This is a genomic window from Sphingopyxis italica (genome assembly GCF_011926545.1).
Taxonomy (GTDB): Bacteria; Pseudomonadota; Alphaproteobacteria; order Sphingomonadales; family Sphingomonadaceae; genus Sphingopyxis; species Sphingopyxis italica.
Window position 1 is genome coordinate 575,961 of the sequence record NZ_JAATIT010000001.1, and the last position, 228,794, is coordinate 804,754.

At 63.7% G+C, this 228,794-nt stretch carries 215 protein-coding genes, 1 tRNA gene and 1 other annotated feature (2 of these 217 cut by a window edge); of the genes, 98 read left to right on the forward strand and 118 right to left on the reverse strand.

The features are described 5' to 3' along the window. On the reverse strand, positions 1-435 hold the 5' portion of the coding sequence (locus GGR90_RS02430) for a helix-turn-helix domain-containing protein (protein ID WP_167919144.1). 246 nt of this gene lie to the left of the window's left edge; only the first 435 of its 681 coding nucleotides appear in the window; it begins with the start codon at positions 433-435; the stop codon falls past the left edge of the window. 358 nt (positions 436-793) lie between these two features. Between GGR90_RS02430 and GGR90_RS02435 the strand changes: the two genes are divergently transcribed. The 7 genes from GGR90_RS02435 to GGR90_RS02465 all read left to right on the forward strand — a co-directional run bounded on the left by GGR90_RS02435 (position 794) and on the right by GGR90_RS02465 (position 9,592). After that, a complete protein-coding gene (locus GGR90_RS02435) occupies positions 794-1,060 on the forward strand; it encodes a LuxR C-terminal-related transcriptional regulator (protein WP_167919146.1) in 267 nt (88 codons plus the stop codon). Between the two features lie 60 nt (positions 1,061-1,120). After that, positions 1,121-1,176 (forward strand) — a sequence feature (sul1 is cis-regulatory element that is thought to sense ions involved in sulfur or methionine metabolism; They are found in Alphaproteobacteria). 60 nt (positions 1,177-1,236) lie between these two features. Next, positions 1,237-2,733, forward strand: a complete 1,497-nt coding sequence (locus tag GGR90_RS02440) for a SulP family inorganic anion transporter (protein WP_167919148.1) — start codon at positions 1,237-1,239, stop codon at positions 2,731-2,733. Positions 2,734-2,965: 232 nt separating this feature from the next. Further along, positions 2,966-3,532, forward strand: a complete 567-nt coding sequence (locus tag GGR90_RS02445; RefSeq protein WP_167919151.1) for an RNA polymerase sigma factor — start codon at positions 2,966-2,968, stop codon at positions 3,530-3,532. Further along, complete coding sequence (locus GGR90_RS02450; protein WP_167919153.1) at positions 3,522-4,499, forward strand: FecR family protein; 978 nt, start codon at positions 3,522-3,524, stop codon at positions 4,497-4,499. The genes GGR90_RS02445 and GGR90_RS02450 overlap by 11 nt, the downstream gene beginning before the upstream one ends. Next, positions 4,486-6,846 (forward strand): TonB-dependent receptor domain-containing protein, encoded by a 2,361-nt coding sequence (locus tag GGR90_RS02455; protein ID WP_167919155.1) that lies wholly within the window; start codon positions 4,486-4,488, stop codon positions 6,844-6,846. The genes GGR90_RS02450 and GGR90_RS02455 overlap by 14 nt, the downstream gene beginning before the upstream one ends. Positions 6,847-6,961: 115 nt before the next feature. Continuing rightward, positions 6,962-8,197 (forward strand): MipA/OmpV family protein, encoded by a 1,236-nt coding sequence (locus GGR90_RS02460; RefSeq protein WP_245198372.1) that lies wholly within the window; start codon positions 6,962-6,964, stop codon positions 8,195-8,197. A gap of 99 nt (positions 8,198-8,296) precedes the next feature. Continuing rightward, complete coding sequence (locus GGR90_RS02465; RefSeq protein ID WP_167919158.1) at positions 8,297-9,592, forward strand: glycoside hydrolase family 1 protein; 1,296 nt, start codon at positions 8,297-8,299, stop codon at positions 9,590-9,592. Between the two features lie 48 nt (positions 9,593-9,640). On the opposite strand, the gene GGR90_RS02470 is transcribed toward GGR90_RS02465, so the two are convergent. The 4 genes from GGR90_RS02470 to GGR90_RS02485 form a co-directional block, all read right to left on the reverse strand. Further along, on the reverse strand, positions 9,641-11,764 hold the full coding sequence (locus GGR90_RS02470; protein ID WP_167919160.1) for a beta-N-acetylhexosaminidase: 2,124 nt from the start codon (positions 11,762-11,764) through the stop codon (positions 9,641-9,643). Positions 11,765-11,777: 13 nt separating this feature from the next. After that, positions 11,778-13,319: a carboxylesterase/lipase family protein gene (locus tag GGR90_RS02475; RefSeq protein WP_167919162.1), complete on the reverse strand. Its 1,542-nt coding sequence runs from the start codon at positions 13,317-13,319 to the stop codon at positions 11,778-11,780. 17 nt (positions 13,320-13,336) lie between these two features. Then, positions 13,337-15,502, reverse strand: coding sequence for a beta-glucosidase (locus GGR90_RS02480; protein ID WP_209023538.1), 2,166 nt, complete (start codon positions 15,500-15,502; stop codon positions 13,337-13,339). A 93-nt stretch (positions 15,503-15,595) separates the two neighbouring features. After that, positions 15,596-16,228 (reverse strand): TetR/AcrR family transcriptional regulator, encoded by a 633-nt coding sequence (locus GGR90_RS02485; protein ID WP_167919166.1) that lies wholly within the window; start codon positions 16,226-16,228, stop codon positions 15,596-15,598. Positions 16,229-16,375: 147 nt separating this feature from the next. On the opposite strand from GGR90_RS02485, the gene GGR90_RS02490 reads away from it, so the two are divergent. Continuing rightward, positions 16,376-17,224: a sugar phosphate isomerase/epimerase family protein gene (locus GGR90_RS02490; protein ID WP_167919168.1), complete on the forward strand. Its 849-nt coding sequence runs from the start codon at positions 16,376-16,378 to the stop codon at positions 17,222-17,224. 61 nt (positions 17,225-17,285) lie between these two features. After that, positions 17,286-17,588, forward strand: coding sequence for a sulfatase-like hydrolase/transferase (locus GGR90_RS19370; RefSeq protein ID WP_245198459.1), 303 nt, complete (start codon positions 17,286-17,288; stop codon positions 17,586-17,588). Positions 17,589-17,842: 254 nt separating this feature from the next. Here the strand turns inward: GGR90_RS19370 and GGR90_RS02500 are convergent, their stop codons facing one another. Further along, positions 17,843-18,685 (reverse strand): SGNH/GDSL hydrolase family protein, encoded by an 843-nt coding sequence (locus GGR90_RS02500; RefSeq protein WP_167919170.1) that lies wholly within the window; start codon positions 18,683-18,685, stop codon positions 17,843-17,845. A 131-nt stretch (positions 18,686-18,816) separates the two neighbouring features. On the opposite strand from GGR90_RS02500, the gene GGR90_RS02505 reads away from it, so the two are divergent. Beyond that, positions 18,817-21,087 carry a TonB-dependent receptor gene (locus tag GGR90_RS02505; protein ID WP_167919172.1) on the forward strand — a complete coding sequence of 757 codons (2,271 nt, stop codon included), beginning with the start codon at positions 18,817-18,819 and terminating at the stop codon, positions 21,085-21,087. A gap of 290 nt (positions 21,088-21,377) precedes the next feature. On the opposite strand, the gene GGR90_RS19735 is transcribed toward GGR90_RS02505, so the two are convergent. Continuing rightward, on the reverse strand, positions 21,378-21,935 hold the full coding sequence (locus GGR90_RS19735) for a hypothetical protein (RefSeq protein WP_425337875.1): 558 nt from the start codon (positions 21,933-21,935) through the stop codon (positions 21,378-21,380). Between the two features lie 122 nt (positions 21,936-22,057). After that, positions 22,058-22,134 (reverse strand) — tRNA-Arg (locus GGR90_RS02520). Positions 22,135-22,203: 69 nt separating this feature from the next. On the opposite strand from GGR90_RS02520, the gene GGR90_RS02525 reads away from it, so the two are divergent. Both GGR90_RS02525 and GGR90_RS02530 read left to right on the forward strand, forming a co-directional pair. Then, positions 22,204-22,980: a queuosine precursor transporter gene (locus GGR90_RS02525; protein WP_167919178.1), complete on the forward strand. Its 777-nt coding sequence runs from the start codon at positions 22,204-22,206 to the stop codon at positions 22,978-22,980. Between the two features lie 3 nt (positions 22,981-22,983). Continuing rightward, entirely contained in the window at positions 22,984-23,385 is a 402-nt protein-coding gene (locus tag GGR90_RS02530) for a hypothetical protein (protein ID WP_167919180.1), read from the forward strand. On the opposite strand, the gene purQ is transcribed toward GGR90_RS02530, so the two are convergent. Continuing rightward, positions 23,347-24,012 (reverse strand): phosphoribosylformylglycinamidine synthase subunit PurQ, encoded by a 666-nt coding sequence (gene purQ, locus GGR90_RS02535; RefSeq protein ID WP_167919182.1) that lies wholly within the window; start codon positions 24,010-24,012, stop codon positions 23,347-23,349. The two genes, GGR90_RS02530 and purQ, sit on opposite strands and share 39 nt — an antisense overlap. 13 nt (positions 24,013-24,025) lie before the next feature. After that, positions 24,026-24,256: a phosphoribosylformylglycinamidine synthase subunit PurS gene (gene purS / locus GGR90_RS02540; protein ID WP_037555366.1), complete on the reverse strand. Its 231-nt coding sequence runs from the start codon at positions 24,254-24,256 to the stop codon at positions 24,026-24,028. Between the two features lie 193 nt (positions 24,257-24,449). Here purS and GGR90_RS02545 point away from each other — a divergent pair, with 193 nt between their 5' ends. From GGR90_RS02545 to GGR90_RS02555, 3 genes are all read left to right on the forward strand, one after another. Further along, positions 24,450-24,623 carry a (2Fe-2S)-binding protein gene (locus GGR90_RS02545; RefSeq protein ID WP_081933078.1) on the forward strand — a complete coding sequence of 58 codons (174 nt, stop codon included), beginning with the start codon at positions 24,450-24,452 and terminating at the stop codon, positions 24,621-24,623. Positions 24,624-24,724: 101 nt separating this feature from the next. Beyond that, on the forward strand, positions 24,725-25,207 hold the full coding sequence (gene bfr / locus GGR90_RS02550; RefSeq protein ID WP_167919184.1) for a bacterioferritin: 483 nt from the start codon (positions 24,725-24,727) through the stop codon (positions 25,205-25,207). 302 nt (positions 25,208-25,509) lie between these two features. Next, entirely contained in the window at positions 25,510-25,929 is a 420-nt protein-coding gene (locus GGR90_RS02555; RefSeq protein WP_167919186.1) for an addiction module antidote protein, read from the forward strand. Between the two features lie 41 nt (positions 25,930-25,970). Here the strand turns inward: GGR90_RS02555 and GGR90_RS02560 are convergent, their stop codons facing one another. Beyond that, positions 25,971-26,342 (reverse strand): hypothetical protein, encoded by a 372-nt coding sequence (locus tag GGR90_RS02560; RefSeq protein WP_167919188.1) that lies wholly within the window; start codon positions 26,340-26,342, stop codon positions 25,971-25,973. A gap of 243 nt (positions 26,343-26,585) precedes the next feature. Here GGR90_RS02560 and GGR90_RS02565 point away from each other — a divergent pair, with 243 nt between their 5' ends. Beyond that, positions 26,586-28,181: an ABC-F family ATP-binding cassette domain-containing protein gene (locus GGR90_RS02565; protein WP_167919190.1), complete on the forward strand. Its 1,596-nt coding sequence runs from the start codon at positions 26,586-26,588 to the stop codon at positions 28,179-28,181. Positions 28,182-28,206: 25 nt separating this feature from the next. Here the strand turns inward: GGR90_RS02565 and GGR90_RS02570 are convergent, their stop codons facing one another. From GGR90_RS02570 to argH, 4 genes are all read right to left on the reverse strand, one after another. Continuing rightward, on the reverse strand, positions 28,207-28,995 hold the full coding sequence (locus tag GGR90_RS02570; RefSeq protein ID WP_167919192.1) for a precorrin-2 dehydrogenase/sirohydrochlorin ferrochelatase family protein: 789 nt from the start codon (positions 28,993-28,995) through the stop codon (positions 28,207-28,209). A gap of 2 nt (positions 28,996-28,997) precedes the next feature. Next, positions 28,998-30,263 (reverse strand): diaminopimelate decarboxylase, encoded by a 1,266-nt coding sequence (gene lysA, locus GGR90_RS02575; RefSeq protein ID WP_167919194.1) that lies wholly within the window; start codon positions 30,261-30,263, stop codon positions 28,998-29,000. 124 nt (positions 30,264-30,387) lie between these two features. After that, complete coding sequence (locus GGR90_RS02580; protein WP_167919196.1) at positions 30,388-30,639, reverse strand: hypothetical protein; 252 nt, start codon at positions 30,637-30,639, stop codon at positions 30,388-30,390. Next, positions 30,639-32,042 carry an argininosuccinate lyase gene (gene argH / locus GGR90_RS02585; protein ID WP_245198373.1) on the reverse strand — a complete coding sequence of 468 codons (1,404 nt, stop codon included), beginning with the start codon at positions 32,040-32,042 and terminating at the stop codon, positions 30,639-30,641. The genes GGR90_RS02580 and argH overlap by 1 nt, the downstream gene beginning before the upstream one ends. A gap of 157 nt (positions 32,043-32,199) precedes the next feature. Between argH and GGR90_RS02590 the strand changes: the two genes are divergently transcribed. Further along, entirely contained in the window at positions 32,200-32,637 is a 438-nt protein-coding gene (locus tag GGR90_RS02590) for a TlpA family protein disulfide reductase (RefSeq protein WP_342449880.1), read from the forward strand. A gap of 184 nt (positions 32,638-32,821) precedes the next feature. On the opposite strand, the gene GGR90_RS02595 is transcribed toward GGR90_RS02590, so the two are convergent. From GGR90_RS02595 to zwf, 11 genes are all read right to left on the reverse strand, one after another. After that, complete coding sequence (locus GGR90_RS02595; RefSeq protein WP_167919200.1) at positions 32,822-33,160, reverse strand: hypothetical protein; 339 nt, start codon at positions 33,158-33,160, stop codon at positions 32,822-32,824. Between the two features lie 119 nt (positions 33,161-33,279). Continuing rightward, a complete protein-coding gene (locus GGR90_RS02600; RefSeq protein WP_167919202.1) occupies positions 33,280-34,281 on the reverse strand; it encodes an NAD(P)H-dependent glycerol-3-phosphate dehydrogenase in 1,002 nt (333 codons plus the stop codon). A 37-nt stretch (positions 34,282-34,318) separates the two neighbouring features. Beyond that, positions 34,319-35,251, reverse strand: coding sequence for an alpha/beta fold hydrolase (locus tag GGR90_RS02605; RefSeq protein ID WP_167919204.1), 933 nt, complete (start codon positions 35,249-35,251; stop codon positions 34,319-34,321). Then, positions 35,248-36,117: an alpha/beta hydrolase gene (locus GGR90_RS02610; protein ID WP_167919206.1), complete on the reverse strand. Its 870-nt coding sequence runs from the start codon at positions 36,115-36,117 to the stop codon at positions 35,248-35,250. The genes GGR90_RS02605 and GGR90_RS02610 overlap by 4 nt, the downstream gene beginning before the upstream one ends. A gap of 2 nt (positions 36,118-36,119) precedes the next feature. Further along, positions 36,120-37,568 (reverse strand): DUF3336 domain-containing protein, encoded by a 1,449-nt coding sequence (locus tag GGR90_RS02615; protein WP_167919208.1) that lies wholly within the window; start codon positions 37,566-37,568, stop codon positions 36,120-36,122. A 23-nt stretch (positions 37,569-37,591) separates the two neighbouring features. Next, entirely contained in the window at positions 37,592-39,148 is a 1,557-nt protein-coding gene (locus GGR90_RS02620) for a wax ester/triacylglycerol synthase family O-acyltransferase (RefSeq protein ID WP_167919210.1), read from the reverse strand. Further along, positions 39,149-41,488, reverse strand: coding sequence for a glycerol-3-phosphate 1-O-acyltransferase (locus GGR90_RS02625; RefSeq protein WP_167919213.1), 2,340 nt, complete (start codon positions 41,486-41,488; stop codon positions 39,149-39,151). Between the two features lie 104 nt (positions 41,489-41,592). Continuing rightward, on the reverse strand, positions 41,593-43,149 hold the full coding sequence (locus GGR90_RS02630; RefSeq protein WP_245198374.1) for an HAD-IB family hydrolase: 1,557 nt from the start codon (positions 43,147-43,149) through the stop codon (positions 41,593-41,595). 101 nt (positions 43,150-43,250) lie between these two features. Then, positions 43,251-43,874: a bifunctional 4-hydroxy-2-oxoglutarate aldolase/2-dehydro-3-deoxy-phosphogluconate aldolase gene (gene eda, locus GGR90_RS02635; RefSeq protein ID WP_167919217.1), complete on the reverse strand. Its 624-nt coding sequence runs from the start codon at positions 43,872-43,874 to the stop codon at positions 43,251-43,253. A gap of 106 nt (positions 43,875-43,980) precedes the next feature. After that, a complete protein-coding gene (gene edd, locus GGR90_RS02640) occupies positions 43,981-45,822 on the reverse strand; it encodes a phosphogluconate dehydratase (protein ID WP_167919219.1) in 1,842 nt (613 codons plus the stop codon). A gap of 118 nt (positions 45,823-45,940) precedes the next feature. Continuing rightward, complete coding sequence (gene zwf / locus GGR90_RS02645) at positions 45,941-47,344, reverse strand: glucose-6-phosphate dehydrogenase (RefSeq protein WP_245198460.1); 1,404 nt, start codon at positions 47,342-47,344, stop codon at positions 45,941-45,943. Positions 47,345-47,794: 450 nt separating this feature from the next. Between zwf and glpD the strand changes: the two genes are divergently transcribed. Continuing rightward, on the forward strand, positions 47,795-49,345 hold the full coding sequence (gene glpD, locus GGR90_RS02650) for a glycerol-3-phosphate dehydrogenase (RefSeq protein ID WP_167919223.1): 1,551 nt from the start codon (positions 47,795-47,797) through the stop codon (positions 49,343-49,345). A gap of 9 nt (positions 49,346-49,354) precedes the next feature. Here the strand turns inward: glpD and GGR90_RS02655 are convergent, their stop codons facing one another. Next, positions 49,355-50,017: an MOSC domain-containing protein gene (locus tag GGR90_RS02655; protein WP_167919225.1), complete on the reverse strand. Its 663-nt coding sequence runs from the start codon at positions 50,015-50,017 to the stop codon at positions 49,355-49,357. A 140-nt stretch (positions 50,018-50,157) separates the two neighbouring features. Further along, entirely contained in the window at positions 50,158-50,823 is a 666-nt protein-coding gene (locus tag GGR90_RS02660; RefSeq protein ID WP_167919227.1) for a TetR/AcrR family transcriptional regulator, read from the reverse strand. A 250-nt stretch (positions 50,824-51,073) separates the two neighbouring features. Here GGR90_RS02660 and GGR90_RS02665 point away from each other — a divergent pair, with 250 nt between their 5' ends. The 4 genes from GGR90_RS02665 to mobA all read left to right on the forward strand — a co-directional run bounded on the left by GGR90_RS02665 (position 51,074) and on the right by mobA (position 54,072). Further along, positions 51,074-51,688, forward strand: a complete 615-nt coding sequence (locus GGR90_RS02665; RefSeq protein WP_209023539.1) for a sterol desaturase family protein — start codon at positions 51,074-51,076, stop codon at positions 51,686-51,688. Between the two features lie 30 nt (positions 51,689-51,718). Further along, entirely contained in the window at positions 51,719-52,663 is a 945-nt protein-coding gene (locus tag GGR90_RS02670; RefSeq protein WP_167919231.1) for a homocysteine S-methyltransferase family protein, read from the forward strand. 105 nt (positions 52,664-52,768) lie between these two features. Further along, complete coding sequence (gene fdhD, locus GGR90_RS02675) at positions 52,769-53,560, forward strand: formate dehydrogenase accessory sulfurtransferase FdhD (protein ID WP_245198375.1); 792 nt, start codon at positions 52,769-52,771, stop codon at positions 53,558-53,560. After that, complete coding sequence (gene mobA / locus GGR90_RS02680; protein ID WP_167919233.1) at positions 53,557-54,072, forward strand: NTP transferase domain-containing protein; 516 nt, start codon at positions 53,557-53,559, stop codon at positions 54,070-54,072. The genes fdhD and mobA overlap by 4 nt, the downstream gene beginning before the upstream one ends. Here mobA and GGR90_RS02685 read toward each other — a convergent pair. Together GGR90_RS02685 and GGR90_RS02690 are read right to left on the reverse strand one after the other, a co-directional pair. Further along, complete coding sequence (locus GGR90_RS02685) at positions 54,069-56,339, reverse strand: FdhF/YdeP family oxidoreductase (protein ID WP_167919235.1); 2,271 nt, start codon at positions 56,337-56,339, stop codon at positions 54,069-54,071. The two genes, mobA and GGR90_RS02685, sit on opposite strands and share 4 nt — an antisense overlap. Positions 56,340-56,369: 30 nt before the next feature. Continuing rightward, the gene (locus GGR90_RS02690) at positions 56,370-58,019 is read right to left on the reverse strand and encodes a carboxylesterase/lipase family protein (protein ID WP_167919237.1); all 1,650 of its coding nucleotides are present in this window, start codon (positions 58,017-58,019) and stop codon (positions 56,370-56,372) included. A gap of 104 nt (positions 58,020-58,123) precedes the next feature. On the opposite strand from GGR90_RS02690, the gene GGR90_RS02695 reads away from it, so the two are divergent. Next, positions 58,124-59,416, forward strand: a complete 1,293-nt coding sequence (locus GGR90_RS02695) for a hypothetical protein (RefSeq protein ID WP_167919239.1) — start codon at positions 58,124-58,126, stop codon at positions 59,414-59,416. 63 nt (positions 59,417-59,479) lie between these two features. Here GGR90_RS02695 and GGR90_RS02700 read toward each other — a convergent pair whose 3' ends face one another. The 7 genes from GGR90_RS02700 to pip form a co-directional block, all read right to left on the reverse strand. Beyond that, entirely contained in the window at positions 59,480-61,147 is a 1,668-nt protein-coding gene (locus tag GGR90_RS02700) for an MFS transporter (RefSeq protein ID WP_167919241.1), read from the reverse strand. 67 nt (positions 61,148-61,214) lie between these two features. Then, on the reverse strand, positions 61,215-62,117 hold the full coding sequence (locus GGR90_RS02705) for an SDR family NAD(P)-dependent oxidoreductase (RefSeq protein ID WP_167919243.1): 903 nt from the start codon (positions 62,115-62,117) through the stop codon (positions 61,215-61,217). A 90-nt stretch (positions 62,118-62,207) separates the two neighbouring features. Continuing rightward, positions 62,208-62,900, reverse strand: a complete 693-nt coding sequence (locus GGR90_RS02710) for a TetR/AcrR family transcriptional regulator (protein ID WP_245198376.1) — start codon at positions 62,898-62,900, stop codon at positions 62,208-62,210. 56 nt (positions 62,901-62,956) lie between these two features. Then, the gene (locus tag GGR90_RS02715; protein WP_167919245.1) at positions 62,957-64,546 is read right to left on the reverse strand and encodes an AMP-binding protein; all 1,590 of its coding nucleotides are present in this window, start codon (positions 64,544-64,546) and stop codon (positions 62,957-62,959) included. Further along, the gene (locus GGR90_RS02720) at positions 64,543-66,189 is read right to left on the reverse strand and encodes a carboxylesterase/lipase family protein (protein WP_245198377.1); all 1,647 of its coding nucleotides are present in this window, start codon (positions 66,187-66,189) and stop codon (positions 64,543-64,545) included. Before GGR90_RS02720 ends, GGR90_RS02715 begins: the two co-directional genes overlap by 4 nt. 14 nt (positions 66,190-66,203) lie before the next feature. Further along, a complete protein-coding gene (locus tag GGR90_RS02725; protein ID WP_167919247.1) occupies positions 66,204-68,480 on the reverse strand; it encodes a TonB-dependent receptor in 2,277 nt (758 codons plus the stop codon). 170 nt (positions 68,481-68,650) lie between these two features. Next, entirely contained in the window at positions 68,651-69,745 is a 1,095-nt protein-coding gene (gene pip, locus GGR90_RS02730) for a prolyl aminopeptidase (RefSeq protein WP_167919249.1), read from the reverse strand. A gap of 230 nt (positions 69,746-69,975) precedes the next feature. On the opposite strand from pip, the gene GGR90_RS02735 reads away from it, so the two are divergent. The 3 genes from GGR90_RS02735 to GGR90_RS02745 all read left to right on the forward strand — a co-directional run bounded on the left by GGR90_RS02735 (position 69,976) and on the right by GGR90_RS02745 (position 73,779). Then, positions 69,976-70,230: a hypothetical protein gene (locus GGR90_RS02735; protein ID WP_167919251.1), complete on the forward strand. Its 255-nt coding sequence runs from the start codon at positions 69,976-69,978 to the stop codon at positions 70,228-70,230. Continuing rightward, positions 70,230-71,546, forward strand: coding sequence for a L,D-transpeptidase scaffold domain-containing protein (locus tag GGR90_RS02740; RefSeq protein WP_167919253.1), 1,317 nt, complete (start codon positions 70,230-70,232; stop codon positions 71,544-71,546). The genes GGR90_RS02735 and GGR90_RS02740 overlap by 1 nt, the downstream gene beginning before the upstream one ends. Before the next feature lie 76 nt (positions 71,547-71,622). Beyond that, positions 71,623-73,779, forward strand: a complete 2,157-nt coding sequence (locus GGR90_RS02745; RefSeq protein WP_167919255.1) for a S9 family peptidase — start codon at positions 71,623-71,625, stop codon at positions 73,777-73,779. Between the two features lie 189 nt (positions 73,780-73,968). On the opposite strand, the gene GGR90_RS02750 is transcribed toward GGR90_RS02745, so the two are convergent. Continuing rightward, on the reverse strand, positions 73,969-74,667 hold the full coding sequence (locus GGR90_RS02750) for a 2OG-Fe(II) oxygenase (protein WP_245198462.1): 699 nt from the start codon (positions 74,665-74,667) through the stop codon (positions 73,969-73,971). Between the two features lie 173 nt (positions 74,668-74,840). Here GGR90_RS02750 and GGR90_RS02755 point away from each other — a divergent pair, with 173 nt between their 5' ends. The 3 genes from GGR90_RS02755 to GGR90_RS02765 all read left to right on the forward strand — a co-directional run bounded on the left by GGR90_RS02755 (position 74,841) and on the right by GGR90_RS02765 (position 78,230). Next, complete coding sequence (locus GGR90_RS02755; RefSeq protein WP_167919259.1) at positions 74,841-76,493, forward strand: M20/M25/M40 family metallo-hydrolase; 1,653 nt, start codon at positions 74,841-74,843, stop codon at positions 76,491-76,493. 143 nt (positions 76,494-76,636) lie between these two features. After that, on the forward strand, positions 76,637-77,212 hold the full coding sequence (locus GGR90_RS02760; protein ID WP_167919261.1) for a phosphoribosyltransferase: 576 nt from the start codon (positions 76,637-76,639) through the stop codon (positions 77,210-77,212). Then, on the forward strand, positions 77,205-78,230 hold the full coding sequence (locus GGR90_RS02765) for an adenosine deaminase (protein WP_167919263.1): 1,026 nt from the start codon (positions 77,205-77,207) through the stop codon (positions 78,228-78,230). Before GGR90_RS02760 ends, GGR90_RS02765 begins: the two co-directional genes overlap by 8 nt. 119 nt (positions 78,231-78,349) lie before the next feature. Here the strand turns inward: GGR90_RS02765 and mreB are convergent, their stop codons facing one another. The 8 genes from mreB to GGR90_RS02805 all read right to left on the reverse strand — a co-directional run bounded on the left by mreB (position 78,350) and on the right by GGR90_RS02805 (position 86,764). Then, on the reverse strand, positions 78,350-79,390 hold the full coding sequence (gene mreB / locus GGR90_RS02770; protein ID WP_167919265.1) for a rod shape-determining protein: 1,041 nt from the start codon (positions 79,388-79,390) through the stop codon (positions 78,350-78,352). Between the two features lie 170 nt (positions 79,391-79,560). After that, complete coding sequence (locus GGR90_RS02775) at positions 79,561-80,049, reverse strand: hypothetical protein (RefSeq protein WP_167919267.1); 489 nt, start codon at positions 80,047-80,049, stop codon at positions 79,561-79,563. A gap of 82 nt (positions 80,050-80,131) precedes the next feature. Continuing rightward, positions 80,132-80,509: a reverse transcriptase-like protein gene (locus GGR90_RS02780; RefSeq protein WP_342449881.1), complete on the reverse strand. Its 378-nt coding sequence runs from the start codon at positions 80,507-80,509 to the stop codon at positions 80,132-80,134. Between the two features lie 17 nt (positions 80,510-80,526). Beyond that, on the reverse strand, positions 80,527-82,623 hold the full coding sequence (locus GGR90_RS02785) for a TonB-dependent receptor plug domain-containing protein (RefSeq protein WP_167919269.1): 2,097 nt from the start codon (positions 82,621-82,623) through the stop codon (positions 80,527-80,529). Then, positions 82,620-83,366, reverse strand: coding sequence for a hypothetical protein (locus tag GGR90_RS02790; RefSeq protein ID WP_167919271.1), 747 nt, complete (start codon positions 83,364-83,366; stop codon positions 82,620-82,622). The genes GGR90_RS02785 and GGR90_RS02790 overlap by 4 nt, the downstream gene beginning before the upstream one ends. A 384-nt stretch (positions 83,367-83,750) precedes the next feature. Then, positions 83,751-85,484, reverse strand: coding sequence for a M56 family metallopeptidase (locus GGR90_RS02795; RefSeq protein ID WP_167919273.1), 1,734 nt, complete (start codon positions 85,482-85,484; stop codon positions 83,751-83,753). Continuing rightward, on the reverse strand, positions 85,484-85,858 hold the full coding sequence (locus GGR90_RS02800; RefSeq protein ID WP_167919275.1) for a BlaI/MecI/CopY family transcriptional regulator: 375 nt from the start codon (positions 85,856-85,858) through the stop codon (positions 85,484-85,486). Before GGR90_RS02800 ends, GGR90_RS02795 begins: the two co-directional genes overlap by 1 nt. A 177-nt stretch (positions 85,859-86,035) precedes the next feature. Beyond that, positions 86,036-86,764, reverse strand: a complete 729-nt coding sequence (locus GGR90_RS02805; protein WP_167919277.1) for a Bax inhibitor-1/YccA family protein — start codon at positions 86,762-86,764, stop codon at positions 86,036-86,038. Between the two features lie 164 nt (positions 86,765-86,928). Between GGR90_RS02805 and thpR the strand changes: the two genes are divergently transcribed. Continuing rightward, on the forward strand, positions 86,929-87,543 hold the full coding sequence (gene thpR / locus GGR90_RS02810) for an RNA 2',3'-cyclic phosphodiesterase (RefSeq protein ID WP_167919279.1): 615 nt from the start codon (positions 86,929-86,931) through the stop codon (positions 87,541-87,543). On the opposite strand, the gene GGR90_RS02815 is transcribed toward thpR, so the two are convergent. Next, positions 87,453-87,941, reverse strand: a complete 489-nt coding sequence (locus GGR90_RS02815; RefSeq protein WP_167919281.1) for a low molecular weight protein-tyrosine-phosphatase — start codon at positions 87,939-87,941, stop codon at positions 87,453-87,455. The two genes, thpR and GGR90_RS02815, sit on opposite strands and share 91 nt — an antisense overlap. A gap of 106 nt (positions 87,942-88,047) precedes the next feature. Between GGR90_RS02815 and GGR90_RS02820 the strand changes: the two genes are divergently transcribed. Next, complete coding sequence (locus tag GGR90_RS02820; protein WP_167919283.1) at positions 88,048-89,646, forward strand: MFS transporter; 1,599 nt, start codon at positions 88,048-88,050, stop codon at positions 89,644-89,646. A 22-nt stretch (positions 89,647-89,668) separates the two neighbouring features. Here GGR90_RS02820 and GGR90_RS02825 read toward each other — a convergent pair whose 3' ends face one another. The 4 genes from GGR90_RS02825 to purC all read right to left on the reverse strand — a co-directional run bounded on the left by GGR90_RS02825 (position 89,669) and on the right by purC (position 95,515). Then, positions 89,669-90,241 carry a superoxide dismutase family protein gene (locus GGR90_RS02825; protein WP_167919285.1) on the reverse strand — a complete coding sequence of 191 codons (573 nt, stop codon included), beginning with the start codon at positions 90,239-90,241 and terminating at the stop codon, positions 89,669-89,671. 287 nt (positions 90,242-90,528) lie between these two features. Beyond that, the gene (locus GGR90_RS02830; RefSeq protein ID WP_167919287.1) at positions 90,529-93,423 is read right to left on the reverse strand and encodes a M16 family metallopeptidase; all 2,895 of its coding nucleotides are present in this window, start codon (positions 93,421-93,423) and stop codon (positions 90,529-90,531) included. Between the two features lie 43 nt (positions 93,424-93,466). Beyond that, on the reverse strand, positions 93,467-94,612 hold the full coding sequence (locus tag GGR90_RS02835; protein WP_245198378.1) for a GGDEF domain-containing protein: 1,146 nt from the start codon (positions 94,610-94,612) through the stop codon (positions 93,467-93,469). A 123-nt stretch (positions 94,613-94,735) separates the two neighbouring features. Then, the gene (purC, locus tag GGR90_RS02840) at positions 94,736-95,515 is read right to left on the reverse strand and encodes a phosphoribosylaminoimidazolesuccinocarboxamide synthase (protein WP_167919289.1); all 780 of its coding nucleotides are present in this window, start codon (positions 95,513-95,515) and stop codon (positions 94,736-94,738) included. A 283-nt stretch (positions 95,516-95,798) separates the two neighbouring features. On the opposite strand from purC, the gene GGR90_RS02845 reads away from it, so the two are divergent. Then, positions 95,799-96,722 carry a crotonase/enoyl-CoA hydratase family protein gene (locus GGR90_RS02845; RefSeq protein WP_167919291.1) on the forward strand — a complete coding sequence of 308 codons (924 nt, stop codon included), beginning with the start codon at positions 95,799-95,801 and terminating at the stop codon, positions 96,720-96,722. Here the strand turns inward: GGR90_RS02845 and GGR90_RS02850 are convergent, their stop codons facing one another. From GGR90_RS02850 to GGR90_RS02870, 5 genes are read right to left on the reverse strand one after another with little or no spacing between them, the layout of a single operon-like run. Next, positions 96,723-96,938, reverse strand: a complete 216-nt coding sequence (locus tag GGR90_RS02850; RefSeq protein ID WP_167919293.1) for a hypothetical protein — start codon at positions 96,936-96,938, stop codon at positions 96,723-96,725. 21 nt (positions 96,939-96,959) lie between these two features. Further along, on the reverse strand, positions 96,960-97,388 hold the full coding sequence (locus tag GGR90_RS02855) for an SRPBCC family protein (RefSeq protein ID WP_167919295.1): 429 nt from the start codon (positions 97,386-97,388) through the stop codon (positions 96,960-96,962). Then, positions 97,385-97,708: an ArsR/SmtB family transcription factor gene (locus GGR90_RS02860; RefSeq protein ID WP_167919297.1), complete on the reverse strand. Its 324-nt coding sequence runs from the start codon at positions 97,706-97,708 to the stop codon at positions 97,385-97,387. The genes GGR90_RS02855 and GGR90_RS02860 overlap by 4 nt, the downstream gene beginning before the upstream one ends. Before the next feature lie 55 nt (positions 97,709-97,763). Then, positions 97,764-99,398, reverse strand: coding sequence for an alkaline phosphatase D family protein (locus tag GGR90_RS02865; protein WP_209023540.1), 1,635 nt, complete (start codon positions 99,396-99,398; stop codon positions 97,764-97,766). Between the two features lie 52 nt (positions 99,399-99,450). Further along, a complete protein-coding gene (locus tag GGR90_RS02870) occupies positions 99,451-100,578 on the reverse strand; it encodes a DUF3667 domain-containing protein (protein ID WP_167919299.1) in 1,128 nt (375 codons plus the stop codon). A gap of 79 nt (positions 100,579-100,657) precedes the next feature. On the opposite strand from GGR90_RS02870, the gene GGR90_RS02875 reads away from it, so the two are divergent. The 21 genes from GGR90_RS02875 (at position 100,658) to GGR90_RS02975 (ending at position 118,802) form a co-directional block, all read left to right on the forward strand. Continuing rightward, entirely contained in the window at positions 100,658-101,944 is a 1,287-nt protein-coding gene (locus tag GGR90_RS02875; protein WP_167919301.1) for a glutamate-5-semialdehyde dehydrogenase, read from the forward strand. A 31-nt stretch (positions 101,945-101,975) separates the two neighbouring features. Next, positions 101,976-102,248 carry a CopG family ribbon-helix-helix protein gene (locus GGR90_RS02880; RefSeq protein WP_167919304.1) on the forward strand — a complete coding sequence of 91 codons (273 nt, stop codon included), beginning with the start codon at positions 101,976-101,978 and terminating at the stop codon, positions 102,246-102,248. Then, positions 102,245-102,532, forward strand: coding sequence for a type II toxin-antitoxin system RelE/ParE family toxin (locus GGR90_RS02885; protein ID WP_167919306.1), 288 nt, complete (start codon positions 102,245-102,247; stop codon positions 102,530-102,532). Before GGR90_RS02880 ends, GGR90_RS02885 begins: the two co-directional genes overlap by 4 nt. Next, positions 102,529-103,182, forward strand: coding sequence for a nicotinate-nucleotide adenylyltransferase (locus GGR90_RS02890; RefSeq protein ID WP_167919308.1), 654 nt, complete (start codon positions 102,529-102,531; stop codon positions 103,180-103,182). Before GGR90_RS02885 ends, GGR90_RS02890 begins: the two co-directional genes overlap by 4 nt. Further along, positions 103,179-103,589: a ribosome silencing factor gene (gene rsfS, locus GGR90_RS02895; RefSeq protein WP_209023541.1), complete on the forward strand. Its 411-nt coding sequence runs from the start codon at positions 103,179-103,181 to the stop codon at positions 103,587-103,589. Before GGR90_RS02890 ends, rsfS begins: the two co-directional genes overlap by 4 nt. A gap of 33 nt (positions 103,590-103,622) precedes the next feature. After that, positions 103,623-104,342: a DMP19 family protein gene (locus tag GGR90_RS02900; protein WP_167919310.1), complete on the forward strand. Its 720-nt coding sequence runs from the start codon at positions 103,623-103,625 to the stop codon at positions 104,340-104,342. Between the two features lies 1 nt (position 104,343). Beyond that, positions 104,344-104,772, forward strand: coding sequence for a 23S rRNA (pseudouridine(1915)-N(3))-methyltransferase RlmH (locus tag GGR90_RS02905; protein WP_167919312.1), 429 nt, complete (start codon positions 104,344-104,346; stop codon positions 104,770-104,772). Beyond that, positions 104,769-105,983, forward strand: coding sequence for a murein hydrolase activator EnvC family protein (locus tag GGR90_RS02910; RefSeq protein ID WP_167919314.1), 1,215 nt, complete (start codon positions 104,769-104,771; stop codon positions 105,981-105,983). The genes GGR90_RS02905 and GGR90_RS02910 overlap by 4 nt, the downstream gene beginning before the upstream one ends. 390 nt (positions 105,984-106,373) lie before the next feature. Further along, positions 106,374-107,762 carry a S41 family peptidase gene (locus GGR90_RS02915; protein ID WP_167919317.1) on the forward strand — a complete coding sequence of 463 codons (1,389 nt, stop codon included), beginning with the start codon at positions 106,374-106,376 and terminating at the stop codon, positions 107,760-107,762. A gap of 72 nt (positions 107,763-107,834) precedes the next feature. Beyond that, positions 107,835-108,317 carry a disulfide bond formation protein B gene (locus GGR90_RS02920; RefSeq protein WP_167919319.1) on the forward strand — a complete coding sequence of 161 codons (483 nt, stop codon included), beginning with the start codon at positions 107,835-107,837 and terminating at the stop codon, positions 108,315-108,317. After that, positions 108,314-108,847: a demethoxyubiquinone hydroxylase family protein gene (locus GGR90_RS02925; RefSeq protein ID WP_167919321.1), complete on the forward strand. Its 534-nt coding sequence runs from the start codon at positions 108,314-108,316 to the stop codon at positions 108,845-108,847. Before GGR90_RS02920 ends, GGR90_RS02925 begins: the two co-directional genes overlap by 4 nt. A gap of 80 nt (positions 108,848-108,927) precedes the next feature. Further along, positions 108,928-109,536 carry a hypothetical protein gene (locus GGR90_RS02930; protein WP_167919323.1) on the forward strand — a complete coding sequence of 203 codons (609 nt, stop codon included), beginning with the start codon at positions 108,928-108,930 and terminating at the stop codon, positions 109,534-109,536. A gap of 292 nt (positions 109,537-109,828) precedes the next feature. Continuing rightward, a complete protein-coding gene (locus tag GGR90_RS02935; RefSeq protein ID WP_245198379.1) occupies positions 109,829-110,149 on the forward strand; it encodes a hypothetical protein in 321 nt (106 codons plus the stop codon). A gap of 65 nt (positions 110,150-110,214) precedes the next feature. Further along, a complete protein-coding gene (locus tag GGR90_RS02940; RefSeq protein ID WP_167919327.1) occupies positions 110,215-111,558 on the forward strand; it encodes a TldD/PmbA family protein in 1,344 nt (447 codons plus the stop codon). A 12-nt stretch (positions 111,559-111,570) separates the two neighbouring features. Next, entirely contained in the window at positions 111,571-112,362 is a 792-nt protein-coding gene (locus GGR90_RS02945; RefSeq protein ID WP_167919329.1) for an inositol monophosphatase family protein, read from the forward strand. 302 nt (positions 112,363-112,664) lie between these two features. Further along, positions 112,665-113,033 (forward strand): 30S ribosomal protein S13, encoded by a 369-nt coding sequence (gene rpsM / locus GGR90_RS02950; protein WP_167919331.1) that lies wholly within the window; start codon positions 112,665-112,667, stop codon positions 113,031-113,033. A 103-nt stretch (positions 113,034-113,136) separates the two neighbouring features. Beyond that, complete coding sequence (gene rpsK, locus GGR90_RS02955; protein ID WP_003040416.1) at positions 113,137-113,526, forward strand: 30S ribosomal protein S11; 390 nt, start codon at positions 113,137-113,139, stop codon at positions 113,524-113,526. 103 nt (positions 113,527-113,629) lie between these two features. Next, positions 113,630-114,688, forward strand: coding sequence for a DNA-directed RNA polymerase subunit alpha (locus GGR90_RS02960; protein WP_058803170.1), 1,059 nt, complete (start codon positions 113,630-113,632; stop codon positions 114,686-114,688). Positions 114,689-114,794: 106 nt separating this feature from the next. Then, positions 114,795-115,217: a 50S ribosomal protein L17 gene (gene rplQ, locus GGR90_RS02965; protein WP_167919333.1), complete on the forward strand. Its 423-nt coding sequence runs from the start codon at positions 114,795-114,797 to the stop codon at positions 115,215-115,217. Positions 115,218-115,467: 250 nt separating this feature from the next. Beyond that, on the forward strand, positions 115,468-117,381 hold the full coding sequence (locus GGR90_RS02970; protein WP_167919335.1) for a proprotein convertase P-domain-containing protein: 1,914 nt from the start codon (positions 115,468-115,470) through the stop codon (positions 117,379-117,381). A gap of 47 nt (positions 117,382-117,428) precedes the next feature. Continuing rightward, on the forward strand, positions 117,429-118,802 hold the full coding sequence (locus GGR90_RS02975) for a glutamate--cysteine ligase (RefSeq protein WP_167919337.1): 1,374 nt from the start codon (positions 117,429-117,431) through the stop codon (positions 118,800-118,802). Positions 118,803-119,083: 281 nt separating this feature from the next. Here GGR90_RS02975 and ctrA read toward each other — a convergent pair whose 3' ends face one another. Both ctrA and GGR90_RS02985 read right to left on the reverse strand, forming a co-directional pair. After that, positions 119,084-119,791 (reverse strand): response regulator transcription factor CtrA, encoded by a 708-nt coding sequence (gene ctrA / locus GGR90_RS02980; RefSeq protein ID WP_167919339.1) that lies wholly within the window; start codon positions 119,789-119,791, stop codon positions 119,084-119,086. Positions 119,792-119,974: 183 nt separating this feature from the next. Continuing rightward, positions 119,975-120,922 (reverse strand): LysR substrate-binding domain-containing protein, encoded by a 948-nt coding sequence (locus GGR90_RS02985; RefSeq protein WP_167919341.1) that lies wholly within the window; start codon positions 120,920-120,922, stop codon positions 119,975-119,977. Positions 120,923-121,061: 139 nt separating this feature from the next. On the opposite strand from GGR90_RS02985, the gene GGR90_RS02990 reads away from it, so the two are divergent. The 8 genes from GGR90_RS02990 (at position 121,062) to GGR90_RS03025 (ending at position 126,041) form a co-directional block, all read left to right on the forward strand. Further along, a complete protein-coding gene (locus tag GGR90_RS02990) occupies positions 121,062-121,757 on the forward strand; it encodes a pirin family protein (protein WP_167919343.1) in 696 nt (231 codons plus the stop codon). A 75-nt stretch (positions 121,758-121,832) separates the two neighbouring features. After that, the gene (locus GGR90_RS02995; RefSeq protein WP_167919345.1) at positions 121,833-122,429 is read left to right on the forward strand and encodes an FMN-dependent NADH-azoreductase; all 597 of its coding nucleotides are present in this window, start codon (positions 121,833-121,835) and stop codon (positions 122,427-122,429) included. Positions 122,430-122,512: 83 nt separating this feature from the next. Further along, positions 122,513-123,115 carry an NAD(P)H:quinone oxidoreductase gene (gene wrbA, locus GGR90_RS03000; RefSeq protein WP_167919347.1) on the forward strand — a complete coding sequence of 201 codons (603 nt, stop codon included), beginning with the start codon at positions 122,513-122,515 and terminating at the stop codon, positions 123,113-123,115. A 4-nt stretch (positions 123,116-123,119) separates the two neighbouring features. Beyond that, positions 123,120-123,920: a DODA-type extradiol aromatic ring-opening family dioxygenase gene (locus tag GGR90_RS03005; RefSeq protein ID WP_167919349.1), complete on the forward strand. Its 801-nt coding sequence runs from the start codon at positions 123,120-123,122 to the stop codon at positions 123,918-123,920. Positions 123,921-123,944: 24 nt separating this feature from the next. Next, on the forward strand, positions 123,945-124,628 hold the full coding sequence (locus tag GGR90_RS03010) for an RluA family pseudouridine synthase (RefSeq protein ID WP_167919351.1): 684 nt from the start codon (positions 123,945-123,947) through the stop codon (positions 124,626-124,628). Next, entirely contained in the window at positions 124,621-125,022 is a 402-nt protein-coding gene (arfB, locus tag GGR90_RS03015) for an alternative ribosome rescue aminoacyl-tRNA hydrolase ArfB (protein ID WP_167919353.1), read from the forward strand. Before GGR90_RS03010 ends, arfB begins: the two co-directional genes overlap by 8 nt. 10 nt (positions 125,023-125,032) lie before the next feature. Then, on the forward strand, positions 125,033-125,623 hold the full coding sequence (locus tag GGR90_RS03020; protein ID WP_167919355.1) for an SOS response-associated peptidase family protein: 591 nt from the start codon (positions 125,033-125,035) through the stop codon (positions 125,621-125,623). Positions 125,624-125,711: 88 nt separating this feature from the next. Then, the gene (locus GGR90_RS03025) at positions 125,712-126,041 is read left to right on the forward strand and encodes a PilZ domain-containing protein (RefSeq protein ID WP_167919357.1); all 330 of its coding nucleotides are present in this window, start codon (positions 125,712-125,714) and stop codon (positions 126,039-126,041) included. A 5-nt stretch (positions 126,042-126,046) separates the two neighbouring features. Here GGR90_RS03025 and GGR90_RS03030 read toward each other — a convergent pair whose 3' ends face one another. After that, positions 126,047-126,472 (reverse strand): EVE domain-containing protein, encoded by a 426-nt coding sequence (locus GGR90_RS03030; RefSeq protein WP_167919360.1) that lies wholly within the window; start codon positions 126,470-126,472, stop codon positions 126,047-126,049. 127 nt (positions 126,473-126,599) lie between these two features. Between GGR90_RS03030 and GGR90_RS03035 the strand changes: the two genes are divergently transcribed. The 7 genes from GGR90_RS03035 (at position 126,600) to GGR90_RS03065 (ending at position 134,502) form a co-directional block, all read left to right on the forward strand. Continuing rightward, positions 126,600-127,529 carry an isopenicillin N synthase family dioxygenase gene (locus GGR90_RS03035; protein ID WP_167919362.1) on the forward strand — a complete coding sequence of 310 codons (930 nt, stop codon included), beginning with the start codon at positions 126,600-126,602 and terminating at the stop codon, positions 127,527-127,529. Then, the gene (locus tag GGR90_RS03040) at positions 127,529-128,596 is read left to right on the forward strand and encodes an alpha/beta hydrolase family protein (protein WP_167919364.1); all 1,068 of its coding nucleotides are present in this window, start codon (positions 127,529-127,531) and stop codon (positions 128,594-128,596) included. Before GGR90_RS03035 ends, GGR90_RS03040 begins: the two co-directional genes overlap by 1 nt. A gap of 74 nt (positions 128,597-128,670) precedes the next feature. After that, entirely contained in the window at positions 128,671-130,260 is a 1,590-nt protein-coding gene (gene lnt, locus GGR90_RS03045; protein WP_167919366.1) for an apolipoprotein N-acyltransferase, read from the forward strand. Positions 130,261-130,312: 52 nt separating this feature from the next. Continuing rightward, positions 130,313-131,533, forward strand: a complete 1,221-nt coding sequence (gene metK / locus GGR90_RS03050; protein ID WP_167919368.1) for a methionine adenosyltransferase — start codon at positions 130,313-130,315, stop codon at positions 131,531-131,533. Positions 131,534-131,585: 52 nt separating this feature from the next. After that, the gene (gene trmB, locus GGR90_RS03055) at positions 131,586-132,299 is read left to right on the forward strand and encodes a tRNA (guanine(46)-N(7))-methyltransferase TrmB (RefSeq protein ID WP_167919370.1); all 714 of its coding nucleotides are present in this window, start codon (positions 131,586-131,588) and stop codon (positions 132,297-132,299) included. Positions 132,300-132,344: 45 nt separating this feature from the next. Next, positions 132,345-133,658, forward strand: coding sequence for a tyrosine-type recombinase/integrase (locus GGR90_RS03060; protein WP_245198380.1), 1,314 nt, complete (start codon positions 132,345-132,347; stop codon positions 133,656-133,658). A 190-nt stretch (positions 133,659-133,848) separates the two neighbouring features. Then, positions 133,849-134,502 carry an FCD domain-containing protein gene (locus GGR90_RS03065; protein ID WP_167919372.1) on the forward strand — a complete coding sequence of 218 codons (654 nt, stop codon included), beginning with the start codon at positions 133,849-133,851 and terminating at the stop codon, positions 134,500-134,502. Positions 134,503-134,575: 73 nt separating this feature from the next. On the opposite strand, the gene GGR90_RS03070 is transcribed toward GGR90_RS03065, so the two are convergent. After that, positions 134,576-135,781, reverse strand: coding sequence for a CaiB/BaiF CoA transferase family protein (locus GGR90_RS03070; RefSeq protein WP_167919374.1), 1,206 nt, complete (start codon positions 135,779-135,781; stop codon positions 134,576-134,578). A gap of 58 nt (positions 135,782-135,839) precedes the next feature. Here GGR90_RS03070 and GGR90_RS03075 point away from each other — a divergent pair, with 58 nt between their 5' ends. From GGR90_RS03075 to GGR90_RS03085, 3 genes are all read left to right on the forward strand, one after another. After that, a complete protein-coding gene (locus GGR90_RS03075) occupies positions 135,840-136,925 on the forward strand; it encodes a DMT family transporter (RefSeq protein WP_235211618.1) in 1,086 nt (361 codons plus the stop codon). A gap of 219 nt (positions 136,926-137,144) precedes the next feature. Then, positions 137,145-138,014: an IclR family transcriptional regulator gene (locus GGR90_RS03080; protein ID WP_152567708.1), complete on the forward strand. Its 870-nt coding sequence runs from the start codon at positions 137,145-137,147 to the stop codon at positions 138,012-138,014. Between the two features lie 72 nt (positions 138,015-138,086). Then, positions 138,087-138,620, forward strand: coding sequence for a TIGR02444 family protein (locus GGR90_RS03085; protein ID WP_058456271.1), 534 nt, complete (start codon positions 138,087-138,089; stop codon positions 138,618-138,620). On the opposite strand, the gene GGR90_RS03090 is transcribed toward GGR90_RS03085, so the two are convergent. The 10 genes from GGR90_RS03090 to hpaH all read right to left on the reverse strand — a co-directional run bounded on the left by GGR90_RS03090 (position 138,586) and on the right by hpaH (position 148,083). Next, positions 138,586-138,927: a c-type cytochrome gene (locus GGR90_RS03090; RefSeq protein ID WP_037557657.1), complete on the reverse strand. Its 342-nt coding sequence runs from the start codon at positions 138,925-138,927 to the stop codon at positions 138,586-138,588. The two genes, GGR90_RS03085 and GGR90_RS03090, sit on opposite strands and share 35 nt — an antisense overlap. Positions 138,928-138,950: 23 nt before the next feature. Further along, positions 138,951-140,411 (reverse strand): FAD-binding oxidoreductase, encoded by a 1,461-nt coding sequence (locus GGR90_RS03095; RefSeq protein WP_167920794.1) that lies wholly within the window; start codon positions 140,409-140,411, stop codon positions 138,951-138,953. 12 nt (positions 140,412-140,423) lie between these two features. After that, a complete protein-coding gene (locus GGR90_RS19740; RefSeq protein WP_037557656.1) occupies positions 140,424-140,663 on the reverse strand; it encodes a non-oxidative hydroxyarylic acid decarboxylases subunit D in 240 nt (79 codons plus the stop codon). Next, entirely contained in the window at positions 140,660-142,138 is a 1,479-nt protein-coding gene (locus tag GGR90_RS03100; protein WP_167919376.1) for a non-oxidative hydroxyarylic acid decarboxylases subunit C, read from the reverse strand. Before GGR90_RS03100 ends, GGR90_RS19740 begins: the two co-directional genes overlap by 4 nt. Continuing rightward, positions 142,138-143,598 carry an aldehyde dehydrogenase family protein gene (locus GGR90_RS03105; RefSeq protein WP_037557719.1) on the reverse strand — a complete coding sequence of 487 codons (1,461 nt, stop codon included), beginning with the start codon at positions 143,596-143,598 and terminating at the stop codon, positions 142,138-142,140. Before GGR90_RS03105 ends, GGR90_RS03100 begins: the two co-directional genes overlap by 1 nt. 33 nt (positions 143,599-143,631) lie before the next feature. Then, positions 143,632-145,185 (reverse strand): FAD-binding protein, encoded by a 1,554-nt coding sequence (locus GGR90_RS03110; protein ID WP_167919378.1) that lies wholly within the window; start codon positions 145,183-145,185, stop codon positions 143,632-143,634. After that, on the reverse strand, positions 145,182-145,754 hold the full coding sequence (locus GGR90_RS03115; RefSeq protein ID WP_052182497.1) for a hypothetical protein: 573 nt from the start codon (positions 145,752-145,754) through the stop codon (positions 145,182-145,184). The genes GGR90_RS03110 and GGR90_RS03115 overlap by 4 nt, the downstream gene beginning before the upstream one ends. Then, positions 145,754-146,377, reverse strand: coding sequence for a UbiX family flavin prenyltransferase (locus tag GGR90_RS03120; protein ID WP_231732769.1), 624 nt, complete (start codon positions 146,375-146,377; stop codon positions 145,754-145,756). Before GGR90_RS03120 ends, GGR90_RS03115 begins: the two co-directional genes overlap by 1 nt. Before the next feature lie 133 nt (positions 146,378-146,510). Continuing rightward, positions 146,511-147,281, reverse strand: a complete 771-nt coding sequence (locus GGR90_RS03125) for an HpcH/HpaI aldolase family protein (RefSeq protein WP_037557654.1) — start codon at positions 147,279-147,281, stop codon at positions 146,511-146,513. Position 147,282: 1 nt separating this feature from the next. Further along, positions 147,283-148,083 (reverse strand): 2-oxo-hept-4-ene-1,7-dioate hydratase, encoded by an 801-nt coding sequence (gene hpaH / locus GGR90_RS03130; RefSeq protein WP_037557653.1) that lies wholly within the window; start codon positions 148,081-148,083, stop codon positions 147,283-147,285. A 168-nt stretch (positions 148,084-148,251) separates the two neighbouring features. Between hpaH and GGR90_RS03135 the strand changes: the two genes are divergently transcribed. Next, the gene (locus GGR90_RS03135; protein WP_037557652.1) at positions 148,252-149,118 is read left to right on the forward strand and encodes an alpha/beta fold hydrolase; all 867 of its coding nucleotides are present in this window, start codon (positions 148,252-148,254) and stop codon (positions 149,116-149,118) included. Between the two features lie 68 nt (positions 149,119-149,186). Here the strand turns inward: GGR90_RS03135 and GGR90_RS03140 are convergent, their stop codons facing one another. From GGR90_RS03140 to GGR90_RS03150, 3 genes are read right to left on the reverse strand one after another with little or no spacing between them, the layout of a single operon-like run. Continuing rightward, positions 149,187-149,684 (reverse strand): aromatic-ring-hydroxylating dioxygenase subunit beta, encoded by a 498-nt coding sequence (locus GGR90_RS03140; protein ID WP_037557651.1) that lies wholly within the window; start codon positions 149,682-149,684, stop codon positions 149,187-149,189. Then, complete coding sequence (locus GGR90_RS03145; protein WP_037557650.1) at positions 149,681-150,856, reverse strand: aromatic ring-hydroxylating oxygenase subunit alpha; 1,176 nt, start codon at positions 150,854-150,856, stop codon at positions 149,681-149,683. Before GGR90_RS03145 ends, GGR90_RS03140 begins: the two co-directional genes overlap by 4 nt. Then, positions 150,853-151,869 carry a dihydrodipicolinate synthase family protein gene (locus GGR90_RS03150; protein ID WP_037557715.1) on the reverse strand — a complete coding sequence of 339 codons (1,017 nt, stop codon included), beginning with the start codon at positions 151,867-151,869 and terminating at the stop codon, positions 150,853-150,855. Before GGR90_RS03150 ends, GGR90_RS03145 begins: the two co-directional genes overlap by 4 nt. 173 nt (positions 151,870-152,042) lie before the next feature. Between GGR90_RS03150 and GGR90_RS03155 the strand changes: the two genes are divergently transcribed. After that, entirely contained in the window at positions 152,043-152,828 is a 786-nt protein-coding gene (locus GGR90_RS03155; RefSeq protein WP_037557649.1) for a 1,6-dihydroxycyclohexa-2,4-diene-1-carboxylate dehydrogenase, read from the forward strand. Positions 152,829-152,839: 11 nt separating this feature from the next. Here the strand turns inward: GGR90_RS03155 and GGR90_RS03160 are convergent, their stop codons facing one another. The 16 genes from GGR90_RS03160 to GGR90_RS03235 all read right to left on the reverse strand — a co-directional run bounded on the left by GGR90_RS03160 (position 152,840) and on the right by GGR90_RS03235 (position 167,167). Beyond that, a complete protein-coding gene (locus GGR90_RS03160) occupies positions 152,840-154,072 on the reverse strand; it encodes an NAD(P)/FAD-dependent oxidoreductase (protein WP_231732771.1) in 1,233 nt (410 codons plus the stop codon). A gap of 11 nt (positions 154,073-154,083) precedes the next feature. After that, complete coding sequence (locus GGR90_RS03165) at positions 154,084-155,589, reverse strand: aldehyde dehydrogenase family protein (RefSeq protein ID WP_037557648.1); 1,506 nt, start codon at positions 155,587-155,589, stop codon at positions 154,084-154,086. 14 nt (positions 155,590-155,603) lie between these two features. Continuing rightward, positions 155,604-155,882, reverse strand: coding sequence for a 2Fe-2S iron-sulfur cluster binding domain-containing protein (locus GGR90_RS03170; RefSeq protein WP_037557647.1), 279 nt, complete (start codon positions 155,880-155,882; stop codon positions 155,604-155,606). A gap of 5 nt (positions 155,883-155,887) precedes the next feature. Next, a complete protein-coding gene (locus GGR90_RS03175; RefSeq protein ID WP_037557646.1) occupies positions 155,888-156,094 on the reverse strand; it encodes a 2-hydroxymuconate tautomerase in 207 nt (68 codons plus the stop codon). Continuing rightward, positions 156,094-156,864, reverse strand: a complete 771-nt coding sequence (locus GGR90_RS03180) for a 2-keto-4-pentenoate hydratase (protein WP_037557645.1) — start codon at positions 156,862-156,864, stop codon at positions 156,094-156,096. The genes GGR90_RS03175 and GGR90_RS03180 overlap by 1 nt, the downstream gene beginning before the upstream one ends. Next, positions 156,861-157,904, reverse strand: a complete 1,044-nt coding sequence (gene dmpG, locus GGR90_RS03185; protein ID WP_037557643.1) for a 4-hydroxy-2-oxovalerate aldolase — start codon at positions 157,902-157,904, stop codon at positions 156,861-156,863. Before dmpG ends, GGR90_RS03180 begins: the two co-directional genes overlap by 4 nt. After that, a complete protein-coding gene (locus GGR90_RS03190) occupies positions 157,901-158,836 on the reverse strand; it encodes an acetaldehyde dehydrogenase (acetylating) (RefSeq protein WP_037557641.1) in 936 nt (311 codons plus the stop codon). Before GGR90_RS03190 ends, dmpG begins: the two co-directional genes overlap by 4 nt. 27 nt (positions 158,837-158,863) lie before the next feature. Continuing rightward, a complete protein-coding gene (locus GGR90_RS03195; RefSeq protein WP_037557713.1) occupies positions 158,864-159,667 on the reverse strand; it encodes a 2-keto-4-pentenoate hydratase in 804 nt (267 codons plus the stop codon). Positions 159,668-159,669: 2 nt separating this feature from the next. Further along, positions 159,670-161,181: a 2-hydroxymuconic semialdehyde dehydrogenase gene (locus tag GGR90_RS03200; protein ID WP_167919380.1), complete on the reverse strand. Its 1,512-nt coding sequence runs from the start codon at positions 161,179-161,181 to the stop codon at positions 159,670-159,672. Continuing rightward, positions 161,182-161,607 (reverse strand): GlcG/HbpS family heme-binding protein, encoded by a 426-nt coding sequence (locus GGR90_RS03205; RefSeq protein ID WP_037557639.1) that lies wholly within the window; start codon positions 161,605-161,607, stop codon positions 161,182-161,184. 9 nt (positions 161,608-161,616) lie between these two features. Continuing rightward, positions 161,617-162,540, reverse strand: coding sequence for a catechol 2,3-dioxygenase (locus GGR90_RS03210; protein WP_037557638.1), 924 nt, complete (start codon positions 162,538-162,540; stop codon positions 161,617-161,619). A 19-nt stretch (positions 162,541-162,559) separates the two neighbouring features. Further along, complete coding sequence (locus tag GGR90_RS03215; RefSeq protein WP_231732772.1) at positions 162,560-163,390, reverse strand: alpha/beta fold hydrolase; 831 nt, start codon at positions 163,388-163,390, stop codon at positions 162,560-162,562. A 188-nt stretch (positions 163,391-163,578) separates the two neighbouring features. After that, entirely contained in the window at positions 163,579-164,184 is a 606-nt protein-coding gene (gene gstA, locus GGR90_RS03220) for a glutathione transferase GstA (protein ID WP_105998636.1), read from the reverse strand. Between the two features lie 73 nt (positions 164,185-164,257). After that, positions 164,258-165,280: a PdxA family dehydrogenase gene (locus tag GGR90_RS03225; protein ID WP_052182495.1), complete on the reverse strand. Its 1,023-nt coding sequence runs from the start codon at positions 165,278-165,280 to the stop codon at positions 164,258-164,260. Further along, complete coding sequence (locus GGR90_RS03230) at positions 165,264-165,758, reverse strand: aromatic-ring-hydroxylating dioxygenase subunit beta (RefSeq protein WP_037557632.1); 495 nt, start codon at positions 165,756-165,758, stop codon at positions 165,264-165,266. Before GGR90_RS03230 ends, GGR90_RS03225 begins: the two co-directional genes overlap by 17 nt. Further along, positions 165,755-167,167 (reverse strand): SRPBCC family protein, encoded by a 1,413-nt coding sequence (locus tag GGR90_RS03235; RefSeq protein WP_052182494.1) that lies wholly within the window; start codon positions 167,165-167,167, stop codon positions 165,755-165,757. Before GGR90_RS03235 ends, GGR90_RS03230 begins: the two co-directional genes overlap by 4 nt. A gap of 246 nt (positions 167,168-167,413) precedes the next feature. Here GGR90_RS03235 and bphC point away from each other — a divergent pair, with 246 nt between their 5' ends. The 7 genes from bphC to GGR90_RS03270 all read left to right on the forward strand — a co-directional run bounded on the left by bphC (position 167,414) and on the right by GGR90_RS03270 (position 175,047). Next, positions 167,414-168,313, forward strand: a complete 900-nt coding sequence (gene bphC / locus GGR90_RS03240; protein ID WP_167919382.1) for a biphenyl-2,3-diol 1,2-dioxygenase — start codon at positions 167,414-167,416, stop codon at positions 168,311-168,313. A gap of 37 nt (positions 168,314-168,350) precedes the next feature. Then, positions 168,351-168,677 carry a non-heme iron oxygenase ferredoxin subunit gene (locus tag GGR90_RS03245; protein WP_037557710.1) on the forward strand — a complete coding sequence of 109 codons (327 nt, stop codon included), beginning with the start codon at positions 168,351-168,353 and terminating at the stop codon, positions 168,675-168,677. Positions 168,678-168,681: 4 nt separating this feature from the next. Continuing rightward, complete coding sequence (locus tag GGR90_RS03250; protein ID WP_105998640.1) at positions 168,682-169,170, forward strand: aromatic-ring-hydroxylating dioxygenase subunit beta; 489 nt, start codon at positions 168,682-168,684, stop codon at positions 169,168-169,170. A gap of 100 nt (positions 169,171-169,270) precedes the next feature. Continuing rightward, complete coding sequence (locus GGR90_RS03255) at positions 169,271-170,461, forward strand: aromatic ring-hydroxylating dioxygenase subunit alpha (protein WP_306997167.1); 1,191 nt, start codon at positions 169,271-169,273, stop codon at positions 170,459-170,461. After that, the gene (locus GGR90_RS03260; protein ID WP_167919384.1) at positions 170,458-171,048 is read left to right on the forward strand and encodes a 2-hydroxychromene-2-carboxylate isomerase; all 591 of its coding nucleotides are present in this window, start codon (positions 170,458-170,460) and stop codon (positions 171,046-171,048) included. Before GGR90_RS03255 ends, GGR90_RS03260 begins: the two co-directional genes overlap by 4 nt. A gap of 23 nt (positions 171,049-171,071) precedes the next feature. After that, positions 171,072-173,261 (forward strand): TonB-dependent receptor, encoded by a 2,190-nt coding sequence (locus tag GGR90_RS03265; protein ID WP_245198381.1) that lies wholly within the window; start codon positions 171,072-171,074, stop codon positions 173,259-173,261. Between the two features lie 160 nt (positions 173,262-173,421). Continuing rightward, entirely contained in the window at positions 173,422-175,047 is a 1,626-nt protein-coding gene (locus GGR90_RS03270; protein WP_167919386.1) for a long-chain fatty acid--CoA ligase, read from the forward strand. A 63-nt stretch (positions 175,048-175,110) separates the two neighbouring features. On the opposite strand, the gene GGR90_RS03275 is transcribed toward GGR90_RS03270, so the two are convergent. The 15 genes from GGR90_RS03275 to GGR90_RS19390 all read right to left on the reverse strand — a co-directional run bounded on the left by GGR90_RS03275 (position 175,111) and on the right by GGR90_RS19390 (position 190,448). Continuing rightward, positions 175,111-175,779, reverse strand: coding sequence for a TetR/AcrR family transcriptional regulator (locus GGR90_RS03275; protein WP_158258021.1), 669 nt, complete (start codon positions 175,777-175,779; stop codon positions 175,111-175,113). Between the two features lie 154 nt (positions 175,780-175,933). Next, positions 175,934-176,716: an SDR family NAD(P)-dependent oxidoreductase gene (locus tag GGR90_RS03280; RefSeq protein WP_209023545.1), complete on the reverse strand. Its 783-nt coding sequence runs from the start codon at positions 176,714-176,716 to the stop codon at positions 175,934-175,936. A gap of 67 nt (positions 176,717-176,783) precedes the next feature. Next, positions 176,784-177,485, reverse strand: coding sequence for a class II aldolase/adducin family protein (locus GGR90_RS03285; RefSeq protein WP_037557627.1), 702 nt, complete (start codon positions 177,483-177,485; stop codon positions 176,784-176,786). Further along, positions 177,469-178,479 (reverse strand): PdxA family dehydrogenase, encoded by a 1,011-nt coding sequence (locus tag GGR90_RS03290; protein ID WP_167919388.1) that lies wholly within the window; start codon positions 178,477-178,479, stop codon positions 177,469-177,471. The genes GGR90_RS03285 and GGR90_RS03290 overlap by 17 nt, the downstream gene beginning before the upstream one ends. Further along, positions 178,476-179,024: an aromatic-ring-hydroxylating dioxygenase subunit beta gene (locus GGR90_RS03295; protein WP_052182490.1), complete on the reverse strand. Its 549-nt coding sequence runs from the start codon at positions 179,022-179,024 to the stop codon at positions 178,476-178,478. The genes GGR90_RS03290 and GGR90_RS03295 overlap by 4 nt, the downstream gene beginning before the upstream one ends. A gap of 1 nt (position 179,025) precedes the next feature. After that, entirely contained in the window at positions 179,026-180,450 is a 1,425-nt protein-coding gene (locus GGR90_RS03300) for an aromatic ring-hydroxylating oxygenase subunit alpha (protein WP_209023546.1), read from the reverse strand. 30 nt (positions 180,451-180,480) lie between these two features. Continuing rightward, positions 180,481-181,857 (reverse strand): spinster family MFS transporter, encoded by a 1,377-nt coding sequence (locus tag GGR90_RS03305; protein ID WP_197411507.1) that lies wholly within the window; start codon positions 181,855-181,857, stop codon positions 180,481-180,483. A gap of 20 nt (positions 181,858-181,877) precedes the next feature. Next, complete coding sequence (locus GGR90_RS03310) at positions 181,878-183,335, reverse strand: aldehyde dehydrogenase family protein (RefSeq protein WP_037557626.1); 1,458 nt, start codon at positions 183,333-183,335, stop codon at positions 181,878-181,880. Between the two features lie 50 nt (positions 183,336-183,385). Next, entirely contained in the window at positions 183,386-185,590 is a 2,205-nt protein-coding gene (locus GGR90_RS03315) for a TonB-dependent receptor (protein WP_081933247.1), read from the reverse strand. A 57-nt stretch (positions 185,591-185,647) separates the two neighbouring features. Continuing rightward, positions 185,648-186,142 carry an aromatic-ring-hydroxylating dioxygenase subunit beta gene (locus GGR90_RS03320; RefSeq protein WP_037557625.1) on the reverse strand — a complete coding sequence of 165 codons (495 nt, stop codon included), beginning with the start codon at positions 186,140-186,142 and terminating at the stop codon, positions 185,648-185,650. Beyond that, entirely contained in the window at positions 186,139-187,329 is a 1,191-nt protein-coding gene (locus GGR90_RS03325; RefSeq protein WP_037557624.1) for an aromatic ring-hydroxylating oxygenase subunit alpha, read from the reverse strand. Before GGR90_RS03325 ends, GGR90_RS03320 begins: the two co-directional genes overlap by 4 nt. Positions 187,330-187,421: 92 nt before the next feature. Continuing rightward, entirely contained in the window at positions 187,422-188,279 is an 858-nt protein-coding gene (locus tag GGR90_RS03330; RefSeq protein ID WP_167919390.1) for a VOC family protein, read from the reverse strand. Next, a complete protein-coding gene (locus GGR90_RS03335) occupies positions 188,276-189,136 on the reverse strand; it encodes a VOC family protein (protein WP_052182489.1) in 861 nt (286 codons plus the stop codon). Before GGR90_RS03335 ends, GGR90_RS03330 begins: the two co-directional genes overlap by 4 nt. An 818-nt stretch (positions 189,137-189,954) precedes the next feature. Then, on the reverse strand, positions 189,955-190,182 hold the full coding sequence (locus GGR90_RS19385; protein WP_037557622.1) for a helix-turn-helix domain-containing protein: 228 nt from the start codon (positions 190,180-190,182) through the stop codon (positions 189,955-189,957). Beyond that, on the reverse strand, positions 190,179-190,448 hold the full coding sequence (locus GGR90_RS19390; protein WP_058539116.1) for a MarR family winged helix-turn-helix transcriptional regulator: 270 nt from the start codon (positions 190,446-190,448) through the stop codon (positions 190,179-190,181). The genes GGR90_RS19385 and GGR90_RS19390 overlap by 4 nt, the downstream gene beginning before the upstream one ends. Positions 190,449-190,522: 74 nt before the next feature. On the opposite strand from GGR90_RS19390, the gene GGR90_RS03345 reads away from it, so the two are divergent. Together GGR90_RS03345 and GGR90_RS03350 are read left to right on the forward strand one after the other, a co-directional pair. Then, the gene (locus tag GGR90_RS03345; protein WP_037557620.1) at positions 190,523-191,398 is read left to right on the forward strand and encodes an alpha/beta fold hydrolase; all 876 of its coding nucleotides are present in this window, start codon (positions 190,523-190,525) and stop codon (positions 191,396-191,398) included. Next, a complete protein-coding gene (locus GGR90_RS03350) occupies positions 191,395-191,808 on the forward strand; it encodes a hotdog fold thioesterase (RefSeq protein ID WP_037557619.1) in 414 nt (137 codons plus the stop codon). The genes GGR90_RS03345 and GGR90_RS03350 overlap by 4 nt, the downstream gene beginning before the upstream one ends. A 389-nt stretch (positions 191,809-192,197) precedes the next feature. Here GGR90_RS03350 and GGR90_RS03355 read toward each other — a convergent pair whose 3' ends face one another. The 5 genes from GGR90_RS03355 to GGR90_RS03375 form a co-directional block, all read right to left on the reverse strand. Next, positions 192,198-193,436, reverse strand: a complete 1,239-nt coding sequence (locus GGR90_RS03355; protein WP_058539115.1) for a serine hydrolase domain-containing protein — start codon at positions 193,434-193,436, stop codon at positions 192,198-192,200. 59 nt (positions 193,437-193,495) lie between these two features. Beyond that, positions 193,496-195,043, reverse strand: a complete 1,548-nt coding sequence (locus GGR90_RS03360; RefSeq protein WP_037557617.1) for a carboxylesterase/lipase family protein — start codon at positions 195,041-195,043, stop codon at positions 193,496-193,498. A 55-nt stretch (positions 195,044-195,098) separates the two neighbouring features. After that, positions 195,099-197,201, reverse strand: coding sequence for a TonB-dependent receptor (locus tag GGR90_RS03365; RefSeq protein ID WP_161786579.1), 2,103 nt, complete (start codon positions 197,199-197,201; stop codon positions 195,099-195,101). 242 nt (positions 197,202-197,443) lie between these two features. Continuing rightward, positions 197,444-198,748, reverse strand: a complete 1,305-nt coding sequence (locus GGR90_RS03370; RefSeq protein WP_037557615.1) for a hypothetical protein — start codon at positions 198,746-198,748, stop codon at positions 197,444-197,446. Further along, on the reverse strand, positions 198,745-199,422 hold the full coding sequence (locus tag GGR90_RS03375) for a GntR family transcriptional regulator (RefSeq protein WP_197411506.1): 678 nt from the start codon (positions 199,420-199,422) through the stop codon (positions 198,745-198,747). The genes GGR90_RS03370 and GGR90_RS03375 overlap by 4 nt, the downstream gene beginning before the upstream one ends. Before the next feature lie 196 nt (positions 199,423-199,618). On the opposite strand from GGR90_RS03375, the gene GGR90_RS03380 reads away from it, so the two are divergent. From GGR90_RS03380 to GGR90_RS03390, 3 genes are all read left to right on the forward strand, one after another. After that, the gene (locus GGR90_RS03380; protein ID WP_037557614.1) at positions 199,619-200,632 is read left to right on the forward strand and encodes a serine hydrolase domain-containing protein; all 1,014 of its coding nucleotides are present in this window, start codon (positions 199,619-199,621) and stop codon (positions 200,630-200,632) included. A 477-nt stretch (positions 200,633-201,109) separates the two neighbouring features. Then, the gene (locus GGR90_RS03385) at positions 201,110-202,462 is read left to right on the forward strand and encodes an AMP-binding protein (protein ID WP_231732773.1); all 1,353 of its coding nucleotides are present in this window, start codon (positions 201,110-201,112) and stop codon (positions 202,460-202,462) included. A 167-nt stretch (positions 202,463-202,629) separates the two neighbouring features. After that, entirely contained in the window at positions 202,630-203,307 is a 678-nt protein-coding gene (locus tag GGR90_RS03390) for a TetR/AcrR family transcriptional regulator (RefSeq protein ID WP_037557613.1), read from the forward strand. Between the two features lie 59 nt (positions 203,308-203,366). Here the strand turns inward: GGR90_RS03390 and GGR90_RS03395 are convergent, their stop codons facing one another. The 7 genes from GGR90_RS03395 to GGR90_RS03425 all read right to left on the reverse strand — a co-directional run bounded on the left by GGR90_RS03395 (position 203,367) and on the right by GGR90_RS03425 (position 211,269). Beyond that, positions 203,367-203,978, reverse strand: a complete 612-nt coding sequence (locus GGR90_RS03395; protein ID WP_058801017.1) for an ABC-type transport auxiliary lipoprotein family protein — start codon at positions 203,976-203,978, stop codon at positions 203,367-203,369. Continuing rightward, the gene (locus GGR90_RS03400) at positions 203,975-204,883 is read right to left on the reverse strand and encodes an MlaD family protein (RefSeq protein ID WP_037557611.1); all 909 of its coding nucleotides are present in this window, start codon (positions 204,881-204,883) and stop codon (positions 203,975-203,977) included. The genes GGR90_RS03395 and GGR90_RS03400 overlap by 4 nt, the downstream gene beginning before the upstream one ends. After that, positions 204,883-205,650, reverse strand: coding sequence for an ABC transporter ATP-binding protein (locus GGR90_RS03405; RefSeq protein WP_037557610.1), 768 nt, complete (start codon positions 205,648-205,650; stop codon positions 204,883-204,885). The genes GGR90_RS03400 and GGR90_RS03405 overlap by 1 nt, the downstream gene beginning before the upstream one ends. Then, the gene (locus GGR90_RS03410; RefSeq protein WP_161786578.1) at positions 205,647-206,795 is read right to left on the reverse strand and encodes an MlaE family ABC transporter permease; all 1,149 of its coding nucleotides are present in this window, start codon (positions 206,793-206,795) and stop codon (positions 205,647-205,649) included. Before GGR90_RS03410 ends, GGR90_RS03405 begins: the two co-directional genes overlap by 4 nt. Positions 206,796-207,102: 307 nt before the next feature. Beyond that, positions 207,103-208,566, reverse strand: coding sequence for an efflux transporter outer membrane subunit (locus GGR90_RS03415; RefSeq protein WP_037557608.1), 1,464 nt, complete (start codon positions 208,564-208,566; stop codon positions 207,103-207,105). A gap of 7 nt (positions 208,567-208,573) precedes the next feature. Continuing rightward, positions 208,574-210,145, reverse strand: a complete 1,572-nt coding sequence (locus GGR90_RS03420) for an MDR family MFS transporter (protein ID WP_137752007.1) — start codon at positions 210,143-210,145, stop codon at positions 208,574-208,576. Continuing rightward, positions 210,142-211,269 (reverse strand): HlyD family secretion protein, encoded by a 1,128-nt coding sequence (locus tag GGR90_RS03425; protein WP_037557697.1) that lies wholly within the window; start codon positions 211,267-211,269, stop codon positions 210,142-210,144. The genes GGR90_RS03420 and GGR90_RS03425 overlap by 4 nt, the downstream gene beginning before the upstream one ends. A 131-nt stretch (positions 211,270-211,400) precedes the next feature. Here GGR90_RS03425 and GGR90_RS03430 point away from each other — a divergent pair, with 131 nt between their 5' ends. From GGR90_RS03430 to GGR90_RS03440, 3 genes are all read left to right on the forward strand, one after another. Continuing rightward, positions 211,401-211,889 carry a MarR family winged helix-turn-helix transcriptional regulator gene (locus tag GGR90_RS03430; RefSeq protein WP_052182484.1) on the forward strand — a complete coding sequence of 163 codons (489 nt, stop codon included), beginning with the start codon at positions 211,401-211,403 and terminating at the stop codon, positions 211,887-211,889. A 5-nt stretch (positions 211,890-211,894) separates the two neighbouring features. Continuing rightward, positions 211,895-213,484 carry an ABC1 kinase family protein gene (locus GGR90_RS03435; protein ID WP_037557607.1) on the forward strand — a complete coding sequence of 530 codons (1,590 nt, stop codon included), beginning with the start codon at positions 211,895-211,897 and terminating at the stop codon, positions 213,482-213,484. A 63-nt stretch (positions 213,485-213,547) separates the two neighbouring features. Next, positions 213,548-214,318, forward strand: a complete 771-nt coding sequence (locus GGR90_RS03440) for an NUDIX hydrolase (RefSeq protein ID WP_037557695.1) — start codon at positions 213,548-213,550, stop codon at positions 214,316-214,318. A gap of 171 nt (positions 214,319-214,489) precedes the next feature. On the opposite strand, the gene GGR90_RS03445 is transcribed toward GGR90_RS03440, so the two are convergent. Both GGR90_RS03445 and GGR90_RS03450 read right to left on the reverse strand, forming a co-directional pair. After that, positions 214,490-214,846: a 2Fe-2S iron-sulfur cluster-binding protein gene (locus GGR90_RS03445; protein WP_231729244.1), complete on the reverse strand. Its 357-nt coding sequence runs from the start codon at positions 214,844-214,846 to the stop codon at positions 214,490-214,492. Continuing rightward, complete coding sequence (locus GGR90_RS03450) at positions 214,847-216,109, reverse strand: cytochrome P450 (RefSeq protein WP_037557605.1); 1,263 nt, start codon at positions 216,107-216,109, stop codon at positions 214,847-214,849. It abuts the gene before it with no gap. A 186-nt stretch (positions 216,110-216,295) separates the two neighbouring features. Here GGR90_RS03450 and GGR90_RS03455 point away from each other — a divergent pair, with 186 nt between their 5' ends. The 10 genes from GGR90_RS03455 to GGR90_RS03500 all read left to right on the forward strand — a co-directional run. Continuing rightward, entirely contained in the window at positions 216,296-217,036 is a 741-nt protein-coding gene (locus GGR90_RS03455; protein WP_037557604.1) for a FadR/GntR family transcriptional regulator, read from the forward strand. Positions 217,037-217,078: 42 nt separating this feature from the next. Further along, positions 217,079-218,221: an NAD(P)H-dependent flavin oxidoreductase gene (locus GGR90_RS03460; RefSeq protein WP_037557602.1), complete on the forward strand. Its 1,143-nt coding sequence runs from the start codon at positions 217,079-217,081 to the stop codon at positions 218,219-218,221. A 25-nt stretch (positions 218,222-218,246) separates the two neighbouring features. After that, positions 218,247-219,437: a thiolase C-terminal domain-containing protein gene (locus GGR90_RS03465; protein ID WP_037557601.1), complete on the forward strand. Its 1,191-nt coding sequence runs from the start codon at positions 218,247-218,249 to the stop codon at positions 219,435-219,437. Beyond that, entirely contained in the window at positions 219,434-219,895 is a 462-nt protein-coding gene (locus tag GGR90_RS03470) for a Zn-ribbon domain-containing OB-fold protein (protein ID WP_037557599.1), read from the forward strand. Before GGR90_RS03465 ends, GGR90_RS03470 begins: the two co-directional genes overlap by 4 nt. A 7-nt stretch (positions 219,896-219,902) precedes the next feature. Further along, complete coding sequence (locus tag GGR90_RS03475) at positions 219,903-221,153, forward strand: acyl-CoA dehydrogenase family protein (protein WP_037557597.1); 1,251 nt, start codon at positions 219,903-219,905, stop codon at positions 221,151-221,153. After that, entirely contained in the window at positions 221,153-222,244 is a 1,092-nt protein-coding gene (locus tag GGR90_RS03480) for an acyl-CoA dehydrogenase family protein (protein ID WP_037557595.1), read from the forward strand. Before GGR90_RS03475 ends, GGR90_RS03480 begins: the two co-directional genes overlap by 1 nt. 57 nt (positions 222,245-222,301) lie before the next feature. Beyond that, on the forward strand, positions 222,302-223,915 hold the full coding sequence (locus GGR90_RS03485; RefSeq protein WP_037557593.1) for an acyl-CoA synthetase: 1,614 nt from the start codon (positions 222,302-222,304) through the stop codon (positions 223,913-223,915). A gap of 29 nt (positions 223,916-223,944) precedes the next feature. After that, complete coding sequence (locus tag GGR90_RS03490) at positions 223,945-225,549, forward strand: flavin-containing monooxygenase (protein ID WP_231729160.1); 1,605 nt, start codon at positions 223,945-223,947, stop codon at positions 225,547-225,549. Further along, positions 225,546-226,523 carry an alpha/beta fold hydrolase gene (locus GGR90_RS03495; protein WP_037557592.1) on the forward strand — a complete coding sequence of 326 codons (978 nt, stop codon included), beginning with the start codon at positions 225,546-225,548 and terminating at the stop codon, positions 226,521-226,523. The genes GGR90_RS03490 and GGR90_RS03495 overlap by 4 nt, the downstream gene beginning before the upstream one ends. A gap of 670 nt (positions 226,524-227,193) precedes the next feature. After that, positions 227,194-228,794 carry the 5' portion of a TonB-dependent receptor gene (locus GGR90_RS03500; RefSeq protein WP_137752008.1) on the forward strand. The gene runs 1,336 nt beyond the window's last position, so only the first 1,601 of its 2,937 coding nucleotides appear in the window; it begins with the start codon at positions 227,194-227,196; the stop codon falls past the right edge of the window.

Consider the following 228,794-nt stretch of genomic DNA (forward strand, 5'->3'; position numbering starts at 1 on the left):
GCTGCCGATCGCCGACAAACGCTTCGCCGCGATCAGCAGGAAAGCCGCGACGCGTTCGTTCGCGTTGCGGCGACCGAGCAGGAATATACATTGGTTGGCGCTGTCGAGCGCACGCTCGAGGGCGCGGTTCTGCCCGGGCGCATCGGGTCCGCCACTCGACGCGGGGCGGCGCGCCAGGACGGCGTTCGTCACGGCTTCGGCCGCCGAATCGCGCAAGCCATATTCGACCCCGAACACGTCGCCCTGATAGAAAAAGCCGGTCAGCTGGCGATGCCCGTCGATGTGAAAATGACAGGTTCGAACGGTGCCGGATATGACTTCGAACCAGCAATCGCCTGGATCGCCCTGCGAAAATATGATTTCGCCCTTACGAAATTTCAGGATGGTATCCTGCGGGATCGCCCCGCCACGAACTTCTGCCGACAGACCTTGCACGCCACGTCTCCAATCTAGAATTGGTATTTGCGGCGACCCCGTTTGCGAGTCTCATCTGCCTTTGCGGGCCGTGAATCCATCCGGGTAAAGACCTAGGAATTCGTGTGTAGCAATGGCTTAGATGAATCACTTACGTATAATTCCTTAGCATTTTCGGGGAATATACAATTGGATTTCAGCGCCATAGCTGTGTCGGCCTCTTTAGCGCGGTCAGATGCTTAATTAGTTTACGTTAATTGCTAAACAGCGCGCAAAGAGATATGCTGCCCGCCAGAGCAGGTGGGTTGCGGCGTTGCCGCGCAAAAGATGCTCGTCGGTCGCAAAGAGTCCACGCCTTGGGTGTCAGGGGAATTGCACCGTGCATCATAACGCTTTGAACGTCGAACCGCATTTGACCTTTCGTGAACATCAAATATTGGAATTGGTCGCCGTCGGCTGCTCGGCCAAGCAGATCGCGCTTGAGATCAATATCGCGCCGCGCACCGTCGAGCGGCATATCGAAAATGTGCGCCTCAAACTCAACGCGCGCAACCGCGCACACCTGATCACCCAGGCGATGCACCTCGGCCTGCTCGTCATCGAAACCCCGCCCCCCGACGAGCCGACGCTCTTCGAACTCAAATGATCGAGGCGGCCGCCGGGGCTTGCAATTGAAGTTCACATCGGGATAGGGCGCCGCCATTCGCAAGGACCCGGTGCAACTCCGGGTGGCTATTCCGGCCGCCGATCCGCCGGACAACATCGCGCATGCAAATAGGAACGCGTCCGTCGGGACGCCATGTGTCTTGATGTGAGCTTTTCATGTTCGACGGACTGACCGCCTACCGCCAGCAATGGTTCGCCGGCGCCGCGACCGCGCGCACCGACATTCTCGCCGGCATCGTCGTCGCGCTCGCGCTCATCCCCGAGGCGATCGGCTTTTCCATCATCGCCGGAGTCGACCCGCGCGTCGGCCTCTATGCCTCAATCGCGATCGCGATCGTCATATCCTTCACCGGCGGCCGGCCCGGGATGATCTCGGCGGCGACCGCCGCGGTCGCCGTGCTGGTCATCCCGCTCGTCCGCGAACATGGCGTCGAATATCTCTTCGCCGCGACGATCCTGATGGGCATCATCCAGATTATCGCCGGCCTGCTGCGCCTCGACCTCGTCATGCAGTTCGTGTCGCGCTCGGTGATCACGGGGTTCGTCAACGCGCTCGCCATCCTCATCTTCATGGCGCAGCTGCCGCAGCTCATCGATGTGACGTGGCATGCCTATGCGATGGTCGCGGGCGGGCTCGCGATCATCTACCTGTTGCCGCGCCTGACCAAAGCGGTGCCCTCGCCGCTTATCGCCATCCTGGTCCTGTCGGCGATCGGCATCGGCTTCGGCCTGCCGGTGAACACCGTCGGCGACATGGGCAAGCTGCCCGAGGGTCTTCCGAGCCTCGTCCTGCCGAACGTCCCGCTGACGCTGGATACGCTGCGGATCATCCTGCCCTATTCGCTGACGATGGCCGCGGTGGGCCTGCTCGAATCGCTGCTGACCGCGCAGATCGTCGACGATATGACGCACAGCGACAGCGACAAGCGCCGCGAATGCGCCGGCCAGGGCACCGCCAACATCGCCGCCGCGTTCGTCGGCGGCATGGGCGGCTGCGCGATGATCGGCCAGTCGGTGATCAATGTGACCTCGGGCGGCCGCACGCGGCTGTCGACCTTCACCGCCGGCGCGACGCTGCTGATCCTGCTCGCACTGCTCGGGCCCTATGTCGGCCGGATGCCGATGCCCGCGCTCGTGGCGGTTATGATCATGGTGTCGATCGGCACCTTCAGTTGGAATTCGATCGCGAATCTGCGCCGCCATCCGCCGACCTCGTCGATCGTGATGGTGACGACTGTCGTGGTTGTCGTCGCGACGCACGATCTCTCGCTCGGCGTGCTGGCGGGCGTGCTGCTATCGGGGATATTCTTCGCCGCCAAGGTCCAGCGCATGTTCGAGGTGCGACGCGACGTCAGCCCCGACGGAATGCGGGCGACCTATTTCGTGACCGGCCAGATCTTCTTCGCCTCGGTCGACCGCTTCACGCGGAGCTTTCAGGTCGATGAAGCCGCGCCCGCCATCCTCATCGACGTGTCGGCCGCCCATTTCTGGGACATTTCGGGCGTCGGCGCGCTCGACAAAATCATCGCGCGCCTGCGCCGCGAGGGCCGCACGGTCGAAGTCGTCGGCTACAATCGCGCCAGTGCCGACATCGTCGACAGGTTCGCGCTGCACGACAAGACGGGTTTCGAGCTGGGAGCGGTACCGCACTGACGCTGATCGAGCGATTGGAGAGCGGGAAGAGCGACGACGCTGCGGAACGGGTTGCGTGCGCAAGACGAGTTGGTTACGTCTCGAAAATGCCACAGCGGTCCCGGCGATCGCTCCCGCTTCAATCTTCACAACAAATCGGAGTCGCGGTTGACGACAGGTCATAAACGCTTGGGCGGGAGTTTATCGAACGCCCCGCGGCCGCTCGCCCGGTCGCTATGGAACGGGGACGAAGATGCGTGACGGCGGGCTTGTCCAGTTGCTCGATGAATTGCGGCCCGCACTCTTGCGCTTCCTCATCGCGCGCGGGGCGCGGCCCGACGAAGCCGAAGACATTCTGCAGGATGTTCAGGTCAAATTGCTCGCCGAACGGATCGGACCCGTCGCACAGCAGCGCGCCTATCTCTATAGCATGACCAACAACCAGTTCCTCATGCACCGCCGGACCACCGGACGCCGTGCGCGCCGCGAGGAAGACTGGGCCGACGTCAACGGCGGCGGAAGCCGGGAAGCCGACGAACGGCCGTCGATCGAAACGGAGCTCATCGCCAAAGAGCAACTCGCAGCGCTTCAGCGCGTCATCGATGCGTTGCCCGCGCGGAGCCGGTTCATCTTCAAACGTTTCCGGATCGACGGTGAGCCGCAGCGCCGGATCGCGGAGGAATTGCAGATCAGCGTGAGCGCCGTCGAGAAGCACCTCGCGCGCGTCTATGATGCGATCACCTCGGCGCGGCAACGCTGGGATGAGGATCGTCTCGATCGGCGGCATCTCGAGGGGGAGAGAAACCGCCATGTCACTTGATACTCCAGATCGCGTCCGGGCGCGCGCCATCGAATGGCATATCAGGCTGCGCGACGGCGATGACGCCACCTGGGAGGCCTTTGCCGAGTGGATCGCCGCCGACCCGCGCCACGCCTCGGCCTATGACCAGGTCGAAGCGGCCGACCACGCGCTCGATCCGCTGCTGCCCGAAGTGGTCGTTCGGGAAGCCGCCAACGATATGGACGAAACCGAACAGGGCGACGAGGGGGGCTACGCGCCACCGCCGCGCCGTTGGCGCCGGGGTTTGGCGGGCGGTGCGATCGCGGCATCGATCGCCGCCGTCCTGCTGCTGGTGCAGGGGTCGGACTCGAGCCGCTATCAGGTCACGACCGCGCCCGGCGAACGGCAGGTCATCACGCTCGATGCGTCGACCAGGGTCACCCTCAACGGCGGCACGCGCATGACCTTCGACCGCAAAGATCCGCGCTATGCCTCGCTGGCCTCGGGCGAAGCCTATTTCCAGGTCCGTCACGACGCGGCGAATCCCTTCCGCGTCGAGGTCGGCGGCAATATCGTCGAGGATGCCGGGACGATTTTCAACGTCGTGCGCGAGGATGACGAGGTTCGCGTCGCGGTCGCCGAAGGCAAGGTCGTCTACAATCCGGGATCGCGCGCAGTGGCACTCGATGCCGGACAGGCGCTCGTGGACCGGCGCGGCGCCACGCGGGTGAGCCGGGTGCCGGCCGCGGTGGTCGGATCCTGGAAGACGGGCACGCTCGTGTACGACGCGGCGCCGCTCGCGCGCGTCGCCGCGGATCTCAGCCGCGTGCTCGACGAACCCGTCGCTTCCGCGCCTTCGGTCGCCGGCAGGCCCTTTACGGGCACGATCACCCTCGACGGCAGCGGCTCCGCGCAATTCGCGCGGCTCGGCGCGGCGCTTGGCGTCGCCATCGAAAAGCGCGAGGGACGATGGATCATGGGGCCGGCGGGCAGTGCCCGGCCGTAGCTGGGCTGCCGCCGCCGCCGCGCTTGTCGCCCTTGCCGCCGCGCCGCCGGCCGAGGCGCGATCGTTCGACATCGCGCCGGGTCCGCTCGGCGAAGTGATCGCGGCGATCGGCGTGCAGGCGCGGATCACCATCGCGATACTCGATCCCGAACTCGCATCGCACCGTTCGCCCGGAGTCAAAGGCGATGTTTCGGTTCGCGCCGCGCTCGACCGGGCGTTGCGCGGGACGGGAGCGGAGGCCGTCTTCTACGACCGCGCGACCGTTCGCATCATTCGTTCCAGGCCGCGGCCGAAGCCGTCGCCACGCCCGAAGCCGCGGCCGCCCAAGCTCCCCGCCACCGAGGCGCCGCCCGTCGAGATCATCGTCTCCGCGACCAAACAGACGATGCACCTCGACAATTTTCCGGGTACGGCGAAGATTATCGACCTCGAAGCCGGACGGCTTGCGCGAAAGGCGGGCGATGGCACCGCCGCCATCGCGGCTCTTCAGCCGACGCTGACCACGACCAATCTCGGCCGCGGCCGCAACAAACTTTTTGTGCGCGGCATTGCCGACAGCAGTTTCAACGGGCCCACGCAAGCGACCGTGGGCCAGTATCTCGGGGACGTCCGGCTTACCTACAATGCGCCCGACCCCGACCTCAACCTGTACGACCTCGAACGGGTCGAGATTCTCGCCGGCCCCCAGGGTACGCTTTACGGGGCCGGCTCGATCGGGGGAATCGTACGGCTCGTTCCGAACACCCCCGACAGCACCGCCGCTTATGCCTCGGCATCGGCCGGGCTGAGCGCGACGCGCTTCGGCGGCATCGGCGGCGACGCGGCCGCCATGGCGAACCTGCCCATCCTGAAAGGGCAAGCGGCCGTGCGTCTCGTCGTGCATGGCGGCCGCGATGCGGGCTATATCGACGACCCGTCGCGCGGCCTTCGCGACATCAACAGCGGCCGGAATTTCGGACAGCGCCTCCTCGTTCGCATCGACGACATCGCTGGTTGGACGATCGATCTCGGCGGTGTCCATCATCGCGTCGAGACCGACGACGGCCAATATCTGATCCGCGGGCAGCCGCCGCTGACGCGAAGCAACCCGATCGCGCAACCTTTCGGCAGCCGTTTCCAGCTGGCTTATCTGACCGCACGGCGGCCGATCGGCGCGACCGAGCTGGTTTCGACAAGCTCGGTCGTCTGGCAGGATATGGAATCGGCTTTCGACGCGACCGGTTCGGACGGTACGAGCGCGCCCCTTCTTTTCCGGGAACGCAACGACATCACCTTCTGGTCGCACGAAACGCGGCTCGCGGGCGGGGGCACGCGGATGCCATGGGTGGCGGGGCTGGCGGGCGTCTATAATATCAACCGCCTCACGCGCTCGCTCGGACCGCCCGACGCGCCGCGGCAAATCACCGGGGTCCGCAACCGGCAGCTCGACCTCTCGCTCTATGGACAGGCGACCCTGCCCCTTACGCGGTCGCTCGACCTGATGATGGGCGGGCGGTTCGCCCTGGGCAACGGCGGCGGTCGCCTGCTGGGCGAAAATGCGGACGAGTCCTCGCTCTCCTCCAAGACGCATTTCAAATTTTCGGCGACGGTCGCGCTGGACTGGCGTCTCAGCCCGTCGCTCTCGCTCTATTCCAATTATCAGGAGGGATTTCGGGCGGGCGGGCTCGCCATCGCGCCTGCGGGATCCGCCACCGACAGCCAGGAATTCGTAAGCGACGAATTGTCGCAGATCGAGATCGGCGCGCGCTGGCGGGACAAGGACCGTGACGGTTTCTCGGCCCGCGCCGCCATCTTCAGGGTCGACTGGAACAATATCCAGGCCGACCTCGTCGATACGGCCGGCCTGCCCTATACCGCCAATATCGGCAATGGCCTCGTCTATGGCCTCGATGGCGAACTCAATTGGCGCGTTTCGAAGGCGCTGGCGCTGACCGTCTCCGCATTCCTCAACGAAAGCTATCTCTACGACGCGCCGGCCGAGTTCGCGAATCCCGACCGCAACACGCTTCCCAACATCCCCACCGATGGCGTGCGGCTCGGCGCCGAATGGCGCCTGCCGCTCGGACGCGGGATCGACCTCTCGGGCGACGCTTCGCTCCGTTATGTCGGCCGATCGAACCTTGGCGCGGGCCCCTCGCTCGACGTCACGCAGGGCGATTATTATGTCGGCGATGTCGGCGCTCGCCTGGACTTTTCGCGGTTCGGCCTGTCGCTCGATATCAGCAATATCGCCGACACGCGTGCCAACACCTTCGCTTTCGGCAATCCCTTTGGCCTGGCGCGCGAAGACCAGATCACGCCCCTGCGGCCGCGAACCGTGCGCCTCGGGATCGATACCCGCTTCTGATTGCGCGCCGCGCGGCGGAATATGCGCATCTTTCGGCGCCGCCTATCCGGCATTTCATTTTTCTGGTGAGGACCGGCCAAGGTCTCGGCGTCTCATGGGTGAAAGGAGCCCATGGATGACCGACGAGTTGACGCGACTGGAAAAGCAGGTGGTTGCTTTGGCCCTTCGCGACCCGCTGTCGAGCCTGACGCCGCAACGCCGCCTGTCCGCATGGCTGTTCGGCGGCCAGATGCTGTCGCTGCCGCTCGCCAATCCGCGCCTCGAGGCGCTGCGCCGATACGTCGTCCTCAGCCGGTCCTTCGGCGCCATCCCACCGGCCGGCGAATGCGATCGCCTCGCCGATATGGGGTTTGAGCGGGCGAAGAGGGACGCGATCGACGCGCTGCTCGCCCCGTACCGCACGCCGAAAGGCCTTCGGGCCCATGTCGGCCATTTCTTCCGGCGCATTGCCAGAAGCCGGGCGTCGGCCCTCTCCCCTCCCTCCCAAGGACCGACGCCCGGAACCGCCCATCACTCCCTCACCAACAGCCAAGCGAAGGAAAATATGGCTTATCTCACCTCTCCCCGATCGCGCCTCGGCATATGGGCCGCGCTACTGCCGATCGCCGCGACGCCAACCGCCGTTTGCGCGCAAGCCGAACCGGCCACCCAAGGTCCGCCGGACGGGTATGACGACGGCGATCACATCGTCATCGGGGTGGGCGGGGTCTATGCGCCCGCCTATCAGGGCGCCGACGATTACCGGTTCCAGCCCCTTCCCATGATCGACGTGAAATGGGGCCGCTTCTTCGCCAACTTCCAGGACGGCATCGGCGCCAATCTGATCGAGACCGAAGCCGTCACCGTCGGCGTCGGCCTGACCATGGCCGACGGCTATCGCCGCAAGGACGCGCCGCCGGGCATCGGCAAGCTGTCGGCCGGCCTTGGCGGGCGCGGGTTCGTCAAGCTTCGCCAGGCGGGTTTCGAGGCGACGCTGGGCGCGACCAAGATCATCACCGGCAACACCGAAGGCGTCGTCGCGGACGCCAGCCTCGCCTATCCGATCATAGTGAGCGAGAAGCTGATGCTGATGCCGTCGATCGGCACCCGCTGGGCGAACGCCAAGCATAACAATCGTTATTTCGGCGTGACCGCGCAGCAATCGGCGGCGTCGGGTCTGGCGCAATATCGGGCCGGCAGCGGGCTGGTCGACGCGAAGGCCGAGCTCGGCATCGTCTATCGCCTGACCGATCGCATCGGCGTGATGGCGATCGGCGGCCTATCGTCGCTGCTCGGCGACGCAAAGGACAGCCCGATCGTCTATCACAAGACGCGTCCGCACGGGATCTTCGCAATCACCTATAGCTTCTGAGGCGCATGTGGAGGCGAGAAGCCGTCGCCTCTCTTTTTCCTTGCCCCCCAACGGCAGCAATTCTATTTACGGTCAGAACTGATTGTAAATGGAGGGTGTATGGAACGGCGTGATTTTCTGGGCATCGCAGGCGGCGCAGCCAGCGCCTTGCTGGTCGCAGGCCCCGCAACGGCCGCAGCCGGCAAAAAACGCGCGGGGTTCCTCTGGGGCACAGCCGGCGCCGCATATCAAGTCGAAGGCGCGAATGTCGCAAGCGACCTGTGGGTGATGGAACACATCCCCATCCCCATCTTCACCGACAAGTCGGGCGACGCCTGCGACGTCTATCATCGCTTCGACGAGGATATCGCGCTTGCCGCATCGCTGGGTTTCAACACGCATCGCTTCGGCATCGAATGGTCCCGGATCGAACCCGAGCGCGGGCAGATTTCCGAAGCCGGCCTCGCCTATTACCGGCGCGTCCTCGAATCCTGCGAGCGCCGCAAGATGAAGGCGGTCGTCACGCTCAGCCATTTCACCGTCCCACGCTGGGTTGCCGCGAGCGGCGGCTTCACCGATCCAGCGAATGTCGAGGCCTTTGCCGCCCACTGCGCGCGCATCGTCAAAAGCATGGGGGAGAAGATCCACCTCGCGATCACCTTCAACGAACCCAATCTCGCCACCGTGGTCCGCTGGAGCGGACTGTCCGAGAAATATCGCCCCTATATCGAGGCGGCGCAGAAGGCGGCGGGCATTGCGCAAAATGCGCCGAACTGGTCGAGCCCGATGCTCGCGGGCGAGCGCCAATATGACGGCATCGTCGCGGCGCACACCAAGGCGGCCGAGGCGATGCGTGCCGCCGGAGCAAGCTTCCCGATCGGCCTGTCGCTGGCCATTCCCGCCGATACCGCGGCGGGGGGCGACGACCGCGGCCTAAAGCGCAAACAGGGCGAGATGCTCGACCGCTGGCTTGCCGCGCCGGGGGACTTCATCGGCATCCAGACCTATACCGGGGGCGAGGTGGGACCCGACGCCGATGTTCCGCCGCCGCCGGGCGCCGAAGTCACGCAAATGGGCTATGCTTTCACTCCCGGGGCGATCGAAGGCGCGATCCGGCTGGTCGCCAGCCGCACGGGCCGGCCGCTTTATGTGACCGAGAATGGCGTCGCGACCGAGGATGACACACGCCGCATCGCCTATATCGAAGGCGCCGTGGCCGGTGTCGAGCGCTGCCTCGCCGACGGCATCGACCTGCGCGGCTACATCCACTGGTCTCTGCTCGACAATTGGGAATGGGTCGCGGGTTATCGCCCCAGGTTCGGACTCGTTGCCGTCGAGCCCAAGACGTTCCGGCGTATCCCCAAGCCGTCGGCCCGCTTTCTCGGCAAAATCGCCAAGCGCGGCGGCTTGGCCTGAGCGAGAGGGCGCGGCGTCGGCACAAAGCCGGTGCCGCGATCGCTCCGCTTATTTGGCCGCGGCTTCCACCAGCGTCCGGACGCCCGGCCCGATCTTCACGATCAGATCGGCGGCGGGTTGCGGGCGCAGGAAGGAATCGAACGGCCGCCACGATGCCGCTTCTTCCTTTTCCAGTCGTGCCAGCAGTTCCTCGGCGTTCTGCACCTGCGCGGCCGACAGCGGCTTCCCCGCCTCCAAAGCGTCGAGCGCATCGAGGCCCGCTGCCGCGACGGCGGCGATCAGCACCGCGGTCGGGCGCGCCGGCTCCAGCATCGGATTTTCGGTCGCGATCGCGCCGAAGCGTGCTTCATTGCCGCGCCAGTCGTTCATCTGCGCCTTGAGTGGCGCGCCGAGCGCGCGTTCGCCGGCGACGTAGCGTTTCGCCTCGTCCGCAAAACGCCGCGCGACGAGGCTGTCGACCGGCGCGGTATCAGCGAGCGCGTTCAAGGGCTGGACGATGCGCTGGCCCGCGAGCATCGCCTTGATCCGGTGATCATGCGCCATGTTACGCACGGGGCCGGTGATCGCGAGCAGGTCGGTCACGGCTCCATTGTCGCCCGGCGCGATGCGTGCGGCGATCCGCTGCCGGTTGGCTTGGTCGTCGAGCCCGCTGACCGCTAGCTGGGCGGACACGATCGCGAGTCGGCGATACATATCCCGCGCATCGGTGACGCTCGCGGGCGACCAGAAGCGTTCGGCGAGCGCTGCCGCGCGGGGCCAGAGATAATGGTCGATCAGCTCGTCGGCCGCGATCTCGCCCCAGAGCGGCGCCTCCGCCCCGATCAGCAATTTTTCCTGTTCGGCCGACAGCGGCTCATGCGGAAAGTCGATCAGCGCGTCGGTGACTAAATTCGCGAGCAGCGGACTGAGACCGCGCAGCGCCTTCGCATGTTCGGGCGTCAGGCCCGCGGCGGCGGTCGCCGCGGGATCGATGCCATAATGATAGTCGGCGGGCATCAGCAGGTTGAGATAATAGCCCGCCGACATGATCGTCCGGTGCCCCTTCGCGGTCGCGTCCGCCATCGCGTTCGACGTCTGCCAGGCCTGAACGATACTGTCCTTCGAAAGCCCCGCCCCCGCGACTTCCTCCCACCCGATGACCGTCTTGCCCAGCCGGCGCACGATGCCCGCCGCGCGGCGCAGGAAAAACGCCTCGACCGCCTTGCTGTCGGCGAGGTTTTCGCGAGTCATCAGCGCTTTCACATCCTCCGCGTCGGCCCAGACGGTCTTGCTGACCTCGTCCCCGCCGATGTGGAAATGCGGGTCGGGAAACAGCGGCGCCATCTCGCCGAACAGGCGTTCAAGAAAGCGATAGGTCTTCTCCGACGCCGGATTGAGCGCGACCTCGGGCTGACCCAGGAACATCGTCTTGGAGAAGGTGCCGACTTCGGGATACGCGGTGACGATCGCGCGGCTGTGCCCGGGCACGTCGAACTCGGGAACGACGCGGACGCCGCGATCGGCCGCATAAGCGACGATGTCGCGGATCTCGGACTGGCGATAATATTCGCCGTCGGCGTTGAGCTTCGGGTAGCGCAGGCTTTCGACGCGAAAGCCCTGATCGTCTGACAGGTGGAGATGGAGCGTATTGAGCTTGAGCCGCTCCATCGCGTCGATCTGCCGCTTGAGCGTCGCGACCGAGATGAAATGGCGCGCCGGATCGAGCATGACGCCACGCCAGGCGAAGCGCGGCGCGTCGTTGATCGTCTGGTGCGGGATGGCGATGCCCGACGGCGAAAGCCCGGCGAGTTGCCGCAAGGTCGCATAGGCGCGGAGCACACCGGTGGGTCCGTCGGCGTCGATGGCAATAGCTTCATTCCCCACCGTCAGGCGATAGGCCTCTCCGCTATCGACACCGCCTTTCGGCGACCGACAGATCGCGCGCACGGAGACGGGCTTTGCGGGATCGAAGATCAGGCCCGTCTGCCGCAGGACATCCCCGCCGAGCCGCGCGGCCGCGCGATCGAGCGCCGCCGCGTTGCCGCAACCCGTCCATTCGGCCTTCATCGGCCCTTCGACACGCAGCGTATCGGTGCCGTTCGGGACCACCGATACGGGCAGCGGCATCAACGCGGGCGCCGCATAGGCCGGGAATGCAGCCAGCGCGGCCGCTGCCATCCCGAAAATCTTCATGGCTGCATTCCTCCTATTGCACGGCTTTGGCATGGGCCTCGGTGACGTCGAGGCGCGCTTTCCACGGGTCGGCCTTGGTGACCACACGGCCATCGAGCTGAAACTCCAGCAGCGGATCGTCGGTAGTCGTAACCGGGGTCCATGCGGGCAGGTCGGCGCCGTTGGGATTGCCCGTCCGGGCGAAGTTCACCCAATAGCGGTGCATCGTCGATGCGACCGCCGCGTCGGTCGCGGTGACCTTGTCGCCAAGGAGCGCGCCCAGCCTGTCGAACGCATAGACGACTTCGCTCGAATGTTCGGCGCCCCTGATCGGCTTCCCACGTTGCGTTTCGGCGACATAGGAAAAGCGAAACAGCCAGGCCGGCGCGCCGTTCGCCGCGGCCGTGCGCGCGGCGAACCGCGCGGGCTCGATCATCGTCCGGTCGCGGCCGATCATGCCGTTGACCTCGTCGAGCGTTGCCGTGCCGGCGGGGTCATAGGCAGCGCGCGCCTCGGCCGCCAGCGGACCGAAGGCGGCAAAGGCGGCATCCTTGTCCGGCGCGCGGTTGAGGCCGAGATCGGCCTCGTCGGCGCCGACGATGATCGGCAGAGCCGCGGCAGCCTTCAACGCTGCGGCAGGCTGCGCCGTGACGATGCGGCCATCGACGATCGGCCCCGAGAAACGGCTGCGCTCGCCCAGAAACAACATACCGAGCGCGGTCAGATTGCCCGCGACCTTTTCCGCCGGCAGCGCGCGGAGCTTTTCGAGCGCCGCCGCGTCGCTCCCGCCGACACCGACGCTGGTTGCAAAGGCAAGGCCGATCTTCTCGGCCGAAGGATGTGCCTCGGTATCCGCGGACAGCATCTGCGCGCCGAGCAATTGCGTGCGTCCGCCGCCGGACTGGGCGATCACCCGCTGGAACAGCCCCCGCGCAAGCGGCGAGGCGGCGAGCGCGAGCACCGATTCCCCGCCCGCCGACGCGCCCATGATCGTGACATTGTCGGGATCGCCGCCGAAGGCCGCGATATTGCGCTTCACCCATTGCAGCGCCGCGATCTGGTCGAGATAGCCATAATTGCCCTTGGGCTCGTCCGGATGTTCAGCCGACAGCGCCGGGTGCGCAAAGAAGCCGAAGCGGCCGAGCCGGTAATTGGGCGCGACGAAGATCACCCCGTCGCGCGCAAAGGCGGCTCCCGATGCCTCGGCGGGAACATTCGATCCCGACACGAAGGCGCCGCCGTGGATCCACACGATCACCGGCCGCTTGTCATCCGTCGCCCCGGCAGGGCGCCAGACGTTGAGATACAGGCAGTCTTCCGAAGGGTCGTGCGCCGTATCGGCGACGGGACGCATGCAATCATGCCCGAAGCGGGACGCATCGTGCACGCCCTGCCAAGGCGTGGCGGGCTGCGGCGGCCGCCAGCGCAACTCTCCCACGGGCGGCGCGGCAAAGGGAACACCCTTAAAGACCTCGGCCCCCTCTTCGGCGATTCCCCGCACACGGCCCTCGGCAGTCGCGACTTGCTGGGCGGCGACGGGGGCCGCGACCGCCGCCAGCAGCAGAACGGCCGTCATCGACCAACGACGCACCGTCAGCGTTTCCTGTTTTCGGTCGCGGCGGTCAGCATCGCGCTTCCGGTCAACACCGGCTCGCCCGCCGACTTGCCGACGAAGAAGCGATATTCACCGCGCGGCCGTTCCCATCGCTTGGCGGTCGCATCATATGAGAAGAGAAGCCAGGGATCGGCCTCGATCGTCACCTCGCGGCTCTCGCCGGGTTTGAGGCTGACCTTCGCCCAGCCGGCCAGCCGATGCGTGCGGCCCGGGGGCGCGACATAGAGCTGCGCAACCTCGGTGCCTTCCCGCGCGCCCCTGTTGGTGATGCGCGCCTTGACGCTCAGGCCTTTGCCGCCGCGAAACTCGAGGTCTCCGTAACCGAAATTCGTATAGGTCAGCCCGTAACCGAACGGAAAAAGCGGCTTCGCGCCGGTCCGCTCGAACCAGCGATAGCCGATGTCGCTCCCTTCGACATAGTCGATCGGGAAGGGATCATAGTGGACGCCGATCCCGAGCGGACGCTGCTTCGCCGGATCGTAACCGGCGACCGTCTTTTGCGGAAGCTGATCGGCGCTCGCCGGAAAGCTGATCGGCAACCGGCCCTGCGGCGCGCTCTTTCCTGTCAGGATCGCAGCCATCGCCTCACCCCCGCGCTGGCCCGGGAACCAAGCCTCGAGCACCGCGCCGACTCTGTCCAGCCAGGGCATGGCGACCGGATTGCCGGTCTGAAGAACGACGACCGTTTTGGGATTGGCTGCGGCGACCGTGCCGATCAGCGCATCCTGGTCATAAGGCAGCGAGAAATCGGCATGATCGATGCCCTCCATCTCGGGCTTGACCGCGTAGACGACGACGAGGTCGGCCTTCTTCGCCGCTTCGGCGGCGCGCGCGGCGTCGCTGCCATCGTCGAAGCGGATCGCGGTGCCCGGCAACGCGGCCTGCAGCGCCTTCAGCGGCGAAGAGAGGCCATAGCTCGGCGCTAGCAGCGCCGAGAGCGGATTCGCGCCGGGCGCGTCGCGATAAACGCCGCCCCAGGGGATGACCTGCGACGAACCGCCGCCGATCGGCACCCCCTTGTCGGCGTGGCGACCAATGACCGCGATCGACTTCGCCGTCGCCGCAAGTGGAAGGATGCCGTCATTCTTGAGCAACACCATGCCCGCCTCGGCCATCGCCTGCGCACGCGCGCTGTGCGCCTCGCGGTCGATCGCGCCGCCCGGCGCCGCGCGATGGTCGAGCGCGCCGACGCGGACCATCGATCGCACGATGCGCAGCGCCATGTCGCGCACCCGCGCCGGCGCGATCTCGCCGGCCTTTACAGCGGCGGGGAGCCCGGCGAAAAAATCCTTGTCCTGCGGCGACTGCTGGTCGAGCCCGGCGTCGATCGACGGCTTGAGGCTGTGCACCGCGCCCCAATCGGACATGACCCAGCCCGCATATTGCCAGTCGCCTTTCAGCACCTCGCGCATCAGAAATTCATTTTCGCACGCGTAGGTGCCGCCCACCTTATTGTATGCGCACATGATCGAGGCGGGCTTGCCGCGCTTGATGCCGATCTCGAAGGCGAGCAGGTCGGATTCGCGCAGCGCCGCCTCGTCGATCCGCGCGTTATAGACGAAGCGGCCGCTCTCCTGCGGGTTCAGCGTATAATGCTTGATGGTCGAGGCGACGTGGCGATCCTGGATACCCGCGATCTGCTCGCCGACGAGGATGCCCGCGAGCAACGGATCCTCGCCGAGATATTCGAAATTGCGGCCGTTTCGCAGCTCGCGCGCAAGATTGACGCCGCCGGCGAGCATCACGTTGATGCCCTTCGCAAAGGCCTCTGCACCAATCAGCCGTCCCGCCTCGCGCGCCATCGCGGGGTCGAAAGTCGCGGCCAGTGACAGCGTCGCGGGGAGCGCCGTCGATTCCTGACCGGGGCGCAGATAGCCGATGTCGGCGACTCCAAGGCTGGCATCGCCAAGATGGAGCGCCGGGAAGCCGACACGATCCACCGCGGGCACGAAACCGGCGGTGCCGATCGCGCCCTCGGGCTTCGGCTGGCGCATCGCTTCGGGGATGAAGGACGGGAGCGGAATGCCGAGGTCGAGCAGGCTGCCGCCCGACATCGATTTCGTCAGCGATATCTGTTCGTCGAGCGTCATCGCATCGACGATCGCCACGGCGCGCTCTTCCGCCGCTTTTGTTTGTTCGGTCATTTCGTTCGCCTGTTTGGCCGTCGCCGGCGTGGCAATAATCGTGGCAACCGCCAGAATGGCGGTGGACATGGTGCGTCCCATTTCCCTCTCCCGTTATTTGGTTTTTTCAGGCCCTACCGACAGGATTCCCGTTTCGAGCCCCGCCTCCATCAACCGCCTGAGCAGCTTTACCGAATCGCGGATGCTGCCGGGTGCGGGCGCAAGAACCTGTGCGACGGAAAGGCCGCGGATCGCCCATACGACGAGCCGCATCAATGCCATCGCGCCGCGCGACTCGCCCGGTGCGGCAAGGCGTGTGAAATCCAGCGCTTCCGTTTCGATCCGCGTCTGGACCGGTGCCAGTTTCTCGCAAAGCTGGGGGTCGCTGCGCGAACCCTGCAATATCTCGAGCACCGCGACGCCCGATGGTCGGCTGAGGACGTCCCACGCCATATCGGGATAAGCGAGCAACCGCTGCTTCGGATCATCAATGCCTTCGAGATATTCGCGGTAGTGCCGCACTTCCTGTTCGAAGACCGCTTCGACCACAAAGGTCATCAAATCGGCCTTGGTCGGAAACTGGTGCAGCATCGCGCCCCGGCTGACGCCCGCATTTTCGGCCACCAGCATTGTCGATGCCGCAGCATAGCCATGCTCGTGCAATGCTTCGATCGCCGCCGTCAGCAACGCTTCCCGCGTGCCCGCACTTCTCTCCGCCTGCGTTCGCCGGCGTACCTTCTCGGCCATCCATCCACTCCACATTTACAAGCAGTGTTGACCGTAACATATGGCGGCGATAGGAACATGGCAAGCGGAAAGGAAGAGGATCGAGCCATGGTGACGATTGCGCGACGCACATTCCTGGCGGCAGGAGCAGCGAGTCTGGCGCTACCCATGAAGAGCCGCGCGCGCGCGCCGCAGCCGGCGATCGGCGTCCAGCTCTATATGGCGCGCGAGTTGCTCGCGAAGGATTTCGACGGAACGATCGCGGCGATCGCGAAGACCGGTTTGCGCCATGTCGAGTTCGCCGGTTTTTATGATCGCGATGGCGCCGCGATCCGCCGGACGCTCGCCGACAATGGCCTGATAGCCGTCGGCGCGCATGCCGTGCGCGCGGATATGGACGACAGCGAAATCGACCGCACGATCGAGCAGTGCGCCGTCATCGGCATGCCTCATGTCGTCGCCCCGGTGCCGCTCGTGCCGGCATATTGCGCGCTCGTGGGGAAGTCCGACAATGTGTTCCGCGACGCCATCGCCGCGCTGACGCGCGACGACTTCCTGCGAACCGCGGACCGGTTCAACCGGATCGGCGAGAAGGTGAAGGCGGCGGGGATGCGCTTTGCCTATCACACCCACGGTCTCGATTTCCTCCGCTTCGAAGGGCGTTATGCGTTCGACGACATGACCGAACGCTGCGATCCGGCGCTGGTCGCGTTCGAACTCGATGCCGGCAATATGATCGCCGCTGGCGTCGATCCCATTCCCTATTTTCGCATGCTCGGCAGCCGCGTGACGCTCGCCCACATCAAGGACTGGCGATCGCCCCTCGAGCCGGCGGTCGATCGCATTCCGCCGACCGCGCCGATCGGCAAAGGCGTTGTCGATTTTCCGGCGATCATGGCCGCGATGGCAGCGGCGGGCGTTCGCCATGCCTTCATCGAGGAAGAGGACACTCCGGCCGAGCAGGTGATCGCGGCGATCGGCTCGGCGTACCGCTATCTGTCGCAATTGCCCGCATGAGCCGCAAGGAAATGGACATGGATTTTAGCCGGCGATCGACGCGCTGGCCGCCAAGGGGCTGCTGTTCCGCAACCTCTATTCGAACGCCCCGGTCTGCGCGCCATCGCGCTTCTCCATCCTTACCGGCGTCTATCCCGAAAGCTGCGCACCGGCCCATCATATGCGAGCGCAAGCCCGGATCGCCTCGCTCTTCCGCACCTATCCCGAGCTGCAGCGCGCCGCGGGCTATTTTTGTCTCAACGCCGGCAAGACCGATTATAATTGTGACGTCGACCCCGAAGGCATTTGGAACCTTCAGGGCCCCGAAAGCCCATTGGCGCCATGCCCCGTCCGGACGGCCCTTCATGGCGGCATTCAACTATGAAACGACTCATGAATCGAGGCTCTTCAAGCCGGTTTCCGGCCGGGTAAAGCCGGGCCGGATGGACGAGCGGACCGACTTGATCCGCACGGTGACCGATGGCCGCTGGCGCTATATCCGTGATTATATGCCGCACCGGCCCTGGGGCCAGCACCAGGCCTTCGCATGGCGCGCGAAAGGCTATCAGGCGTGGGAAAGCGCATGGCTCGCCAGCGATCTTCAGCTTGCGGAAACTCTGGTAGGGACTTGCCGCCCCACTATCGAACCGCGGCCAGCGCGCGTTCGGCGACCGGCCGCATCACGGCATAGCCCGCCGCGGTCGGGTGGACGCCATCTTCGGCATGGATCTTTGCCAACCCATGACTGCCGTCATCGAGCACCGCATAATAATCGGCGAAGACGAGCTTCTTTTCCGCGGCCAGTTGGCGAAGCCGCGCGTTCAGCGCGGCGATCGGTTCGATCGGTGCGATTTCGGGCCGCCAGTTGAACTGCCGCGCCGGAAGCACCGATCCGATCACCACCGCGATGCCATGCGCTTCGGCGAGATCGACCATCGTGCGGATATTGGCGTCGATCCGGTCGAGCGAAGTGGCCCCGATATTACCGGCGATGTCGTTGGTGCCCGCCATGATGTGGACGACCCGCGGCTTGAGATCGATCGCGTCGGCGCGAAACCGCGCGAGCATCTGCGTCGTCGTCTGGCCGCTGATCCCGCGATCGATGCGGTCGCCGGTGAAGAAATCCGGCTGCTCGGCCAGCCACAATTCGGTGATCGAATCGCCGATGAAGACGACCCGGTCCGGCGTCGCGGGCGGTAGGTCGCGATTCGCGGCGGCGTAGCGGCACAGGCCGGCAAAGTCGGCGAGGAGCAAATCCTGCTGCCATTTCGTATAGATAGCCGTGCCTTCCGCGGAACGCGGCGGCAGCGGCTCGCCCGCCGCCAGCGCGGCCTTGGCGCGCGTCAGATAGTCGACGACGATCGCGGGCATCGGCGGAAGGCTCCCACAGGGATCGGCGACGATACCGGCGCGGGGTGGCGGTTCAGCCGCCGCCAGCGGCAATGCGCCAAGCGCCAAGGGCAAGAAAATAAACGATTTCATCGGCCACCTCCCAAAATACTGCCCGCCATCCTAACGCTCCGATAGCAACTTACAAGCGGTCTTGACTGCTTTTATGTTACGAGACTATCTAGCGGCACCGGCGCCGTGAGCGCCTTGTTGGGGAGGTTATCATGGTTCGATTCGGCGCTCGGCGCATATTGCTCGCTTCGGTTGCTGCGATGGCGCTGCCGGCGATGCCCGTGTTCGCGCAGGACGCCGAGCCCGGCGCGGTGGCCACCGGCGACGAGATCATCGTCACCGCGACGCGGCGCGAAGCGCGCCTGCAAGACGTGCCGTTGTCGGTGACCGCGGTCTCGGGCGAAAGCCTTGCGCAGTCGGGATTGAAGGAAGTCAGCGACATCCAGTATCTCGCCCCGAACATCACCTTCTCCGCGACCAATCCCGTGTCGAACGGCGGCGGCTACCAGATCCGCGGCGTCGGCACCCAGACATATGACAGCGGCGTCGAGCAGACCGTCGGCCTCGTCATCGACGGCGTCGTCATCGGCCTGTCGCGCGATCCGGGTTCGACCGGCTTTGCCGACATCGAGCGTATAGAGGTGCTGCGCGGTCCGCAGGGGACGCTGTTCGGCAAGAATTCGAGCGCGGGCGTGATCCAGGTCGTGACGAAGAAGCCGCGGATGGACGACGCCTCCTTCTCGCTCGATCTCAAATATGGCGAGCGCAACGACCGCGTTGTGCAAGCGAGCGCCAATGTTCCGCTGGGCCAGGCTCTTGCCCTGCGCGTATCGGGCTATAGCAACGGGCAGGACGGGGCGATCCCCTATGTGCTGACCCCGTCGCGCGCGGTGGGCGACCGCCGGAACAACGGCGTCCGCGCCAAGCTGTTGTGGGAACCGTCGGACAATCTCTCCTTTCTGTTGGCGGGCGAGTATCAGACCGCCTTCGCGCGCGATGGCCAGATCATCCAGTCGCTCGGAACCAGCGCCCTGTTCAATTCGCAGTTCGCCGGCTTTGCCGAGCAGCCCGGCCCGAACGTCTACAAAAGCTATATGGATGGCGACTGGACCGCGGACACCTCGCTCTATGCGGGCTCGCTCGAAATCAACGCGGGCATCGGCGATCACACGCTGACCTCGATCACCGCATATCGCAAGCTCGAGACGCTGCAGTTGTCCGACATCGACGCGTCGCCCGCGAATGTCTTCAACAACAGCGACGGCGGTGTCGACAGCAATCAGTTCACGCAGGAACTTCGCCTCACCTCGCCCGGCGGAAACCGTCTCGAATATGTGCTGGGCCTCTATTACTACCGGACCGAGAACAGCGGATATGCCGTCCAGTACGGCAATTATTACGGGCTGTTCGGTGCGCCCGTCGTCGTCGGCGGCGGGCGGCGCGACGCGACGAACAAGGTGCGCAGCCTCGCCGCTTTCGGCAATCTCACCTTCGCGCTGACCGACGCGTTCAAGCTCATCGGCGGGCTCCGCTATACCAATGATCGCAACCACGGGACGCTCGTCGTCTCGCCATTGCCCTTCCCGGCCGTTCCGCTGGGGATGTTGCCGGATTACGACGGCACGGTGAAGGCCGACAATGTGTCGGGCAAGGTCGGAGTGCAGTTCGAGCCCAGCCGCGATTTCATGCTCTATGCGACCTATTCGACGGGCTTCAAGGGCCCGGCGATCGACGGCACGGCCGGCATCATTCGTGAGGTTCGCCCCGAAACGGTGAAAAGCTGGGAGATCGGCCTCAAGAGCAGCTTCCTCGACGGCAAGGGGACGTTCAACATTGCCGCCTATTGGTCGAACTACCGCGACTTTCAGGCGCAGACCTTCGACATCACGACAACGCCGCCCGCTTTTTACCTGTCGAACGCCGGGCTCCTGCGCGCACGCGGGGTCGAAGTCGAAACCGGCTTCCGCGTGACACCGGCGCTGCGTCTGTCGGCCAGCGGAGCCTATAACGACGCGACCTTCCGCGAGTATGACGGACAATGCTACCCGGGCCAGCCGATATCGCCGGTGGTCGGCCAGGGCTGTTACGTCGTTCCCGGCACGACGACCACCGTTGCCAATTATCGGGGTTTTCGCCTCCCCAATGCGCCCAAATGGTCGTATATCCTGCGCGCGGACTACAAGCAGGCGGTCGGCGGCGACATGGCGATCGACGCCGCGGCCAATTGGGCGTGGCGTACGAAGACCCAAGCCGTGATCGGCGATCCGAACGCCGAAATCCCCTCCTATGGCCTGCTTAACGGCACGATCGGGTTCGGCGCCGAGGACGGCAGCTGGCGCGTCGGCATCTATGCGCGCAACCTGCTCGATAAACGCTTTTACGCGCCCTATGCCGCAGGCGTGATCAATCCCGGCGGCTACTCGAAGATCGTGATGCCCGAAGCGTTCCGGACGATCGGCGGCACACTGAGTTTCCGGATCTGAACCTCCCGGCCCTCCGCTCTTTCCGAAGCGCGGAGGGCACAGGCTCAGATTTCGCGCCTGAAACCGCGATCCGATATCATTTTCGTCCCGGGGTTCCGTGACGCTGTCGCCCGAGCATCACGCGCTTTAGCCGTTGATAACGCGGAGCAAGCCGCTTCCCGGTCAAAACCTGGAAAAGCGGGGGTCGGTTCGACCACCAGAAGCAGGAAGCCATATCAACAACCCCGCCGCGACCGTCGCATAGCGTTCCCAGCCGAGCGTACCGATAAATCCGGTCGCGATCGTGACCGTCACGAAAAACTCGGAAGCATTGACCGTGCCGACGACCTGGCGGGGTCCCCCCCCGACGAAGCCGAGGCTGCCGACGAATTTGAGGTCGCGGTAGGTCTGCGGCCGCCGAACACCAGATCGATCAGCGGCTCGCCCGTCATCGCCCTGAGCGGGCGCGCTTGCGCGGGCTGGCTCGCCTCGATCCAGTCGAAGATCGCGCCGGGAACGTCGATCGCGCAGGCGCGCTCGAGCCCCTGAAACCCGGCGCCGAATTCGCCTCGCAGATGCGATCCCCCTCCTCGTCGAACAATATGTCGATCCCGGCGACCTCCAGTTCGAGGGCGTCGGCCGCGCGCACCGCCAGTTCGGCCATCTCGCCCGTCGGGGCGTTCGAGCGAATGCCCCTGATAATGTACCGACCAGTCTTCGAGCGGTGCCGCGACGATGTCGAAGTCGTGCGGTTTCAGGACGAGAAGCTCGATCCCGCGTGCGGCGGCGGCTTTCTGAAAGCGCAGGATTTCGGGCACTTCGGGGAGCGCCGGGTCGAGCTCCCGATGAAATAATATCCAGCCGCGCACGTCGAAACTCCCGGAACTGAATTTCTTATCGCATCAACGAACGTCGGGCGCGACCCCTTCGTTCGGCCGTCATCGCCCATGCAGCCCGCCAAAACCTCGGCTTCGTCCCCAAAACGAAACTATGGCGCGCCCGGCAGGATTCGAACCTGCGGCCACCCGCTTAGAAGGCGGGTGCTCTATCCAGCTGAGCTACGGGCGCGCGGCACGGCTGTGCCGGGCGCGAATAGCGCGGTTTGCGCCCGGCGCAAAGCGCGTTAAGCAGCGGGCGATGACCGAGTCCGCCCAGCCCGCCCCCGTCAATGCCGCCACCGTGCGGCATTTCCGCTATTACGACCTTGTGATGGCGGCCTTCGTGGCGGTGCTGCTGCTCAGCAACATCATCGGCGCATCAAAGCTGTCGATGGTCGGGGGGCTGACGTTCGGCGCGGGTATCCTCTTTTTTCCGATCAGCTATGTGATCGGCGACGTGCTGACCGAGGTCTATGGCTATGCCCGCGCGCGGCGCGTGATCTGGGCCGGGTTCGGCGCGCTCTTGTTCATGGCGGTGATGAGTTGGATCGTGCTCGCGATGCCGCCCGCGCAGGATTGGTGGTGCAGCGGAGCCGAGACGCTGGCGCTGAAATCGGGCGACGCGGCGGGCCCCGGCGCGGTCTGCCAGCAAAGCTATGAAAGCGTGTTCGGCGCCGCCTGGCGCATCGTGCTCGCATCGATGGCGGCTTTCTGGGCGGGCGAGTTCGTCAACTCCTATGTCCTCGCGCGCATGAAGCTCGCGACCGGGGGGCGCCACCTGTGGATGCGCACGATCGGCTCGACGATTTTCGGGCAGGGCGTCGACAGCCTGATCTTCTACCCCATCGCCTTCCTCGGCATCTGGGAAACCGAGCAGGTGTTCCTGGTCCTTGCCACCAACTGGGCGATGAAAGTCGCGTGGGAGGCCGTCTTGACCCCGGCAACCTATGTCGTCGTCGGCGCGTTGAAGCGCCGCGAAGGTGTCGACGTGTTCGACGAAGGCACCGATTTCAACCCCTTTGGTGCCAAAGTATAGTCCATGACGTTGATCGAAATCGCCGCGCTATTCACCGAGCAGAAGACGTGGCTCGTCGCCTCGGCCGGGCTGAGCAAGGACGCGCTGCATATCTATGTCGGGCTCGCGCTGTTCGTGGCGGTACGGCTGGTGTGGCGCTGGCGTGGCGGATGGCTGGCCGCGTGGCTCGCGGTGCTGGCGATGGCGTCGGGCGGCGAATGGCTCGACATGGCGCTCGAGGCCCGGCAATCGACGATCCAGCCCGACGCCGCGCATTGGCACGACATCTGGAACACGATGTTCTGGCCGACGGTTCTGCTCTTGATCGGGCGCTGGCTGCATCCCGGGGGAAAGCCCGCGCCAACCGCATCCGATCGCGGACCGATCCTAGGCGAGAACGCCGAGCGCCGCTTCGAACAGGCGTAGGCCGTCGGTGCCGCCATGCGCGCGGTCGATCGCGCGTTCGGGATGCGGCATCATGCCGAGCACATTGCCAGCGTCATTCAGCACGCCCGCGATGCCCCGCGCCGATCCGTTGACGCCATCGGCATAACGGAAAGCGACGCGCCCCTCGCCCTCGATCCGGTCGAGCGTCGCCGCATCGGCGAAATAATTGCCGTCGTGATGCGCGACGGGAATGTCGATCGTCTCGCCCGCCTGGTAGCCGGCGGTGAACAGCGACTGGCTGTTCTCGACCGTCAGCGGCACGGTGCGGCAGACGAAGTTGAGCCCCGCGTTGCGCATCAGCGCGCCGGGCAGCAGCTGCGCTTCGGTCAGCACCTGAAAGCCGTTGCACACGCCGAGCACCGGAACCCCGCGCCCCGCGGCGTCCGACACCGCGCGCAGGATCGGCGAGCGCGCCGCCATCGCCCCCGAACGGAGATAATCGCCATAGGAAAAGCCGCCGGGGAGCGCGATGAAGTCGACGCCATCGGGCAGCTCACTTTCGCGGTGCCACACCATCGCGGGCGCGCGGCCGGTGACCTGTTCGAGCGCGACCGCCATGTCGCGGTCGCAGTTCGAACCCGGAAAGACGATGACGGCGGTCTTCATGGGCTTGGCTCCTTTACGGACGTTCGATGCGGTAGTTTTCGATCACCGTGTTCGCGAGCAGCTTGGCGCACATCGCGTCGAGATCGGCGTCGCTTGTGCCGTCGGCGACATCGAGTTCGATGAAACGGCCCGCGCGCACGTCCGACACGCCGCCGAAACCCAGTCCCTCGAGCGCATGATGGATCGCCTTGCCCTGCGGGTCGAGCACCCCCGGCTTGAGCGTCACATAGACATTCACTTTCATGGGGCGGACCTTTTGCTTTGGCGGGCGGGAAGATGGGCGCGCCTATGCCCGCGAATCACTTCGGGGGCAAGGGGGGCCAAGGGCCACGGGGATGGCGAAAATGCCGCTGTTCACATTGCGAACCAGTCGCATCTTTCCTGTTGCGAATCCTTCGCACTATCCCTAAATGGATATTGTTGAGAAGGATTCGCACATGGTCGTCTGTGTCTGCAACGCAATAAGGGAAAGCCAGCTGCGCGATGTCGCGCGGAGTGGCCAATTGCGGTGCGCCAAGGCCGCCTATGCGCAATTGGGTCGCAAACCCAAATGCGGACAGTGCCTGTCATTCGCTCGCAATATCATCAGCGACGCCGCCGCGACCGCCTGATTTTTCTTGGTTTTCCGCCATTTTTGACCTTGGCCTGATGGGGCCGCGGCGCCTATAATGCGCCCACTCCATTCCCAAGACGAAATGACAGGATAGACACCATGAAGGGCGACGAAAAAGTCATCGATTTCCTGAACGAGGCGCTCAAGAACGAGCTGACCGCGATCAACCAATATTGGCTGCACTATCGCATGCTCGACAATTGGGGCGTCGCGCGCCTCGCCGCGTTCGAACGCGAAGAGTCGATCGACGAGATGAAGCACGCCGACAAGCTCGCCGACCGCGTCCTCTTCCTCGGCGGCCTGCCCAATTTCCAGCTGCTCGGCCGCCTGCGCGTCGGCGAAACGGTCGAGGAAATCCTCAAGGCCGACCTCGCGGTCGAGGAAGAGGCGATCCCGCTCCTCAAGGACGCGATCGCGCATTGTGAGAGCGTGCGCGACTATGTCAGCCGCGACCTGTTCGCCGACATCCTCGAAAGCGAGGAACATCATGTCGACGAGCTCGAAAAACAGTTCGAGATGATCGAGCGCATGGGCATCGAAAATTACATCCAGCTCCAGTCGAAGCCTGCCGGCGACGATTGATTCGAATCCGTCATCCCGGCGAAGGCGGGGCCGCTGTCGGCACGTTCCAGCACTGCTGGGTAAATCGATAGCGGCCCCCGCCTTCGCGGGGGCGACGTGAATCCGTGGATTCACGTCGTTTTCAGGGGCGCTTTCGGGCGTCTCTTTTTTCGCTTGTATTTGCGAATAATTCTCAATAGCAAGGTGGGGCAGTCCCCTCCTGCCGGCCGCTGCAACTTCAAGCTGCGCTTTAAAGCGGCCGGCATCTTTTTCGAAACTACGGAGGGACGAACGGACTGCATGGGCCGGGAGAGACGAACCTCATGCAAAGCAGCGAGCTGATCCGCCAATTATCCGAACAGCCGCTGGTGCGCGATTTGTCGGTCGAAGCGGCGCAGGCCGTCCTCGCGCTACGCTACTGTATCCTCTGCCGCCGCGGCGAGCGCGACCCGATGCCCGAACTCGAACGCCGCTGGGGCAATATCCTCGCGGCGCGCCGCTATCGGCTGGTGGTCGAGGCGATCGGCCATGTCTGGCCCGAACCCTTCGCCGTCGCCCCGCCCTGCTGCCCGCGCGTCAGCTTCGACGAGGCGCTGCTCGCCGCGATCGTCGGCGCCGCCGCGCGCCGCGACCGTGTCGAGTTCGACTGGCTGACCGCCGAAATGCTCGGCAGCGACGCGCGCGAGATGCTGTTCGTCGCCCTCGAAAATTTCATCCGCGCGCGCGCCCCGCGCCCAGTGTGATCGCCAGTTTTCGGGGCGGAAAGCGAACGGTGTAAACCGCCTTATTGGAAGTGAGTAGGACTGGCCTCATACGCTTCGCGTTCCGGCTTCCACATCTCGTCGGAAAGATTAAACCGCATCCAGTGGTCGAAAGCATCGAATGACACCTCTTCGCGGTGGACAGACCGTTCCTCCGACACCTGCTCCGCAACTTGCCACAGTGCTTGATGGAAAGACCAGTTAGCAAGCTTCCGCCACTCATCGCCCGCAGTCCAAGCACCGACCGGATTGCAAGAAGCTTCTATCGACCGGTAAACGGCTGCCAAAGCCGGATCGGCTTCGAAACAGGGAGTTCCGTCGGTTGGAGTTACGCGAAAGCGACAAGGCCAGCGTTTCCTGGCGTCCTCAAATAGTTTCATTTTGTCGACAACCATGCGCCATATGAACCCGAACGCGTTTCGCCCGCAATCCGGTCTTTCCAGTCTTCGCATAAACGCCGACGCTGACGGAGAGGTCGCTGGCGCGGCGTCGCCCCTCCACCACCACCCCAAAAGGAAAATTTGCACCGGCCCGCCCGCCTCCCTATATTGCTCGCTCAATCTCACCGGAGACTTTCGCCATGAACGACAATCTGAACGCAACGCCGCCCCGCCTTGCCGCCAGGAAAGTCCTTGTTCATGTCTCCCGTTTCTCCCTCGATCACCATCGCCAACCTCGGCTGGTCCACGCCTGACGGCCGCGCCGTCCTTTCGGGCCTCGATCTCCATTTCCAGCGCGAGCGCACCGGCCTGATCGGGCGCAATGGCGTCGGCAAATCGACGCTGCTGCGCCTGCTGACCGGCGAGCTTTCGCCCGCGAGCGGCAGCATCGCGGCGTCCGGCAGCATCGCGATGCTGCGTCAGACGGTGCAGGTCGCGGCGCACGAAAGCATCGCCGACCTGTTCGGCGCGCGCGCCGCGCTCGCGCTGCTGCGCAAGGCCGAAGCCGGCGAGGCGAGCGTCGAGGAAATCGGCGACGCCGACTGGACGCTCGAAGCGCGGATCGACGAGGCGCTCGCGGGGGTCGGCCTGCCGCTTCCCGCCGACACGCCACTCGCGGCGCTTTCGGGCGGCCAGCGCACCCGCGCCGCGCTCGCCGGCGCGATATTCGCCGCGCCCGATTTCCTGTTGCTCGACGAGCCCACCAACAACCTCGACCGCGAGGGCCGCGAAGCCGTGCGCGATCTGCTCGCCGGCTGGCGCGGCGGCGCGATCGTCGTCAGCCACGACCGCGAACTGCTCGAGGAGATGGACGCGATCGTCGAGCTGAGCGGCCTCGGCGCGGCGCGCTACGGCGGCGGCTGGAGCGCCTATCGCGCGCGCAAGGAGGTCGAACAGGCGGCGATCGAAGCCGAACTCGCCGGCGCCGAAAAGGAACTCGGCCGCGTACGGCGCCAGGCGCAAGTCACCGCCGAGCGGCAGGCGCGCCGCGACGCCGGCGGGAGGCGCAAGGCGGCGCGCGGCGACGAGCCCGCGATCCTGCTCGGAACGCTCAAACGCCGCGCCGAGGAAAGCGTCGGCGCGAACCAGCGTCTCGCCGAACGCCAGCGCGCCGACGCCGAGCAGGCGCGCGAAGCGGCGCGCGACAAGATCGAGATCGTCGATCCGCTGTCGGTCGGCCTGCCGTCGACCGGGCTTCCCGCATCACGCACCGTGCTCGCGCTCGACCGCGTCAGCGCGGGCTACGACGCGGATCGGCCGGTCATCGAAGGCCTGTCGCTCACCCTCACCGGTCCCGAGCGCGTCGCGATCACCGGTCCCAATGGTTCGGGCAAATCGACGCTGCTCGCGCTGGTTGCCGGGACGCTCGCGCCCTGGTCGGGCGAGGTGCGCGTCGGCGCTCCGTTCGCGCTGTTCGATCAGCGCGTCGGCCTGCTCGACCCCGCGCACTCGATCGCCGACAATTTTCTAAGCCTCAATCCCGGGACGACGAACAACCAGTGCCGCGCCGCGCTCGCGCGCTTCCGTTTCCGCGCCGACGCCGCCGACCGCATCGCCGGGACATTGAGCGGCGGTCAGATGCTCCGCGCCGGCCTCGCCTGCGTCCTCGGCGCGCCGCACCCGCCGCAATTGCTGATCCTCGACGAGCCCGGCAACCATCTCGACATCGAATCGCTCACCGCCATCGAAACCGGTCTCGCCGCCTATGACGGCGCGCTACTCGTCGTCAGCCACGACCGGGCGTTCCTCGATGCGATCGGGGTGCGGCGGGTGGTGGAGCTGGGCCCGGAATAAGCCAGCACCACGGCGGCTTTCGGGTTTACCGACCGTCCGGGGCGATCGGCATGTCGAGCCAGAGCGTCAGCCCCGGGGGCGGATCGACCGGCGGCGCATCGACGACGTGGCGCACGGCGTCGGCCCGGGCGCGGTCGAGGATGGCCGGAGGGACAGCGGCGGCGTGAAACACGTGATCGGCCTCGCCCAACAGGCGTGCGGCGCGGAGCGTGAGGTCGTCGGGATCAGAGCTGGCGAGCACGATCGACTCGACACGCGAGGACGGGCCGGACATCGCGCCCGCCAGCCACCCCTCGACCGCGTCCGCCGCGCCGTCACCGAGCGGATCGAGCGCGCCGCCCGGCGCGAGCGCGGCGTCGATCGCGCGGCGGCGGCCTGCGGCATCGGGCCAGCGCGCCTTCATCGCGCCGCGCGCGGCGTGGAGCGCCGATGCGAGCGCGCCGAGCCGCGCGGGCAGCAAGGCTTCGATGCGTTGCCGGATCGCTTTGGCGAGCCCCGCCGACGCGCCGCCGGTGCCGATCGCGATCGTCACCGGCGCGCGGTCGACGATCGCGGGGGTGGTGAAGTCGCAGAGGTCGGGGCGGTCGACGACGTTGACGAGCAGCCCGCGCGCGCGCAGCCCTTCGGCGGCGGCGCGCGCTTCGGCCGCGTCGTCGAGCGCGACGAAGGCGATCGTCGCCCCTGCCTCCCATGCCGGGACGATCCGGCCGCCCGCGCGGGTGATCAGCCGCGCCTTGGCATCGGCCGCCTCCCCCTCCCCGACCAGCACGACCGTGCGGCCGGTCAGGTTCAGGAAGACGGGAAGCTGGTGCATCGTCAGTCGATCCAGTCGGGCACGCGTTCGGCGGCCATGATCGTGCCGGCGGCGATGCGGTCGGCGACGACGACATAACGGTCGCCGTCGACGAGCACCTCGGGGACGAGGCTGCGGCTGTTGTAGGTCGAGGCCATCGTCGCGCCATAGGCCCCCGCACTGCGAAAGATCGCGAGGTCGCCCGACTCGACCTTGTCGATCAGCCGGTCGCGCGCGAAGGTATCGCCGGTTTCGCAGACGGGGCCGACGATCGAGGCGGTCATCGTCTCGCCCGAAGGCTTCACCGCGGCGAAATCATGCCAGGCATCATAGAGTGCGGGTCTTGCAAGATCGTTCATCGCCGCATCGACGATCACAAAGGGATGGGTCGCACCGGGCTTGACCCACAATATCTCGGTCAGCAGAACCCCCGAATTACCCGCGATGACGCGGCCGGGCTCGAACATCAGCGTGACGTCCCAATCGCGGGTGACCCGCGCGACCATCGCGCCATAATCGGCGGGCGACGGCGGAAGAATATTGTCGCCCGCGCGATAGGGCACCCCAAGCCCGCCGCCGAGATCGACATGGGTGATGCTGTGCCCCGCGGCGCGGAGGTCCGCGACGAGTTGGCCGACGCGCTTGAACGCCGCTTCGAACGGGGCGAGGCTGGTGAGCTGGCTGCCGATATGGACCGCGATGCCGCGCAGGTTCAGCCCCGGCAGCCCCGACAGCCGGGCGAAGATCTCGGGCGCGGTGTCGATGCCGACGCCGAACTTGTTTTCGGCCTTGCCGGTCGAAATCTTCGCGTGCGTGCCCGCATCGACGTCGGGATTGACGCGCAGCACGGCGGGCGCGGTCATGTCCTTGCGCGCCGCGATTTCGGCAAGCGCGATGCCCTCGGGCTCATGCTCGATATTGAACTGGCCGATGCCGCGGTCGAGCCCCTGCGCCAGTTCGGCGCGCGTCTTGCCGACGCCCGAAAAGACGATGTCTTCGGCCGCCATGCCTGCCGCGAGCGCGCGTTCGAGTTCGCCGCCCGAGACGACGTCGGCGCCATAACCCTGCCGCGCGAGGACGCGCAGCACGCCGAGATTGGGGTTGCACTTGATCGCGAAGGCGATGTGCTTGCGCGGAACATCCTTCAGCGCGTCGCGAAACACCTGCGCATGGCGTTCGAGCGTTGCGCGCGAATAGACATAGACGGGGGTGCCGATTTCCTCGGCGATCCGCGGCAGCGGAATATCTTCGGCGTGCATCACGCCGTCACGAAGTTCAAAATGGTCCATTGAAGGAAGTCCTGATCATCATTTTCCGTTCGCATCGAGCGAAGTCGAAATGCCCCGAAGGACGGAGCCGAGACGATGGGTGTCTCGACTTCGCTCGACACGAGCGGATTAAACTGGGCTTTGCTCAGCCCGGAGGCGGCAAGTCGAAATCGTCGGTTTCGCGTTGTTCGGACCGTTTGAGAAGTTCGTCGCTGCGCGCGGGCCGGGCTTGCGCGTCAGGCGTCGTAAGCTCCTGTGTAGTCGGGGCGCGGGTCGCGCCGACGGGAACGACCGGGGCGGGCTGGCCCGCCACCGGCTTCAGATCCTGCTTGCTGCCGCACGAGCCGAGCAGCGCGGTGGCGGCGATGCCAATGATGATGAGGCGCTTCGTCGCCATCAATCCGTCCCTTCGAGCGCCGCACGGGCCGCGGCGACGGCCTGCCTTACCCGTTCGGGCGCCGTGCCGCCATAGCTCATGCGACTGGCAACCGACGCTTCGACCGTGAGCGCGGCGAGCACGTCGGGGGTGACCGCGGCATGGATCGCGGCGGCGTCGGCGGCGGGCAACGCCGACAGCTCGACGCCGAGTTCCTCGGCGCGCTTCACGCAGGCACCGACGACATGATGCGCCTCGCGGAACGGCAAGCCGTTTTCGCGCACCAGCCAGTCGGCAAGGTCGGTCGCGGTCGAATAGCCCGACGCGGCGAGCGCGCGCATCCGGTCGGTGCGGAAGCTCAGCGTTTCGATCATGCCGGTCATCGCGGCGAGCGACAGCGCGAGCGCGTCGAAGGCGCCGAAGACCGTTTCCTTGTCGTCCTGCAAATCCTTCGAATAAGTGAGCGGCAGCCCCTTCACGATGACGGCGAGCCGCTGGAAGGCGCCGAGCAACATCCCCGCGCGTCCGCGCACCAGTTCGGCGGCGTCGGGGTTGCGCTTTTGCGGCATGATCGAGCTGCCCGTCGACCAGGCGTCGGGCAGGCTGATGAAACCAAAGGGCTGGCTGGCCCAGATGACGATTTCTTCGGCGAGGCGCGACAGGTGGATCGCGGCGATCGAGGCCGAGGCGCAGAATTCGAGCGCGAAGTCGCGGTCGGACACCGCGTCGATGCTGTTCGCCATCGGGCGGTCGAAGCCGAGCGCGGCGGCGGTCGCATCGCGGTCCAGCGGGAAGCTGGTGCCCGCGAGCGCGGCGGCGCCGAGCGGCGATTCGTTGAGGCGGCGCCGCGCATCGGCGAAGCGGCTGCGGTCGCGGGCGAACATTTCGACATAGGCGAGCAGATGATGACCGAGCGTCACCGGCTGCGCGACTTGCAGGTGCGTGAAGCCGGGCATGATGCTGCCCGCATGTTCGTCGGCGCGCGCGAGCAACGCGGCCTGGATCGCCTGCAAGCCCGCATCGATACGCTCGCACGCGGTGCGGGTCCACAGGCGGAAATCGGTCGCGACCTGATCGTTGCGCGAGCGCGCGGTGTGGAGGCGCCCGGCGGCTTCGCCGACCAGCTCCTTCAAGCGCGATTCCACGGTCATGTGGATGTCTTCGAGCGCGAGATCGACCGGCACGCCGGTCGCCGCGAACTCGTCCGCAATCTGCGCAAGGCCGCGATCGATCACCACGGCGTCCTCGGCGGCGATGATTCCGCAAGCCCCGAGCATCGCGGCGTGCGCGCGGCTGGCGGTAATATCTTCTTCCCACAGGCGCTTGTCGACGGGGATCGATGCGTTAATCTCTTGCATGATCGCCGCGGGTCCGCCACCGAAGCGGCCGCCCCACATGCTGTTGCTGTCAGGAGTATTCGCCATCCGCCGCGTTCCGAATCCGTCCCTTGCGATCCTCGCCGTGCTTCTGGCCGGATCAATCGCGGGCTGCGATAGGGAAAAGCCCGGCGGGGAGCAAGCGGGGCAAGGCCAAGCAAATGTTTCGGCGGGCCAAGCGAAGGGGGTCGGCGCGTTCGAATATGTGATCGACCGCAGTCGCAAGGGGACGGTGGCGCCCACCGCGACGTTTCGCGGCCCCGACGACGCGCCGGTGACGCTCGCGTCGTTCCGCGGGCGTCCGCTGCTCGTCAACCTGTGGGCGACCTGGTGTGCGCCGTGCGTCGCCGAAATGCCGACGCTCGACGCGCTCGCGGCGAAGAGCGGCGAAACGATGACCGTGATCGCGGTCGCGCAGGACCTGAAGGGCGCCGAGGTCGTCGATCCCTGGTTCCAGAAGGCGGGACTGAAGGCGCTCCAGCCCTATATCGATCCCGAAAACGGCCTGCTCGACGCCGCGAACAGCGCGCTGCCGACGAGCGTCTATTACGACGCCGAAGGCCGCGAAATCTGGCGCGTGATCGGCGCGATCGACTGGCAGGGGAAGGAAGCGGCGGCGCTGCTGGCGGAGGGCGTTTCCTAGCTACCCGATAAATTTCGTCATTCCCGCGAAAGCGGGAACCCAGCGAGCAACCGTCGCAACCTGGTTCCCGCTTTCGCGGGAATGACGCTTCAATGACCAGAACAAGAAAGGGCGGGTGCCCCATGACACCCGCCCTTCCCTGCGACCCGAGCAGGGCTCGGGGAACTCGCGGAAATCGGAAGCTTTATCCGCCGACCGTCACGCGGCCGCTGCGGTAGCCCTTCTTGCGCATTTCCTTCACATAATCCTTGTCGGCGTCGACCACCTCGACGATCCATTCGTCCCACGCGTCCCAGCGGTCTTCGCGGTCGGTGGCGTGGCGAAGGTCGCTGCTGAGCTCCTTCTCCGCCTCGAGGATGTCGGCTTGGTAATTATACCAATATTGGTTCACGATGCCGGCGATCGGTTCGGCGCGGATGGGCGGCGCATCGAATCCCGGCGGCATCTTGTGATAGGGAACGGCGGCGACCGCGGCGGTGGCGGGGAGAGCGGCAAGCATCGCCAGAATCGTCCATTTTTTCATTTTTCGTCTCCTTCTGGATCCTGTTGGACAGGAGAAGAAACGAAAGAGCGGCGCGATTTATTCCCGGTTCGACGATGATTCGGCACGGCTCGCGGCGGAATCGCGCGGATGTCCGGATTTCAGCCCGGATGCGCTTCGTCGCCGACGCTCGATTTGAGGAGGCCGCGGAACACATCCATCGCGCTGCGCCGGCCCTGCGTCACGTCGAACACGTCGCGCGCGATCGGCATGTCGAGGCCATATCTGTCGGCGAGCGCCATCACCGTCGGCGCGCTCTTCACCCCCTCGGCGACCATGTTCATGCCCGCGATGATCTCGTCGATCGGGCGCCCCTTGCCGAGTTCGACCCCGACATGGCGGTTGCGCGACAAGGGGCTGGTGCAGGTCGCGATCAGGTCGCCCATGCCGGTGAGCCCCGCGAAAGTCTCCGGCCGCCCGCCCATCGCGACGCCCAATCGCGTGATCTCGGCCAGTCCGCGCGTCATCAGCCCGGCGCGCGTATTGTCGCCCGCGCCGAGCCCGTCACCCATGCCGACGGCGATCGCGATGATATTCTTGAGCACCCCGCCAAGCTCGCAGCCCAAAAGGTCGGTGTTGGTGTAGACGCGGAACAGCCCCGAATGGAACACCGGCTGGAGCGCGCGCACGACGATCTCGTCCTCCATCGACAGCACGCTCGCCGCCGCCTGCCCCGTCATAATCTCGCGCGCCAGATTAGGACCGGTGAGCACGCCGATGGGATGGCCGGGCAACACCTCCTCGATCAGCTCGGTCATCCGCTTGCCCGAGGCGAGTTCGAGGCCTTTCGTGAGGCTGATAACGGGAACCCACGGGCGAAGATGACCCGCCGCCTCCTCGAGCACCGCGCGGAAGCTGTGCGACGGCACGCCCATGACGAGCACATCGGCGCCCGCGACGACCTCGGCCATGTCGTTCGTCGCGCGGAGCGCCGAAGGCAGCTTGATACCGGGGAGATATTTGCGGTTCTCGCCGGCGCCGTTGATGCTGTCGACCGTTTCGGCATCGCGCGCCCACAGCGTGATCGGCGCATTGCGCGACACGACCGACGCGACCGTCGTCCCCCAACTGCCCCCGCCGAGCAGCCCCACCTTGAGGCGCATAACTCTCTCCCCGTTTTCAGCGAGAGTGGCGCGCATTTCAGTGCTTGGCAAGAAAGCCCTTCATCACCGCCGCGGTCGCTTTGGGATCCTCGATCATCGGGACATGGCCGACATGTTCGAAGATATGCGACACGCTTCCCGCGATGCCGGCTTCGAGCACCGGCACGCAGCTGACGTCGAGCAGCTTGTCGTGCCGGCCCCAGATGATCAGCGTCGGCACCTTCACTTCGCCGAGGCGATCGTTGAGCGGATGATCGCGCCCCTCCGTCGCGATGACCCAGAAGATCGTGTCGAGTTGATCGCGATATTTGAGGCCATCGGCGTAAAGCACCGGTTTCAGCCGTGCGGGAATATGCGGCGGTTTGTGAACGACCATCGCCACCAGCCGGTCGGCATCCTCCAGATTGGCGAGGACGAGCGGATTATAATCCTCGTTCGCCGCCTGTTTCTGAAGCTCGCTTTCATTGGCGCCGTTGACGCCGGCATTGTTGAGCAGCGTCAGGCTGGCGAGCGCGTCCGGATATTCGATCGCGTAACGCAGCGCGATCCAACCGCCCATGCTGTTGCCGCCGACATGCGGGCGCGACAAGCCCAGCGCGTCGGCGAACGCCTTCAGCCGCGCGGTCTGCGCCTGCAGATCATAGGCGAGATCGGGGTTGCGTTCATTCTCGCCAAACCCTGGCAGGTCGGGCGCGATGACATGATAATCGCGCGTCAGATACGGCGCGATCATCGACCAATTATCCTTGTCGCCCGCAAAGCCATGGACGAGCAGCAGCAGCGGCTTCGACGTGTCGCCGCCTTCCAGATAGGGCCAGTTCCGCCCATCGACGACGATGCTTTTCTGCACCATCCCGCCGCGCCGACGCAGCAACGCCCGCCCGATGGCGACGAGACGGCCGGGGAAGACGAAATACATCAGCGCCAACGCGATCAGCGGCGCGAAGATCAGGATCAGCAGGATTCTCATGCCGCGGCCTCGCCTTTCACATGCGCATCGAACCAGCCGACGAGATCGTCGAGCACGACGTCCTGCTCGGGCTCGTTATAGATTTCGTGGAACAGGCCGGGATAGATTTCGAGCCTTTTGTCCTTCGACGCGACATTGTCGAACAGGTAGCGCGACCCCGCGGGCGCGGTGAGGCGGTCGGCCTCGCCGTGCTGGATCAGGATCGGCAGGCGAATCTTGGGCGCATCGGCCCGCGCCACCGCCATCGCGTCCATGAATTCCTTGCCCAGCCGCGCCCCGATCTTGCCTTCATAGACGAGCGGGTCGGCGCGATAGGCCTCGACCACCGCCGGATCGCGGCTCACCCCATTGGCATCCAATGACAGCACGCCGAGCCGCGGGAAAAAGCGCGACAGGAAGCGGCTAAGCCAGACGGTGACGCGCGACGGCGGCTCGGCGGGCAGGATCGCGGGCCCCGACAGCGCCGCGGCGACGAACGCCCGCTGGCGCTCGACAAGGAACAAGGTCGCGATCAGCCCGCCCATGCTGTGCCCGAGCAGCAGGCGCGGCGTGTCGCCATGATTGATCTCGACCAACGTCAACAGCTCGGCCATGCCGTCGAGAAAGGCGGAGAAGCGCGGCACATAGCCGCCCTCACCGTCCGAATTTCCGTGTCCCCAATGATCGACGGCGTAGATCGCATAGCCCGCCTCGGTCAGCCGCTTCGCGACATGGCCATAGCGCCCGGCATGTTCGGCATAGCCGTGCGCGAGCAATATGATCGCACGCGGACGGCCGTCGGGAAGCCAGTGGGTGACGTGCAGCTTCGCCCCTGCGCCCGCGGATTCGGCGGGCAGGATCACCGCGCCGGTCGTCCCTGCCGCCATATTCAGCGCACCGCCTTTTTGAGCGCCGCGCTGCGATGGCCGGGGCCGTCGTCGTCCGCCTTGTCGATCTTCGCGAGGATCGCTTCGAGCGCGCGGCTGATCGCGGTCTGGGTGCGGACCATTTCGACCTTGGGCCAGGCGGTGCGCTCGCCGGTGTCGATCAGTTCGTCGATATCCTCCTGCCCCAGATCGGAGAGGATTTTGGTCGGCGACCAGAATTTGGGCGGGCGGATGATGTTGATATCGCCGGTATATTCCTGGTTGATCACCGACCGCGCCATGTTCGCCAGGCTGTTGAGCGGCGGGATCAGCTCGAGCGGCTTCTGGAAGATCACCATATTGGCGTTGAGCCACGCCTTGAAGGTCGTCATCGACGCATGCTGGATCGCCTCGATCGGCGCCATCTGCTTGCGCGTGTCGGTCGCGAAGGGCAGCGCGATCGGGTTCGCCTGGCTGACGATATGGTGATTGACCCCATAGAGGCGTTCAAGCCGCTTGGTCGGGATGTCGTGCGTCACCGATCCGTCGACCCAGCGGCGGTCGGGCTGATAGGGGGTGCGCTCGCCGTTGTCGTCGCGCGCCATCAGCATCACCGGCGGGAAGACGCCGGGCACCGCGCACGACGCCAGCACTGCCTCGCGGATCAGCACGTTCGGCGCGGTGATCGCGTTCAGGAGCCGGCCGTTCTGATGCTTTTCGGCGGGGGCGACCGAAACGTTGAGATGGCGCCCGCTGACCTCATAGGCTTCCTGAAAGGTCAGATCGGGGATCAGATCGGCAAGGCGGTCGCGAACTTCCTCGGTCGCCAGCCTTTTTTGTTCGGGATCGCGGTCGGGGTTCGCAAGCCGCTCGCTTTCGAGGAAGGCGCCGATGTCGGCATTCTTGCGCGTGCAGACGATCGCGGCGACGATCGACCCGCCGCTCGCGCCCGACATGATCGCGGGCAGCACGCCTTCTTCCCACAAAGCCTTCACGACGCCGATATGGAAGAAAAGGAAGCTGCCCGAGCCCGAGAGCAGCAACGCCGAGCGGCCGTAGCAATGCTGCGCGCGGCGGAAGAAATCGCGCTTTTCGTCGCGGGCAATGCTGCGCGCGGCGGCGATCTTGTCCAATGAGGCGACGACCTCGGCGACATAATCCTCGACCAGCGCCTTCGTGCCGAAGCGCGCCTTCTGATAGAGCCGCTCGTGTCCCATGCCGTCGATATTGCCGTGGATGCCCTCGTTGAGAACGAAGAGCAGCCCCTTGACGTCACCCGCCGCCGACAGCTTGCGCAGCTTTTCGAGGCGCGCGCGGATCGCCTTATAGTCGAAATACCTGCTCTCGTCGGCGTCGCGCCACGCCTGCAGCCCCGACTTACGGTCATGTTCGCGCGCCGCTTTGGACCAGGCGGCGTAATCGGGTGCGGTCACAAGATCGCGGTCGGCGCTGAGCGTCGGGGTGAAAAGCATTCGGTAATCCTGCGAGAGCATCGTTATTTTTTCGGATTCTTGCCGGTTGCGTTCTTTTTAGCAACCGGTTTCAGCTTGGGCTTCGCGGCAGGTTTCGGGACGGCTTTACGTTGCGCTTTGGGCTGGGCCGCAGGGTTCGGCGCTGCCGTAGCGGCTTTGGGTTTCTCCGGTTTCGGCATCGCGGCCATCAGGTCGGCGAAACTTTCGTCGATACATTCGCGGAAAAAGGCGATGTCGGGCATGATCGACCGCTCGCAGACGATCGAGAAGGCGATGCGTCCGTTATAGCTCGGCGTTGCGACGAACAGTCCCATATTGTTCGCGAGCGGCGCCATGCCGTGCTGCTGCACGAGCTGCGCGCCCGCCAGATAGAGCGGCTCCTGTGCGCCCGGCACGTTCGAGATGAAGAGGTTTGTGCCGCGCACCGCGAAACGCTCGCTGGTGACCAGCCGCGCGACCGCCGCCATCGTCGCGCCGGGAATATGCTGCGACAGGTCGGTCATGATTCGCGCGCTGACTCCCGCCTTCGCCTCCTTCGCCTCAACGGTATAATCGCGCACCGCCGCGAGCCGTTCGAGCGGGCCCGCGAGGTCGGTACGGACCGGCACGCTCATCGCCGACACCTGATTGCCCGGGGAGCTGGCCTTGCCGCCCTTGCCGCGCAGATTGATCGGTGCGACCGCGACGAGGCTGTCCTTCGGCAATTCCTTGTGCTTCGCCAGATATTTGCGCAGCGCGCCGCCGACCGTGGTCAGCACCACATCGTTGACCGTCGCGCCCGGCACCTTCTTGCGGATTTCGGCGACGTCGGCGAGCGCGACGGTCGTCGCGTCGAACATCTTGTGCGGGCCGACCGGCACGTTGAAGCGTGTTTCGGGGACGCCGGCGGTCATGCCGCCCTCGGCGATCGACTTGCGCGCCGACGCGACGATCGCGGGCGACATCTTCATCAGCGCGTTCATGAATTTGACCGGCGACTGCATCGACGCCGACCAGGCGCGCGAGAGGGTTTCGGCGCTCGACGGCGCCTTGCCCAGCTCCTCGACCGGCGGAGGTTCGGCTATCGCGGGAGTGCCCTTCGCATCGATGTCGCTCATCGCGATGAAAGCATGCGCGCCCGAGGCGCCATCGACCGCGGCGTGATGGACGCGGTGGAGCATCGCGAAGCTGCCCTTGGGAATCCCCGGAATCCGGTCGAGCCCCTCGATGATATAAATGTCCCAGAGCGGCCGGTTCATATCCATCGGCTTCGAAAACCAGCGCGCGACCGCGATGCAGAATTGCCGCCAGTCGCCGGGCTCGGGAAGGCGCGCGTGGCTCATATGCGCTTCGATGTCGAAATGCTCGTCCTCGACCCAATAGGGATGGTCCATGTCGAACGGCAGCCGGTGGAGACGGCGCTTAAACAGCGGCGAGGTGTCGACACGGGCTTGGACGTGGCGGATGATATCCTTGAAGCGCACGAAGCCGCCCGGCGCGGTTGCGGGGTCGTAGATATAGACCCCCATGATGTGCGTGAGGTTGTTCGCGGTCTGCGTGTAGAGGAACTGGGCGTCCTGCGCGCTGAGCTGTTTGAGCATTTATCCTCCTGAACCCGGCAAGCGGTCGGCAAGCGCGACGGTCGAAAGCCGCATCGTTTCCATGACGTTGGCGAGGCCGCGCAGTTCCATCAGCAGCGCGCGGCGCGCGGCGAGATTGACCGGCGTCGCTTCCTCCGCGAGCCCCATATGGCGCATCAGCGACAGGCCGTTGGCGAAGAGCAATTTTCCGATTGCCGCCTCGCTGCTGATCCGGCGCAGCAGATAGGCCTGCCGCCCCTCGACCAGCGCCGCGTCGAGCAGCGCCTGTTCGTCGACGACATCGCCCGGCTTTGCGCGCGCAAGCTGCTCGGCGACGACCGAATAGGCCTCGGCGAACGGCAGCAATATCGCGTGGCCGACAACGGGCTGGCAGCGGCGGAGAAGCTGCGCGACGCCGCGGTCGCCGCTGGCGAGGCGGCGGTCCCAGACAGGATCGATGCGCGCCAGTTCGGTTTCGATCGCGGCGCGATGCTCTTCACGCGGCGGGTAGAAAAATTCGAATTTGAACAGGTCGCGAAGCCGGTCGATCTTCGCCCAGAAGGCGGCGGTGGCATCGCCTTTGTCGGCGTCGCGCAGCTCGAACAGCGCGAGTTCGATCATCGCGCGATCGAGGAAATGATGCGCGATGATGTTGCGGTAATAGCTCGCCATCGGATGCTTGGCGGGCTCGACCGAATAGACATTCTCGCTGCCCGCTTCGTAGCGCGTCAGCAAGCCGCTCGTGACGAGTGTGTCGACGGTAGCCGACAGCGCGGCATCGTCGCCGCTTTCGAGTTCGCTGCTGAGACGAATGCCCCGCGCGCGGGCCCAATCGGTCACCGCGCCGATCGCGCCCAGCAATTCGGCCGAGGTCGCGCCGCGCGGCGACATGCCGAGCAGGATCAGGCACATCACCGAAGTGACGGTGAGCGGCGTCACCCGGTTCGCCTCGACCGCCACCGCGAAGGCGATCCTTTCGAGCGCGCGCCTGTCGTCGGGTTCCGGCGCGGTTTCGATCACGACCGGTTCGCCGATGTCAAGGCGGATGCGCCCCGATGGCTCCTTCAGGCTCTTCATATAACCCAGGAACCACGACAGGCTCTCGGGCTTCTTGCTGCGCCCCGTCTGTTCGGCGGCATATTCCTCGACATCGCGGATCAGGTCGAAGCTGGTGACGAAGGGGACGAAATGGACGCCGCGCGTGCCGGTCGCATGCGCCGCGTCGAGGACATATTTCATCAGGCCATATTTGGGCGGCATCAGCTTGCCAAGCCGCGAGCGCGTGCCTTCGAACGCCCAGCTCAGCGGGAAACGCTTGGCGAGCAGCCAGGCGATATAGTGGCGCAGCACCAGCTTGTAGACCGGCTGATCCTGAAAGCTGCGGCGGAGGAAGATCATCCCCGAGCGGCGGAAAAATTCGCCCATCACCGCGAAGTCGAGGTTCGCACCGCCGAAGCTGTGGAGCATCGGCAGGTCGTTCTCATAGGCAAGCCGGCTCGGCGTCGCGCCGTCGATATAGGTTTTGTGGGTGAAGAGGATCGCGGTCGGATGCTCGCGCAGGATATTGCGCAGCTTCGCAAGTTCAGCAGCGTCGATTTCCATCCCGGGCGCATAACCGCCGAACATCATGCGATCGAGCCGGGCGCGGAGGTCGAGGAAGAGAGCACTCGGACGTGCGATCACTTCCTTCATCAGCGGCCGCGCCTCGCGGAAGAGTTCGGCGACAGGGCGACCGGTCGCCTCGGACAGTTCGGCGAGCGCGGCGCGGAATTTGGGGCTGGTGCGCAGACCATCGGCGACGAAGCGCGGCACCTTGTATCTTGTTCCCCGGATCCCGCGCTCGGCGACGTCGAGCGCAAGCGCCGCCTGCCGCGCGACGAAGCCCGCGAATTCGGGGCTGCCCCCACCCTCACCATCGCCGCCGCCGGTTTGCGCGCAGAAGCGGTCACGCAGCATGTCGAGCGTCGCCGCCTCGCCGACCAATATCTGCGCGCGGCGACGGTCGCGGAGCAGGATCAGTCGCGCGCGGAGCGCGCCGGGGTGGCGCGGATCGCCGAATAGCAGGTGACGGAATTTGAGCGCGCGGTCCTTGTCGAAACCCGGGATACGCCACGCGACGCGCAGCGGCACCACCTGCCGCGATGCCGCTCCGTCAAGCCGCGCCTGCAGCACGTCGACGGGCAGCGCATGATCGCCATCCTCGATATCGAGGCTCGCCCAGACAGGCTCGTCATCGCCGCTCGTCGAATGGATCCAGTCGAGCAGGATGCGCCGCTCGACCCCGTTACGCGTGTCGATGATATAGAGCCGGTCGGCCGCCTGCTCCGCCACGATTTCGGTGCGGGGCGCTCCGTCGGCCACCGCTCAATAACGCTCCGCCAAAGACCCGTTCGTGTCGAGCGAAGTCGAGACACCCCGATGGGCATCTCGACTTCGCTCGATGCGAACGGAAAGGAGTTGGGCGGTCATGTCTTGAAAGCCTTCGCGGCCGCCTTTTTCTTCGGAGCCGTCTTGCCCGCGGACGATTTCTTCTTAGCGGCAGGCTTTACACTTGCCTTCTTGGCCGCCTTTTCGGGCTTCACCTCGGGCGGAGCGGTCTCGGCCGCCACCGATTCCGCGACGCTCTCCTCCGCCTGCCCCAGGGTGCGCAGGAACATGTTGCGCACGTCGCGGACGTGCGTACCCAACGTCCTTACGCCCCACTTCGACGTATCGACCGGCGGCAGCACGGTGACGCGCACCGTCGCCGGGCGCATCACGAACTCGTTCTTTGGCGCGACGTCGGTCGCATTATGAATCACGATCGGCACGATCGGCACGCCCGCGTGCATCGCGAGGTGAAAGGCGCCCTTTTTGAACGGCGCGAGCTTCGGCGTCAGGCTGCGCGTGCCCTCGGGCGCGATGCAGATCGACTTGCCGTCGTGCTGGATCGCCTCGACGAGCGGCTCCATCGCCTTGATCGCGCTCTTGCCGTCGGCACGGTCGACGAAGACGGTGCCGCCCCATTCCATCAGCTTGCCGAGGATGGGGATGTCCTTGATCTCCTTTTTCCCCACCCCGCCCATGTCGCGGCGGATGAGCTTGGCGAGGATCATCACATCGGCCTTGCTCTGGTGGTTGAAGATGAAGACGCACGGGCGCGACGACCAGAGGTGGCGCTCGTCCTCGACCTCCAATTCGACCCCGGTGATCGCGGTCGCGAAATCGCCGAACAGCCCCATCGAAAAATTGACCGCCTCGCGCTGCGAGCGGGTGAGCGCCCAGATCGGGAGCCCCGCGGCAAAGGCGCCGACGAGCGAGCCGGTGGCATAGATGGTGCGCGTATAATCGACCCACGACGGCGTGCCGCGGCTCGCGAAACGCTGCACCGGCCAGTTCCGCTCGTCGGCGATGCCCTTGAGCTTGAGGTTCGGGTTGAGCGGTCGCGGCTTGCCGACGCGTTCGAGCAGTTCGATATCGTCGTCGCTATCCGAATAGAAAAAGCTGTTGTCGAGATCGAGGCCGTATTCGGCGGCGAGTTCCTCGGCGGCGAGCACCTTGCCTTCACCGAAACACAAGGGGCGGATGATCTCGCCCGTAAAGACGCCGTCCTCGATCTCGTATGCCGAGCATTTGATGTCGGTGATGCCGAGATCGCGCGCGGTCGGTTCTATCTGGTAGATTGTCGCCGACGAGATGATCGCGACGCGGTGGCCTTTCGCCTGGTGCGCTTCGATGATCGCGCGCGTCTCGGGATAGATTTTGCGCGCGATATGCTTTTTGTAGAGTTCCTCGCCGAACTCGATGAAGCTCTCTTCCTCGACGCCCTTCATGAATTTCGCGGCGCCGGTCATCAGGCCCGAAAAGCCGATGCTGCCGAGGCTGTGCTGCGCGAGCACGTTCGCGGTCTCGGCGATTTCCTCGACCGACATTTCGCGGCGCTGGAACTTCTCGCGCAGCATCGCGGTCGCCGAATAGCCCGAGATGATCGTCCCGTCGAAATCGAAGAGCGCGGCGATATGCGGTCCGGGTTCGGACGCCAATACTTCTTCCAAATGCGGCTGTGGCCTCGGCACGCGCATCTCCCCACCAACGGCTTGTTTGCCGCCTTATCCCTGCACGATGGCAGGTAAAATGGGGTTAATCAATGGCGCGAAAGTCCGGCCGCCTCGCGCGCCAATGCTTCGATCCGCACCGGGTCGAGCGGCCCTGCGGGAACGACCCAGCTGCCGCCCACGCACAGCACCGGACCCAGCGCGAGCCATTCGGGTGCGGTCGCGGCGCTGATCCCGCCGGTCGGGCAGAAATTGATCCCGCCGAACGGACCCGCGAGCGCCTTCAGCGCCGGGATGCCGCCGCTCGTCGCCGCGGGGAAGAATTTGAAGCTGCTGAGGCCAAGGTCGAGCCCCGCCATGATGTTCGACGCATTGGCGACGCCGGGCAGGAAGGGAATGCCGCTCGCGACCGCGGCTTCGCCGAGGCTGTCGGTGAGGCCGGGCGAGACGATGAATTCGGAGCCCGCGTCGATCGCGGCCTTGAGCATTCTCTGGTTGAGCACCGTCCCTGCGCCGACCACGGCGCCGGGCACTTTTTTCATCGCGGCGATCGCGTCGAGCGCGGCGGGGGTGCGCATCGTCACCTCGAGCACCGTGAGCCCGCCCGCGACGAGCGCCTCGGCCATCGGCACCGCATCCTCGACGCGGTCGATGACGATCACCGGGATGACCGGTGCCAGACGCATGATCTGTTCGATACCGCTGTCGGACATTCTATCTCACTTCCTTCGTCATCCCGGCGAAGGCCGGGATCTCATTGTTTCGTTTGACATCACCGTCGAGACCCCGGCCTTCGCCGGGATGACGGAAAGTTGGAAACTAAATGACGGTCTCCATCGCCGCGAGCACTGCCGAGCCGCCCTTCTCCGCCTCGTCGGCGTGATGGCGGAACAGCGCGAAGAGTTCGCGGCCGACGCCGACGGCCGGGGGCGGGGCGGCGGCGGGCTGGCGGGCCGCCCATTCGGCTTCGTCGACGAGTGCAGTCGCCTCGCCCTTCACCGCGCAGACACGGACGACATCTCCGTCCTGCAAATAGGCGAGCGGGCCGCTCACCCCGTCAGAACCGGGCAAGGCTTCGGGCGACAGATGGATCACCGCGGGCACCTTGCCGCTCGCACCCGACATGCGGCCGTCGGTGAGCAAGGCGACGCGGAAGCCCTTGTCCTGCAGCACGCCCAAGGCCGGAGTGAGTTTGTGCAATTCGGGCATGCCGTTGGCGCGCGGCCCCTGGAAGCGGACGACGACGACGACGTCGCGCTCGAGTTCCCCCGCCTTGAACGCCGCCAGCACCTGATTCTGGTCGTCAAAGATTCGGCACGGCGCCTCGATCGTCCAGCGATCCTCGGCGACCGCGCTGGTCTTGATGATCGCGCGGCCGAGGTTGCCCGCGAGCAGGCGCATGCCGCCGTCGGGCGAGAAAGGCGCCGAGACCGGGCGCAGCATAGCGTCGTCGCGGCTGTCGGCGGGCGCCGCTTGCCAGTGGAGTTCGTCGTTCACGAGCACGGGCTCGGCGGCATAATCGGCCATCGTCCCGCTGACCGTCAGGATATCGCCGTGCAGCAACCCCGCGCCGAGCAACTCCTTGACGACATAGCCGATCCCGCCCGCGGCGTGGAAATTGTTCACGTCGCCCGCGCCGTTCGGATAGACGCGCGCGAGCAGCGGCACCGCGTGGCTCAAATCGCCCAAATCCTGCCAGTCGATGATAATCCCCGCCGCGCGCGCGATCGCCGGCAGATGGATCGCATGGTTGGTCGAGCCCCCGGTCGCGAGCAGGCCGATCGCGGCGTTGACGATCGCCTTTTCGTCGATGCAGCGGCCAAGCGGACGATAATCATCGCCATCCCAGCCGATCGCGGCAATGCGGTGCGCCGCAGCGCGCGTCAGTTCCCGCCGCAGCTTGGTCCCCGGGTTGGTGAAGGCGCTGCCGGGGACGTGGAGCCCCATCAACTCCATCATCATCTGGTTGCTGTTGGCGGTGCCATAGAAGGTGCAGGTGCCCGCGCCATGATAGCTCGCCGCCTCGGCCTCGAGCAGTTCGTCGCGGGTCGCCTTGCCCTCGGCGTAAAGCTGGCGGACGCGCTGCTTTTCCTTGTTCGCGAGGCCCGAAGGCATCGGTCCTGCGGGAACCAATATCTGTGGCAGGTGGCCGAAGCGCAGTGCACCGATCAGCAGCCCGGGGACGATCTTGTCGCAGATACCGAGCAGCAGCGCGCCTTCGAACATCGCATGGCTGAGTGCGATCACGGTGCCCTGCGCGATATTGTCGCGGCTGAACAGCGACAGGTCCATGCCCGCCTGTCCCTGCGTCACGCCGTCGCACATTGCGGGAACCCCGCCCGCGACCTGCGCGGTGACGCCGACTTCGCGCGCGAACAGTTTGATCTGCTCGGGATAGCGGCCGTAGGGCTGATGCGCCGAGAGCATGTCGTTGTAGCTGGTGACGATGCCGATGTTCATCGCCGCGCCGGTGCGGATGACGGGCTTGTCCTCGCCCGAGGCGGCGAATCCGTGCGCGAGGTTGCCGCACGACAGGTTGCCGCGGTTGGTGCCTGCCTCGCGCTGGCGCTCCATGAGGTCGAGATAAGCGGCGCGGCGCGGCGCGCTGCGGGCGATGATGCGGTCGGTGACCGCGGCGATAGTGGGGTGGAGATCAGTCATAACTTAAAACCGTTTGTCCTGAGCTTGTCGAAGGACCGTTCTTCCTTGCGACGCCCAAAGAAAAGGCCAGCCCTTCGACAAGCTCAGGGCGAACGGAGTTTTTTTGCTCGACAACTTTTCAATCATGCCAGCTCGCTCCGTCGCGTTCGATCAGCGCGATCGCCGAACTCGGCCCCCAGCTTCCCGCGGTGTAATTCTGCGGCGCCATGTCGACCTGACCCCAGGCGTCGCGGATCGAATCGATCCACTGCCACTGCGCCTCGACCTCGTCGCGGCGGACAAACAAGGTCTGGTCACCCTCGATGAAATCGAGCAGCAGGCGCTCATAAGCGATGCGGCGGCGCTCGCCGGCAAAGCTGTGCGAGAGCGAGACGTCCATCGTCACCTCTTTGAGCTTCACGCCCTCGCGGTCGAGGCCCGGCTGCTTCGCCATCACCTTGACCCGGATATTTTCCTCGGGCTGGAGGTTGATGATCATGCTGTTCGCATTGAGCTTGCCCGCGCCGACGCGCGCGAAGATATTGTGCGGCACCGGCTTGAACTGGATCAGCACTTCGGATTTGCGCTGCGGCATGCGCTTGCCGGTGCGCAGGTAGAAAGGCACGCCCTTCCAACGCCAATTGTCGATATAAGCCTTGAGCGCGACGAAGGTTTCGGTGTTCGACGGGTCGCCGAGTTCGTCGGCATAGCCGGCAACCGCGCCGCCATTGACCGCGCCGCTGGTGTATTGGCCCTTGACGCTGTGCGCCTTCACATCCTCGGCGGTCATGCGGCGGAGCGAGCGGAGCAGCTTGACCTTCTCGTCGCGCACCGCGGTCGACGACACGCTCGACGGCGGCTCCATCGCGATGATCGCGAGCAATTGGAGCATATGGTTCTGGACCATGTCCTTCAATGCGCCGACGCCGTCATAATAGGATACGCGACCCTCCAGCCCGACGGTTTCGGCGACGGTGATCTGGACATGGTCGATCGCCTGTGCGTTCCACAAAGGTTCGAAGAGCATGTTGGCGAAGCGCAGCGCGAGCAGGTTCTGCACCGTCTCCTTGCCGAGATAATGGTCGATGCGGAACACGCGGTCCTCGGCGAAGGCGTCACCGACCTGCGCGTTGACATCGCGCGACGAGGCGAGGTCGTGGCCGATCGGCTTTTCCATCGCGATGCGGCATTCGGCGCAGGCGATGTTCGCGGCCCTCAGGCCTTGCGCGATCGGGCCGAACATCGACGGCGGGGTCGAGAGATAAACCCCGATCGGACGGCCCAAGCGGTCGCCGAGCAGCGCCGCGAGCTCCTCGTAACCCGTGCCCGCGCCCGCATCGATCGCGCAATAGTCGATGCGTTCGAGAAAGTTTTCGACCCCGGCTTCCTCGATCCGGTCGGCAGGCAGATGCTCGGCCAGCGCCTCGCGAACCTGCCCCTGAAAAGCGGATCGGTCCCTCTTGGAGCGCCCCGAGCCGATGATCGTCAGCTCGCCCGCGAGCAGGCCGTCGAGATGGAGATTGTAGAGCGAGGGAAAGAGCATGCGCTGCGCGAGGTCGCCCGTCGCGCCGAACAGCACCAATGTTTCGACTTTCACGCTCACCTTCGTCCCCTTGGATAACATGGATGAATTGGGGGATACACGAAGCGAATGCAACGCGCATACGTAAGCCGCATACGATGTCGGACCCTTGGCAAATCCGGCAAGGCTGCCATAGGGAACAAGGGTTCAAACCCTCTATCTACGGGTCCGAGGTTTGAAGCGATTTTGCTCAGGGCAAGGAGGCGGGGCGCAGGCATATGAAAATATTCCAAGACTCGCCGGCGCGGCCATGGGCAAAATCGGTCAAATCCCGCAGAGGCGCCGAAATGGCTTCGATCTCAGGCCCGCGCGGCCTTGCGGGTAGCGATGCTACCCGCGGCGGCCACTCGAACCCGATATCTTCGCCATTTCGACGCCTCGGACCCGTAGATGGCGAGTTTGAACCCTAGCATGCCCGACAGCTCCGCCCCCTATGATGTCATCGTCGTCGGCGGCGGCGTCAATGGCGCGGGGGTCGCGCGCGATGCCGCGGGGCGCGGCGCGCGGGTCCTGCTGCTGGAGGCGGGCGACCTGGCCGAAGGCACCTCGTCGAAGTCGACCAAGCTGATCCACGGCGGGCTGCGCTACCTCGAACATTATGAATTCGGCCTCGTGCGCGAGGCGCTGAAGGAACGCGAGCGATTGTGGAGCATCGCGCCGCATATCATCCGTCCGCTGCGCTTCGTCCTGCCCTATCGCGACGGACTGCGCCCGCGCTGGCTGCTCCGGCTCGGACTGTTTCTCTATGACCATATCGGCGGCCGCAAGAAACTGCCCGCAACGCGCTCGGTCGATTTGCGCCGCCATGTCGCGGGCGGCCCGCTGCAGCCGCAATATGTCAAGGGCTTCGAATATTCGGACGGCTGGGTCGACGATGCCCGGCTCGCCCTGCTCAACGCGCGCGACGCCGCCGACCGCGGCGCGCGGGTGCGAACGCGCACACGCGCCGAAATGCTGCGCTGCGACGATGGGCTGTGGATCGTCGATGCGGTGGGCGACCAAGGGCATCATTATCGCTTCACGGGCCGCAGCGTCGTCAATGCCGCGGGGCCCGCGGTGCTCGACCTGCTGCGGCGCGCCGATGCCGAACCCGATCACCGGATGCGGCTTGTGCGCGGCTCGCACATCGTCGTGCGGAAGCTGTTCGAGCATGATTATGCCTATTTCTTCCAGCTGCCCGACGGACGCATCTTCTTCGCCATTCCCTATGAGCGCGATTTCACGCTGATCGGGACGACCGATCAGGACCATGACGGCCCCGCGAGCGAGGCGGAAGCGAGCGACGAGGAGATCGCCTATCTCTGCGAAGGGGCGAGCCTCTATTTCCGCAACCCGGTGACGCCGGCCGATGTGGTGTGGACCTATTCGGGCGTGCGGCCGCTGATCGAGGACGGATCTGGACGCCCCGAGGCCGCAACGCGCGGATACCGCATCGACCTCGACATGGACGAGGGCGCGCCGCTGCTCACCATCTATGGCGGCAAGATCACCAGCTATCGCCATGTCGCCGAAGAAGCGGTCGACGAGCTTGCCGATCATGTTCCGGCGCTGTCGGGCAAGCGCTGGACGGCGAAGGCGCCGCTGCCGGGCGGCGATTTTCCGGTCGACGGCGCCGCGGCGCTTCGGGCCGAATACCGTCTCGCCCATCCCTTCCTTTCCGCCGCGACGGTCGATCGCATCGTCCGTGCCTATGGCACCGATGCGCGCCGCTGGCTGGCGGGCGCGGACGACTGGGACGCACTCGGCGGTGAGATCGCGCATGGGCTGAGCGTCGCCGAGCTGCGGTGGATGGCGATGCGCGAATGGGCGCGCACGACCGACGACGTGCTTTGGCGGCGCAGCAAGCTGGGGCTTCATTTTACGGCGGCGGAGACCGAACTGCTCGCGGGCGATGTCGAACGCATCGTCGCCGAAGCGCGGCAAGCCGACGCCGAATTTTTCGGCGACGAGCGAAGCCGCTAGGTCCGGGCGCTAATCGGCCCCGAACTGCTCGGCGAGCTTGGCGCGCCGCGCTTTCCAGGTTTCGGCGAGCACGGGCACGTCGCGCAGCGCGGTGAGGTCGGCGAGCCGCGACTTCGCTTCGCCGCCGATCAGCAGGCCGAAAAGCGACGCGAGCGGCCAGTCGGGATACGGCCGCTCGATGAGGTCGAGCGCGTCGCCCGCGCGTACCGCGCCGGGTTCGAGGACGCGATAATACCAGCCCGTCCGCCGCGTCTTGACCACCTGTGCCATCACGCCCTTGGTCTGAAAGCGATGGTCGAGCTTCCAGCACGGCTGGCGCGCCTGCGTCACTTCGACCAGCGCGGAGCCGAGGCGGAAGCGGTCGCCGAGGAAGACATTCTGCTCGTCGAGGCCCGAGATCGAGATATTCTCCCCGAACGCGCCCGGCGCATCGAGCAACGGGACGTCGCCCAGATACCCGCGCCACCAGTCATAATGGTCGGCGGGATAATGATGGATCGCCTTGTCGATGCCGCCATGCACCGTGCGGTCGGCCTGCTCGTCGCCGGCCAGGCCCATCGCGCCGACAGCCACCACATCGGCCACCGGCAGCTTGCCGATCGCACTCGGTTCATCGTCGCCGCGAAAGGGACGGACTTTGCCGAGGAGGACGGCGAGAATGTCGGCTTTCATCACCGTGATTGCATAGCCGCCATGATGGAAATGGCAATCGTCGGACGCGCGCAAGCGCCCGGGGCGGGCGGCGTCCGCAATGCGAGCATGATCGCCAGCCCCGCCACGCCCTGTCGGCCGCCGGCAGGGCGCCTTAGCCGCTAACGGCCGCCAAAGAGCAGCTTGACATGATCGTGCATCAGCCGCGCCTGGCGCCCGATGATCGACTTGTCCTCCATCGCCCGCGAGGTGATGATGCCGCCGTCGACGACGACATTGAAATGATCCGCCATATCCTCAAGATCGACGGGGATGCGCGGTTCGTAAAGCGCGGCGATCTCGCAGAGCCACGCATGAAAGCGCGACCGCCAGCCGGCGACGGCGAGGCGATTGAGATGGCGGACCTCGGCATCGAACACGCGGTCCTGATAGGTGATGGCCGCGGCAAGACAGCCGGGGTGCAGTCCGGGCAGATCGTCCATCATCTCGGCAAACAGCTTCATGAAGATGAGGAAGCTCTGCAAAGGGTCGTCCGACAGCGCCCGCGCCCGGGCGCTCAACTCGTCGAGGATGGCGGTGTCGCGTTCGACGAAGCGACTGACGATCGCGCGGGCAAGGTCATTTTTGTCCTTGAAATGATAGAAGAAGCCGCTCTTCGTGATGCCCGCCGCCTCTACCAGTTCCTCGATCGAGGTCGCGCTGAAACCCTTGTGCAGCATCGACTCCTCGGCGATGTCCATGATCCGCTCGCGCGTCCGCCCGCCCTTGCGCGCGCGGCCGCCGAACTTTACCGCGGGTGCAGTTTTTTCAATAAGCTGGTCCACCATGCAGGTGCCCCCTCAAGCAAATCCCAAAATATACCCATATTTCTTAGTGCATTGGGCCGCAGTATCGCAAAAGCGACCGCGCACTTGCTAGATGGCGCAAGACCTGTGGCCTAATTGAATTGCCGTTTCCGAATCAGAAAGGACGGCAATGAATATTTTTCACTATATAGCAATCGGCCTGTTCGCGATATTCGCGATCGCCGATTATCTTTTCCGGGCTAGAAGGTTTCCCTCGGTCAGGGCCTGGAAGATGCTGGGCGTTGCATCGATGCTGCTCTATTTCGCCATTGCGACCTTCTCTCCCTTCCTTTGGGACGGTTGGCTTGGCAACCACCAGCTGTTCGATGCCAGCGCACTCCCCTTCGCGTTGCAGCTTGTGACAGGCTTTCTGGTGCTGGAGCTCGGCGTCTATCTGTGGCACCGCACCATGCACAACAGCGAGCCGCTGTGGCGCGCGATGCACCAGATGCACCACAGCGCCGAACGCGTCGATATCTGGGGCGCTTTCTATTTCCATCCCCTCGACATGGTTGGCTGGGCCTTTCTCGGATCGCTCTGCCTCGTCGGCGTCGTCGGGCTGACGCCCGAAGCGACGCTGATCGTCAGCATCATGGCGGTGTTCTGTGCGATGTTCCAGCACGCGAACCTCAAGACGCCCTATTGGCTGGGCTTCATCGTCACGCGCCCCGAAAGCCATGCGCTGCATCATGAACGCGGCGTCCACGCCTGGAATTATGGCGACATTCCGCTTTGGGACATGCTATTCGGCACGTTCCGCAATCCGCCCCGATGGAATGGCGAAGCCGGCTTTCACGAAGGCTCCACGCATCAATGGTCGATGCTGCTGGGCCGCAAGGTCGCTTGAGCTCGATATTTCTAACGGAAGGATAGATCCATGACCACGACGCTCTCCCATTTCGACGGCCGTCCCTTTTTGACCGACGGCGGGCTCGAAACCTCGATGATCTTTCACGAAGGCATCGATCTGCCGCACTTCGCCTCGATCGTCCTGTTGCGCGAGGAGGAGGGCCGCACCCGCCTTCGCCGCTATTTCGAAACCTATCTTGCCATCGCGCGCGACGCCGGTGCCGGCTTTATCCTCGAATCCGCGACATGGCGCGCAGGCCCCGACTGGGCAGCGCCGCTGGGGCTTGGCGTCGCTGAACTCGACGAACTGAACCGCAAGGCGATCCTGATGCTGCGCGACCTGCGGACAAGGCATCAAAGCGAGGCGCTGCCCATCCTGATATCGGGCTGCATCGGCCCTCGCGGCGATGGCTATTCGGCGGATCGGATCCTGACGGTCGACGAAGCCGCCGCCTATCACGGCCACCAGGCCGCGATCTTCGCCGAAACCGGCGTCGACATGATCTCGGCGATCACCATGACCAACGTGCCCGAAGCGATCGGCACCTTGCGCGCCGCCACGGCACATGGGCTGCCCTGTGTGATTTCGTTCACGCTGGAAACCGATGGACGGCTGCCCACGGGCGACGCGCTGGACGAAGCCATTGCGGCGGTGGATGCCGCGACCGATGTTCCGCCGGCTTATTATATGATCAACTGCGCGCACCCGACCCATTTCGAAGCGGTCCTCGCCGATGGCGACGGTTGGAGGGAGCGGATTCGCGGTTTGCGCGCCAACGCCTCGCGCCTCAGCCACGCCGAACTGGACGAAGCGACCGAACTCGACAGTGGCGATCCGCACGAGTTGGGGTCGGATTATCGCCGCCTGCTGGCCCGGCTTCCGGCGCTCGCCGTGTTCGGCGGCTGCTGCGGCACCGACGATCGCCATGTGGCCGCCATGGCACAAGCGGTCGTGCCGAAACGCTTGGCCTGACACGCCGCCCCCCCTTGAAGGCGCGGAGCAAAAAGCCGCGACCGATGCAGCTGCGGATGAGACAAGCGGGCGCCCATGGGTTACCGTGCGGGCATGAATCATGCGATGATCGACCTTCCGGTCAGGCGACTGGGGCTTGGTGAGCCCGGCGACGCGGAACTGACCCGCAGCGTTGCGGTCGAAGCGCCGGTATCGGTCGAGGTCGGCGGCATCGGCTATGCGGTGATGATGGCGACGCCCGCGGATCTCGGGGATTATGCGGTGGGTTTTGCCTTGAGCGAAGGACTGGTCGCAACGGCCGACCAGATTTCGCGCATCGACGCCCACGCCATCGAAGGCGGCTGGGCGCTGCGCATCTGGCTGCCGCCCGAACGCAACGCGGTCGCGCTCGAACGCGCGCGGAGGCGGGTGAGCGAGAGTAGCTGCGGGCTTTGCGGGATCGAGAATATCGAAGAGGTGCTGCGCCCGCTGCCGCCCGTGACCGCGCGCATCGCGACCGATCGCACCGCCATCGCGAACGCGCTGATGGCGCTGCCCGATCACCAGCCGCTCGGCCGCGCGACCGGCGCGGCCCACGCCGCCGCCTTCTGCTCGCCGGCGGGCGCGATCGAGCTGGCGCGCGAGGATGTCGGCCGGCATAACGCGCTCGACAAGCTGATCGGCGCGATGGCACGCGCGGGGATCGACCCGGCTTCCGGCTTCATCCTGCTGTCGGCGCGGTGCAGCTATGAACTGGTCGAAAAGACCGTGCGCGCCGGCTGCCCGATGCTCGTCACCATCTCGGCGCCCACCAGCCTCGCCGTCGAGCGCGCGGCGGATGCGGGGCTCACTCTCGTTGCGCTCGCGCGCACCGACGCGGCGCTGATCGTCGGCGACCCGCACGGGATGATCGCGTGAAGACGCTTGGCGCGGTGCTCGCAGGCGGACGGTCGAGCCGTTTCGGATCGGATAAGGCGCTGGCGATGCTCGGCGGGCGGACGTTGCTCGACCATGTCCTGGCGGCGCTGCGTCCGCATTGCGATACGGTGGTCATTGTCGGCAGGGACGACGTCGCCGATTGGCCGCGCCCCGACATGGGCCCGCTCGCCGGAATTGCGGGCGCGCTTGTATATGCCGCGGACAATGGCTTCGATCGAGCGCTGACGGCGCCGGTCGATTGCGTGCGCTTGCCGGATGATCTTTGCGTGCGGCTCGAACCCGCGCCTGCCTTTCTCGACACGCAGCCGGTGATCGGGCTGTGGCCCATCGCTGCGCTGCATGAACTCCGGGCGATGCTGGAGGATGGGGGCGACCTCGCGGTCAAAGCCTTCGCTCGCCGGATCGGCGCGCGCGCGGTCGAAAGCGACTTCGTGCCGCCGAACATCAACAGCGTCGCCGACCTCGACCGCTTGGCTGGCGATGCAGGTTAACGCATCGCGGCGACGCGCACCGGGATCGACTTCGCCGCCGGACAACCGCTGGTCTTGTCATAGAAGGCGAGCGGCAGCAGCGGGTTGAGCTCGGGATAATAGCCCGCGACCGAGCCGCGCGACATCGGATAGTCGATGATCGTGAGCCCCTCGACGCGGCGCGCGATGCCGTCGGTGCCGATCGTTTCGAGCGCGACCTTCACGCCCGCCTCAAGCCCGCGCGTCGCGATGTCGCCGGCATTCATAAACAGGATCATCCGGTCGTTATACACGCCGCGATAGCGGTCGTTATAGCTGTAGATCGTCGTGTTGAACTGGTCGTGCGAGCGGACGGTGGCGAGGCGCAGCATGTCGGGATCGTCGACCGGCGCGTTGACAGCGAGGCCGGGCAGCAGGAGGAAATTGGCCTTGCCGTTCGGCGTCGCCCACGCGCGGCGGCGCGGCGGGATGTCGAGATGGAAACCGAGCGGCGCCTTGATACGCTCGGCAAAGCCTACGTAGAGCGCGGGATAGACCTCGGCGATCTTGTCGCGGATCAGGTCGTAGTCGCCGATATAGCTCACCCAATCGACCTTGCTTTCGGGCAGCGTCGCCATCGCCATGCGGCAGACGATCTCGGTCTCGGTCAGCAGATGCTCGCTCGCGGGATCGAGCACCCCGCGCGAGGCGGTGACGTTCGACATCGAATCCTCGATCGTCACGAACTGCTCGCCCTTTGCCGTCTCGATGCGTTCGGAACGCGCGATGACGGGCAGGATCAGCGCGTCACGCCCATGCACCAGATGCCCGCGGTTGAGTTTGGTCGCGATGCCGACGGTGAGGTCGAGTTTTCGCATCGCGTCATAGGCGCGGTCGGTATCGGGCACCGCGCGGACGAAATTGCCGCCGAGGCCGACGAAGACCTTTGCGGTGCCCGCGAGCATCGCCTCGACCGACTCGACGGTGTGATGGCCGTGCGCGCGCGGCGGTTCGAAACCGAAGACGTCGCGGACCCTGTCGAGATAGGCCTGGCTCGGTTTTTCGTCGATCCCGACGGTGCGATCGCCCTGCACATTCGAATGGCCGCGGATCGGCGAGATGCCGGCGCCGGGCTTGCCGAAATTGCCCTTGAGGAGGAGCAGGTTCGCGATCTGCTGGACGAGGTCGGATCCCCGCTGATGCTGGGTCACGCCCATGCCGTAGCAGATGATCGTCGCGTTCGAGCGGATATAGATTTCGGCGCAGCGGCGGATCTGCGCCTCGTCGATCCCCGACGCGACGACGAGGTCGGGCCAGTGCTGCGCCTCGATATCGGCTTCTAGCGCCTCGAAACCCGAGGTATGTTCGGCGATGAAGTCGTGGTCGAGGACGGTTTCGCCCGCGGCCTCGCGTTCGAACAGTGCCTTCATCATGCCCTTGAGGAGCGCGAGGTCGCCGCCGACCTTGATATGCACGAACTCGCTGCTGATCTCGGTCGAGCCGAAGGTCGCCATCTGGACGATGTCCTGCGGCTCGGTGAATTTGATCAGCGCGCGTTCGGGCATCGGGTTGACCGCGACGATCGGCACCCCGCGCTTCCGCGCCTCGACCAGCGGCGTCATCATCCGCGGCGCGTTGGTCCCCGCATTGTGCCCGATCAGGAAGATCGCTTGCGCCTGTTCGAAATCGTCGAGGATCACCGTGCCCTTGCCGATGCCGATCGAATGCGGCAGCCCGCGGCTCGTCGGTTCGTGGCACATGTTCGAACAGTCGGGGAAATTGTTCGTCCCATATTCGCGCACGAAGATCGAATAGAGAAAAGCCGTCTCGTTCGCGGTGCGGCCCGAGGTGTAGAATTCGGCCTGGTCCGGGCTGTCGAGCGCGCGGAGGTGCCGGCCGATCAGCGCGAAGGCGTCGTCCCAGCTGACCGGCACATAATGATCGGTCGCGGCGTCGTAGCGCATCGGTTCGGTGAGCCGGCCCTGCATTTCGAGCCAATAGTCCGATCGCTCCATCAATTCGGACACGCTGTGTTCGGCGAAAAATTCACGCGTCACGCGGAATTTCGTCGCTTCGTGCGCGAGCGCCTTCGCGCCATTTTCGCAGAATTCGAGTTTCTTGGTACAAGTTGCGTCGGGAAAGGCGCAGCTCGGGCATTTGAAGCCGCCGGGCTGGTTCATCGACAGCAGCGCGCGCGATCCCTTGGTCACGACGCTCTGTTCGAGCAGCACTTTCGCGGTCGCCGCCGCGGCGCCCCAGCCACCGGCGGGGCTGTCATATGTCTTGTAACGAGGTTTCTGTTCAGCCATCGCCTCCCGAATAGAGCATATCGGCGGGGGCTAATCCATGAGTCTTTGGCGCTTGAGAGGGCTCCTGTTGGTGAACCATTGCTCGCCCGCCCTGCGGCGGCGCTGCATGATTTCCTCCTGAAATTCGAACATGCCCGGCAGCAGATCGCGTTCCGCCACGGGACGGGCGCCGAACCGCATAAAATTCTCCGCGTCGCCGTATGCCGGCCATGCCGGCGCACCGCCGGCCGAGGGGGTGCCGTTCGCGGCGAACGCCGCCCAATAGTCGATCATCTGACGCGCCAGCGCGCGATCCGCTTCGCCGGCCGGCATCGGCCAGTTCGGCATGCCGCCGAGCGGGCGCCCCGCGACCCCGAATGCGAAAGGCAGTTCGCTGGCGTGAAAGGCGCAGAGGTCCCGCTCCCGCGCCGCGGCGTAGCAATGATCGAAGAGGTAGAGATAGGCGGGCCGTCCGGCGCGCGTCTGCCCGCGCACGAGCCGCTCGGTCGCCCAGCCATAGACGGCGTCGCGCGTCGCTGCGACCAGGCTCTCTTCCACGTCGGACGAGGGATAGAGCCGCAGGAAGGCGGGTGCGAGGTCGCCGTAGCGCCGCCCGGCCTCGGCCTCATAGGGCGCTGCATCGGCGGGCGCCGGGGGAACCAGCGCGCGCTGGCTGCGCACCTCGCCGCTGTTGAAGCCCGCAAGCACGGGCACTTTCGCCTGCTCGCCGCGGTCGAAAATATCGACGAGCTGCTCGGGCACGACCGCGCCGTCGATCACCGGCTGGGCGATGAAGCGCGCGCGCATGCCGGCGGCGACAAGCGCCTTTGGATCGATGCGCCGGAGCGCCGCGAGGTCGGCCGCGCCCAGGCTGCCGGCGAGCGCGGTTCCGGTCGCCTCGGCCGATGGCATACCGAAAGCCGCGTCGCGAAGATGTGGCACGGCGCGCATGTTGGGGCTCTGGACGATCGCTTTCGCGAACAGGCCCTTCGCGCGCGGGCTGGCGAGCAGATAGGTGGTGCTGAGCGCGCCGGCCGATTCACCCATCACGGTGACATTCGCCGGATCGCCGCCGAAGGCGCCGATGTTGCGCCGCACCCATATCAGCGCCGCCATCTGATCGAGCAGGCCGTAATTGCCCGACACGCCTTCGGCCGATTCGGCGCTAAGCGCCGGATGCGCGAGCCAGCCGAGGACGCCGAGCCGGTAGTTGATCGACACGAAGATAATGCCGCGCTTCGCAAATTCGGCGCCGCCGTACATCGGGCTGGCGCTGGAGCCATATTGCAGCGCGCCGCCGTGGATCCAGACGATCACCGGCGCGCCCTCGGCGCGTTCGGGTGCCCAGATGTTGAGTGTCAGGCAATCCTCGCGCATCGGGCGTGGCGGCTCGAAATAGACGCTCGCGGCGGGATAGGAGGGCTGGACGCAATCGGGGCCGAAGCTGCGCGCTTCGCGGACGCCCTCCCATTTCGCGGGGCGCGTGGGCGGGCGCCAGCGACGTTCGCCAACGGGAGGCGCGGCATAGGGGATGCCCCGGAAGACACGCAGCCCTTCCTCCCAGACGCCGGCGACGCGGCCCTCGGCGGTCGTCGCGGCCGGCGCGTCGGCGGCGAAGCCGGGAGCGCCCGCCGCAGCCGCGACCAGACACAGGGCAAAGGCGAAGTGCCGGCGCAGGGCCGCGATGTTCTTCAGCCGCATATCTCTCCCCTTCAGCGATGCTTGCCATCGTCCGCTGCCATACTTACGCTCACACGTGAGTGAATATCAAGCGCCGGTAGCGCGCGAAATGCGGGAGAAGCAAGATGACGAAATCTACGCGGCGCGGCTTTCTGGCCGGGGCGACGGCGCTGCCACTCGCCGGCGCGGCGAACGCGCGCACCGCCGCTACCCCCGGCACCATCGCCGCCGATCTTTCGGCCTATATCGGCTTCGGCAACAAGCGGTCCGGCGGCGCCGGCGACACCGCGTGCGGCGATTGGCTGGCGGCCGAGCTCGAACGCGCGGGTTTCGCGGTCGACAAGCTGCCGATCAGCGTCCCGTGGTTCGAGCCCGGCCGGTGCGAGATCGTCGCGGGTGAAACGCGCGCGCCGCTGCACCCGCAGCCGATCGTCACCCCGACGCCGGACGGCGGCGTGACCGGACCGCTCGTCCGCATCGACGCGCAGGGCCGGGCCGACGCGCCGCTCGCGGGCGTGATCGCGCTCGTCGACCTGCCCTATGGCCGCTGGTCGTCGGCGCTCGCCAAGCCGGTCCGCGCGCCGGTCGATGCCGCGTTCGCGGGCGGCGCAAAGGCGGCGGTGATCGTCACCAACGGCCCCACCGAACAGGTGATCGCGCTCAACGCCGATGGCGGTGCGCCGATGTTCGCAGGCCCCGTCGGTCTACTCGCGCCCGCCATCGCGGCCCCCTTCCTGAGCGCCGCGATGGCGCACGCGCCGGCGCGCGTGACGCTGGCGGGCCGCGGCGGACGTCGCGCGGCGTTCAACCTGATCGGCCGGCTCGACCGCGGCAAGGGCCGGTGGATCGCGGTGTCGACGCCGCGCTCGGGCTGGTTCGGCTGCGCGGGCGAGCGCGGCGGCGGCATCGCCGCCTGGCTCGATTTCGCGCGCGCCGCGCCAACACTGCTGCCCGACCACGACCTCGCCTTCCTCTGCAACAGCGGCCATGAATATGAAAATCTGGGCGCCGAAGAGGCGCTGAAGGCGGCCGCGCCCAAACCCGCCGAGACGCATTTCTGGCTCCACCTCGGCGCTAATGTCGCGGCGCGCGACTGGCACGAGGGATTGTTCGGGCTCGCGCCGCTCGCGGGCGTGGATTCGCAGCGTTATCTCGTCGTCAGCCCGCCGCTGCTGCCCGCCGCGCGGCGGCTGTTCGCCGGACTGGCGGGACTCGAATCGCCCTATCCGAGCGACCGCTTGTCGGCGGGCGAACTCACCGCGATTATCGCCGCGGGCTATCCGTCGGTTGCCGGGGTGTTCGGGGTCCACCGCTACCACCATGTCGAGGGCGACGATGTACGCTGCGTCGACGCCGCTAGCGTCGCGGCGGCGACGGCGGCGCTGAGGCAATTGCTCGTCACCGCCGCCGCCGCGTAGAGCATGATTCATACTTGAATCGTCATCCCGGCGGAGGCCGGGATGACGAGGGAGAAGAGACGATCAGGCCTCGATGTCGCGCTTGTAGGTTTCCGGCAGGAACAGGATGCCGACCACCGCGGTCACCGCCGCGATCACGACCGCATACCAAAGTCCCTGATAGATATTACCCGTCGCCGCGACCATCGCGAAACCGATCGTCGGCATGAAGCCGCCGATCCAGCCATTGCCGATATGATAGGGCAAGGATAGCGAGCTGTAGCGGATGCGCGCCGGGAACAGCTCGACGAGCAACGCCGCGAGCGGGCCATAGACCATCGTCGCGAGGATGCCGAAGATGCAGAGGATGCCGATGACCTTGAGCTTGTTCACCTCGGCCGGGTCGGCCTTGTCGGGATAGCCCGCGGCATCGAGCCCTGCTTTCGCCGCGGCGCCGAACGCGGCGACCGCCGCGCGGCGCGCCGCGGCGTCCAGCCCCGCCGGATCTGGCACCGCGATCGTCCGCTCGCCGATGCGCACCGACGCGGTGGTCCCCGCCGGCGCCTCGACATTGGCGTAGTTGACGCCATTCTTCGCGAGATAGGATTTGGCGATGTCGCAGCTCGTCCGGTCGAACGTGTTTTTCCCGATCGGATCGAACTGGAACGAACATTCGCCGCCGTGCGCGATCACCCGCACCGGGGCGCGCTCGACCGCCGCCGCCATCGCCGGGTTCGCCGCCGCGACCAGCGCCTTGTAGGCCGGGAAATAGACGAAGATCGCGATGACGCACGCGGTCATCATAATCGGCTTGCGGCCGATCCTGTCGCTGAGCCAGCCGAAGAAGACGAAGCTCGGGATGATCAGCAAAAGCGCGGTGGCGACGAGGAAATTGGCGGTCGCGCCGTCGACCTTCGCGACCCGTTCGAGGTAGAAGAGCGGATAGAGATGCGCGGCGAAGCCGATCACCGCCTGCCCCGCGACCGCGCCGAACAGCGCGATCAGCACGATCTTCAGATTACGCCATTCGCCAAAGGCTTCCTTAAGCGGAGCCTTCGACGTCGCCCCCGCCGCCTTCATGCGCTGAAAGACCGGGCTCTCCTCGAGCTGGAGCCGGATCCACATCGTCACGCCGAGCAGCAGGATCGAGAAGATGAACGGAAGCCGCCAGCCCCATTCGTTGAAGGTCTCGGCATCCATGAAGGTGCGCAGGCCGACGACGAAGGAGGAGGCGAGGATGAGCCCGAGCATCGCCGTCGTCTGGATGAAGCTGGTATAGAAGCCGCGCTTTCCGGGCGGTGCATGTTCGGCGATATAGACCGCCGCCCCGCCATATTCACCGCCGATCGCCAGCCCCTGGAGCAGCCGCAGGATCATCAGGATGATCGGCGCCGCGATGCCGATCGTGTCGTAGCCGGGCAGGAAACCGACCGCGAAGGTCGACAGCCCCATGATCGCCATGGTGACGAGGAAGGTGTTCTTGCGCCCGACGATGTCGCCGACGCGTCCGAAGACGAGCGCCCCGAACGGGCGCACCGCGAAGCCCGCGGCAAAGGCCATCAGCGCGAGGATGAAGCCCGTGGTTTCGTTGACCCCGGCAAAGAAATGGTGCGACAGCGCCGTGGCGAGCAGCCCGTAGAGGTAGAAATCATACCATTCGAACACCGTCCCCAGCGACGAGGCGGTGATGACCAGCGCCTCATTCTGCTTCTTTTCCCCGCCGGCCGGCAAGGCTTCCGCGTCGGTAGCCATCTTCCTTCTCCCATTTGTCCCGGCAGTCGCGGCGGGTCTTTTGGCCCGTCCGCGTGCGCCCCGGGGATTATCCGTGCGCGGCGGTGATCGCCGGCGCGTCGAAACCGGCGCTCGCCAGTTCGCGCTCGGCTTGCGTGAAGCCATAGGCGGGGACGATCTCGCCGCCGCGATCCGACACGCGGTCCCATTCGGCGGCGACGCGCCCGGCCGCGCCCTCGCCCCGCCCCACATAAAGGCCTTCGGTCAGCGTCACATGCGCCGCGGCGAAATGCCCCGCCCCCGCGCACAGGATCGCGCGCGTCGGCGCATCGTCGCCGACGAGCGCGAGCAGCCCCGGGCTCACCGCGTCGGGCGCCAGATGCGCGAGCGCCGCCGCCGCCAGGACGCCGTCGGTCATTTGCGTCGCGGCGGTCGGCGCGAGGCAGTTGACGCGGACGTTGTATTTCTCGCCCTCTATGCCGAGCGTCTGCATCAGCCCGACGAGCGCCATCTTCGCCGCGCCGTAATTCGCCTGCCCGAAATTGCCGTAGAGGCCCGACGAAGAGGTCGTCATCACGATGCGGCCGAAACGGCGTTCGCGCATCTGGTCCCACACCGCCTTCGAACATACCGCGGCGCCCATCAGATGGACGTCGACGACGAGGCGGAAGTCGGCGAGGTCCATCTTGGCGAAGCTCCTGTCGCGCAGGATGCCGGCGTTGTTGATCAGGATATCGACGCCGCCCCAGGCGCTCGTCGCCGCATCGACCATCGCCGCGACCTCGGCCTCCTCGGTCACCGACGCGGCGACCGCCATCGCGACGCCGCCGGCGTTGGTGATCTCGGCCGCGACGCGCGCGGCGGCATCGCCGTCGCGATCGTTAACCACAACGCGCGCGCCGTGCCGCGCGAGCATCAGCGCATGCGAGCGGCCGAGCCCGCCGCCCGCGCCGGTCACGATCGCCACCCTGTCCTTCAGCTCGTTCGTCATTTCGCTTCCCTTTGTTTGATCATAACTCACTAGTGAGTGAATATTATTCATCGTGCGGGCGGCCGAATGCGCGCCGTCCCGCGAAGCCGTTTAGGTCCTGTCCTGTTTGCGCTGGTCGCAGATTTCCCGGAAACCCGCCGCCATGAAGCGCGCCATGCGCGCCTTGACGGCTTCATAATCGTCCGAGTGGCAAAGGCCGTGCGACAATTTGTCGATGCGCCCGGTACGCGCAAGCGTCAGCATCAGCGCGCCGGTAACGAAATGATAGCCCCAGAAAATATCGTCCTCGGCGGCGTCGGGCAGCGCCATTTTGAGTATTTCGATCAGGCGGAGCACGACGGGGTCGAAATATTTGTCCATGAACTCGGCGCCCTCGGGGCTGTTCGACGCCTGCGCGCCGAACGCGCCGTAATTCTTCCAGCCCTCGCCGCCCTGGATATAAAGGTCGAGGTCGGTGTCGAGAAAGGCGTGCAGCGCGCCTTCGACCGTCGGCTGGCCGCCCGCCGCGCGGTCATAGTCGTCGAGCGCCTGCATCCGCTTGTCGATGGTCACCACCGCGCGCCGCGCGAATACCGCGTCGAACAAGGTTCTTTTGTCGTCGAAATAATAGTTGAGCAGCGTGTGATGGACCCCGACCTGCTTCGCGACGTCCTTCAGCGTCACGCCGTGAAAGCCGTGCTTCGAAAACAGGAGTTCGGCGGTGTCGAGGATCTGCTCCATCATTTCGGCGCGCTGTTCCGCCTTCGACGGGCGCTTCACCGCACTCTTTGCCTTCGACGCCAAATTCCTGTCCTTCCGCACTCATCCGTATTTCGTCATGCCGCCGCGACGCGACGGGCCTACACCTGTCCGTAATCGGCCCGCAATTGCATTTTGTCGATCTTGCCCGTCGGCGCGAGCGGCATCGCGTCGAGCCGCACGATCGCATCGGGAATCCACCAGGAGGCGACGCGTTCGCGCAGCGGCGCAAGCAGGTCGTCGTCGCTGACCGACGCGTCGTTGGTCTCGACCAGCAGGATCGGCCGCTCGCCCCATTTGGGATCGCTGCGTCCGATCACCGCGGCGAGCGACACCTGCGGCAGCGCGCCGACCAGCGCCTCGATCTCTGCGGGGTTGATCCATTCGCCGCCCGATTTGATCAAATCCTTCGACCGTCCGGTGATCGTCAGATTGCCAGCGCGGTCGAGCCGCGCGAGGTCGCCGGTGTCGAACCAGCCCTCGGCATCGGTCGCCGGCCTATCATGCCCGAAATAGCGTTCGACGACGCTCGGCCCGCGGACGCGCAGATGCCCCTCGGCACCGCGCTGTTCGGCGAGCGCGCGCCCTTCGGCGTCCGTCAGCAGCAGGTCGACGCCGATCGCGGGTTTTCCGGACACGCCGGCGGTGCGCCCCGGATCGCCCGGGACCGCCGCGGTGCCGAGCGGCGACAGCTCCGTCATGCCCCAGCTCGTCTGCACCTCCGCGCCCAGCCGCCGCTCGATCCGCTCCATCAGCGCCGGCGGCATCGGCGCGCCGCCGACGAGGATGCGCTCGAGCGTCGGCACCTCGCCCCCCTCGCGCTCGAGATGCTCGACCAGCCCCAGCCACACGGTCGGCACGCCGACTCCCGCGGTCACCCCCTCGCCGCGGATCAGCGCCGCCAGATGCGCGCCGTCGCTGTGGCGGCCCGGCAGCACGAGCTTGCCGCCCGCCGCGGGCACCGAAAAGGGCAGCCCCCAGGCATTGGCGTGGAACATCGGCACCACGGCGAGCACCGCGTCGCGCGCACGCACGCCCATCACATCGGCCTGCAACTGGCGCATCGTGTGGAGGTAACAGCCGCGATGGGTGTAGGTGACGCCCTTCGGCGCGCCGGTGGTGCCCGAGGTGAAGCAGAGCCCCGACGGGCTGTTCTCGTCGAACTCGCCCCAAGCGACGTCGGCGGGCGCCGCCGCGAGCGCGGGTTCGAGCGCGCCGACCGCGACGCGGCCATCCGCCTCGCCCGCATCGGTTTCGGTCGCGTCGAGCAGCAATATCCGCCGCACGGTGCCGACATTGCACGTCGCCGCTTCAGCGAGCGGCAGCAGGTCGGGGCTGACGAGCAATATGCCCGCTTCCGACTGCACGAGCATCGCGCCGATCTGCGCCGCGGTCAGCCGCGGGTTCAGCGTGTGGCACACCGCGCCCATGCCGATGATCCCGTACCAGCTTTCCAGATGGCCCTGCGTGTTCCACGCGAGCGTCGCGACGCGGTGCCCCGCGCGCACGCCCATCGCATGCAGCGCGCCCGACACCGCGCGCGCGCGTTCGTAAAGCGCGGCATAACCGATCCGCGCGATGCTTCCGTCCGCCCCGGCCGATACGGTTTCGGCATCAGGGTGCCATTTGGCGGCGTGGGAGAGGAATTTGTCGAGCGTCAGGCCATAGGATTGCATCGAACCGTCGATCATTGGCACCCCGCGACCTTCGGCGGCAGCGGCGGCGAGATGACGCCGATGTTCCAGTTCCACGGAATGTCGCCCGCCGCGCGGCGGCGGCACATCACCGCCTCGTGCAGCGCCGCGGTGCCGCGGAGCAAATGGTGCCCGGCCTTCGGCGCCTCGGCGATGTGCAGGAAACCCGCATCGTCGGAATAGTCGGGCCAGTCGGGCTGGCCCTGCGCCTGCGGCCGGCCGCTGCGCGCGAAACTCGCCCAATAATCGCCCATCGCGTCGGCCAGCTTGCGCTCGGTCAGGTCGTCGGGGATTTTCGGCCACAGCGGCGGCGTCTTGCCCGCGGTGCCGAAAATATAGGGCAGTTCGGCGGCGTGGAAGGCGTGGAGCTTCCATTCATCGGTCGCCGGATAGCCATGGTCGAAATAATAGAGATAGGCGCCCTGCCCCAGCGCCGCCTGGTTCGAGACCAGCCGTTCGGATGTCCAGCCGTACATCGCGTCGCGCGTCGCCGCGAGCATGCTTTCCTCGATAGTCTTCGCCGGATAGCGCGCAAGGAAGGCATCGGCGAACTCGCCGTAATTGGTGCGGATCGCGGCTTCATAGGCGGCGGCATCGGCGGGTGGCTTGGGCAACAGAAAGCGCAGCGAACGGATTTCGCCGGCGTTGAAGCCCGCTAGGATCGGCACCGGCGCCTGTTCATTGCGGTCGAAGCTGTCGACGAGCTGGCGCGGCACGGTCTTGCCGTCGACGACGGGGAACGGGAAATAGCCCGTCGCCGGCGCCTTTTCGGCGATCTCCTTTGCGGACATCGCGCGCAGCGCCGCAAGGTCGGCGGCGCCGAGCTTCGCGGCGAGGTCGGTGCCCTGCGCCTCGGCCGGAACCATGCCGTTGAGCGGCTCGCGCAGCCCCGGTGCCGAGACCATATAGGCGCTCTGCGCGACCGCCTTGTGGAACAGCCCGCGCGCCGCGGGCGCGGTCATCAGATACATGACACTGAGCGCGCCCGCCGACTCGCCCGCGATCGTCACATTGCCCGCGCTGCCGCCGAAAGCGCCGATGTTGCGTTTGACCCATTGAAGTGCCGCGATCTGGTCGAGCAGCCCGTAATTGCCCGACACGCCGTCCGTCGACTCCGCGCTCAGCCCCGGATGCGCGAGCCAGCCGAGCGCGCCCAGCCGGTAGTTGATCGACACGACGACGATGCCGCGCTCGGCGAGCGCGCTGCCGTCGTAGATCGGATCGCCGCCCGATCCGCCGGTCAGCGCGCCGCCATGGATCCACACGAAGACCGGCGCATTCTTCGCGTCCTGCGGCGTCCAGATGTTGAGCGACAGGCAGTCCTCGCTCATCGCCGGCAGGTCCCAGGCATAGATGCTCGGGCCGCGCGGTCCGGGCTGCATGCACGCCGGACCGAAGCGGGTCGCGTCGCGCGCGCCGTCCCAGCCCGTCGCGGGCTGCGGCGGCGCCCAGCGCAGCTTGCCGACCGGCGGCGCGGCATAGGGAATGCCCTTGAAGGCGCGAATGCCCTTCGCCTCGCTGCCCTCGACCTGGCCCGCGGGCGCATCGACCACCGGCCCCGCCGCCGCTGCCGGCGCCGCGCAGAGGGCGGCGACGGCGAGCGCGACGTGCGACAGGCGGCGGATCATCGGACCGTTCATCTCCCCGACCCCGATCAGAAGCGATAATTGGCGCGGACGCCGATCGTCCGCGGACGCATGCGGGCGTAGCGGCCGTCGAGGAACGCCTCGGGATGGACATAGGTGATCTTGCTGTCGTCGAGGAGATTTTCGACATAGGCGCCGAGGTCGATCGCCCCCAGCTTCGCCCCGACGTAAAGGTTCACATTGGTCCACGCCTGGGTGAAGTCGTAGGTCGGCGCGACCGCATCGGGGTTGCCCGGCACATTGGGGAACTGGTTGGGGAACGAGCCCGCGTGCGACACATTGACCGCGGCATAGGCGGTGTCGCCGGCACCGATCGGGAAATCGTAGCGCAGCGTCCCCGACCCCTGGAAATGCGGCGAGGCCAGGCGGGTGCCGAGCTCGGCGCCCGAAATCGCCGCCTCGCCCGGGGTCAGGTCGGTGACCTTGGCGCGATTGAACGAGCCGTTGAGCGCAAGGCTCAATCCCTGGACCGGCCGCGCGATGAACTCGAATTCGAGGCCATAGCTTTCGGCGCCGCCGATGTTGGTCGCGAACTGGATCGTGTCCGAGACGCGGTTCGCCTGAACCTGAATATCCTTCCAGTCGATATAATAGGCCGCGATATTGGCGACGAGATCGCCGTTCAGCCAGCGGCCCTTCAGCCCGACCTCGTAATTGGTGACGCTGTCCGATTTCGCGCCGTCGGGGATGACGATGTCATTCTCGTCGATCGTACTGATCAGCCCGGCGCGCGCATTGACGACCGGCGTGCGAAAGCCCGTCGACACGGTGGCATAGGTGGTCAGGCTGTCGACCGGCTTCCACGACACGCTGGCCTTCCACGACAGGCGATCGTCCTTGACCTTCAGCCCCGCGGCGTAAGGAATCTCGGAGACCGTGACCGGGAAGTTCTGCAAACCCAGGATGGCGAGCGTCAGATAATTGCTGTTGTAACCGCCGCCGCGGGTGAAGCTCTGCACCTCGGTGCTGCCGTAGCGCAGCCCGCCGGTGACCCAGAAGCTGTCGCTGAATCGCCCCGTCACCTCACCGAAGCCCGCGATCTCCTGCTGGTCGGTATAGCTGTTGAACCGCTGATAATATTCGTCGGGCAGCCCGGTCAGATTATTCTCGGTCAGATATTCGAGGCTCGACCGATAGGCGAAATCGACCGTCCGCCTTTTGTCGTAATAAAAGAAGCCCGCGACCCATTCGATCGGTCCGTCGTGCCGCGACACCAGCCGCGTTTCCTGAACGAACAGATCGTCATAGCCATAAGCGTCGAGCGCGAAGGGAAAGGCCTGCGCAAAGGTGCCCGCGAGGTCGACGTAGAAGGAGGCGTCATAGTCCGACAGCGTCGTCGAACTGATCAGCTCGGCGAAATCAAACTCGTAGTTGATCGTCAGATTATAATTGGTGAGCTTGCCCTGGAACAGATCGGGGCGGTCCGAATTGCGCACGAATTTGCCGAGCTGCGGGTTGGTCAGCCCCGAATCGGCGGGCTTGCTGTTCTCGTACGACGCGAGCAGCTTGACCTTCATCCGGTCGCTCGGTTGCAGGAGCAGGATCGCGCGTCCGCCGAACGCCTCGAGGCTGTTCGCATCCTCGACGCCGGTGCCTATATTGTCGACCCAGCCATCCTCGTTGCGATAATAGCCGGTGACGCGCAGCCCGATCTCGTCCTTCATGATCGGCAGATTGACCATCGCATTATAGCGTTGGCGCACCGAGCTCGACCCGGTGAGGCCGAGGTCGACGCTCGCCGATGCTTCGAAATCGTCGAGATCGGGACTCTTCGTGATGATCCGCATCGCGCCCGCGAGCGAGTTCGACCCGAACAGCGTGCCCTGCGGCCCGCGCAGGAATTCGACGCGCTCGACGTCGTAGAGATTGGGATCGAGGATCGTCGAATTGCCGTTCGCCGAGATCGGCAGCTCGTCGACATAGATGGCGACCGCGCTCTGCAGGCCGGCGCTATAACCGTTGGTGTTGATGCCGCGCGCGGTGAAATTGTTGAAATTCTGCGTCGGCCGGTTGACGACGATACCCGGCGTATTCTGGGCGATGCCCTCGAACCCGACGATGCCGAGATCGTTGAGTTCTTCCTGCCCGAATGCCGTGACGCTGAGCGGCACGTCCTGCAAGCGAGCGGTGCGGCGCGTCGCGGTGACGATGATGTCGTTCTCGTCACGCTGCTGAGCCGATGCCGCTGTATCGGCGGGCGGCGCCTCGGCCTGTTGGGCCATGACGGCAACGGGCGACGCGAACAGCGCGGCCGCCGATGCGGACGCAAAAAGCTGAGCCTTCATATCAAACTCTCCCTCCCGTCAGCGGTCGTTGCCGCCGATCTGGGCTCAGCTTATCGGCAAGATTCTCACGCGAGTCAATATTCACTATCGTGTGTGTGAATAAAAAGAAGGTGGCGAGAAGAAACTTGCTATGAACATGAAATCTAACGGGAATTATAGCGCGATTCGGGTCAGGCAGCCCCGATACGCGGCAATCCGTCCATCACCGCGGTCAGCGCGAGTGCATTCTCGCGCTCCATCGCGCTGTGCCCGGCGTTGGTCACCACATAGGTCGCGGGTTCCGTCCCCGCGCCGCGCAGCGCCGCGACGAGCCGCGACGCTTGCGTCAGCGGGCACACCTCGTCGAAACGGCCATGGACGATATGGATGGGAATGCCGGCGAGCGTGGCGATGTTGTCGAAGAAATGCCCGGCGGGAAGGAACAGCGCGTTGGCGAAATAATGCGCCTCGATCTGCGCGAAGCAGAGCGCGAAATCGGCCTCGCCGAACTTGCCCGTGTCCGCCGTCTCGGGGATCATGTTCGAAATCACGCCCTCCCACAGCGACCAGGTCAGCGCCGCCTTGAGCTGGCGCTCCTTCTCGGCCGCGTTCGCGGGAACCATGTCGAAGATCGCCTTGTAGGATTTCATCACGTCGCCGCGCTCCTCGGGGGTCAGCACCGACAGCAGATCGGCCCATTCGTCCGGATATTTCATATAGGCGCCGGGTTCGGTCAGACCGTAAGGATCGTCCGCCCACGTCGCGGCATTGCCCTGATAGAGATAGAGCAGATCCTCCGGCGCGCCCAGAAAGATGCCGCGCAGGATCAGGCTTGCGCAATGCGCCGGGTGCGCGATCCCATAGGCCATCGCGAGCGTGCTGCCCCAGCTGCCGCCGAAGACGTGCATCGGCCCCGCGATCTCCAGCTTTTCGCGCAATTTTTCGATGTCGCCGATCAGGTCGGCGGTCGTGTTTTTCGCCAGCGCCACCGCCGCGCCCGCCGAGGCGACATTGGGCTCGCTCTTGCCGCAGCCGCGCTGGTCGAACAGGATGACGCGGTAGCGCGCGGGGTCGAAGAAGCGCGCCATCGCGGGGGCGCAGGCGCCGCCGGGGCCGCCGTGGAGGAACATCACGGGCTCGCCCGCGGGATTGCCATATTCCTCCCAGTAGATGCGGTGCGCGGGATCGCGGTCGACTTCGAGCCAGCCGAAGTTCAGGCACGGCGGCTGCGGATAGACCCAGTCGTCGCCGATCTTGCTCGTCGTCTGCAATCGCGAAAAATCCATGTCTTTTCCTTCACTTGTGATCGGGCCGCACGGCTGGCTTAGCCATCCGTATCATCATGTCCACCGCCTCGGACGGGACGCCGGGAACTTATGGCGCAGATCATCGTTCAAAAACCACCCCTGATCGCGGGATGGTCGGCGCATATTTGGTCGTCCGCATGGCTCAATTCCCGGGGTTGGGCGCCCCGCGCCGGAAAGCGATTTCCGGCCGTATCAAAAGGAGTGGTCTCATGCGTTTCCAACCCATCTTGATAAGCGCGCTCGGCGCGCTCGCACTCTCCGCCTGTTCGCAGCAGGAAGAAATCGCCGCCGCGCCGCCGCCGCCGCCGCCCCCGGGCGCGGTTCCGGGCAGTATCGCCGCCGACCGTGACGGCGATGGCATCATCGACGGCTATTACACCGCCGACGGCATGTACCATCCGAACTACACCCCGCCGCCGCCTCCGCCGCCGCCCGCCCCGACGCAGGTGGGAGAACGCGGCTGATGACGTCCGTTCGGGGGGCGCGGCGCCGCTGCGCTCCCCTGTTCCTGACCCTGCTGGCGCTCGGCGGCACGCTTGCGCCGCCCGCGCTTGCCGCCCCTGCCGATCAAGGTTTCGCCGCCCCGCTCGCGAACGCGATCCGCGAAGAGGCCGGCGGCGACATCAAACGCTTTTACGCCGACCGCGGCTACCAGCCGCTGTGGGTTCGCGGGGGTAAGGTCGGTCCCGAAGCCGCCATGCTGCTCGGCTATCTTTCGACCGCGCGCTTCGACGGCCTCAAGCCCGCGTCGGGCGACGTGCGCGACCTCGAAGAGGTGATCGCCCGTTCTCGCGGCGGCGATGCCCGCGCCCTTGCGCGCGCCGAGGTCGAGCTGTCGATCGCTTTCGCGCGCTATGTCCGCGACATGCGCCGTCCGGGCGATGCCCAGATGGAATATGCCGACAAGTCGCTGAAACCGAAAAAGGCCGACACCGAAACCACCCTCCGCGCCGCGGCCTTTCCCAAGGATTTCGGCGCCTATATGAAAAATATGGGCTGGATGAGCGAACATTATGTCCGCCTCCGCGCCCTCATGCGCCGCGCGCAGGGCGGCGGCGTATCCGAGGAAGCGATGGACCGTCTTCGCCTCAACCTCGACCGCGCGCGCATCCTGCCGGGGCCCTACACGCACCATGTCGTCGTCGATGCCTCGTCGGGCCAGCTCTATTATTATGGCGCGGGCAAGCGCGTGGGCATGATGAAGGTCGTCGTCGGCGCCCCCGAAACGCAGACGCCGATGCTCGCGGGCAAGCTGCAATGGGCGATCCTCAATCCCTATTGGAACGTTCCCGACTATCTCGCGCAGAAAAGCATCGCGCCCAAGGTGCTCGCGGGCCGCAGCCTCGCGTCGCTGCGCATGGAGGCGCTCTCCGACTGGGGGCCCAACCCGCGCACGCTCAAATCGTCCGAGATCGACTGGCCCGCGGTCGCCGCGGGCGATCAGCTGCTCCGTCTCCGCGAGCTACCCGGGCGCAGCAATTCGATGGGCAAGGTCAAATTCCTCTTCCCCAACGACGAAGGCATCTATCTGCACGACACCCCCGACCGGGCGCTGCTCGGCAAGCCCGATCGCCATTTTTCGAACGGCTGCATCCGCCTCGAAAATGCGGCCAAGCTCGGCCAGTGGCTGCTCCACCGTTCGATCAACACCAAGTCGAAGGCCCCCGAACAGGCGGTGCCGCTGCCGGTCGAGGTGCCCGTCTATCTGACCTACATAACCGCGGTCGCGACCGAGCGCGGCATCGCATTCCGCGACGATGTCTACGGCCGGGACGGATAGCGTCCTGTCGTCAGGCGGTTGACCCGCATCCCCAAAAGATACAGACCACCCCCGTCGCAAAAAGGGGAAATATTTCATGCGCAAACTGGCATTGTTCGGGGGGAGCCTTCTCGCCCTCACCTCGCAGATCACGCTTGCGCAGGAGGAACAGCCGCCCGCCGCCCCGCCTTCCGAAACCGCCGCGCCGGCCGAAACCCCCGCCACCATGTCGGCGTCCGCCGTGGGCAGCGCGCGGCTGGCCCCCGACCGCCGCTTCACCGGCGCCGATCTTTTCGACCTCGCGATCGCGGCCGATCCGCAGATCAGCCCCGACGGCCGCCACATCGCCTATGTCCGCCGCGCGAACGACATCATGTCCGACCGCGCGGTCAGCACGATCTGGCTGATCGACACCCAGACCGGCGCGGAAACGCCGGTCGCGGGCCGGCAGGGCGGCGCCTTTTCGCCGCGCTGGTCGCCCGACGGCAAACGCCTCGCCTTCGCCTCGACCGAGGGCGGCAGCGCCCAGCTTTGGGTGCGCTGGATGGACGGCGGCGAGGCGGTGCGCCTCACCGGCCTGCCGACCAGCCCGTCGAGCATCGCCTGGTCGCCCGACGGCCACTCGATCGCCTATACGATGCTGGTCAAGGACGAGGGGCCGAAATTCGGCAGCGCCCCCGCGAACAAGCCCGAGGGCGCGAAATGGGCCGAACCGCTCGAAATCCGCGATCTCCTCACCTATCGCGCCGATGGCGAGGGCTATCTCGAACCCGGCTTCGAAAAAATCTTCCTCGTCCCCGCGACCGGCGGCGCGCCGCGCCAACTGACCTTCGGCCCCTATCACGACGGCGGCCCGCTGAGCTGGTCGCGCGACGGCCGCACGCTCTATTTCGCCGCCAACCGGCGTCCTGACTGGGAGAGCGATCCGGTCGAAAGCGAGGTCTATGCGCTCGATGTGACGGGCGGCGGGGTCACCGCGCTCACCGACCGCAACGGCCCCGACGCCAACCCGCTCGTCTCGCCCGACGGCGGCAAGATCGCCTGGCTCGGCTTCGACGACAAATTGCGCGCTTATGAGAATAACCAGCTCTACGTTATGAACCGCGATGGCTCGGGCAAACGCAGCCTGACCGCCGATTGGGATTATGGCATCGACGCGATCGAATGGGCGACCGACGGACGCAGCGTCTATGCGCAATATGACGACCATGGCGAAACCAAGGTTGCGCGCGTCGGCCTCGACGGAGGTGTACGCACCGCTGCGACCGGCCTGTCGGGCGGCGGGTTCGACCGCCCCTATACCGGCGGCAGCTTCAGCGTTTCCGACGGCGGCGCGATCGCCTTCACCGGCGGCACCGCGACGCGCCCCGCCGAGGTGCAGCTGACGCGCGGCGGCGACGCCCGCATCCTCACCGACCTCAACCGTTCGCTTCGCGAGGTGAAATCGCTCGGCGAGGTGCGCAAGATCACGGTCGCCTCCAGCCACGACGGCAAGGCGATCGAGGGTTGGCTGACGTTGCCGCCCGGCCATGTCGAAGGCCAGCGCGTGCCGCTGATCCTCGAAATCCATGGCGGACCGTTCGCGGCCTATGGCCCGCATTTTTCGACCGACAACCAGCTTTATGCCGCAGCGGGCTATGCCGTGCTCTCCGCCAACCCGCGCGGCTCGACCAGCTATGGCGCGGCCTTTGCGAACGAGATCGACAAGGCCTATCCCGGCAACGACTATTTCGACCTGATCAGCATCGTCGACCGCGCGATCGAGCTGGGCGTCGCCGACCCCGACGCGCTGTTCGTCACCGGCGGCTCGGGCGGCGGCGTGCTGACGAGCTGGATCGTCGGCAAGACCAACCGCTTCAAGGCGGCGGTCACGCAAAAGCCGGTGATCAACTGGACGACGCAGGCGCTCACCGCCGACGGCCCCGGCTTCTTCGGTCCCTATTGGCTCGGCGCCGAGCCGTGGGAAAAGCCCGAACTTTTCTGGGCGCGCTCGCCGCTGTCGCTCGTCGGCAACGTCGAAACCCCGACGATGGTGGTCGTCGGCGCCGAGGATTACCGCACCCCGGTCAGCGAGTCCGAACAATATTACACCGCGCTCCGCCTTCGCGGCGTGCCCACCGCGCTCGTCAAGGTGCCCGGCGCCAGCCACGGCGGCATCGCGGCGCGCCCGTCGCAATCGGCCGCCAAGGCCTCGGCGATCCTCGCCTGGTTCGAGAAATACCGGAAAGGCTGGACGCGGCCGACGGGGGAATAGGCGGGCGTCGATCGGGGTTGCTTTGGGGTGGTTTCCAGACGCCCCCTGTTTCCGTTCGTGTCGAGCGAAGTCGAGACACCCGTCGACGCAGCGCCTAGCCCGAGGGGCATCTCGACTTCGCTCGATGCGAACGGGTTTGGAAAAGCTAGCAGCCCCCGTTATCCGAGTGCTTTCGACCGTCCGCGCCCCTCACGCCGCGTCGTGGAAGATCACGCCCAGCGTGTGCCGCCGCCCGGACCGGATTTCGCTTACCCCGTGGCGCATCGTCACGCGATAGTCGCCGCGCGATCCGCGGACCGGCCGCGCGTTCACCGCGAAGACCACCGCGTCGCCCTTTGCCAGCGGCACGACCGCGGCGCGCGATTGCATCCGCGGCCGCTGCTCGGTCAGCACGAACTCGCCGCCGGTGAAATCCTCCTCCGGCGCCGACAGCAGCACCGCGACCTGCAACGGAAAGACATGCTCGCCGTACAAATCCTGGTGCAGGCAATTATAGTCGCCCGCGCCATATTGGAGCAGCAGCGGCGTCGGCCGCCGCTGTCCAGCATCATGGCAGCGCGCAAGGAATTCGGCGTGATCCGCCGGAAAACGTGCCGTCATCCCCATCCGCTCGTGCCAGCGGTTCGCGATCGGCGTGAGCCGCGCATAGAGCATCCCGCGCAGCGCCTCGACCAGCGGCGGCAGCGGATAGGCGAAATAGCGATATTCGCCGCGCCCGAAGCCGTGCCGCGCCATATGGATATGGCTGCGAAAGCCTGCGGGCGCGCCATAGAGCGCGGCAAGGCGGTCGCACGCCGCCGCGTCGATCAGTCCCGGCAGGACCGCCCAGCCTTCGCGGTCGAGCGCGATCAGCGGGTCGGCGGCATCGGGGACGGGCGGCGGCGGCATGAGTTTCAGCTGTGTTGTCATGCCGCGATCATGGCATCGCGGCGCGACCCCCGCGCCCCGTTTCTTGCGTTCAAACGCGCCTATAGGCTTCAAACGAAGCCGGAACCCCTCTAGGCTGTCCGCACGCGCCTGTCCCGAACGCTGCCTCGGCCGCCGACAACCGGAAAGTCTCCATGCAAAATCGCTTCGCCGCCGCCCTTCTCCTCGCCGCTATCGCCGCGCCGGCCGCAGCTCAGACGGGGATCGATGCCGCGAACCTCACCGAGACCGTGCGCACGCTCGCCTCAGACCAGTTTCAGGGCCGCGCGCCCGGCACGGTCGGCGAGGAACGCACGGTCGGCTATCTCATCGGGCGGCTGGAGGCGATGGGGCTCGAACCCGCGGGCGTCGACGGCGGCTGGACCCAGCCGGTGCCGCTGCTCCACACGCGCCTCGGCACCCCCGAAACGCTCGCCTTCGACCGCCAGGGCGCCGCGACGCCGCTGCGCTTCGGCACCGATATCTATGTCTCGACGCTCCAGCCAAAGGATCGGGCAGTCGTCGCGAACGCGCCGATGATATTCGTCGGTTACGGCGTCAGCGCGCCCGAACGCGGCTGGGACGATTTCAAGGGACAGGATCTGAAGGGCAAGGTCGCGGTCTTCCTGATCAACGACCCCGATTTCGTCGCCGCGAAGGGCGAGGATGCGTTCGGCAAGTTCGGCGGGCGGACGATGACCTATTACGGCCGCTGGACCTACAAATTCGAGGAAGCCGCGCGCCGCGGCGCGGTTGCGGCGCTGATCGTCCACGACGCCGAGGGCGTCGGCTATGGCTGGAACGTCGTCAAGAGCGGCGGCGGCGAAAATTACGGCCTCGTCGTGCCGCCCGAAAAGGTGACGAGCCTCGCGCTGCAGGGCTGGATCTCGGGCGAAATGGCGACGAAATTGTTCGCCGATGCCGGACAGGATCTGGAGAAGCTGCGCGTTGCGGCACGCCGCAAGGATTTCACGCCCGTAGACCTCGGCACCGGCTTCGACGCCGCGATCCCCGTGACGCAGGAGGTGGTGCAGAGCCAGAATGTGCTGGCCAAGATTTCGGGCACGAAGCGGCCCGACGAGGTCGTGATCTATGGCGCGCACTGGGATGCCTATGGCGAGGGTCCGCCCGACGAGCAGGGCCGCATCTATCGCGCGGGCGCCAATGACGATGCGCTCGGCGTCGCCGGGCTGTTCGAGATCGCACGACTGTTCAAGGCCGCGCCGCCGCCCGACCGCACGGTCGCCTTCGCTTTCTGGACCGCCGAAGAGCGCGGCCTGCTGGGGTCCGAAGCCTATGCCGCGAAGCCACTCTTTCCGCTCGAGAAGACCGTGGCCAACCTCGGCCTCGACATCCTCCAGACCGCCGGCCGCGCCAAGGACGTCGTCCTCGTCGGCAAGGGCCAGGGCACGCTTGAAGACGATCTTGCACGCTTTGCGGCGGCGCAGGGGCGCAGCGTGACGCCCGAAAGTCTTCCCGAACGCGGCCTCTTCTACCGCGCCGACCATTTCAGCCTCGCCAAGCGCGGCGTTCCCGTCCTGTTGATGATGGGCATCGCGGGCGCGTCCGATCTGGTCGAGGGCGGCAAGCAAGCGGGGCAGGCATGGGTCGATGCTTACACGGGCAAATGCTATCATCAGGCGTGCGACGCGTGGGGGCCCGACTGGAACCTCGACGGCGCGGTGCAGGACATCGATATTTTCTACCGGATCGGAGACGAACTCGCGCGCTCGGCGCGCTGGCCCGGCTGGAAGGCGGGGAGCGAGTTCAAGGCGATCCGGGAGGAGAGCGTGGCGGCGCGGAAATAGGTTGTCACGCGCTGAAGGCAGCTGGCCGCCGTTAGCTGTCGTTGTAAGCCCCTCCTCTTCAGAGGAGGGGTTTTGCTGTGTCCGTTCCCGCCCCGAAGCCGTCGCGTCTTGCGGCCTCCCGCCCGGAGGATTACTCCCCCCGCATGGGCGACGCCAAAATCTTCATCAGCGCGAACGATCTGCTCGCCGACTCGCTGCGCCTCGGCATGCAGGTGGTCGACAGCGATTTCAAGCCCACCCACCTCGTCGGAATCTGGCGCGGCGGCGCGCCGGTGGGGATCGCGGTGCAGGAATTGCTCGACTATCACGGCCACCACTGCGACCATATCGCGATCCGCACCTCCTCCTACAAAGGCATCGACCGGCAGGACCCGCAGGTGAAGGTCTTCGCTTTGGGCTATCTGATCGACACGCTGAACCCCGACGACCGGCTGCTGATCATCGACGACGTCTTCGACAGCGGCCGCAGCATCCGCGCCTTTATCGCCGAACTCAAGGCGCGCTGCCGCCACAATATGCCGCGCGACATCCGCATCGCCACCGTCTGGTTCAAGCCCGGGCGCAATGTCACCGATCTCCGCCCCGATTTCTTCGTCCGCGAAACCGACCGGTGGCTGATCTTCCCGCACGAGATCGACGGGCTGACGGTCGAAGAAATCCGCCGCCACAAGCCCGAGGCGGCGATCATCCTCAAGGAAGAGGAGGTGCCCGGTGCCTGACGGTTTCACCTCGCGCGAAGAGCGCGCCGCCTTCATCGCGGGCCTGCCCAAGGCCGAACTGCACCTCCATATCGAAGGTTCGCTCGAACCCGAACTGATGTTCGAGCTCGCGCAGCGCAACAGGGTCGCCATCCCCTTCGGATCGGTAGAGGAGGTGCGCGCCGCCTACGCCTTTTCGAACCTCCAGGATTTTCTCGACATCTATTATCAGGGCATGGGCGTGCTCCACCGGGAGCAGGATTTCTATGACCTGACCGCTGCCTATTGCGCGCGCGCGCACGCCGATGCGGTCCGCCACGTCGAAATCTTCTTCGATCCGCAGGGGCACACCGCACGCGGCATCGCGTTCGAGACCGTCATCACCGGCATCACGCGCGCGCTGGACGACGCGGCGGCCAGCTATGGAATGACGTCGAAGCTGATCCTGTGCTTTCTTCGCCACCTCAGCGAAGCCGACGCCGAAGCGACGCTCGACGCGGCGTTGCCCTGGCTGGATCGCATCGACGGCGTCGGCCTCGACTCGTCCGAAGTCGGGCACCCGCCCGCCAAATTCGAACGCGTCTTCGCGCGCGCCCGCACCCTCGGGTTCAAAATCGTCGCGCACGCCGGCGAGGAGGGACCGCCCGAATATGTCCATCAGGCGCTCGACCTGCTCAAGGTCGATCGCATCGACCATGGCAACCGCAGCCTTGAGGATCCGGCGCTCGTCGCGCGCCTCGCGGCCGATGGCATGACGCTCACCGTCTGTCCGCTGTCGAACCTCAAGCTCTGCGTCGTGGGCGACCTCGCCGACCATCCGCTGAAGACCATGCTCGATGCGGGCCTCAAGGCCACGGTGAACAGCGACGATCCCAGCTATTTCGGTGGCTATGTGAACGCCAATTACCAGGCGGTCGCCGACGCGCTCGACCTGTCGAAGGCCGAACTCGTCACGCTCGCGCGCAACAGCTTTACCGGCTCGTTCCTCGATGACGCCGCCAAGGCGCGCCACCTCGCCGCGATCGACGCCCATAGCTGAACATGCCATTCCAGTTTTCGTCATTCCCGCGAAAGCGGGAACCCAGTTGTGACGGTTGCTCGCTGGGTTCCCGCTTTCGCGGGAATGACGAAATAGGGAGTTGGCGACAGGTCGCCAGGTCAGGCCGCGATCAGCACGCCGTGATAGGTGCGGTCCTCGAACGCACGCCCCGCGCCCATCGCGACGCAGATCAGCGCGTCGTCGGCGACGACGACGGGCAGCCCGGTCGCGCGCGCGATCGCTTCGTCCATGCGGCGCAGCAGCGCGCCGCCGCCGGTCAGCGTGATGCCTTCGTCGATGATGTCGGCCGACAGTTCGGGCGGCGTCTGTTCGAGCGCCGCGCGCACCGCGCCGACGATCTGCCCGACCGGCTCGGCGAGCGCCTCGGCGATCTCGGCCTCGGTCACGCGCACCTCGGCCGGGCGTCCGGTGACGAGATCGCGGCCCTTGACCCCCATGACCAAGCCGTCGCCCGTCGGCGGCGTCGCGCAGCCGATCGTCAGCTTGACGCGCTCGGCGGTCATCTCGCCCACCATCAGATTATGCTTGCGGCGGATGAACGACGAAATCATCTCGTCCATCTTGTCGCCGCCGACACGCACCGAATTGCTGTAGGCGATGCCGCTCAGCGACAGCACCGCGACCTCGGTCGTGCCGCCGCCAATGTCGACGACCATCGCTCCGCGCGGCTCGGCGACCTGCAAGCCGGCACCGATCGCGGCGGCGAGCGATTCCTCGATCAGTTGCACCGATGCCGCGCCCGCATTGCTCGCGGCGTCGCGGATCGCGCGGCGCTCGACCATCGTCGATCCCGACGGCACGCAGATCACGACATGGCTGCGCTGGACGAAACGGCTCGCGCCGCCCTGCGCCTTGTCCATGAAATGTTTCAGCATCTGCTCGGCGACGTCGATGTCGGCGATGACACCGTCGCGCAAGGGGCGGATCGCCTGGATATTGTCGGGGGTCTTACCCATCATCGGCTTGGCTTCGTTGCCGACCACCTTGACCCGGCGGACGCCATCGCGCGTTTCCAGCGCAACGACCGACGGTTCGTTGAGGACGATGCCCTTGTCGCGCACATATACGACGGTGTTCACGGTACCCAGATCGATAGCCATATTGTGCGCGGCCGACGCAAACCGATTAAAAAACTTCATATGCGGGGCGAATGCCTTCGGGAATGAACGGAAGAATCAGGCGTGCTGGCCCTTCGGCGCCCTCCACGTCTGTCCCACGATCGACTGCGTCGAAGCCGGCGGCGCGTCAACGAAAGCCGCCCCCAATACTGGCAGAACGGTTGTTTCTCAGGCTCGACCGATCAATCGGTTCAAAATTCGGGACCAGCCGAACCCGGAACAAGGAACTTCAGCCCCTGTAGCCGGACAATGCTGTCGTCCACACAGACCGGCGCCGCGATCAACCGCATCCATCGCCGGGGCGCCTGCGCCGGCTTGATTTCGACGTCGAGCGTGAAACCACGCCTGTGCTTGATCGCATAGGCTCGCAATTTCTCCATCGCCGCGCGCGATCCTTCGCAATAGAAGGCCACGCTCTCATCACGTGTCACCGCCGCTCCGCGCGGGATACCGAAAATATCATAAACCGCGTCCGACCAGCTCAGCCGGTTGTTGTCGGTCAGGTCGCATTCCCATTGGCCGATCGGGACGCGCCCCGGCGCCAGCCGCGCCGCGACATCGACGACGTCGGGGATCGGGTCGAGCGTTTCGCACCGATGCAGCTGCCCCAGCTCGAAGAAACGGGCGCGCTCGTACAGCGGCCAGCTGTGATGGACGGGCAAGGGATGGGTCGGCTTCAACGCGCTGGTCTTTCGTTGGCTCGGCCAAGGATAGGCGGTCAGCACTTAGCAACTTGTGAGGCCGTTTAACAGCCCTTCGGCGCTATCGCCCGCGCGCCAGCGCGATCCCCGCCAGATTCTGCGTCCGCTTGATATGGCGCACGGCGGGCGCCGGCCCGCCCTCGGCGAGCGCGCGAAAATGGGCGAGATGCTCCGCCGCCCCGCCGCGGGCGCGCACCGCGCCGTTCGCCTGCGCCACCACCGCCGCCGCGTCGCCGAGCAGGATGAAATTCGCCAGCTCCAGATCGCGCGCCAGCCGCAGCGCCGCGATCAGCGCGAGCCACTCGGCGTCCTGGCTGCTGCCGATTCCCGCATCGCGCACGACGACGGCCGCCCCGCCGGTGACGACGGCGGTTTCCATCTTTCCCGGGTTGGGCCGGCACCCGCCGTCGAAATAGATTTTGATGCGGCGCGTCGTCACCGGACCGTCCTATCTCTTTAGAATGTCCCGCGCACCGAAAAGGCGAAGATCGGCCCGATCAGCCGGTCGCGCTGTTCGATGAAGGAAACCGGGCTGTCGCCGCGCACGCCGGTATAGACGATACGGTCGCGCTTCGACCGCGCGTTGACGATGTTCGAAATCTGGGCGCGGACGGTGAGGCCGAACACATCCTTGTTCTCGACGAACAGCGACGCCCAAACCGGCCCTTCCCAGACCTTGTCGGTCTGGTTGCGGCGATAATTGGGCTGATAATGCGAATATTCGAGGTCGCCGCCCCACGCCCAGTCGCTCGCGGGAATGTCGTGGCGCAGGCCCAGTTCGACGACGGTGTCGGTGAAACCGCTCCACTGCCGCTTTTCACCGGTAAAGGGATCGCGCAGCGAGCTTTTCTGCAGCAGCACGCGTGTATTGAGCCGCACCCCCTTCAGCCCCGCGGGATCGAGGTTGATGGTCGAGGTCCAGTCGATCGCGCCGGCCTTGGCCTTCGCGATATTGCCGACCGCTTCGCCGGTTTCGCCGATCGGGATCACGTCGACACGGTCCTCGACATCGCGGTAGATGAAGATCAGCTTCGTCGACCCCCAAGGGCCGAGCTTCTTGTTTATCTCGCCCTCAAAGGTCCAGTCCTGCTGCGGACGCAGGTCGTTATTACTCGCATTCTGATTGCCGTCGTTGAGGAAGGCGCGCGCGAGAAAGTCGTAGAAGGAGAGCTGCAGAACCCGCCGCCGCAGCTTCACCGACACGTCGAAATCGGCCGACGGCGCCCAGGCGAGCGAAATCGACCCTTTGGGCCGGAAGAAGCTGCGCGTGAGGCCGTTCATCCCCGTCTGGGTGATCGTCGAATGTTCGGCGCCCGCGATGATCTGGAAATTGAGCTTGCCGGTCAGCTTGCGGCCGAAGCTCAGCAATCCTTCATAGCGGTCCTCGCTCACTCCGCCGGTGCCGCCCTCGAACGGAATATCGACGAAATCGCCGGAGGGATCGAGCACCGCGAGCGATGCCACATTGTCGAGCGTGTTGAACGCCGCCTCGCCCGACAGCTGCCAGTCGCCGCCGAACATCTTCCACTGATATTCGCCGCGCCCGATCGTCTCGCCGAGGTCGCCCGTCTGCGCAAAGCGATCGCCGATGGCGACGCCGCCGTCGGGGGTGGACACGATTTCCTGCGAATAGGGTTCGTGGCTGAAACGCCGAAGCCCGATCAGCTTCAGTTTCCCCGGCCCGAACCCGAACTGATAATCGCCGCCGATCTCGTAATTCCAGCTGTCGGCATTTTCGCGCACGGTCCGGAGACTGTCGGGCAGCCCCGGCGCGGTGCGCAGGCCATCCTCATAATAGCGATCATATTTGCGCTGATAATGGCCACCGAGATTGGCGACCGTGTCGCCCGCCGGATCCCATGTGATGCGCCCCGACAGCTTTGGCGTGTCATAATGGGTGTGCCAGATATCCTTGCGCCGCTCGATGATATTGCCCGCACCGTCATAGATCAAAGTCGGGCCCCCGGCGCCGCTGCGCGCCGAATCGTCGTTATTGAGCGAGGCCTCATATTCGATCTCGCCCGACCGCCCGCGCACCGACACGTCGGCGCGGGTGAACAGCGGGTCGGTGTAATGCGCGCGGAACTGCGGCTTCCACGAAAACTGCCCCGAAATGCCGTCGGCGCGATAGACGATATTGGCGACCTGCCCCGACAATCCCGGGATGTCGAGCGTCGCGCCGTCGACGATCTCGATCCGCTCGACATTGCCGCCGGGGATGCGCGACAGCTGCGTGTACATATCGTCGGCCTTGTTCGACGGCCGCTCGCCGTTGAACAGCACATTGCCCGTGGCCTGCCCCAGCCCGCGCAGTTCTTCGCTGTCGCGAATCTGGAACCCCGGCACCTGGATCAGCATGTCATAGGCGTTGACCGGCGCGTAGCGCGCGAAATCGCCGGGGGTATAGAGCTGCCGTGCCGCGGTCGTCGCGGTGGGCGCGATCTCGGTCGCGGCGGGCGGCGGCGTATCGCCGCTCGGCGCCGCCGTTTCCTGCGCCAGCGCCGGAAAGGAAAGCGCGGCGGTGATCGCCGCGAGACTGGTCCATCGATTCACTTGGTTTTTCCCCCCGCCGCGCGGTTCATCGCCCGCGCATATTCGCCTGTTACGCCCATCGCCTTCATGCCGACGACCTCGTCGGCGCTCAATTTCCGGTACCCCGCCGCGGCGAGCCCGCGCACATAGGCGCCATCGACGCCGAGCGCCTTGCACGCGATCGCATCGTCGACGTCGGTGAGCACCAGCGCCTCGGACTTCAGATCGCGCACATATTCGGGCCGCACATCGAGCGCGGCGGCGGCGATCAGGTCGTTGGCGTCCCTTGGCCGCACGCCTTCGCGCGCCAGTCCGTCGGCGAGTTCGATCGACGCGTCGACGAGCAGCATCGCGAGCAGCGACGAACGCTGATCGGGTGCGAGGCCGCGCTCGCTCAATTCGCGCTCGAACCCCGGATCGGAGGTGAAGCGGCACACACCCTTCCCATCGAAGGCGCCGGTCAGCGTCCCGCTGCACGCCAGCGTCCCCGCATCATGCGTCACGGTAAAGCTCACCGCGCCCGGCGCCCGGCGCCCCAGCGCCGCCTCGGCCCCAGCGAAATAAGGGCGCGACCCGTCGAAGCTCTGGTCGCTGCTCGACTTGCGGTGCTGGATGCGGATGCGCGGGGCGCTCTTCTTGCCGCCCGCCGGCTCGGCGATCCAGCGCACGTCGGTCAGCACCAGCGGATCGGCGGCGGCGGTCGGCGCCGAACAGGCGAGGATCGACAGCAGCGCGGCGCTGCCAGCTAGACCCTGTTTCAGCAAGATTGAAACGCGAGACGGAGCCGATTTTGCCGCGAGGCGAGGCGCGAGGAGGGAGCGATGGTTTTCCATCGTGACCGATGAGCAACGACGTCCTCGCGGCAAAATCGGCCCGCCGCCACAGGCGGTCGTCCAGCGAGCCGCGCCGGGCGCGTCGCGTTGCTGGCACGGGCCGCCGGCCCGCGCTGCACAACACTCCTCCCCAGCACAGCTCGCTGGACGATCTCGCCGCTTCAATCTTGCTGAAACAGGGTCTAGATACAGGGCTTTCATTTGGTGCACTCCTCCCTCCGTGCGCCAGGCGAGCGTCATCGCTCGCCGCCGCAGCGGCGTTTTTCAAACAAGGCTTCGATCAATCGTCGGTGCGCTCGGATGAACGTCCGGGCGTCAGTCGTCGGGGGTGGTCGGCGGCGCCGGGGGTTCAGGGGTCGCGGGGAATTCGATCCGCGCGGTGCGGCCGTCGGCACGGCGCGCCTCGATCACTCCGCGTTCCATGTCGACGACGGCGACATCGCCGCCACGCACGGTCCCCGTGACCGGCCGCGGTGGCGCGGCCCGGCGAGGCTTCGCCGCAGGCCGGAACGCGCCGATCGCGCGCAGTTCGATCGCGTCGTCGGCGTCGCGCATCTTCACGCCCGACCGCTGCATCTCGGTGACGAAATCGCAATCGACCCCCATCGCCTTCAACGCGATCAGGTCGTCGACCCCCACGGAGGGGAAATGCGAGCGCATGTCGCGGGCAAAGGCCGCATCGACGCCGACGTGGCGCGCACCGACCAGATCGCCGAAATCGGCGCCGGGAATGATGCCGCGCATCTGCCGGATATAGGCGGGGTCGATCCCGCTCGCCTTGGCCGAGATGATGTCGTCGGCGTCCATCGACCCGCCATTCTCGCGCAGCTTCTCGACATATTCGGGGGTCACGCCGACCGCGCGCATGCCCACGAGTTGTTCGGCGGTGAGCGGTTTTGCCGTCGCCGTTTCGACCGCCCTATCGGCGCCTTTCGCGGCTGCCGCCGAGGTCGATGATGTCGTGATCGTTTCCGCAGCTGCCGAGGCGACGACGGGGTGGACGCCCGCCTTCGCCTCGGGACGCACCGTCGCCGAAAAGGCGGCGAGCGGCGCGGTGACACCCGCCAGCAACACCAGGCTCATCAGCATCCAGCTCGCGCTCGCCGGGCCGCGCCGCAGGCTGCCGTCGAGCACGCGGGTGATCCGGCGCTTCAGGCTGTCCTTGCCCGGCGCGACGCCATGCGCGGCGAGCAGCGCCCCCCGATTGTCGTGGCGCGCCGCGCCGACCAGCAGCGTCGCATAGTCGGGGCCGTCGATGTCGGCCATCAGCACCGCGTCGTCGGCGGCTTCCTCGCGCAATTGGTGGCTTTCGCGCGCCAGCACCCACACCAAAGGGTTGAACCAGAAGACCGCGCAGGCGACGCGCGCGCCGAGCAGCTTCGCCCAGTCGAGCCGCGCGACATGTGCCAGTTCGTGCGCGATGATCGCCTCGGCCTCACCCGAAGCGGCGACGGCTTTCGGGCTCAGGACGATCGTCGGGCGCAGCACGCCCCAGCTGATCGGCGAGCGCAGTTCCTTGCTGACCAAGAGCGCGGTGCCATGCTTGAACCCCATGCGCCGCTGCGCTTCGGCCAGCGCCGAGAGCCACGACCCTTCGACCAGGATTTCGGCGCGCCCGCGCATCGCGAACAGCCGCACCACCGCCAGCGCCATCACTCCGCACAGCAGGACGAGCGGGACAAGATAGAGAAAGGGGGCAAGGCCGCTCCAGTCGACGATGATCGGCGTCGATCCGGCCCCATCCCCGGTGAAGGGAAGGTCCACCACGGCAGGGACTGAAGCCGTGGCGGCGGCCGGATCGATCGCCGATCCCCCGGTTGCCTGTATTTCGAGAGCGGACGCCGCGAACCAGCTCGCGGGGAACGGCGCCCATTGCGGCAGCAACAGGATCGCGGCGGGCAGCGCGAGCAGCGCCGCGAGCCCCGCATGTGCGATCATCGACCGCTCGCCCGCCGAACGCGTCCGCGCGAGGCGGAGCAGCCCCAGCGTCAACGCCGCGACGACGAGCGATTTCCAGGCGAGGCCCAGCAACATGGCGGTGGTCAGCATCACCCTCTCCCTTCGCGTGCCTGGGCGATCATCTTTTCAAGCTCGTCGAGTTCGTCGCCCGTCATTTCGTCCTGCATGCCGAGCAGCGCGGCAGCGGCGCTCGTTGCCGATCCGTTGAAGAAGACCCGCACGACCTGGCTCAGCGCCGACTTGCGCGCGGTCTTGTCCGACACGCTCGGCGCATAGACGAAGCCGCGTTCGGACGCTTCGCGCACGACGAAGCCCTTGGTCTCGAGCCGCTTCAGCATCGCGCGGATCGCCGATCCCGACAGCGGATCAACCAGCGCCTCGCCGATCTCGGTGACCGTGGACGCGCCGCGCTCGTAAAGGATGTCGACGATTTCGCGTTCGCGTGGGGGCAGGCTGGACAGCATTCGAATCACCTCATGCGCTACATTTGTAGCGTGCTACATTTGTAGCGCATGATTGGCAAGGGGTTTTATTCGAATAATACACGCACGTTCGTCGAACGACGGTTCGGGGCGCCCAAAAAGAAAGAGCCCGGCGAATCGCTTCGCCGGGCTCCTGTATGTCGTTCGTGTCCGGTCCGCTTATTCGCGGCTGCCCATCAGGTTGAGCAGGAAGGTGAACATGTTGACGAAGTCGAGATAGAGCGTCAGCGCGCCCATGATCACCGACTTGCCGACAAAGTCGGTCCCGCGGACATAGAAATACATGCTCTTGATCTTCTGCGTGTCATAGGCGGTGAGGCCCGCGAAGAGCAGCACGCCGATGACGCTGATCGCCAGGCTGAGCGCGCTCGACTGCACGAACATATTGATCACCATCGCGACCAGGATGCCGACGACGCCCATGATCAGGAAGGTGCCGAAGCCCGACAGATCCTTCTTGGTCGTATAGCCATAGAGGCTGAGGCCGAGAAAGGCCGCCGCGGTCGCGAAGAAGGTCGTGGCGATCGACGAGGCGGTAAAGGCCAGGAAGATCGTCGACATCGACAGGCCCATCACCGCGGCATAGACCCAGAACAGCGCCTGTGCGGCGCCGGTCGAGAGCTTGTTGATGCCGAAGCTGAGCACCAGCACGAAGGCCAGCGGCGCGAGCATCACCACCCACATCAGCGGGCTGCCGATCAGCGAAGCGGTAAAGCCGCTGTTGAAGGCCAGCATCGCGACGATGCCGGTCAGCAGCACGCCCGAGCCCATATAATTGTAAACCGACAACATGTACGACCGCAGGCCGGCATCGACGGCCTGGTCCATTGCGTTCGCGCCGGCCCCGAAACCGGAAGCCGCCATATTGGGGTCGTTCCAATTCGCCATTGTTCATCTCCATAACCGGCCAGCCCATACCGGCCGTATCGATAATATCGGGGGTTTCCCCGCGCGTTTCAAGCGAAACCGGACATCGGCAACATAACAGCAACAATTCTCTCGCGCGCTATTTGGGGTCGCGGTCCGAAACATCGCCGCTTATGCTGTCAGGCATGTCCACGCACCGCCTGTTCGTCGCGCTGCGCCCGCCGCGCCCGGTCCGCGACATCCTGCTCGCGGCGATGCACGGCATTTCGGGCGCGCGCTGGCAAAGCGACGAGCAATTGCACCTGACGCTGCGCTTCATCGGCGAGGTCGATCATCATCAGGCGGAGGATATCGCGGCGGCGCTTGGCGCGCTCCACGCCCCGGGGATTGCCGCGCGGATCGGCGGCGTGGATGTGTTCGAGCGGCAGGGCCGGGCGCATATGGCCTGGGCCGGCGTCGAGCCGCACAACCACCTCGCGGCGCTCCATCGCAAGGTCGACCAGTTGCTCGCCCGCGTCGACGTCGCGCCCGAAACGCGCGCCTTTGTGCCGCATATCACGCTCGCGCGGCTGAACCGCGGATCGGGTCCGGTCGCGCCCTTCCTTGCGCTCAACAGCGACCTTTCCAGCCCCCCGTTCGAATTCGGCCACGTCACGCTCTACGAAAGCGAGATGGGCCATGGCGGGTCGCGCTATCATCCGGTGGGGCGCTACCCCTTGGGCGAAAATTCGGCGACGAGCGCCGACGCGACCGCATCGACGTCCTCCCATGTCGATGCGAAGCCGTCGTCCTTGCCATAATAGGGGTCGGTGACGCCCTTCCCGCCGCGTCCGGGGATAAGGTCGAGCATCAAGCGGAGATCGGCGGTCGCATCGGCCGGGCGGATCGCCAGCGCGTCGCGCAGGTTGGTTTCGTCGGCGGCGAGGATCAGGTTGAAGCGATAGAAGTCGTCCACCGACAATTGGCGTGCGCGCAACTCCGATATGTCGATGCCGCGCCGCCGCGCTTCGGCTTGTGCCCGCTTATCCGGTGCGTGCCCGACATGCCAGTCGCCGGTGCCCGCCGAATCGAGCGTGACGTCGACGCCGGCGCGGGCGAAAGCGGCGCGCGCCGCGCCTTCGGCGAGCGGCGAGCGGCAGATATTGCCGAGGCAGAGGAAGAGGATCGCGGGTTTCGCAATTTCACCATCTTCACGCATATTCGATTTGCCTCCGTGTAAAGTTGAACCGACTTTCAACTTGCGCCCGCGTCCGGCTCTGCTAGCCATGGGCCGCAACGATAAGGAATGAGGGAGAGGGTTGCCAATGGCCGAAGACGACACGAGCGGTGCGCCCGCCGCCGCCGAGCCGAAAGCCACCGGTTACAGCTGGTACGTCCTGTCGGTGCTCGTCGTCGTCTATATCCTCAACTTCATCGACCGCCAGATCATCAGCATCCTCGCGGTCGATATCAAGGCCGATCTCGGCCTTTCCGACGGCGACATGGGTTTTCTCGGCGGCGCCGCCTTCGCGGTCTTCTATGCGCTGTTCGGCATCCCGCTCGGCCGGCTCGCCGACAATTGGAACCGCGTCAAGCTGCTGTCGATCGGGCTGACTTTGTGGTCGGCGATGACGGCCTTTTCGGGCCTCGCCCATAACCAGCTCACTCTGACCTTCGCGCGCATGGGCGTCGGGGTCGGTGAAGCCACCGCGAGCCCCACCGCCTATTCGCTGATCTCCGACTATTTCCCGAAGCGGCAGAAAGCGACCGCGCTCGCCATCTATTCGTCGGGGCTCTATCTCGGCGGCGGCGTATCGCTGTTCATCGGCGCGCTGATCGTCGAGGCATGGAACAACGCCTATCCCGCCGGCGGCCCGATCGGCCTCGTCGGCTGGCAGGCGGCCTTCCTCGCGGTCGGCATCCCCGGCCTGATGCTCGCGCTGTGGGTCGCAAGCCTCCGCGAGCCCGTGCGCGGCGCGATGGACGGGACCCCGAGCCCGAGTTCGCCCGCGCCGTTCCGCGAATTCGGCAAGGATCTGTCGATGATCGTGCCGCCGCTGACGCTTTATGGCGCGTGGCAGCGCGGCCCGGCGGCGCTGGCGATCAACCTCGGCTTCGCCGCCGCGATCGCCGCCTTCGCCTGGTGGATGATCGAACTGACCGGCAATTTCCCGCAATGGTCGGCGGTCGCACTCGGCTATTATGCGGTCTTTTCCTGGGCCTGTACGCTGCGCGCGCACGATCCCGCGACCTTCCGGCTGATCTGGGGCACACCCGCCTTTCTCTGCACGACACTGGGCTATGGCCTCGTCGCCCTCGCGGCCTATGCCCTCGCCTTCTGGTCGGCCCCCTATGCCGAGATCGTGCTCGGGCTGCCCAAGCAGGAGCTCGCCTTCATCCTCGGCGCCAACGGCGCGCTCGCCGGCTTTGTCGGGGTGATCATCGGCGGCCGCATCGCCGACGCGCTGCGCGCGCGGAACCCGGCGGGGCGCATCCTGATGATCCTGTTCGGCGTGATCGCGCCGATCGTCCCGATCTGGATCGGCTATACGACCGCGAACGGCACGATCTTCTATGTCATGAATTTCCTCGCCGGCATGTTCGGCGCGACGGCGCTCGGCGCGGCCGCGGCGACGACGCAGGATCTGGTGCTGCCGCGGATGCGCGGGACGGCGACCGCCGCCTTCTTCCTCGGCACCACGCTCGTCGGCCTGTCGTTCGGGCCCTATATGGTCGGGCAGATTTCGGACATGGCGGGCACGATCGTCGACGGCAAGCCGGTCGGCGATCTGCGCACGGGCATTTTGGCGCTGATCGGCGTCGCGCCGGTCGCGGTCGCGTTGCTCCTTTATGCCTATCGTGCGGTGCCGGAGGCCGAAGCGACAATCGTCGAGCGGGCAGCGGCGGCGAGCGCGCCAGCCTAGGGCCGGCGCGCGGGCGGCGGCGTTACTCGCCGTCGCCGCGGACGATCACGCCGCAAGCGACGCGGCCGCCGCTGTTGCCGCTGGGGTCGCTCTTGTAATCGTCGGGCCCGGCATGGATGACGAAAGCGGCGCCATCGGCGTCGAGCAGCCCGCCGTCGCCTTCGAAGCGCGATCCGACGAGGCGCAGGGTCGCGCGGCCGATCTGGTCGGTTTCGACCACGAGGTTGGGCAGGTCGCCATGGTGCGCGCCCATCGGATTTTCGCGGCCGTGCTGCGCGCCGGTCGGGTTCCAGTGCGGACCCGCGCTCGCGAAGTCGGGCGGCGTGCATTGGCCGACGCTATGGACGTGCATGCCATAGGTGCCGGGGCCGAAGCCGCGCGCGACGAGTTCGATACGCAGGCCCGATCCGTCGCGATAGATGTCGGCGCGGCCGCGATCGGCGCCCTTCGAATCGGTAAGCGGGGCATAGGCGTCGGCCGGCGGCAGCGTGCTCGTCGATTTCCCGCCCATGCTTGCGCAACCGGCGAGCGCCAGTGCCCCCGCGAGGACGAGGCCCCCGGCGATGAAATGCTTATGGTGCGAACGCGTCGTCATCTTGCTGCTCCCTGTCTTGACCATCGGAATCGGAACGCCACGTCGGCGCATTTCGATCCGTCCCGCCGACGATGCCCGTATTTGCCGCCGGTTCCAAGGGCATAGTCGGATTTTTGGGGCAAGGCATGCTCGTGGCGGTTTCCGGATATGGGGCCGTCCCGGCTGGAACGGCCGAAAGGGGTGGAGAGCGGACGTCGACCAATCCCCTCCTCTTCAGAGGAGGGGCTGGCGCTGGCTTTCCAACGGCAACTCCCGGCGGGAAACCGCCCTCCGCCCCGAACGGCGCGCTATTTCTCCGCCTTGTCGCTCACCGCCTTGATCACCAGCGCCTTGTCGTCGACGAGGTAGCGGCGTGCGAGCGTCTGCAGCTCGGCGGGCGTCGCGGCCTCGACCTCGGTTATCCCGTTGCGGCTGCGGTCGAGACGGTCGGCATGGGTGGCCGCCTCCGCGACATAGTTCAGCCAATAGCTGTTCTCGCGCCGCGCCTTCACCATCGCCTCGACCAGCGGCCGCCGCGCGCGGCCCAGCAGGTCGGCGTCGACGGGCTTGTCGCGCAGGTCCTTTGCAATGGCGAAGATCGCCGCGCGCGTCGTCGCGAGATCCTTGTAGTCGACATTGCTCGCGGCGAAGAGATGGCCATAGCCCGGAAATTCGTCGGACAGGCTCGCCGCGGCGCGGGGGCTGTAGCTTTCGCCGAGCCGCTCGCGCAGTTCCTCGGTCAGCATCAGCTGCATCACGCGCGTTAGCAGATTGAGCTGCATCGCTTCGGCGAGGTCGCTGTCGTCGCGCGCCGACCAATAGACGCGCAGCTCCGCCTGTTCGGCCGGGCCCTTGTGGATCAGCGTGCGGTCGCTGCGGTCGGCCTGATATTGGCGCACGCGCGCGTCGGTGCGCGGGTCGAAGGCGGCGCGGCGTTCGGGCAAGGCGCCGAAGGTCGCCGCGATCGCGGCGATCGCCGACTGCTCGCCGATGTCGCCGACGACGCCGATCTCGATCGCGCCATGCGCGAAGCTGTCGCCGATCGCGGATTCGAGCTGGTCCCAGTCGAGCGCCATCACGCTCTCCAACGGCGGGGTCTGCGAGCGCGGGTCGTCGTTCGCGAGAATGCCCCCGGCATCGCGGCCGAGCACCGCCGCCGGAGTCGCGTCGTTCGCGGCATATCGCTGCGGCAGCACGCGGCGGATGAGCGCGAGCCCGTCGGCGCGGTAGCCCGGATGCGTGAGATGGGCCGCCATCAGCTTCGCCTGCAGCGCGAAATCCTCGGGCGAGGTCACCGCGCTGCCGCCGAAGCTGTCGGTGGCGTTGCCGAAGACCGGGCTGATCGTCTTGCCCGCGAGGATCGAGCGCAGCTCGTCATAGCTGTGCGCCTCCAGCCCGCCGAGCATCAGCGAACCCGCGAGCGCCACCCGGGTCGGATCATCGCGCGTCGCGAGCAGACTGCCGCCGTCGACGCGCAGCGACAGCATGACCTTGTCCTTCTGGAAATCGGTCGTCTTGATGTTGAGCATCACATTGTTGGCGAAGCGGATGCGGCGGATGCCGAGATCCTCGACGCGTTCGTCGCTGACGATTTTTCCGGGCGTGCCGAAATCGTCATAGGCGAAGGCCGCATTCGCCGCCTCGGTCGGCGGCGCGACCGCGATTTTCGTCGAGGCTTGAAGATCGGCGAGGATCGCGGCCGGCCCGCCCTCAACCGGCACCTTCGTCGTTACGCGCGCGAGCGGCGGGCTCATCCCCTCCATGCGCACCCGAAAGGCGGCGGTGACCGCGGCGGCGTCGAGCGCCGGCGCCGCCGCCTCGAACAGCGCCCGCGAGGTTTCGGGGCGCGTGAAGACGAAATCGCCCTCGGCCGCCGTGACCAGCGCGTCGGCGAGCGTCTCGCTGCGCCGCGTCGTCACGCCCGCGACGGCATTGCGAAAGGCGGTGCGGCGGATCGCGAGTTGCTCGTCGACCTCGGCCTGGGTGAAGCCATGTTCGATCGCGCGGCGCTGTTCCTGCTCGACGAGCGCGAGCGCCTCTTTCCAAGCGCCTTCCCTGGCGACCGCGCCGACGGTGACCTGGTCGAATATCTTCCAGCCCGACGCATCGCTGAAATAGCCGGTGAGGATCGGCGAATCCTCGGTGAGCGCGATCTTGGCGAGCCGGCGGCTGACGATCGCCTCGCCGACATCCTCGGCGAGCTTGTGCGCGCGTTTGGCTTTGGTGTCGGGCTCCAGGGTCCACGGCTTGAACCGCGCGATCGTCACCGAATCCTGGATCGCGGGGTCGACGAAATCGTCGGCGGCCGCCGCACGGTCATAATCGACATCGCCGATGTCGGGATCGGCGCCCGCCGCACCACGCCCCTGCCAGTCCGAAAAGCGCGCCTTGATCTTCGCCTCGACCGCCACCGGATCGAAATCGCCGACCATCACCAACGTCGCGCGCTCGGGACGGTAATAGCGGTCGTAGAGGTCGCGGATGCGCGCGGCGGGCGCGGTGCGGATCACCTCTTCGGTCCCGACGGGGATGCGGCTTGCCACGGTCATCCCCCGCATCTGAAAATCGAGCTGGTCGATCAGGCTGCGCAGCTGATAGGTGTCGCGCGCGCGGCGTTCGGAGAGGATGATGCCGCGCTCGCGGTCGACCGCGGCGGGATCGATCGCCAGCTCGCTCGCGGTCTCGCGCATCAGCATCAGCCCGGTGTCGATCAGGTCGTCCGTGGCGTTCGGCAGGTCGAGCTTGTAGACCGTCTCGTCGAACCCGGTCGAGGCGTTGGTGTCGGCGCCGAAGGCGAGCCCCTTGCGTTCGAGCAGCTTGATCATCTCACCCTCGGGCACATTGGTCGATCCGTTGAACGCCATATGTTCGAGGAAATGGGCGAGACCGCGCTGGTCGTCGGCCTCGGCGAAGCTGCCGACGTCGAAACGCATGCGCAGCACGACGCTGTCCTTGGGCGTGCTGTTCTTGAGCAGCGCATATTTCATCCCGTTCGGGAGCACGCCGAAGACGATGTTGGGGTCGACCGGAATGTCGCTGGCGGCGAAATTCCATGCCTTTGCCGCTGCGTCCTGCGGATTGACCGTCGCGGGCGTCGCCGCCTTCGCGGGCGTTTCCCTGGCATGGACCGGGGCGGTGCTGGCGATGAGAAGGACGAGGGGCGACAGCGCGGTTGCGGCGCGCCGGACGAGGTTTTTGGTCATGGCCCTCGATGTGGCGACCGCCCCGCGAGCGGTCAAGCCGTCGTCATGCAACCCGGCCAACGCTTTCGACAGACGACGGCAGGGGGCGATTGGCGGCCTTTGCGGCATAGAGCGCGCGGTCGGCGACTTCGAGCAATTGGCGGGCGCTGTCGCCATGTTCGGGCCAATAGGCGGTGCCGACCCCCGCGCCGACGCCGATCGAGCGCCCTTCGATGCGATAGGGCGCGGCGAGCGCGGCGAGGATATGGTCGGCGAGCGCGGTGCCCAGCAGCGGCGAGCCGGCGGGCACGAGGATGGCGAATTCGTCGCCGCCCTGGCGCGCGACGATGGCGTGATGGCCGCAGGCGCGGCGCAGCCGATCGGCGAGTTCGCAGAGGACGCCGTCGCCGATCGCGTGGCCGTGCCGGTCGTTGATCGGCTTGAACCCGTTGAGGTCGAGCAGCGCGATCGCGAAGCGGCCGGCGCCGTCGGCCTTGGCGATCTCCTCGTCGAGCCTGAGGTCGAATTCGCGGCGGTTGGCGAGGCCGGTGAGCGGGTCGGTGTGCGCGAGTTCGCGCATCTGGCGCTGCAGTTCGAGCAGGTCGATCACCTGCCCGTGCTGCTGGACGACCATGCGCAGCAGGAACAGGGTCGCGATGACGAGGCTGGTCCCCGCCGCGATTTCGGGCGGATTGCCCGAGGTCAGCATCAGCGCCGAGACCGGCGCGAGCCCGACGCCGAGGTTGAGGAAGGTCGCGAAACGGATCGACGACAGGCAATAGGCGGTGGCGAGCGACCCCATCGCCATGATCATCGCATAATAGCTGTGCGTTTCGGGCGGTGCGGCGAGCCAGTTGGTCACCGTCCACAGGCAACACATCCCGCCGGTGATGCCCGACACCCAGCTTGCCTCGCGAATGATGCGCCGCGCGCGGCGCGGGCTCATCCGGCGGCCGCGGTTGTGGCGCAGGAACAGAAAGCCGAGCACGCCGACGATGGCGAGGATCACCGGAAAGCCGATGCGGATGAAAGGATGCACCGTCTCGACCCCGCCATAGATGGCGGTCGGCGTCGTCGCCGCGAGCATCAGGAACAGCATCGGGGTCAGCGTCTCGACCCGATCGGCGCGCAGCAAGGCGACGTCGTCCCGGATCGCGTCCGGAATCGGCGGAAAGAAGCGCGCCTGCAACCTGTGATAGACCCCCGTCATGGGGGCGGGATAGCAAGGCCGGGTAAAGCAGGGGTTAAGGAAGGAAAGCCCGCCTTATCACGGCGCTAGGCGCGCATCGGCGGCATATGGCGGGCGAAATATTAACCATGCTCGCCGATCGGCTCAGCTGCCCTTTTTCTTCCGGTGGCTTTCGAGGTCGAGCACGGCATTCTCGCCGCCCTCGGGCAGCAGGCCCAATCGGCGCGCGACTTCCTGATAGGCTTCGACCTCGCCGCCCAAATCGCGGCGGAAGCGGTCCTTGTCGAGCTTTTCGTTCGTCGTCATGTCCCACAGACGACAACCATCCGGGCTGATCTCGTCGGCGAGGATGATGCGGCTGAAATCGCCTTCGTAAAGGCGGCCAAATTCGAGCTTGAAGTCGACGAGGCGAATGCCGACCGCGGCGAACATGCCCGACATGAAGTCGTTGATGCGGATCGCCATGTCCTGGATGTCGTGAAGCTCGTCCTGGCTGCACCAGTTGAAGCAGGCGATATGCTCCTCGGCGACGAGCGGATCGCCGAGCGCGTCGTCCTTGTAGCAATATTCGATCAGGGTGCGGGGAAGCTGCGTGCCTTCCTCGATCCCGAGGCGCTTCGACAGCGTGCCAGCGGCGACGTTGCGCACGATCACTTCGATCGGCACGATCTCGACCTGCCGGATCAACTGCTCGCGCATATTGAGGCGGCGGATGAAATGGTGCGGCACGCCGATATTGCCGAGCAGCGTGAAGACATGCTCCGAAATCCGGTTGTTGAGCACGCCCTTGCCGCTGATCGTGCCCTTTTTCTGAGCGTTGAATGCGGTCGCGTCGTCCTTGAAATACTGGATCAACGTGCCCGGTTCGGGGCCTTCGTAAAGGATCTTGGCTTTGCCTTCGTAGATCTGGCGGCGGCGGGCCATGGGCAGGACTTTCTGTCGGAACCAAATGAATGACCCCGGCGGGAACGACTCATGGACGAGGCGCGGCACCGGGGCGACGGGGGCGCCTATAGCGGCAAAGGTCGGGCGCGTCATCCCCGATCCCAAACCGTCGCCCCCGCGAAAGCGGGGGCCGCTGGCAGCCTTGCGCTATGCCGATAGCGGCCACGCCTTCGCGGGGGCGACGATTGATTTACGTTTACGTAAAGTGCTTGCCCTCGACGCCTCCGCTTGCAACCATGACCGCGACCTTAGGGAGAGAGACATGAGCTTCGACCAGATTCGCCTCGACCGCCACGAAGGCATCGCGCTGCTGACGCTGCACCGGCCCGAGCGGATGAACGCCTTCACCACCGAGATGATGCTCGAAATCGTCGCGGCGCTCGACGAATGCGACGCCGACGACGGCGTGCGCGCGGTGATCTTCACCGGCGCGGGCGACCGCGCCTATTGCGCCGGCGCCGATCTGGGTCAGGGCGCCGCGACCTTCGATTATGACAAGCGCACCGACAAGCAGGCGATCCTGCCCGACGGCATGTCGGCGAGCCCCGTCGCCGAGGACGGCACGATCGACTGGTCGCACCCGCTGATCCGCGATTCGGGCGGGCGCGTCTCGATGCGCATCTTCGACTGCAAGAAGCCGGTATTAGGCGCGATCAACGGCGCCGCGGTCGGCATCGGGGCGACGATGACGCTGTCGATGGACGCGCGGCTCGCGAGCGAGGCCGCGCGCTACGGCTTCGTCTTCGCGCGGCGCGGGATCGTGCCCGAAGCCGCGTCGAGCTGGTTCCTGCCGCGCCTCGTCGGCATCCAGAATGCCGTCGACTGGTGCTATTCGGGGCGGCTGATCCCCGCGCGGGAAGCGCATGAAAAGGGCCTGGTGCAATCGGTCCACGCCCCCGGCGAGCTGGTCGACGCCGCGATCGCCAAGGCGCGCGAGATGACCGACCATAGCGCGCCGGTGTCGGTCGCGCTGACGCGCCATATGCTGTGGCGGATGCTCGGCGCGCCGCACCCGATGAGCGCGCACCGCTGGGACAGCCGCGCGATCTTCGCGCGCGGGCGCAGCGCCGACGCCGCCGAGGGCGTGTCGAGCTTTCTCGAAAAGCGCGATGCGAATTTCACCGTCAGCGTCGCGAACGACTATCCCTGGTTCGCCGAGTTCGAGGACACGCCGCCCTATAGCTGATCAGCCCGCCGCGCCGCCGCGCTTCCGGAAATAGGGCCGGAAGAACATGTAGAGGCCCGAGAACATCAGCAGGAAGAGCGGCGGCAGCGGCAGATAATAAATCCATTGGGCCGGCTCGTGCCCCGCGCCGAGCATCACGAAAATGGCAAGCACGATCGCGGTGAAGATAATCGATACCCAGCGGTGAAACTGCCGGATCCAGAGGCTCCAGTTCATAACTCTCTCCCTGTTTGAAGGTCAGTCGAGACCCGCGACAACCTTCTCGAGATTTTCGAGATGGATGCGCCAGCCGCTTTTGGCGCCGCCGAACGCCTGCTTCTGGTCGGGGCGGAAGCCGACCTGTTCGATGCGCAGCAGCGTTCCTGACGCGATGGGTTCGAGGGTGAAGGTGACTTTGCTGTCGAGGCGGTAGGCCGGGTCGTCGTGCGCGTAATTCCACGTATAGGAGAGGCTGCGTTCGGGCTCGACGTCGAGAATCTCACAATCGACATGGCCCCAGTCGCCGCGCAGCTGAAAACGGTGGCCGAGGCCGAGGCCGAAGTCGTTCTTCATCAGCCATTCCTCGATCAGATGCCGCGTCGTCAGCGCGCGCCAGATTTTTTCGGGCGGGTGCGGAATTTCGCGCTCGACGGTCACGGTGCGCGTATCGGTATCAGTATCGGTCATTGATCCATCCTTTTGAGCAAATCTTCGAGATCGTCGAACCGCGCTTCCCAGAAGCGGTTCATGCGCCCGGTCCAGTCGACGAGCGGCGCGAGCGCGCGTTGCTGCGCGCTGTAATGCGTCTGACGGCCTTCGTGCCGGTCGCGCACGAGTCCCGCCTGCTTGAGTATGCCGAGATGTTTGGAAACGGCGGGCTGCGAAATGCCGGCACCCGCGGTCAGCGCACCGACCGTCGCTTCGCCATCGAGGCAAAGCCGCTCGAACAGCGCGCGGCGCGTCGGGTCGGCGAGCGCCTTGAACAGCAAATCGGGGATCGACGCCATTTAATCCATAACTCCTTGGCTATGGATTTCTCATAACCACCGAGTTATGAATGTGTCAAGCGTCGTATTTTCTGTGCCCGCGCGTCGCCGTCATGCTGTGGGTGTCTTTGAGCCCCGGCCTATGGCTGCGGATCGTTTCGACGCTGTGCCAGTTCGCGGTCACCCGCTCGTGCGTCAGCTGCACCGTCACATAGCCGCGATCCGCCGTATTCGCCCATTGGAGCTGCGGCGATGCGGCGCGCAGCGCCGATACGCGCGTGGCGTCGGAAATCCCGGGCGTATAGGCCTCGAACCCCGGCGAGGTGACGCTGTGGCCCGCGATCTCGATCCCGGCGGGGCGCCCGTCGTGCGTCAGGTCGAACGCCCAGGCATTGTGACTGTCGCCCGAGAGCGTGACCAGATCGGCGTTGGCCTTTTGCGCAGCCGCGAGCAAGCGGTTCCGTGCCGCGGGATAACCGTCCCAGCTGTCCATGTTGAGCGGCAGGCCTGCCTTTGCCGCGAGCTGCGACATTTCGACGCGGCGCCTGACATAGTCGGGCTGGTCGGCGCCGAACCAATCGCGCGATTCGGGCGGCGTGAACAGGCTGCCCATCACGATCTGCTGCGCGCAGACCTGCCAGCGCGTGCCCGCCTTCACCGATTGCGCCAACCCGTCGAACAGCCATCGCTCCTGATCGGCGCCCATCAATTGGCGCGCCGGGTCGCGATAATCGCTTTCGGCGAATTGCTTCAGCGCCGCCGCGGGGTCGCCCTTGCCCTCCAATATATCGCCGAGGTCGAAAACCTTGTCGCGCGCGGTGATCCGCGTTTCGGGCAGAAAGATCGTCGCGAGATCGCCCGCCTGATAATGGCGCCAGCGCGTGTCGGCGACGGGCATCCATTCGCCATGCGCGCGTTCGGCCGCGGCTTCGCGAACGCGCCAGTCGCCCTCGCCTTCGTTGTGATTTTCGGCGCCGCCCTTCCAGACGTCGTTCGCGAATTCATGGTCGTCCCACTGCGCGATCATCGGGAACAGCGCGTGGAGGCGCTGGAGGTCGGGGTCGGCGCGATAGGCGGCGTAGCGCAGCCGATAGTCGGCGAGGCTCACCATCTCGTGCGTCGGCTGGATCTCGCGCCCCGGCAGCGCGTCCTTTAGTGACGGATAATCGCCGACCTTATATTCGTAGAGATAGTCGCCGACATGCGCCACGAGATCGATGTCGTTCCGGGCCGCGGCGTGGGCATAGGCGTTGAACCAGCCGAAGGGCAGGTTCGCGCAGGAGAAGAGCGCGATCGTAAAGGCGCTCGTCGGGCCGGCGGGAAGCGTGCGCGTGCGGCCGGTGATCGATGTCGTCCCGTCGGGCGCGACGAAGCGGTAGAAATACCAGCGGCCGGGCTCGAGTCCGTCGATGGCGATTTTGGCGGTGTGATCGCGCTCCCCCCTCACGGTGACTTCGCCGCCCGCCGCGATGCGCGCGAAATCGGCGCTTTCGGATAGCTCGACCGTCAGCGCGGTGTCGTTCGCCGCGGCATAGCGCGTCCACAGCAGCACCGAATTCGCCCCCGGCTCGCCGCTCGCGACGCCGTGGGTGAAGCCCTGCGCCAGCGCGGCGGCCGCAGCGCCCGGCAGCGACAGCGCGGCGAGCCCCGCGGTGCCGAGCTTGATGAGCAGACGGCGATCGATCTCGTGCCACAATGGATGCACCCGCATATCCTCCCGCGTTGCCGGGTCTGTGGCCCGTCTTTGTTACAGCCTTTCGCGCCTAGCCGCTGATCCCCACCGCGAGCAGCAGCAGCATGAACCCGATCACCGCGAACAGGCTGAAATAGAGGAGCAGCGTCGCGCGCACGAGCGACGCGAAGCGCGATGAGCGATAGGCGCCGCGCAGCTGGCGATACATGTGGAACGGTACATAGAGCATCGCGAAAAAGATCGCGAGTTCGCCAAAGATCGTCAGGTTCAAAAGCCGCACGACGACGAACAGCAGCAGCATGAACGAAATCGAATAAGTGACGAAGACGAAATGATCGTAGGTGTGAAAGCGCCGGCTGAACGGAAAGAGCAGCCACATGAAGGGCAGCGACAGCGGGATCAGCGCCCAGGCGAATTTATAGGCGTTCGCCTGGATCTTGTAGAGCAGCAGCCCCGGGTTCGCGATCGCCTTTGCGGCGGCCTCGTCAATAGCGGGAATGCCGGTATCGACCTTTGTCCGCGTCACGAAATCCACGCTGGTCATCACCTGCTCCGCGGGATCGTCCAGCACCGGCGGCCCCTTCTCGCGCTCCTCCCGCGTCATGCGACGCTCGACGCCGAGATAGTGGGCGCTTTTCAGAAGCGTTTCGCGTTCCCGTTCCAGCTCCTCGCGTTCGGCGGGAGGCAGATCTTTGAGCGCCAGCCGCGCATCGACCCGGTCGACTTCCTCCTCGAAACTGACCTTCAGCGCATTCGATTGCGTTTGCGCGGCGGCCTCCTTCGCTATCACCTCGCCGACGCCGCCGCCGCTGCCGACCATCGCGAGCACCGCATAGGTCAGGAACACCGCGAACAGGAACAGCGCGAGCGGCGAGATGAAGCGCGCGCGCTCGCCATGGATATAGCGGCGCGTCAGGTCACCCGGCCGCCATGCCAGCAACGGCAGCGTGTTCCAGATCTTGCCTTCGAAATGAAAGATCGCGTGGACCAGGTCGTGCCCGATCGCGCCGAAGCTGCGGTGGACGTCGGCGCGCTGGCCGCAATAGTGGCAATGCGAGCCGGCGAGGCTGGTGCCGCAATTGAGGCAGCGCGGCGGCGCATGGCCGCGTGCTTTGCCCTCGCCGTGGCGCGATTCGACCGCGCGCGCCGCCAAGCCCGCGGTCACCGCGCTGCCGATACCCTCGATATCCCCTGTCATGGCGCCCTGCCTAAAGCCGCGCGTGCCGGCGCGCAACGGGGCTTTCGAGAGTCGCGCGAAACATGATAGTGGCGGCGCCATGAACGCCGACGCCCTGACCGCCCCGCCGCTGCCCGGTGATGCCGCCGCCCTGATCGCCGACATGGGCGCGCACGCGCGCGTCGCGGCGAAACGGCTCGCGCTGACGCCGACCGCCGACAAGGCGGCGGCGCTGGTTGCGGCCGCGGCGGCGATCCGTGCGCGCGCGGCCGAGATACTCGCCGCCAATGCCGAGGATATGGCGGCCGGGCAAAAGAACGGCCTCTCCGCCGCGATGCTCGACCGGTTGCGGCTCGACGAAGGACGGCTCGGCGGAATCGCCGATGCGATCGACGCGGTCGCGGCGCTTCCCGACCCGGCCAGCAGCGAGATCGACCGCGTGACGCGCCCGAACGGGCTGGTGCTGAGCCGCGTGCGCGTGCCACTCGGCGTCGTCGGCATCATTTATGAAAGCCGGCCCAATGTGACCGCCGACGCGGCGGCGCTCGGACTGATGGCGGGCAATGCCGTGATCCTGCGCGGCGGCAGCGAGGCGGTGCATTCGAACCGCGCGCTTCACGCGGCCTTCGCGGCGGGGCTCGTAGAGGCGGGCCTCTCCGCCGACGCGGTGCAGCTCGTGCCCACGCAGGACCGCGCCGCGGTCGGCGCGATGCTGCGCGCGCAGGGACTGATCGACATCATCATTCCGCGCGGCGGCAAGGGCCTCGTCGCGCGCGTGCAGGACGAGGCGCGCGTGCCGGTGCTCGCGCATCTCGACGGGATCAACCATCTCTATATCGACGGCGCCGCCGACCCGGCGAAAGCGGTCGCGCTTGCGGTCAACGCCAAGATGCGCCGCACCGGCGTCTGCGGCGCGACCGAGACGATCCTGATCGACCGCGCCTATCCCGCCCCGCTCGCGATTATCGATGCGCTGGTCGCAGCTGGCTGCGAGGTGCGCGGCGACAAGGTGATTGCGGCGCTCAGCCCGCATGTCGAAGCCGCGTCAGCGGGCGACTGGGACTGCGAATATCTCGACGCGATCGTATCGGTTGCGGTGGTCGACGGCCTTTCCGGCGCGCTCGCACATATCGACGCGCATTCGAGCCGCCACACCGACGCGATCGTCACCGAGGATGCCGCGACCGCCGAGCGCTTCCTGACCGGCGTCGACAGCGCGATCGTGATGCACAACGCCTCGACGCAGTTCGCCGATGGCGGCGAATTCGGCCTCGGCGCCGAAATCGGTATCGCCACGGGCCGCCTCCACGCGCGGGGTCCGGTCGCGCTCGAAGGGCTCACCACCTATAAATGGCTGGTGCGTGGGAACGGGCAGACGCGCACTTGAATCATTTGTATACAAGTGATACATTCCAACTATGACCAAGCATTCAGTCATCTCGACACGCATCGACGCCGACACCATGGCGCTGATGGACAATCTCGCTACGGCGCAGGGTCGCAGCAGAGCTTGGCTGGTAGCGCAGGCGGTGCGCGAATATGCCGAACGCGAAGCGGAGATGCTGGCCTTTATCGAAGAAGGCGAACGATCCGCACGCGAAGAGCCGCTGATCTCCGCCGAAGAGATGCAGGAATGGATTTCCGCCAAGCGGAAAGAAATCCGGGCCAAGCGCAATAAAGACGCGGCGTGACGCCGGTTCAATGGTCCCGTCTTTCGCGTGAGGATCTGAACAATGCGGTCGATCGTCAGGTCGACGCGAATTTCGACATCGCGGTCGCCTTGCTCGAAGAAGCTTCCAAAGCCACTATTTTCCTCGCGACCTCGCCCCGCGCCGGAACACCGGTCGGCGCCCAAGGCCGACGAAAGTGGCGTCTCGGCAAGCTGCCATACGCCTTGATCTATCATGTCGATGCCAAGCGCGTTCTGATCTTGCGTGTCGCGCATTTGCGCAGCGACTGGCAAACCCTGCCATGATCCCCACCGGCCTCCTCGGCGGCAGCTTCAATCCCGCGCATGGCGGGCATCGCGCGATCAGCCTGAATGCGATCAAGGCACTGGACCTGGGTGAGCTGTGGTGGCTCGTCTCGCCGGGCAATCCGCTGAAGCCCAAGGCGGGCATGGCGTCGCTTCCGGCGCGCCTCGCTTCGGCGCGGCGCATGGCGCGGCGCTCCCCCATTCGCGCGACCGCGATCGAGGCCGAGCTGGGCACGCGCTACACGATCGACACGCTGAGGAAGCTCGTTCACCTCTACCCGAACCGCCGGTTCATCTGGATCATGGGCGCCGACAATCTGGTCCAGTTGCCCCAATGGCGCGACTGGCGGGAGATCGCGCGGTTGATGCCGATTGCGGTTATCGCGCGTCCGGGCTATAACGACCGCGCCCATGCAAGACGTGCGATGGGATGGCTGCGGCGATTTGTCCGGCCCGCAGACCAGAAGAAGCATTGGACAGACTGGAGACCGCCCGCCCTCGTGTTCCTGCGATTTTCGCCCGATGTGCGATCCGCAACTGCGATACGGCAGGCCAACCCCCGCTGGTTCGAACGCTATGAAGGCCGCGCGATGCGCGACCCGCTGACGCGTTCATGGCTGGTGGAACCGACCGAGAAAGGACGCATTTGATCTCCGCCGACAAGGGTAACGCGCCCGGCGCCGCACCCGCCCCGACGTCTTCGGACGATAGCGTGGACATGCTCCACGCGCTGATCCTCCACCAGCTGGACGAGGATCAGGCCCAGGAAACCATCTCTATCCCGCTGGCCGGCAAGAGCAGCATCGCCGACCATATGGTGATTGCGAGCGGCCGCTCGACGCGCCATGTCTCGGCGATCGCCGAGAAGCTGGCGCAGCGGATCAAGCAGGAAGCCGGCCGTCAGGTTCGCGTCGAAGGGCTGCCCAACGCCGATTGGGTGCTGATCGATGCGGGCGACGTCATCGTCCACCTGTTCCGTCCCGAGGTGCGCAGCTTCTACAATCTCGAGCGCATGTGGTCGTTCGGCGACGCACCGCCGGTCGCAGCAGCGAATTGACCTGAATCCGTGAGCGCCGGTGACGCGACGCCCGTGGACACGCGCCCAACTTTAACGCCCGAAGACTTCGAGGAGCGAGCCACCTATGTCGATTCCGGCTGGTGGCTGACCGGCGAAGGCTTGATCCATACACCATCGGTGATGAACATCCCCGGCTGGAATCTCTACGGCCATTCCGGCAATGCGCAGCTCACTGAAGCGCAGCGGGTGCTGATGATGTGGTCAGACCTGGTCGGCCAAGTCGCAAACGGTGGTTTCGAGCAATTCATATCCAATTATACGGAAACGCTAGCGCTGGCGCATCGGCTCATCGCAAAACTGGAATGGCCCGAACTGTTCGAACGCTTCGATCCCGCTTTCCGTGAGCAGGCTGGCGATCCGGCAAACCCCCAGCCCGTCGATTTAAGCCCATGGGGGTGGGAAGCCGACGAACCGGGAGCCCATCGAGCCCATATGCTGGACAGCCTCGCGCGCCACAAAACGCGATGGCGGCCATGGGCGCGGCGGCGCGAAATGGCCCTGTACGATCAATTGTCCGACACAATTTTGCAGACCTTGTACAATATGGCGGTGTCGAACGGCGAAATACAGCCTGTCGAAAAGCATCAGGTAGAATATGAGCCACCCCCCTGTGTGGCAGCGGAAGCTTTCGACACATGGTTCTACCTCGACAGCACGCGTCAGGAATCGCGGCATTATGTCGGCTCCTATATTCGCGCGCACCGCGATCAATTGTGCCGAATAGACGGCTGATATGCTGCTGCACATCATCGCGCGCGGGCGCATCGGGCGTTCCCCCGAGGCCGAGCTGGTCGAGCGTTATATGAAGCGCGTGACCTGGGCGCAGAAGATTTCCGAACTTCCCGACACCGGCGGGCGGATGCCCGCCGCGGCGGAGAACAGCCGCACGATCCTGCTCGATGAGGGCGGCGAGCAGATGTCGTCGCTCGAATTCGCGCGGCTCCTCGAAAAATGGCGCGACGGCGGGGTGCGCGAGACGCGCTTCTGCCTCGGTGCCGCCGACGGCTTCACGGCGCAAGAGCGCGAAGGCGCCGACAAGGTCATCGCCTTCGGGCGCGCGACCTGGCCGCATTTGATGGCGCGCGCGATGCTCGCCGAACAATTGTGGCGCGCGACGAGCATCGTCGCCGGCCATCCCTATCACCGCGAAGGCCGGCAATGAGGCGCGCGCTTGCCGTCCTTGCGACCATCTCCGTCTTTGCCGGCGGCGCGCTCGCGCTGGCGCAGAGCGATATTTTCGATCCCGGTGCCATCGCCGTGCACGAGCGCGAACAGCTGATCGACGCGAAACAGCAGTCGGCCGCCGCGATGGCGCGGAGCGCGCTGCTCGAAAAACAGGCGGAAGCCGCGAGCAGCGAAGCCGACCGGCTGAAGAAGCGCAGCGCCGCGCTCGCCGCGCGGATCCAGTCGGCCGAAGCCGACATCAGCGCCGGCGAGGCGCGCGTCGCGCTCGTCAGCCGCCGCCTGTCGGCGCGGCGCGCGCGGCTCGCCGAGCAGCAGCAGCCCTTGCTGGAACTCGCCGCCTCGCTCCAGCAACTGAGCCGCCAGCCGCCGGTCAGCGTGCTCGCGCAGCCGGGGTCGCTTTCCGACATGGTCCACGCGCGCGCGGTGATCGACGCCGCGATGCCGGTGATCGAGCGCCGCACCGCGGACGTGCGCCGCGAACTTACCTTGCTCGACGCCGCGCGGCGGCAACAGGCGGTGGCGCTGAAGGCGCTGTCGGCGAGCCAGGCGCAGCTCGCGCACCGCCGCGACGCGCTGACCCGGCTGGAAAACGAAGGCCGGCTGCGCTCGCGCGAGCTGATGAGCAGCGCGCAGCTCGAAGCCGACCGCGCGCTCGGGCTTGGCGAGAAGGCGCGCGACATCGTCGAGCTGATGGACTCGCTCGAAGCCGACGGCGCGGTGCGCGCCGAACTCGCCGAGCTCGCGGGGCCGCTCCCGCGCCCGCGCAACCCCAAAGATCCTATCGCCGTCGCCGCGCCGCCCGCCGCGGCCAATGCCGAGCTGACCCGCGGCGCCTATCGCCTGCCCGTCGTCGGGCGCATCGTTACGGGGCTCGGCGAGGTCAATGAAAGCGGCGTGCGATCGCGCGGCATCACGATCGCGGCGCGCCCCGGCGGACAGGTCGTCGCCCCCGCGCCCGGCCGCGTCGGCTTCGCCGGCGATTATCGCGGCTATGGCAAGATCGTCATCATCGACCATGGCGGTGGCTGGGTCTCGCTCCTGACCGGCATGATCGCGCTGTCGGTCGGGGTCGGCGACACGGTGGATGCCGGCGCGCCGGTCGGCCGCGCCGGATCGGACGACAGCCGCATCACGGTCGAGCTTCGCCGCGCCGGTCGCCCCGTCGATGTCGTTGCGATGATCGGTTAATCGGGCGTTCGACGGAGGTCTCGCATAGGGATGCCCCGCTTGACCCACGCAGATTTGCGTAGGATGATGGCGTGCCGGGGTTTAGGGTCTTTCCGGTCTAGATTGAAACGTCGTGACGGAGTCGATTTTGGCCGAGTGCAAGGAGAGAGGAGGGAGCAATGCCTTTGCATCGTGACCGACGATCGACGCGGCAATCGGCCAAAATCGGCCCGCCCCTTCGGGGTTGGTGCTGAAAGCGCCTCGGACAGCGTCGCGTTGCTTGTCCGGGCAACCAGCCCGGCCCGCGCAACGCTCCTCGCCGAGACGCTTTCAGCGCCAATCACGACGCTTCAATCTAGACCGGAAAGACCCTATAAGGCGGGAAGGCTCTCGCCCGCGTGAAAGATTGAAATGACCGACTCGACCAAAACCGCCGCTTCTCCGAAACGCCGCTTCGCCTTGTGGCAGGGCGCCGCCGCGCTTTCGACGCTGGCGCTCGTCCCGCTCGCGACCGGCGCGATGGCGAGCGTCGATTCGAAGACGCAGGAAGAAATCGCGCGCTTCATGGACGTCTATCTCGAAGTGAAGGCGAACTATGTCGAACCGGTCGAGGATTCGGAACTGATCGAGGGCGCGATCAACGGCATGCTCGCCAGCCTCGATCCGCATTCGGGCTATCTCGACGCGCGCGGCTTTTCCAACCTTCGCACCCAGACCGACGGTGAATATGGCGGGCTCGGCCTGTCGGTGACGATGGAGGACGGCGTCGTCAAGGTGATCGCGCCGACCGCCGACACCCCGGCCGACCGGGCGGGGATCAAGGCGGGTGATTATATCACCCACATCAACGAGGAGCTGATCTTCGGCATGACGCTCGACGAAGCGGTCGAGCAGATGCGCGGCCGCCCCGGCACGCCCATCGACATCACGATCGTCCGCGAAGGCCAGGACAAGCCGCTCGAGATGACGCTGACGCGCGAGATCATCGACCTGAAACCCGTGAAATGGGAAGTCAGCGGCGACGTCGGCGTGCTCACCGTCACCAATTTCTCGGCCGACGCGACCGCCGACCTCAAGGCCGCGATGATGGCGGTCGAAAAATCGCTGGGCAAGACGCCGCGCGGCTGGATCCTCGACCTGCGGTCGAACCCCGGCGGGCTGCTCGACGAAGCCGTCGGGATCAGCGACCTGTTCCTCGAACGCGGCGAAATCGTCTCGCAGCGCGGGCGCAAGAAGGGCGACATCGAACGCTATTTCGCCGAACCGGGCGACGCCGCCGGCGGCGCGCCGGTGATCGTGCTGATCGATTCGGGATCGGCCTCGGCCTCCGAGATCGTCGCGGGGGCGTTGCAGGATCAGCACCGCGCGGTCGTGATGGGCGAACGCAGCTTCGGCAAGGGATCGGTGCAGACGGTGCTGCCGCTGACCGACACCACCGCGCTGCGCCTGACCACTGCACGCTATTACACGCCCTCGGGCCGCAGCGTGCAGGAAGGCGGAATCGACCCCGACATCCAGGTGCCGCAGCTCAGCGATCCCGACTACGCCTCGCGGCCCAAATTCCGCGAGAGCGACCTGCGCCGTCACCTGATCAACGAAAAGAAGGTCGACGACGGCCTGCTCGAAAAGGACGAGAAGGCCGACCCGCGCTTCACCGCGACCGCGGCCGAGCTCAAGGAAAAGGGCATCGAGGATTTCCAGCTCCACTATGCGCTGCAGACGATCGGGCGGATCGGCCCGGGAACGGCGCGCATGGCGCAGGCTGGAAAACCCGGCGCCAAGCCCGCGCGCCGCAACTGACGCGTGATCGCCATGCCCCCTTTTCGTCATCCCGGCGAAGGCCGGGATGACGATAATTCAAGGTAAGTGTTGATGCTGAAATCGCGCCTCGCCGCGCCGATCGCCGCGTTCGCGGGGCCGCTTTTGCTCTATGGCGGGGCGCTCGTGTCGCAATATGGCTTCGGCCTGCATCCGTGCGAGATGTGCTATTGGCAGCGCTGGCCGCATCAGGTGGCGATCCTGCTCGCGCTGCTGGCGCTGCTGCTGCGTCGCAACGACAAGGCGATGCGCGCGCTCACCCTGCTCGCCGCGATCGCGATCGCGGTCAGCGGCGCGATCGGCGTCTTTCACGCCGGGGTCGAATATGGATTTTGGGAAGGCATCACGACCTGCGCGACCGGCGCCGCCGGCCCCGTCACGCTCGATTCGATCATGAATGCGCCGCTGATCCGCTGCGACGCGGTGCAATGGTCGCTCTTCGGCATTTCGCTCGCGGGGTTCAACGCGATCTTCTCGTTCGCCGCCGCCGCGCTCGTCTTGACCTTGCTGCGTCGCGGGCGCACATCGGCGACATGACCGACGCCCCGGAAAAGAGTAATCGGCGCACCGCATCGATGATCCGCGTCGACCAGGCGGGCGAATATGGCGCGACGCGCATCTATGCTGGCCAGCTCGCGGTGATGGGCGACCGCCACCCGATGGCGCGCGAGATCGCGCATATGGCCGAGCAGGAAGAGCGGCACCGCCGATTCTTCGACGCGATGATCGCCAAGTGCGGCGTGCGCCCGACCGCGCTCCAGCCGGTCTGGAACGTCGCGGGCTTCGCGCTCGGCGCGGTGACCGCCGCGATGGGGCCGCGCGCGGCGATGGCATGCACCGCCGCGGTCGAGACCGAGATCGACCGCCATTATCAGCACCAGCTGGGTGAACTGGGCGACAGCGACCCCGAGCTCAGCGCCGCGGTCGAGGATTTTCGCGCCGAGGAGCTCGAGCATAAGGAGGCCGCGCTGAAGGCGGGCGCCGAAAGCGCCCCCGGCTACCCGATCCTCAGCCTCGCGATCCGCGCCGGTTGCCGTGCAGCCATCGCGCTGTCGAAACGTATCTGATACAGAAAAGCCCCCGCGTCGTTTATGACCGATGCAGGGTCGCGGTGCCACGCCGCGTCAAATTGACAAAGGAAGATCCGATGACCCGCCTCCCCCTGTTCGCGCTGATCCTCGTCGGCAGCGCCGCCGCCCTGCCCGCCGCCGCTCAGGAAGCGCCGGCGGACGCCGACAAGATCAACCAGGTCATCATTTACGGCGACGACAAGTGCGAACAGTCGAGCCCCGACGAGATCGTCGTGTGTAACCGCCTGCCCGAAACCGAACGTTATCGCGTGCCCGAGATGCTGCGCGGCGACCCGCTCGATCCGCGCAACGAAGCCTGGGCGAACAAGGTGGTCGCGCTCGAACGCGTCGGCCGCTTCGGCACCGACAGCTGCTCGCCGACCGGCCTCGGCGGCTTCACCGGCTGCACGCAGGCGCTTCTCGCGGGCGCGCGCGCCGAACGGCGCGCCGCCGACAAGACCGACTGGCAGGCGATGATCGCCGACGAGCGCGCCAAGCGCCTGGCGGGCATCGACGCCGCGGCCGAGGAGGTCGAGGCCGCCGTCGTCGCCGAAGAGCGTGCACTCGCCGAACGGCAGAAGGCGGCCGAGGATCTCGAACGCCAGGCCAATGGCGAGCCCCCCGCCGCGCCGACCGCTCCCGACGAGGCCGACGCCGAGCCGCTGCCGATGCCGCCGCAGCGCTGATCGGCAGCCCCTACCCCTATCCCCTGTTTGCCGGCCCTGCCCACGGCCCATACTGCCAATATTGCAGCGTTTTTTGCGATTCGGCGCGATTTGGTTGCGAATCCGCGCCGAATCGAGTGCAAAAATTAACGAATCGCGGGCAAGCTGTCTTGACTTGGGAATTTTTGGGGCAAAACGTGCGGTTCTGGGAATCGCCAGCCTAGGGGGCTGTAATATGGCATCAGCATTTGGACCGCGCCTGTGGAGGCGCACGGCAGTCAGTGTGCCGCCGGCACGGAGTCTCGGCCGCCGAATGACATGGCATGCCGCCGCCGCCCTCCTCGCCTTCGCCGCGCTACAGATCTGGCTCGTGATGAGCGTGGTCAACGCCGGGGCGCCGTCCGCTTTCATCGTCGTCGCGCTGGTCATGCTTCTCGCACTCGCGCTTCCGGTCGCGCGGTCGACCGAACGCCACTGGTATCATCTGAGCCGCCAGGCGCTCGCGAGTTGGGGCCTGCACGCGCGCTTCCGCCGCGATGTGCGCCGCCTGTGGTTCGCCGCGCTGACCCTGCCGTTCCTGTGGATCAGCGGCGCGATCGCCGCGACCGACGCGATCGCGGCGATCGCGCGCTAACCATCCGCAGCTAGGGTCAGGACCCTAGGTTTGACGCTGGCCCGCGCGCCGTATAGGGCGCGGACATGCTGACCGTTTCCGAAGCTCTCGACCGCGCGCAGATGCTCTGCGACGCCGCCGCCAAGGCGGGCGCCGACGCCGCCGACGCCCTCTATTACTGCAATGCCGCCACCTCGGTTTCGATGCGGCTCGGCGCGCTCGAGGATGTCGAGCGGTCCGAGGGGCAGGATATTTCGCTGCGCGTCTTCGTCGGGCAGCGCAGCGCGAGCGTGTCGACCGCCGACATGGACGCGGGCGAGCTTGCGAAGCTGGTCACCCGCTGCGTCGCGATGGCGCGCGAGGCACCCGAGGATCCCTATGCCGGCCTCGCGCCCGAAGAATTGCTGTTCAAGGGCGCCATTCCCGATCTCGACCTCGACGACGGCAGCGAAGCCGATCCGCAGGCGCTGCGCGAAGCGGCGCTGGCGGTCGAGGAGGCGGCGCGCGCCGTTGCCGGGGTGACCAACAGCGAGGGCGGCAGCGCGAGCCACAGCCGGACGCGCTTCGCGCTCGCGACCAGCCATGGCTTTCTTGGCGGCTATGGGTCGAGCGGGCACAGCCTTTCGGCGAGCGTCATCGCGGGCGAAGGCGCGAACATGCAGCGCGATTACGGCTGGCACAGCGCGCATCATCTGGCCGACCTCGAAAGCGTCGACGACATCGGGACACGCGCCGGCACGCGCGCGGTCGCGCGGCTGAACCCCGGCAAGGCGCCGGTCGGCAAACTGCCGGTCATCCTCGATCCCCGGATCAGCGGCAGCATCGTCGGCCATCTGCTCGGCGCGATCGCCGGCCCCGCGATCGCGCGCGGGACGAGCTTCCTGCTCGGCAAGGAAGAGCACATGCTGTTCGACAGCGGCGTCGTCATCCGCGACGAGCCGCACCGCGCGCGCGGGCTGCGCAGCCGCGCCTTCGACGGCGAGGGCCTGCCGACCGCGGCGCGCGACATCGTCGCGGACGGCAAGATCACCGGCTGGCTGCTCGACACCGCGTCGGCGAAGCAGCTCGGCCTGACGCCGACCGGCCATGCGAGCCGCGGCGGCGGCGCGTCGGGGGTCGGCGCGAGCAACCTCCATCTCGCCGCGGGCAGCGCGACGCCGGCGGCGCTGATGGAGGGCATTGCCGAGGGCGTCTATATCACCGAATTGATCGGCCATGGGGTCAACCCGGTGACCGGCGATTACAGCCGCGGCGCGTCGGGTTTCCTGATCAGGGACGGCGCGATCGCGGGACCGATCGCCGAATTCACGATCGCGGGCAATCTGATCGACATGTTCGCCGCGCTGATCCCGGCGAGCGACCTTGAATTCCGACACGGCACCAACGCGCCGACGCTGCGCATCGACGGCATGACCGTCGCCAGCAGCTAGGATCGTCAGCCGATGCCCGGCCGCAACCTGGAAGCGATGATCGCCGCGACGCGCGAGGTCGGCGACATGGCGATGGCGCGCTGGCGCGGCGAGGGCAAGGCGGTCGATGTGTGGCACAAGTCGCACGACAATCCGGTGAGCGACGTCGACCTCGCCGTCGATGCGCGATTGAAGGCCGTGCTCGGCGCGATGGTGCCCGAGGCGGGCTGGCTGTCCGAGGAAACCGCTGACAGCGAAGATCGCCTGTCGTGCCGCGCGATGTGGTGCGTCGATCCGATCGACGGCACGCGCGATTTCATCCGCGGCCGCCCGGGCTGGTGCGTGTCGGTGGCGCTCGTCATCGACGGCGCGCCCGAACTCGGCGTGCTCTACGCCCCGGCGCTCGACGAGCTGTGGGTCGCGCAAAAGGGCAAGGGCGCGACGCTCAACGGCGAGACGCTGCGCGCGAGCCGCCGGATGACCTTCGACGGGTCGCGCGTTCCCGCCGACAGCCTGCCCAAGGTCGACCGCGACCTGATCATGGTGACCAAGCCCAACAGCATCGCGCTGCGCATGGCGCTCGTCGCCGACGATCGCGCCGACCTGGTCGCGACGCTGCGCTGGGGTTTCGAGTGGGACGTCGCGGCGGCGGCGCTGATCGCGGCGGAGGCGGGCGCGGCGGTATCGGATGCCTTCGGCGAGCCGCTGAGGTTCAACACGCCGCGCGCGCAAGCGTTCGGCGTCATCGCCTGCGCCCCCGGGATTCATCGTGCGGTCGTCTCCCGCTTGCACGATCGCGCGGTCGCGCTGACGTCAAAAGATTGACCGGCACCAGCCCGCTCCCCCACCCGGCCTCCCCGACGATAGTAACCTAGGGAGGCCGGGTGGGGGAGCGGGCTGGTGCCGGTCGTTTCCGCGACAGCGGAAACAAGACGGGGCACCGCCATTCACCGCAGTCTGCTTGACTTTCCGCGCGACTCACCCTAACTGCGCGAACATTCCGACAGCCTGACCGGACGGCGAAGCGTTTTCGTGCGCATCGTGGTCCGTTTTTTGCGTTGGAAAATCAGACGCTTTGAGATGGGGCCGATTGCCAGCGCGCCCCGTGGAGCAGGAGAAAGTACCCAATGGCACGTATCGCGGGCGTCAACCTGCCCACCAACAAGCGCGTGATCATCGCGCTCACCTATATCCACGGCATCGGCCGCAAGACCGCCGTCGGCATCGCCGACAAGCTGGGCATCGACCACAGCCGCCGCGTTCAGGACCTGTCGGACGCCGAAGTCCTCCAGATCCGCGAAACGCTGGACGCCGACCACACGGTCGAGGGCGACCTGCGCCGCAACACGGCGATGAACATCAAGCGCCTGATGGACCTCGCCTGCTATCGCGGCCTGCGTCATCGCAAGGGCCTTCCCGTCCGCGGCCAGCGCACGCACACCAATGCGCGCACCCGCAAGGGCAAGGCGAAGCCGATCGCCGGCAAGAAGAAGTAAGGTCGAGTGCGTCCTTGAGGGCGCGCTTCCTTGTTTCTTTCCCTGCCGGAGCGCGGCGATCCGTCCGCCACCGGCCATTCAGGATACAGGTTAGGATTTCATCATGGCTCGTGAACCGCAGCGCCTTCGCCGGCGCGAACGCAAGAATATCTCGTCGGGTGTCGCCCACGTCAACGCGACCTTCAACAACACGATGATCACCATCACCGACGCGCAGGGCAATGCGATTGCCTGGTCGAGCGCCGGCATGATGGGTTTCAAGGGCAGCCGCAAGTCGACTCCCTATGCGGCGCAGGTCTGCGCCGAAGACGCGGGCAAGAAGGCCGCCGAACATGGCGTCCGCACGCTGGAAGTCGAAGTCAAGGGCCCCGGCGCCGGCCGTGAATCGGCGCTCCGCGCGCTGCAGGCCGTCGGTTTCCACATCACGTCGATCCGCGACGTGACGCCGATCCCGCACAACGGCGTCCGCCCGGCCAAGCGCCGCCGCGTCTGACGTCTTTCCGGGCGCGCCCCACCGCCGGGGCGCCGCCCGTATAAAATCCTCGCTGGACAGGTGGTCGACCCCCACCCGTCCCGCCCAAAGCAAAGGGAAATCCATGACTGTCAATATCCGGAACTGGCAGGAATTGAAGAAGCCCAGCAACCTGGAAATCAAGGCTGGCAGCGACGGCAAGCGCAAGGCGACCTTCGTCGCCGAACCGCTCGAGCGCGGCTTCGGCCTGACGCTCGGCAACGCGCTGCGCCGCGTGCTGCTCTCGTCGCTCCAGGGTGCGGCCATCACGTCGATCAAGATCGAGAATGTGCTCCACGAATTCTCGAGCCTGGCCGGCGTGCGTGAAGACGTCACCGACATCGTGCTCAACGTGAAGCAGATCGCGCTCAAGATGGAAGGCGAAGGCCCGAAGCGGCTCCAGCTTTCGGCGACCGGTCCCGCGACCGTCAAGGCCGGCGACATCATGGTGTCGGGCGACATCAAGGTGATGAACCCGAACCATGTCATCTGCCACCTCGACGATGGTGCGACGCTGAACATGGAACTCGTTGCCGACACCGGCAAGGGTTACGTCCCCGCGACCGCCAACCGCCCGGTCGACGCGCCGATCGGCCTGATTCCGGTCGACTCGCTCTACTCGCCCGTGCGTCAGGTCGCTTACAAGGTCGACAATGCCCGCATCGGCCAGGAACTGGACTATGACAAGCTGAACCTGACCGTCGAAACCGACGGCACGGTCACGCCTGAGGACGCCGTCGCCTATGCCGCGCGCATCCTTCAGGACCAGCTGCAGGTCTTCGTCCACTTCGAAGAAGCGATGAACGACAGCGGCCTGATCGGCATGGCGGCTTCGCCGACCACCGCCGACGAGTCGGACGTCAACCAGCTCAACCGCTTCCTCCTGAAGAAGGTCGACGAACTCGAATTGTCGGTCCGTTCGGCGAACTGCCTCAAGAACGACAACATCATCTATATCGGCGATCTCGTTCAGAAGACCGAAGCCGAAATGCTCCGCACCCCGAACTTCGGCCGCAAGTCCTTGAACGAAATCAAGGAAGTGCTGTCGTCGATGGGTCTGCGCCTCGGCATGGACATCCCCGGCTGGCCGCCCGAGAATATCGAGGAAATGGCCAAGAAGCTCGAACAGGAGCTTCTCGGCTGATCTTGCGCCCCGGCTTCGGCCGGGGCCACAACGGGAATGGGTCGGCCCGCAATCGACCTGGTCTGGGCTACCTCACACGGGCCCTTAACGAACGAAGGAATGGATTATGCGTCATAAATCGGGTGGCCGGAAGCTGCAGCGCACGAGCGCACATCGCACGGCCCTGTTCCGCAACATGTCGGCCTCGCTCATCAAGCATGAGCAGATCACGACCACCGTCGCCAAGGCGAAGGAACTGCGCCCCTATATCGAAAAGCTGATCACGCTGGCGAAGCGCGGTGGCCTTGCCAACCGCCGCCTCGCGATGAGCCGCCTGATGGACGACACGCAGCTGGTGAAGCTGTTCGACGTCCTCGCCGAACGCTACAAGGATCGCAACGGCGGCTACACCCGCGTCATCAAGGCCGGCATCCGCGCCTCGGACGCGGCGCCGATCGCGGTCATCGAATTCGTCGACCGCGACGTCGATGCCAAGGGCCAGGATTCGGGTCCGGTCGAACAATATGACGAGGACCTGGCCGAAGCCTGAGCTTCGCAGCTTCGTTAAAAGATCAGGGGCGGCGTCCGAAGGGATGCCGCCCTTTTCTTTTTGGCCGCCAGAAGGGGCGGGGCTTGGCCACCCTCCAAACTGTCCCGCGGCCGGACAGAATTGCCGTCAACTCGCCCATTTTAACCCGATATTAGCTATCCTGCCCCATAGCGGCGCCATGCAACGGCGGGACCAGAGCCGATACCGCTGGCTGGGGGGCCAGTGTTTGCAGTCTGCGCGGGCCTGTATCATGCTCGTCTGGCTGGCGTTGACGCTTGCCACAAATCCCGTCGCCGCGCAGACCACCACGACCTACAGCAACACGACCGCCGGCACGATCAATGCCGCGACGACCTGCACCGCGCCGCTGGTGCGCAATTTCACCGTCGGCACCAGCTATATCGTCGGCGACGTGGATCTCGGCCTGCTCGCGACGCACAGCTGGCGCGGCGATCTGCGCGTCACATTGCAATCGCCCGCTGGAACGCGCATCCAGCTCGTCAACGGTGATACGGGCAGCATCGACGGCAATAATTTGAATGTCCGCCTCGACGACGACGCGGCGCAGACGGTGAATACCGACGGCAACGGCACCAGTCATTCGAACAGCGCGCCGCCCTATCAGAACAGCTTCCGCCCCAATTCGCCGCTGTCGGCCTTCAACGGCGAGAACAGTGCGGGGACCTGGCGGCTCGAAATTTGCGATCAATATCCCTCGGCCGACAACGGCAATTTCGTGCGCGCCGACCTCTATCTTACCAGCCTGCCCGCTAACTATGCCGACCTGTCGTTGACCAAATCGGTCAGCAACGCCGCGCCGGCGTTCGGGGCGAGCATCAACTATGTGCTGAGCGTCACCAACGCGAGCGGGTCGGCGCTGACCGCGACCGGCGTGACGGTGGCGGACAATCTGCCCGCGGGTTTCAATTTCACCGGCGCGTCGGGTTTCGGCAGCTATAACAGCATCACCGGCGTGTGGACCGTCGGCAGCATCCCGGCAGGGACGACGCGGACGCTGACGATCAGCGGGGCCGTCTCGGCGACTGCGGGCGCGAGCGTCACCAACGGCGCCGAGATCAGCGCCTCCTCGGCCTTCGACTATGATTCGACCCCCGGCAACGGCGCGGGCGAGGATGACTATGACAGCGCCAGCTTCACCGTATCGGGCACGCGCGTCGCGGGGACGCCGCCGACGCTCGTCTGTCCCGTCGGTACGACGCTGTACGACTGGGACGGCATCAGCTGGCCCGCCGGCACGACGAGCGGCAGCGCGGCGTTGACCGCGATCGGCACGGCCAGCTTCAATATCGCGGTCAGCGGTGGCAGCTTTTTGAGCAACGCGACCTATGGCGGCCAGTCGCCGACGCGGCAGAATGTCGTCACCGGCGGGCTGGCCCCGGCGCAATATTCGATCTTCCAGCTCGTCGATTTCACCAGTCAGGCGGGGACCGTCACCTCGACGATCGCGCTGCCGACCGCGGTGCCCGGCGCGCAGTTCCGGCTGTTCGACGTCGATTACGCATCCGGCCAGTTCGCCGACCGCGTCACCGTCACCGGCACCTATAATGGCGCTGTCGTCACGCCGGTGCTGACCAACGGCAGCGCCAATTATGTGGTCGGGAACAGCGCCTATGGCGACATACTGTCGACCGACGGCAGCGCCGACGGCACGGTCACCGTGACCTTCAACGCGCCGGTCGACAGCATCACGATCGAATATGGCAGCCACAGCCTCGCCCCCGCCAATCCGGGGCAGCAGGGCATGGCGCTCCATGACATCATCTTCTGCCGTCCGACGACGAACCTCGCGATCGCGAAGACGAGCGGCATCGTCAGCGACCCGGTCAACGGCACCACCAATCCCAAGGCGATTCCGGGGGCTCGGATGCGATACTGCATCCTCGTCACCAACAATGGCAGCGGCACCGCGACCGGCATCGCCATCGCCGATCCGCTGCCCGCCGGAACGAGCTTCGTCGCCGGATCGCTGCGCAGCGGCACGAGCTGCGCGGGCGCGGCGAGCGTGGAAGACGACAATGCGAGCGGCGCCGACGAAAGCGATCCGTTCGGCGCGTCGGCCCTGGGCACGACCCTCGCCGCGGCCACCGCGACGCTCCTGCCCGCCGCCGCCATGGCGATCGCGTTCGACGTCGCGATCGACTGACGATCGGCCCCGATTGCATTCTATACCGAATAGTCTAAATGCGCGACATGAGCACGCGCACCGCCTCCGACAGCAACGATCCCATCGTCGAAAACCGCGACCAGCTCGCGGCGCCCATGATCGAGGGCGAAAAACCCAAAGACCGCTGGCGCATCGGCACCGAGCACGAGAAATTCGTCTATCGCACCGCCGACAACCGCGCGCCTTCCTATGACGAACCCGGCGGCATCCACGACCTGTTGATGGCGCTCACCCGCTTCGGCTGGGAGCCGGTGATCGAGGGCGGAAAGGTCATCGCGCTGGCGGGCAGCGATGGCACCGTCAGCCTCGAACCCGCGGGCCAGCTCGAATTGTCGGGCGCACCCGTGGAAAATCTCCACCAGACCTGCGCCGAGACCGGCCGCCACCTCAAGCAGGTAAAGGAAGTCGGCGCCGAACTCGGCCTCGGCTTCCTCGGCCTCGGCATGTGGCCCGACAAGACGCGCGCCGAGCTGCCGATCATGCCCAAGGGGCGTTACAAGATCATGCTCGACCATATGCCGCGCGTCGGCAGCATGGGGCTCGACATGATGCTGCGCACCTGCACCATCCAGACCAACCTCGACTATGCGAGCGAGGCCGACATGGTGCAGAAGTTCCGCGTGTCGCTCGCGCTCCAGCCGCTGGCGACCGCGCTCTTTGCCAGCTCGCCCTTCACCGAAGGCCGGCCGAACGGCTATATGTCGTACCGCAGCCATATCTGGACCGACACCGACCCCGCGCGCACCGGCATGCTGCCCTTCGTGTTCGAGCAGGGTTTCGGATATGAACGCTATGTCGATTATATGCTCGACGTGCCGATGTATTTCGTCTTCCGCGACGGCCAATATATCGACGCCGCCGGGCAGAGCTTCCGCGATTTCCTGAAGGGCGAGCTGCCGGCGCTTCCCGGTGAAAAGCCGCGCCTCTCCGACTGGAACGACCATCTGTCGACCGCCTTCCCCGAAGTGCGCCTCAAAAGCTTCCTCGAAATGCGCGGCGCCGACGGCGGGCCGTGGAACCGCATCTGCGCGCTACCGGCGCTGTGGGTCGGGCTGCTCTACGACCAGGGCGCGCTCGACGCCGCATGGGATCTCGTCAAGGGCTGGAGCATCGAGGAGCAGCAGAGCTTGCGCGACGCGGTGCCGAGCGAAGGCCTCGACGCCCCCGCGCCCGGCGGCGGCACCGTCGGCGAGCTTGCGCACCAAGTGCTCGACATCGCGGCCGCGGGCCTTGCGGCGCGCGGCGAGGTCAATTCGATGGGCGACAATGAAGTCGGTTTCCTCGAACCGCTCCGCCGCATCGCCAAGAGCGGCAAGTCGCCCGCGCACGACCTGCTCGACTGCTACGAAGGGCCATGGGGCGGCGATCTTTCGAAAATCTACGACGAGCTGAGCTTCTGAGACTGCGTCGGCTTTGGGGTGGGGAGCGGTCATAGCCCTCTCCCCTTCAGGGGAGAGGGTTGGGAGAGGGGGCCGAAGCGGTTCATGCCCCTCTCAACTGCGGCTAGCCGGACAAGCCGGCAAGCCTTCGTATCTCTCCCCTGAAGGGGAGAGAGCAATCGCGCTTCGGCCGCAACCGGTCGATAACGGCCTTCCAGCGCACGATGGTCACCACGCCAATAGAAAACCGGCGCGGATCGCTCCGCGCCGGTTTTCCTCGGGTAATCGTGAAGCGTGGCGCGTCAGGCGACGCGGCGCACCTCATTGCCTTCGTCGTCGATGTCGCGAAGGACGTAACCGCGGCCCCAGACCGTCTCGATGTAATTTTCGCCGTTGCACGCCAGCGCGAGTTTCTTTCTGAGCTTGCAGATGAAGACGTCGATGATCTTCAATTCGGGCTCGTCCATGCCGCCATACAGGTGGTTGAGGAACATTTCCTTGGTCAGCGTCGTGCCCTTGCGGAGCGAGAGCAGCTCGAGCATCTGATATTCCTTGCCGGTCAGATGCACGCGGGTGGTATCGACCTCGACCGTCTTGGTGTCGAGGTTGACCGCGAGCTTGCCCGTCTTGATCACGCTCTGGCTGTGGCCCTTCGAACGGCGGACGACCGCGTGGATGCGCGCGACCAGTTCGTCGCGGTGGAACGGCTTGGTGACATAATCGTCGGCGCCAAAGCCGAACGAGCGCACCTTCGAATCCATTTCCGAAATACCCGACAGGATCAGCACCGGCGTCTGCACCTTCGCGGTGCGCAGCTTTTTCAGCACGTCATAGCCGTGCATGTCGGGCAGGTTCAGGTCGAGCAGGATGATGTCGTAATCATAGAGTTTACCCAGGTCCAAGCCTTCCTCACCGAGATCGGTGGTATAGACATTGAAGCCTTCGGTGGTGAGCATCGTGTCGATCGCTTTCGCGGTCGTCGGCTCGTCCTCGATCAGCAGTACGCGCATTGGGCACCCCTTATTTCCCACGATGATCCCGCGAACCCGATCGCATGACCATCAAGGATGTCACCGACCAACCCCCGTTTGCAGGACTGCCGGAACATTAACCACGAAACTAATGAAGGGAAAAGGTTAATTTTGATTTAACCCGCAGAAGTCCGCGAGTCGCGGCCATTTTGCAACAGTCGCTCAGCCGGTTTTTCTTTCATGATGGAGGGCGATATATTGATCATGCGCGCCGGTGCAGGACATCTTCAGCGTGTCGACCAGATGGTCCGAAAGCGCGCGCACGCGGGCCGGGCGCAGCCGCGACGGTGGCGACAAGAGGTGCAGATGCGACTGCGGCAGCGACCAGTCGGTGAGGATCGGGACGACCGCGCCCGATGCCAGTTCGTCGGCGGCGATGAAGTCGGGGAGCACGGCGATCCCGACCCCCGAGACGATCAGCGGCACCGCGATGTCGCCATTGTTCGTGAACAAGGGGCCGGTTGGCAGCACCGTCGCTTCCTCGCCCTTGCGGTGAAAATGGAGCGGCATCGCACGCTGGCGGTGGCCGTAGCCGATCAGCCGGTGGCCCGCGAGGTCGAGCGGATGCTTCGGCACCCCATGTTTTTCCAGATAGGCGGGGCTCGCGATCACCGACGCCGCGACGGGCGCGATCGTCCGTGCGAGCAAGCTTGAATCGGCAAGCGGCGCGATGCGCAGCGTCAAATCGATCCCTTCGGCGACCGGATCGTTACGCGCGTCGCTCAAGAGCACCTCGATCTCGACCGCCGGATGCCGGTCGAGGAAGGCCGCGAGCGGCGGGCCGAGCACCTTGATCCCGAAGCTCATCGGCGCCGCGAGGCGGATCGGACCCGCGAGGTCGAGCCGGTCGCCGCGCGCCGCCTCGGTCGCGGCGGTCGCCGCCGCGACCATCGCGCGCGCCTCGTCGAGCAGGCCCGCGCCGGCGGTCGACACCGCGACGACGCGCGAACTCCTGTGGAGCAAGGTGATGCCGAGCGATGCCTCGAGCCGCGTCACCGCCTTCGACACGGTCGCCTTTGACAGGCCGAGCGCGGCCGCCGCCGCGGTGAAGCTGCCGCCGTCAGCGACGGCGACGAAACAGGCCCAGCCTTCATAGTCCGGAAGCGCCACGCAATAGCTCCTGATTCGAAACGATGGTTTTCCATCTACGCTATTTTCGAAACGATCCAAATGCCTATTTTGTCCTCAACAGACAGACGCCGCCCGGCACCCATGCTTCAGGGCAGGCGATGAAGAAAGGACAAGGCCAATGATCGACATTCGCAAATTCGACACGCTGGGCCACGCCGACCATGGCTGGCTCGACGCCCGTCACCATTTCTCCTTCGCGAGCTATCACGACCCGAAACGGATGGGTTGGGGCGCGCTGCGCGTCTGGAACGACGACGCCATCGCGGCGCAGTCGGGTTTCCCCCCGCACCCGCACCGCGACATGGAAATCATCACCTATGTCCGCACCGGAGCGATCAGCCACCGCGACTCGATGGGCAATGCCGGCCGCACCGCGGCGGGCGACGTCCAGGTGATGAGCGCCGGCACCGGCGTGACGCACAGCGAGTTCAACCTCGAGGATGAGGAAACGACGCTGTTCCAGATCTGGATCATGCCCGACCGTGACGGCGGCAATCCCGGCTGGGGCGCGCGCCAGTTTCCCAAGGCCGACCGTTCGGGCCAGTTCGTGACCTTGGCGAGCGGGATCGAAGGAGATGACGCTCTGCCGATCCGCGCCAACGCCCGTGTGGCGGCGGCAACGGTCAACGCCGGCGAGAAGGTCTCCTACGACCTTGAAGCCGGACGCCACGCCTATCTCGTCGCCGCCAAGGGCCGCATCCGCGTCAATGGCAAGGATGCCGACCCGCGCGACGGCATCGCGCTCCGCGATGTCGGCACGATCATCGTCGAGGCGCTCGACGACGCCGAACTGGTGCTCGTCGACAGCCTCTGACGAGCTCCCGGGCCGCCGCCTGCCCCCCCTCCCTGCGGCGGCGGCCCACCCCCTTCCTCCCGAAAGGACAAGTCCATGAGCAACATTCTTCGTATCGATGCCAGCGCGCGCAATTCGGGCTCGACGACCCGCCTCCTCGCCGACCAGCTCGAAGGTCGCCTCGTCGAACAAGGCTATGGCGCCTCGGTGACCCGCCGCGACCTCAACGCCACCCCGCCCGCCTATCTCACCGAAAATTGGGTCGGCGCCAATTTCACCGACGAGGCCGAGCGCAGCGACGAACAGAAGGCGCTGCTCGCCGGATCCGAAGAGCTGATCGGCGAGATCGAGGCCGCCGACACGATCATCATCACCGCGCCCATCTATAATTTCGCGATCCCCGCGTCGCTGAAGGCGTGGATCGACCAGGTGACGCGTGCGCGCCGCACCTTCCGCTACACCGAAGCCGGTCCCGAAGGCCTGCTCAAGGGCAAGCGCGCCTATATCGTCTTCGCCTCGGGCGGCGTGCCGCTGGGCAGCCAGGTCGATTTCGCGAGCGGCTATTTGCGGCATATTCTCGGCTTCATCGGCATCACCGACGTGCATTTTATCGCCGCCGACGGTCACCGGATGGACGGCGAGGCGATCGCCCGCGCCACCACGGCGATCGATGGGCTGAAACAGGCCGCATGACCCCCTCGGGCCGCCGCCCCTCCCTCCCCCTCCCCCGGCGGCGGCCCACCCTTCCCGCTTTTCCCCAACGAAAGGACATGATGATGGCTAAGCTTTTGGTGCTTTATTATTCGAGCTATGGGCATATCGAGCAGATGGCCGACGCCGTCGCCGATGGCGCGCGCGCCGCGGGCGCCGAAGTCGATATTCGCCGCGTCGCCGAAACCGCGCCCGCGGCCGTGGTGCAGGCGGCGGGCTTCAAGACCGACACCGCGCATCCGCTGCTCAGCGATCCCAATGAGCTCGTGAATTACGACGCGATCGTCGTCGGCACCCCGACGCGCTTCGGCCGGATGGCGAGTCAGATGGCGAGTTTCTGGGACACCGCCGGCGGCGTCTGGGCGCAGGGTAAGCTGAACGGCAAGGTCGGCGCCGCCTTCACCTCGACCGCGTCGCAGCACGGCGGGCAGGAAACAACGCTCTTCTCGATCCTCACCAACCTGCTCCACTTCGGCATGACGATCGTCGGGCTCGACTATGGCTATGCCGGCCAGATGGGCGTCGGCGAGGTCAAGGGCGGCGCCCCCTATGGCGCCACGACGATTGCCGACGGCGACGGATCGCGCCAGCCGAGCGAAGCCGACCTTGGCGGCGCCCGCTATCTCGGCGAGCGTGTCGCGCGCGCCGCGGCGAAGCTCGCGGCCTGAAGCGATGCGCCGTCTCCCGAGCCTCTTCCTTTCGCACGGCTCGCCGATGATGGCGCTCGAGCCCAGCCCGGCGCGGGACTTCCTCGCCGGGCTGGGCGACCAGCTACCGCGTCCGCGCGCGATCCTCGTCGTGTCGGCGCACCATGACGCGGCATATCAGGGCGGCGGCGCGACCGTCACCGCCTCGCCCGCGCCGCCGACGATCCACGACTTCGGCGGCTTTCCCGACGAGCTGTTCGCGATGCGCTATCCAGCGCCGGGCGATCCGGCGCTGGCGGGCCGCGTCGTGGAGTTGCTCGCGGACCATGGCCTTGCCGTCACCGCCGATCCCGAGCGCGGGCTCGACCATGGCGCATGGGTGCCGCTGTCGCTCATCTACCCCGGCGCCGATATTCCGGTGATCCAGCTTTCGATCGCCTCGAACGCTTCGCCCGAATTTCATTATTCGCTCGGCCAGGCGCTGGCGCCGCTGCGCGACGAGGACGTGCTGATCGTCGGATCGGGCAGCATCACGCACAACCTTCGCGCGCTGTTTTCAGCGCGCCTGCCGATCAACGCCCCGGCGCCGGCGTGGGTCATCGATTTCACCGACTGGGTCGCTGAGCGCATGGCGGCGGGCGCCCTCGATGATGTGCTCCACAGCGTCGAGCGAGCGCCGCACGGCCCCGACAATCATCCGACGCCCGACCATATCCTGCCGCTGTTCGTCGCGATGGGAGCGGGCGGCACGCCCCTCAACGCCGAACGGCTGCACCACAGCGTCACCTATGGCCTGCTCGCGATGGACGTTTACGCTTTCGACTGACGGGCGGCCCGCCTATAGCGCGCCATGCTCCTTTCAGATCGTGTTCTCTTCCTCGACGGCGAGGCCCTCGTCATCGACAAGCCCGCCGGCCTTCCCGTCGATGCGCCGCGCGACGGCAGCCTCAGCCTCGAAAACCATCTCGACCTGTTGAAGTTCGGCTTCAAACGCTGGCCGCTTCCCGTTCACCGGCTCGATCGCGACACCTCGGGCTGTCTGCTCCTCGCGCGCAATCCGAAGGCGCACGGCCGCTTCACGCGTGCCTTCGAAAGCCGCGAGGTCGAAAAGCAATATCTTGCGATCGTCGATGGCGTGCCCGACGCCGACGGCGGCACGATCGACCTGCCGCTCGCCAAAGTATCGACCGCCGAAACCGGCTGGCGCATGGTCGGCGACCCGAAAGGCAAGCCCTCGGTCTCGCATTGGGAAAAGCTCGCCGTCGTCGGCGAGCGCAGCCTGCTACGCTTTCGTCCCGAAACCGGCCGCACGCACCAGCTGCGCGTCCACGCGCTCGAAGGGCTCGGCTTCCCGCTCGTCGGCGATCCCGTCTATGGCCGCGGCGGCACGAAGACGCGCACGCTGCTCCACGCCGAAAGGCTGGTCGTAAAACGTGACGTCAAGCCGTCTATTATTGCCGAAGCGCCCTTCCCCGACGCCTTCGTCGCGCTGGGCTTCGCGGCGCCGGAGGGAGCGGAGCCGACGCGTGGCTGACATCCCCGAAAGCGCGATCACGGAAAAGTTTCTCGCCGGGTCGGGCCCAGGGGGCCAGAATGTCAACAAGGTCGCGACCGCGTGCCAGCTACGCGTCGACGTGTTCGCGCTCGGCCTCGCGCCCGACGCCTATCGCCGGCTCAAGACGCTTGCGGGGAGCAAGATGACTTCCGCAGGCGAACTCGTCATCCTGGCGCGCAGCTTTCGCACCCAGGAAGCGAACCGCGCCGATGCGCGCGCGCGGCTGAACGAGTTGGTCGACGCCGCGCTCGTCCGCCCCGAACGGCGGATCAAGACCAGGCCGAGCAAGGCGGCGAAGGCGCGGCGCGTCGACAGCAAGAAGGCGCGCAGCAGCATCAAGGCCGGGCGCGGGCGAGTGCGCGGCACCGACTGAGGCGCCCGCGATGACCAGCCTTTATCGCCTCGATGCGCCGGCAAGCACGATCGCCGCCACGTTCGGCGCCGAGGCGGGAAACGACCCGTGGACCGGCGATTATGTCGCACCCGGCCGCCCCGCGCCGGTGATCGTCAGCGACGGGCGCGGCGGGTCGCGACGCTGGCTGCGCCCGAGGCTGTGGGGCGTCCCGCCGCCGCCGCAGGGCACGGAGCCCGTCACGCACGTTCGCAACCTGCAAAGCCCGTTCTGGATCGGCACGCTGCGTCATGCCGAACTGCGCTGCCTGATCCCCGCGACCGCCTTTGCCTATTGGTCGGGATCCGAAGGCGCGCGGCGACAGCATTGGTTTTCGGTGCCTTCGCAGCCGGTCTTCGCCTTTGCCGGCGTCGTGCGGCAGGGGGAGGACTGGCCATGCTTCGCGATGCTGACGACCGAGGCGAACCGGCTGGTTGCGCATCACCAGCCGCAAGCCATGCCGGTGATCCTGCACCGCGAAGATCATGCAACCTGGCTCTGCGGCGAATGGCGTGCGGCCGTCGCGCTCGCAGCCCCCTTTCCCAGCCAGTTGATGGCCGTCGGCGACACGCCGCCGGTATAGACGAACTTCACCATATCGCTTCACTTCGCGGTAACCAGCGAGGCCCTAAATTCGCTTCGACCAAGAACGACATGCAGGGACCGGATCCGTGTTGGGGAATCGCACCATCGAAACCAAAAAGGCGCCGAAGGGCGCGCGCGGCGCCGAGCGCGCGCCGGTAACCGCGCGCGCGCGCTTCCGCGAACCGGGGCTCAACCCCTTCAACGTCGAATTGTTCGACCTGTCGTCGACCGGCTTTCGCATGGTGACATCGTTCCGGCCGCAGATCGGCAAGCATATCTGGGTCAACCTGCCGGGGTTGCAGCCATTGGAAGCCGTCGTGCGCCGCGCCGACGGCAATAATTACGGCTGCGAATTCGTGCATCCGCTCCATGTGTCGGTCGCCCAGCATCTGCAGGCGAAGCTGCGCGGCCAGTAAGCGGCTCAGCCCTCGGGCTTTTCCGACTTCTTCAATATATGCTTCCACTCGGCGGGCGTCACGCGCCCGACCGACAGGCGCGACTGGCGAATGAGGTCCATGTCGGCGAGCTTCGGGTCGGCCTTGATCGATGCGAGCGTCACCGGATGGGCGAGCGCGCGGACCGGGGCGACGCGCACCACAACCCAGGGCGAACCCTTATCGGCGGTGGGATCGGGGAAGCTTTCCTCGGTGATCTCCATGATCCCGACGCATTCCTTGCCGATATTGCTGTGATAGAAAAAGGCTTCGTCGCCCTCCTTCATCGCCATCATGTTGAGTTTCGCGGTGTGGTTGCGCACCCCGTCCCAGATGCCGGTGCCGTCCTTGACCAGCTGGTCCCACGCATAGGCGTCGGGTTCGGATTTCATCAGCCAATATTGCTTTGCCATGCCGGCGGCTTAGCCGAAGCGTGCGCGGGGCGGAACCGCCTTTTTCCCTTTAACCGTCGCCGCGCAGCGCCTAAATCGGTTTCATAGCGCGCCCGCTGGCGCCCCTTTTCAGATGGACTTCAATCGCATGACCGCAGCCGTTCCCGTCATTTCCATGTCGCTTCCCGCCGACCAGTTCGCAAAGGATTTCGGGGCGTCGTTCGAACGCTTCGGTTTCGCGATGATCACCGATCATGGCATCGATCCCGCGCTGATCGACGAAGCCTGGGCGAAGGCGAAGGCGTTCTTCGCGCTGCCCGAGGAGGTCAAGCGCGCCTATCACATCGCGGGCGGCGGCGGCGCGCGCGGCTATACGCCGTTCGGGACCGAAATCGCCAAGGGCGCCAAAGAGGTCGACCTCAAGGAATTCTGGCACGTCGGCCGCGACCTGCCCGCCGGCCACCGCCTCGCCGCGCAGCAGCCGAACAATGTCTGGCCGAAAGAAGTCGAAGGCTTCCGCGCCGCCTATGACAGACTGTTCGCCGAATTCGACCGCGTCGGCGGGCGGCTGCTCGCGGGGATCGCGCGCTATCTCGGCCTCGACCCCGATTTCTTCGACGACACCGTCGCCGACGGCAACAGCGTGATGCGCCTGCTCCATTATCCGCCGGTCGAGGCCCCCGCCAAGGGCATCCGTGCCGAAGCGCATGAGGACATCAACACGATCACGCTGCTGCTCGGTGCCGAGGAAGCGGGGCTGGAGATCCTCGACAAGGACGGCAGTTGGCTTCCCGTCTCGCCGCCGCCGGGCGCGATGGCGGTCAACGTCGGCGACATGCTCCAGCGGCTGACCAACAACCGCCTGCCTTCGACGACGCACCGCGTCCGCAATCCCGACGCGGGCCGCGCGAGCGTCGCGCGCTATTCGATGCCCTTCTTCCTCCACTTCCGATCGGACTATCCGATCGAAACGCTCGAAAGCTGCATCGACGCGTCGCACCCGGACCTCTATCCGGCGCCGATCACCGCCGACGACTATCTGCAAGAGCGGCTGCGCGAGATCGGGCTGAAGACGTGATGCGCGGGGCCGCTGCTTTCGCGCTGGCGGCGAGCCTTGGTTCGCTGCAACCCGCCTTGGCCGCCCCGCAATCGCCGAGCCCGCCCTGGAGCGCGCCGGCGACGACCGAGGTCGTGACCGAGGATCGCAACTTTACCAGCGGCGATGCCGAGCTGTCGGGAACGCTCCATCTGCCGGTCAGCGGCAAGCCCGTCGCGGCGGTCGTCGTGACGCACAGCGCCTCGTCGCCGCTGCGCTCGGCATCGCTCTACGATCATCTCAAGACGATCCTGCCCGCGCTCGGTATCGCCGTCTTCACCTATGACCGGCGCGGATCGGGCGCCTCGGGCACGAAGGATGCGGGGGGCGATTTCACGGTCCTGGCCGACGACGCGATCGCCGCCGCGCGGAGCCTGAAGAGCGATCCGCGCATCGATCCGCGGCGCATCGGAACGTGGGGGCTGAGCCAGGGCGGCTGGATTTCGCCGCTCGCGGCGTCGCGAAGCCCCGATATCGCCTTTGTCGTCGCGGTGTCGGCGCCGGTCGTGACCGCCGACGTCCAGATGATCTTTTCCTCGACCAACCATTTGAAAGCCAATGGCTATTCAGAGGCCGATATCGACCAGATGGTCGCGGCGCGCAAGGCCGTCGACGATTATATGCGGGGCACGGTTGGCCGCGCCGAGGCGCAGGCGAAGCTCGACGGGATCAAGACCAAGCCGTGGTTCAAATATCTCTATATGGGCGAAACCTTCCGCGACCGCGAAGTGTCGGGGTGGCGCAAGGAGATCGAAAATGATCCGCTGGTGAATCTGAAGGCGGTCACCGTGCCGACGCTCATCCTCTATGGCGCCGACGATGCGGTCGTGCCGGTCGCCGATTCGGCCGAGCGGTTGCAGGCCGTCGCGCCGCAAATGCCCAATATAGACGTGCATGTGATCGCGGGGGCCGATCATGCGATGCAGATGTCGGAAGACCTCAAGACCTCACTCGACCCCAAGCACGACGGCACCGAGCGGCCCGATTCGCCCGAGTATTTCGCGCTGCTGGCGAGTTGGCTCGCCGCGCGGGGGTTGGTTGGGGACTGAGCCACTGGCCCTGACGCGATCTCCGCGCGAACATATAATTGTCCCCGTCCCGCCGCGCGGCTAAAGCAGCGCGCGTGACCGCGCTTTCCTCCCGTATCGCCGCTTTCGCCGACCGCTGGCCAAAGTTCCTCGCCCTGTTGCTCGGCGCCGTTTCGGCGACGGGGTTCGCGCCGCTCGACCTCTGGCCGCTGACCCTGCTGGCGCTCGCCGCGTGGATGGCGCTGGTCGCGCGCGCGCCGCGCGGCTGGCGCGCCGCCGGCGTCGGCTGGGCGTTCGGGGTCGGGCATTTCGCGATCGGCCTCAACTGGATCGCGACCGCCTTCACCTATCAGGCGGCGATGCCGGCATGGCTGGGGTGGATCGCGGTTGTGCTGCTGGCGCTCTATCTGGCGGTTTATCCGGCGCTCGCGGCTTGGGGTGCGTGGTTGGTGAAGCCCAGGGGCGACACACATTTTGCGGCGCCGTCCTATCTGCTGGCGTTCGGCGGGCTCTGGATTCTCACCGAGTGGCTCCGCAGCTGGATTTTTACCGGCTTCGCGTGGAATCCGCTGGGGGTGATCGCCGTCCCGCACGCCGCCGTGCCCGCTCGCTGGATCGGAACCTATGGCATGAGCGGGATCGTCTTCCTGCTCGCGGGGGTTCTGATCCTGGCGTGGTTTCGCCGCCGCGTCGCCGCGGCCGCGCTATTCGGCAGCGTGCTGCTTTTTTGGGGCGCCGCCTTCGTTTCGCAGATGGGCAGCAACGCCGACGCCGCCGTTCACACCAAGGGCGCTGACCGCATCCCCGTCACCGTCGTCCAGCCCAATGTCGGGCAGCAGGACAAGTGGGAGGGCAGCAAGGCCGACGCCAATTTCGCCAAGCTCGCGCGGCTGACGACGCCGAAGGACGACATACCGCGGCTGATCCTGTGGCCCGAAGCCGCCGTGCCCGACTATCTCGAACGCGGCTATCCATCGGTCTATTACGACCGTTCGCCCGCCGAAGCCCGCGCGCGGATCGTCCGGTTGATGAACCCCGACGACGTCATGCTGCTCGGCGCGCTAAAGCTGGAGCTCGACAAGACCGGCGAGGTCGTCGGCGCGCGCAACGCGGTGATGACGGTGCATGCCGACGGCACGCTCGGCCCGCGTTACGACAAGGCGCATCTGGTGCCCTATGGCGAATATCTGCCGATGCGGCCGATCCTGTCGGCACTCGGCCTTTCGCGGCTCGCGCCCGGCGATATCGATTTCTGGCCGGGTCCCGGTCCCCGCACGCTCGACCTCGGCGCCTTCGGCCGCGCCGGGCTGCAAATCTGTTACGAGATCATCTTTTCGGGCCAGGTCGTCGATCGCGACCATCGCCCCGACTTCATCTTCAACCCGTCGAACGATGCCTGGTTCGGCAGCTGGGGCCCGCCGCAGCATCTCGCCCAGGCGCGCCTCCGCGCGATCGAGGAGGGTCTGCCGGTGATCCGCGCAACGCCGACGGGAATCAGCGCGGTGATCGACGCCGACGGCCGCATTGTCGAATCGCTGCCGATGCACGCGGCGGGGCGCATCGACACGGTGGTGCCGCCCGCGCGCGCGCCGACGCTGTTTGCGCGCTTCGGCAATAGTCTGCCCGTCGGTTTCGCGCTGCTGCTGCTCGCGCTGGCCATTGCGTTCCGGCGCTCGGGGCGCTAACAGCGCGCCGACATAAAGCATCCTTTATATTCGATTCCGAGAAGGCTTTCCCATGCGCAACAGCTTCCTTTTCACCTCCGAAAGCGTGTCGGAGGGCCATCCCGACAAGGTCGCAGACCAGATTTCGGATTCGATCGTCGACCTGTTCCTGTCGAAGGACCCCGAAGCGCGCGTCGCATGCGAGACGCTGACGACGACGCAGCTCGTCGTGCTCGCGGGCGAGATCCGCTGCAAGGGCGTGTTCGAGAATGACGCATGGGCGCCGGGCGCGCTCGACGAGATCGAGGCGACGGTTCGCAAGACGGTGCGCGAGATTGGTTACGAGCAGTCGGGCTTTCACTGGCAGAGCTTCCGCTTCGAGAATAATCTCCACGGCCAGTCGGCGCATATCGCGCAGGGCGTCGACGAAAGCGGCGACAAGGACGAGGGCGCCGGCGATCAGGGGATCATGTTCGGCTATGCGTCGGACGAGACCCCCGACCTGATGCCCGCGACGCTCGATTACAGCCACAAGATCCTCGAGCGCATGGCCGCCGACCGCAAGGCGGGCACCGCGCCCTTCCTCGAGCCCGACACCAAGAGCCAGGTTACGCTGCGCTATGCCAATGAGCGCCCGGTCGAGGCGACCGCGATCGTCGTGTCGACGCAGCATGCGCCCGGCTATTATTTCCACAACGGCGAAGGCGACGAAGCGAAATATACCGAACTGCGCAAATATGTGCTCGGCGTGATCGCCGACGTGCTGCCCGCCGAGCTGCTCACCGCGAACACCGTCTATCACATCAACCCGACCGGCCGCTTCGAGATCGGCGGGCCCGACGGCGACGCGGGGCTGACCGGGCGCAAGATCATCGTCGACACCTATGGCGGCGCGAGCCCGCATGGCGGCGGCGCGTTCAGCGGCAAGGATCCGACCAAGGTCGATCGCTCGGCCGCCTATATCACGCGTTATCTGGCGAAGAATATCGTCGCCGCGGGGCTCGCGCGCCGCTGCACGATCCAGCTCAGCTATGCGATCGGCGTTGCCGAGCCGTTGTCGATCTATGTCGACCTGCACGGCACCGGCACGGTCGAAGAAAGCCGCATCGAGGCCGCGATCCCCGGCCTCGTGCGCCTGACGCCGAAGGGCATCCGCACCCACCTCGGCCTCAACAAGCCGATCTATCGGCAGACCGCCGCCTATGGCCATTTCGGCCGCACCGCCGAGGGCGACGCCTTCCCGTGGGAGCGCACCGACCTCGTCGACAAGCTCAAGGCCGCGCTCGCGGCCTGATAAGGGCCGGGGGCGCTTGCCGCCCCCGCCTCGCCGCGCTAACGGGCGCGCCATGACTGCGCATAAACCCGGCGACCCCACCACCCTCAACCGCCTTTACGGCCGATCGAAGGGCAAGCCGTTGCGGGCGGGGCAGCAGGATCTGGTCGATACGATGCTGCCGCAAATCGCGGTTCCGGCCGAAGGCGAGGTGACCGCCGCGCGGCTGTTCGGTGGCGACTGTCCACTCCATTTCGAGATCGGTTTTGGCGGCGGCGAGCATATGGCGGGGCGCGCCGACATGCTGCCCGACCATGGCTTCATCGGCGCCGAGCCGTTCATCAACGGGGTGGCGCAAGCACTCGTTCATGTCGCGGGCGATCATGGAGCCAGTACGCCGCTCGGTAACGTCCGCATCCATCATGGCGACGCGCTCGAGGTGCTGCGGCGGATTCCCGACGGCGCGCTCTCCTTCGCCTATCTGCTCCACCCCGACCCCTGGCCCAAGGCGCGCCACGCGAAGCGGCGGATGATGAACGACGGCCCGCTCGACCTGATCGCGGCGAAGCTGAAGCCCGGCGGCGAGTTCCGTTTCGGCACCGATCATCCGATCTATCTGCAGCACGCGCTGATGGTGATGCGCCGCCACCGCCACCAATATGAATGGCTGGCGAAGGACGCGCGCGATTTCCAGCTGCGCCCCGGCGGCTGGCCCGAAACGCGCTATGAGGCGAAGGCGCGCGCGCAGGGGCACGAGGTCTGGTATTTTCGCTGGAGGCGTATATAGGAGTGCTATAGGGTTGAAAAGGCTAGTTTTTTATAGCCACTCCCTATGCTATCTTTTCCCCAATTACGCGGCAATTTCCGCCACGGTGATTGCCGGGTGATTGCTGGAAACGCCGTATTGGGAGACCAATTTATGGCAAGCGGAAAGATCACAAAACGGTCGGTCGATGCTCTCATTTCGAGCGGGCAACATGACATTCTTTGGGATGATAGCATAAAGGGTTTTGGCGCAAAGCGAACCAAAGCTGGCGCCGTGTCTTACGTGTTGCAATTCCGAATGGGCGGTCGCGAATCTAAGACGCGTCGCTACACGATAGGCAGCCATGGCTCGCCATGGACGCCAGCCACCGCCAGAGCCGAAGCGGAGCGACTGGCTATTCTGATCGCCCAGGGAATCGATCCAGGCGAAGCAGAGCGGCAACGACGGCGAGAGTCGGTCGATCTAGCCTTCGATAATTACTCTGATCGCTTCGCTGAGGCCTGCGTTGGAGAAGGCTGGAGGCGCCTCGTCAAGCGCAGCCTCGAGCTGCATGTAAAGCCGGTCTTGGGATCAAAGCCCCTTCCCAATCTTACGCGAATCGACATCGTTGCCGTCTTCGACCGCATGCCGCGCGCGCAGATCGCAAATATCCGTAACGTCTTCGCTGTTTTGCGCCGCCTTTTGCGCTGGGCCGTCAGCCGGGGAGATATCGATCGGAGTCCGATGGAAGGCATGGAAACCCCGCCCCCGGTCAAACCTCGCGATCGCTGGCTTTCAGACGAGGAGCTTGGCCGCATCTGGATGGCGGCGCCAAACACGCATTCCTGTTTCGGACCCATCATCCGCCTTCTGATCGTCACCGGTCAGCGACGAGAGGAGGTTTCGTCGCTGCGTTGGGAGGAACTCAACCGTAAAGATCTCCTATGGACCCTGCCCGGCGAACGGGCAAAGAATGGCGAGCCCAACCGAATTCCGCTCAACGAACTTGCAGTTGCGATCCTCGACGAGGTTGCCGGGTCGGCTATCTGGCCGCGTAGCGGCAGGATGTTCACGACCTCCAGGGGCGGAAGGTTCACCGGATATAGCAAAGGCAAGATCAAGCTCGACCTGCTTATGTCGCAAGACGGCCGCGAACCGTTACCGGACTGGCGACTGCATGACTTGAGACGAACTCTTGCAACCGGGTTTCAACGGCTAGGCGTTCGATTTGAAGTGACCGAAGCTGTGCTCAACCACGTCGGAGGTTCCCGCGCGGGCGTCGCCGGTATCTACCAGCGCCACGACTGGAAGGACGAGAAGCGCGAAGCAATGAAGAGTTGGAACGATCATCTGGCAACGATCATTCGTTTGGCGAATATGGCGCCTGATCGCGCATGGTAAGCGCTTATAAAGAGACTTGCTGTCCACGATCGATTGCGCCGAACAAAATATGCAGAGTGAATCTGTCGATTTCCGTTGCGAACAGCTCTTGCAGCCGGATCCGTTCGCCAACGACTGACTCTTGCGTTCTTGCTGATCAAGGGGGATATTCGCGGCGTGCGTAGCAGCGCCAAAGTTGGAGACAATTCGAGTGAACAAGAAGGATGAAATTTACGATCTTCTCGTTAGCCGAATGGTTGGCGCGCAATATAATTTTGGCCAGCGGGTGTCGGTCAAGGATCTTGTGAGCGATACCGGAGCGAGCCGCCAGCCGATCATGGCCGCGCTCAACCGTTTGAGTTCGGAAGGATTTGTTCGCATAATTCCGCAGGTCGGTTGCGAGGTGATAAATCCAAGCTATGACGAGATCGCAGATTTCTATATCATGTTTGAAAGGCTCGAGGGACTGCTGACGGAACTGGCGGCAGCGCGTCGGACCGATTCGCAAACGCGCGATTTGCGCGCGCTGCAAGCACGTATTCTCACGATCGACTTTGACGAGCCGCGCAGCGCGGTAATTTATTGCGAACTCAACCGTGCCTTCCATCAGCTCATCCACGATATGGCTCAGTCGCCCTTTGTCGACGCGCGGCAGAACAGCAATTTTGACATGTCTGATTTCTTCATCAACCAAGCCGGTGGTTTCAATCATTTCATGGCCGATACCGCACGTGAACATGATGAAATCATTGAGGCGATCGCTTCCAAATCCCCTGCCCGCGCGCGCGGGCTGGCAGAATCACACATCGGCGCGGTCGCCTCGTCGGTGTTGGCGGGCCTGCGAAAACATCGCGCCGCCGCCTAACTAATATTCATGAGAGCATGGTGAGGAAGGGCATGATCGAGGCTCCATCGTCGCTCGGTGCGGTCGATGAGGATCACCCTATTACTCCTCTTGTCTTTAGCCCCACTACTTCTAAGTCGCCCAGTCCGAGCTCTCTCCGCAGAACGGAATCAGTATTCTCGCCCAAGAGCGGTGGTGGTGTGGAGGCAACCGCGCGCTCGCCATCGACTTTGATGGGGCTGGCTATGCCTGGAAGATCACCCAATTCCTTGTGGTTGAGCGAAATCTTCATTCGACGGTGCAGAACATGAGCGTCCTTAAAGACGTCCGAAATTTCATTGATCGGACCAGCCGGGACATCGGCGGCGTCGAGCCGTTCTATCCATGAAGCTGCGCCCGCGCCTACAAAGATCGGCGCCAACTCATCTTCCAGCGCCTGTTTGTTTCCGGCCCGCGAACCATTGGTGCCAAAGCGTGGGTCGTCAGCAAGGTCACTCCGCCCAATTGCGTCGCACAGCCGACGAAACTGAGAGTCGTTCCCGATTGCGAGATTGATCCCGCGGTCGGCTGTCGGGAAAGACTGGTATGGCACGATGTTGGGGTGAGCGTTGCCATAACGGGGCGGATTCTCCCCCGTGGCGAAAAAGTTAAAGGCTTGATTTGCAAGGGTGGCAACGGTGACATCGAGCAACGACACGTCGAGATGAGCGCCCTCGCCGGTATTTCCCCGCCGGACAAGAGCTGCCAGGATCGCGATCGCCGAGTAGAGACCCGTCATGATGTCAGACAGGGCAACGCCCGTCTTCATCGGGCCACTTTCCTGCGAACCCGTGACGCTCATTAATCCGCCCATGCCCTGCGCGATAAAATCATAACCGGGCCGGCCGCTATAGGGGCCGTCTTGGCCAAAGCCCGTCACGGAACAATAGACCAGGGCCGGGTTGGCCTCTCGCAGCCTCGCAGCGTCGAGCCCGTAGCGCTTGAGCGTCCCGACCTTGAAATTCTCAACGACAACGTCGCAACCGGCCGCCAAATCTCGAATAATCTGCTGTCCCTCGGCGTCGGTGAAATCGACGGCAATCGCTTCCTTTCCCCGATTTGCGCACAGATAATAGGCAGACGTTGCCTCTCCGCCGGCATAAAGCCAAGGCGGCCCCCAACGACGCGTGTCGTCCCCTTCGAGCGGGCGTTCGACCTTGATAACTGTGGCGCCCAAATCGGCCATGAGCTGCGTTGCCCAAGGTCCAGCAAGGACCCGACTGAGGTCAAGAATCCGAATTCCTTCTAACATTCGGGTCATGGTGCCCCTCCAGCGAGCGCCACCTTATGCGCTTCCTTATTGCATTTAGAAAAATGTGATGCACTATGTGCAACGCGATGACGCAGATCGGATCATGGTTCAAGCCAAATTTTGCGAGCCAGAAGAAGCGCAGGGCGGCGCACCAGATCGGCAAACTGACCAAAAGGGGCATCCATTGACGCATCGATTTCCAATATTTCAGCGAGCCTGGGGTTCTGCTGGCTTATTGCTTTGTGCAGCCTCGCTTTTTTGGGCCCTCAACCCCATTGTTGCGCGCGCAGTTCACCACCTCGTTACCCCCCTCGGCATGGCCTTTTGGCGATGGGTCGTAGCAATGGGGGTAGGCTTACTTTTCGCTTGGCCGCATCTTGTCGCGGATCGTCGCGCAATTCTGCAGAATTGGAAAATGCTGTCGTTTCTCGGAACGCTTGGGATCGGAGCGTTCGCCCTCGTGGTTTATTGGGGCCTTCAATATACAACGGCGACGAATAACCTGATGATGCAGGGCGCCATGCCTTCGATGATACTCCTGCTTTCGACAGTGATCTTTCGAGACCGAATTACGATCGGTCAGTTGGCAGGCACGCTCGTATCACTGGCCGGTTTGCTCGTCATCGTCGCGCAAGGAAGCCTAGCCAATATTCTGGCCATGACGTTCAACCGCGGAGATGCCGCCGCCCTTTTCGGCGTTTTTCTCTACTCGCTCTACTCGACCCTTTTGCGGAAGAAACCCGCCATACATCAGCTCAGCTTTCTCGTAACGCTGTTCGCGGTCGGGGCCGCAAGCATTGCCATCCCGTATCTTCTGGAGATTGCGCACGGCCATTATATGGCGGCGAGGATTGAGGTTCCGCTCGCCATCCTTTATGTCGGAATTTTCCCTTCGCTCCTTGCATATTTCTTTTTCAACCGTTCAGTGGATTTGATCGGTGTCGCTCGCGCGAGTATCTATATGAATCTGCCCCCAGTCTTTGGGGTTGCGCTTGCAATTCTCCTGCTTGGAGAACATCTCGCTCCCTTTCACATTGCGGGCGCGGCACTTGTCGGTGCAGGGGTGTTCATGGCGACACGCCGCGAGGACGAGCCGCCAGCAGCAGGCCGCGTCGAAACTGTGGCCGTCGAGGCTGCATCCTCGCCGCGCTAATTTTCACGTTCGATTTGCCGGCGGACACTGGCACACGGCAGGAGAGCGGATACGCGCGAATGGCTGGCAACAGGGCGCAATCTGCCATTGCATAGGAATGCCGCGCGGGCAGTTGCACAAGAAACGACTTTGCATCTTGAGATATGAATTGTATCTGTTGTTGCTTCCTAGAACCCTCGTATCCCTGCAAAAGGGACAAAATAAGAGAATGGAAGAAGTTTGGAACGTCAGGCAAAAAGCGTGAGAGTGACAGAGCTTGAAGACGATCACTCCGATATGTCCGCCTCTTCCAAATCGCCGCGCGATGTTGCGCAAAAGCCTCGCAAGAGTATCCAGTCGGTAGAGACTGGGGTCCGCGTGCTCGAAGCGCTGATATCTTGTCCCGGCGGCTGCGCACCCCTTCGCGATATCGCCGCGGGAGCCGAGATGTCGCGCAGCCAGGCGCACCGATATCTCCAGGCCTACATTAATACTGGGCTGGTCCAGCAGGAGCCTGCGGACGGTCGCTATTCTCTCGGTCCAACCGCCCTCAAGATCGGACTCTCGGCCTTGTCGAGGCTCGACGTTATTCGCATCACCACCGCCTATCTGCGGCAGCTTGCGGATGATCTCGAGACCACTGGTCTGCTCTCGATATGGGGTGACTATGGGCCGACGATCATCCGTTGGCTCGATGGCGGCGTTCCAATTGCGACGTCTTTGCACGTCGGATCGGTCCTTCCCATTCAGCATTCGTCTGCAGGGCTAGTTTTCATGGCTTTCCAGCCACTCCCTGCCTATAAGCGGCTGCTTGAACGTGAGCGCGCTGCGCGGACGTCCATCGATGAAATCGAGCTGCAAGCTATGCTGACGGAGATCCGGAGGCAAGGCTACGCCAAGGTGGACGGCCAAGTGGTACCGGGGCTCGCTGCCATTTCAGTCCCGGTATTCGACATGCAGGAAAAGCTGATCGCGGTGATTGGCGTACTTGGCCGGATGACCGACGAAAAATTCTTTTGCCAGAGCAATATCGACAAAGTCCAGGCCGCCGCTCTCAAAGCCAGCAACGCAATGGGCTGGCAGCCGGAGGAGATGCGTGGGGATTCCTGACCCGCTTGGTGCGATCGCCATAAACGGGAGCCTCCCGGGCGCTGGCATGCGAGGGGATTTCGGGGGCAGGACGTGAAGCCACTCGATCCCGACACCTTCTGGCGTTTCTCGGTATCAGCTTATGCGCAGCCCGGTGTAGCGGATATTTGCCTCAGCTTGCAGGACGACCATGGCTTCGATGTCAACCTCCTGCTTCTGTGCTGCTGGTTAGCGCAGCTGCGGTCGATCGTGCTTAGCGAGACGGAATTGCGTTTTCTCCTGGCAGAAATTGAGGCGACAAATTCAGAAGTCATCGGGCCACTGCGTCAGGCCCGCCGGTGGCTGAAAGCTCCCGCCAGTACCAGCGGGGCCTCGGCTGCCAAGGCGCAGCGTGTCCGGCGCCTCGTAAAGATGGCCGAACTCGAAGGGGAACGGCTGGCGCAGCACCTGCTAATCAGCGCGGCGAGTGCGCTTGGAGCTGAGAGCTGCGCGGACCGAATGAACGCCGCAAACCTCAGTCTGACGGCCTATACGCGGATCGTTAACGAGACTGACGCTGCCGATGCCTTGCAAAGCCTTGCGCGCCTCGTCGTCAAGGAGCGTTCGAAGGACCCTTTGCCGTCTTGATGTAGGTGAATACAAGATCCACATCGGCGTCTGTCAGCTCGGTTGGGCGGAATGGCGGCATTTCGATCAGCCCGTTTCGGACGACCGAGTGGACATAGTCCTTGTCGAGGTCCTTGCGGCCAATGAGGGGCGCAACGGGTCGCTCCATCTCTTCAAGCAGCATAGTGGCGGGATGACCCGGGCCCGGGTCGTGACAACCCGCGCAGTTCAGGGCATATAATTCTGCACCGTCCGGTTTGTCCGCATCTGACGATTTCGAACAAGCGGTTAGCATCAGCAGAGCGACCGCCAGCAATCCCATCTTCATGCTTTCGATTCCCTTGTTTGAGGTCAGGCCGACAGAAAGAGGTTCGCGGGATCGAGCGCGCGTTTCACGCGCGCGTGCAGTTGAGTTATCGCGCCGCTTTCATAGGTCGCCCTAGCAGAGGCGGCGAGCGCCGGCTCGACGTGCGTCTGTCCAAATCCGGCACCTGCCTGCGCATCGATCAGCTCGATAGCGCAGTCTCTCGCCCGTTTACTGCCCGCGGGACTGCCATCGAAGCACAAATACTGCCGATGCTGGGCAGAGCGCCAGACGGCATTCGTTTCTCCGACAAAATCGAAACCGTGCCGGCCGGAAATATCGCGCGACAAGTCATAAAGACGAAGCCCTTCCTTGCCATCAACCGGGCTGATGGGGCCGATGTCGAGAGAGGATCCTCCGGCCCAGGCCGAAGGGCGGCCAAGTGCATTACCGACCGAACCAAGCATCATGCCTTTTCGCCACGCCCACAGTCCTTCCATCCCGGCTGCGGGAGCGGCCAGCACCCGCGAGCCTTTGATCGATGCGAACGCGTCCTGGACCATCGACCAAGCGATGCGAACATTGTCGGGGAGCCCGTAAAGCGAGCCGTAAAGAGTCCAGTAGCCAAGCCCGATCGACTCCCCGGCTTTTCGAACCTCGCCGGCGGACATTGGGCCGGTGCCGCCGAAGTCGCGGCGTACCTTGCCCGAACGCGCTGCTTCGTGCAGCGCATTTGCCACCGCCACGCCATTGGGGACGACCATATTGGTCTTGAGCGGGCCCAGTACATCGAGAAGTTTGCCAAGATCGTCTTCGTCCGGCACCGTGACAGCAAAGGATTGCGCTGCCGGGGGCTGGGGCATGAGCCAGAGGCCGAGCTTGGTCACGACGCCAAGATCGGATTGTGTGAAGAGCCCGTCGATCCAGGGCCCGTAACCAAATTTGAAGAGCTGCCAGCAGGTACTCTTGGGCATAGCACCCATCCCTGTCCGGACACTGCGGCCGTCGGCCAGCATCAACTCCAGCCCGCATTGCATAAGATAATGATCGGCATATGGGGTATAGCCCACGCGCCGCTTCAGAAAGGCGCTCGCCACCGATTCGTCGGGCTCACCCGGGCAATCGACCCAGAGCTTGAGCCCCCGCTCGCCTATCTGTTCGGAGAGTTGCCGAAAGGTGACGCCTGGCTCGACGAGGCAGTAAGCCAAGTTCTCATTGATCTCGAGAATCTCATTCATGCGGCCAAGATCGAGCAATATGATCTTGTCGCGTGCCGCCACCTCCTGACCTGCGACCGCGCGGCACACAGGTTGAAGCGACGCTCCGGCCTCGCTCGCCACCGCGAGGACCTTGGCAAGTTGCTCGGTGTCGCGCGGCGCGATGATACCCAGGGGCAAGGCGACCCCGGAATGGAAGGGTGCGAGCGCCGCCGGATCGCGTGTTACCCCATCGGCACCGACCAGTGCCTCTAGCGCGTCGAGCGCGGCGGCTTGGCGATTTGCGTCCATCTTGATCACCCCCTATTTCCGCATGGTCGAAGGTTGCAGGACGATCGGAAAAAGATCCGGCTCCGAAACATCGATCGCGAACTCCTCGGCGCGCACGCGCGGGTCGATCGCACTCGCCGGCTCGCTGTCGCGCCAAGAGAAACAGCAGGCCGTGCAGCGATGGATTGTCCAAATCGTTTTCTCGCCATCGACGCCGCGGAAATCAGGGATCGAAGCGTCGGAGCCACATCGCGGGCAATGGGGTGCAGTCATAGCGTCTCGCCTCGTTGCATCGCCTGGATCCGTTTGCCGAGGTCATCGATAGTCTGGCCGGTGGGCGGGGTGACCAGATGTGCCTCGCCCACCGGATCGGGCGGGAGATAGCTTGTTGCGTCGATAATCAGATGGTGCCCCTTCCCCGGCGTCACGGCAGCGGGGTCGATCGGGACCATCGCCATGTTCGGCAGGACGATGATGTCCTCCGCGCGCGTCCGGGTCGACAGGGCCCACATGACCTGGTTGAGATCGAAGGGATCGATATCGCCATCGACCATGATCAGATTTTTCAGATACATGAGGCCATGGGGCGTACCAAGCGCGCGGAGCGCCACGGATTTTGCGAAGCCCGCCATCCGGTTCTTGACCGCGATGATCGCTGTCAGTCCGTGCTGGTACAGCGCATTCACCGCGGTGACTTCGGGGAAGGTCTGGCGCAACTGTGCATAGATGGGCGCCGACGTATGAAGACCGATCAGCGTGTCGTGCTCCGTCCAGCCACGACCGATGTAGATATTCTCGAATATAGGGTTCTTTCGGTGCGAGACGGCGGTCACCTTGAAGACAGGGGCGCGTCGCACGCCGCTGTAGGATCCTGGGAATTCACCGAACGGCCCCTCGAAGACTCGCTCGCCGAGCTGGAGCTCGGCTTCGATGACGATCTCGCTATCCGCGAGGATGTCGATACCGTTGCCGGAATTCGTCAGCCGGATCGGCGCTCCCATCATCGCCGAGGCATAAGCATATTCGGACTCGTCGTAGCCGATTGGTGTTGCTGCGAACAATGCGACGCCGGGATGATTGCCAAGCATGACGGCAATCTTGAGCGGCAACCCTTCGCGTTCCGCCGCTAGAATCTGGCGTCCCATGTCATGCGACGGGATCGTCATCAGGCTGAAGCGATCGGGACCCTGAATCTGAAGCCTGTAGATACCGACATTCTGCTTGCCGAAATTGTCGGGATCCAACGGATCGCGCGAAGCCACCGACGCCTTGGCCAGATAGAAGCCACCGTCAAACTCGTTGATGCGATACACGGGCAGCAGGTCGTAGAGATTGATATTCTCCTCGTGCCGGCACTCATGCACAGGCGCCTGCCCCTCGGAAACGCGGCTGATCTGGGCAGAGGCATCGCCCCAGCGCCCGGCTATGTCGAAGAACATATCCCGGATTGTGGTGCCTTTTGGCTGACCCAGGAGCAGCGCGATATTATCCCAAGAGCCGTGCACCCCGACAACCGTGCGTTTCCCGGGGTAGCCCGCTATATTGTCGAACAGGATCGCAGGAGCATGGTTGACATCGCGCGATGCGGCCACGGCAATGTTGCGCAGGTCGGGCTCGGGCATGATCCGGTCCGTCCAGGTGATGGCCTGCCCATATTCTTCGAGGAGCTCCAGAAAATCGCGCAGCGATCCGACGCCTCTTGCGCGATCGGCGAGGTTGGCGCGAATGGCTGACTTTCCTTGAGACATCAGTGTGCTCCCCCAACGGCCGCGTCGGTCTGGATGCTCACCCATTTCCACTCGGTCATGATTTCAAGATCGGCCTCGGTGCCCTCGCGGCCAAATCCGGAAGCCTTGGAACCGCCGAACGGCACGTGAGGCTCGTCGTGCAACGTGGGCGCGTTGACATGGACCATCCCGGACTCGATTTCGCGAGCGAACCGAAGCGCCTTGTCGATGTCGCGCGTGAAGATCGCGGCGCTCAGGCCATATTCGGTGTCGTTGGCAAGCCGGAGGGCTTCATCGAGGTCATCGAACGGATAGAGCGACGTGACCGGCCCGAAGGTTTCCTGGGCCGCTACCTCCATCCCGGGCTGGACACCGGAGAGGATGGTCGCATGGCACACATGGCCCGTCCATTCGCCCCCGGCGAGTATTTCGGCTCCCTTGCCGCGGGCGTCATCGATATGCTGCCGCACGCGCGCGCGCTGACGCCCGGAAATGATAGGACCCAGCATCGTTGCGGGATCGCGCAGATCGCCGGATGAGAGTTTCGCAGCTGCAGCAGCGAAAGCCTTGGAGAACCGGTCGAAGATCGGACGTTCGACATAGATACGCGACGCCCCCATGCACACCTGGCCCTGATACATGAAGATGCTGAAGATCGCGGCCGCCACGGCCTTTTCGATGTCGGCGTCGGCGCAGACGACGAGAGGACTCTTCCCGCCGAGTTCGAGGGTATATTTCTTGAAGCCTTCAGCTGCGATGCGCGCGATATGCCGCCCGACCCGGGACGAGCCCGTGAAGGTGATCGCGCGAACCTTGGGATGGCCAGTAAGCGCATCGCCGATTTTGGCGCCGTCCCCATATACAATGTTGAACAGGCCTTCGGGCACGCCTGCTTCCTCCCAGAGGCGCGCGAGTTGATCGGCCACGCGCGGTGCCGCTTCCGACGGAAGCAGGACGAAGGCATTGCCCGTCGCGAGCGCCATGGCCGACTGCTTGATCCCCTTGATCAGCGGGACGTTGAACGGCGTAATGCCGGCAACGACTCCGACCGGTTCGCGAAAACTCATGCTGACGCGGCCGGGCGCATCGGATGGAATAGTCTCGCCGCGAATGCGCCGGGGAACGCCTGCGGCCGCGCGCAAGAAGCTCGTGGCGAACCGGGTCTCGAAACCGGCCTTTGCGATCGGCGAGCCGATTTCATCAACGAGCGTGTCGGCAAATTGCGATGCGTCACGCTCCATGAGAGCCGAAGCCTTTATCATCCATCCCTCGCGCGCGGCTGCGGAAAGGTCGCGGTTCCGGCGATAGGCCGTGTCGGCCGCCTCAACTGCTCGATCGACGTCGGCCGGAGTCCCGGCAGCCGCCCGGGAATAGAGACTGTCGTCAATCGGGTTCAGGCTTTCGAAATAAGCGCCGTCGCCAGGGGCAACCGGTGACCCGCCGATCCAGTGGTCAAGCCCCCTCACTTCGTCCTTACGCATCATGAATCTCCTGGGAGCGTGGGTCGCGTGGCATCAGGGACGCGCCGACTTCGGCCATATGCCCTGCTTTCCGGGCGAAAGAATGCCGTTGGGATCGAGAGCGTCCTTCAGGCGGTGATGGAGATCCCAAAGCGCCCCGTCGTTGTGACGATAGGTTCCAGCAATCTGGTCCATGAAGGCGAGATGGGTACGATATTCGCCGAACCCTGCCGCCGCGGCCTCGTCCACCAGGAGACTGAAGAGATCGTGGGCGCTCTTGCGCATCGTTTCATCGGCCCGATTGTACATGATCATCAAAATGTGATGCATGTCCCGCCAGCCGACCAGAAACTCACCGATGTAGTCGAAGCCGAATTCGTGGCAGCGTTTCTTGATCAGATTATATTGAGCCAAGGCTTCCGCCCCGTCGGGCGCGGAAATCGGGGAAAAGTTGACGTGTCCCCCTCCGCCGATCCAGTTCATGATGCTGAACTCGGTCATATTGGGTTCGCCGCGCATGAGCTTAACGCGATAATCCCACGCAGGATCATTCTCGCGCGCGAAGTGGAACTTGGCGCCCGGAATGTTGCTGAATGCCTCCTCGATCAATTTCCAATTATTCTCGATCATGGGCGGTGGTCCGTAGAGGGCGCCGTAATAATTCCACATCCCGAGATTGAGGTCCGCGGCGATCTTCGTCCGGATCGACGGCGGGAGCGGCCCCTTGCCGTCATAATAATGTCGCCGCGTGGTCTTCGCCGAGGCCTCCCACAATAGGTCGACCGCGACCGCTGCGTTAGGGATCACCTGATTCACCTTGAGCGGGCGCGTGATCTCGAAAATCTGCTCGAGATCCTCTTCGCGTGGAAAGGTGATCATGAACGGCTTGTAACCGGGCGGCTCCGGCATCAGCCAGATGCCGAGTTTGGTGACGACGCCGAAATTCGACTGGGTGAACATGCCATCGAACTGCGGTCCGAGCCCATGTTTGCTGATCTGCCAATGCTTGCTGTTAGAGATGCCTCCCTGGCCCGTGCGAACGACCTGGCCATCGGCAAGCACAACTTCCATCCCGCATTGCATAATGAAGTGATCGCCATAGGGCGTGTAGCCGGCGCCATGCTCGAGCGCGTTCCCCATGACGCCGCCCCAGGCGGGCGCTGCCGGATCGATCCACAATTTGCTGCCGATCCGCTGCAGGTGGCGATAAAGCTGCATGTAGGAAACGCCCGGCTCGACCAGCGCATATCCATATTTTTCGTTGACTTCGATGATCCGGTTCATCCGTTTCAGATCGAGGACAAGATATCCGGATTTGCGGGGTGCCGGCCCGCCATATGCGAAGTTCCGTCCAGTCCCGATGGTCCAGATCGGCAATCGGAAGCTGTTGGCGATGGCAAGGATCCGCTGCACCTGTTCGACGCTTTCCGGAGCGACGGCGGCAGAAGGAAGCAGAGTGCCATCGGCAAGCGGCGAATACGCGTCGCGGTAAGTCGACAGCGGAAGCTCGTCGACGAAAACCCAGGTTTTGCCGACGACGCCTGCGAGTTCATCGAGGGCCCGTGAAAAGTCGGCCGCCGCAATTCCCTCGGGCAGCGGCGGCCTCACCGCGTTTCTCCGGCAAGCCGAAAGGCCCAGGTCACAAGTAGGCCGGGGCTATTCGAGGCGAGTGCACATTCCCCCGAAATGCACGCGGCCCGGCGCGGTGATGATTTGTGGCCGTCCAGCTCATCGCGAACTTTCTGCGCAACGACGGCGGGCCAAGTATATTGCGGGAGCGCGCCCAAGCCGGGGGCGGCGCCGATGCGGTGTGTCCAGCGGCCCGCCTCATAGGAATGTTCCCATCGAAGCAAAGGCTCCGCTCCACTCTCGATGAGCAACTGGGCCGCAATCATTGCAGCGGGGTCGGAGGTCAGGCCTGCAATCACCTGCGCGCCGCGGGGCCAGTCGCCAAGCAACTCATCCAGCCCGCTTCCGACATCCAGCGCGAGAGACTTTTTCGAAGACGATATGAGGGACGCGGCAAAACGCTCGCTTTCCTCAACCCTTGGCTGGCTGACGACGAGAACGGCCTCTTCGTCCGCCGCACTTCCTGACCGGAAGCGGGAGGCTCCAACCAGACCCGCGCAAAAAACCCCGGCGCCCAATAGCTCCCGGCGCATCAGCACTGCCGCCATCAAATTGTCCTTTCCGATTTATCCGCCTGCGCCAGAGGCATCACTTCTGCGCCCTTCAGTCCGGTCCATCGGCGATCGGCGGCCCGATGGATGCCGAACTGGTCGAGGACCCGGATGCAGCTATGGTCGACGATTTCGTCGATCGACGATGGCCGAGCGTAGAACGCCGGGACGGGTGGGAAAATTATCGCCCCCATTTCGGTACAGGCTGCCATGTTTCGAAGATGGGCAAGGTTCAGGGGCGTCTCTCGCACCATGAGCGTTAATGGACGACGCTCCTTGAGCATGACGTCGGCAGCTCGGGTGATCAGATTGTCGGAGAGCCCATTGGCGATCGCCGCAAGGGTGCGCATGGAGCAGGGCGCGACAATCATGCCGTCACAGAGAAACGATCCGCTCGCGATACTGGCGCCGACATTCCGTATGTTATGAACCACGTCAGCCGACGCTTCAAATTTTTTCAGCGTTAGCGGCAGTTCCTCGCGGATGTTGAGCACGGCTGCCTGGGAGACCACGAGGTGCGTTTCGCAGCTCGGATCTTCACGCAGCATTTCCAGCAGACGCAGACCGTAGATTGATCCTGTCGCGCCGGTGATCGCGATCACGATCTTTTGCAACGTCATCGCCCCCGCCGGCGGAGGCCGCCTGTATCCGGTCGATTCGGCACTAGCATAGCCCGCTCCCGATTTCCTATTTGGACACAGCATACAATCCGTTGCTTATTGTGCAAGGCCAAAACCGGCGCGCGGATCGCGGTCACTGGCGGAATCGATCGAGCAGCCCGCGTGCCGCATCGGCGAGGGCGAACGCATCTATTCCGACAGCGACGAAGCTTGCGCCGCCGGCGAGATGTGCATCGAGAAGCGCGAGATCGCGCGACAGAATTCCCGCTGGCTTTCCCGCGGCAAGGATGCGGGACAACGCGCCCATCGTGAGCTCGCGCACCCGCTCCCGGTTGGCGCTTCCCAAGAGCCCGGCCGACGCTGCCAGATCGGCTGGACCGATGAACAGCGCGTCGATCCCGTCGACGCCGGCGATTGCTTCGATATTCTCGACACCCTGAATCGTCTCGATTTGCGCAATCAGACAAAGCCGCTCGTTGGCATCGGCAACATGGGTCGCAATGCCGCCCCAGCGCGATGCCCTTGCACCGCCGATGCCTCGGCTGCCCGATGGGGGGTAGCGGCATGCTTCGACCAACCGGAAGGCCTGCTCAGCCGTTTCGACCATCGGAACCATGAGGGTCGTCGCTCCCAAGTCGAGGATTTGACGGATCGCGACGGGGTCTGATGAAGGCACGCGCACGACGGCAGCGCAGGGCGGGCAGGACGCTATTGCCCGCAATTGCTCGATTATCCCGGGCAGAGTTTGCGGTCCGTGCTCGGCATCGACAAGGAGCCAGTCGAACCCCAGTCCGGCGCAGATTTCGGCGATGTCGGCGTTCGCCAGCGCCAGCCAGAATCCCATCTGCGTCCGCCCTTCGGCGAGCGCGACTTTGAAATGGTTGGGAGGATTTGCTGACGACATGTCAGACAAACCGCATCGCGATCGAGCCGAGCCTGCCATAATCCGCAGATATCACGTCGCCGCGCGACACAGGGACCGGGCGGGTAAAAGAACCGCCCAGCAGGATTTCGCCCGCCTGCAACTCTTCTCCCCACTGCGACAAGCGATTTGCCAACCACGCGACCCCTCGCGCTGGATGGTTTAGCACGCCAGCCGCAATTCCTGTTTCCTCGATGACGGCATTGCGAGATAATATGGCGCCGGCCCATCGCAGGTCGATGGCGTCCGGCCGGATGGGCCGGCCGCCGAGGACGATCCCGGCATTCGCCGCGTTGTCGGCAATCGTATCCTGGATTTTCCGGGCGCTGCCGGTCTCCGCGTCGATCGGCTGAACGCGGCTGTCGATGATCTCCACGGCGGGCACTACATATTCAGTGGCAGCGAGAACAGCCCGTGTCGTCACATCGGGACCACCCAGCGGCCGGGAGAGAATGAAGGCCAATTCGACTTCGACCTTCGGATTGATGAAGCGATCGATGGGAATTTCGCTCCCCTCCTCGAACGCCATGTCATCGAGCAACGTGCCATAGTCGGGCTCGGTGATACCAGCAGACGCCTGCATCGCACGCGATGTCAGACCAATCTTGCGGCCAATGGACCGACGTCCCGCCGCCTTCTTGAGCTCAACCCACGCGCGGGCGATGCGATATCCATCTTCTATCGTCATCTGAGGGAAGCGAAGCGACAGCTGCCGGACGGGTGTTTGGCTCGCCTCGGCGACATCCAGTTCACGCGCGAGCGATGCAACAGTCTCGTCGTCCATCTCGGCTACTCCCCGTCCCACAATTGCTTATCTGGCAAATGCATTGCACAATGAGATATGAGAGTCCAGTCGGCAGGTCGCTAGAGTTTACAATGGACAACACGATAGCCATTGTGCAATGTCCAGGTCGGATGGAATGCCATCGATAAGACGGAAGGGAGAGATTTCATGGGTTCGGATGTCATCCGGGAAGAGAAAATCGAAGGACGCGGGCTTACGTCGCACACGATGATCGCCGGCGATCCCAAGAAGCCTGCCATATTACTTCTGCATGGCGCCGGGCCGGGTGCGCACGCCGCATCAAACTGGCGCCACCTAATGCCCGATCTCGCCGAAAATTTCTTCGTGATCGCACCCGATCTGATCGGATTTGGCCAGTCCACCATACCGGATCCGTTCCCGGACAATGTCATGGCGTGGATCGGTGTCCGCGTCGAACAATGCCTCGGACTGATGGACGCGCTTGAGATCGACAGCGCCCATATCGTCGGAAATTCGATGGGCGGCGCGCTGACACTGCAGCTTCTGAGCGAAACGCCCGAACGATTCGATAAGGTCATTCTCATGGGGTCGATAGGTGCCCCGGCGCCGCGGACGCCGGAGTTGGTTCGGCTGCTCTCCTTTTATTCCGATCCGCGCCCAGCGCGATATCGCCAGCTGATGCACAGCTTCGCCTATGACGCTGACAAGTTCGAAGGAATGGAAGAGATCGTATCGTCGCGCTATCAAATTGCGACCGATCCCGCTGTCATGTCCATCGCGTCGAAGATGATCGATTCGATGAAGGTCGGGATCGAAACGCTTGCAATGCCGCCGTCGATCTTGGGCAAGCTTCCGCACGACGTGCTGATTTTTCACGGCAGGCAGGACCGGATCGTCCCTCTCGATACGAGCCTCTATCTGCTTGAGCATCTCCAGCATGCCGAACTCTATGTTCTCGATAGGTCGGGACACTGGAGCCAGCTTGAGCGATGGGACATCATGCGCCCGATGCTCGAACGCCATTTTGGCGCACGCGACTGGACGACGGCCTGAGGGCCGTTGTCACCCCGATGACGTACATATCCAAGGGCGCTGGCTCTCACCATCGCTCCCAGGTGTGACTAGATCGGATAGACCAGATAGCGGGGTAGTACCGTCGTATCGAGGAGGGTGCGACGGGAAAGAAGCTTAAGATCTCCATCCGCGCCTTCTCGAACGAGATCCTCATATTGCCCCGTCGCGAGGACTTCGGACACGCCGCTGTCTTCGGGCGTCATGAACACGCTGAAGTTGGACCGCGCTTTCCAGGTGTTATCATCAATTCGGTCCGCCGCGACGCGCTGAACGAAATGCCGAGTTCGATAGTCCTGAAATGTCCCGGCCCATATCTTCGTGATATAGGTCACTCGGTCGAGCAGGCGCGCGTGGCAGTCGTCGTACATGAAGCCCAGCGCGAGCCCCTGTTCCTCATTTTCACGCGACAGACAGATATAGGATGCGTCGTCCTCTTCCACATAGTTGGATAGCCAGCGCTGCATATCCTTGCTGTCGAGTGCGTCCGCGTCCGCGACGAGCAAGTCGTCGAGCGCGCGATTAAAGTTTTCGGGCGCCAAGGTCATGCTGCGCGCCTTTCGAAACCCATTATTTCCCGATAATATTCCCATCTCGGAAGATTTCCGCTCTCGTCGTTCTGAAGGAACTCGTCCTCGATCTTCTCTTTGTCACGGACACCTTTTTGAAAGATGGCCGCGCCGGGCGTGTGGTTCCCGATATGAATCCGGTGAAAAATCGACGCGTCTTCCATGCTGATCAGGCCGCTCGGACCCAAGAGGTTCGAACTTTGGCGCAAGCGGTGCCGCACCATCTCCTCATCGTCATCGGCATGCGCGAAATAAGCGTAATGCACTTCGACCCGCTCATGATCGATGGGCGTCGCGAACCGCAGGTTGATAACGTCCAAATGCTTCGTTGCAACGAAGGTCGGAAAGAGGCTGACGATCCGGGATCCGACGGAGGGGTCCTGCCCCTTGAACTCGATGATCGACGGATCTTCGAGCATCGTATCGCCACGGGCAACCGACAGCTCGGATTCAAAGCCTATATGGCCCCGTTTCGTGCTGGTGAACTGGCGCCCCTTACCGCCCTGCCAGTTTAGGAGATTGAAGGCCTGGTGCAGGAGCGGTGCATGATAGCCGTCATTGTCGGTATAGGACTTCCAGTTCGTGTTGTACCGGACCTTCTGGTAGCCGAGCAGCTTGAGGCGGCCGTCCCCCCCCACGAGCTCGCGGAGCGTTTCCACGATCGATCCGAGGCATTCGAGAAGGGGTTCGGTTCGAGCGGACATGGTGACGAACACGACGCCGTAGACGCTCTCCATCCGGGGTTGGGCCAAGGGATAGTCGGAGCGGTTGAAGCCAGGCACGAACTCGCGCTGGTTCGGACACCCGACCAGGTCCCCCCGCGTGCTGAACAGCCAGCGATGATATGGGCATTCGAATTCCTGCTTGTTACCCATCGGAGCGGTTTCGAGCTGGTTCCCGCGGTGCGAGCAGGCGTTGAAGAAGGCGCGAACGATACCATCATCGCCGCGCGCGATCAGCAGGGGAATACCGGCGAGACGAAACGTCTTGAAATCCCCCCGTTCCGGGATCTCGCTCTCATGGCAAACCGGATGCCACTCCTCGCCATGAAAAATGCGCTGCAGTTCGGTGTCGTAAACGTCCTTGCGTACAAAAACTTCCTTCGGAATCTCATTGAAATTGTGAGGCCAGTCCAAATCTAGCTTCGTCATGGGATTGCCTCCAATGATAATGGCGTGGATTGCTCGCGTTCCAGCTCGCGTCCCAGATCGGCCCACATCGTGCCGGATTTGCGCGCCCCGGCCAGAAACGGCTCGGGTACGAGATGATAGGGCGGCCGAACTGGTCCCGCTTTCATCCACCCTGCAGCGTCCATTCGGGCCTTCTCGAGGCCGATGTTATACGTTGAAAATTCCTTGAAGCTCCCATTCGGGAACAGGGGCGCGGCGGTGGGGCCCAGACGCGCCTGCAGCGCCCGCGCGGCCGCCCAGTCGCCGCTTGCCCTCGCCTTCGCGACAATATCGCGCAAACTCGTCGTCACGAGCGGATGGCAAACGGCGCCACTGGACCAGAAGGCATCGATCTCGTCGACCATCCGCGCCGCCGCATAATAATCGAAATCGATGGGGAGTAGCTTGATATTGCCCTTCACGGCCGCGAGATCGGCCAGCAGCGTACCGACCCCGATATATTTCGCGGTCACGACCTGGGGAATTTCCGCGACCTGCGCCCAGAATGCCCGCGGAAAATCGAACTTGAACGCTTCGGGGTTGGCGTAAATGGCGATATTCATTTCGGGGACGGCCTCGGCGACGTCGCGATAGAATTGCACGGAAACGTCGAGCGCGGGCGCGCACCACATCGGAATGCCAAGCATGGTCCCGTCGGCGCCAAGCGCAAGCGCTTCCCGGGTCAGGGCGATCGTATCGCGCGTGTTAAGGCAGGTCGTGCCCACGAACACGGGAACGCGGCCGCCGGCCGCATCGACAATCGCTCGCATATAATCGAGCTTTTCGCCGTGGGTGAGCGTTGCCGCCTCTCCCAAAGTTCCCATGCTGAGAATGCCGTCAATTCCAGCGTCGATCAGCCCGTTCACCACCCGCGCGGCTTCATCCAGGTCGACCGTGTTCTCTGAGCGCCAGTCCGAGGCGTTTTCGGTAGCGGGCGTCGGCACGATGGCCCAGGCGCCTTTGATATCATCGGGTCGGAGCAGCCGGCTGCGCATCATCCCTCTCCTTTTGGACCTGCAGAATCACGGCCCTTTCGTTGTTCATAGTGTAATGCATTACTCCTTGTGTTTGCAAGCTGCGACATGTAATTCCTGAATCAACCATTGCGTAACAATTCTATCCAGTTGATATTTATCAATTTTAGTTGCGCAATAATGGAGAGCTCACGATGATTTCCTCCGGGCGATATGCCGATAAAATTGCCGTGGTTACGGGCGGAGCCCAAGGCATCGGATTGGCGGTTGCGACCCGAATGGCCCGGGAAGGCGCGACAGTGACCATCGCTGACCGCGCCGAGGACGCCACGATGGCGGCCGTTGCGGGCCTTCGTTCCGACGGGCTCGACGCTTATGGTGAAATTCACGACCTTGAGAAAAGAGACGGCGCCTGTTCGCTTTACGGGAATGTGATCGAGCGGCATGGGCGCGTCGATGTCGCGGTCCATAATGTCGGCGGCACGATCTGGGCCAAGCCCTTCTGGGACTATTGCGCGGAGGAGATAGAGGCTGAGATCAACCGTTCGCTCTGGCCTACGATCTGGTGCTGTCATGCCGTGCTCCCGCATCTTTTGGCGGCGGGCCAGGGTGCGATCGTCAACGTCGGCTCGGTCGCGACGCGTGGGATCAACCGCTTGCCCTATGCCGCAGCGAAGGGCGGCGTTGCTGCGCTGACCGTGGCGCTTGCCCAGGATCTCGAAGACAGGCCCATTCGGGTCAATTGCGTGGCGCCAGGCGGCGTGAACGTCACGAGAGTCACACCCAGAAATCCGGCCGAGCCCACCGAGGCAGACAAGGCAGGGTTCGAGGCTGTCGTAAGGCAGACGCTGCGCGATACCCCGATGGCGCGCTTTGGCGAGGTCGACGAGATAGCTGCCGCCATCTGTTTTCTCGGCGCCCCCGAGGCCTCCTACATCACCGGACAGACGCTCTATGTTGCCGGAGGCGGGATAGGCTGAAGTTCGGGGACCTAGGAAGCAGACTTCTTCAATATTTCGCGCAGCGGGACATCGACATCGGCCAACTCCGCCGGTCCGACGCGCGCGCGGCGTTCGACAAGGCGCTTGGCGACTCCCATATCTGCCGACCGGTTCGCGGTCAGCGCGCCCATGACGAGATCTCCTGCGAGGAAGAATGCGCAAAAGGCATCATCCTCCACCCTCCCGCGCATGATGAGCTGCTGCTGCGCGTCGATGCGCCCGGTCACTTGTATGTTCAGATCATATTGGTCGCTCCAGAACCAGCACGGGCGGCAATATTCGACGGGTTGACCGAGCATGGCGGCCGCTGCAGCTGCGCCCTGCTCGGCTGCATTCTGATAGGTCTCCATTCGCACGCGGCCGCCGAAGAAGTCGGGTTGCTCGGCGACGTCGCCCGCGGCGAAGATGACGGGATTGCTGGTACGGCATTGCGCGTCGACTACGATCCCATTGCCGACGATCAGGCCGGCATCCGCTGCCAGTTCGACGGCCGGGACGATCCCGATACCCACAACAACTGCGTCGCAGGCAAGTTCTTCGCCATCATCGAGCTCGACGGCGCAGACTTTCGCGCCGCTCAGGCGAAGACCTTTGACCGATCGGCCGTAGAGCGCACGAACGCCCTGCATCCGGTGATGCTCGCCGAGCCAAGCTCCAAAATGGTCCCCGAGTGCCCGGATCATCGGCGAAGCGAACGGCTCAACAGCGGTAACATTGCAGCCCATTCGCCGCGCGCTGGCAGCAACCTCGGCGCCGATGACGCCCATTCCGATGATCACGATCTGCGCGCCGGGCCGCAGATCGGCGGCAAGGCCGGCGGCGTCGCCAAGGGTGCGAAGATGGTGCACATTGGCAGCCTCGGCCCCTGGCAAAGGCAGGCGGCGAGCGGCGCCGCCCGTTGCCAGGAGAATGCGGTCCGCCTGAACCGCTTCGCCGGACGCGAGCCTCAGCGCGCCGGCGCGCAGGTCGATCGCCGTTGTTCGCACGCCCAGGCGGAGCTCGACCTTGTTCGAGGCGTACCAATGCTCGTCATGAAGATAGAAGCTTCCAGAAGGCGTTCCGCCTTCCCACAGAAACTCCTTCGAAAGCGGCGGCCGTTCGTAAGGGCGCCACGGCTCCTCGCCGATGAGATGAATATGGCCGTCATAACCTGCGCTGCGCAGTGATTCCGCCGCCCTTGCGCCGGCCATGTTTGCGCCGACGACCGCAATGCTATTGATCACTATTGGTCACCCTATTGATCGAACATTCCAAGCTTGCCCTCGTCGAGGTTCACGATCACCGACTTCGTCTGGGTATAGTGGTTGAGCACCTCGTGACTAAACTCCCGGCCAAACCCGCTCTGCTTGTATCCGCCGAGCGGCATGTTTGGTTTGAGGTTATAATATCGGTTGATCCATACCGTCCCGGTTTCAAGCTTCCTTGCAATGCGATGCGCGCGCGCGAGGTCGCGGGTCCACACGCCGCCGGCGAGGCCGAAGCTCGTGTCATTGGCACGCGCCATCATCTCGTCCTCGTCGCGCCAGCTTTGCACTGTGGTAACAGGACCGAAGATCTCTTCTTGCGCAATTCGCATGTCGTTTGCGACCTTGGTGAAGATTGTCGGCTGGACGAAATGCCCTTTCGCGAGCCCGGCATCCGCCGAACGCGCGCCGCCGGCAAAGACCGTCGCCCCTTCCTCGATCGCGAGCGCGAGGTAGGATTCGATCTTCTCCATTTGCATAGTCGAAGCCTGCGCTCCGAGCTGCGTGGCAGGGTCCAGCGGATCGCCCTGCCTGATGTTGCCGAGCGCATCACGAAATTTCTCGAGAAACTCTTCCTCTATTGCCTCGTGAAGGAAGAGGCGCGACCCGGCGAGGCACACCTCGCCCTTGTTAAGGACGGTCGACATCGTTGCGCTCTCGACAGCCGCGTCGATATCGGCATCGGCACAAATGATGTGCGCCGATTTTCCGCCGAGTTCGAGCGTCTGCGGAATGATATTCGCCGAGGCATATTGGATCACGCGGCGCGCGGTCGCGACCGATCCCGTGAAAGCGACTTTGCGCACGTCGGGATGGGTTACGAGCGCCTCTCCGACGTCGGCCCCATAACCCGTGACGACATTCACCACACCCGGCGGCAGAATATCGGCCATCTCCACGAAAAATTCGAGCACCGAGAGGCATACCGTTTCGGCCGGCTTCAATACCACCGTATTGCCCGCCGCCAGAGCCGGCGCGATTTTGCACGCCATCATGAGCAGGGGAACATTCCACGGTATGATCTGGGCGCAGACGCCCAGCGGCTCGCGGTGCACGATGCCGATCGCATCGGGAAAGTCCAGCGTCTGGCCATGCAGGCCGTAGGCGGCACCCGCGAAGAGTTCGAACTGGCCGATCGCGTTGGGCAGGTCGAAATACAGCGACTCGCGGATGGGCTTACCGTTGTTCAGCGTTTCGAGGACGGCATATTCTTCAAGGCGCGCCTTGAGGCGGCGCGCAATTTCGTAAAGAAGGTCCTGCCGCTCCGCCGCGCTGCTCTGGGACCATGCGGGAAAGGCCGCTTTTGCCGCCGCCACGGCCCGACCAACATCGGCGGCGTTCCCAGCTTGAATTCGGGCGAGCGTCTCACCCGTAGCAGGGTTGAGCAGCGCGATTGTCTTGCCGCTGGCGCCCCCGACCCATTCTCCGCCAATCAGATGGCCATATTCGTCGCGAATGCCATAGTTGCTTTCAATCGCCTTCAGATTTGTCGACATGTCGCTTCTCCACCTTATTCCACAACTTCGATCGTCAGACGACCGAGAGGATAGAGCCGGCAAGCAAGGGCATAACCCGCCTGGAGCTCCGCGTCCGATACATGCGCCTTGCTCATCTTGCCGAGCCGATGCGCGCCTTCGATAACCCGTACCCGGCAGATTCCGCAGCCGCCGCCCCGGCATCCGACGCCGATGTCGCTCGCTCCGCTGCGCTCCATGGCAACGAGCACGCGCTCCCCGTCCGGGCATGGAAAGGCGCTGCCTCCCACGATTTCCACGAGATGCGGGCGCATAGCGACTATCCCCCGGACTCGCGCGCGCGCCGCGCGGCGAACGACTGGCCGCCAACTGCGAAATGTGCTGCGGGAACCTCACGCAGGATGACGCGAACCGACTCGATCGGCGCCCCGACGGCGGATACGGCGGCGTCGGTCAGCGCCGCGACGAGAGCTTCCTTCGCCTCCGGCGTTCGTCCCTCGAGCAAGGTGACCTCGATAATCGGCATCAGGCATCAACCCTGATCGAAACTGATCCGAGATTCTGGACAGTCGTGCGGATCGACTGACCCTTGGCAAGGGTCGGAGCAGCTGTGATCCCGCCCGCCAGGACGATATCCCCGGCCTCGATGCGCTCGCCGCCCTCCGACACCATGCGCGCGGCCGCAACGAGCGATCGTAGCGGATGCCCCAATATGGCGGCGCTGGACCCCACTTCGACGACTTCGCCGTCGATTTCGAGAATGACCCCGAGATTCGAGATATCCTGGTGCGGGTCGTTCCAGCTTCCGACGACAAAGCCCGAGGAAGAACTGTTGTCAGCGATGACATCGGCGAGCGCGAACTTGAAATTCTCGTATCGGCTGTCGATCACCTCCATCGCAGGCGCCACCGCGGCAACCGCGGCGAGCGCCTGGGCCATCGTAACCCTACCGGCGAGGGGAGCCGACATCAGGAAGGCGATTTCCGGCTCGATGCGTGGGTGGACGAAGTTAGCGAGCGCAAGGCTGCCCCCTTCCTCGATCAGCATCTTGTCGGTGAGTCGGCCCCAAGCCATCTGGTCGACGCCCACTTGTTGCATCTTGGCCCGGCTCGTGAGACCCATTTTGACGCCGACACGCCGCTCGCCGCGCTGGAGGCGACGATCGATGGACAGTCGCTGGATTTCATAAGCGTCCTCAACCGTCAGCTCGGGTCGGGCATGGGTCAACTGCGGCGTAGCCACGCGTTCGTGCGCGGCCCGGTCCAGGATTTCGGCCAGACTTGCCAAATCGCTCATTGCGACACCGCCAGTTCCTGGTCCCGAACGAGGTCGAGGGCGACATCGACGATCATATCTTCCTGGCCGCCGACCATCCGCCGCCTGCCGAGCTCGACCAGGATCTGGCGGGTATCGAGACCATATTGTTCGGCCGCCTTTTCGGCATGGCGCAGGAAACTGGAATAAACGCCTGCATAGCCCAAGCTGAGAGTCTCGCGATCGACGCGCACCGGGCGGTCCTGCAGTGGCCGCACAATATCTTCCGCGGCGTCCATCAAGCCCATCACGTCGCACCCGTGCTTCCAGCCCTTGCGATCGGCGGCGGCGATGAAAACCTCGAGGGGGGCATTGCCCGCCCCGGCACCCATGCCGGCGAGACTGGCGTCGATGCGCACCGCGCCGGCCTGCGCCGCGACGATCGAGTTTGCGACGCCGAGCGAGAGATTGTGATGCGCATGCATCCCGCGCTGCGTTTCGGGCTTGAGGACCCGATCGTAAGCTTCGAAGCGGGTCCGGACGCCGTCCATGTCGAGGGCTCCGCCGCTGTCGGTTACATAGATGCAATGGGCGCCATATCCCTCCATGAGCAAGGCTTGCTGCGCGAGCGCTTCGGGATCGATCATATGGCTCATCATCAGGAAGCCAGAGACGTCCATGCCGAGGTCCCGCGCAATCCCGATATGCTGCTTTGCAACGTCGGCTTCGGTGCAATGGGTAGCGACGCGCACCGAGCGGACGCCGAGACTGTGCGCGCGCCTCAGTTCCTCGACCGTTCCGATGCCCGGAACCAGAAGCGTCGTCAGCACCGCATGTTCGATGACATCAGCCGCTGCCTCGATCCACTCCCAATCGGTGTGGGCCCCAAACCCGTAATTAAAGGATGTCCCGTTGAGGCCGTCGCCATGCGAGACTTCGATGGCATCGACCCCGGCTGCGTCGAGCGCCTTTGCAATGGCTCGCACGCTGTCGGTGCCATACATGTGAAGGATGGCATGCATCCCGTCGCGGAGCGTTACATCCTGGATGTAAAGCGACTGGCTGGATGGATCGAAGGTCATGCTGCGATTCTCCCCGTCTGACGCACGAGGACTTCGGCGGCAGCCTTTGCCGCAGCGGTCATGATATCGAGGTTGCCGGCATATTTTGGCAAATAGTCGCCGGCGCCTTCGACCTCGAGGAAGACGCTGGTCTTCATTCCTTCGAATTCGCCATAGCCCGGGATCTTTAGCGGCCGGTTCGATCCGAACCGTTCGAACTGAATGTCCTGCTTCAATCGATACCCTGGCACATAACGCTGGACCTCGGCGACCATCGCCTTGACGGCATCGCAGACCAAGCTCTCGTCAACCAAGTCGGTCAGGGTGAAGATCGTGTCGCGCATGATCATCGGCGGGTCGGCCGGATTGAGAATGATGATCGCGCGGCCTTTGGCCGCTCCCCCAACAACCTCGATGCCCTTGGCCGTGGTGCGCGTGAACTCGTCGATATTGGCCCTTGTACCGGGTCCGGCCGACCGGGACGAAACCGACGCGACGATTTCCGCATAATGGACCGGCGTGACGCTCGACACCGCAGCGACAATCGGGATCGTCGCCTGTCCGCCGCACGTGACCATATTGATATTGCGAGCGCCCGAGGAGACCGCTGCGTTGACCGGCGGTACCACGAAAGGGCCGAGCGCGGCGGGCGTCAGATCGACGACAAGCTTTCCATCCGCTGCGAGGGCCTTGGCATGTTCGACATGCGCATAGGCTGAGGTCGCGTCGAAAACGAGCTCGATGTCAGGGTAATTCGTAAGCGCGCGCAGTCCATCGATACCTTCGTGGGTCGTGGTTACGCCGCGCGCGCGCGCCATCGCAAGGCCTTCGGAGGCGGGATCTATTCCTACCACAACGGCAAGTTCGAGTTCGCTCGAGCCCCGCAATATCTTGACCATGAGATCGGTGCCGATGTTGCCCGATCCGATGATCGCGCATTTCGTCTTCGCCATCTCTTTATCCCTTTCCGGTTGATCGCCTCAGCTTGCAAACGCCGCTTTGACGGTCCCGACTCCATTGATTCTGGCCTCGACGACGTCGCCGGCCGCGACGGTTGCCATGGGTCCGAGAGCGCCCGACAGAAGAACATCTCCGGCAAGAAGCGGACGGCCTTCGCGTGCCATGACGCGCGCCAGCCACAAGGAGGCACTGATCGGGCTGCCAAGACAGGCGACGCCCGCGCCGACAGAAACAGGCTCGCCGCGGCATTCCATCACCATCCCGCACGCGCGTAGGTCGAGCCCGTCGAGCTTGCGCGGAACGGCGCCAAGCACGAACAGACCGCTCGAAGCATTATCGGCGATGGTGTCCAAGATCCGGATGTCCCAATTGGCGATGCGGCTGTCCACGACCTCGATCGCGGGCACGACATATTCGACCGCCCGGATCAGTTCGGCGATCGTAAGGTCGGGCTGAAGGAGGTCGCGCCCGACCACGATCGCGATTTCCGCTTCGACCTTTGGCTGGATGACCCGCCCGAGCCCGATCGGCTCGCCCTCGGGCACATCCATATCAGCGAAGAGCATGCCATAGTCGGGCTGGTCCACGCCGAGCTGCTTCTGGACCGCCCGCGAGGTAAGCCCGATCTTGCGTCCGACGAGACGGCGCCCCGAGGAGAGTGCGTGGCGGGTGTTCAATTCCTGCACCGCATAGGCCGCCGCGACGCCACCGCCGCTGAGGCTTTCGCGAAGCGGGGGGATCGGCGAGCGCTTTTCGGCCGCCGTTCGCAGGGCGATCGCTGCTTCTTCAATGATGTCAGGGTCAAGTGTATTTTGTTCGGACATGATCATATCTTCACGCAGATGTTTTCGAGCTCGGTGTAGAATTCGAGGCTGTGCGCTCCGCCCTCGCGGCCTATTCCCGATTGCCCCGAACCGCCGAATGCCGTGCGCAGGTCGCGCAGGAACCAGCAGTTCACCCAGCACACGCCGACGGACATTGCCGCCGCGACGCGATGAGCTCGAGAGAGATTTTCTGTCCAGACGGTAGCGCACAGGCCATAATCCGTGTCGTTCGCCCAACTTATCGCGTCGTCTTCGGTGTCGAAGGGAATGATCCCGCAGCAAGGACCGAAAATCTCCTCCCGCATGACGGTCGAATCATGAGCGAGGCCGGTCCAGATTGTGGGTTCGACCCAGAACCCGCCCGCCGCCGCGGCATCGACGTTGGGTACCCCGCCGCCCGTAACGGCGATTGCCCCTTCGGCGATCGCCCGCTCATAATATCCGAGCACTTTCTGCCGATGTTCTTCGCTGATCATCGGCCCGAGGTAATGCGGATCACCCTTGTCCCCGGGTTTCAGTGCGCGAGCGGCAGCGGCAAGCTTGGCTACGAAAGGTTCGAAGACGGATTGCTCGACGTAGACACGCTCGGTCCCCAGGCACACTTGCCCGCTATTCAGAAAGGCGGCGCGCGAAATGCCTTCGGCTGCTTTCTCAAGATCGGCATCGGCGAAGACGATCGCTGGATTTTTGCCGCCGAGTTCGAAGCTGATGTCGCGAACGCCGACGGCAGCCTGCTTCATGATGGCTTGCCCGGTGCCGGTTTCGCCTGTGAAGGTGATGGCATCGACGTCCGGATGGGCGGTGAGGAACTCGCCTGCTGCGCCGGGGCCGAAGCCGTGGACGACGTTGTAGACCCCCGTGGGCATTCCGACCGCGTCCATCACTTCGCCGAGAAGGGCTGCCGTCCGCGGCGTCTCTTCGGACGGCTTGACGATCACGGTGTTCCCGCAGGCCAGCGCCGGGCCGACTTTCCAGGTCATCAGCAAGAGCGGGAAATTCCACGGGCAGACGACCGCGATGACACCCTTCGGTTTACGCACAGCGTAATTGATCGCACCGCTCCCGTCAGGCGTCGGGGTACCGAACGATTCTGTCGGGAGGGTCGTGACGATGTCGGCGAACATCCGGAAGTTCGACGCGCCGCGCGGAACATCGATGTGCGCCGCGACCGCTCTCGGCTTGCCCGTATCGGCCACTTCTGCATCGAGAAAGTCTTCCGAGCGCCGTTCGATCTCATCCGCAACAGCAGCGATGAGCCGAATGCGCTCGGCTGTTGTCATTTTGCCCCAAGGTCCTGTGAGCGCACGCTTGGCCGCCGCTACAGCGCGATCCACATCCTCACGGGTCGCCTCATGAACGCGCCCCGTCTCCCGACCGGTGGCGGGGTCGATGTTGGGGAACGTCGCCCCCGAGCCGCCCTTTACGAACCGTCCGTCGATAAAGTTCAAGATATCCGCAGCGACAGGTCGGTTTCTCTCTTCCGGTTCGACCGCAAGCTGTTGAACCTGTACCATTCAGAACTCCTTCGCACCAATCGAGGCGGCGGCTGCCCGGGCGCAGGCGATGTCGAACTCCTCGGAGCCGCCCGAGACTCCAATTCCCCCGATGCAATTCCCATCGACTATGATCGGGACACCGCCGCCGAACATCACGACCCGCGGCTGATGCGCGATGCCGTTGCATAAGGCTTCGGAGCCCGAGACCAGTTCGTAGACCGCTGCCGTCGGCACTTTGAAACTTGCGGCCGTGAAGGCTTTGTCCTGAGCGATCTTTTCGGAGTGAAAGGGAGCCGCGCCGCCTTTCAGGAACGCGACCAGTTCCCCCGACGCGCCCACGACCGCAGCGACCACGGGCGTTCCGCCGGCGGTGCCATGCCCTACGGCAGCGGCGACCGCCTCCAAGGCGGACCCGTGTGCAATCGTGTGGTAGTTTTCGACCATCGCAGGAAGTCAGGTATTGACGGTCATGAAGCGGTCGTTGAGCGCCTTTTCATAATAGAAAATCGCCTTGCCCGCCTGTTCGACGCCCCACGACCGGCGAGGATTATCGGGGTAATAATCATAACCGCCGGCAAAGGTCTCGTTCCGATTTCCCGAAGGGTCGAAGAAATATATGGTCTGACCACGCGTGATACCGTGGCGCGTCGGGCCGATATCGAGTGAGATATCATAGCGACTGATGATATCGGCAGCATTTCCGACGTCGTTCCAGGATTCCAGGCGGAACGATGTATGGTGGATTTTCGCATCCTCGGGGCCTGCAAGGAACGCGATATCGTGAGCCTTATTGCTACAGCTCAGGAAGATGCCGAGCCGAGTGCCGCTCGCTTCGTCGACGAGTTCCTCGGTAACGGAAAAATCGAGCGCTTCGACGAAGATTCGCGCCGATCCCGCGACATCGATGCCGTTGAGCGCCGAGTGATCATATCGCATAGCGCGCATGCCGCGCGGCTCACTGTGCCAGACGTCCGGGTTCTTTGTGGGAGGACCGTCTGCCGATAATTCCATGTCGGCGTAAAGGTCGAAGATATGCCCGGTAGGAACCGCGAAGCGCAGCTTGCGTCCGACGCCCTCTTCCTCGCCCGCGGTGATCCATTCGACGTCGACGCCGGTGGCTTGCAAACGGTCTGCGAATATTTCGAGGTCGCTGTCGCGGCAAACCTTGAAGCCGATCCGATCAAGACCGGGCATATCCGCCTCGCGCAGGATGACGCTGTGTCGATCGAATTCGTCGAACCCGCGGAAAAATGCCCGGTCACCCGAACGACCGACGAGTTCCAGCCCGATCCGGTCGCGATAATGGGGGATGGCCTCCTCGAGATCGAGGACGCGCATCTGGACAAAGCCTGGTCGCATCACGCCTGTAATTGCCATCACCGCTCTCCCGGGAAATTTAAAATTTTAGGCCGTGACTGAAAAATTCGATCACGGCGCGATTGAAACTGGCCATCCGCTCGATCTGTACCCAATGGCCACACTCTCCAAAGAAGCGGACGTCTGAGTGTGTGATCAGGTTTCCGAGGCGCAGCGACACCTCTTGCGGAATGACTTGGTCGGCCTTGCCGTGCAGGACGAGCACTTCATGGGGAAGCGCGGCGATATCTTCCTCGCGGCTCGACAGCATAGCAATATTGGCCTGCCGGTCGGAACCGCCGAACGTCGCATGATAGGGCTCATGCGCTCCTGGGCGGATGCTCGCGTGATAACGGGAGTCGATCAGATCGTCGGTCAGCCGGCTCTGGTCCCATGCGAGCATCTTCAGCGACTCATGCATCATTTCGCGGGATGGCTCATAACCCCAGACGAAATCGAGCGCCGGCGTGAGCGGGAATTCAAGTCCAGCCGCTCCCATCAAAACGGCACGATCGACCCTGTCGGGATGGGCGATCATGAAGGCGAGCGTCACGCCGCCGCCGAAGGAATTTCCGACCATCGAGACCTGGTCGATTTCCAGGTCGTCGAGAAGACGGACCAGTTGATTGGTCCAGATGGCCTTGTCGGTGATCCGACCCACCGAGTCGCTGTAGCCGAAGCCAATCATGTCGGGAGCAATGACCCGGAATTCCTTAGCAATCTCGGGCATATTAAGCCGCCAGTTCGCCCATGCCGTGACCCCGGGGCCCGAACCGTGGACGAGGAGGACCGGCCTGCCCTCGCCGGTGTCATGATAGTTGGTTTTGATCCCGTCAGCGACGAATGTCTTGCCGATTTCGGGCCGGACCATGTCGGGCGCCGAACTCATTGGCCAGCAACCATGTAATCATCATGTCGGGCGACCTGCCCCCAAACGGCTTCAAGCATCACTCAATCTCCGTTCCACGGGCCATCATGTCGCAGCCCTCTTGGGACAATGGTTTGCACCATGAGAAACGCGTTTGCAACCGGTAAATGAAACCGGCGCCTCTGATGCGGTCACTTCAGGCTCTCGGCTCGCACGGCTTCGAGGACACCGGGCTCCTCTTCCATGCGGGCGCGGTAGCGCGTCAAAGCGGGGAAGCCCGCGAGACCGATCTCCACTCGAGAGGGCCACCCGAGGATGCAATAGAGATAGGCGTCGGCCACGGTGAAGGCGTCCCCGAAGCAATAATCCTTGTCGGTCAATTCCAGGTCGAGCGCTTGGAGATGGTGCATGACGTCCCGCTTTGCCTCAGCGCGGATCTCCGGCCCCGCGGTTTTGGAGAAGAGCGGCACGAAGCTCTTGTGCAGCTCGGAGGCGATGAAGCTCAGGCTGTCCGTCAGCGTGTAGCGAGCGATTGTTCCGGCCGGCGGGGCGAGCCCCGCGCGCGGTGCCAAGTCGGCAACATAGAGAAGGATCGCTATCGTCTCTGTGAGAAGCTCGCCCGAATCCAGAAGGAGAGCAGGGATTTTTCCCGAAGGCTTTATCGACCGGAAGTCGGCCCCATGCTCGGTTCTGCGCGTGGGCATGTCGACTTTTTCAATATCGAACGCTGCCCCTATCCGGCGCAGCGCGATGTGCGGTGCCAGCGAGCAAAGGCCAGGCGCATAGTAAAGGAGCATCTCATTTCCTTATGGACGACTTGGAGCACAGCGCGCGAATGGCCGTGCTTCACGCCGGAGTTGGGCCGGCGCGTCAGCGATCAACCTCGGAAAAGCCCTTTCCCGCGGTCAGCACCCCACAAGTCCGCATGGCACTCAGCATCATCGATGGATCGGCTTTGCCCGTTCCCACAATGTCATATGCCGTGCCGTGTGCGACCGACATATGGAGATAGGGCGGCCCCATCATGATCACGCAGTTTCCCGAGAATCCCCATGTCTTGACGGCTATGTGGCCTTGGTCGTGAAACATCGCTAGCACGAGATCGTATCGGCCTTCGATACATTGGCGAAAGACGGTATCGGGCGCGGATGGTCCATCGACATTGATGCCGCGCGCGCGCGCGCGCGCGACTCCTGGACCGATGGCACGATCTTCCTCATCGCCGATGGCATGAGGATTGAGACCCGCGACCACGATCCTGGGGTTGGCGACGCCCCAGCTTCGAAGCGCCGCGTCGATTTGCTGTAGGGCGGTATCGATCAACTCGGGCGTGATGAGGTCGCAGACCGCCCGAATCGACATATGATCGGTGAGGTGGGCGACACGGAGCGGTCCGGTGAGGAGGAGCAGATAACTCTCGCCCGGCGTCGGGCTGATCACCATATCCAGCTTTCCCGCCAGTTTAAGCGATCCGGTGCTGATCGGACCCATCACTGTGCCGGCGAAGACCCCGTCGCGCGCGAGCGCATCGAGTTCGGCTAGCCACTTGGCGGTCGCAATGCCCGATTCGAGCGTATCTTTCGCGAAGGGGAGCGCGCGGTCGTCCAGCGCACCTGTATCCAGGATATCGATGACTGCCGGGTCGTCGCTGAGCGGCTCGAGCGAACGCATGACACGCAGGCGGGCCGACACTTTAGTCAGGTCAAGCGCTCGTTCGACCGAGGCCGCCGACCCCACTAATAGGGGAACCGACACCTCATGCACGCGGCCTGACGCCCAGGCGCGAACGGTAACCTCGGGTCCGATGCCTGCCGGCTCGCCGACCATGGTACCGATGCAGGGCCGGAATCCGGCCTGCTGCGACGCTACGCCGACCTCAAATGCTGTAGACATCGAGCATCGTCTGCGCGAGGTCGTTGATGACGACGGTATATTTGCGTTTTATCACAAAGGCGTCGCCCATCGGTTCGAGATCGTAAATGGCCGACCCACTGTAGACGGTCGGCCGATCCTCCAAGACCGAGGTCACCGACCAATTCGTCCGCGCCCGAATGACGTCGTCCTCATGGTCGACCGCGAGCAGGCAAAAGATATGGGAAGTGCGCGGGGCCGGCGAACTGGCCGACGACCGGCCCGTCCGAATGCGATAGACGCGGTCCTCGAGCCCTGCCCGGGTCGGATAATAGATCAGCGAAATCTCGCGCCTTGGGTCCTCGGTCAATCGGCCGCTGTCATCCCACGCGGGGACCCAATATTCGGCATCGGGATGATATAGATCGATCCAGCTATCCCAATCCTTGGCATCGAGAGCGGCCGCTTCGCGCCCGAGAAATCGCTGGATCGCGGTCCATTGCGCAACTTCGCTGCTCATTTCGCCATCTCCGGCTTCGGGGGTAACGCGCGCTCGGCCTCTTCGCTCGCAATGGCTCCGCGCATGCGCAATATCCATTCGTCGTGGATCGCGACGTAAAGCCCCTCGTCGGCCACCGCCGTGCCGCTAAGGATGGCGTCGACGCCCAGGGCTTCGCCGTGGCTGCTGACGCCTTGCACCCACCGTGTCGATCCCCGCGACATGTCGTTCATCCGGCCAGCCCCGCCACCGAAACCGACCTGGCAATTGTTGAACTCGGTCAGGTCGTCCGGCGTAGCCATGCCGCTTGCATTGAAGAAATCTTCATACTGGCGGATGCGCAAGGCGCGGGCGTCGTCACTCTCACCCACCGGAGCTATGCAGTAGGTTGTCACCTCGGTCTCATCCACCGAGATGGGCCGGATGATACGGATCTGGGTGCTCGTCTGGTCCATGAGGAAGACGTTAGGGAACAGCTCCAGATTGCGTATCCGGCCGTTCATCCAGGTAGCGCGCTCTTCGCCGCGCTCGCGCTTCAACCAGTCCAGGATTTCGTAATTCGGCCGGTCCTGATAGTTTGCATAGTCATTCCAGAGCACGCAATGGCCGTTGTCGAAGGAGAAAGAGCCGCCCTCGAGCTGAGCCCAGCGACCGAAATCGAACGCCCTGGTATCGTTCTTCGATGTCCCGTCGACCCGGCGTGCGACCGTCATGAAGTAATTCGCGTGCACCGTGCCGATATGATAGCCGTCGAGGCCATTTTCGACCTGCAGCTTCCAGTTCCCTCGATAGCGGTAGCGCGTAGCGCCTGGAAGAACTTCGAGCTTCTCTTCGACCGACTGATCAACCATGAGATCGATGAATGTCTTCGCGCCCGCGAGATAGTCCTCAAGAGGAACGACCTCGGGGTTGAGACTGGCGAAAATGAAGCCCCGGTAAATCTCGATGCGCGCAACATGTTCTAGACCATAGTCTTCCCGCTTGAAGCCCGGCGCGTAGCCACCCCCAGCCTCATCTGTCACGTCGAGGAGTTGGCCCGCGGGATTATAGGTCCAACCGTGGAAGGGGCAGGTGAAGTTGCGGCGGTTTCCGCTCTTCTCGCGGCAAACGCGCGCGCCGCGGTGCGCGCAGGCATTGATCAGACAATGCAATTCCCCGGCCCGGTCGCGGGTCAGGATGACGGGCTGGCGGCCGATAAAAGTCGTGAGAAAGTCGTTCGGCTTTGCGACTTGGCTCTCGTGCGCAATGAAGACCCAGTTGCGCTCGAAGATATATTTCAGCTCGAGAGCGAACACGTCCGCGTCGGTAAAGGCCTCCCGGTCGATCTGAAAGCGGCCGCTTCCCTCGTCTTTTACGAGCCATGCATCGATACGCGAACGCAGTGATTCAAGCTCTGCCACGGCTGCGCCGTTTCCGTCAGGTTGCAACATCCTCTCCTCCATTTCCGGCCACCGAGATTCGAAGGTCAACTATTGGATCAACGATTTTCGGCTCAACTCTTTGGACTCTTCCGATCCCGATTGACCCAACATAGCATGCGTGGCTCATTGTGCAATGGGTTGCACAATGATCTGAATTGCCCTATTCGAATCGCGTTGCATCATGTGCGACACGTCAACCAGGCTGGTTCAGGCGTATAAAAGCCAAAAATGGCTTGAGATTTGGGAGTGCGAAATATGGTGGGCGTGACCGAGCTGGGTTATCTAGGCTTGTCGGTATCTGATCTGGATGCATGGAAGAGCTTCGCGTGCGGCGTCGGCGGCATGGAATATGTCGATGAAGGCGAAGGCGACCGCGCGTATCTGCGAATGGACAAATGGCATCACCGCATCACGCTGCATGCTGATGGCGGTGACGATCTTGCCTATCTTGGCTGGCGCGTTGCGGGTCCGGTAGAGTTCGACGAAATTGTCGAGAAGCTGACAGTCCAGAATATCGAAGTCGAAATAGCGAGCGACGAAGCGGCGCGCGAGCGCCGGGTCCTCGGCTTGGCCAAGCTCAAGGATCCGGGCGGTAATCCCACCGAAATCTTCTTCGGCCCCCAGGTCGACAATTACCGCCCTTTTCATCCCGGCCGCCCGATGTTCGGTCGTTTTGTTACCGGCGCCGAAGGGATCGGCCATTGCATCCTGCGTCAAGATGATGTGGCCGCAGCGGTTCGCTTTTATCAGCTGCTCGGGCTGCGGGGCTCGGTCGAGTACCACCTCGCTTTGCCGAACGGTGAGGTCGCTGCCCCCTATTTCATGCATTGCAACGACCGGCAACATTCCGTGGCTTTCGGCCTCGGTCCGATGGACAAGCGGATCAACCATTTGATGCTCGAGTACAGCGAGCTCGATGATCTCGGCCTTGCCCACGACTCGGTGCGCGAACGAGAGATCGATGTCGCACTCCAGCTCGGAAAGCACGCGAACGACGAAGCGCTGACATTCTACTGCGCAAATCCGTCAGGGTGGCTGTGGGAATTTGGCTGGGGAGCGAAAAAGGCGGGCCCGCAGCAGGAACATTATCTGCGCGACCTCTTCGGCCATGGAAATGAAGCCGAGGGCTACGGAATGGACATCCCCCTCGGCTGACCACCTTAGGATATTTCAAGAGATGGATGTGATTGAAATGGAGAGACTTCGCCTGTGCCCAATTGACGCCCCCCAGGACGGCGAGCCGGTTGCGATACCGGCAGGCGCCTTCCCGGCGCTCGCGGTCTATAACGTCGATGGCCAGATTTATGTCACGGCCAACACATGTACGCACGGCAACGCGCAGCTTACCGATGGCTATCAGGACGGTGCGACGATCGAATGCCCCTATCATGGCGGCGCCTTCGACATTCCGAGCGGAGCCGCGACAACTTATCCCTGCCAGATCCCGCTTAAGACCTATGAAGTGACGATCGAGGACGGCTGGGTGACGATCGACGCTCCCGGTGCGCCGGAGAGCTGAGGCTATGGACCTTTCCACTCTGCCTCGCACCGAGCTCCTCCGGGAAGTGACGGACCTTATTGCCCTGCACGCCGAGCTGATTGACGACGATCAGCTCGAAGCGTGGCCCGATCTGTTCGTCGAGGACTGCCATTATTCCGTATTGCCGCGAGAGAATGCCGACCGCGGATTGCCGGTTGCGACGATCTTCTGTGACAGCAGGGGCATGCTTGTAGACCGCATCGTCTCGCTCCGGCGCGCCAACATTTTTCCGGTCCATCACTACCGACACATCATCAGCACCAGCCGAATTCACGAGGTTCGTTCAGATGCGATTGTGGCCCATACAAACTATCTGGTGCTCCAGACAAGAAACACCGGCCGGTCATTTGTGTATAATGCTGGTAAATATGTCGATGAAATAGTGTTTTCGTCCGGGAAATTTCTTTTTCGGTCAAAGAAGGCGATTTTCGACACGGACCTGATCGACACTTTGATGGTCCGCCCCATTTAGCCCATTTCGAGGTTGCGATATGCTCAATGTTCAAGATACGGCCGTAGGTAAAGTGTCGACCGACACCGAGGAGCCCATTGGCTGCCGGATACCATATTCCGTGTTCACGGATGATGCCTTTTACAAGGCCGAACAGGAGCATCTCTTCCGCGGCCCCACCTGGAACTTCGTTGCGCTCGAGGCCGAAGTCCCGAACCCCGGTGATTTCAAATCGACCTTCATCGGCGACACGCCGGTCGTTGTGACGCGGGACAAGGACCAGAGCCTCCATGTCGTTGTGAACCGCTGCGCGCATCGCGGCGCGACGGTATGCCGCGCACGCCAAGGCAATGTGCCGCATCTCGAATGCGTTTATCATCAATGGGCTTATGAATTGAACGGAGACCTCATGGGCGTCCCGTTCCGCCGCGGGATCAAGGGCAAGGGGGGGATGCCGGCGGATTTCGATCTCAAGCAACATGGCTTGGTCAAGCTGCGCGTCGAAGCGTTGAATGGGCTGGTTTTCGCGACATTCTCGCAAGAAGTGGAGCCGCTGACGGACTATCTCGGTCCGCTCATCACCAAGCATGTCGAGCGGATCATGTGCCGCCCGATCAAGATATTGGGCAATCAACGCCAGTTCATCCACGGCAACTGGAAGCTATACGCCGAAAATACGCGCGACCCCTATCACGCAAGCCTCCTCCATCTGTTTCACAATACTTTCGGCCTCTATCGTTCGACGCAAACGGGCGAATGCCTGATGGACGAGAGCAAGCGGCATTCGTTTCTTTATTCGAAGGCAGGCAGCAACGACGCGGCGCGCGATAGCGAAGTCTATCAGGACTCGCGCAGCTTCGACACGAGCTTCTCGCTCCAGGATCCTTCGCTGCTCGCGGGCCGGAGTGAGTTTCCGGACGGCATCACCCTCGTCATCCTGGCCCTTTATCCCAACCTGATTTTGCAGCAGATCTCGAACACGCTCGCGGTTCGCCAGATCGTCACCCACGGACCGGATTCGTTCGAGCTCGTGTGGACCCAATTTGGCTATGCGGACGATGATGCGGAGATGGACGCGATCCGCCTCAAGCAATCGAACCTCATCGGACCGGCGGGCATGATCTCGATGGAGGATGGCGAGGCGGTCGAGATCGTGCAGCAGGCGGTCAGCTCGGACAGAAAGGCAAGATCCTATATCGCGATGGGCGGCGGCGGCGCCGATGATGCGGATCATCTTGTCACGGAAGGGGCCATCATCGGCTTCTGGCAAAATTACCGCGAGATGGTGGGAATCGAAGAGAGGGTCTCATGACCGCCACCATTGATTTCTACTTCGATTTCATCAGCCCGTTCAGCTATCTCGCACAGTTGCGTCTGCCGGAGATTGCGCGTCGGCACGGCCGGGCGCTCGCCTATCATCCCATCGACATCCCCGAAGCAAAGATTGCGGCGGGCAATTACGGCCCGTCCAACCGCGAGGTGCCGGCGAAGATAAAGGTTCTGACCGCGGATCTGCAGCGTTGGGCTCGGCGGTACGACGTGCCGCTTACCTTTCCATCGAGCTTCGAGTGCGGAGGCTGGAACACAGCCGCAATCTTCGCGGCCCGTCACGGTGCCGCCGAAGGCTTCGTGCGGGATGCCTATCGGCGCATCTGGGGCCTCGGAATCGATCCGCGAGACCGGGACGAATTGCGCGCCTCGGCGGCAACGGCGGGTCTCGAAGCCGATGCCGTCATGGCCTTCGTGGATTCGAAAGAGGGCAAGCGCGACTATCGCGAAGCGCGGTCGAAAGCTTACGCCCGTGGCGTATTCGGCGCGCCCCTTATGTTTGTCGACGACCAGATATTCTGGGGAAACGATCGGCTGGATTTTCTTGAAGAGCATGTGCGGACGAATTGAAAAAAGAATCAGGGAGAGGGAGAATGGACATGACGACCAACAGAAATAATAGCGGGCGCGCCCTCGCAGGCGGTATCGCACTTTTCGCACTGGCCTGGAGCGCGGCCGGCCAAGCCCAGGACACGGTCCCGGCTGCCGAACCCGAGCCCGAGGCGCAGTCGAGTTCGGGCATCTCCGACATCATCGTGACGGCTACGCGCCGCGAGGAACGACTTCAGGACGTTGCTGTCGCCGTCACGGCGATCACCGGCGATTCGCTCTCGGCTGCAGATGTTTCGACGGTGCGCTCGTTGACTCAGGTGGTTCCCGGATTCATCGGAAGCCGCAACATGGGCGTGTTCCAGCCCGTCATTCGCGGTGTCGGTTCGACCGGCATCTCGATCGGCGACGAGCCAAACATCGCGACCTATGTCGATGGCGTTTACCAGCCAGAGTCGGCTGCCAACTGGATCGATCTCGTCGAGGTCGAGCGCGTGGAAGTGCTGCGCGGACCGCAAGGCACGACATTTGGCCGCAACGCCACCGGCGGCCTCATCAACGTGATTACCCCTGACCCCAGTTTCGACCTGCGCGGCAAGGCGTCGCTGCGTTACGGCCGCATGCGCAGGGACGCGGGCGATTATGACGCCCGCTTCTATATCACCGGCGGCCTTAGCGATAAATTGGCTGCCGACTTTGCCGCCCTCTATCGCAAGAATGACGGCTATATCGACGATCTGGTGCGCGGCGGCACGCTCGGCGACCAGCAAGTGATCAACTTTCGCAGCAAGCTGCTGTGGCAGCCTTCCGACAATGCCAAGGTCATCCTGACCGGCGAATTCTTCGACCAGAACAGCACGACCAATTCGCCCCAGCCGGTCAATGGGAATACGGCGGGCCGTCGCTTCCCGGGCGTCATTCTCCCGACCGACGCCTGGCAGGCGTCATTGACCAGCATTCCGACGTTGGACTTACGGCGCTGGAGTGCGGCGCTGCATGTAAAACTCGAGTTCGACGGCTTCAACCTCGAGGCGACGAGCGGCTTCATGAATCTGCGCTGGTACCAGGAAACCGATTCGGATGCCTCGAACATCTTCCTCGGTAATTTCCCTGCAACATTTGCGACGGAATCGGGGAGCCAGGAAATCAAGTTCACGTCTGCCGACCCCGGCCGATTCCAGTGGCTCCTGGGCGGCTATTTCTACCAGTTCGGCGGCCATTCTGGGTTGGATCTCGTCACGTCGCCGGGACCCGGCGTCCCTCCGACCACGCTAAATCTCGATCCTGCACTGTCGGGTCGCTCGTTCGCGGGCTTCGCCGAAGGGACATATGAGATCGTCGACAATTTGTTCGTCACGGTGGGAGCGCGCTATACGACCGAACGGCGGACCTTCGAACAGGTCGTGAACGGAAACCTGGTCGTTCCAAAGACCGCAAAGTCCTTCAACAAGTTCAACTACCGCGGCGCGATCCGCTACCAGTTCGCACCCGACGGTAGCATTTACGCAAGCTATGGCACCGCGTTCAAGAGCGGCGTCTACAATATGGCCGGTACGTCGCCGAACCCGGTCAACCCGGAAAATATCAAGGCATGGGAAGCAGGCATCAAGGTTGATCCCGTCGATTGGCTACGAACAAACTTGGCTGTTTACCATTACACCTACGACGATCTGCAAGTTCAGGCGAAAGACGCGTCGGGTCCGAGCTACGTCCTGCAGAACGCAGCGAGCGCCAAAATCTATGGTGGCGAGTTCGAGGCGATTATCCAACCGATTGACGATCTCAACATCCGCGGCTCGGCGGCCTACAGCCACGCGCGCTATCGTGATTTTCCGCTCGCGCAGAGCTTTTTCCCGCGCCCCGACGGAGGCAACACTGTTGCCCCGGCGGACGCGTCGGGTAACGTGATGACCCGCGCCCCGAAGTGGACGTTCAACCTGGGGGTCGATTGGGGCCATGAGCTCGATGCAGGGCGCCTTGGGGTCTCGGTCAACACCTTCTACTCGACCCGGCTCTATTATGACTTCCAGAATATTTTCTCCCAGCCGAGCTATACCCTTACCAATGCGTCGATATCCTTTGCCCCAACTGGTGATCGCTGGAAGTTCAGCCTCTGGGCGACCAACCTCACCAACGAAAAGGTCTTCCAGACCATTCGTGTCGGGGCGCAGGCGACTGACGGCTTTTACGAACAACCAAGAAAAGTGGGCGTCAGCGCCGAACTCCGGTTCTGACGCGCCCAAACGCGGTCCAAGGGCTTGTTCCCAAGGATCGCGTGCGGCCGGGCTGCCGCCGTGTCCGCCAGCATGAGCCTCGGTGGCTTGTGCTGGCGGACTTTGTTTGCTGTCGCGCAAAGACGGGCCGTTCAACCGAAACTGGTCGAAGGATGGATGGATGACGATCACGGGACAAATGCAGCCTGCGCAGCTGGCGATCGGCACGATCCTGACATATGCCGCCGCCGCGCACGCAACCCGGGAAGTGGTGTCGCGCGAGATCGGCAGCGATCGGTTGTGGCGTTATGATTATGCAGCGCTCGCCCGCCGCGTAGCGCAGGCTGCCAACATGTTCACCCTTGCCGGGATTGGGAGCGGTGACCGGGTATCGTCGCTCGCCTGGAACACGCACCGGCATCTGGAACTCTTCTACGCGGTCCCGGGCCTTGGGGCAGTGCTTCACACGGCCAACCCCCGGCTCCCCGACGATCAGCTGATCTTCACCTTGAACCATGCCGAGAGTCGCATATTGGCGTTCGAGCCCAACCTCGCCGCGCTCGTCGAGCGGATTGCGCCCAACCTCCCGCACATCGAAAAATTCATCGTACTTTCCGACGAGGGCGTCGGCATCGGCGAGAGGTTCGAGGCGCTGGCCTATGAGGCCTTGCTCGCGGCGGCACCGGTCTCGATCACCTGGTCCGAAATCGATGAAAATTCCGGGGCGTTTCTTTGTTACACCTCGGGGACCACAGGCGATCCCAAGGGGGTGCTCTACAGCCACCGGGCAGTCGTTCTGCATGCGATGGGAGCGGGCTTGGCGAGCGCGTTCGGCCTCACGTCGTTCGATTGCGTGATGCCTTGCTCCTCGCTCTATCACGCCACCGCCTGGGGCCTTCCGTTCGTGGCGCCGCTCTGCGGCGCCAAGCTCGTTCTTCCTGGCGACCGCATGGACGGTCCTAGCCTCCAGGCCCTAATCCGAGGGGAGGCGGTTTCTTTTACCGGTGGGGTGCCCACGATCTGGACCATGTATCTCGCCCACCTCGAGGCAACCGGCGGCGACACGGGAACGCTCAAGCGGATTATGATCGGGGGCTCCGCCGTACCTCGCGCGATGGCAGAAAGCTTCAAGGCCGACCATGATGTCGATGTCCTTCAGCTCTGGGGAATGACCGAGACCTGCCCGCTCGGTGTGATCGCAACACCGACGCCGGCCGTCGCGGACCTCGGCGAGGCAGCGATGCAGGATATATTGTGGACGCGGCAGGGACGGCTCCAGTTCGGCGTCGAGATGCGCATCTTGGGCGAAGACGGGCGCCCCTGCCCCCACGATGGGGCGACGGCAGGCGCGCTACAGGTGCGGGGTCCGTGGGTGGTTCAGCGCTATTTTCGTCAGCCGGCGGATTGCACCGATGTCGGCGGGTGGTTCGATACCGGCGACGTTGCGACACTCGACGCCCAGGGGTTCATGCGAATCACAGACCGCACCAAAGATGTCATCAAGTCGGGAGGAGAGTGGATCAGCTCAATCGACCTTGAGAATGTTGCCGCTGGGTGCAGCGGGGTCAAAATCGCCGCGGTCGTCGGCATTCCGCACCCTAAATGGGAAGAGCGCCCGCTCTTGATCGTCGAGCCTCATGATGGAATCCTTCCCGACGAAAAGGAAATTCTATCAACCCTATCCGCGGAATTCGCGAAATGGCAGCTGCCCGATCGCATCCTCGTCGGCGCGGTGCCACTTACGGCAACAGGGAAAATCGACAAGAAGCAACTGCGCGAACGCTATGGTAATGTCTACGCGGCTTGAGGGAACGGGACCCCATGGTTGGGCAGCGATCACTGCGCGGCGAGAAGCTTGTCATCGCAAGCTTCAACCAATAGCGTCTGGGCCGCCCGTCCCGTCGTTCCGCTCCCGCAGCGACTGCGCATAGCCGGACAGCAAGGCAATTGTCAGCTCGGTGACGCGCCTTGCCCGCTCGGGGTCCTTTCCGATTTGGGCTCGCACCGCCAATCCGCGGAGCACGCTCCACAGCAGCCACAATATGTCTTCGGCGTCAGACGGAGACAGGCCGGTCTTGGCAAAACGGCTGACCCAGACTTGCTCGGCCCCGACGCGTCGTTGCTGCGACATACCGCGAACATCGTCGGCGAGGGCCCGAAGCTTGTTTCCCGAGATGACGAGGTCGAGCGCGATCAAAAAATCTTCACCGTAGAAGAATGCCTCTGCATCGTCGCATGCAGCCTCGAGGAGGCCGTCATCTTCGATAGCCTTACCCGCGGCAGCGGTCGCCTTCTCCAGGGCTGCCGAAAAAACCTGCTCCAGGCAGGCGGCGACTAGTTGGTCCTTTGTCGGAAAATGGTGAAGCTGCGCTCCGCGAGAGACGCCTGCGCTTTCGGCAACGTCCGCGACGCGAAACGCCGAATAACCTTTCTCGCGCAACAGATTGATAGCGGCCGAAAGGATTCGAGCCCGCATCTTTCTACTGCGTTCGCCTTGTGGCTTGTGCGAATTGTCGTGAGCTGGGGAAATGTCCGCCACTGCGTCTGCTACACCTCTTGCCGAGACCCTCATGCGGCCGAACGTACAGATGGCATAGCTTTCCTATCGGGCTTGTCAAAGTCATAGCTGCGAGATGCAACAGGATGCCGTCCGCACCCGGCTGGCCATTCCGCCCGCCTCGTTGCGGGCCTGTTCAGCGAAACGTCGTACCGCCATCGACGGCTATCGACTGGCCCGTCACAAATTCTGCGCCGTCGGACGCGAGGTAAAGCGCTGCGGCGAGCAAGTCGTCTGCGGTCTCGTGGCGCTTGATGCACTGCATGTTCAATATCTGGGTCTTTTGCGCGGGCGTCACCGTCTCGCGCTCGATCTCCGTGAAGGTTGCGCCCGGAAGCAGCGCATTCACCGTGATCCCGTCGGCGCCGAGTTCACGCGCCATGGCGCGCGTCATACCGACCACCGCCGCTTTGGAAGCCACATAATGTAAATAGTGCGGTCGGCCCATAGTCACCACCCCGGACGAGATGTTGATGATGCGCCCATGACGATTACCTCGCATTACCGGCGCGCACGCCTTGGACACCAGCATTACGCCATCGACGTTCACGCGCATGACCTGTCTCCACTCGTCAAACGGGATTTCCTCGAAGGGCCGCATTTTCAGCGTCGAGAAGATCGCCGCATTGTTGATGGCGATGTCAATGCGGCCAAAGGCCTCCAATGTCTCCGCTATGGCGGCGTCGACGGCTGCCGGATCGGCCACATCGGCCCGAATGGCGATAACGGTGCCGGCGCCACATTCCGCTTCGACCTCGGCCGCTACCGACCGTCCGCTGTCTTCGTTCAGTTCGACGATGGCGATTTTCGCACCGGCGCGCGCGAAGCCTTTGGCGAAAACCCGCCCGATTCCTTGTCCCGCGCCCGTGATGAGCGCGACGCGCCCCGCGAAGGTGTCTGTCTTGGTCATGTCGGTCATATCGTTTCCTCTTTCTTGCTGGTATTTGGGCGAGGCAACGGCGCATATGCGAGCACCGCGCCTGACGTCATCCGCCGCTTGCTCCTCGACCTTCGGTCACGTCCATCGCCGTCAGCCAACTCCACATCCGCTCAACGACGCCGCCGGCCAGGGTCTGGCGCGCGCGTATCTCGTCTTCATCGAGAAGCCCGTGTTGAGGGCCGAACCCCATCGAGCGCACGTCGCGCTCTACCCGCGCGGCGTCTTCGAGGAAGAAGGCAAAAGTCGCAGCTTCCTTCAGATCTTGCCCGACCGTAATCGCTCCATTTCCTCGCATGACGATCGCACGAGCCTCGCCAAGGGCAATTGCAAGATTTCTCGCTGAAGCGTCGTCGCGCAGGAGCCTGGGATCGTCCCAAAGCGGCGGCCGGGGAGCGAAATAGGCGCCTAGGCCGTGCCGCGCCGCCGGTGTGATCCCGAGCGTCGACAACGACATGGTGGCGGCGGGCATGATGCGACAAATGCCGCCGACATCGGACCGCGCGGCATAAATCGCCTGGTGCGCGCGCACTTCGCCAAGCACTTTTTGGGGAAGGGCGCCATCGACCGAGACAATAGTACCGGGTTCGTCCTTGATAAGCCCCATGGGCATTGCGGCACAGACAAGAAAGTGCCGCGCATCGATGCGCGCACTGCAATGGCCGAACGCGTGCACGAGCCCGGCGTGCGCCAGGCCGCGCGCCGCCATGCGCACCTGCATCTGAAGTCCGGGGTCAATCGTCGCCGGCATAAAACCCTCTCCCGAAGCAGAGTGATTCGGCCATCTTCATCGCGGAGGCCATGCTGGCGTGCTGGGCGATGCCCTGTCCCGCAATTTCCATGGCAGATCCGTGCGGTACGGTCAGATGAACATAATCGAGGCCGATATAGATGGTGCACGCGCCTTCGAAGGCAGCCGTCTTGAGCGCAATCTGGCCCTGGTCATGATACATTGAGACAACAACGTCGTATCGTCCCTCCATGGCAAGACGAAATATCGAATCGGGCGACACCGGCCCCTCGACGCGGCGCCCCGCCGCGCGCTCCCGTTCGACCGCCGGCGCGATCTCGCGCACTTCTTCAGTTCCCATCGCGTGCGGATTCAGGCCGGCGACGCCGATCCTGGGGGCATTGACGCCCCAACGCCTGAAAGTCTCGTCAACGAGACCGATCAGCGACGACACCGCCGCGGCAGAGACAGTGCCCGGGACCTCGGCGATGCTGATATGCTCGGTGATTGGGACGATCCGCAACGAGGGGCTGACTCGCAATAGATAGGTTCCAGCCGGCTGAAGATCGTCGATGGACGATATTTCGCCAGACGCCTTGAGTGATTGCGAGTCGACCGGGGCCATGATCCAGCCATCGATCTCTCCATTGCGAGCCAATTGCTCGGCCAAGCGGATCCATTCTATCACCGCCCGGCCCGAAGCGGCGCCCGACTGTCCGATATCCCATGCCCCCCTCGCCAGCGAGCCGTGGTCGAGAACGGCGATTTCGCCAACCGCACCGGACACCTCATCCGGCGTTTCCACCTGGTAGATGGGAGGGCTAATCCCGCTCGCCGCGGCCGCGAACCGGACAGCGTCGATGCTTCCGATCAATAGGTGCCGCGCCGCGTGGTTGCCGGCGGCGAGTGCCTTGACACAGACCTCTGGACCGATACCCGCCGGATCGCCAATGACGGTAGCGATGAGTGGCTGCTCACGGCGCGGCTTGCCCGCTCCTTCGCCTGCACCTCTCATAGCAGGAAGGTCACATTGCGCATGGGCGCATCATTGTTGATCAGATAGACCTTCTTGCCCAAGATTTTGAAGCCATCGGCCCCCTGTTTCAGGAGGTGGGTCGCGCGCGCGAACAAGGATTGATGCTGACCGGAGCGCGCCTCGCCCAGGATGAAGTTTGAACTGACAAGGACATCGGATCCGCCGGATGCGGCGACCGTAATGTTCGAGACGATGCGGATCAGACGCGACTTCGGACTTTGCGAATGCATCCGCTTATCCTTCAGGCGGAATATTCGATCCGAGATCTGGTCATAATGCTCGTAGATGATCGAGACGGACCGATCGGGGTCGAGGTCGGCCTGATTGGAGGGAACCCAGTAGAGGCCGCCCGGCTCCCAGAGCGCGAGCCAATCGTCATAGGCGTGGCTGTCCATCAATTCGGCCTCAAAATACAAAAATGCTTCGATTTTGCCGAAAATGTCGCTCCCGGGCAGGATTGCCCGGCTCTCCTTCAATTCCGAGAAGACGGTGAAATCGCAAAGATCTGCTGCTACCATGTTCATCCTAACGCCTCCCATCGGGCGATTCTTCGGCCATCATCGCCAGCCATTGCCGGATCTGAGCGCGCTGCGGAACCTCGTCGGAAACATGGCCGACGATCGTCCCATCTTCATCAACCCACTCGCGCTCCATCCCGCGCGATATATTGATCCACGGATCGAGATTAGCCTCCAGGCCGAGTTGCACCCGCTCGAAAATCTCGGCGTCGTCTGTCGATCCGGATCCTGCGGGTCCATAAAAGGATTCATGCTGGCGAAGTCGCAGCGCATTGATTTCGGTGCTGACGTTGGAGAACAGCACAGGGAACATCACGACCTCGGTCTCGTCGACAGACAGGGGATTAACGATCCGGATCTGGTTGTTGATCAGTTGCAGGTTTGGAAAAACGCCGACGTGAGGATCGCCCGCCATGGCAAGCAGCATGTCCGCCCAGGCAACATCATGCTCTGCATAGAGCGCGTCGATATAGTCTGCCCCTCCCGGCGTGTTTTCCAGAAGCGCGCGATATTTTCCCGAGTGCTTGAGCCGATGCTTACGGAAATCGAGCATCGTGTGGCCATGACCGAAGTCGCGCGTTTCCGAGATTCCGTCGAAGTCGAAGGGGTTCGCACTGTGCGTGGCACCGAGGCTGTGACCCGAATCGGTGTGTCGTTCCCATGTCGCCAGCACCGAGGCATGGACGAACAACGGATGATATCCATCCATCCCGACCTGCTTCCAATTTCCTTTATAGATCGTCCGGTTGGATCCGGCTCGCACGCTCAACTCTCCGCCCGGTGCCGCGTCGACCAGGATGTCGATCACCTTGGCTGCGTTGCCGAGATAGTCCTCGAGCGGAAGGACCTTTTCGCTCAAAGCCGCGAATATGAAGCCGCGATAATCTTCGACCCGCGGCACCGGCGTGAGACCGTTTTCGCTCGCGTCGAAACTCGGCCCATAGCCGTCGGGCCCGGAAACGCTGACCAGTTCGCCAGCATTGGAATAGGTCCAGCCGTGATACCAGCAGCGGAAAAAGCTGTCCCTGCCTTCGTCCACCTCGCAGACGATTGCGCCCCTGTGTCGGCAGCGGTTCAGGAAAACGCGGATCTCGCCATCCTGGCCGCGAACAAAAATGACCGGTTGACGGCCCATCTGCCGACGCTTGAACTCGCCCGTTTTTGCAATCTCGCTCTCATGGCCGATGAACAGCCAACCGGTGTGGAAAATCCGCTCGAGTTCAAGATCGAAAATCTTCGCGTCGGTATACACCGCCGAATGAATCCAGCCCGGTGCCACAAGCGATCGCAGGCCTGCCGCGTCATAGTCGCGGCCGCGTATGTCGAGGCGGTCCGGCATGCGGTGCGGTCCTGACGGCGCGCGATCGCCCTTGCCGGCCGGCAAGGTGCCGCCGGCGCCCATTGCTAGATGATTTTCCGCTGACAATTTCATTCTCCAGACAATGATGATGAACAATTTGTGTCACACTGGATTGACGGCCTTCCACCTGGTCATGTCGCGCCCGATCGACGACCGCGCGCGCCAGAAAAGAAATGCGGAGAATGGTGCGACCAGGCTTGTAAGGATGAGGGCGGCACGCAAACTCCTGCCGGAATCTTGATCGAACTGCCACGAGATCGCGTCGCTGGCCGTCCCGACGAACAGCGGTCCCAAACCCACGCCGACCAGGTTCAAGACCAGAAGGAAGAGGGCGGTCGCGCCGCCACGGATCTCCGGCGGTGAGACGCTTTGCTGGGTACTGTGGACCGGGCCCATCCACATGGCCCCTAGCATGTTGGGAAGCGCAAGGCCCGCAAGCGCCAGCGCGCCACTGTCGATGCTGAAGATGACGGCATAACAGGGAAGGGCCGCCAGCGACGCAAACGCAGGGATGGTTACATAGGCTCGGACGTCGCTCCGGCCGAACCGATCGGCCAGCAACCCACCGAGCCACACGCCGGCGGCGCCTGCGAGACCTGTGGAAAGACCGAGCGTCAGGCCCAGGAACCCCGAAACCCCCATCCCGGCCTGGGTGGCCATGGCGACGATCTCCGGGCCATGATTGCGGATAAAAAAAGATGCGATGAAAGGTCCGAAGCCATATCCTACCGCGGCTTGCAGCGCAGTCGCGATCACGATGAGCCGGTAGGTGCGAACCGCCCAAAGCGTCTTTACCGCCGCGAGAGCGCCCGGCGGCGCCGTTCGCAACAGAGCGGCGTGCGCCTTGCGCGGTTCGCGCAAAACCAGCAGCAAAAAGGGGGCAAGGACGACACCTGGTATGCCGGCCACCAGAAAGGCGGTGCGCCAGCCATAGGCATCGGCAACCAGCCCTCCCAATGCCATCCCCGCCAACGTTCCCAACGGCACGCCAAGATAGTAGAGCGAAAGCGCCGACGCGCGCCGCTCGGGTGGGTAATAATCGACGATGAGCGAATTTGCGGCAGGTGTCAGGCCGGCCTCGCCAATCCCCACTCCGACACGCCCCACCAAAAGTTGGGGAAAGCTTCGCGCGAGGCTGCAGGCGATGGTGAACCCGCTCCAGACGAGAACGGAAAATGCCATGATCTTTGGCCGGTTGCCGCGATCCGCCCAGCGCGCGAGCGGGATTCCGGCGACGCTATAAAGCAAGGCAAAGGCAAGGCCCGACATCAGCCCGATTTGCCAGTCCGCCAGCTGCAACTCTTCCCGGATCGGTTCGGCTAGAATGTTGACGATCTGCCGGTCAACAAAGTTGAGTGTGAGAGCAAAGGTCAGGAAAAACATGGCGATGCGGCGGCGGAAAGCCGCCCCCGCCACAGCCAGCGCGGCTTCGCCCTCGCCAGGCGGCGTGCGTGCTGTGCCGAGCGCCGGTTGCAGCACAGGAGGCGCGCCCCCGCCCGTCACCGGTTGCCCGATCCCAACGAGATGAAGATATTTTTCTCCTGGGTGAACGCCAGCAGTTCGCCGAGGCATTCCTCACGGCCGATGCCCGACTGTTTCATTCCGCCGAAGGGGGCTCCAAGAATGTGGCGTGAGGTCTCGTTGATCCAGACATAGCCTACGTCGACGGCCATGGCGGTGCGGTGCGCGCGTTCGAGATCTCGTGTCCAGATTGAGCAGGTCAATCCATACTCCAGTTCGTTGACGACCTCGATCATCGTCGGCTCGTCGGACCATCGCAGGATTCCGAGCACCGGCCCGAAAACCTCTTCGCGGGCCAAGCGCATGTCAGGGGTAACGTCGGCAAACACTGTCGGCTCGATGTACAGGCCGCGCGCAAGAGCTTGGTCGGCCGGTGGCCCCCCGCCGCATATCAGTCGAGCGCCTTCCGCCTGGGCGCTATCGATGAATCCGACTATGCGCTCATGCTGTTTCGCGCTGATGATCGCGCCCATCGAAGTCGCCTCGTTGGACGGATCGCCCGGCTGAAACCGCTGGGCTTCCTCCTCGATACGAGCCAGAACCGCGTCGTAGATGTCCTCATGTATGAACGCCCGGCTCGTCGACCCGCATGATTGGCCGCACCACGCAAAATTCATGCCCTGGATCAAGGCTTTTGCTACTTCGGCGGGATCGGCATCGCCATAGGCTATCAGGGCATTCTTGCCGCCAAGTTCGAGCAAGACTGGCTTGAGCGTTGGACTGGCCTCGCGCATCAGAGCGCGACCTGCAGCCGCGCTCCCCACCAAGCTGATCATCGCCACCTTGGGGTGGGCCGCTAACGCCGCCCCCGTTTCGGCTCCTCCCGTAAGGACGCTGAACGTACCCGACGGCAACAAGCCGTCGATCAGCTCGGCGAAGCGGAGTGCTGACAGGGGAGCCTGTTCGGATGGCTTGACGATTACCGCATTGCCGGCTGCAAGGGGAGCGGCAACCTTGCCGGCGCAGAACAGAAACGGATGATTGAAGGCCAGAATGCGGGCGACGACGCCAAATGGCTGCCTGACGGAGAAGTTGACCGCATCTGGTCCGACGGGGACCGAAGCACCTTTCATCTCCGTCACCAGCCCGGAGAAATAGTCGATGAGCGCGGCTGCCACATGGGAGTCGGCCGCCAGTTCACGGACCGGGTTGCCGCAATCGAGAGCATCGAGTTGCGCCAATTCCTTTGCATTCTGGCGAATGACTGCCGCTACTTCGCGCAGCAGCCGGGCACGTTCGAGGGGTGGCACATCGCGCCAGACCCTGGATCCGACGGCGGCAGCGAGGACTGCCCGGTCGACATCCTCGCTTTCTGCCTGCGCGACATGTGCGATGAGCGAGCCGTTGGCCGGATTGTGCGAGGGACTGTACCCGCCCGCCGTCGGTGCATGCCACCCGCCATCATAGTAAAGGTCGTACTGATCTGGAATTGCCATCTATGCTCTCAATCCTTGAGGGGCGAGCCAGCCTATGACCGGCGATCGCATCAGAATTTCACTTCGACGCCGGCGCCGATACGCCGGGGCAGCTCGTACCTGAGATCGGTGCCAAGCGCGCCGGGCCGAACTTCCTGGATGATCTTCTCATTGGTCAAATTCGTCGCCCAGATCGAGAACCGAAACTTTTCGTCATCCGTTCGCCACGAAATTTCGCTGTTGATCGCCGTATAGGGATCCTGCTTCACGGAATTCAGGAAGTCGAAATAGACGACCGAACTGCGGAACAGGGTGCCGTTGATGTTCAACATTCCCGATGCGAGCGGTACGTCGAGACTTGGAGCGATGTTAAAGGTCCAGCGAGGTGCCCGCGGTAGGCGGTTGCCCGACACATCCGCTTGCGACACGATATTGCCTCCCGTTGGCCGGGGAATGAAAACTTGCGCGAGCGGAAAATCGTCATATTCCGCATGGGCGTAGGCGACCGCCGCGTTGACCCGGAAATGATCGGTTGGCGCCAAAGTGGTTTCGAGTTCGCCGCCGTAAAGAGTGGCGTTCGCGGCGTTCTGCAGGACATAACCGGGACCCAACGGATCGCGGGCAGTGACCTGCAAATCCTTATAATCATAACGATACAAGGCGAGATTGGCGCGCAGCCAGGGCGTGATGTCAGACTTGATACCGCCTTCGAGGGCTTTGAGCGTCTCGGGATCGACCGCGAGAGGCGACACGCCAGTCATGTTGAACACACCGCTTTTGAAGCCGGTGCTGTAGGTCGCGTAGATATTCGTGTCCGGTCCGATTTCGAACCGGACCGTGCCTTTATACGTGACCCTGTTAAAGGATTTTTCCGCTGTCTGCGGAAAAAGGGCGACGCCGTTTACGATCTGATCGAAACTTCTTTTCTCATGGGTGTAGCGAATGCCGCCCGTCACGAACAGGCGCGGGACGACCTCAAGCGTCGCCTCGGCGAATCCGGCATAGGAGGTCGTCTTCAGGACGGGGTCGAATGTGCGCACGAGCAGTGGCTGGCTCGGATCAGCGCGACTGCTCAGAATGAAGTTGGCGTCGCCGGAGAGGTGGAAGGCATATAAACCAGCGATCCATTGAAGCGGCCCGGAGCCGGACGAGAGCAGGCGCACTTCCTGACTATAATATTCCGATGCGATTTTGGGGGCCACAAAAGTCGCGAGCAAGATATTCGACGAATCCGAATCCGTCGCCTGAGAGGTTCGGTTGGAGGCATATGCCCCGGTCGTCTCCAGATTGACCCCGCCTAGATCGAAGCGTGTCTGCAAGGCGACACTGTATCGCCGGGTGGCGAGCGAGGGGCGCAGATCGGCGGACAGCTGCCAGGGTTTCAACGGGAGGATCGCGCCGGGAAAGGCTCGACCTGCCGTGTTATTCTCATAGGGCTGGTAGACATTCTCCGAGCCCTTGCGATCGAAATATTCTCCCGTGAGGACGATCTTGTTTCCGTTCTCGCCGCGGTACATCAGCTTGCTGCGGACATCGACAACCTGATAGCCGCCAGCTTTCCCACCGCGCACGAGATCGTCGACAAAACTGTCCGTTTTGCGGTAAATTCCGGCGATATCGGCTGCAATCGTATCGGACAGGCCACCAGTCAGATAGCCGCGCACATTATAGTCTCCGTCGCCCGTCTCGAGGGCGGCCGCGCGCGCCGAAACCATGCCGCTGAAGTCGAAACTGGGATCAGGCGTAATGACATTGATCAACCCGCCCGTCGCGTTCCGACCGAATATTGTCCCCTGCGGCCCGCGCAGGACCTCGACGCGGTCGACCTTGACGAGATCGGTCCAGGTGGAAAATGGGTCTCCCTGGTAGATTCCATCGACATAGGTTGCTACGTTTGACTCGTCCCCGACCGAAATACTGCTCGACCCCACCCCGCGGATAACGGGCAGGAACACGCCCGCAGCGCGGCCACCGAAGAAGCCGGGCACGACCTGAGTGAGATTCCGGATGTCGGCCGCACCCGAACGGCCAAGCGATTCCGAAGTCACGGCGGTCACCGCGACCGGCACATCCTGCAACTTCTGTTCCCGGCGCGTCGCGGTCACGACGATATCTACGAGGCCGCTCTGCGTCGAGGTTTGATCCTGATCCTCGGCTGGGGCCGACGGGCTGGGCGCGGACAAACCGCCAACGGGCGCCGTTTGCGCCATGGATGGCGCGGCGGTCACGGCTGCCGTCATCATCAGCAGCGCTTTGGATGCAAAAAGGCCTTTCATTTTCGGTCTCCCTCCCGATTATTTAGTAATTGATTTATAAGGTTATTCTGTCACCGCTCACAAAGGAAACACCAGATACCGCGGCACGACCGCGTTGTCGGTCACCGCGTTCCGCGACAGAAAGCGACATTGATCGTCTTCCATTCGAATAATGTCCTCGTAGGTCCCGGCGGCCAGCTGCTGCGGCAGCCCGGTATCGTCGGGGGTAAAGATCACGGAGAAGTTCGAGACCATGTCGACGAGACCATCCGCGCGGCGGCTGGCGTGCACGCGCTGAACGAAATGCCGGGTACGATAGTCCTGGAATGTACCCGCCCATATGTCTTCGATGAAGGTGCAGCGATCGATTAACCTGTCGCGGCAGTCGTCGAGCATCATCGCCACGCGCAGGCCGCTCTCGACATCGTTGCGCGCGATGCAGATGTAACTCGCGCTCGGATCATCTTCGAACGTGTCGAGCCACGACCGCATTTTCTTCCCGTCCAGTGCCGACATATATGCCGACTGGAGTTCATCGAGCCGCGCGAGCTCGTCGAGCGTCAAGCGCGTCATGCCTCCCTCCTCCGGAAGCCCATGGCGGCGCGATAATATTCCCAGTGCGGAAGATTGCCGCTCTCGTCGTTCTGACGGAATTCGAACCCGAGCCGGGATGGATCGGTGACGCCTTTTTGGAAGATGGCCTTGCCGGGGGTGCGATTGCCGATCTGGACCCGGTGGAAAACCGAGGCGTCTTCCATACTGATCAGGCCGGACGGGCCGATCGCGTTGGAGCTTTGCCTTATTCGGTGCAAGACCATCGCGTCATCGTCGTCCTGATGCGCGAAATAGGCGTAGGTGACTTCCACCTCGTCGATTGCGACAGGCGTAGCGAAACGGATGCTGATGACGTTCAGGTAATTTGAGGCGACGAGCATCGGAAAGAGAGCGAGCACGCTGGCGTTTTTCGGCCGCCCCTCGTCGCGAAACTCGATGACCGAAGCATCGCGGATTACGCTCGTGGGCTGGGGAACGGTCAACTCGGTTTCGATGCAATAATGGCCACGTCCGGTAGTCGCATACTGGCGGCCTGCGCCGCCCTGCCAGTTGAGCATCGTGAACGCCTGGTGCAGGAGCGGCGGATGATAGCCGTCGTTGTCGCTATAGGCTTTCCAGTTGGTCAGATACCGGACCCGATGATAGCCAATCAGCTTGAGGCGTCCGTCACCGGCCATGATGTCCAGCAACGACCCTTTCGCTTCCTGCAGGAAGTCGTCGAGGCTTTCGGTGTCCGGCGACAGCGTCACGAACAGGAGGCCGCCGACCGATTCCTGCCGCGGCTGGGTCAGCGGATAGTCTTTCTTGTCGAAACCGGGGATGAATTCGCGCTGATTGGGGCAGCCGACCAACTCGCCCTCTTTGTTGAACAGCCACCGATGATAGGGGCATTCGAATTCGGCTCGATTGCCCGAAGGCTTTACCTCGATCTGGGTGCTGCGATGTGAGCAGGCGTTGAAGAATGCCCTGACCCGTCCGTCGTCGCCGCGGATGATGAGCAGGGGGACGTCCGCAAGATTGCAGGTTTTGAAGTCCCCCGGGTGCGGCACTTCGCTTTCGTGCGCAACGGGATGCCACTCGGCTCCACGGAAAATCCGGTCGATCTCGGCTTGGTAGAGGTCTTGCCGGACGAAAATCTCCTTGGGGATTTCGTTAAAATTTGCCGGCCAGACAATGTCTTGAAGATAAGCCTCCGGAACCGTCATCTCCCATCCTTTCTCTTTGCTATTTCGCCGCCCGCGTCACCTCGCGATGCGGTCACATTCATCCCATGCCCGCTGCCCACCGGGGCCCAAGTCTATGTGGACAACTCCTTGATTTTCGGGGTTGCGCCCCACATGCAGAAGCTCTTCGGTTCAAAGCCGAACTGGCGTTCCCTGTAGGTCTCTTCGTCGACCTCGCGCACGCCGACGGAATATTCAAAGACCATCCCGTCGGGACCCTCGAAATATACGAACCGCGCGCCCGAAGTCGGATGCCGGCCGGGTCCGAAGACGATGGGAACCTTATGCTGGCTAAGCAGCGCGTAGCTGCGCTGCACATCGTCGATCGACTGAACCTGGTGGTTGATGTGCTGGATACCGCACCGGTCTGCGGGGACGAGCGCGATGCTGTGGTGAATCTGGCTCAGACGGAGCAGCGGGAGCTCGCCTACCCGGTCACTGACGCGTGCATTGCATATTTGGGTCCAGAAATGCTCATCGCGATCGGGATCCCGGCTGAACAGACCGACGTGACTGAAACCCGTAATTCCCGCGTCGCGAGACAGCTGCGCGCCATTGCCACCGATCTGCGGCGAAACCGCGAATTCGATGCGTCCCCCGCTGGGGTCACGAAAGGCTATGAATTCGGAAACGTGCCGCTGCTCGCGTTCCTCATGCGAACCGTAGCACACCTCATACCCTAATGCTTCGAGCGTTTTCGCCGCATTGAGGAGATCCTCCCCATTCGCCAATTCGAAGCCGACAATCGTTTCGGATGGGTCGCCGATCTCGTAGCTCATCGTGCTCATGCGACTATCGGAGCGAAACGACAGGCGATCAACCGCGCGATCGACAGGCTCCAGGCCAAGTATTCGCGTGGCGAAATCGGTAGCGGCCGCGACATCCGGTGTCTTGAGACGAGTATAAGCGATGTCAATGATGTTGATGGTCATGGCAACGTTCCTCCCAATTCTTCGAGGTTGGAGGTCGAACCCCAACTGCATAGCGAGGCGGGAGAATCGGCAAACTGCCGTGGCCGGCGTCCGACGGGCGACGGATCCGATCGGGTCGAATAGGTGAAATAGCTGTCGGGCGAGGGCCCGCTGAAGGTCAGAAACACTTCACCGCTCGCGGGTTCCTTGCCTGGGCCGCGGACAATGCCGACCTGCCGGTCAAGGAGAAAATATTTCGACTGCATCACGGCGTCGATGCTCTCGACCTCAAACCCCACGACGAGGAAGCTCTCGCGCTTGCTCGGCACAATCATGATCCTGTGATGCTGATCGTCCCAGCCGAGGTAGATTGCGTCGCCCACCCGATCGGTGATCCGCGCTCCGAGGATGTCCACCCACACAGCGGCGTCAGACGCCGGGTCCCGGCTGCCGAGGATCACGTGTGACAGGCCGACAATTCCCGCATCGCGCGATGGAAAATATCGCTCGCCGCTCTCCTCGGCCCGAACGACCAGCTCGATGAGATTGCCGCTTAGGTCGCGACAGGCGAGCCCCGCGTGATAGCGGCGGCTTCGACACAGATCGTGAGGGATCGCCTCGACATCCCAATTTCGCTCCCTGAGTTTCCCGGAGACTTCCTGCAGCTGCTCGACGGTTCTCAGCGACACCGCCACGCTGGGCCGGAGGCTGCTCCCGGAACCGTCGAACTCCAGGCAATAGGACCGAGAGTCAGAACGGAACCGTTCGGCTTCCGGCAACCGTTCGCTGTGCTGCAGGCCGACGGTATCAACGGCGAGCCGCGTGGCTTCGCTAAGCGACTGAACCGGGATCCGTACGAACCGTAGCTGCTCCAGCATTTGCCACCTCAAATCCAATGATCAGTCAGTCTGTACTGTTTGTTTTGATTCGGGGCAAGCCTTATCGCGAGTCCCGAGAGGGGTGTCGTCATGACCGGGGCGATGTGCTGAGCGGCACCTGGCAGCATAGGGTTGTTATCGCCCGCTCGTCGCGAACGTTCGATCCTTCAACGCGCAGGGCCCGAGGCAAAGAGCGGCCGGCTTCGGCGAGCCCGTCGAGAGCGATCTGGTAGTCCCCGCTGCCCCGATATCAGACGTGTCGTGTCGGGCGATCCGCCGAAAGGGGAAGCACTAGCTTGTTCGGTACCCGACCGCGTGCGAGCCTCTTCAGGATTGGAAGCGCGTTGGGATAGGCGTCGGCGAATGCCAGAGGCTGACCGTCGGCGCCCAGCCTCACTTCAAAGACCGGCCCGTCGCCACAAGCGCAGCCACCGGCACTCTGTCCTCGCATGAAGCGCTCGGGTTGAGCCATGTCGGTCTCCAAGCAGAGATTCGTTTCCTAGTAGACAACACGTTGCACAAAATGGCTCGTCGGTCAATTGGCGTTGGCATGCGAAGCCAAGAGCGGTCTGCCTCGAGGAAGAGCCCTCACCGCCGAAAGATCGCCGGCTCGGTCGGACGATTTTGCTGACACGACAAGAGGTTAGGTAGGGCTCCCTGCCGCCATATTCGCAATTCGTTAGTCGTCAGTGCTGGCGATTTGGTGCAGAGGGGGCAGAACGGCGGCGGTGCGCCGCCGCAAACGCGAGCGGCGCCAATTGGGGAAATCGGCTTGCTGACGATGAATGGCGTCGGCCATTTCAAATCTTTCAATGCTTCTATCGAGGAGGCATGTCTTCCGATCCGCTTTCGAGATTGCCTGACATTTTCGTCAGCAATGCGCGGACCGCGCGTATTTCAGTCGGTGAAATCATATGGAGCAGCCGCGCGTAGATCATGTCGGCTTCGGCGCGCAGCTGGGGCAGGATTTCGATCGCTCGGGGTAAGAGATGAAGCTCCCAGACGCGCCGGTCGCCCTTGGCAGCGCGCCGTTCCGCGAGCGTCATTCTTTCCAGCTGGTCGACAACATGGCCAACGCTGGCACGCTCCAGTTCGAGCATTTGGCGAGATCGGTCTGGGTAATGCCCGGGGTCCGATAAATATAGACGAGCGCGCGCCACTGGGTTCGGGTCAATCCGAAGCGCGCCATTGAGGCGTCGAACAAGCGGCGAAGTTTGCGTGGCACTTCTTCGATGACAAAGACAAACTCGTCTGAGTCCGTCAGAAGACTTTTCCCGAGAGAAGCATCGCTGGTGCTGCGAAAGTCGACCATCGGCTGAAACTGTAAAGCCACTATCGGCATATGAACATGCTTTACTGTAAGATATGATACAGTATGATGCCTGAATGTATGATCGGACGATCACGCTTGCGGGAAAAGCGGGCCATGCAATCGCGGCGTCGATCGATGGACCGGAACTGGGCTTTCCGGTGATTTTGGCGCACGGCGGCGGCCAGACCCGCCGGGCGTGGAAGTCGGTGACCCGTCAACTCGCGAGCCACGGTTTTCGGACGATCGCCGTCGATATGCGCGGGCACGGCGAGAGCGCTTGGGCCAGTGATGGGGCTTATGACATTTCCGATTTCGCGGCCGATCTCGTTGAGATCGCTGCGGCGATGCGAAGAAAGCCGGCGATGATCGGCGCATCGCTTGGGGGGCTGGCTGGGATCATTGCGGAGGGAAACCGCGCACCGGGGAGTTTTGGATCGCTTACCTTGGTCGACGTCACGCCGCAGATGGAACCGAGCGGCGTTGCCCGCGTGGTCGGTTTCATGGCGGCCCATGCGCGCGAAGGGTTTGCGTCGGTGGAGGAGGCCGCTGAGGTCATTTCCGACTATCTGCCCCATCGGCCTAGCCGGAAGGCCTCGCCTGGGCTCGCCCACTATCTGCGCCGCAAGGACGATGGGCGCTTCTATTGGCATTGGGACCCGACCTTCATCGAAGGAGTTACGCGGCAAGGCGGTGTCTCAAGCGACAATGGCCGCAGCGAACTGAGCGCCGCCGCTGCCAGTTTAGCCTTGCCTGTGCATCTGATCCGCGGTGGGTCGAGCGACCTAGTTTCGCTGGAAGCCGTCAAGCATTTCCGAAGATTGGTCCCGCATATGGCATATAGCGACATCGCGAATGCGACCCATATGGTGGTGGGCGACGAGAATGACGCGTTTGGCAAGTCAATTGTGGAGTTTTTGCTCAGCACCCATGAAATGGAGATGAAGTCATGAACGCCCCACGGGTCGCCCCTGGGCTTGAGGAACTGGGGGAGCTGCTGTTGCTTGCGCCTTTCCACCGCTGGCTCGGGCTCAGGATCGCCGAGGTCGGCACCGACGAGTTGGTGATCTCAATGCCCTGGCGAGACGAAATAATCTCAAATCCGACGGTCGGCGCAGCGCATGGTGGCATTTTATCGGCGCTGATCGATCTTACCGGCCTTTACACGGTCATTGCCATGGGAGGGTCTGCGCGGGCTACGGCAAACTTGCACGTCGATTTTCACCGACCGGCCTTGCCAGGGCTGATGCGGGCGATCGGCAGGCCGGTCAAACTGGGTCGGCAGATAAGCATAGCCGGGACGCGGATTGTGTCTGCAGACGGAACCTTGATAGCGAGTGGTAGAGGTGCTTACGTCGCCTGACCATCGCGCAAGAGTCGTGGCACTTCTCGCAGCCATCGTGCTGGTGCGGTCCTGCCTCGGCGACCTTTTGATCATCGCTGATCGGCTGCGGCGAGTTATCGAGCGGAACTAAGTCTTAGGGCATAGTTGCGGCACCGCGTTTGGCGCTGTCATGCGTCGCGCCGAACGCTCGAGCAAGATGCGCAGGGCGAGATGGTCCGCCTTCGGTTCTACTTGCTCTACTCGCGTTCGTATTGAACCGCTCCATGATCGAGAAAGCGGTCCTTCATGCCCTTCGAAAGCCGGCTGTCAGCACAACCACGCGGTGTCCAGCCCCCTCCGTTGAGCCAGACCGCTACCTCACGGCGCGGCCTGGCCCAGGCACCATAGGCGAAGTTTTGCCGATCGGGTCAGGGCGCCGGAGTGCGGTTCGCAATCGCATCCTCGATCAGATCCTGCATGACCTGCTCGAGCTCGACGCCCTTGCGGTCGCCTCCGCTCGATATTTCGGTCGCGATCAGGGCATAATAGCCGGTCTCGCGATCGATCCAGCCGGTCCAGCCATAGGCGCCGGGCGAAGAGTTGATCTTCGACGTCGCGCACGCCGAGGGCGTGTCGCATTCGACGAAGGAGCCGAGCGCATATTCCCAGTTCACTGTGCTCGCCGGAACGAAAACACGCGGCAGTCCGATCGTGCGCGGCTGCGTGAAGGCCGTCATGTTGGTGATGAAGCTGCCGCCGAGGAACGCGCGCAGCAGTTTCGCATAGTCGCGCGGCGTGGAGAAGGCGCCGCCGGCCACCCACGGATTGGTTGGGACGGTCGCGGGGGGGTGGGGATCGTACCACGTGGTGCTTGACATCCCGAGCGGGATGGTGACGTGCTGCGCAAACAGTTCGTGGAAGTTCCGCTCGCGTGCTGGCGACGTTCCTGGTTCTATGCTTGTATCCTTGGCCTCCAAATACGCCCCTGCGACCTGAATGCCGTGAGGACCGTAGCTATATTGAGCACCAGGCGCATTGCCCGGGCGCAGGATGTCGTAGCGCAGGTCGTGGATGCTCTTGGCGCAGTTATAGAGACCAAAAGTCGGGAGAAGCTGGCAGCCGCCGACGAGCGGGCTCGCATTAAAGCCCGATGTCATCGACAGCGTATGCTTGAGTTTGACATCCTTCTTCGTTCCGCTCGTCGTCCAGAAGGCGAGTGGTGGCCGCATCGGATCGTCGAGCGTGGCAATGCCCGCCTGCACCATGCGCATGCCGAGCGCGCCAGCAAACCATTTGGAAGCCGAGGCGAGCGGTGTCACCCGGTCGATGCCAAAACTGCCCTTGTCGAATTCGAAAAGATAAGTGGGATCGGACGCGTTCCCGACAATGAAATAGCCACTAGCGACTTCGGTGTCAGCGACGATCGCGGCCTTCAGCGCTGTCCAGTCATAGGTGTAACCGCCGACGGTCGTTGTGAGGCTTGCGGTCGCGAGCGCCGACGCAGCGGATGCCGTCGCCTTGGCGGCGGACGGCGCGGGTGGCAGTTGGACCATCGGACGCGTTTCGCCGCCGTCGCTGCTCCCGAAGCCACTTTGCGCCGCAAAAACCGCTACGCCGACCAATGCGGCGCCGGCGGCAAGCCATATCGATTTCCGTCGTCCAGACATTTTATCTCTCCCAGCTTCGTTGCACGTTTCGAAACGGTGGGCCTGTTTGGCCGAGCGGGCTAAGGCCTGGGTTGGCCTGCCGCGAAATGGATTTTCAGCAGGTGGTCGAGTTGCGCCTTGCGAAAACCGGCGACGACGGCTGACCGGGGCGCGAGATGTGCGAGACGGTCGTCAGTCGGCTGGTACCGGGGCCAGTCAGGCACCAGCGCGCAGTCGGGTACGCCATTCTTCGCGAAAGCGACCCAGCAGGCGGACACGCCTTCGCCGAAGCGGCGATCCTCGTCGTCGACGGGGCCGGCGAGCGAAGCGAAATAGCCCAGCGTCCCGAAAATATAGGGAATTTCGGAGCCATGCCCGGCGCCCTTCGCCCGATCGCGGCGCGCTGCTGCAACATAGTCGAAATGATAGAGGTAGGACGGCGCGCCGGCGGACGTCCGCGCCGCGAGCCATCGCGACGGTGCGACGAACCAGGCGTCGCCCAGAATTTGGCGGGCCAGTTCGTCATCGGCGAGCCCGGTGCCATAGGCGGCGCGGCCCGCCGCCTGGTCGGGCCCGAGATAGGTGAGCGCGGCCGCCGGCGGCACGCCCATGGCGAGGATTACGCTGGCTTCGTTGCTGTTAGCGCCGACGAGGAGCGGCACGTCGATCGGCTCACTGCGCGCAAAAACGCGCCATGGCGCTTCGCGCACCAGCTCGCCGTCGAGAATGGGGCCGACCATCGCGCCCGGCGTCCGGACATCGCCGGCCGCGACGAGCGCGTCGGCCGAAAGCGCCCGGAGCGCGTCGATCGTCGCCGAAGGCGGCGCGCCGGCGCGAGCCGCCAATGCCGTGCCTAGCGCTTCCTGCTCGATAAGCGGGCGCGGGTCGAGTAGGCCGACGCCCGACTGTACGATGGCGCGCGCGAACAGGCCCTTGGCTTCGGAGTGGGCGAGGATCGTCGTCACGCCGATTGCCCCCGCGGACTCGCCGAACAAAGTGACCTTCCCCGGATCGCCACCAAAGGCTGCGATATTTTTCTGGACCCAGCGAAGGGCGGCCATCTGGTCCATGAGGCCATAATTGGCGAGCGCCTCGCGACGCGGCTTGGCTGCGCTCAGAGCCGGGTGGGCAAAATAGCCGAGTGCGCCGAGCCGGTAGTTGATCGTGACAAGAATGACCCCTTGCCTTGCGAAGGCTGTACCGTCGAAAGCCGGGAACGTACCCGACCCGATGACATGCGCACCGCCATGGATCCAGACCATGACGGGAAGTTTCCGCGCGCCGGCCGGGCGCCAGATATTGAGCTGTAGGCAGTCTTCGGATTGATCATCCGCTACTCCACCGGCGACGAGCGCAGGCCGCACCATCTGCGGGCAAGCGGGTCCGAACTTCGCGGCATTGCGAATACCCGCCCAGCGCGGCGGAGCCTGCGGCGCGCGCCAGCGGAGCGCGCCTACGGGAGGCGCAGCGAAGGGAATATCGAAAAAACGCTCGACTCCTGCCTCTGCAGCGCCCGTTAGTCGCCCCTGCGCCAGCGTCGCTTGCGGAGGGGCAACCGCCGCCGCGGCGGATGCTGAAGCGAGCAGCGTCGCGGCTCCAGCACATGCTGCCATGACCCATTGCCGCATTTCGCCGTCCCTTTCGTCTCGGCTGGCGGCCGCAGGCCGCGGGCAAGCATATCCCCTAGAAAGAAATGCGGCCCTCGACGCCTATCACCCGGGGTTGGCTGTAACGGTTGATCGTCGGCGCCTGGGCAACATAGTAGAGCTTGTCGAAGAGGTTGTTCGCGAAGGCGCTCACATTGACCTTTCCGAAGTCGACGCCGATGCGAAGATTGACGAGGACATAATTGTCGAGGTCGACCGACGTTGCGGTCAGCTCCTGCTTGCCACCCCATTGTCCGCTGACAAGCACATTGCTCGTCAAGGCAACGTCGCCGGTGACCGGATAGCGAAGATTGAGGTTCGCCGAGGCGAGCCAGTCGGGAACCTGCGCGAGATCGAGACCGTCGTATCGGCCCGTCTTGACCTTGCCGCCCTGCCGCGAGCCGCTGAGCGCGAGGCGGCCGTCGCCTTCTCCAAGGTCGAATCCGTGGCTATATTCTGCCTCGATACCCCAGCTCTTCGCATTACCGGCATTAGTGAGATAGGCGACCGCGGCGACCGGGCAGGCCGCGTTGGTCAGCGCGCATCCATCGTCGACCTGCGCGATCAGATCCTTGAGCTCGGTATAATATCCCGCGATTGCGAAATAGCCGCGCCGCACCGGGCTGCCCTTGATGCCGACCTCATAGGAGGTGCTGCTTTCGTTGCCGAACAGTACCTGTACCGGGCTCGGAGCGCGGGGATCGGACAGGCGCGTGTTGAAACCGCCGGCGCGGTAGCTGCTGCCGACCTTGCCATAGGCGAGAATATTTGGAGTAAGTTTGTACGAAAGCGTCGCATTGTAGGAGAGATTGTCGGCGCTGATGTTGTCGTCGATAATCCGCGATGACCCGCCTGTTGGCAGGCCTGTCGCGAGATCATAGAGCCGCGCGCTGATGCTCCGGCTGTCGCGTGTATAGCGGAGCTCGCCGGTCAAGTTGAGGCTGTCGGTGATATCGAAACCGAGCGAACCATAAGCCGCATAGCTTTCGAAATGGAGCCGGGCGGGGGCGATGTTGCCCGGAGAAGGATTGGCAAGCGTCGGCGTGCGCGTCGTCGTCACGGAGAAATCGCTGTCGAGCAGCAGCATCTCGGCGCCCACGAGCCAGGTCAGACGGTCGCTCGCGCCCGTCACATGGATGTCCTGCGAGAAATTGTCGGTGGTGTCGACGACATAGGAGGCGCCGCTCGGGTCGAGCGGGGTTAGCGCCCCGATCTGACCTGCAGCGCGCGCGCGCGCAAGTTCGGCCGGGCTCACCGCGTCATTGTCAAGGTCATATTCCGAGTGGCGCTTGCGAAAGGATGTTGTCGAGGTGAGGTCGGCGCCGCCCAAGTCCACGCGGATAATCGCCTGCAGTCCATCGACATCCTGGCTGGCACGGGGCGCCGTGTTCCAGGGATAGCGGAAGCGATCCTGGGTATATCCCCCCGGGAAGCCTGGCGTGCCGGCGGGGATGGAAATCTGATAATGAACCGCCGGGGTCGTCAGCCGCTGGGTCTCGGCCATGATGATCGCGTCGACGGGTCCGCGTTTGAGACGGATCTGGCCGCGCAGACCATGACCCTTCTGTTGGTCGAAATAGACGTCGTTGTCCGGATTGTAGAAGAAGCCCTTGTCCTGCTCGACGAGATCGCCGCTGAGACGGATCGCAAGACCTTCGGCAAGCGGAACATTGATCGCGCCTTGCGTCTGGAAGCTGTTATTCTCGAAGCCGTAGCGCGCACTCGCCCAGCCTGAGAGATCGAATTCGGGCTCGGCCGAAATGATATTGATCGCGCCGCCGACCGCGTTGCGGCCATAGAGTGCGCCCTGTGTCCCCCGCAGCACCTCGACCCGGCCGATATCGAGGAGATCGAGGCGGGTGAAGTTTCGCCCGCCCACGGGACCACCGGCGATATAGGCACCGTTGCGATACAGGCCGACGCTGGGATCGCCATTGGTCGCGCGCGCGGTCGACGAGGCGCGGATCGAAATCTCGGAAGTGATCGATGAGCTGAGATTGTTGAACCTGACGCTCGGCTGGTCTGCTAGCAATTCGCCGCTGCCGCTTGCGCCGCCGCGATCGGTGAGTGAGGTGATATCGATGACAGAAGCGGCTGTAGGAACGTCGGCGAGCCGCTCCTCGCGGCGCCGCGCCGTCACGACGATCGCGCCGTCATCGTTCGCTTCCGCCGCGTCCGGAAGAGCTTCGGGCGGTCTGTCTTGCGCGAAAGCAGGCGGAGCGACGGCTACCCAAATTGCGGCCGTGCAGAAAAGAAGGTTCGCCCTGCGTCCCATGGTCACTCTCCCCATTTTGTTATCGCAATTATTATCGATAATTTTGTGCAGAAAACGCGAGCGAGTCAAGCCGGAAAGCGCAATGTCATTGCACGTGGGTCACGGGTTTAGGAGACGACGGCGCTCAGCAGGTCGCGGACGCCCCGCGCCGTAGCGGCAAGCGGGTCAGGTGTGACGGTAGATAAATCGTCGGTCACAGCGTGGTGATGACGGTGTGCGCCAAAGATGCCAGCATGACGTGTGTAGCCGGCCTTTATCACTTCCGAGAGTTCGCCCGCTGTGCCTTCCGCCGAAGGATAGGCCATTTCCAACCCTGGCTGGCCTTTGAATATCTCGCGCGCACGCGCAACGAATTCGGGCGATGTCATGAGAAAACGATAGGGATCGGCACTCGGCAGCGGCAGCAAGCGCCCCGGCATTTCCTGATAGTCACGTGCTGCGGCATTGGCGCCGAGATGCAACCAGAAAGCCGTCTCGCTGGGGGCTGGACCAAACTTGTCGGCGATATGGCTCGCACCGAGATTCTCATATTCATGCCCGCTGTTGCACAGAAAGAGCAGGCTGTGCTGGGGAAACGCTCGGGGCATCCAGTCGGCGAGCGCGAGCCACATCGCGATGCCCGGCCCCCGCTCGCCGGCGCAATCGGTCCAGCCTGAACGCGGCGTCGAGACGACGAGCCAAGGGCGGCCGGAGCGAACGAGTCGCCCGATTATATTCTGAGCTGCCCGAGCCCCACCGCGCCCGCGCAGCGCTAATTTCGCCGCGGCACCGTGGCGCGCGGCTTCAATCACCGGGGCGGCGAGTCGCGGCGCGAGCAAGGCAAGTGGCTTTTCCGATACGGGATGACCGGCCGGGACATTGAGGAGCAAGGCCTCGCCCGTCGGCCCGGTCGTAATGAGAATGACCCCGCTCGCACCGCGCGCAAGCGCATCGGCGAGCGGCTCGCGCGCTGCACGATCTACGAGGCTCGACCAGCGGCGGAAAGGCAGGCGCACTACGGCGATCGCGCCGTCGAGGCGTTCAGGAATTTCTGCGAGGCGCAGCGGCGCAGCGAGTCCAGCCTCGCCGGTTTCGATGGCGAGCGGTTGTGCGACGAGCGGTATCGTGATGTCGCCGAGCCTGAGGTCGCAGCGCGAGGCCTCGAACCAAGGCACGTCAAACGTCTGGCGTTCGACTTCGAATCCGGCACTGGACAGCCGCTTCGCTGTCCAGTCGGCGGTCCAACGATCGCCCTCGCCGCCCGACTGCTTGTTGCCGGCCTCGGTATAGCTTTGGACGTCGGTGAAGAGGCGTTCGGAGCCGAACATGGTCAAATCCCGAGATACAGCGGCAGCGGAGTTAACCTGCAATGCGATCGGCGCCGCGAGGCCCGCCTTAAGCAACGTGCGGCGGTCGGTCGGGAGGCGGCTCATGTCACTTTTGCGCGGCGGCGGCTGGGCTTAGTCTTTGCGTGCCGGGCCTTATATTCCTCGAGTGCGCGCCCGAAACTATTCTGAGTAACGCCGATCAGATCGCGCGCCACCGCATCGGCGGCATCGCCATCGCGCGTGACGATATGGCGGCAAAGCGCGTCGTAGAGGATGGCCGATCGCTTCGCGGCGTCATTGCCATGCGTCTCGATATAGCTGTCGGTATAGACATTGTGCTGCCAGCGCGCGAGCAGCGCGACCCGGTCGAGGAGCTCCAGCGCGAGCGGCGCATTGCTCCGCTTGGCGATGAAGCGGCCGATGCGGTTCGAGACTTTGATATGCTCGAACGTATTTTCGGTGCGCTGGGTGACATCCTTATATTCGACCAGACGGTGCATCAGTTCGCGCCCGTCGCGATCCGTCATCTCGACCGCAGCCAGGCGGCAAACTACACCGAACAGGGATTTCCACAGCTCATAGACCTCGTTCGCGGCATGCTCGTCGATATCGATCACATAGGTTCCGCGCCACGGGACCACCTTCACGAGACCGATCCGCGCAAGATGACGGAATGCTTCGCGCACGGGCGCATGGCTCACCCCGAAGCGCGCGGCGATTTCGCGCTCGCGCAGCCACGATCCCGGCTGGATGCGCCATTCGACGATGTCGTCAGTCAAGAGACGCGCAATGACGCGGTCTTGAGTCGGTGCACTGTCGTCTTCGGTCTTCGTCGCGCCCATTTCTCTCCGTTCGGCTTTCCCTGCTACCGGCACCATCCTAATCGGACAGTGCACGCGAGCAATCGATGATTGCGAATGAAATTATTATCGATAATATCGAGAATGACAAGCACCAGAAAATGGGAGTCGGAACTTGAAGCGCACCATCCTCTTTTTCGCAGCAGCCGTTGCGGCACAGCCGGCCACGGCAGGCGAACCCGCTCCTCTTCCCGGCTGTGCCGCGGCGATCGCCTATTCCGAGGCAAACTCTGGCGTGGCGCTGCTGATCCTTGAGGATGGCGAGGTTCGATGCCGTTCTGCAGATATTGCGACACCGCAGGAACTCTGGTCGGGCACCAAGAGTCTTGTCGGGCTGATGGCGGCGGCGGCCGTACAGGACGGGCTTTTGACGCTCGACGAGCGGGCATCAGAGACGCTCGCTGAGTGGAAGGGCGACGCCGAAAAGGAACAGATCACGCTTCGCCAACTGCTGTCGATGACAGGTGGTCAGGCCTCAACCGTCGGGAGACCCCAAGGGTATTTGGACTCGGTCAAGGCACCGCTCGCGGCGGCACCGGGCGGGAAATTCCAGTATGGCCCTGCTCCGATGCAAGTCGTCGGCGAAATCATGCGCCGAAAGCTCGTCGCCAAAGGCGAGGACGGCAACCCTCGCCATTATATCGAGCGTCGCATTCTAATGCCGCTAGGCGTAACGGTCGGCGATTGGCGCAGCGGCCCCGATGGCGCACCGCTCATGCCGCAGGGCCTAGTGCTGGCCGCATCCGAGTGGGCGAAGATCGGCGAGTTCGTCCGCGGGGGCGGAAAGCTCGAAGGCAGGCCACTTGTCGACGAAGCGACATTCGGCGAGATGTTCCAGGGTAGCCAGGTCAATCCTGCCTACGGTCTCACTTGGTGGCTACCCCGTAGCACGCCGGCTGTCGATATTGTTACTCGGTCCACCGATATCACCAGTCATGCCGCCGAACTACCGGCGGATATGGTCGTCGCCGCCGGCGCGGGCGATCAACGCCTCTATATCATTCCGTCGCTTCGGCTTACGATCGTGAGGCAGGCGAAACTCGACATTGCCGCCTTAGCGGCGGGGAAAAAAGGTGATTGGTCCGATTGGCGGTTCCTGTCGCTGTTGCTGAAACCAGCGAGTGAATAATTTGAAACGCGGGCGAGAACATCTCGGGGGCGATCGAACCTAAGCCGTGCCGCTGCAATATGATCATTGAGAATTGCTGGCTGAATGCAATCGCGGCCCGTGGAGTTTGCCCATGGGCCAGCATGATGACGGTCATTGACAGCCAGCGCGGCGATCGGAACCGAGAGGCGGAACCGTGCGCGCGACGGCGCAGTGGGGCGAAGAAGGATGCAGCATGTTGCGGGGATTGATGCAGGACGCGCCGCTGCTGATCAGCGGAATATTGGAATATGCAGCGCGCGCGCACGGCAAGAGGGAGATCGTCTCGAAGGCTGTCGTGGAGCCGGTTTGGCGGTATGACTGGCACCGCTGCGATCAGCGTGCGCGTCAGGCTGCGCAGGCCCTTGGCGTCCTCGGGATTGCGACGGGCGACGGCGTCTCCTCGCTCGCCTGGAACACTCCCACCGCCACCTCGAACTCTTCTATGCGGCGCCGGGCATGGGCGCCGTATTGCACACCGCCAACCCGCGTCTCAGCGACAAGCAGATCGCCTTCACTATCGCTCATGCAGGGAGCCGCATTCTCTTCTTCGAGCCCAATCTAGCCGAGCTCGTCGCACGGCTGCGTCCTCTCCTTCCGGGTATCGAGCGCTATGTCCTTCTCGCGGAGCGCGGAACGATCGCGCCAGATGTTGCCGACACGTTGAACTACGAAGCGTTGCTGGCAAGCGAGGACGGAGCCCTCACCTGGATGAGCTTCGATGAAAAGGCAGCCGCATTTCTTTGCTACACTTCGGGGACGACGGGCGACCCCAAGGGCGTCCTATACAGCCACCGCTCAATCGTTCTTCACGGGATGGCGGCCGGTCTAAGCAGTGCCTTCGGGTTCAGCGCTTTTGATGTCATCATGCCCTGCTCGTCCATGTATCATGCAACGGCATGGGGACTTCCCTTCACGGCAGCGATCAACGGCTGCAAGCTAGTGCTTCCTTGTGACAGGATGGACGGTGCCAGTCTTGCCGACCTGATCAACGAAGAGGGCGTCACCTTTTCGGGTGGTGTGCCGACGATCTGGACCTTGTACCTCGCTCATCTCGACACTACGGGGACGGGGGTCGGCAATCTCAAGCGCCTCGTGATTGGGGGCTCGGCCGTCCCCCGGGCGATGGCCGAGACATTCCGAGCCAAATATGGTGTCACTGTGCTGCAGCTCTGGGGCATGACCGAAACCAATCCGCTCGGCGTGATTTCGACGCCCTCCCCGCTCCTGATGGCCGAAGGCGAGGATTTCGCGAACGACCTCCCGCTGACGAAGCAGGGTCGCATGCAATTTGGCATCGAACTGCGCATTATCGACGGCGATGGCACGCCGCTCCCCTGGGACGGTGAGCAGGCGGGTGCGCTCCAGGTCCGCGGACCGTGGGTCGTCGATCGCTATTTCCCCGATATTGAGGGCGCCGGGAGCGATGGCTGGTACGACACCGGGGACATCGGTACGATCGATCGCTTCGGCTTTCTCCGGCTGACCGACCGCGAGAAAGATGTGATCAAGTCCGGGGGCGAATGGATCAGCTCGATTGATATCGAGAATGCGGCGGTTGGGTACCCCGGCGTCCGGGTCCCGGCGGTCGTTGGCGTATATCATCCAAAATGGGAAGAGCGCCCCCTTCTCGTGATCGAAACGCATGAAGGTCAAGCCGTCACAGCCGACGCAATTCGCGCGCATCTGGAGACGAAGGTTGTTCGTTGGTGGCTGCCGGACGACATCCTGTTCGCGACAGTACCGCTCACTGCAACGGGAAAGATCGACAAAAAGGCCTTACGCGAAGCGTATCGTAACCAACTCGCCTAGATGAGATCACACTGCGTCCATTCCGTGCGAATGGCAGCGATCCTTTCAGGCGGGATAATTTCAGCGGGCCTCGTGAGTCTTGCATAAGCCCGGGCAATCTCGGTCGGGCTGTCCAAGGCAAAGCGCTCTACGCTTGCAGCGCGGTCAAGGTATGGCCAAGATGAGGCATGGCGTCGACCCAAAAAACCAAAGAACCAGCTTCCGGACGAACAGGGAGGCCCACTCGACAAGCCTCGCAAGCACTTTCGAGGAAAATTCTCCGTGTCGCCCGCGATGTCTTCTTTGCCGACGGATTCGGTCGTTCAACGGCTGAACGGATTGCTGCAAAAGCAGGCATCTCCAAGCGCACGTTGTACGCCCGTTACGGGGACAAAAAGCTGCTTTTCGAAGCGGCAATACTCATGGAAATCGAGGATCGGCTCTCCTTCCTTGAACAGCACGTTCCCGAACATGGCGACGTTCGGCTCGAGCTTGAAGAGCTGTCCGATGAACTGCTATCCTGGATGCTTACCGACATTCACGTCGCGTTGGAACGCGTTGTAATGGCTGAGGCTGCACGTTTTCCCGCTTTAGCGCGAAACCTTTACGAATTCGGCGTAGGACGCACGACGAGATTGGTGGCAGAGGTCTTGCGCAAAGCCGAGGAGAGGGGAGAAATCAGGGTGTCAGACGCGAATTTTGCTGCGGAGCAGTTTATCTCCAGCGTCATTTTGTCACCTTTTCGTCGGGCCGCTCTTGGAGTGGGAGTGACCAGTCACAATGAAACCTCTTCAGCCCGAATGAGGCAAGCTGTCGATCTATTTGTGTACGGCTGCCGCCCCTCCCTGAAGGGGAGCCACCCATAACATTCCCGCTTCATCTTGGGCTGGGCCGTTGTCCCGACTAAGTTTCCATTGGCTTCACGCTAGTTGATCGCCGCAGCCGTCCAACTCGCGATTTCGTCGGCCATTTCAAGGCTCGCGCGATCAAAGGCTTCGACGATACTCGAAACGCTATTTGCACTTGCTGACCTATCAAGGACGATGCGCGTGACTGCCAGTGGTTCCGATTCTTTGGATCGGCTTAGTTCCACTTGCGCGGCGATGCGAATGATCGGGGCCGCGTCGGGCCCCTGGTCGTAATAGGCTGCAAAAGAAGAAAGCCGTGCGGATAGGACGTAATGATCGGAAGCAACGCTCTGGACAGGGATATATGCGTGATCGATTTTGCGCGCTACGCTTCCGGCAATAGCCTCGCGGATCATCTCGGGCGCAGGCCTCATCCACCGTGCTTTGGCCAGATACGTGACTTCGCGATTCTCGATCGTGAGGATCCTGTCTCCATCGGCCCCAGGCGGAAGCGTCGGTCGCGTAATATACACCGGAATCCACTGTCGTGCAATTTCACGCTCCGGTACGGGCGTGCTACTGATCCGGTACAACGTCGATTTGCCGCCAGTTCCCAGAATATTCCCGCAACCAGAAAGGCAAATTAGCGCGCCCATCAGCAAAAACATTCTTGCAGAGATCGTTTTCATTGGGGGAGCTTCCTTTCACGAGGGGTCCGTCGTAGCTGGCCGGCGAGCTGCTCGATTTCCTGCGCCGCGCTATCGAGCGATTTCAAAGTTGCAGCAATCCCGGAGCCGTCGGGCGCCGCCAATCCACTCGCGGCGTCATCAAGCCTGTGAATGACCACCCTCGCCTCGGCGATCCCCTCTCGAAGATCTCGAGCGGCTGCCGAGACATCGGCAAACGTCTTGCGACCGTCGCCATCGATCGCCGTGCGCGCCGATGCGGCCGCGGCCTCGATATCGGCCGCCGCCCGGTCCAGGCGTGCAAACGCTTGTTCAGCCTTGCTGAACATTCCGCGACTAGATCGCAATTCCGCCGTGGTAGCTGTTACATTCGCAATAGCAGCCGAAACATTTTCGATATTCTCGTCGGACAAGGTCCGGTTGACCCTTTCCAGGGCCTGCGAAGCATCCGCCAACAATGCGCCACCTCCATCCATCAGGGATTGTAGCGAACTTTTTTCCGCCTTAATCACTGGGAGCGCTTCCTTGGAAACCTCCTTCAACAACGGCTTAGAGGGCGTCCCCGCACTGATCTGGATGTAGCTTCCGCCGGTTATGCCTTGCGACTCCGTCGCGGCGGTAGAATCGACGCGCACAGGCGTATCCTCGCGCAGGCGCACTCCTGCAAGCACCCTGTTTGGATTTCTGGGATCAAGACTAATACGCGTGATTTCTCCCACCGGAATTCCGTTGAACTGCACCTCGCCTCCCTCGCTCAGCCCGCGGACAGGACCATCGAAAATGATCCGATACTCGTCGAAATCACGCGCGAATTGGGATTGACCGAGCCAGAGGATGAAGCCGAAAGCCGCCGCTAGCAGAGCCAGCGTCAGGCCCCCAATCAGACCGTAGTTCGCGTCGCGTTCCATTAGCGGTTCCTTTCCTTGGCGCGCTCCGCCCGCCCTCCCAAAAACGCCCTGATCCAAGGATGGTCAGACCTCTCAAGTTCCGCGATTGGCGAAACCTCGACAATTTTCTGATCCGCAACCACGGCCACGCGGTCGCTGATGGAATACAGGCTGTCGAGATCATGGGTCACCATCACGACAGTAAGCCCCAGCGTGTCGCTCAGCGTCCGTATCAGCTGGTCAAATTCCGCGGCTGCGATCGGGTCGAGGCCCGAAGTGGGTTCGTCAAGGAACAGCAATTCTGGATCGAGCGCCAAGGCCCTCGCTACGCTTACACGTTTTCGCATTCCGCCTGAAAGTTCAGCGGGCATTTGCCGGCCCACCTCGGCATCGAGTCCGACAAGGCCGATTTTCATCAGAGCCACGGCCTCGAGCCACGGCTCTCTAAGACGGGTATGTTCGATGAGAGGAGCCTCGACATTTTCTTGCACACTAAGAGAAGAAAAAAGCGCGCCATTTTGAAACATGACGCCAATTCGGTGATTAATTTCCGTACGATCAAAGCGACTCCCAATTTTTTTCTGAAAGATTTCGATTGTCCCATGGCTAGGCGCAATCAGGCCCAAAATGGTGTTCATCAGGACGGATTTTCCACTACCGGACCCTCCGACGACACCAAGAATCTCGCCACGATGGACTTCTAGGTTCAAATCCTGGTGGATAATGTGATCGCCAAATCGGGTTTTAAGATTCTCCACCCGAATAACGACGTCCGGATCGCAAATCATATTTCGAGCACGTTGAAGAGAATTGCAAAGGCGGCATCCAGAAGGATGATTGCGAATAGCGCTTGGACAACGGCGACGGTCACCCGCCCGCCCAGATCCTCAACATCTCCGCGTACCGAAAGGCCGTGGCGACATCCGGCAAGCGCAATCACAATGGCCAGCACCGGTACTTTTGCCATTCCAACCCAGAAGTGTCGGATATCGACCGCAGCCGAGAGTCGTTCGGCGAAATATGTCGGGCTCACGTCGAGTATGCCCCAGCTGACGACAAGCCCGCCGGCCAACCCAGCCAGCATGGCAACAATCGCCAGGAGGGGCATAATTACAAGCAATGCCAATACGCGTGGCACAACCAGCGCGTCGAACAGGTCGATGCCCATCACCTTCATTGCCTGCGTCTCTTGATTCATTCGCATTGCGCCGATCTGGGCCGCGAAAGTGGAAGCGGACCGACCGGCAAGTAGTATCGCGGGAATGAGGACGCCGAACTCGCGGAGGACGGATATGCCAACCAGTTCGACGACCAGTTCCGATGCACCCAATGTCTTGAGCAGATCGCTTCCTATGAGAGCCACTACTGCGCCGATAAAGAATGTCATGATCGCTATGAGTGGCAGCGCATCGAAGCCGGCCTTCTGAATTGACGACGCCAGTGCGATCAGTCGCATCCTTTTGGGATGTGCAAGAGATTTCATGAGCGCCACCTCAAGTTGCCCGAGAAATCGAGCGCTTGCGCCGATTTCCTGGACAGCTCGATAAACTTTTTGGCCAAGACGCACGTGAAATGGGGGAGTTTTGATAGACGGGACATCGCGGTCGGCCATGGCCGAGCCCACCAGCGCGAACAGATCAGCAAGATTGGCGGGCAGGTCTGCGGTAAATGCCGCATTGGGTGCGAGAGTCAGGATGGCGAGCGCGCCTGCGCTGTCTATCCTTCCCAGGTTTCCGAAGTCGCTTGAGAAGGAGAGGTTCGAGGGACTCAGAACATGCCCGGAAAGGCCTGCGATCGAAATCGCTGTCCAGTCACCTTCAACGACCAACGTTGAAATGCCATCTCCTTCGCGAACGAAGATGTTCGGTGCTGTGCGCGCATTCATCGCAGCAAGTCTCCAACCGGTGTCGGGAGAGCGGATCGCCCGTGGCAACTTCCTCTCCCATAGCCCGTCGTCGAGCGGATCATGCCAGCAAGCGGGACCACTGACCCCACACATTTAACCATGCCGATCCACACATCGCGCCTTGCCTCAATGACATTATGTAGACGTCAGCGTAGCGTTATATCAGGTCGCTTGCAAGGAGTATGCTGCGCACAAATCGGCCGACAGATCGTTTGAATAAGCACAGGATACTCTTGCTAAGGTTAGATAAAATTGTCAGGTGAAATCCCTATGAGATTCTTTCTGAACCGATATCGCACCTTGGAGTTTATATTAACAACACTCGTAGGTGACATTAAATCTTTGCTTGCATTTGCCATCCCAGGCCGAGTGATTTTTGCAGGGCGATCCATGACAGCGTGAGCGCCGCCTTTCCCCGGACGAGGTCGGTTGCCGCCTGCTCCTGTTTGCGAAGCGTGCGATTTAGGTCAGCGCGCGAGATCACTCCGCCGGCAAATCGTTGTCGATCAAGATCGGCTGCGCCATCTGCCTGGGACTTGATCTGCGCGAACGCCACCAGGGCAGAGCGCTGCTGGCCAAAGCGCGACAACGCGCGCTCGGCGTCCTGAAGTGCAGAAAGCACTGTCTGTCGATAGTTGGCAACCGCCTCGGCACGGGCGGCGCTCGCCTGATCGACCGAGGCATCGACCCTTCCGAAATCGAGGAAGTTCCACTGCAGCTGCGGAATAGCGAGAATTGACGGGTTGCTCACATCAAAGAGATCGTCTGGCGACGTTCCGCCAAGTCCCAAGATTCCCATGAATGACAGCTTCGGAAATCGTGCGGCCTCCGCAACACCGATCCGAGCCGTTGCTGCCGCCAGGCTGCGTTCGGCCGCGCGGATGTCGGGCCGACGTGCGACAAGGTTTGAGGGGTCGCCCACCGCGACCTGTTCCGGCGGGAGGGGAACATCGAAGATCTGTTTCAGCGCTTCGTCCGTTGTCCCTGGGATCTGCCCAGCTAAAATGGCAAGCGCATCGAGCAATACCGCCGTGTCAGCTTCGGCCTCGGCGAGCTGAGACTTGAGCAACTCGAGCTCGGCATTTGCATTGCCGAGAGGGAACAGGGGCAAAACGCCTTGCTGATACCGTTGATAGGTTAGCGAGAGGATTTGATGCTGCAACTCGCACTCGGTTCGGTACGCTTTGGCTCGAAACTGGGCCTCGCGCAGGTTGACATAGGCATTGGCGACTTCGGCGGTCAGCTGGACCTTGGCATCCTCCACATTGGCAACCGCTGCCGCTGCCTGAGCGTTGCCGGCCTCGATCCGTCGCTGCGTTCCTCCTGCGAAATCCAGCTCCCAGTTAGCGTTGAGCCCGAGATTGTAGACACTGAGGCTATCATCCGCCTGTCCCTGCGGACTAACAGGCGCGCTCGCCGAAGGCGGGGCACTGTTCTGAATATCAAGGCCCGGCAAGCGGCCCTGAATAGCCGTCGCCTGGGTTCCAAGCGTCGGAAATCTTCCGGCCTTCTCCTGTCTCACGGATGCCCGCGCCTGCGCGATCCGCGCTTGCGCAGCCTGAAGCGAAGGATTGTCCGATAACGCGGCCTCGATAAGCCTGTTCAATTCCGGATCGTTCAAAAGGAGCCACCAATCTGCCAGCTCGGGCTCGGCATCGCTGACGTTACCGCCGGCACGGACAAAGCCGTCATTTCGGTTCGCCGAGAATACTTCTGGAGGCCCGGCGTAGTCTGGGCCCGCGACACAACCGGCCAGCAGAAACGAGGCGAGAAGCGATATTACAGATTTTTTTATCATATCAGGCTCAGTGCATCGAAAGGGAAACATTCCTGGGAAGCGGCTTCAAAAAGATGACCAAAGGAACGGTCATCAAGGTTAGGACGCCCATCGCCAAGAACACATCATTGTAGGTCATTACGAACGCGTCCCGCTGGATGGTCCGGCCTAGCATCGACATGGCACCCTCCATCCCGCCGAAGCTTTTCGCGAGTTCATCAAGATAAATCTGGAGCGAAACACTGTTGGCATTCAGCGTTTCTTCCATGCGCCGGCTATGGTGCCAGATCCGCTGGTCCTGAAACGAAGCCAGTCCGGCCAAAGCGAAAGATCCTCCGAGATTTCGAGCGGCGTTAAAAATACCGGAGGCATCGCCAGCATCTGTATTTGCCACTGAGGCTACGGTAGCCTGGTTCAGGAACATCATGGACAGAATCATGCCAACACCCCGAATAAGCTGGCTTTCGATGAATACGGCGCCCCCGGATTCCGCGGTGAGGCTTATGCTGACGAAACAGCTGGCCGCCATCAGAAGCATTGCGACTCCGACGGCAATGCGGATGTGGAGCCTACGGATCATTAAGGGCAGGATCGGCATAAGCACAAAGGCCGGAATACCCATCCAAAATATAACGAGCCCGGTTTGAAAAGCGTTATAATCCGATATGATCGCAAGAAATTGGGGAATGACGTAGGTCGAACCATACATCACCATTCCCAAGGCGAGAGCCATCACCGCAACGCTTCCGAATTGGCGATTGAGAAGGAGGCGGAGTTTCAGGACGGGCTTGGACGCATTCAGCTGCCCGTAGATCAGTGAAGCGAAACCGATGACGGCAATGAGGGCCAGCCAGCGAATAAGAGCGGATTCAAACCATTCCTCGCGATGCCCCTCCTCAAGCAACACAGTCAAAGCGCCCAACCCCAGAATCAGGCCGGCAATGCCCGCCCAATCAGCATCGGTCAGATACTCCCACTTCGGCTCTTCGTGAGGAAGCCCGACGAATAGCAGCAGCAGCAGCACAGCGCAGATTGGAACATTGACAAAGAAGGCATAGTGCCAGCTCAAATTTTCGGTCAGCCAGCCACCGATCAGCGGCCCCATGACCGGACCCAGAATCACTGTCATGCCGAACAGCGCCATGCCGATCGGCTGTTGATGGGGCGGCAATCTTTTCGCCACGATGGTCATCGCAGTCGGTATCAGCGCACCACCCATGAAACCCTGACCCGTGCGACCGATGATCATGGTCGTGAGGTCGGTCGCCATACCGCAAAGAATTGAAAAGCCGGTGAACGCGGAAACCGCAATGATGAGCAGATTTCGCAGTCCAAAAAGGCGTTCAAGCCAGGCGCTAAGCGGAATTACCACGATTTCGGCTACGAGAAATGCGGTGGCAATCCAGGTTCCCTCGGTGCCGCTGGCTCCGATTTCGCCCTGGATCACCGGAAGCGCGGAATTGACGATAGAGATATCGAGTGTTGCGAGCATGGCGCCAAGTGCGCCCGCTGCGACCGCTATCCACGCGGTGATATCGGCATTCCGCCTGTCTGCAGTCGGAGTACCAGAGGCGCTGTTCGATGCCAACTCGGCGGTCATTTGTCGGTACTCGAGATCTCTTTCAGCTCTCCGGCAGCATTTCGCGTGTCGACAACTGCCACAACCGACATGCCCGGGACGAGCAGACGACGCACTTTGGGCGAGGCTATTATCGCGATACGAACCGTTATCCGCTGAACAATCTTGGTGAAATTCCCTGTGGCGTTTTCGGGCGGCAGGATTGAAAATTCTGCTCCGGTTCCGGGGGAGATGCTCTCAACGCGTCCGGCAATCTCAAAGTCGGGAAGTGCGTCGACCTCGAGCTTGACCGGTTGCCCCGCCCGCAAAAGGCCGACCTGCGTCTCCTTGAAATTAGCGATGACGTAGATTTCGTTTACCGGAACCACCGTCATCAATCGCTGGCCGGGCTGAACGAATTGGCCGACCCTTACTGTTAGATCGCCAACGCGACCTCCCTTGCTGGCTCGCAGCAGGGTCGATGTGACATCTAGGTCGGCCGCTTCCAGCTGCGCGCGGGCCGCGTCAGCTTGGGCTTCGGTCTGGTCGATCTGTTTGAACAAGGTGGCCCTCCGACCGTTGGCGGCAGAGACTGCTGCCTGGGCAGCAACAAAGTCGGCGTGCGCTTGCTGCGCCTGTGTCTCATATTGTTGAAGCTTTTCTCGCGGCTCCGCACCGGTCGCGGCGAGGGGGCGATACCTCGCTACCTGCTCATTGGCGAGGTCGAGCGCCGCGCGCTTGGCGGCGAGTTGGGCCCGCGCCTGTCGAATCGCTGAGTCCTGTTCGGTTACTTGCGAGCGGATTGTGTCGGCGCCGGCCAGCGTCGCCGCAATCTGCGCACGCGCCTGTTGCGCCTGGGCTCTATAATCTCGCACATCCAGTTGCACGAGCGCCTCGCCGGGACTGACCCACCCGTTCTCAGAGACGAGCACCGCGTCCACGTATCCGGCCACTTTTGATGAAACCACAACGCTGTCGGCCGCGACATAGGCGTTGTCGGTCGACTGCATGTACTGCCCATAGGTGACATGCCTGTAATACCACCAACCACCTGCAATCAGCGCAGCAGTGATGGCTATGATGAGGATGAGGCGAAATTTGGGTTGCGATTTCAGGCTGGATGCGGGCGCGCGATCCTGTTCCCGCTCATTTGGTTCGTCGGTCATCTGCCTCTTTCGAAGGATTTTGGACATGTGCTAAGTCGCTTCATGGCGTGGCGTAGACCGTTCCATCCAGTTAGTAAAATCGTTTAGTAATTTGCGTTTTGGCATTCCCACGAAACGGACTAGGCAGCGGTATGAACGCAAATCTCGACACAATGCCGCCACGGCTTCGCGAAGGCGCCCTCACCGACGACGACCGTATGCTATATTTGATGGACGAGATTAGTCGGGGGGCGAGGCGCGCTTATGACGCACGGATTGCCAAGAGCGGCCTCAATCAGACGCAGTGGCGCATCATCGGACAACTTCTCCGCGAACCATCGTTGACGCAGGCCGGAATTGCCAAGCGACTAGAGTTGGAATCCGCCACGATCGGTCAAGCCGTCGCTGGCCTTTGTGAGAAAGGATTGATGGAAAGGCGACGAGCCAAAACGGACGGCCGGGCATGGCAGCTCATCCTGACCCAGGAGCTCGACAGGTTGTTGCCCCAACTGAGAGAATCCGCGGACGGGCTGCATAGGGTCTTATGGCGGAACGCCACGCGCGACGAAAAACGGACGTTGCTGGACATTCTTGTGCGGATTGCGTCGAATCTCGATCAGAGCCGGACCGATGCGGAATAGGACATATGCCTGGGTTCCGAGATAAACCGATAGGAGACATCGCACGCGCCGCCGAGATAGGACAGATTCTTGTCCGGCACGGCGCCAAAAGCCTGGCGGGCGCGCTCGGCGTCATTCCGCATCCTGCCAATTCAATCGATCCAGGTGAATTGCGGCCGGCGGCGGTCGTCGCACTCCTGCGCGACATTGGTCCGGTCGGAATAAAGCTTGGACAGCTGCTGGCGACGCGCAGCGATCTGTTTTCCAGGTCCTGGATTGCTGCCTTCGCGACGCTCCACGATCAGGTTTCTCCGGTGCCATTCGAAGAAATCGAGCCCATCCTTGCCGCAAGCTGGGGAGCTGACTGGCGAGGGGAATTCACCCAATTCGATGAACAACCACTGGCTTCGGCTTCGGTAGCGCAGACCTACTCTGCTTCGCTGCTCGACGGCGCCGGCGTTATCATAAAGGTGCGGCGTCCGGGCACTGCTGCGCGAATGGAGGCCGATGTGCGGCTGCTGTCGCGCCTCGCCGCCGTTGCCGAGGATCGATCCCCTGAAATCGCCCGCTATCGCCCCGTAGAGTTCCTGCGAACCTTTGGCAGAAATCTTGCCTGGGAAATGGATCTGGCAGCCGAAGCTCGTGCATGCGAGCGTATCGGTGGCTATCTTGACACGCTTGGGATCAAGACTCCAACAATTCATTGGGAACTGACGGGGATACGGGTCAACGTCCAGGAGCGGCTGTATGGAACGCCCGCGTCTGCGCTCGAGGCCGGCTCGACCGACCCACGCGTGGCGGCGTTCGCGAGACAATATGCGAATGCAGTCCTGCGCATGATCATTCTGAATGGCGAATTCCATGGCGATCCGCATCCGGGCAATGTTTTCCTTATCGGGGAACAGGATGTGGGCTTTATCGACTTTGGATCGGTCGGCACTCTCACGAAGGCGAGACGCGAGGAGCTGGTGCGACTTGTCATGGCTATAGCCGACGAGGACACAGCCGACGTCGCGAACGTGTTGCTCGAATGGGCCGGAAATCCAAAAGTTGACCGTGATGGGCTCACCCAGAATTTGGACCAGCTGATAGGTGAATTCAGAGGAACCGTCCTTTCGGGGATTGAGTTCTCGCATATTTTCAGCCGCGTGTTCGATCTCCTGCGAGACTATCAGCTCGCACTTCCGCCTGATCTGGCGATCCTTCTTCGAACATTGCTCACGGCGGAGGGGTTTGCGCGTTCCTTTGCGCCTGGTTATAATATTGGGGAGGAAACACGCCCCATCATGTTGGAGCTGTTCGCGGAAAGATTCTCTCTCGGCCGAAATCAGCCCAATCTAAAAAAAGTTCGCCGAAAACTCCTCGCCTTGGCGGCGGTCATGCCCGACCTTCTCGATAACGCCGCCGTGATCGCCAAGTCCGGGTACGTGCCTGTCCAGATCGATCCGGCCAGTTTTGAACGGCTTGCAGCCATTCGCCGCGCGAGCCAGCCTGTCAAAGGTCCTGTGGCGGCCGCACTTATCGTCTCCGCGGCGCTGCTTGCGAATCAGTCCTGGGTGCTTGCAAGTGTTGCACTGGCTCTTGCCGGGTTGGTTCTTCTGCGCAAATGGCGATAAGATCGTTGCTCAGCCTGAACGGGCCAGCGTCCAATATCAGGCCAATTCAAACTGGAGTTTATGATGACCCTGCAGAAGCCAGTCAATCCGGTCCCCGCAGCCACCATGCTGTTGCTTCGCGACGAGCCGGAGTTCCAGGTGCTGATGGTCAAGCGGCATCACCAGATCGATTTTGCATCCGGCGCGCTGGTCTTTCCGGGTGGAAAGCCTTCTGCTGCCGATGAAGCGCCTGAATGGGCCGATTATTGCAGGGGTTGGAAAACGCTAGATCCTACGCAGCGCACCCTCCGGATTGCCGCGATTCGTGAAGCCTTTGAGGAAGCAGGCATCCTGCTGGCCGATCATCGCGACGGTAGCGAGTTCGAGGATATTTGCGATCTTGAAAGCCGCAAAGCCGTCGAGCGAGGCGAGCGCGAATTTTTCGACATTGTGCGTGAGGCCGATGTGCAACTGCGCCTTGATCGCCTGAGCGAGTTCGCGCGGTGGATCACGCCCAGCTTTATGCAAAAGCGCTTCGACACTCATTTCTTCGTCGTTCGCGCCCCAGAGCGCCAGATCGCAGCATGTGATGGATATGAAACCGTTGATGCGGAATGGCTTTCGCCAAGCAAAGCCCTGAAACTGGGTGTCAGCGGTGAACGAACGATCATCTTTCCTACGAGATTGAACCTGCAACTGCTAGCCGAAGCTGCGAGCGCAGACGATTGCGTCGCGCGGGCCAAGGCTCGCGAAATCGTGCCGGTCCTTCCAGAAGTCATCCAGCGAGACGGCACGAACATCCTCACTATTCCCGCCAACGCGGGATACGGCGCAGCGTATGAAATTTTAAGTTGAAAGGCACTGTTGGCACGCCCCCCTCGACTCGCGGGCGCACGAGAGCTAGGTCAGCACAGATCCGCCATTTGATGCTGGGACCTCTGAAAGGTAGCGAGTACCTCCTGGTTGAGCTCTACTCGCGATTTCAGACAGTCGAGCGTCGTGTGAAACACGCGTCACGCAGGCATGTCAGTATTGCTGCTCGGGAACATGCAGAATCAGACCTTCCACCAAGGGCTCGATGGGAATCTGGCAAGCGAGGCGACTATATTCGTTCGCCCCTTCCGCAAACTGCAGGAGGTCTGCCTCCGCACCGCCTTCGGCCAAGCGGCCGACCTTGTCGATCCAGGCCGGATCCACAAACACATGGCAGGTTGCACAAGCGCACACCCCGCCGCAATCACCGTCGATGCCCGGCACATCGTTGAACAGCGCCGCTTCGCGCGCTGTCTCACCTTCGGCTATGTCGACTGCCCTCCGCGTTCCATCGCTGGAAACGAACGTCACTTTGACCATATCAAGCTCCGCTTTTTTTGAATCAGCCAATCAGCGGGCGTGGAGCCTCACCGGCAGTTTCGTAATCCCTCGCACTAGGTTCGAGAACAGGCGCTCGGGTTCACCGGTCACTTCGATCTTCGCGAACCGCTTGTGGATCTCTTCCCAGATGATCCGTAGTTGCAGTTCTGCGAGCCGGTTGCCCATACAGCGATGAATGCCATAGCCGAAAGACAGATGATGCCGTGGGTTCTTACGGTCTATGATGAACTCGTCCGCCCTGTCGATGACCGTCTCGTCGCGGTTACCCGACAGGTACCACATCACAACCTTGTCGCCTTTTCTGATCTTCTTGCCGCCGATCTCCCAATCTTGCAGCGCCGTGCGGCGCATATGGGTCAGCGGTGTCTGCCAGCGGATGATCTCTGGCACCATGCTAGTGATGAGCCCAGGATCGTTATTCAATTTCAAATACGCGTCCGGGTTCTGGTTCAGTGCCAGGACACCACCGCTGATCGAGTTGCGCGTGGTGTCATTGCCGCCCACGATAAGCAGCAAGAGGTTGCCCAGAAACTCCAGGAAGGGCATGTCCCGTGTCGCCGGAGAATGCGCCATCATGGAGATCAGGTCATTCTTCGGCTCCGCATTGATGCGCTGCTCCCACAGACCCTTGAAATACATTGCGCATTCGATCAGCTCTGCGCGCCGCGCCTCATAGGATGCGACGATCCCAGTTTCAGGGGCGGCCGTTGTGACGTCGGACCAGCGCGTGAGCTTGCGGCGTTCCTCCCACGGGAAGTCGAACAGGGTCGCAAGGGTCATTGTGGTCAATTCGACCGCCACCTTATCAACCCAATCAATATCTTCGCCGACCGGCAAGTCGTCGAGGATTTGGCATGCTCGTTCGCGGATAGTTGGCTCAAGCAGCAGCAAGTTGGACGGCGCGACCGCACCAGTAACGGCCTTTCGTTGCTGGTTGTGCTTTGGTGGGTCCATCGCGATGAACATTTCAAGTTCAAGCGCGCTTTTCGCCGAGTGCATGTCCTCGATGGCGATACCGCCGAGCTTCGCCTCTGACGAAAATACCTTATGGTTGGTGTCCACGGCCATGATGTCGTCGAACTTTGTAATCGACCAATATGGTCCGACATAGCTTTCGCGGCAGTAGTGGACCGGCTCCTCTCGGCGAAGCCGCTCGAAGAACAGGCCGACCGTGTCTTTCTGGAAAAGGCTCGGACGCGCAACATCAATCTCGTCGATCGGGATGAAAGCGACCTTTTCGCGGATATTCGGCTCCACCATGTCGGTATCCATGTCGCGCCCTTCGTCGATAACAGCACAATTGCCCTACTTGAAATCGTAAATCCCTTCTGAGGCTCAGTCAATAATGCTTATAAGGTTTTATCATTTTTTTGCATCTGAAACATTTTTATCTCACGACCATGGACATAAACGGAACTTAAATCTTATAAGGCTTCGTGACAGGGGTGAGGCAGAGTGATGTTGCTGAAAGTCGAAAACGCGAAGAAAGCTAAGCGCGCACTCTCGCTTGCCCAGCACATCGTTCGCGATATCGAGGCAGGTGCACACGCCCCGGGCGACAGGTTGCCGCGTGAGGAAGAAATGCTTGCGCGATATGATGTCGCGCGAGCGACCTTGCGCGAAGCGCTCCGCTTCCTTGAGCTCCAGGGCGTTATCCATCTTCAGCTGGGCCGTAGCGGCGGTCCGGTGGTTGCGCGTCCGCAGACCGGCGACTTTGCAAACAGTCTCTCGCTAATTCTGCATTTCATGGACGCCGACCTCAGAGGCCTGCTCGAACTACGTGAAGCGATCGCCGCGGATGTTGCCGCCTACGCCGCCCAGCGCGCGACTACCGGCGACCTGAGCGCACTCGCCGATTGCCTCAAAGAGCTGGAACGAAATGAAGCCGGAGGCCAGTTCGAGGAACTGAACCGTCGTTTTCATGACCTTCTCGGCTGGGCCAGCGGCAATCCATTGTTCGGGCTATTAACGTCGACGCTGCATTTAATTACGCGCGAATTCTCTCACTCACTTGGCTATTCGGCGCAGGAGCGAGCGGTCCAATTGCGATTCCTCCGCCGTGTCCTCGAAGCAGTACGCACCGGGGATTCCGAAGCGGCGCGTCAGGCCATGGCCCGGCTCGTCTCGGGATCCGCGTCCTATCTGGCAGAGCGAAGCCCCGAGCTTGTATCCCAGCGTGTCAGGTGGGGGCAGATTTAGAAAATTGCGTCTGATCGGGCGCGGAACGGAGAGGGTAGGATAATGGCGCTGAAGAGCCCTGTTTGCAAAATTCTCGGGATCGAATATCCGATTCTTCTGGCTGGAATGGGCGGGGCGAGCGTGCCTGCACTCGCTGCCGCGGTGTCGAACGCAGGCGGACTTGGTGTTCTCGGCGCTGCCGCATGCTCGCCCGACCAGTTACGTAGCTGGATCAGGCAAACCCGCGAGATGACCGACATGCCTTTTGGGGTCGATACCTTGCTGCCGGCGTCTGTCAGGCGCGGTTCGGCGCCGGAGAGCGGAGGTGTAGCAGAAAACCCCCTGGCTTTGCTCGGCGAATATCAGGAGTTCACCCGCGAATTCATGGAGCGCGAGCATTTGCCCGCAGTGGACGCCGCCACGGCGATGCGCGCGGCGGGCGCCCCGGACATGGGCAAGGGCGGACTGCAGCTGTTCTCGCGGGAGTTCTTCGAAGCGCAGATGGAAGTAATCATCGAAGAAAAAGTGCCGGTCTATGCCGCAGGCCTTGGCAATCCCGAACCGTGGATGGAACGCCTTCATGCCAATGGCACCAAGGTCATGGCGGTGATCGGAAAGGTCAAGCACGCCCTGCAGGTAGTGGAATCGGGTATCGACCTGATCGTCGCGCAGGGTCACGACGGCGGCGGCCACAACTCTCCTGTCGGAACCTTCTCGCTGATTCCGCAAGTGGTTGATGCAGTCGGCGATCGTGTTCCCGTAATCGGTGCGGGAGGAATAGCCGATGGTCGCGGAGTCGCCGCAGCGATGATGCTCGGCGCCCAGGGGGCGTGGATCGGATCGGCGTTCCTCGCAACCGACGAAGCAGGTATCGAACAATTTCAGAAAGAAGCCATCACCGAAAGCGGCGATGCCGATACGGTGGTCAGCCGATCGCTAACGGGCAAGCCTGCCCGGATGATTCGGAACAAATGGGCCGATGCTTGGGTGGCGGCCGGCAAAGAGCCGCTTCCGATGCCTTATCAGTCGATGGTTTCGGGGCCTGTCATGGCTTCTGGCATCAAGGCCGCACGCAAGGACATCATGCCCGGCTTCGCAGGCCAGGGGATTGGTCTGATCGATGCGATCCGCCCAGCGGCAGTCGTGATGCGCGACCTTATAGAGGGCGCGGAGAGAGCATTGGCCGGCGCCGGAACTCATTTCTGACCGGCGAGCGAGACAGGGACGCGGCATGAATCTTTCATCCACCCTTTCCTTTGCCGACAAGGCAGCAATCACCGGGGTCGGCCAGACCGATTTCGTCAAGGGCACCGAGCGGACTGCAGTGGAAATGATGCTCACCGCCTCGCGCCGGGCCATCGCGGATGCTGGACTGAAACCCTCCGATATCGACGGCATGGTGCCGCCGCCAATCTATACGACGTCGGAGGAGATGGCCGCCAATCTGGGCATTGATGTGCTGCGCTATGCGGCAACCGTGCACATGGGCGGCGCCAGCCCGACAACGGCACTACAGAATGCCGCCATGGCGATCGCCTGTGGTCTATGCGATCATGTGCTCGTGACACTGGGCTGGAACGGCTATTCCGCTCTCAGACCTAAGCCGGGCGCCCCGCCCACCCGGCCGATGAACATGAACACCCTGACCAATACGATCCAAGGCTACTACAGCCCCTACGGCGTATTGTTGCCGGTGCAGATGTACGCCTGGCTGGCGACCCGTCACTCGAAGCTCTACGGCGTTGGCGAAGATGCGATGGCGGCCGTGGCGCTCGCCTGCCGCCGTCATGCGCAATTGAATCCACGCGCCTTTACCTATGGCCGCGAACTCGACGCGGAAACCTATTATTCGGCGCGCTGGATATCTGAGCCGTTTCGCCTCTACGATTGCTGCCTCGAGACCGATGGCGCCTGTGCTGTCGTCCTCTCGCGCATGGACCGTGCCAAAGACATGCCGCATGTGCCCGTCAGCATCGCCGGCGCGGCCGAAGGCCATCCCTATCCCGCCGACGACATCCCTTCCCGCCCCGACCCCTTCAAGATCGGCCTCAGCGATGCCGCCCCGCGCGCATTCGATATGGCGGGCGTCACGCGCGACGACATGGACTTCCTCCAGATCTACGATTGTTTCACCTATATCGTTCTGCTGCAGCTCGAATCGCTCGGATATTGCGAGCCTGGCGCGCAGGCCGAATTTGTCGCCAATGGCCAGATCGAGCTGGGCGGGCGCTTACCGATCAACACCCATGGCGGCTTGCTTAGCGAGGCGCATGTCTGGGGTCTCAACCATGTTGTGGAAGCAGTACGACAGCTGCGCCATGACTGCGGCGAGCGTCAAGTGATCGGAGCCCAGACCGGCCTTGTGACAGGCTGGGGAGACCTTGGCGATGGCAGCATCGCGATCCTCAGGAGGTTTGCATGAGCGACGAGCATGATGTGCCTCCCAAGGCGCGGCCCTCCGCGCAGGCAACGCCGGCCAAGCCGCAGCCGCGGCCGCAGGACCCGATCGAACAGGAGTTCTGGAGGCTGTGCCAGGACGGTCAACTCTATTTCCAGCGTTGCGGAAGTTGCGGCATCTTTCGCCACCTGCCTCGCTACATGTGTGCACGATGCGGCTCGCCAGACTATTCCTGGGAACCCAGCAGCGGCAAGGGCACGCTTTTTTCCTGGACCGTGACCCATCAGGCGCTGCACCCCGCTTTTGCCGCCGACGTCCCGTTCGTGGCTGCCGTGGTGGAACTTGAGGAAGGCGTGCGCATGGCCACGCGCCTCGTGGATTGCGAGCGTGACATCCTCGCACTCGATCTGCCGGTCGAACTCGATTTCGAAATGATCGGGGGGGACTTTCGCCTTCCTGTTTTTCGTCCGCGTGAAGGGTAGAGACGACATGGATCTCGACTACGGCCCCCAATATGACGCCTTCCGCGCGGAGATCCGCGCCTTCATCAATGCGCACAGACATTTGGCGCCACCCTCCGCCACCCGGTTCTCCCGGCCCTCAGCCGAAGCTATCCGATGGCAAAAGCTATTGATCGAGCACGGCTATACGGCGCGCACGATACCGGCCGAATATGGCGGCTACGGAGCGGCGCCGGATATACTCAAATCGCGCATTATCGCGGAAGAGTTTTCGCGAGCTCGGCTTCCGAGCGGCTTGGCGAACCAGGGCATCTCAATGCTCGTCCCGACTTTGCTCGAGTTGGGCACCGATGAACAGAAGCGGCGGTGGATCGCAGCAACGCTGACGGGCGAAGTCGTGTGGTGCCAAGGATATTCCGAACCCGGTGCGGGATCGGACCTCGCCAACCTCAAGACCAGCGCGCGCATCGAAAATGGAGAATTCGTTATAAATGGCCAGAAAATCTGGACCAGCACCGCGAAGCAAGCCGACATGATCTTTTGCCTTGTGAGGACCGAACTCGAGGCCTCGAAGCATAGCGGTATCTCTTATCTGATTTTCTCGATGGACATACCGGGGATCGAGGTACGCCCCTTGAAGACGATGACCGGTCACGCCGAGTTCAACGAGACATTCTTTACTAATGTGCGGGTTCCGGTGGACCAGATCGTCGGCCAGCGAGGACAGGGCTGGTTCGTCGCGAACGCAACGCTTGGCCACGAGCGCGGAATGCTGGGCGATCCCGACGCACTCGAGAACCGGCTGCAGGCATTGATTGGCCTGATGCAGCAGGAATCCATCGGCGAAGGTCGGGCGATCGACAATGCGGTCCTGCGCGACCGGCTGGTGGCGCTCCAGGCCGAAGTGACGGCGATGAAATGTAATGGAATGCGCATTCTATCGAACAGCCTCAAGGGCGAGCCTGGCGGCATGGCGAAGCTGATCGTCAAACTGCAGAGTTGCGAGGTCGCGCATCAGATCTCTGCGCTGGCGATCGACGCGATGGGCGAGATGGGCATTTTGTATCACCGCAGCCCGCGGGAACGAGACGGAGGGGCTTGGCAATGGAACTATATGTTCCAACTCGGCCTCATAATAGGTGGCGGCACCGCGCAGATCCAGAAGAACATCATCGCCGAACGTGGCCTAGAGATGCCGCGCGAGCCGAAGCTGGCGCGGATTTCCGACGAAGCGAAGGGAGCGGCAGGCATGCAGACCGACAGGCAGGGAGCGGCGTGATGGACTTCGGCCTTTCGCAGGATCAGCAGATACTGCGCGACGCAGTTGCGCGGTGTCTTGCCGATACCTCCCCGCTTGAGCATGTCCGCGAATGTGCCGGGCGCGACAACCCGTTAAGTGACACTATTTTCGGAGCCCTCCACGATCTGGCGGTCCCAGCCATGCTTGTCCCCGAAGAGCATGGTGGCCTAGGCATGACCCTTCTCGACGCTGCGGTCGTGGCGGAACAACTCGCCTATGCGGTCACACCAGCGCCATTTCTAGCCAGCGTAGTTCTCGCCCCGATCGCGCTGAGCGAGGCAGGAACTAACAAGCAAAAGTGCCAATGGCTTCCGAAGATCGCGCGTGGCGAGGCCCGTATCGGAGTCGCGATTTCCGCGACGGTCCAGGCGCGCGACGGCGCGGGAGTTCAATTCGTCGAAGGGAAGCTTAGCGGCACCGCCCTGTTCTGCCTCGATTTCGAAGGCGCGGACGCGTATCTCGTAGCGGACGCCGGTGGCAGGCTGCACCTCGTCCCAGCCCTAGCATCGGGACTCAAGGCGACCCGCCTCACCACCATCGATCGCACGCGCAGCGTGGGAGAATTGTCCTTTGCGGCTGTCGAGACCGATCCGCTTGCCGACGACGGCGGCACAGCATCGGCTCGGCTGCGCGATGCTGGCCGCGTGATCCTTGCCGCCGACAGCTTAGGCGCAGGGCAGGCCATGATTGAAAAGGCGGTCGATTATGCTGGTCAGCGAGAGCAGTTCGGCCGCCCTATCGGCAGCTTCCAGGCGGTAAAGCACATGTGCGCCGAAATGGCCGCACGCCATGAACCGTGCCGCGCGCTGGTCTGGTACGCCGCCCATGTCTTCGATGCGCTGCCGGAGGATGCATCTCTCGCGGCTTGCCATGCGAAATCCCTCACGGGCGACGTCCACCGATTTGTCGCCCGCACCGCCACTGAAGTGCATGGCGGGATGGGGTTCACCGATCTGCTCGGCCTGCACTACTGGTTCAAACGGATCGGCTTCGATCGGCAGGTCTTGGGTGGCCCCGAAGCGGTGCGAGCCGAGGCAGCGGCTCTGCAGGGTTGGACGAGAGCAGCCTGATAGTAACGGGAGTCATGCGCCCCGATGCTGCGGCCCCGTCCAGAGAGGAGAATCAATGTGATCGACTGGAATCTCGGGGATATTCTCGACGCGATCGAGCCCTTCATGCCCGAAGATGCGCCGGCTCTGATACATGGAGACCGGATCGTCACCTGGCCCGAGATGTCGGCGCGCTCGAACAATATCGCCCGCGGGTTGCGCCAACGCGGCATCCGCGATGGCGCGAAGGTCGCCTTCTATATGCGCAACCGACCCGAATATGGCGAGTTGATGGCGGCCTGCTTCAAGGGGCGTTTGACGCATGTGAACATCAATTACCGTTATCGGGCCGAAGAGGTGTTTTATATCTTCGACGATTCCGACAGCGAGGTCATCGTTTACAGTTCGGAATTCCGCGACACTATCGTCGAACTCAACGACCGGCTTAGGAAGGTTCGCACCTTCGTCGAAATTGGCGAGCTGTCTTCAATCGCGCCCTTTGCGATCCACTATGAGACTCTCGCGCAAGAGGGGGACGGATCGGCGCTCGGCATCACACGCTCGCCCGCCGATCTGCTTTTCATCTATACGGGTGGTACGACCGGAATGCCCAAGGGCGTGATGTGGCGTCATGATGACATGCGCAAGGCCCAACTCGACGCACAGAAGTTGCTCGGCCCCGTTCCAGAGACACTCGAAGAAAATGTCGCGCTGATCGCCCGCGAAGGCCCGGGCAGGCGCACGCTTTCCTCTTGCCCGCTGATGCACGGAACGGGCTTTATCACTGCGATCGGCACGCTGATGTCTGGCGGCGCGATAGTTACGTTGGAGGCATGGTCTTTCGATGCCGAGGAACTGTGGGATACGGTGGAAAGGCACAAGGTGGAAGGTATAGCGATCGTGGGCGACGCCTTTGCCAAGCCAATGCTTTCCGCGCTCGACGACCACCCTGGCCGCTGGGATACCAGCAGCCTCGTTACAATCCTCTCTTCCGGTGTGATGTGGAGCAAGGAGGTCAAGTCCGGCCTGTGCCGGCATATTCCGCAAATCGTACTGATGGACAGTTTTGGCGCATCCGAAGGCCTCGGCTTCGGCCTTGCCGTCACCACTGCGGAGGGCGGCACGAACACCGCGAAATTTGGGATCGGCGAGTTCTGCGATGTTTTCGACGAAACCGACCAGAAAGTCGAACCGGGGAGCGGCGTGCCGGGATTTATCGCCCGGAAGGGTGCGATCCCCATAGGCTATTACAAGGACCCCGAGAAATCCGCGAAGACGTTTCGCACGATCGATGGGGTGCGCTATTCCATTCCGGGCGACTGGTGTCGGGTAGAAGCCGATGGCAGCCTGACCTTGCTCGGCCGCGGAAGCGTCTGCATCAACACGGCGGGAGAGAAAGTTTATCCCGAGGAGGTCGAGGAAGTGCTCAAGACCCATCCCGCCATCGGGGACGCGCTGGTCGTAGGCGTGCCGGATGATAAATGGGGCCAAGCCGTAACCGCGATCGTCCACCTCAACGACCACGCCCAGTTCGACGAACAAGCGGTCAAAACCCATGTGCGCGCACATTTGGCGGGATACAAAACTCCCAAGACCATAATTCCGACAGACATCCCCATGCGAGCCTCGAACGGCAAGGCCGATTATGCAACGGCAAAAGCGATTGCCGAACGATCGAATGTCGCGACGTGAGATCGACTGGCTCTCCCGATTACGATGCCGTGATCGTCGGTGCAGGCTTCAGCGGCATCTATCTGCTGCACAAATTGCGTGACGCCGGGTTCAAGGTGCTGCTGGTAGATGCGGCCGCCCAGCCCGGCGGCATTTGGTACTGGAATTGCTATCCCGGTGCCCGCGTGGACTCGCAGGTACCGCTCTATGAGTTTTCGATACCCGAGGTTTGGAAATCATGGGCCTGGAGCGAGCGCTTTCCCGGATGGAAGGAGCTCAGAGCCTATTTCCGGCATGTTTGCGATACGCTGGGCCTTTGGCCGCTTATGCGGATGGGATCGAGGGTCCAAAGCGCAAGGTTCGATGAAGAGGGACGACGGTGGCGCCTGCAGCTTGAGGGCGGGGAAGGAATATCGACACACTTCCTTCTGCCCGCTTTGGGATTCGCATCGAAGCCGTATATTCCCGATATGCGAGGAATCGCGGCGTTCGAAGGCGATTGGTGTCACACGGCGCGATGGCCGCAACAGGGTATCGATCTTTCGGGCCGCCGGATCGCCGTCATCGGCACTGGTGCGAGCGGAGTGCAGATCGCGCAGGAGGCCGCCAAATGCGCAGAAAAGCTGACCTTGTTTCAGAGGACTCCTATTCTGGGCCTGCCCATGCGCCAGGAACGGCTTACCGAAGACATTCAGCAGCGTGATAAGCAGGGCTATCCCGCCATTTTTGTTCGGCGCAAGCGAACGAACGGGGGATTCGAATGCCAGTCGCTTGACATCTCCGCGCTCGATGTAGACGCCACGACGCGCAACAACCATTTCGAGACCCTGTGGCGGCAGGGCGGCCTCAAATTCTGGTACAACAACTTTGCCGACATACTGACCAATCGCGAAGCGAACCGCTACGCCTATGAGTTCTGGCGCAAAAAGGTTCTCGCGCGGATTATCGACCCCGTTCTGGCCGAGAAACTTGCGCCTGCGGAGCCGCCGCATCCTTTCGGCACGAAAAGACCCTCGCTCGAACAGGGATATTATGAAATTTTCGAGCAGGATAATGTCGCGCTGGTCGATCTGAAGGCAAACGCGATCATCCGTATCGAGCCCCAGGCCATCAAGATGGAAGACGGTGAGGTCGAATGCGATCTGATCATTTTTGCGACCGGCTTCGATGCCGGGCGTGGCGGGTTGATCGACATGAACATCACCGGGAGGGAGGGGCTTCCCCTTTGGCAGGCGTGGGAAGACGGTGTGCGCGCCTATCTCGGCATGGCGGTGTCGGGTTTTCCCAACATGTTGTTCGCTTATGGTCCTCTCAGCCCGTCGGGTTTCGCCAATGGCCCGACAAGCGCGGAAATACAGGGCGACTGGATTTGCGATTTCATGGTCTGGTTGCGTAGGAGGGACATCGATCTTTTCGAGGGCAAACCGGCTGCCGAAACTGGCTGGACTGAAATGGTTGCCGCGGCTGGCGCGATGACGCTCTTTCCCGAGGCGGCCTCATGGTACATGGGCGCGAATATTCCGGGAAAGAAGCGCCAGCTCATCAATTTTCCGAGCGTGTCTGGCTATGCCGCGCTCTGCGACGAAGAGGCGGCCGGCAGCTATGCTGGCTTCGCTTTCGAAAAACTCACACGCAAGGACGGCCCAACAATATGAACGAGGCGGTAAAGATTGAAGATTGCCCCGAGGACATCGACGCTCTCTGGGCGGGCGATGGTTCGCATCTGCCCGAATGGTTCGTTTCCGCTCTCAGGGTGCCGCGCGAGGAAGGCTATGTAGAGATCGAGGGTGCCAAAGCGCATTACTTTCGCTGGGGCGACCGGGCGAAACCCAAGGTACTGATGACGCACGGTTTTCTCTCGCATGCCCGCTGCTTTTCCTTCATCGCGCCGTTTCTGGCCGAAGATTATGATGTGGTGGCCTTCGATCTTGCCGGCATGGGCGACAGCGAAATGCGAGGGCACGCCGACCCCTTGGCCAGGGGGCGCGAGTTCGGCGAAATTGCCGAAGCGCTTGGACTGTTTGCGGATGGCCACAAGCCCACGATCATTGCCCACAGTTTCGGTTCTGGCGCAGCGTTGACGGCCGTCACCCAATCGCCCGATACCTTCTCCGGCATTGTGGTTTGCGACCTGATGGTCATGCGACCTGCGCTCTTGCAAGCGTATTGGAATCTCCGCCGCGCCAGCCCCGGATCCGGCGACCCGGACAAAGCCAAAAGTCGCTATCCCAGCTACGACGCGGCGCGCAGTCGATACGTCCTTTCCCCACCCCAGCCTGTCGGTGAGCCATTTCTTTTGGACTATATGGCCTTTCATTCTCTGCGGCGTGACGGGGAGGGTTGGACGTGGAAATTCTCTCCCGAAGTGTTCCGGAGGAGCAACCGGCCCGACGAGTGGCTCACCATCGGCGAGCGCCTAGTGAACGCGCCGGGCCGCAAGGCTATCGTTCACGGCGAGGAGAGCCAGCTCTTCAACCGGGATTCCGTGGCATATGTTCGTGAACTGGGGGGAGGAGCCATTCCGATCATTGCCGTGCCTCAAGCCCGCCACCATCTGATGCTCGACCAGCCGCTGGCCTTTGTCACCGCGTTGAGGAGCCTTCTCCGGCTTTGGGAAGCGCCGACTTGAGCAACGTCTAGCGCGATTTTATGGTTGCATGCGACCGTAATGGCGATGCGAGAATTGCCGATCCAACATTTAGTTAAACGATGAGGCCTCTTTTGCACAGCAAGACATAAATACTAAGGCCGAGGCAGAAATAACCAAGCAGAGTTCATATGTTCTGTTTAGATCTTCTTCTCTTGCCTGTGTTGCTTGGCGCCACAAAGAAATCTATCGTGGCACAGTTGGTCGATATGCCTTCCGAGGCAAACAGCAAGGCAAGGTCATGGAGCCACAAAAGGCTGTCCAGCTTCGGCGGGACATGCGCTCGGGATCGGGCGTGCCGTACCGCAGCCGCATCCAAAAGTCGTCGGCGCGCGCTCGACCGTGCCAAGGCTGAAGCGCTGACAGCAAGCATCGGATGTATAAACTGATTTCTTCGGATCTGAGATGGAACACCTCCCAGCGCCCCGAGCAATATAATAAAGTGCCATAATAAAGTTCTTTACCAAATACCGAAAAACTGCTCAGCTTCAAGCCGGGCGGCGAGAATCTTTTCCTCTCCGGAAATCTCCTTCTGGCCACCTCTCAAACTCGGGGCAGCTCGGCGAGCTGCCCCATTTTTGAACATCGACTACCGGGGAAAAGGACGGGTTCGCGTAAGAAACTAAAAAATCGAGACAGGGAGAGAAGGGTGATGAATAACAAAGCTTATTTGTTGGCAAGCGCCGTCCTGATGGCGTTGCCACAGGTCTCAAATGCTCAGGAAGCCATAGCTGAAGAGCCAGATGGCGGTAACGATGTCATCGTCGTGACGGCGCAACGTCAGGCGCAAAGCTTGCAAGACGTGCCGATAGCTGTCAGCGCATTCAGCGCTGAGGCGCTTGAAAGCCAGCAGATCGAAAATGCCTCGGATCTACAGCTGACGCTGCCCAATGTATCTTTCTCGAAAGGCAATTTCACCTCAGCTTCATTCACTATTCGCGGCGTTGGCGACCTGTGCGTCGGCGTCACCTGCGATGCTGCGACCGCAATTCATGTCAATGGATCACCCTTGTTCGGAACACGCCTGTTCGAGACCGAATATTTCGATCTGGAACGGATTGAAGTCCTTCGCGGACCTCAAGGCACCCTGTTCGGTCGGAATGCGACCTCCGGGGTCGTGAATGTCGTGACCGCGAAACCCAAACTCTCCCGTTTCGAGGCTGAAGCGCAATTCGAGTATGGCAATTTCAACAGCATCGAAGCGCGTGGCATGGTCAATGTCCCGATCGGGGATATGATCGGCGTGAGACTGGCGGGCATATATGTGAACCGCGACGGTTATACGACGAATCTTTATGATGGATCGGACATCGACACTCGGGACCTTTACGCGTTGCGAGGCTCACTTCGTTTCGAGCCCGGTCCTGATACGACGATCGATCTCATGGGCTATTATTTCCGGGAAAAGGACACGCGCCTCAGAAACCAGAAACAAACGTGCCAACGCGATCCATTGGGCGTGCTCGGATGCCTGAACAATCGACGTGATTTCGATACCACGAACGCAAATTCCACGGTCGGTGCGACGCTCAGTTCTTCCGAGTTCTTCGCCATTCAGGGCATTCCCGCCGTACTCGGCCTTGGCAGCCTTTATGGCCCTGACGGGTTTTCCGGGTTTCAGGAGCCTGGCGATGTGCGTGTCGTCAACACGGCCTATACGCCCTTCTATTTTGCGGAAGAGCTACAGGTGCAGGCGCGCCTTGAGCAAAAATTCGGCGCGATGACCCTGACGGCCACCGGCATTTATCAGGATACTGAAGTCGATTCCAGGCAGGACTATTTTCTTGGAATTCAAAGCCGTGCCGGTTTCGCCCCGGCGCTCAATACGCTGGCCTTTTTTGCGGCTAACGGATTGCCGACGGGTCTTGCTCCGCCGGCGCCGGCCTTCATTCCCGGCTCCTCGGCCTATTTTTCGCCGATTGCCGGCGCTCTCATCCCGGACGGTCCGCAGGGCGTGCTGTGCACCTCGGATAATGATGATGGAAGCAGAGGCGCTTTCGAAGGGAACTCGCTGTGTTCCGAAACGCCGCTTTCTTTCGATCGATCTTCGGAACAACGCGAATCGTGGAGCGGAGAGCTCATCCTTACGAGTGACTTCGACGGGCCGTTCAATTTCCTGTTGGGGGGAATTTACGCGAAATCGAAAACCACCGACAATAGCTATTATGTGAACTCGTTTGCGCTCGATTACGCCAGTGCCATATTGGGTTCATTCGGCTCCTTGTCGGGCGGCCTTCCGCCATCCTATTTCGC

What these genes read in the sequence shown, in the direction of transcription:
- GGR90_RS02440 (WP_167919148.1), top strand. Translation starts at nt 1,237, where the DNA reads ATGTTCGACGGACTGACCGCCTACCGCCAGCAATGGTTCGCCGGCGCC.
- GGR90_RS02445 (WP_167919151.1), top strand. Translation starts at nt 2,966, where the DNA reads ATGCGTGACGGCGGGCTTGTCCAGTTGCTCGATGAATTGCGGCCCGCA.
- GGR90_RS02450 (WP_167919153.1), top strand. Translation starts at nt 3,522, where the DNA reads ATGTCACTTGATACTCCAGATCGCGTCCGGGCGCGCGCCATCGAATGG.
- GGR90_RS02460 (WP_245198372.1), top strand. Translation starts at nt 6,962, where the DNA reads ATGACCGACGAGTTGACGCGACTGGAAAAGCAGGTGGTTGCTTTGGCC.
- GGR90_RS02465 (WP_167919158.1), top strand. Translation starts at nt 8,297, where the DNA reads ATGGAACGGCGTGATTTTCTGGGCATCGCAGGCGGCGCAGCCAGCGCC.
- GGR90_RS02470 (WP_167919160.1), bottom strand. Translation starts at nt 11,764, where the DNA reads ATGAAGATTTTCGGGATGGCAGCGGCCGCGCTGGCTGCATTCCCGGCC.
- GGR90_RS02475 (WP_167919162.1), bottom strand. Translation starts at nt 13,319, where the DNA reads ATGACGGCCGTTCTGCTGCTGGCGGCGGTCGCGGCCCCCGTCGCCGCC.
- GGR90_RS02480 (WP_209023538.1), bottom strand. Translation starts at nt 15,502, where the DNA reads ATGACCGAACAAACAAAAGCGGCGGAAGAGCGCGCCGTGGCGATCGTC.
- GGR90_RS02485 (WP_167919166.1), bottom strand. Translation starts at nt 16,228, where the DNA reads ATGGCCGAGAAGGTACGCCGGCGAACGCAGGCGGAGAGAAGTGCGGGC.
- GGR90_RS02490 (WP_167919168.1), top strand. Translation starts at nt 16,376, where the DNA reads ATGAAGAGCCGCGCGCGCGCGCCGCAGCCGGCGATCGGCGTCCAGCTC.
- GGR90_RS02500 (WP_167919170.1), bottom strand. Translation starts at nt 18,685, where the DNA reads ATGAAATCGTTTATTTTCTTGCCCTTGGCGCTTGGCGCATTGCCGCTG.
- GGR90_RS02505 (WP_167919172.1), top strand. Translation starts at nt 18,817, where the DNA reads ATGGTTCGATTCGGCGCTCGGCGCATATTGCTCGCTTCGGTTGCTGCG.
- GGR90_RS02525 (WP_167919178.1), top strand. Translation starts at nt 22,204, where the DNA reads ATGACCGAGTCCGCCCAGCCCGCCCCCGTCAATGCCGCCACCGTGCGG.
- GGR90_RS02530 (WP_167919180.1), top strand. Translation starts at nt 22,984, where the DNA reads ATGACGTTGATCGAAATCGCCGCGCTATTCACCGAGCAGAAGACGTGG.
- purQ (WP_167919182.1), bottom strand. Translation starts at nt 24,012, where the DNA reads ATGAAGACCGCCGTCATCGTCTTTCCGGGTTCGAACTGCGACCGCGAC.
- purS (WP_037555366.1), bottom strand. Translation starts at nt 24,256, where the DNA reads ATGAAAGTGAATGTCTATGTGACGCTCAAGCCGGGGGTGCTCGACCCG.
- GGR90_RS02545 (WP_081933078.1), top strand. Translation starts at nt 24,450, where the DNA reads ATGGTCGTCTGTGTCTGCAACGCAATAAGGGAAAGCCAGCTGCGCGAT.
- bfr (WP_167919184.1), top strand. Translation starts at nt 24,725, where the DNA reads ATGAAGGGCGACGAAAAAGTCATCGATTTCCTGAACGAGGCGCTCAAG.
- GGR90_RS02555 (WP_167919186.1), top strand. Translation starts at nt 25,510, where the DNA reads ATGCAAAGCAGCGAGCTGATCCGCCAATTATCCGAACAGCCGCTGGTG.
- GGR90_RS02560 (WP_167919188.1), bottom strand. Translation starts at nt 26,342, where the DNA reads ATGGTTGTCGACAAAATGAAACTATTTGAGGACGCCAGGAAACGCTGG.
- GGR90_RS02565 (WP_167919190.1), top strand. Translation starts at nt 26,586, where the DNA reads ATGTCTCCCGTTTCTCCCTCGATCACCATCGCCAACCTCGGCTGGTCC.
- GGR90_RS02570 (WP_167919192.1), bottom strand. Translation starts at nt 28,995, where the DNA reads ATGCACCAGCTTCCCGTCTTCCTGAACCTGACCGGCCGCACGGTCGTG.
- lysA (WP_167919194.1), bottom strand. Translation starts at nt 30,263, where the DNA reads ATGGACCATTTTGAACTTCGTGACGGCGTGATGCACGCCGAAGATATT.
- GGR90_RS02580 (WP_167919196.1), bottom strand. Translation starts at nt 30,639, where the DNA reads ATGGCGACGAAGCGCCTCATCATCATTGGCATCGCCGCCACCGCGCTG.
- argH (WP_245198373.1), bottom strand. Translation starts at nt 32,042, where the DNA reads ATGGCGAATACTCCTGACAGCAACAGCATGTGGGGCGGCCGCTTCGGT.
- GGR90_RS02595 (WP_167919200.1), bottom strand. Translation starts at nt 33,160, where the DNA reads ATGAAAAAATGGACGATTCTGGCGATGCTTGCCGCTCTCCCCGCCACC.
- GGR90_RS02600 (WP_167919202.1), bottom strand. Translation starts at nt 34,281, where the DNA reads ATGCGCCTCAAGGTGGGGCTGCTCGGCGGGGGCAGTTGGGGGACGACG.
- GGR90_RS02605 (WP_167919204.1), bottom strand. Translation starts at nt 35,251, where the DNA reads ATGAGAATCCTGCTGATCCTGATCTTCGCGCCGCTGATCGCGTTGGCG.
- GGR90_RS02610 (WP_167919206.1), bottom strand. Translation starts at nt 36,117, where the DNA reads ATGGCGGCAGGGACGACCGGCGCGGTGATCCTGCCCGCCGAATCCGCG.
- GGR90_RS02615 (WP_167919208.1), bottom strand. Translation starts at nt 37,568, where the DNA reads ATGCTTTTCACCCCGACGCTCAGCGCCGACCGCGATCTTGTGACCGCA.
- GGR90_RS02620 (WP_167919210.1), bottom strand. Translation starts at nt 39,148, where the DNA reads ATGCTCAAACAGCTCAGCGCGCAGGACGCCCAGTTCCTCTACACGCAG.
- eda (WP_167919217.1), bottom strand. Translation starts at nt 43,874, where the DNA reads ATGTCCGACAGCGGTATCGAACAGATCATGCGTCTGGCACCGGTCATC.
- edd (WP_167919219.1), bottom strand. Translation starts at nt 45,822, where the DNA reads ATGACTGATCTCCACCCCACTATCGCCGCGGTCACCGACCGCATCATC.
- zwf (WP_245198460.1), bottom strand. Translation starts at nt 47,344, where the DNA reads ATGCTCTTTCCCTCGCTCTACAATCTCCATCTCGACGGCCTGCTCGCG.
- glpD (WP_167919223.1), top strand. Translation starts at nt 47,795, where the DNA reads ATGCCCGACAGCTCCGCCCCCTATGATGTCATCGTCGTCGGCGGCGGC.
- GGR90_RS02655 (WP_167919225.1), bottom strand. Translation starts at nt 50,017, where the DNA reads ATGAAAGCCGACATTCTCGCCGTCCTCCTCGGCAAAGTCCGTCCCTTT.
- GGR90_RS02660 (WP_167919227.1), bottom strand. Translation starts at nt 50,823, where the DNA reads ATGGTGGACCAGCTTATTGAAAAAACTGCACCCGCGGTAAAGTTCGGC.
- GGR90_RS02665 (WP_209023539.1), top strand. Translation starts at nt 51,074, where the DNA reads ATGCTGGGCGTTGCATCGATGCTGCTCTATTTCGCCATTGCGACCTTC.
- GGR90_RS02670 (WP_167919231.1), top strand. Translation starts at nt 51,719, where the DNA reads ATGACCACGACGCTCTCCCATTTCGACGGCCGTCCCTTTTTGACCGAC.
- fdhD (WP_245198375.1), top strand. Translation starts at nt 52,769, where the DNA reads ATGATCGACCTTCCGGTCAGGCGACTGGGGCTTGGTGAGCCCGGCGAC.
- GGR90_RS02685 (WP_167919235.1), bottom strand. Translation starts at nt 56,339, where the DNA reads ATGGCTGAACAGAAACCTCGTTACAAGACATATGACAGCCCCGCCGGT.
- GGR90_RS02690 (WP_167919237.1), bottom strand. Translation starts at nt 58,019, where the DNA reads ATGCGGCTGAAGAACATCGCGGCCCTGCGCCGGCACTTCGCCTTTGCC.
- GGR90_RS02695 (WP_167919239.1), top strand. Translation starts at nt 58,124, where the DNA reads ATGACGAAATCTACGCGGCGCGGCTTTCTGGCCGGGGCGACGGCGCTG.
- GGR90_RS02700 (WP_167919241.1), bottom strand. Translation starts at nt 61,147, where the DNA reads ATGGCTACCGACGCGGAAGCCTTGCCGGCCGGCGGGGAAAAGAAGCAG.
- GGR90_RS02705 (WP_167919243.1), bottom strand. Translation starts at nt 62,117, where the DNA reads ATGACGAACGAGCTGAAGGACAGGGTGGCGATCGTGACCGGCGCGGGC.
- GGR90_RS02715 (WP_167919245.1), bottom strand. Translation starts at nt 64,546, where the DNA reads ATGATCGACGGTTCGATGCAATCCTATGGCCTGACGCTCGACAAATTC.
- GGR90_RS02720 (WP_245198377.1), bottom strand. Translation starts at nt 66,189, where the DNA reads ATGAACGGTCCGATGATCCGCCGCCTGTCGCACGTCGCGCTCGCCGTC.
- GGR90_RS02725 (WP_167919247.1), bottom strand. Translation starts at nt 68,480, where the DNA reads ATGAAGGCTCAGCTTTTTGCGTCCGCATCGGCGGCCGCGCTGTTCGCG.
- pip (WP_167919249.1), bottom strand. Translation starts at nt 69,745, where the DNA reads ATGGATTTTTCGCGATTGCAGACGACGAGCAAGATCGGCGACGACTGG.
- GGR90_RS02735 (WP_167919251.1), top strand. Translation starts at nt 69,976, where the DNA reads ATGCGTTTCCAACCCATCTTGATAAGCGCGCTCGGCGCGCTCGCACTC.
- GGR90_RS02740 (WP_167919253.1), top strand. Translation starts at nt 70,230, where the DNA reads ATGACGTCCGTTCGGGGGGCGCGGCGCCGCTGCGCTCCCCTGTTCCTG.
- GGR90_RS02745 (WP_167919255.1), top strand. Translation starts at nt 71,623, where the DNA reads ATGCGCAAACTGGCATTGTTCGGGGGGAGCCTTCTCGCCCTCACCTCG.
- GGR90_RS02750 (WP_245198462.1), bottom strand. Translation starts at nt 74,667, where the DNA reads ATGCCGCCGCCGCCCGTCCCCGATGCCGCCGACCCGCTGATCGCGCTC.
- GGR90_RS02755 (WP_167919259.1), top strand. Translation starts at nt 74,841, where the DNA reads ATGCAAAATCGCTTCGCCGCCGCCCTTCTCCTCGCCGCTATCGCCGCG.
- GGR90_RS02760 (WP_167919261.1), top strand. Translation starts at nt 76,637, where the DNA reads ATGGGCGACGCCAAAATCTTCATCAGCGCGAACGATCTGCTCGCCGAC.
- mreB (WP_167919265.1), bottom strand. Translation starts at nt 79,390, where the DNA reads ATGAAGTTTTTTAATCGGTTTGCGTCGGCCGCGCACAATATGGCTATC.
- GGR90_RS02795 (WP_167919273.1), bottom strand. Translation starts at nt 85,484, where the DNA reads ATGCTGACCACCGCCATGTTGCTGGGCCTCGCCTGGAAATCGCTCGTC.
- GGR90_RS02800 (WP_167919275.1), bottom strand. Translation starts at nt 85,858, where the DNA reads ATGCTGTCCAGCCTGCCCCCACGCGAACGCGAAATCGTCGACATCCTT.
- GGR90_RS02805 (WP_167919277.1), bottom strand. Translation starts at nt 86,764, where the DNA reads ATGGCGAATTGGAACGACCCCAATATGGCGGCTTCCGGTTTCGGGGCC.
- thpR (WP_167919279.1), top strand. Translation starts at nt 86,929, where the DNA reads ATGTCCACGCACCGCCTGTTCGTCGCGCTGCGCCCGCCGCGCCCGGTC.
- GGR90_RS02815 (WP_167919281.1), bottom strand. Translation starts at nt 87,941, where the DNA reads ATGCGTGAAGATGGTGAAATTGCGAAACCCGCGATCCTCTTCCTCTGC.
- GGR90_RS02820 (WP_167919283.1), top strand. Translation starts at nt 88,048, where the DNA reads ATGGCCGAAGACGACACGAGCGGTGCGCCCGCCGCCGCCGAGCCGAAA.
- GGR90_RS02825 (WP_167919285.1), bottom strand. Translation starts at nt 90,241, where the DNA reads ATGACGACGCGTTCGCACCATAAGCATTTCATCGCCGGGGGCCTCGTC.
- GGR90_RS02830 (WP_167919287.1), bottom strand. Translation starts at nt 93,423, where the DNA reads ATGACCAAAAACCTCGTCCGGCGCGCCGCAACCGCGCTGTCGCCCCTC.
- GGR90_RS02835 (WP_245198378.1), bottom strand. Translation starts at nt 94,612, where the DNA reads ATGACGGGGGTCTATCACAGGTTGCAGGCGCGCTTCTTTCCGCCGATT.
- purC (WP_167919289.1), bottom strand. Translation starts at nt 95,515, where the DNA reads ATGGCCCGCCGCCGCCAGATCTACGAAGGCAAAGCCAAGATCCTTTAC.
- GGR90_RS02845 (WP_167919291.1), top strand. Translation starts at nt 95,799, where the DNA reads ATGAGCTTCGACCAGATTCGCCTCGACCGCCACGAAGGCATCGCGCTG.
- GGR90_RS02850 (WP_167919293.1), bottom strand. Translation starts at nt 96,938, where the DNA reads ATGAACTGGAGCCTCTGGATCCGGCAGTTTCACCGCTGGGTATCGATT.
- GGR90_RS02855 (WP_167919295.1), bottom strand. Translation starts at nt 97,388, where the DNA reads ATGACCGATACTGATACCGATACGCGCACCGTGACCGTCGAGCGCGAA.
- GGR90_RS02860 (WP_167919297.1), bottom strand. Translation starts at nt 97,708, where the DNA reads ATGGCGTCGATCCCCGATTTGCTGTTCAAGGCGCTCGCCGACCCGACG.
- GGR90_RS02865 (WP_209023540.1), bottom strand. Translation starts at nt 99,398, where the DNA reads ATGCGGGTGCATCCATTGTGGCACGAGATCGATCGCCGTCTGCTCATC.
- GGR90_RS02870 (WP_167919299.1), bottom strand. Translation starts at nt 100,578, where the DNA reads ATGACAGGGGATATCGAGGGTATCGGCAGCGCGGTGACCGCGGGCTTG.
- GGR90_RS02875 (WP_167919301.1), top strand. Translation starts at nt 100,658, where the DNA reads ATGAACGCCGACGCCCTGACCGCCCCGCCGCTGCCCGGTGATGCCGCC.
- GGR90_RS02880 (WP_167919304.1), top strand. Translation starts at nt 101,976, where the DNA reads ATGACCAAGCATTCAGTCATCTCGACACGCATCGACGCCGACACCATG.
- GGR90_RS02890 (WP_167919308.1), top strand. Translation starts at nt 102,529, where the DNA reads ATGATCCCCACCGGCCTCCTCGGCGGCAGCTTCAATCCCGCGCATGGC.
- GGR90_RS02905 (WP_167919312.1), top strand. Translation starts at nt 104,344, where the DNA reads ATGCTGCTGCACATCATCGCGCGCGGGCGCATCGGGCGTTCCCCCGAG.
- GGR90_RS02910 (WP_167919314.1), top strand. Translation starts at nt 104,769, where the DNA reads ATGAGGCGCGCGCTTGCCGTCCTTGCGACCATCTCCGTCTTTGCCGGC.
- GGR90_RS02915 (WP_167919317.1), top strand. Translation starts at nt 106,374, where the DNA reads ATGACCGACTCGACCAAAACCGCCGCTTCTCCGAAACGCCGCTTCGCC.
- GGR90_RS02920 (WP_167919319.1), top strand. Translation starts at nt 107,835, where the DNA reads ATGCTGAAATCGCGCCTCGCCGCGCCGATCGCCGCGTTCGCGGGGCCG.
- GGR90_RS02925 (WP_167919321.1), top strand. Translation starts at nt 108,314, where the DNA reads ATGACCGACGCCCCGGAAAAGAGTAATCGGCGCACCGCATCGATGATC.
- GGR90_RS02930 (WP_167919323.1), top strand. Translation starts at nt 108,928, where the DNA reads ATGACCCGCCTCCCCCTGTTCGCGCTGATCCTCGTCGGCAGCGCCGCC.
- GGR90_RS02935 (WP_245198379.1), top strand. Translation starts at nt 109,829, where the DNA reads ATGACATGGCATGCCGCCGCCGCCCTCCTCGCCTTCGCCGCGCTACAG.
- GGR90_RS02940 (WP_167919327.1), top strand. Translation starts at nt 110,215, where the DNA reads ATGCTGACCGTTTCCGAAGCTCTCGACCGCGCGCAGATGCTCTGCGAC.
- GGR90_RS02945 (WP_167919329.1), top strand. Translation starts at nt 111,571, where the DNA reads ATGCCCGGCCGCAACCTGGAAGCGATGATCGCCGCGACGCGCGAGGTC.
- rpsM (WP_167919331.1), top strand. Translation starts at nt 112,665, where the DNA reads ATGGCACGTATCGCGGGCGTCAACCTGCCCACCAACAAGCGCGTGATC.
- rpsK (WP_003040416.1), top strand. Translation starts at nt 113,137, where the DNA reads ATGGCTCGTGAACCGCAGCGCCTTCGCCGGCGCGAACGCAAGAATATC.
- GGR90_RS02960 (WP_058803170.1), top strand. Translation starts at nt 113,630, where the DNA reads ATGACTGTCAATATCCGGAACTGGCAGGAATTGAAGAAGCCCAGCAAC.
- rplQ (WP_167919333.1), top strand. Translation starts at nt 114,795, where the DNA reads ATGCGTCATAAATCGGGTGGCCGGAAGCTGCAGCGCACGAGCGCACAT.
- GGR90_RS02970 (WP_167919335.1), top strand. Translation starts at nt 115,468, where the DNA reads ATGCTCGTCTGGCTGGCGTTGACGCTTGCCACAAATCCCGTCGCCGCG.
- GGR90_RS02975 (WP_167919337.1), top strand. Translation starts at nt 117,429, where the DNA reads ATGAGCACGCGCACCGCCTCCGACAGCAACGATCCCATCGTCGAAAAC.
- ctrA (WP_167919339.1), bottom strand. Translation starts at nt 119,791, where the DNA reads ATGCGCGTACTGCTGATCGAGGACGAGCCGACGACCGCGAAAGCGATC.
- GGR90_RS02990 (WP_167919343.1), top strand. Translation starts at nt 121,062, where the DNA reads ATGATCGACATTCGCAAATTCGACACGCTGGGCCACGCCGACCATGGC.
- GGR90_RS02995 (WP_167919345.1), top strand. Translation starts at nt 121,833, where the DNA reads ATGAGCAACATTCTTCGTATCGATGCCAGCGCGCGCAATTCGGGCTCG.
- wrbA (WP_167919347.1), top strand. Translation starts at nt 122,513, where the DNA reads ATGGCTAAGCTTTTGGTGCTTTATTATTCGAGCTATGGGCATATCGAG.
- GGR90_RS03005 (WP_167919349.1), top strand. Translation starts at nt 123,120, where the DNA reads ATGCGCCGTCTCCCGAGCCTCTTCCTTTCGCACGGCTCGCCGATGATG.
- GGR90_RS03010 (WP_167919351.1), top strand. Translation starts at nt 123,945, where the DNA reads ATGCTCCTTTCAGATCGTGTTCTCTTCCTCGACGGCGAGGCCCTCGTC.
- GGR90_RS03020 (WP_167919355.1), top strand. Translation starts at nt 125,033, where the DNA reads ATGACCAGCCTTTATCGCCTCGATGCGCCGGCAAGCACGATCGCCGCC.
- GGR90_RS03030 (WP_167919360.1), bottom strand. Translation starts at nt 126,472, where the DNA reads ATGGCAAAGCAATATTGGCTGATGAAATCCGAACCCGACGCCTATGCG.
- GGR90_RS03035 (WP_167919362.1), top strand. Translation starts at nt 126,600, where the DNA reads ATGACCGCAGCCGTTCCCGTCATTTCCATGTCGCTTCCCGCCGACCAG.
- GGR90_RS03040 (WP_167919364.1), top strand. Translation starts at nt 127,529, where the DNA reads ATGCGCGGGGCCGCTGCTTTCGCGCTGGCGGCGAGCCTTGGTTCGCTG.
- metK (WP_167919368.1), top strand. Translation starts at nt 130,313, where the DNA reads ATGCGCAACAGCTTCCTTTTCACCTCCGAAAGCGTGTCGGAGGGCCAT.
- trmB (WP_167919370.1), top strand. Translation starts at nt 131,586, where the DNA reads ATGACTGCGCATAAACCCGGCGACCCCACCACCCTCAACCGCCTTTAC.
- GGR90_RS03060 (WP_245198380.1), top strand. Translation starts at nt 132,345, where the DNA reads ATGCTATCTTTTCCCCAATTACGCGGCAATTTCCGCCACGGTGATTGC.
- GGR90_RS03070 (WP_167919374.1), bottom strand. Translation starts at nt 135,781, where the DNA reads ATGACCCGAATGTTAGAAGGAATTCGGATTCTTGACCTCAGTCGGGTC.
- GGR90_RS03075 (WP_235211618.1), top strand. Translation starts at nt 135,840, where the DNA reads ATGCACTATGTGCAACGCGATGACGCAGATCGGATCATGGTTCAAGCC.
- GGR90_RS03090 (WP_037557657.1), bottom strand. Translation starts at nt 138,927, where the DNA reads ATGAAGATGGGATTGCTGGCGGTCGCTCTGCTGATGCTAACCGCTTGT.
- GGR90_RS03095 (WP_167920794.1), bottom strand. Translation starts at nt 140,411, where the DNA reads ATGGACGCAAATCGCCAAGCCGCCGCGCTCGACGCGCTAGAGGCACTG.
- GGR90_RS19740 (WP_037557656.1), bottom strand. Translation starts at nt 140,663, where the DNA reads ATGACTGCACCCCATTGCCCGCGATGTGGCTCCGACGCTTCGATCCCT.
- GGR90_RS03100 (WP_167919376.1), bottom strand. Translation starts at nt 142,138, where the DNA reads ATGTCTCAAGGAAAGTCAGCCATTCGCGCCAACCTCGCCGATCGCGCA.
- GGR90_RS03105 (WP_037557719.1), bottom strand. Translation starts at nt 143,598, where the DNA reads ATGCGTAAGGACGAAGTGAGGGGGCTTGACCACTGGATCGGCGGGTCA.
- GGR90_RS03115 (WP_052182497.1), bottom strand. Translation starts at nt 145,754, where the DNA reads ATGGCGGCAGTGCTGATGCGCCGGGAGCTATTGGGCGCCGGGGTTTTT.
- GGR90_RS03120 (WP_231732769.1), bottom strand. Translation starts at nt 146,377, where the DNA reads ATGACGTTGCAAAAGATCGTGATCGCGATCACCGGCGCGACAGGATCA.
- GGR90_RS03125 (WP_037557654.1), bottom strand. Translation starts at nt 147,281, where the DNA reads ATGTCGTCAGCAAATCCTCCCAACCATTTCAAAGTCGCGCTCGCCGAA.
- hpaH (WP_037557653.1), bottom strand. Translation starts at nt 148,083, where the DNA reads ATGGACGACGAGACTGTTGCATCGCTCGCGCGTGAACTGGATGTCGCC.
- GGR90_RS03135 (WP_037557652.1), top strand. Translation starts at nt 148,252, where the DNA reads ATGGGTTCGGATGTCATCCGGGAAGAGAAAATCGAAGGACGCGGGCTT.
- GGR90_RS03140 (WP_037557651.1), bottom strand. Translation starts at nt 149,684, where the DNA reads ATGACCTTGGCGCCCGAAAACTTTAATCGCGCGCTCGACGACTTGCTC.
- GGR90_RS03145 (WP_037557650.1), bottom strand. Translation starts at nt 150,856, where the DNA reads ATGACGAAGCTAGATTTGGACTGGCCTCACAATTTCAATGAGATTCCG.
- GGR90_RS03150 (WP_037557715.1), bottom strand. Translation starts at nt 151,869, where the DNA reads ATGCGCAGCCGGCTGCTCCGACCCGATGATATCAAAGGCGCCTGGGCC.
- GGR90_RS03155 (WP_037557649.1), top strand. Translation starts at nt 152,043, where the DNA reads ATGATTTCCTCCGGGCGATATGCCGATAAAATTGCCGTGGTTACGGGC.
- GGR90_RS03165 (WP_037557648.1), bottom strand. Translation starts at nt 155,589, where the DNA reads ATGTCGACAAATCTGAAGGCGATTGAAAGCAACTATGGCATTCGCGAC.
- GGR90_RS03170 (WP_037557647.1), bottom strand. Translation starts at nt 155,882, where the DNA reads ATGCGCCCGCATCTCGTGGAAATCGTGGGAGGCAGCGCCTTTCCATGC.
- GGR90_RS03175 (WP_037557646.1), bottom strand. Translation starts at nt 156,094, where the DNA reads ATGCCGATTATCGAGGTCACCTTGCTCGAGGGACGAACGCCGGAGGCG.
- GGR90_RS03180 (WP_037557645.1), bottom strand. Translation starts at nt 156,864, where the DNA reads ATGAGCGATTTGGCAAGTCTGGCCGAAATCCTGGACCGGGCCGCGCAC.
- dmpG (WP_037557643.1), bottom strand. Translation starts at nt 157,904, where the DNA reads ATGACCTTCGATCCATCCAGCCAGTCGCTTTACATCCAGGATGTAACG.
- GGR90_RS03190 (WP_037557641.1), bottom strand. Translation starts at nt 158,836, where the DNA reads ATGGCGAAGACGAAATGCGCGATCATCGGATCGGGCAACATCGGCACC.
- GGR90_RS03195 (WP_037557713.1), bottom strand. Translation starts at nt 159,667, where the DNA reads ATGTCCGAACAAAATACACTTGACCCTGACATCATTGAAGAAGCAGCG.
- GGR90_RS03200 (WP_167919380.1), bottom strand. Translation starts at nt 161,181, where the DNA reads ATGGTACAGGTTCAACAGCTTGCGGTCGAACCGGAAGAGAGAAACCGA.
- GGR90_RS03205 (WP_037557639.1), bottom strand. Translation starts at nt 161,607, where the DNA reads ATGGTCGAAAACTACCACACGATTGCACACGGGTCCGCCTTGGAGGCG.
- GGR90_RS03210 (WP_037557638.1), bottom strand. Translation starts at nt 162,540, where the DNA reads ATGGCAATTACAGGCGTGATGCGACCAGGCTTTGTCCAGATGCGCGTC.
- GGR90_RS03215 (WP_231732772.1), bottom strand. Translation starts at nt 163,390, where the DNA reads ATGGTCCGGCCCGAAATCGGCAAGACATTCGTCGCTGACGGGATCAAA.
- gstA (WP_105998636.1), bottom strand. Translation starts at nt 164,184, where the DNA reads ATGCTCCTTTACTATGCGCCTGGCCTTTGCTCGCTGGCACCGCACATC.
- GGR90_RS03225 (WP_052182495.1), bottom strand. Translation starts at nt 165,280, where the DNA reads ATGTCTACAGCATTTGAGGTCGGCGTAGCGTCGCAGCAGGCCGGATTC.
- GGR90_RS03230 (WP_037557632.1), bottom strand. Translation starts at nt 165,758, where the DNA reads ATGAGCAGCGAAGTTGCGCAATGGACCGCGATCCAGCGATTTCTCGGG.
- GGR90_RS03235 (WP_052182494.1), bottom strand. Translation starts at nt 167,167, where the DNA reads ATGTTGCAACCTGACGGAAACGGCGCAGCCGTGGCAGAGCTTGAATCA.
- bphC (WP_167919382.1), top strand. Translation starts at nt 167,414, where the DNA reads ATGGTGGGCGTGACCGAGCTGGGTTATCTAGGCTTGTCGGTATCTGAT.
- GGR90_RS03245 (WP_037557710.1), top strand. Translation starts at nt 168,351, where the DNA reads ATGGAGAGACTTCGCCTGTGCCCAATTGACGCCCCCCAGGACGGCGAG.
- GGR90_RS03250 (WP_105998640.1), top strand. Translation starts at nt 168,682, where the DNA reads ATGGACCTTTCCACTCTGCCTCGCACCGAGCTCCTCCGGGAAGTGACG.
- GGR90_RS03260 (WP_167919384.1), top strand. Translation starts at nt 170,458, where the DNA reads ATGACCGCCACCATTGATTTCTACTTCGATTTCATCAGCCCGTTCAGC.
- GGR90_RS03265 (WP_245198381.1), top strand. Translation starts at nt 171,072, where the DNA reads ATGGACATGACGACCAACAGAAATAATAGCGGGCGCGCCCTCGCAGGC.
- GGR90_RS03270 (WP_167919386.1), top strand. Translation starts at nt 173,422, where the DNA reads ATGACGATCACGGGACAAATGCAGCCTGCGCAGCTGGCGATCGGCACG.
- GGR90_RS03280 (WP_209023545.1), bottom strand. Translation starts at nt 176,716, where the DNA reads ATGACCGACATGACCAAGACAGACACCTTCGCGGGGCGCGTCGCGCTC.
- GGR90_RS03285 (WP_037557627.1), bottom strand. Translation starts at nt 177,485, where the DNA reads ATGCCGGCGACGATTGACCCCGGACTTCAGATGCAGGTGCGCATGGCG.
- GGR90_RS03290 (WP_167919388.1), bottom strand. Translation starts at nt 178,479, where the DNA reads ATGAGAGGTGCAGGCGAAGGAGCGGGCAAGCCGCGCCGTGAGCAGCCA.
- GGR90_RS03295 (WP_052182490.1), bottom strand. Translation starts at nt 179,024, where the DNA reads ATGAACATGGTAGCAGCAGATCTTTGCGATTTCACCGTCTTCTCGGAA.
- GGR90_RS03300 (WP_209023546.1), bottom strand. Translation starts at nt 180,450, where the DNA reads ATGAAATTGTCAGCGGAAAATCATCTAGCAATGGGCGCCGGCGGCACC.
- GGR90_RS03310 (WP_037557626.1), bottom strand. Translation starts at nt 183,335, where the DNA reads ATGGCAATTCCAGATCAGTACGACCTTTACTATGATGGCGGGTGGCAT.
- GGR90_RS03315 (WP_081933247.1), bottom strand. Translation starts at nt 185,590, where the DNA reads ATGAAAGGCCTTTTTGCATCCAAAGCGCTGCTGATGATGACGGCAGCC.
- GGR90_RS03320 (WP_037557625.1), bottom strand. Translation starts at nt 186,142, where the DNA reads ATGACGCGCTTGACGCTCGACGAGCTCGCGCGGCTCGATGAACTCCAG.
- GGR90_RS03325 (WP_037557624.1), bottom strand. Translation starts at nt 187,329, where the DNA reads ATGACGGTTCCGGAGGCTTATCTTCAAGACATTGTCTGGCCGGCAAAT.
- GGR90_RS03330 (WP_167919390.1), bottom strand. Translation starts at nt 188,279, where the DNA reads ATGACCATCAACATCATTGACATCGCTTATACTCGTCTCAAGACACCG.
- GGR90_RS03335 (WP_052182489.1), bottom strand. Translation starts at nt 189,136, where the DNA reads ATGCTGGAGCAGCTACGGTTCGTACGGATCCCGGTTCAGTCGCTTAGC.
- GGR90_RS19385 (WP_037557622.1), bottom strand. Translation starts at nt 190,182, where the DNA reads ATGACGCTCGCGGAACGGCGCGCTGCCAAGGGCGACCGGCGCGTCTGG.
- GGR90_RS19390 (WP_058539116.1), bottom strand. Translation starts at nt 190,448, where the DNA reads ATGGTCGACTTTCGCAGCACCAGCGATGCTTCTCTCGGGAAAAGTCTT.
- GGR90_RS03345 (WP_037557620.1), top strand. Translation starts at nt 190,523, where the DNA reads ATGTATGATCGGACGATCACGCTTGCGGGAAAAGCGGGCCATGCAATC.
- GGR90_RS03350 (WP_037557619.1), top strand. Translation starts at nt 191,395, where the DNA reads ATGAACGCCCCACGGGTCGCCCCTGGGCTTGAGGAACTGGGGGAGCTG.
- GGR90_RS03355 (WP_058539115.1), bottom strand. Translation starts at nt 193,436, where the DNA reads ATGTCTGGACGACGGAAATCGATATGGCTTGCCGCCGGCGCCGCATTG.
- GGR90_RS03360 (WP_037557617.1), bottom strand. Translation starts at nt 195,043, where the DNA reads ATGCGGCAATGGGTCATGGCAGCATGTGCTGGAGCCGCGACGCTGCTC.
- GGR90_RS03370 (WP_037557615.1), bottom strand. Translation starts at nt 198,748, where the DNA reads ATGAGCCGCCTCCCGACCGACCGCCGCACGTTGCTTAAGGCGGGCCTC.
- GGR90_RS03385 (WP_231732773.1), top strand. Translation starts at nt 201,110, where the DNA reads ATGGGCGCCGTATTGCACACCGCCAACCCGCGTCTCAGCGACAAGCAG.
- GGR90_RS03390 (WP_037557613.1), top strand. Translation starts at nt 202,630, where the DNA reads ATGGCGTCGACCCAAAAAACCAAAGAACCAGCTTCCGGACGAACAGGG.
- GGR90_RS03395 (WP_058801017.1), bottom strand. Translation starts at nt 203,978, where the DNA reads ATGAAAACGATCTCTGCAAGAATGTTTTTGCTGATGGGCGCGCTAATT.
- GGR90_RS03400 (WP_037557611.1), bottom strand. Translation starts at nt 204,883, where the DNA reads ATGGAACGCGACGCGAACTACGGTCTGATTGGGGGCCTGACGCTGGCT.
- GGR90_RS03405 (WP_037557610.1), bottom strand. Translation starts at nt 205,650, where the DNA reads ATGATTTGCGATCCGGACGTCGTTATTCGGGTGGAGAATCTTAAAACC.
- GGR90_RS03415 (WP_037557608.1), bottom strand. Translation starts at nt 208,566, where the DNA reads ATGATAAAAAAATCTGTAATATCGCTTCTCGCCTCGTTTCTGCTGGCC.
- GGR90_RS03420 (WP_137752007.1), bottom strand. Translation starts at nt 210,145, where the DNA reads ATGACCGCCGAGTTGGCATCGAACAGCGCCTCTGGTACTCCGACTGCA.
- GGR90_RS03425 (WP_037557697.1), bottom strand. Translation starts at nt 211,269, where the DNA reads ATGACCGACGAACCAAATGAGCGGGAACAGGATCGCGCGCCCGCATCC.
- GGR90_RS03430 (WP_052182484.1), top strand. Translation starts at nt 211,401, where the DNA reads ATGAACGCAAATCTCGACACAATGCCGCCACGGCTTCGCGAAGGCGCC.
- GGR90_RS03435 (WP_037557607.1), top strand. Translation starts at nt 211,895, where the DNA reads ATGCCTGGGTTCCGAGATAAACCGATAGGAGACATCGCACGCGCCGCC.
- GGR90_RS03440 (WP_037557695.1), top strand. Translation starts at nt 213,548, where the DNA reads ATGACCCTGCAGAAGCCAGTCAATCCGGTCCCCGCAGCCACCATGCTG.
- GGR90_RS03450 (WP_037557605.1), bottom strand. Translation starts at nt 216,109, where the DNA reads ATGGATACCGACATGGTGGAGCCGAATATCCGCGAAAAGGTCGCTTTC.
- GGR90_RS03455 (WP_037557604.1), top strand. Translation starts at nt 216,296, where the DNA reads ATGTTGCTGAAAGTCGAAAACGCGAAGAAAGCTAAGCGCGCACTCTCG.
- GGR90_RS03460 (WP_037557602.1), top strand. Translation starts at nt 217,079, where the DNA reads ATGGCGCTGAAGAGCCCTGTTTGCAAAATTCTCGGGATCGAATATCCG.
- GGR90_RS03465 (WP_037557601.1), top strand. Translation starts at nt 218,247, where the DNA reads ATGAATCTTTCATCCACCCTTTCCTTTGCCGACAAGGCAGCAATCACC.
- GGR90_RS03470 (WP_037557599.1), top strand. Translation starts at nt 219,434, where the DNA reads ATGAGCGACGAGCATGATGTGCCTCCCAAGGCGCGGCCCTCCGCGCAG.
- GGR90_RS03475 (WP_037557597.1), top strand. Translation starts at nt 219,903, where the DNA reads ATGGATCTCGACTACGGCCCCCAATATGACGCCTTCCGCGCGGAGATC.
- GGR90_RS03480 (WP_037557595.1), top strand. Translation starts at nt 221,153, where the DNA reads ATGGACTTCGGCCTTTCGCAGGATCAGCAGATACTGCGCGACGCAGTT.
- GGR90_RS03495 (WP_037557592.1), top strand. Translation starts at nt 225,546, where the DNA reads ATGAACGAGGCGGTAAAGATTGAAGATTGCCCCGAGGACATCGACGCT.